The 229164-nt window shown below is 70.4% G+C and carries 196 protein-coding genes, 3 tRNA genes and 1 pseudogene (1 of these 200 only partly in view); 105 read left to right on the forward strand and 95 right to left on the reverse strand.

The window, feature by feature from the left end:
• Positions 1–161: 161 nt before the first annotated feature.
• From ABZS69_RS19925 to ABZS69_RS19945, 5 genes are all read left to right on the forward strand, one after another.
• Positions 162–2075, forward strand: a complete 1914-nt coding sequence (locus ABZS69_RS19925; protein ID WP_355374201.1) for a hypothetical protein — start codon at positions 162–164, stop codon at positions 2073–2075.
• A 76-nt stretch (positions 2076–2151) separates the two neighbouring features.
• The gene (locus ABZS69_RS19930; RefSeq protein ID WP_355374204.1) at positions 2152–3540 is read left to right on the forward strand and encodes a PLP-dependent aminotransferase family protein; all 1389 of its coding nucleotides are present in this window, start codon (positions 2152–2154) and stop codon (positions 3538–3540) included.
• Positions 3541–3582: 42 nt separating this feature from the next.
• The gene (locus ABZS69_RS19935) at positions 3583–4560 is read left to right on the forward strand and encodes an aldo/keto reductase (protein ID WP_355374207.1); all 978 of its coding nucleotides are present in this window, start codon (positions 3583–3585) and stop codon (positions 4558–4560) included.
• 363 nt (positions 4561–4923) lie between these two features.
• The gene (locus tag ABZS69_RS19940; RefSeq protein ID WP_355374210.1) at positions 4924–5655 is read left to right on the forward strand and encodes a YafY family protein; all 732 of its coding nucleotides are present in this window, start codon (positions 4924–4926) and stop codon (positions 5653–5655) included.
• Between the two features lie 87 nt (positions 5656–5742).
• Positions 5743–6099, forward strand: a complete 357-nt coding sequence (locus tag ABZS69_RS19945; protein WP_355374213.1) for a VOC family protein — start codon at positions 5743–5745, stop codon at positions 6097–6099.
• A 185-nt stretch (positions 6100–6284) separates the two neighbouring features.
• Here the strand turns inward: ABZS69_RS19945 and ABZS69_RS19950 are convergent, their stop codons facing one another.
• The 3 genes from ABZS69_RS19950 to aceE all read right to left on the reverse strand — a co-directional run bounded on the left by ABZS69_RS19950 (position 6285) and on the right by aceE (position 11463).
• Entirely contained in the window at positions 6285–7022 is a 738-nt protein-coding gene (locus ABZS69_RS19950) for a maleylpyruvate isomerase family mycothiol-dependent enzyme (RefSeq protein ID WP_355374215.1), read from the reverse strand.
• 10 nt (positions 7023–7032) lie between these two features.
• Positions 7033–8529: an alpha/beta hydrolase gene (locus ABZS69_RS19955; protein ID WP_355374218.1), complete on the reverse strand. Its 1497-nt coding sequence runs from the start codon at positions 8527–8529 to the stop codon at positions 7033–7035.
• A gap of 186 nt (positions 8530–8715) precedes the next feature.
• A complete protein-coding gene (gene aceE, locus ABZS69_RS19960; RefSeq protein ID WP_355374220.1) occupies positions 8716–11463 on the reverse strand; it encodes a pyruvate dehydrogenase (acetyl-transferring), homodimeric type in 2748 nt (915 codons plus the stop codon).
• A 622-nt stretch (positions 11464–12085) separates the two neighbouring features.
• On the opposite strand from aceE, the gene ABZS69_RS19965 reads away from it, so the two are divergent.
• From ABZS69_RS19965 to ABZS69_RS19995, 7 genes are all read left to right on the forward strand, one after another.
• Positions 12086–12268, forward strand: a complete 183-nt coding sequence (locus ABZS69_RS19965) for a DUF1918 domain-containing protein (protein WP_355374223.1) — start codon at positions 12086–12088, stop codon at positions 12266–12268.
• A gap of 9 nt (positions 12269–12277) precedes the next feature.
• Entirely contained in the window at positions 12278–12685 is a 408-nt protein-coding gene (locus ABZS69_RS19970) for a secondary thiamine-phosphate synthase enzyme YjbQ (protein WP_355374225.1), read from the forward strand.
• Between the two features lie 117 nt (positions 12686–12802).
• Positions 12803–13231, forward strand: a complete 429-nt coding sequence (locus ABZS69_RS19975) for a DUF3052 domain-containing protein (protein ID WP_355374228.1) — start codon at positions 12803–12805, stop codon at positions 13229–13231.
• Between the two features lie 31 nt (positions 13232–13262).
• Positions 13263–13724 carry a peroxiredoxin gene (locus ABZS69_RS19980; RefSeq protein WP_355374916.1) on the forward strand — a complete coding sequence of 154 codons (462 nt, stop codon included), beginning with the start codon at positions 13263–13265 and terminating at the stop codon, positions 13722–13724.
• A gap of 14 nt (positions 13725–13738) precedes the next feature.
• Entirely contained in the window at positions 13739–14062 is a 324-nt protein-coding gene (locus tag ABZS69_RS19985; RefSeq protein ID WP_355374231.1) for a hypothetical protein, read from the forward strand.
• A gap of 594 nt (positions 14063–14656) precedes the next feature.
• On the forward strand, positions 14657–15616 hold the full coding sequence (locus ABZS69_RS19990; RefSeq protein ID WP_355374233.1) for an ROK family protein: 960 nt from the start codon (positions 14657–14659) through the stop codon (positions 15614–15616).
• 17 nt (positions 15617–15633) lie between these two features.
• Positions 15634–15705 (forward strand) — tRNA-Val (locus tag ABZS69_RS19995).
• A gap of 1578 nt (positions 15706–17283) precedes the next feature.
• Here the strand turns inward: ABZS69_RS19995 and ABZS69_RS20000 are convergent.
• A complete protein-coding gene (locus ABZS69_RS20000) occupies positions 17284–17778 on the reverse strand; it encodes a hypothetical protein (RefSeq protein ID WP_355374236.1) in 495 nt (164 codons plus the stop codon).
• Positions 17779–18103: 325 nt separating this feature from the next.
• On the opposite strand from ABZS69_RS20000, the gene ABZS69_RS20005 reads away from it, so the two are divergent.
• Both ABZS69_RS20005 and ABZS69_RS20010 read left to right on the forward strand, forming a co-directional pair.
• Entirely contained in the window at positions 18104–18880 is a 777-nt protein-coding gene (locus ABZS69_RS20005) for a hypothetical protein (protein WP_355374238.1), read from the forward strand.
• Positions 18881–18947: 67 nt separating this feature from the next.
• Positions 18948–19032 (forward strand) — tRNA-Ser (locus ABZS69_RS20010).
• Between the two features lie 47 nt (positions 19033–19079).
• On the opposite strand, the gene ABZS69_RS20015 is transcribed toward ABZS69_RS20010, so the two are convergent.
• Positions 19080–19220 carry a hypothetical protein gene (locus tag ABZS69_RS20015; protein WP_355374241.1) on the reverse strand — a complete coding sequence of 47 codons (141 nt, stop codon included), beginning with the start codon at positions 19218–19220 and terminating at the stop codon, positions 19080–19082.
• Between the two features lie 455 nt (positions 19221–19675).
• On the opposite strand from ABZS69_RS20015, the gene ABZS69_RS20020 reads away from it, so the two are divergent.
• The 3 genes from ABZS69_RS20020 to ABZS69_RS20030 all read left to right on the forward strand — a co-directional run bounded on the left by ABZS69_RS20020 (position 19676) and on the right by ABZS69_RS20030 (position 22102).
• On the forward strand, positions 19676–20080 hold the full coding sequence (locus ABZS69_RS20020; RefSeq protein WP_355374244.1) for a hypothetical protein: 405 nt from the start codon (positions 19676–19678) through the stop codon (positions 20078–20080).
• Between the two features lie 510 nt (positions 20081–20590).
• Positions 20591–21067: a hypothetical protein gene (locus tag ABZS69_RS20025; protein ID WP_355374246.1), complete on the forward strand. Its 477-nt coding sequence runs from the start codon at positions 20591–20593 to the stop codon at positions 21065–21067.
• A 351-nt stretch (positions 21068–21418) separates the two neighbouring features.
• The gene (locus ABZS69_RS20030; protein WP_355374249.1) at positions 21419–22102 is read left to right on the forward strand and encodes an SMI1/KNR4 family protein; all 684 of its coding nucleotides are present in this window, start codon (positions 21419–21421) and stop codon (positions 22100–22102) included.
• 779 nt (positions 22103–22881) lie between these two features.
• Here the strand turns inward: ABZS69_RS20030 and ABZS69_RS20035 are convergent.
• The gene (locus tag ABZS69_RS20035) at positions 22882–23319 is read right to left on the reverse strand and encodes a MarR family winged helix-turn-helix transcriptional regulator (protein ID WP_355374918.1); all 438 of its coding nucleotides are present in this window, start codon (positions 23317–23319) and stop codon (positions 22882–22884) included.
• Between the two features lie 26 nt (positions 23320–23345).
• Here ABZS69_RS20035 and ABZS69_RS20040 point away from each other — a divergent pair, with 26 nt between their 5' ends.
• From ABZS69_RS20040 to ABZS69_RS20050, 3 genes and pseudogenes are all read left to right on the forward strand, one after another.
• Entirely contained in the window at positions 23346–23771 is a 426-nt protein-coding gene (locus tag ABZS69_RS20040; protein WP_355374251.1) for a hypothetical protein, read from the forward strand.
• Between the two features lie 147 nt (positions 23772–23918).
• Positions 23919–24487: pseudogene (locus tag ABZS69_RS20045) on the forward strand (transposase); the annotation flags it as partial.
• Between the two features lie 945 nt (positions 24488–25432).
• Complete coding sequence (locus tag ABZS69_RS20050) at positions 25433–25789, forward strand: hypothetical protein (protein WP_355374254.1); 357 nt, start codon at positions 25433–25435, stop codon at positions 25787–25789.
• 52 nt (positions 25790–25841) lie between these two features.
• On the opposite strand, the gene ABZS69_RS20055 is transcribed toward ABZS69_RS20050, so the two are convergent.
• The 3 genes from ABZS69_RS20055 to ABZS69_RS20065 form a co-directional block, all read right to left on the reverse strand.
• On the reverse strand, positions 25842–31004 hold the full coding sequence (locus ABZS69_RS20055; protein WP_355374257.1) for a DNRLRE domain-containing protein: 5163 nt from the start codon (positions 31002–31004) through the stop codon (positions 25842–25844).
• Positions 31005–31068: 64 nt separating this feature from the next.
• Positions 31069–32007: a hypothetical protein gene (locus ABZS69_RS20060; RefSeq protein WP_355374259.1), complete on the reverse strand. Its 939-nt coding sequence runs from the start codon at positions 32005–32007 to the stop codon at positions 31069–31071.
• Positions 32008–32367: 360 nt separating this feature from the next.
• On the reverse strand, positions 32368–32772 hold the full coding sequence (locus ABZS69_RS20065; RefSeq protein ID WP_355374921.1) for a spore-associated protein A: 405 nt from the start codon (positions 32770–32772) through the stop codon (positions 32368–32370).
• A 538-nt stretch (positions 32773–33310) separates the two neighbouring features.
• Between ABZS69_RS20065 and ABZS69_RS20070 the strand changes: the two genes are divergently transcribed.
• Positions 33311–33622 carry a hypothetical protein gene (locus ABZS69_RS20070; RefSeq protein WP_355374261.1) on the forward strand — a complete coding sequence of 104 codons (312 nt, stop codon included), beginning with the start codon at positions 33311–33313 and terminating at the stop codon, positions 33620–33622.
• A 240-nt stretch (positions 33623–33862) separates the two neighbouring features.
• Here the strand turns inward: ABZS69_RS20070 and ABZS69_RS20075 are convergent, their stop codons facing one another.
• Complete coding sequence (locus ABZS69_RS20075; protein ID WP_355374264.1) at positions 33863–34243, reverse strand: hypothetical protein; 381 nt, start codon at positions 34241–34243, stop codon at positions 33863–33865.
• A gap of 1030 nt (positions 34244–35273) precedes the next feature.
• On the opposite strand from ABZS69_RS20075, the gene ABZS69_RS20080 reads away from it, so the two are divergent.
• From ABZS69_RS20080 to ABZS69_RS20090, 3 genes are all read left to right on the forward strand, one after another.
• A complete protein-coding gene (locus ABZS69_RS20080) occupies positions 35274–35351 on the forward strand; it encodes a hypothetical protein (protein ID WP_355374924.1) in 78 nt (25 codons plus the stop codon).
• A 1877-nt stretch (positions 35352–37228) separates the two neighbouring features.
• A complete protein-coding gene (locus ABZS69_RS20085; RefSeq protein WP_355374267.1) occupies positions 37229–37786 on the forward strand; it encodes an RNA polymerase sigma factor in 558 nt (185 codons plus the stop codon).
• Complete coding sequence (locus ABZS69_RS20090; RefSeq protein ID WP_355374270.1) at positions 37786–38466, forward strand: hypothetical protein; 681 nt, start codon at positions 37786–37788, stop codon at positions 38464–38466. The genes ABZS69_RS20085 and ABZS69_RS20090 overlap by 1 nt, the downstream gene beginning before the upstream one ends.
• Before the next feature lie 107 nt (positions 38467–38573).
• On the opposite strand, the gene ABZS69_RS20095 is transcribed toward ABZS69_RS20090, so the two are convergent.
• A complete protein-coding gene (locus tag ABZS69_RS20095; RefSeq protein WP_355374273.1) occupies positions 38574–39362 on the reverse strand; it encodes a LysR family substrate-binding domain-containing protein in 789 nt (262 codons plus the stop codon).
• Positions 39363–39417: 55 nt separating this feature from the next.
• Between ABZS69_RS20095 and ABZS69_RS20100 the strand changes: the two genes are divergently transcribed.
• The 3 genes from ABZS69_RS20100 (at position 39418) to ABZS69_RS20110 (ending at position 43564) form a co-directional block, all read left to right on the forward strand.
• On the forward strand, positions 39418–39789 hold the full coding sequence (locus tag ABZS69_RS20100; RefSeq protein ID WP_355374276.1) for a DUF5997 family protein: 372 nt from the start codon (positions 39418–39420) through the stop codon (positions 39787–39789).
• Between the two features lie 124 nt (positions 39790–39913).
• Entirely contained in the window at positions 39914–40582 is a 669-nt protein-coding gene (locus ABZS69_RS20105) for a hypothetical protein (RefSeq protein ID WP_355374279.1), read from the forward strand.
• 111 nt (positions 40583–40693) lie between these two features.
• The gene (locus tag ABZS69_RS20110) at positions 40694–43564 is read left to right on the forward strand and encodes a BTAD domain-containing putative transcriptional regulator (RefSeq protein WP_355374282.1); all 2871 of its coding nucleotides are present in this window, start codon (positions 40694–40696) and stop codon (positions 43562–43564) included.
• A gap of 24 nt (positions 43565–43588) precedes the next feature.
• Here the strand turns inward: ABZS69_RS20110 and ABZS69_RS20115 are convergent, their stop codons facing one another.
• The 6 genes from ABZS69_RS20115 to ABZS69_RS20140 all read right to left on the reverse strand — a co-directional run bounded on the left by ABZS69_RS20115 (position 43589) and on the right by ABZS69_RS20140 (position 50129).
• Positions 43589–44587 (reverse strand): hydroxyacid dehydrogenase, encoded by a 999-nt coding sequence (locus ABZS69_RS20115; protein WP_355374285.1) that lies wholly within the window; start codon positions 44585–44587, stop codon positions 43589–43591.
• Positions 44584–45501: a carbohydrate ABC transporter permease gene (locus tag ABZS69_RS20120; RefSeq protein ID WP_355374287.1), complete on the reverse strand. Its 918-nt coding sequence runs from the start codon at positions 45499–45501 to the stop codon at positions 44584–44586. The genes ABZS69_RS20115 and ABZS69_RS20120 overlap by 4 nt, the downstream gene beginning before the upstream one ends.
• Positions 45498–46397, reverse strand: coding sequence for a sugar ABC transporter permease (locus tag ABZS69_RS20125; RefSeq protein WP_355374290.1), 900 nt, complete (start codon positions 46395–46397; stop codon positions 45498–45500). Before ABZS69_RS20125 ends, ABZS69_RS20120 begins: the two co-directional genes overlap by 4 nt.
• A gap of 29 nt (positions 46398–46426) precedes the next feature.
• Entirely contained in the window at positions 46427–47740 is a 1314-nt protein-coding gene (locus tag ABZS69_RS20130) for an extracellular solute-binding protein (protein WP_355374293.1), read from the reverse strand.
• Between the two features lie 133 nt (positions 47741–47873).
• The gene (locus tag ABZS69_RS20135) at positions 47874–48968 is read right to left on the reverse strand and encodes a substrate-binding domain-containing protein (protein WP_355374296.1); all 1095 of its coding nucleotides are present in this window, start codon (positions 48966–48968) and stop codon (positions 47874–47876) included.
• Between the two features lie 138 nt (positions 48969–49106).
• Complete coding sequence (locus ABZS69_RS20140; RefSeq protein ID WP_355374298.1) at positions 49107–50129, reverse strand: PHP domain-containing protein; 1023 nt, start codon at positions 50127–50129, stop codon at positions 49107–49109.
• Positions 50130–50220: 91 nt separating this feature from the next.
• Here ABZS69_RS20140 and ABZS69_RS20145 point away from each other — a divergent pair, with 91 nt between their 5' ends.
• The 9 genes from ABZS69_RS20145 (at position 50221) to ABZS69_RS20185 (ending at position 58433) form a co-directional block, all read left to right on the forward strand.
• A complete protein-coding gene (locus ABZS69_RS20145; protein WP_355374301.1) occupies positions 50221–50622 on the forward strand; it encodes a hypothetical protein in 402 nt (133 codons plus the stop codon).
• A gap of 3 nt (positions 50623–50625) precedes the next feature.
• The gene (locus ABZS69_RS20150; RefSeq protein ID WP_355374304.1) at positions 50626–51768 is read left to right on the forward strand and encodes a glutathionylspermidine synthase family protein; all 1143 of its coding nucleotides are present in this window, start codon (positions 50626–50628) and stop codon (positions 51766–51768) included.
• Positions 51769–51798: 30 nt separating this feature from the next.
• Entirely contained in the window at positions 51799–52230 is a 432-nt protein-coding gene (locus ABZS69_RS20155) for a DUF350 domain-containing protein (protein ID WP_355374307.1), read from the forward strand.
• Positions 52231–52346: 116 nt separating this feature from the next.
• Positions 52347–53471 (forward strand): helix-turn-helix domain-containing protein, encoded by a 1125-nt coding sequence (locus tag ABZS69_RS20160; protein WP_355374927.1) that lies wholly within the window; start codon positions 52347–52349, stop codon positions 53469–53471.
• 103 nt (positions 53472–53574) lie between these two features.
• Complete coding sequence (locus ABZS69_RS20165; RefSeq protein WP_355374310.1) at positions 53575–54471, forward strand: ACP S-malonyltransferase; 897 nt, start codon at positions 53575–53577, stop codon at positions 54469–54471.
• A complete protein-coding gene (locus tag ABZS69_RS20170; protein ID WP_355374313.1) occupies positions 54468–55424 on the forward strand; it encodes a beta-ketoacyl-ACP synthase III in 957 nt (318 codons plus the stop codon). The genes ABZS69_RS20165 and ABZS69_RS20170 overlap by 4 nt, the downstream gene beginning before the upstream one ends.
• A gap of 78 nt (positions 55425–55502) precedes the next feature.
• Positions 55503–55739: an acyl carrier protein gene (locus tag ABZS69_RS20175; protein WP_355374316.1), complete on the forward strand. Its 237-nt coding sequence runs from the start codon at positions 55503–55505 to the stop codon at positions 55737–55739.
• Between the two features lie 36 nt (positions 55740–55775).
• A complete protein-coding gene (gene fabF / locus ABZS69_RS20180) occupies positions 55776–57008 on the forward strand; it encodes a beta-ketoacyl-ACP synthase II (RefSeq protein WP_355374319.1) in 1233 nt (410 codons plus the stop codon).
• Positions 57009–58433 (forward strand): carboxyl transferase domain-containing protein, encoded by a 1425-nt coding sequence (locus tag ABZS69_RS20185; protein ID WP_355374321.1) that lies wholly within the window; start codon positions 57009–57011, stop codon positions 58431–58433.
• 215 nt (positions 58434–58648) lie between these two features.
• On the opposite strand, the gene ABZS69_RS20190 is transcribed toward ABZS69_RS20185, so the two are convergent.
• Positions 58649–59143: a DUF3145 domain-containing protein gene (locus ABZS69_RS20190; RefSeq protein WP_355374324.1), complete on the reverse strand. Its 495-nt coding sequence runs from the start codon at positions 59141–59143 to the stop codon at positions 58649–58651.
• 175 nt (positions 59144–59318) lie between these two features.
• Here ABZS69_RS20190 and ABZS69_RS20195 point away from each other — a divergent pair, with 175 nt between their 5' ends.
• The 4 genes from ABZS69_RS20195 to ABZS69_RS20210 all read left to right on the forward strand — a co-directional run bounded on the left by ABZS69_RS20195 (position 59319) and on the right by ABZS69_RS20210 (position 64027).
• A complete protein-coding gene (locus ABZS69_RS20195; RefSeq protein WP_355374326.1) occupies positions 59319–60332 on the forward strand; it encodes a S8/S53 family peptidase in 1014 nt (337 codons plus the stop codon).
• 73 nt (positions 60333–60405) lie between these two features.
• Complete coding sequence (locus ABZS69_RS20200; RefSeq protein ID WP_355374328.1) at positions 60406–60930, forward strand: sigma-70 family RNA polymerase sigma factor; 525 nt, start codon at positions 60406–60408, stop codon at positions 60928–60930.
• A complete protein-coding gene (locus tag ABZS69_RS20205; protein WP_355374331.1) occupies positions 60927–61373 on the forward strand; it encodes a hypothetical protein in 447 nt (148 codons plus the stop codon). Before ABZS69_RS20200 ends, ABZS69_RS20205 begins: the two co-directional genes overlap by 4 nt.
• Before the next feature lie 107 nt (positions 61374–61480).
• Complete coding sequence (locus ABZS69_RS20210) at positions 61481–64027, forward strand: CHAT domain-containing protein (RefSeq protein ID WP_355374333.1); 2547 nt, start codon at positions 61481–61483, stop codon at positions 64025–64027.
• 197 nt (positions 64028–64224) lie between these two features.
• On the opposite strand, the gene ABZS69_RS20215 is transcribed toward ABZS69_RS20210, so the two are convergent.
• The 4 genes from ABZS69_RS20215 to ABZS69_RS20230 all read right to left on the reverse strand — a co-directional run bounded on the left by ABZS69_RS20215 (position 64225) and on the right by ABZS69_RS20230 (position 70278).
• Positions 64225–65049: a sulfurtransferase gene (locus ABZS69_RS20215; RefSeq protein WP_355374336.1), complete on the reverse strand. Its 825-nt coding sequence runs from the start codon at positions 65047–65049 to the stop codon at positions 64225–64227.
• A 54-nt stretch (positions 65050–65103) separates the two neighbouring features.
• A complete protein-coding gene (locus tag ABZS69_RS20220; protein WP_355374339.1) occupies positions 65104–66162 on the reverse strand; it encodes a nucleotide pyrophosphatase/phosphodiesterase family protein in 1059 nt (352 codons plus the stop codon).
• Between the two features lie 681 nt (positions 66163–66843).
• A complete protein-coding gene (locus tag ABZS69_RS20225) occupies positions 66844–67434 on the reverse strand; it encodes a DUF5998 family protein (protein WP_355374341.1) in 591 nt (196 codons plus the stop codon).
• Positions 67435–67569: 135 nt separating this feature from the next.
• On the reverse strand, positions 67570–70278 hold the full coding sequence (locus ABZS69_RS20230) for a GNAT family N-acetyltransferase (protein ID WP_355374343.1): 2709 nt from the start codon (positions 70276–70278) through the stop codon (positions 67570–67572).
• Positions 70279–70446: 168 nt separating this feature from the next.
• Here ABZS69_RS20230 and ABZS69_RS20235 point away from each other — a divergent pair, with 168 nt between their 5' ends.
• Both ABZS69_RS20235 and ABZS69_RS20240 read left to right on the forward strand, forming a co-directional pair.
• A complete protein-coding gene (locus tag ABZS69_RS20235) occupies positions 70447–71340 on the forward strand; it encodes a sugar kinase (protein WP_355374345.1) in 894 nt (297 codons plus the stop codon).
• 79 nt (positions 71341–71419) lie between these two features.
• On the forward strand, positions 71420–74137 hold the full coding sequence (locus ABZS69_RS20240; RefSeq protein ID WP_355374346.1) for an ABC transporter substrate-binding protein: 2718 nt from the start codon (positions 71420–71422) through the stop codon (positions 74135–74137).
• A 6-nt stretch (positions 74138–74143) separates the two neighbouring features.
• On the opposite strand, the gene ABZS69_RS20245 is transcribed toward ABZS69_RS20240, so the two are convergent.
• Both ABZS69_RS20245 and ABZS69_RS20250 read right to left on the reverse strand, forming a co-directional pair.
• Positions 74144–76249 (reverse strand): RecQ family ATP-dependent DNA helicase, encoded by a 2106-nt coding sequence (locus tag ABZS69_RS20245; protein WP_355374349.1) that lies wholly within the window; start codon positions 76247–76249, stop codon positions 74144–74146.
• A 55-nt stretch (positions 76250–76304) separates the two neighbouring features.
• Positions 76305–77126, reverse strand: coding sequence for a TauD/TfdA family dioxygenase (locus tag ABZS69_RS20250; protein WP_355374352.1), 822 nt, complete (start codon positions 77124–77126; stop codon positions 76305–76307).
• Positions 77127–77286: 160 nt separating this feature from the next.
• On the opposite strand from ABZS69_RS20250, the gene ABZS69_RS20255 reads away from it, so the two are divergent.
• Together ABZS69_RS20255 and ABZS69_RS20260 are read left to right on the forward strand one after the other, a co-directional pair.
• Positions 77287–79809 carry a DNA topoisomerase IV subunit A gene (locus tag ABZS69_RS20255; protein ID WP_355374354.1) on the forward strand — a complete coding sequence of 841 codons (2523 nt, stop codon included), beginning with the start codon at positions 77287–77289 and terminating at the stop codon, positions 79807–79809.
• A 102-nt stretch (positions 79810–79911) separates the two neighbouring features.
• Positions 79912–82956 carry a glycoside hydrolase family 3 N-terminal domain-containing protein gene (locus ABZS69_RS20260; RefSeq protein WP_355374357.1) on the forward strand — a complete coding sequence of 1015 codons (3045 nt, stop codon included), beginning with the start codon at positions 79912–79914 and terminating at the stop codon, positions 82954–82956.
• A 42-nt stretch (positions 82957–82998) separates the two neighbouring features.
• Here ABZS69_RS20260 and ABZS69_RS20265 read toward each other — a convergent pair whose 3' ends face one another.
• Complete coding sequence (locus ABZS69_RS20265) at positions 82999–83370, reverse strand: VOC family protein (protein WP_355374360.1); 372 nt, start codon at positions 83368–83370, stop codon at positions 82999–83001.
• A gap of 54 nt (positions 83371–83424) precedes the next feature.
• Here ABZS69_RS20265 and ABZS69_RS20270 point away from each other — a divergent pair, with 54 nt between their 5' ends.
• The gene (locus ABZS69_RS20270; RefSeq protein WP_355374362.1) at positions 83425–83988 is read left to right on the forward strand and encodes a thioredoxin family protein; all 564 of its coding nucleotides are present in this window, start codon (positions 83425–83427) and stop codon (positions 83986–83988) included.
• 105 nt (positions 83989–84093) lie between these two features.
• Positions 84094–84243, forward strand: a complete 150-nt coding sequence (locus ABZS69_RS20275; protein WP_355374364.1) for a hypothetical protein — start codon at positions 84094–84096, stop codon at positions 84241–84243.
• A gap of 34 nt (positions 84244–84277) precedes the next feature.
• Here the strand turns inward: ABZS69_RS20275 and ABZS69_RS20280 are convergent, their stop codons facing one another.
• Positions 84278–84595: a hypothetical protein gene (locus tag ABZS69_RS20280; RefSeq protein WP_355374366.1), complete on the reverse strand. Its 318-nt coding sequence runs from the start codon at positions 84593–84595 to the stop codon at positions 84278–84280.
• 139 nt (positions 84596–84734) lie between these two features.
• On the opposite strand from ABZS69_RS20280, the gene ABZS69_RS20285 reads away from it, so the two are divergent.
• The 4 genes from ABZS69_RS20285 (at position 84735) to ABZS69_RS20300 (ending at position 87666) form a co-directional block, all read left to right on the forward strand.
• Positions 84735–85229, forward strand: coding sequence for a carbonic anhydrase (locus tag ABZS69_RS20285; protein ID WP_355374369.1), 495 nt, complete (start codon positions 84735–84737; stop codon positions 85227–85229).
• A 97-nt stretch (positions 85230–85326) separates the two neighbouring features.
• On the forward strand, positions 85327–86670 hold the full coding sequence (locus ABZS69_RS20290) for a DNRLRE domain-containing protein (protein WP_355374372.1): 1344 nt from the start codon (positions 85327–85329) through the stop codon (positions 86668–86670).
• Positions 86559–87083 (forward strand): DNRLRE domain-containing protein, encoded by a 525-nt coding sequence (locus ABZS69_RS20295; protein ID WP_355374375.1) that lies wholly within the window; start codon positions 86559–86561, stop codon positions 87081–87083. Before ABZS69_RS20290 ends, ABZS69_RS20295 begins: the two co-directional genes overlap by 112 nt.
• 142 nt (positions 87084–87225) lie before the next feature.
• Positions 87226–87666, forward strand: coding sequence for a hypothetical protein (locus tag ABZS69_RS20300; RefSeq protein ID WP_355374378.1), 441 nt, complete (start codon positions 87226–87228; stop codon positions 87664–87666).
• Positions 87667–88292: 626 nt separating this feature from the next.
• Here the strand turns inward: ABZS69_RS20300 and ABZS69_RS20305 are convergent.
• Entirely contained in the window at positions 88293–90359 is a 2067-nt protein-coding gene (locus tag ABZS69_RS20305; protein WP_355374381.1) for a DNA topoisomerase IV subunit B, read from the reverse strand.
• 247 nt (positions 90360–90606) lie between these two features.
• On the opposite strand from ABZS69_RS20305, the gene ABZS69_RS20310 reads away from it, so the two are divergent.
• Positions 90607–90837, forward strand: coding sequence for a hypothetical protein (locus tag ABZS69_RS20310; protein WP_139635676.1), 231 nt, complete (start codon positions 90607–90609; stop codon positions 90835–90837).
• 677 nt (positions 90838–91514) lie between these two features.
• On the opposite strand, the gene ABZS69_RS20315 is transcribed toward ABZS69_RS20310, so the two are convergent.
• A complete protein-coding gene (locus tag ABZS69_RS20315) occupies positions 91515–92240 on the reverse strand; it encodes a GNAT family N-acetyltransferase (protein WP_355374384.1) in 726 nt (241 codons plus the stop codon).
• Between the two features lie 297 nt (positions 92241–92537).
• On the opposite strand from ABZS69_RS20315, the gene ABZS69_RS20320 reads away from it, so the two are divergent.
• Positions 92538–93284, forward strand: a complete 747-nt coding sequence (locus ABZS69_RS20320) for a peroxide stress protein YaaA (protein WP_355374387.1) — start codon at positions 92538–92540, stop codon at positions 93282–93284.
• 617 nt (positions 93285–93901) lie between these two features.
• Here the strand turns inward: ABZS69_RS20320 and ABZS69_RS20325 are convergent.
• The 3 genes from ABZS69_RS20325 to ABZS69_RS20335 form a co-directional block, all read right to left on the reverse strand.
• Positions 93902–95560 carry an RNA polymerase sigma factor gene (locus ABZS69_RS20325; protein WP_355374390.1) on the reverse strand — a complete coding sequence of 553 codons (1659 nt, stop codon included), beginning with the start codon at positions 95558–95560 and terminating at the stop codon, positions 93902–93904.
• A 242-nt stretch (positions 95561–95802) separates the two neighbouring features.
• A complete protein-coding gene (locus ABZS69_RS20330) occupies positions 95803–97899 on the reverse strand; it encodes a SpoIIE family protein phosphatase (RefSeq protein ID WP_355374392.1) in 2097 nt (698 codons plus the stop codon).
• 246 nt (positions 97900–98145) lie between these two features.
• The gene (locus tag ABZS69_RS20335) at positions 98146–98709 is read right to left on the reverse strand and encodes an HhH-GPD-type base excision DNA repair protein (protein ID WP_355374395.1); all 564 of its coding nucleotides are present in this window, start codon (positions 98707–98709) and stop codon (positions 98146–98148) included.
• Positions 98710–98863: 154 nt separating this feature from the next.
• Here ABZS69_RS20335 and ABZS69_RS20340 point away from each other — a divergent pair, with 154 nt between their 5' ends.
• From ABZS69_RS20340 to ABZS69_RS20365, 6 genes are all read left to right on the forward strand, one after another.
• Positions 98864–99088, forward strand: coding sequence for a hypothetical protein (locus ABZS69_RS20340; RefSeq protein ID WP_355374398.1), 225 nt, complete (start codon positions 98864–98866; stop codon positions 99086–99088).
• A gap of 175 nt (positions 99089–99263) precedes the next feature.
• Positions 99264–100754 (forward strand): hypothetical protein, encoded by a 1491-nt coding sequence (locus ABZS69_RS20345; protein WP_355374929.1) that lies wholly within the window; start codon positions 99264–99266, stop codon positions 100752–100754.
• Positions 100755–100796: 42 nt separating this feature from the next.
• A complete protein-coding gene (locus ABZS69_RS20350; protein ID WP_355374401.1) occupies positions 100797–101567 on the forward strand; it encodes a thioesterase family protein in 771 nt (256 codons plus the stop codon).
• Positions 101568–101590: 23 nt separating this feature from the next.
• A complete protein-coding gene (locus ABZS69_RS20355; protein ID WP_355374403.1) occupies positions 101591–102346 on the forward strand; it encodes a 5-oxoprolinase subunit PxpA in 756 nt (251 codons plus the stop codon).
• On the forward strand, positions 102343–102957 hold the full coding sequence (locus tag ABZS69_RS20360; protein ID WP_355374406.1) for an allophanate hydrolase subunit 1: 615 nt from the start codon (positions 102343–102345) through the stop codon (positions 102955–102957). Before ABZS69_RS20355 ends, ABZS69_RS20360 begins: the two co-directional genes overlap by 4 nt.
• Complete coding sequence (locus ABZS69_RS20365) at positions 102954–103790, forward strand: biotin-dependent carboxyltransferase family protein (RefSeq protein ID WP_355374409.1); 837 nt, start codon at positions 102954–102956, stop codon at positions 103788–103790. Before ABZS69_RS20360 ends, ABZS69_RS20365 begins: the two co-directional genes overlap by 4 nt.
• On the opposite strand, the gene ABZS69_RS20370 is transcribed toward ABZS69_RS20365, so the two are convergent.
• Positions 103768–104598 carry a PhzF family phenazine biosynthesis protein gene (locus ABZS69_RS20370; RefSeq protein ID WP_355374412.1) on the reverse strand — a complete coding sequence of 277 codons (831 nt, stop codon included), beginning with the start codon at positions 104596–104598 and terminating at the stop codon, positions 103768–103770. The genes ABZS69_RS20365 and ABZS69_RS20370 overlap by 23 nt on opposite strands.
• Positions 104599–104658: 60 nt before the next feature.
• Here ABZS69_RS20370 and sthA point away from each other — a divergent pair, with 60 nt between their 5' ends.
• Positions 104659–106074, forward strand: a complete 1416-nt coding sequence (gene sthA / locus ABZS69_RS20375) for a Si-specific NAD(P)(+) transhydrogenase (protein WP_355374415.1) — start codon at positions 104659–104661, stop codon at positions 106072–106074.
• On the opposite strand, the gene ABZS69_RS20380 is transcribed toward sthA, so the two are convergent.
• The 5 genes from ABZS69_RS20380 to ABZS69_RS20400 all read right to left on the reverse strand — a co-directional run bounded on the left by ABZS69_RS20380 (position 106075) and on the right by ABZS69_RS20400 (position 113330).
• Entirely contained in the window at positions 106075–107919 is a 1845-nt protein-coding gene (locus ABZS69_RS20380; RefSeq protein ID WP_355374418.1) for a ricin-type beta-trefoil lectin domain protein, read from the reverse strand.
• 123 nt (positions 107920–108042) lie between these two features.
• Positions 108043–109065 (reverse strand): LacI family DNA-binding transcriptional regulator, encoded by a 1023-nt coding sequence (locus ABZS69_RS20385; RefSeq protein ID WP_355374421.1) that lies wholly within the window; start codon positions 109063–109065, stop codon positions 108043–108045.
• Between the two features lie 40 nt (positions 109066–109105).
• Positions 109106–110686: a Coagulation factor 5/8 type domain-containing protein gene (locus tag ABZS69_RS20390; protein ID WP_355374424.1), complete on the reverse strand. Its 1581-nt coding sequence runs from the start codon at positions 110684–110686 to the stop codon at positions 109106–109108.
• Between the two features lie 413 nt (positions 110687–111099).
• Positions 111100–111792: a DoxX family protein gene (locus ABZS69_RS20395; RefSeq protein ID WP_355374427.1), complete on the reverse strand. Its 693-nt coding sequence runs from the start codon at positions 111790–111792 to the stop codon at positions 111100–111102.
• Between the two features lie 8 nt (positions 111793–111800).
• The gene (locus ABZS69_RS20400) at positions 111801–113330 is read right to left on the reverse strand and encodes an MFS transporter (protein WP_355374429.1); all 1530 of its coding nucleotides are present in this window, start codon (positions 113328–113330) and stop codon (positions 111801–111803) included.
• Between the two features lie 260 nt (positions 113331–113590).
• Between ABZS69_RS20400 and ABZS69_RS20405 the strand changes: the two genes are divergently transcribed.
• From ABZS69_RS20405 to ABZS69_RS20440, 8 genes are all read left to right on the forward strand, one after another.
• Positions 113591–115372: a tetratricopeptide repeat protein gene (locus ABZS69_RS20405; protein ID WP_355374431.1), complete on the forward strand. Its 1782-nt coding sequence runs from the start codon at positions 113591–113593 to the stop codon at positions 115370–115372.
• Positions 115373–115387: 15 nt separating this feature from the next.
• Entirely contained in the window at positions 115388–116284 is an 897-nt protein-coding gene (locus tag ABZS69_RS20410; RefSeq protein ID WP_355374434.1) for a haloalkane dehalogenase, read from the forward strand.
• A gap of 64 nt (positions 116285–116348) precedes the next feature.
• Positions 116349–118700: an AAA family ATPase gene (locus ABZS69_RS20415; protein WP_355374436.1), complete on the forward strand. Its 2352-nt coding sequence runs from the start codon at positions 116349–116351 to the stop codon at positions 118698–118700.
• An 84-nt stretch (positions 118701–118784) separates the two neighbouring features.
• Positions 118785–119768 (forward strand): ABC transporter permease, encoded by a 984-nt coding sequence (locus ABZS69_RS20420; RefSeq protein WP_355374439.1) that lies wholly within the window; start codon positions 118785–118787, stop codon positions 119766–119768.
• Entirely contained in the window at positions 119768–120682 is a 915-nt protein-coding gene (locus ABZS69_RS20425) for an ABC transporter permease (protein WP_355374932.1), read from the forward strand. The genes ABZS69_RS20420 and ABZS69_RS20425 overlap by 1 nt, the downstream gene beginning before the upstream one ends.
• A complete protein-coding gene (locus ABZS69_RS20430; protein ID WP_355374442.1) occupies positions 120679–122772 on the forward strand; it encodes an ABC transporter ATP-binding protein in 2094 nt (697 codons plus the stop codon). Before ABZS69_RS20425 ends, ABZS69_RS20430 begins: the two co-directional genes overlap by 4 nt.
• 30 nt (positions 122773–122802) lie before the next feature.
• Positions 122803–124494: an ABC transporter family substrate-binding protein gene (locus ABZS69_RS20435; protein ID WP_355374445.1), complete on the forward strand. Its 1692-nt coding sequence runs from the start codon at positions 122803–122805 to the stop codon at positions 124492–124494.
• A gap of 307 nt (positions 124495–124801) precedes the next feature.
• Positions 124802–125914, forward strand: a complete 1113-nt coding sequence (locus ABZS69_RS20440; protein ID WP_355374447.1) for a winged helix DNA-binding domain-containing protein — start codon at positions 124802–124804, stop codon at positions 125912–125914.
• A gap of 342 nt (positions 125915–126256) precedes the next feature.
• On the opposite strand, the gene ABZS69_RS20445 is transcribed toward ABZS69_RS20440, so the two are convergent.
• Entirely contained in the window at positions 126257–126502 is a 246-nt protein-coding gene (locus tag ABZS69_RS20445; RefSeq protein WP_355374450.1) for a hypothetical protein, read from the reverse strand.
• A gap of 101 nt (positions 126503–126603) precedes the next feature.
• Positions 126604–127701: an MFS transporter gene (locus tag ABZS69_RS20450; RefSeq protein ID WP_355374453.1), complete on the reverse strand. Its 1098-nt coding sequence runs from the start codon at positions 127699–127701 to the stop codon at positions 126604–126606.
• A gap of 79 nt (positions 127702–127780) precedes the next feature.
• Between ABZS69_RS20450 and ABZS69_RS20455 the strand changes: the two genes are divergently transcribed.
• A complete protein-coding gene (locus ABZS69_RS20455) occupies positions 127781–128230 on the forward strand; it encodes a hypothetical protein (RefSeq protein ID WP_355374455.1) in 450 nt (149 codons plus the stop codon).
• A gap of 23 nt (positions 128231–128253) precedes the next feature.
• Here the strand turns inward: ABZS69_RS20455 and ABZS69_RS20460 are convergent, their stop codons facing one another.
• A complete protein-coding gene (locus ABZS69_RS20460; RefSeq protein ID WP_355374458.1) occupies positions 128254–131721 on the reverse strand; it encodes a protein kinase in 3468 nt (1155 codons plus the stop codon).
• An 88-nt stretch (positions 131722–131809) separates the two neighbouring features.
• Here ABZS69_RS20460 and ABZS69_RS20465 point away from each other — a divergent pair, with 88 nt between their 5' ends.
• From ABZS69_RS20465 to ABZS69_RS20475, 3 genes are all read left to right on the forward strand, one after another.
• Positions 131810–132253: a carboxymuconolactone decarboxylase family protein gene (locus ABZS69_RS20465; RefSeq protein WP_355374461.1), complete on the forward strand. Its 444-nt coding sequence runs from the start codon at positions 131810–131812 to the stop codon at positions 132251–132253.
• Between the two features lie 140 nt (positions 132254–132393).
• Positions 132394–132531, forward strand: coding sequence for a hypothetical protein (locus ABZS69_RS20470; protein ID WP_355374464.1), 138 nt, complete (start codon positions 132394–132396; stop codon positions 132529–132531).
• Between the two features lie 76 nt (positions 132532–132607).
• Positions 132608–132775, forward strand: coding sequence for a hypothetical protein (locus tag ABZS69_RS20475; RefSeq protein WP_355374466.1), 168 nt, complete (start codon positions 132608–132610; stop codon positions 132773–132775).
• 42 nt (positions 132776–132817) lie between these two features.
• Here ABZS69_RS20475 and ABZS69_RS20480 read toward each other — a convergent pair whose 3' ends face one another.
• Genes ABZS69_RS20480 through ABZS69_RS20490 form a run of 3 tightly spaced genes read right to left on the reverse strand, consistent with a single transcriptional unit; the run spans position 132818 to position 135829 of the window.
• On the reverse strand, positions 132818–133438 hold the full coding sequence (locus tag ABZS69_RS20480; protein ID WP_355374468.1) for a pyridoxamine 5'-phosphate oxidase family protein: 621 nt from the start codon (positions 133436–133438) through the stop codon (positions 132818–132820).
• A 48-nt stretch (positions 133439–133486) separates the two neighbouring features.
• Positions 133487–134560: a PrsW family intramembrane metalloprotease gene (locus ABZS69_RS20485; RefSeq protein ID WP_355374470.1), complete on the reverse strand. Its 1074-nt coding sequence runs from the start codon at positions 134558–134560 to the stop codon at positions 133487–133489.
• A gap of 57 nt (positions 134561–134617) precedes the next feature.
• Positions 134618–135829: an amidohydrolase gene (locus ABZS69_RS20490; RefSeq protein ID WP_355374473.1), complete on the reverse strand. Its 1212-nt coding sequence runs from the start codon at positions 135827–135829 to the stop codon at positions 134618–134620.
• A 106-nt stretch (positions 135830–135935) separates the two neighbouring features.
• On the opposite strand from ABZS69_RS20490, the gene ABZS69_RS20495 reads away from it, so the two are divergent.
• A complete protein-coding gene (locus tag ABZS69_RS20495; protein ID WP_355374475.1) occupies positions 135936–136403 on the forward strand; it encodes a PPOX class F420-dependent oxidoreductase in 468 nt (155 codons plus the stop codon).
• Here the strand turns inward: ABZS69_RS20495 and ABZS69_RS20500 are convergent.
• Positions 136351–137760, reverse strand: a complete 1410-nt coding sequence (locus tag ABZS69_RS20500) for an MFS transporter (RefSeq protein WP_355374478.1) — start codon at positions 137758–137760, stop codon at positions 136351–136353. The two genes, ABZS69_RS20495 and ABZS69_RS20500, sit on opposite strands and share 53 nt — an antisense overlap.
• 156 nt (positions 137761–137916) lie before the next feature.
• On the opposite strand from ABZS69_RS20500, the gene ABZS69_RS20505 reads away from it, so the two are divergent.
• On the forward strand, positions 137917–138735 hold the full coding sequence (locus ABZS69_RS20505; RefSeq protein WP_355374480.1) for a glycerophosphodiester phosphodiesterase family protein: 819 nt from the start codon (positions 137917–137919) through the stop codon (positions 138733–138735).
• Positions 138736–138953: 218 nt separating this feature from the next.
• Here ABZS69_RS20505 and ABZS69_RS20510 read toward each other — a convergent pair whose 3' ends face one another.
• The 4 genes from ABZS69_RS20510 to ABZS69_RS20525 form a co-directional block, all read right to left on the reverse strand.
• A complete protein-coding gene (locus ABZS69_RS20510) occupies positions 138954–141809 on the reverse strand; it encodes a vitamin B12-dependent ribonucleotide reductase (protein ID WP_355374483.1) in 2856 nt (951 codons plus the stop codon).
• The gene (gene nrdR, locus ABZS69_RS20515) at positions 141806–142261 is read right to left on the reverse strand and encodes a transcriptional regulator NrdR (RefSeq protein WP_111183346.1); all 456 of its coding nucleotides are present in this window, start codon (positions 142259–142261) and stop codon (positions 141806–141808) included. The genes ABZS69_RS20510 and nrdR overlap by 4 nt, the downstream gene beginning before the upstream one ends.
• A 458-nt stretch (positions 142262–142719) precedes the next feature.
• Positions 142720–143031 (reverse strand): LysM peptidoglycan-binding domain-containing protein, encoded by a 312-nt coding sequence (locus ABZS69_RS20520; RefSeq protein ID WP_355374486.1) that lies wholly within the window; start codon positions 143029–143031, stop codon positions 142720–142722.
• The gene (locus tag ABZS69_RS20525) at positions 143022–143462 is read right to left on the reverse strand and encodes a hypothetical protein (RefSeq protein WP_355374489.1); all 441 of its coding nucleotides are present in this window, start codon (positions 143460–143462) and stop codon (positions 143022–143024) included. The genes ABZS69_RS20520 and ABZS69_RS20525 overlap by 10 nt, the downstream gene beginning before the upstream one ends.
• A gap of 1087 nt (positions 143463–144549) precedes the next feature.
• Here ABZS69_RS20525 and lexA point away from each other — a divergent pair.
• Positions 144550–145257, forward strand: a complete 708-nt coding sequence (lexA, locus tag ABZS69_RS20530) for a transcriptional repressor LexA (protein ID WP_221520107.1) — start codon at positions 144550–144552, stop codon at positions 145255–145257.
• A 417-nt stretch (positions 145258–145674) separates the two neighbouring features.
• On the opposite strand, the gene ABZS69_RS20535 is transcribed toward lexA, so the two are convergent.
• From ABZS69_RS20535 to ABZS69_RS20545, 3 genes are all read right to left on the reverse strand, one after another.
• Positions 145675–145782 (reverse strand): AbfB domain-containing protein, encoded by a 108-nt coding sequence (locus ABZS69_RS20535; RefSeq protein ID WP_355374492.1) that lies wholly within the window; start codon positions 145780–145782, stop codon positions 145675–145677.
• 127 nt (positions 145783–145909) lie between these two features.
• Complete coding sequence (locus ABZS69_RS20540; protein WP_355374495.1) at positions 145910–147250, reverse strand: glycoside hydrolase family 43 protein; 1341 nt, start codon at positions 147248–147250, stop codon at positions 145910–145912.
• Between the two features lie 147 nt (positions 147251–147397).
• Positions 147398–148243 carry an aminoglycoside adenylyltransferase domain-containing protein gene (locus ABZS69_RS20545; protein WP_355374498.1) on the reverse strand — a complete coding sequence of 282 codons (846 nt, stop codon included), beginning with the start codon at positions 148241–148243 and terminating at the stop codon, positions 147398–147400.
• A gap of 65 nt (positions 148244–148308) precedes the next feature.
• Here ABZS69_RS20545 and ABZS69_RS20550 point away from each other — a divergent pair, with 65 nt between their 5' ends.
• Entirely contained in the window at positions 148309–149418 is a 1110-nt protein-coding gene (locus tag ABZS69_RS20550; RefSeq protein ID WP_355374500.1) for an aminotransferase class I/II-fold pyridoxal phosphate-dependent enzyme, read from the forward strand.
• 457 nt (positions 149419–149875) lie between these two features.
• Here the strand turns inward: ABZS69_RS20550 and ABZS69_RS20555 are convergent, their stop codons facing one another.
• Positions 149876–153040: a PDZ domain-containing protein gene (locus tag ABZS69_RS20555; protein ID WP_355374503.1), complete on the reverse strand. Its 3165-nt coding sequence runs from the start codon at positions 153038–153040 to the stop codon at positions 149876–149878.
• Positions 153041–153161: 121 nt separating this feature from the next.
• Between ABZS69_RS20555 and ABZS69_RS20560 the strand changes: the two genes are divergently transcribed.
• A complete protein-coding gene (locus ABZS69_RS20560; protein ID WP_355374505.1) occupies positions 153162–153584 on the forward strand; it encodes a hypothetical protein in 423 nt (140 codons plus the stop codon).
• Between the two features lie 29 nt (positions 153585–153613).
• On the forward strand, positions 153614–154582 hold the full coding sequence (locus ABZS69_RS20565; RefSeq protein WP_355374507.1) for a TIGR03557 family F420-dependent LLM class oxidoreductase: 969 nt from the start codon (positions 153614–153616) through the stop codon (positions 154580–154582).
• Between the two features lies 1 nt (position 154583).
• Here the strand turns inward: ABZS69_RS20565 and leuS are convergent, their stop codons facing one another.
• On the reverse strand, positions 154584–157067 hold the full coding sequence (leuS, locus tag ABZS69_RS20570; protein WP_355374509.1) for a leucine--tRNA ligase: 2484 nt from the start codon (positions 157065–157067) through the stop codon (positions 154584–154586).
• Positions 157068–157595: 528 nt separating this feature from the next.
• Here leuS and ABZS69_RS20575 point away from each other — a divergent pair.
• Positions 157596–159629, forward strand: a complete 2034-nt coding sequence (locus tag ABZS69_RS20575) for a hypothetical protein (RefSeq protein ID WP_355374511.1) — start codon at positions 157596–157598, stop codon at positions 159627–159629.
• Here ABZS69_RS20575 and ABZS69_RS20580 read toward each other — a convergent pair whose 3' ends face one another.
• A complete protein-coding gene (locus ABZS69_RS20580) occupies positions 159630–160871 on the reverse strand; it encodes a cytochrome P450 (RefSeq protein ID WP_355374514.1) in 1242 nt (413 codons plus the stop codon).
• Between the two features lie 206 nt (positions 160872–161077).
• On the opposite strand from ABZS69_RS20580, the gene ABZS69_RS20585 reads away from it, so the two are divergent.
• Positions 161078–162172 (forward strand): RNA methyltransferase, encoded by a 1095-nt coding sequence (locus ABZS69_RS20585; RefSeq protein WP_355374516.1) that lies wholly within the window; start codon positions 161078–161080, stop codon positions 162170–162172.
• On the opposite strand, the gene ABZS69_RS20590 is transcribed toward ABZS69_RS20585, so the two are convergent.
• The 3 genes from ABZS69_RS20590 to ABZS69_RS20600 form a co-directional block, all read right to left on the reverse strand.
• On the reverse strand, positions 162162–163043 hold the full coding sequence (locus tag ABZS69_RS20590) for an alpha/beta hydrolase (protein WP_355374519.1): 882 nt from the start codon (positions 163041–163043) through the stop codon (positions 162162–162164). The genes ABZS69_RS20585 and ABZS69_RS20590 overlap by 11 nt on opposite strands.
• Before the next feature lie 107 nt (positions 163044–163150).
• Positions 163151–164404 (reverse strand): cytochrome P450, encoded by a 1254-nt coding sequence (locus tag ABZS69_RS20595; protein WP_355374522.1) that lies wholly within the window; start codon positions 164402–164404, stop codon positions 163151–163153.
• A gap of 44 nt (positions 164405–164448) precedes the next feature.
• Positions 164449–165993, reverse strand: a complete 1545-nt coding sequence (locus ABZS69_RS20600) for a GMC family oxidoreductase N-terminal domain-containing protein (protein ID WP_355374525.1) — start codon at positions 165991–165993, stop codon at positions 164449–164451.
• A gap of 141 nt (positions 165994–166134) precedes the next feature.
• Here ABZS69_RS20600 and ABZS69_RS20605 point away from each other — a divergent pair, with 141 nt between their 5' ends.
• Both ABZS69_RS20605 and ABZS69_RS20610 read left to right on the forward strand, forming a co-directional pair.
• Complete coding sequence (locus ABZS69_RS20605) at positions 166135–167670, forward strand: long-chain fatty acid--CoA ligase (RefSeq protein WP_355374528.1); 1536 nt, start codon at positions 166135–166137, stop codon at positions 167668–167670.
• Between the two features lie 63 nt (positions 167671–167733).
• Positions 167734–168282, forward strand: a complete 549-nt coding sequence (locus ABZS69_RS20610) for an AAA family ATPase (RefSeq protein ID WP_355374531.1) — start codon at positions 167734–167736, stop codon at positions 168280–168282.
• Here ABZS69_RS20610 and ABZS69_RS20615 read toward each other — a convergent pair.
• A complete protein-coding gene (locus ABZS69_RS20615; protein WP_355374534.1) occupies positions 168248–168676 on the reverse strand; it encodes an SgcJ/EcaC family oxidoreductase in 429 nt (142 codons plus the stop codon). The two genes, ABZS69_RS20610 and ABZS69_RS20615, sit on opposite strands and share 35 nt — an antisense overlap.
• 80 nt (positions 168677–168756) lie before the next feature.
• Here ABZS69_RS20615 and ABZS69_RS20620 point away from each other — a divergent pair, with 80 nt between their 5' ends.
• From ABZS69_RS20620 to ABZS69_RS20630, 3 genes are read left to right on the forward strand one after another with little or no spacing between them, the layout of a single operon-like run.
• On the forward strand, positions 168757–169203 hold the full coding sequence (locus ABZS69_RS20620) for a MarR family transcriptional regulator (protein ID WP_355374537.1): 447 nt from the start codon (positions 168757–168759) through the stop codon (positions 169201–169203).
• Positions 169200–169847, forward strand: a complete 648-nt coding sequence (locus ABZS69_RS20625; protein ID WP_355374540.1) for an HAD family hydrolase — start codon at positions 169200–169202, stop codon at positions 169845–169847. The genes ABZS69_RS20620 and ABZS69_RS20625 overlap by 4 nt, the downstream gene beginning before the upstream one ends.
• 26 nt (positions 169848–169873) lie before the next feature.
• Complete coding sequence (locus ABZS69_RS20630) at positions 169874–170827, forward strand: phosphotransferase (protein WP_355374543.1); 954 nt, start codon at positions 169874–169876, stop codon at positions 170825–170827.
• A 249-nt stretch (positions 170828–171076) separates the two neighbouring features.
• On the opposite strand, the gene ABZS69_RS20635 is transcribed toward ABZS69_RS20630, so the two are convergent.
• From ABZS69_RS20635 to ABZS69_RS20650, 4 genes are all read right to left on the reverse strand, one after another.
• Complete coding sequence (locus ABZS69_RS20635; protein WP_355374546.1) at positions 171077–171874, reverse strand: hypothetical protein; 798 nt, start codon at positions 171872–171874, stop codon at positions 171077–171079.
• 58 nt (positions 171875–171932) lie between these two features.
• On the reverse strand, positions 171933–173915 hold the full coding sequence (locus ABZS69_RS20640) for a hypothetical protein (RefSeq protein WP_355374549.1): 1983 nt from the start codon (positions 173913–173915) through the stop codon (positions 171933–171935).
• Between the two features lie 376 nt (positions 173916–174291).
• On the reverse strand, positions 174292–175143 hold the full coding sequence (locus ABZS69_RS20645) for a helix-turn-helix transcriptional regulator (RefSeq protein ID WP_355374552.1): 852 nt from the start codon (positions 175141–175143) through the stop codon (positions 174292–174294).
• Between the two features lie 23 nt (positions 175144–175166).
• Positions 175167–175805 (reverse strand): DUF6879 family protein, encoded by a 639-nt coding sequence (locus tag ABZS69_RS20650; RefSeq protein WP_355374554.1) that lies wholly within the window; start codon positions 175803–175805, stop codon positions 175167–175169.
• Positions 175806–176072: 267 nt separating this feature from the next.
• Here ABZS69_RS20650 and ABZS69_RS20655 point away from each other — a divergent pair, with 267 nt between their 5' ends.
• Positions 176073–176441, forward strand: a complete 369-nt coding sequence (locus ABZS69_RS20655) for a hypothetical protein (protein ID WP_355374557.1) — start codon at positions 176073–176075, stop codon at positions 176439–176441.
• Between the two features lie 351 nt (positions 176442–176792).
• Here the strand turns inward: ABZS69_RS20655 and ABZS69_RS20660 are convergent, their stop codons facing one another.
• The 4 genes from ABZS69_RS20660 to ABZS69_RS20675 form a co-directional block, all read right to left on the reverse strand.
• Positions 176793–178052, reverse strand: coding sequence for a cyclopropane-fatty-acyl-phospholipid synthase family protein (locus tag ABZS69_RS20660; protein ID WP_355374560.1), 1260 nt, complete (start codon positions 178050–178052; stop codon positions 176793–176795).
• A 3-nt stretch (positions 178053–178055) separates the two neighbouring features.
• Positions 178056–179405 carry an FAD-binding oxidoreductase gene (locus tag ABZS69_RS20665; protein WP_355374563.1) on the reverse strand — a complete coding sequence of 450 codons (1350 nt, stop codon included), beginning with the start codon at positions 179403–179405 and terminating at the stop codon, positions 178056–178058.
• A gap of 130 nt (positions 179406–179535) precedes the next feature.
• On the reverse strand, positions 179536–180519 hold the full coding sequence (locus ABZS69_RS20670) for an NAD(P)-dependent oxidoreductase (protein WP_355374566.1): 984 nt from the start codon (positions 180517–180519) through the stop codon (positions 179536–179538).
• Entirely contained in the window at positions 180516–182057 is a 1542-nt protein-coding gene (locus ABZS69_RS20675; RefSeq protein WP_355374568.1) for a serine/threonine-protein kinase, read from the reverse strand. The genes ABZS69_RS20670 and ABZS69_RS20675 overlap by 4 nt, the downstream gene beginning before the upstream one ends.
• Positions 182058–182176: 119 nt before the next feature.
• On the opposite strand from ABZS69_RS20675, the gene ABZS69_RS20680 reads away from it, so the two are divergent.
• The gene (locus tag ABZS69_RS20680) at positions 182177–183298 is read left to right on the forward strand and encodes a CaiB/BaiF CoA-transferase family protein (RefSeq protein WP_355374571.1); all 1122 of its coding nucleotides are present in this window, start codon (positions 182177–182179) and stop codon (positions 183296–183298) included.
• On the opposite strand, the gene ABZS69_RS20685 is transcribed toward ABZS69_RS20680, so the two are convergent.
• Positions 183253–184482, reverse strand: coding sequence for an FAD-dependent monooxygenase (locus ABZS69_RS20685; protein WP_355374573.1), 1230 nt, complete (start codon positions 184480–184482; stop codon positions 183253–183255). The two genes, ABZS69_RS20680 and ABZS69_RS20685, sit on opposite strands and share 46 nt — an antisense overlap.
• Positions 184483–184560: 78 nt before the next feature.
• Here ABZS69_RS20685 and ABZS69_RS20690 point away from each other — a divergent pair, with 78 nt between their 5' ends.
• A complete protein-coding gene (locus ABZS69_RS20690; RefSeq protein WP_355374575.1) occupies positions 184561–185079 on the forward strand; it encodes a TetR/AcrR family transcriptional regulator in 519 nt (172 codons plus the stop codon).
• On the opposite strand, the gene ABZS69_RS20695 is transcribed toward ABZS69_RS20690, so the two are convergent.
• A complete protein-coding gene (locus ABZS69_RS20695; protein ID WP_355374578.1) occupies positions 185076–185528 on the reverse strand; it encodes a GyrI-like domain-containing protein in 453 nt (150 codons plus the stop codon). The two genes, ABZS69_RS20690 and ABZS69_RS20695, sit on opposite strands and share 4 nt — an antisense overlap.
• A 97-nt stretch (positions 185529–185625) precedes the next feature.
• On the opposite strand from ABZS69_RS20695, the gene ABZS69_RS20700 reads away from it, so the two are divergent.
• A complete protein-coding gene (locus ABZS69_RS20700) occupies positions 185626–187065 on the forward strand; it encodes a GuaB1 family IMP dehydrogenase-related protein (protein ID WP_355374581.1) in 1440 nt (479 codons plus the stop codon).
• Positions 187066–187067: 2 nt separating this feature from the next.
• Here ABZS69_RS20700 and ABZS69_RS20705 read toward each other — a convergent pair whose 3' ends face one another.
• Positions 187068–187823: an SDR family oxidoreductase gene (locus tag ABZS69_RS20705; RefSeq protein WP_355374584.1), complete on the reverse strand. Its 756-nt coding sequence runs from the start codon at positions 187821–187823 to the stop codon at positions 187068–187070.
• Between the two features lie 72 nt (positions 187824–187895).
• On the opposite strand from ABZS69_RS20705, the gene ABZS69_RS20710 reads away from it, so the two are divergent.
• From ABZS69_RS20710 to ABZS69_RS20720, 3 genes are all read left to right on the forward strand, one after another.
• On the forward strand, positions 187896–188270 hold the full coding sequence (locus tag ABZS69_RS20710) for an FKBP-type peptidyl-prolyl cis-trans isomerase (RefSeq protein WP_355374587.1): 375 nt from the start codon (positions 187896–187898) through the stop codon (positions 188268–188270).
• Between the two features lie 668 nt (positions 188271–188938).
• Entirely contained in the window at positions 188939–190462 is a 1524-nt protein-coding gene (locus ABZS69_RS20715) for an ATP-dependent DNA ligase (protein WP_355374590.1), read from the forward strand.
• Between the two features lie 508 nt (positions 190463–190970).
• Positions 190971–191708, forward strand: coding sequence for a septal ring lytic transglycosylase RlpA family protein (locus ABZS69_RS20720; protein WP_355374593.1), 738 nt, complete (start codon positions 190971–190973; stop codon positions 191706–191708).
• A gap of 293 nt (positions 191709–192001) precedes the next feature.
• Here the strand turns inward: ABZS69_RS20720 and ABZS69_RS20725 are convergent, their stop codons facing one another.
• Positions 192002–192595 carry a DUF1707 and DUF4870 domain-containing protein gene (locus ABZS69_RS20725; RefSeq protein ID WP_355374595.1) on the reverse strand — a complete coding sequence of 198 codons (594 nt, stop codon included), beginning with the start codon at positions 192593–192595 and terminating at the stop codon, positions 192002–192004.
• 135 nt (positions 192596–192730) lie between these two features.
• Here ABZS69_RS20725 and ABZS69_RS20730 point away from each other — a divergent pair, with 135 nt between their 5' ends.
• Positions 192731–193078: a hypothetical protein gene (locus ABZS69_RS20730; RefSeq protein ID WP_355374598.1), complete on the forward strand. Its 348-nt coding sequence runs from the start codon at positions 192731–192733 to the stop codon at positions 193076–193078.
• Between the two features lie 737 nt (positions 193079–193815).
• On the opposite strand, the gene ABZS69_RS20735 is transcribed toward ABZS69_RS20730, so the two are convergent.
• The 6 genes from ABZS69_RS20735 to ABZS69_RS20760 form a co-directional block, all read right to left on the reverse strand.
• Positions 193816–194937 carry a DUF4192 domain-containing protein gene (locus ABZS69_RS20735; RefSeq protein WP_355374601.1) on the reverse strand — a complete coding sequence of 374 codons (1122 nt, stop codon included), beginning with the start codon at positions 194935–194937 and terminating at the stop codon, positions 193816–193818.
• A gap of 588 nt (positions 194938–195525) precedes the next feature.
• A complete protein-coding gene (locus ABZS69_RS20740) occupies positions 195526–196260 on the reverse strand; it encodes an EI24 domain-containing protein (protein ID WP_355374603.1) in 735 nt (244 codons plus the stop codon).
• 10 nt (positions 196261–196270) lie between these two features.
• Entirely contained in the window at positions 196271–196852 is a 582-nt protein-coding gene (locus ABZS69_RS20745) for a nucleoside triphosphate pyrophosphatase (protein WP_355374606.1), read from the reverse strand.
• An 82-nt stretch (positions 196853–196934) separates the two neighbouring features.
• A complete protein-coding gene (locus ABZS69_RS20750) occupies positions 196935–197708 on the reverse strand; it encodes a DUF937 domain-containing protein (RefSeq protein ID WP_355374609.1) in 774 nt (257 codons plus the stop codon).
• Positions 197709–197796: 88 nt separating this feature from the next.
• Complete coding sequence (gene ftsH, locus ABZS69_RS20755) at positions 197797–199719, reverse strand: ATP-dependent zinc metalloprotease FtsH (RefSeq protein WP_355374612.1); 1923 nt, start codon at positions 199717–199719, stop codon at positions 197797–197799.
• A 36-nt stretch (positions 199720–199755) separates the two neighbouring features.
• Positions 199756–200535, reverse strand: coding sequence for a hypothetical protein (locus ABZS69_RS20760; protein ID WP_355374615.1), 780 nt, complete (start codon positions 200533–200535; stop codon positions 199756–199758).
• 171 nt (positions 200536–200706) lie between these two features.
• On the opposite strand from ABZS69_RS20760, the gene ABZS69_RS20765 reads away from it, so the two are divergent.
• Entirely contained in the window at positions 200707–201666 is a 960-nt protein-coding gene (locus ABZS69_RS20765) for a DUF3616 domain-containing protein (RefSeq protein WP_355374618.1), read from the forward strand.
• A gap of 41 nt (positions 201667–201707) precedes the next feature.
• Here the strand turns inward: ABZS69_RS20765 and ABZS69_RS20770 are convergent, their stop codons facing one another.
• Positions 201708–202367 (reverse strand): peptidyl-tRNA hydrolase, encoded by a 660-nt coding sequence (locus ABZS69_RS20770; RefSeq protein ID WP_355374621.1) that lies wholly within the window; start codon positions 202365–202367, stop codon positions 201708–201710.
• The gene (locus ABZS69_RS20775) at positions 202364–203629 is read right to left on the reverse strand and encodes an MFS transporter (RefSeq protein ID WP_355374624.1); all 1266 of its coding nucleotides are present in this window, start codon (positions 203627–203629) and stop codon (positions 202364–202366) included. Before ABZS69_RS20775 ends, ABZS69_RS20770 begins: the two co-directional genes overlap by 4 nt.
• Positions 203630–203700: 71 nt before the next feature.
• Between ABZS69_RS20775 and ABZS69_RS20780 the strand changes: the two genes are divergently transcribed.
• The 5 genes from ABZS69_RS20780 to ABZS69_RS20800 all read left to right on the forward strand — a co-directional run bounded on the left by ABZS69_RS20780 (position 203701) and on the right by ABZS69_RS20800 (position 207564).
• Positions 203701–204648: a helix-turn-helix domain-containing protein gene (locus ABZS69_RS20780; RefSeq protein ID WP_355374627.1), complete on the forward strand. Its 948-nt coding sequence runs from the start codon at positions 203701–203703 to the stop codon at positions 204646–204648.
• Between the two features lie 70 nt (positions 204649–204718).
• Positions 204719–205543 (forward strand): SAM-dependent methyltransferase, encoded by an 825-nt coding sequence (locus ABZS69_RS20785; RefSeq protein ID WP_355374629.1) that lies wholly within the window; start codon positions 204719–204721, stop codon positions 205541–205543.
• 35 nt (positions 205544–205578) lie between these two features.
• A complete protein-coding gene (locus ABZS69_RS20790) occupies positions 205579–206142 on the forward strand; it encodes an ABATE domain-containing protein (protein WP_355374632.1) in 564 nt (187 codons plus the stop codon).
• A 76-nt stretch (positions 206143–206218) separates the two neighbouring features.
• On the forward strand, positions 206219–206662 hold the full coding sequence (locus ABZS69_RS20795; protein WP_355374635.1) for a VOC family protein: 444 nt from the start codon (positions 206219–206221) through the stop codon (positions 206660–206662).
• The gene (locus ABZS69_RS20800; protein WP_355374638.1) at positions 206662–207564 is read left to right on the forward strand and encodes a pyridoxamine 5'-phosphate oxidase family protein; all 903 of its coding nucleotides are present in this window, start codon (positions 206662–206664) and stop codon (positions 207562–207564) included. Before ABZS69_RS20795 ends, ABZS69_RS20800 begins: the two co-directional genes overlap by 1 nt.
• Here the strand turns inward: ABZS69_RS20800 and ABZS69_RS20805 are convergent.
• The gene (locus tag ABZS69_RS20805) at positions 207503–208432 is read right to left on the reverse strand and encodes a GNAT family N-acetyltransferase (protein ID WP_355374640.1); all 930 of its coding nucleotides are present in this window, start codon (positions 208430–208432) and stop codon (positions 207503–207505) included. The two genes, ABZS69_RS20800 and ABZS69_RS20805, sit on opposite strands and share 62 nt — an antisense overlap.
• Positions 208433–208470: 38 nt before the next feature.
• Positions 208471–208704 carry a hypothetical protein gene (locus tag ABZS69_RS20810; RefSeq protein ID WP_355374643.1) on the reverse strand — a complete coding sequence of 78 codons (234 nt, stop codon included), beginning with the start codon at positions 208702–208704 and terminating at the stop codon, positions 208471–208473.
• A gap of 84 nt (positions 208705–208788) precedes the next feature.
• Between ABZS69_RS20810 and ABZS69_RS20815 the strand changes: the two genes are divergently transcribed.
• Both ABZS69_RS20815 and ABZS69_RS20820 read left to right on the forward strand, forming a co-directional pair.
• Positions 208789–209385, forward strand: coding sequence for a TetR/AcrR family transcriptional regulator (locus tag ABZS69_RS20815; RefSeq protein ID WP_355374646.1), 597 nt, complete (start codon positions 208789–208791; stop codon positions 209383–209385).
• Positions 209382–209909 carry a DUF6653 family protein gene (locus ABZS69_RS20820; RefSeq protein WP_355374649.1) on the forward strand — a complete coding sequence of 176 codons (528 nt, stop codon included), beginning with the start codon at positions 209382–209384 and terminating at the stop codon, positions 209907–209909. Before ABZS69_RS20815 ends, ABZS69_RS20820 begins: the two co-directional genes overlap by 4 nt.
• Before the next feature lie 6 nt (positions 209910–209915).
• Here the strand turns inward: ABZS69_RS20820 and ABZS69_RS20825 are convergent.
• Positions 209916–209988 (reverse strand) — tRNA-Ala (locus ABZS69_RS20825).
• A 120-nt stretch (positions 209989–210108) separates the two neighbouring features.
• Here ABZS69_RS20825 and ABZS69_RS20830 point away from each other — a divergent pair.
• Positions 210109–210777 (forward strand): tRNA-dependent cyclodipeptide synthase, encoded by a 669-nt coding sequence (locus ABZS69_RS20830; protein ID WP_355374652.1) that lies wholly within the window; start codon positions 210109–210111, stop codon positions 210775–210777.
• Between the two features lie 75 nt (positions 210778–210852).
• Positions 210853–211323 carry a hypothetical protein gene (locus ABZS69_RS20835; protein WP_355374654.1) on the forward strand — a complete coding sequence of 157 codons (471 nt, stop codon included), beginning with the start codon at positions 210853–210855 and terminating at the stop codon, positions 211321–211323.
• 6 nt (positions 211324–211329) lie between these two features.
• On the opposite strand, the gene ABZS69_RS20840 is transcribed toward ABZS69_RS20835, so the two are convergent.
• The 3 genes from ABZS69_RS20840 to ABZS69_RS20850 all read right to left on the reverse strand — a co-directional run bounded on the left by ABZS69_RS20840 (position 211330) and on the right by ABZS69_RS20850 (position 214523).
• The gene (locus ABZS69_RS20840; RefSeq protein WP_355374657.1) at positions 211330–212805 is read right to left on the reverse strand and encodes a von Willebrand factor type A domain-containing protein; all 1476 of its coding nucleotides are present in this window, start codon (positions 212803–212805) and stop codon (positions 211330–211332) included.
• A gap of 153 nt (positions 212806–212958) precedes the next feature.
• Positions 212959–213462 carry an isoprenylcysteine carboxylmethyltransferase family protein gene (locus ABZS69_RS20845; RefSeq protein ID WP_355374660.1) on the reverse strand — a complete coding sequence of 168 codons (504 nt, stop codon included), beginning with the start codon at positions 213460–213462 and terminating at the stop codon, positions 212959–212961.
• Complete coding sequence (locus ABZS69_RS20850; RefSeq protein WP_355374663.1) at positions 213459–214523, reverse strand: 3-oxoacyl-[acyl-carrier-protein] synthase III C-terminal domain-containing protein; 1065 nt, start codon at positions 214521–214523, stop codon at positions 213459–213461. Before ABZS69_RS20850 ends, ABZS69_RS20845 begins: the two co-directional genes overlap by 4 nt.
• Between ABZS69_RS20850 and ABZS69_RS20855 the strand changes: the two genes are divergently transcribed.
• The gene (locus ABZS69_RS20855; protein ID WP_355374666.1) at positions 214522–215493 is read left to right on the forward strand and encodes a helix-turn-helix domain-containing protein; all 972 of its coding nucleotides are present in this window, start codon (positions 214522–214524) and stop codon (positions 215491–215493) included. The two genes, ABZS69_RS20850 and ABZS69_RS20855, sit on opposite strands and share 2 nt — an antisense overlap.
• 22 nt (positions 215494–215515) lie before the next feature.
• Here ABZS69_RS20855 and ABZS69_RS20860 read toward each other — a convergent pair whose 3' ends face one another.
• Positions 215516–216604: a class I SAM-dependent methyltransferase gene (locus tag ABZS69_RS20860; RefSeq protein WP_355374669.1), complete on the reverse strand. Its 1089-nt coding sequence runs from the start codon at positions 216602–216604 to the stop codon at positions 215516–215518.
• A gap of 177 nt (positions 216605–216781) precedes the next feature.
• On the opposite strand from ABZS69_RS20860, the gene ABZS69_RS20865 reads away from it, so the two are divergent.
• Entirely contained in the window at positions 216782–218176 is a 1395-nt protein-coding gene (locus ABZS69_RS20865; protein ID WP_355374672.1) for a 5'-nucleotidase C-terminal domain-containing protein, read from the forward strand.
• Between the two features lie 286 nt (positions 218177–218462).
• On the opposite strand, the gene ABZS69_RS20870 is transcribed toward ABZS69_RS20865, so the two are convergent.
• The 3 genes from ABZS69_RS20870 to ABZS69_RS20880 form a co-directional block, all read right to left on the reverse strand.
• Entirely contained in the window at positions 218463–218855 is a 393-nt protein-coding gene (locus tag ABZS69_RS20870; protein WP_355374675.1) for a DUF3224 domain-containing protein, read from the reverse strand.
• A 35-nt stretch (positions 218856–218890) separates the two neighbouring features.
• A complete protein-coding gene (locus ABZS69_RS20875; RefSeq protein ID WP_355374678.1) occupies positions 218891–219667 on the reverse strand; it encodes an LLM class flavin-dependent oxidoreductase in 777 nt (258 codons plus the stop codon).
• A 91-nt stretch (positions 219668–219758) separates the two neighbouring features.
• Entirely contained in the window at positions 219759–220967 is a 1209-nt protein-coding gene (locus ABZS69_RS20880) for an FAD-binding protein (protein WP_355374680.1), read from the reverse strand.
• Between the two features lie 79 nt (positions 220968–221046).
• Between ABZS69_RS20880 and ABZS69_RS20885 the strand changes: the two genes are divergently transcribed.
• Positions 221047–221391 carry a PLD nuclease N-terminal domain-containing protein gene (locus ABZS69_RS20885; RefSeq protein WP_355374683.1) on the forward strand — a complete coding sequence of 115 codons (345 nt, stop codon included), beginning with the start codon at positions 221047–221049 and terminating at the stop codon, positions 221389–221391.
• Here ABZS69_RS20885 and araA read toward each other — a convergent pair.
• From araA to chvE, 7 genes are all read right to left on the reverse strand, one after another.
• Entirely contained in the window at positions 221388–222842 is a 1455-nt protein-coding gene (gene araA, locus ABZS69_RS20890; RefSeq protein ID WP_355374686.1) for an L-arabinose isomerase, read from the reverse strand. The genes ABZS69_RS20885 and araA overlap by 4 nt on opposite strands.
• On the reverse strand, positions 222839–223486 hold the full coding sequence (locus tag ABZS69_RS20895; RefSeq protein ID WP_350741736.1) for an L-ribulose-5-phosphate 4-epimerase: 648 nt from the start codon (positions 223484–223486) through the stop codon (positions 222839–222841). Before ABZS69_RS20895 ends, araA begins: the two co-directional genes overlap by 4 nt.
• Positions 223483–225105 carry a ribulokinase gene (gene araB, locus ABZS69_RS20900; protein ID WP_355374935.1) on the reverse strand — a complete coding sequence of 541 codons (1623 nt, stop codon included), beginning with the start codon at positions 225103–225105 and terminating at the stop codon, positions 223483–223485. Before araB ends, ABZS69_RS20895 begins: the two co-directional genes overlap by 4 nt.
• Positions 225106–225177: 72 nt before the next feature.
• Positions 225178–226161 carry a LacI family DNA-binding transcriptional regulator gene (locus ABZS69_RS20905; protein WP_355374938.1) on the reverse strand — a complete coding sequence of 328 codons (984 nt, stop codon included), beginning with the start codon at positions 226159–226161 and terminating at the stop codon, positions 225178–225180.
• A 63-nt stretch (positions 226162–226224) separates the two neighbouring features.
• Positions 226225–227484, reverse strand: a complete 1260-nt coding sequence (gene mmsB, locus ABZS69_RS20910; RefSeq protein WP_355374689.1) for a multiple monosaccharide ABC transporter permease — start codon at positions 227482–227484, stop codon at positions 226225–226227.
• Positions 227481–229013, reverse strand: a complete 1533-nt coding sequence (gene mmsA / locus ABZS69_RS20915) for a multiple monosaccharide ABC transporter ATP-binding protein (RefSeq protein ID WP_355374692.1) — start codon at positions 229011–229013, stop codon at positions 227481–227483. Before mmsA ends, mmsB begins: the two co-directional genes overlap by 4 nt.
• A 57-nt stretch (positions 229014–229070) precedes the next feature.
• On the reverse strand, positions 229071–229164 hold the end of the coding sequence (chvE, locus tag ABZS69_RS20920; RefSeq protein ID WP_355374693.1) for a multiple monosaccharide ABC transporter substrate-binding protein. Its footprint extends 1016 nt past the window's final position; only the last 94 of its 1110 coding nucleotides appear in the window; the start codon falls outside the window, past its right edge — the gene reads right to left on this strand; the stop codon is at positions 229071–229073.

Genomic DNA, 229164 nt, shown 5'->3' on the forward strand with positions numbered 1-229164 from the left:
TCGCCCACTGCTCCGCGGTCAAATCACCCCGACCCACACAAAGATCATCCCGGAGGTGGACCACCTAGGTGATCCACTTCTGAAACAGGCCCTAGTTCTCAGAACGGTATTCGGGGACCGTGATGGCGCTCAGTAAGGTGTCGGACAGGGGAGCGGAACCGATGGGCGTTGCGCAGCAGCCGGGGGTGTTCCTGCCCTCGTGCCCCGACCTCAAGCTGGCCCTCGTGCTCGGCGAGCGGGCGCTGTTCGTGAACGGCGACCTGCAGACCGCGCGGCGCTGGTTCGACTCGGCGTACCGGCTGGCCGAGCTCTGCGGCGACCCGTCGTCGCTGGCGCGGGCGGCGCTGGGGCTGGGCGGGGTCTGGGTGCACGAGCACAGGACGTGCGCGGAGTCGGAGATGGTACGCGCCCGCCAGCGGCACGCGCTGTCCCTGATCGACCCCCGTTCGTCGCTGGCCCTGCGGCTGCGCGTGCGGTTGCTGGGCGAGGAGGACTACCGCGCCGGCCGGCACGCCGCGATCATGCGGCTGCTCGCCGAGACCAGGGGCTCCGGCGACGCGATGGCGCTGGCCGAGGCGCTGAGCCTGGCGCACCACTGCCTGCTCGGCCCCGAGCACGCGGCGAGCAGGCTGGAGCTGGCCAGGGAGCTGATCGGCCAGGCGGCCGTCACCGAGCGCAGGGGCGACCTGCTGATGGGCCTGCTGTGGCGGACGGTCGACCTCTACCTGACCGCCGATCCGCACGCCGAGCGCGGCCTGGAGGAGCTGCGCGGCCTGCTGGCCGGTCACGCCCATCTCGCGGTCGGGTACGTGGTCGAGGCGATCGAGGTCATGCTGACCATCCGCGCGGGCCGCTTCGCCGAGGCCGAGAAGCGGGCCGGCGAGTGCTTCGAGCGCGGCGTGGCGGCCGGCGACATGGACGCGACCGGCTGGTACGGCGGCCAGCTCGGCGCCATCCGCTGGTTCCAGGGCCGGGCCGCCGAGCTGCTGCCCGTGCTGTCGGACCTGGTCAGCTCGCCCACGCTGAGCCCGATCGACAACTCGTACCTGGCGGGCCTGGCGCTGGCCGCGGCCGTCGCGGGCGACCGGCGCGCGGCGGCCGGGCACCTGGCCAGGCTGCGCGTGGAGGAGCTGCCGGGGTCGAGCACCTGGCTGCTCTCGATGTACTGCGTCGTGGAGACCGCCCACCTGCTGCAGGACACGGACACGGCCGCCCGCGCGTACGGGTTGCTTCGCCCGTTCGCGGGCCTGCCCGTGGTCGCCAGCCTGGGCGTGGCCTGTTTCGGCTCCGTCCACCACTCGCTGGGCATGGCCGCGCTCACCACCGGGGACCTGCCCACGGCCGTGGAGCACCTGCGGGCGGCCGTGCGGGAGAACTTCGCCCTGGGCCACTGGCCGGCCGCCGCGCTGTCGCGGTGGCGGCTGGGCCAGGCGCTGGCGCTGCGCGACGGGACGCGGGACCCGCGGGCCGTCCGGGAGCAGGCCGCCGCCGAACGGGAGGCCTGCGAGCTGGGCATGGTGCTGCCGGCCGTGGCCGGGCGCCCGGCCGCGGGGCAGGGCGGCTGCCGGATCCGCAAGCACGGGCGGCACTGGCAGGTCGAGCTGGGCGGGCGGCTCGCGCTCGTCGACCACAGTGTCGGGATGGGGCATCTGGCCACGCTGATCGCCAATCCGGGGCGGGAGATCCTCGCCGCCGACCTGGCGTCGGAGACGTGGACGCGCGAGCCCGAGGCCGGGTCGGCCCAGCCGGTGCTGGACGAGCGGGCCAGGGAGACCTACCGGCAGCGGCTGGGCCAGCTGGAGGCGGAGATCGACGAGCTGGAGTCGATGAACGACCTCGAACGGGCGGCGGGGCTGCGGCTGGAGCGCGAGTGGCTGGTGGCGGAGCTGGCGGCGGCGACGGGCATCGGCGGGCGGGCCCGGCCGTTCACGGGGAGCGAGGAGCGGGCCAGGATCGCCGTGGGCAAGGCGATCAGACGGGCGCTGGCGCGGATCTCGGCGGTGGACCCGGCGGTCGGGGACGAGCTGCGCGCCACGGTGCAGACGGGGCTGCGCTGCTGTTACCGGCCCCGATAGCGGACCCGGTGATGGAACGGGATGTCACGCCTCAGGTGAAGGGGGCCGCGTAGCACTTTCACCTGGGGGATGTTCCATGCGTAATCCGCAAAGGCTCAACGTGCCGATCCAGCTGGATCGCGACCTGCCTGAGCCGCTGCACGACCAGCTCGCGGCCCAGCTCCGGCGGGCCATCGCGCGCGGCCAGCTCGCCGGGCGGATGCCGTCCACCCGTACGCTGGCCGGGGTGCTGGGGATCTCGCGCGGGGTCGCGCTGGCGGCGTACGAGGTGCTCCTGGCCGAGGGGCGCATCACGGGCCGGCACGGCTCGGGCACGTACGTGTCGGGCACGGGCTCGGCTCCGGTCGGCGCGGGCTCGCTTCCGGTGCGGGCGTCCGACGTGGTGGTGGACCTGCGGTCGGACCGGCCGAGCACGCAGGCGTTCCCGCTGGCCGCGTGGCGGGCGGCGTGGCGGCGGGCCAGCCATCAGGCGCCGCCCGTGGAGGAGCCGCCGCCGGCCGGGCTGCCGGCGCTGCGCGCGGCCGTCGCCGCGTACCTGCGCGAGTCCCGCGGCCTGGTGCTCGACGGTCACGAGGTGGTCGTCACGGCGGGTTACGCCGACGCGCTCGCGCTCATCCTGCGGGCCCGGCACGGCGCGGGCAGGGCGCTCATCGCCCTGGAGGACCCGGCCCCGCCGGCGCTCAGGCACGCGCTCGCCCGGCTCGGCACCGTGCTCCCGCTGCCCACCGACGCCTCGGGCGCGCGCCCGGACCTCGTCCCTGCCGGGTGCGACGTGGTGGCCGTCCTGCCCGAACGCGGCGTGCTCGGCGCCCGGATGCCCACGGAGCGCCGCCGGGCCCTGGCCGCGTGGGCGCGCGAGAGCGGCGGCCTGGTGCTCGAACCCGCCTTCGACGGCCTGTTCAACCCCTCCCTCACCCCGCGTCCCAGCGTCCTGGCCCTGGGGGACGCGGATTCCACGGCCATGGTGGGCTCGTTCTGCGACCTGCTGACGCCGACGCTGCGGCTGTCGTTCGCGGTGGTGCCGCGGCGGCCGGCGGGGGCGGTCGAGGAGGGCCTGCACGGCCAGCCGTCGGTCACCTGCCAGCTCGCGGTGGCCGACCTGCTCGCGTCGGGCTGCGTGGCCCGGCGCGCCGAGCGGCTGTCGGTCCTGTACGGGGCCAAGCGGGCGTTCGTCCGGCAGGTGCTCGGGGCGTACCCGGACACCCGCCTGCTCGGGGGCGACACCGGCGCGGCCGCCGCGCTGCTGCTCCCCGCGGCGGTCAGGGCCGAGTCGGTCGTCGGCGCCCTGCTGGCCCGCCGCGTCCGGGTGGCCGACCTCGCGGCGTTCTGCCACGAGAGCGGGGTCCGGGAGAACGGCATCGCCTTCAGTTACGGCCATCTGGACGCGGGCCTGCTCAGCGGCGCGCTGCACGCGCTGACCGGCACGCTCGACGACCACCGCCTCCCCCGCCGCTCGGCCGCCTAGCCCCCAGACCGGGGTGCGGTCTCCATCCGGGAGACTGTTCCCATGGAACAACGCACGTTGGGACGGACAGGACGCCAGGTGGGCACAGTCGGCCTCGGCGCGTGGCAGCTCGGGGCCGACTGGGGCCAGGTGACGGAGGACGAGGCGTTCGCCACCCTCGGGGCCGCCGTGGACGCCGGGGTCACCTTCATCGACACGGCCGACGTCTACGGCGACGGGCGCAGCGAGCAGATCGTCGGCCGCTTCGCCAAGGGCCGGCCGGGGCTGACCGTGGCCACCAAGATGGGCCGCCGGCTGGAGCAGATCCCCGGCAACTACGTGATGTCCAACTTCCGGGCCTGGAACGAGCGCTCGCGCCACAACCTCGGCGTGGACACCCTCGACCTGGTCCAGCTCCACTGCCCGCCGACCCCGGTGTACTCGGCGGACGCCGTGTTCGACGCCCTGGACACGCTGGTGGCCGAGCAGAAGATCGCCGCGTACGGGGTCAGCGTGGAGACGTGCGAGGAGGCGCTGACCGCGATCGCGCGGCCGGGGGTGGCGTCCGTGCAGATCATCCTCAACGCGTTCCGGCTCAAGCCGCTGGAGCGGGTCCTGCCCGCCGCCCGGGCCGCGGGGGTCGGCGTCATCGCCCGGGTCCCGCTGGCCAGCGGCCTGCTGTCCGGCCGGTACGACGAGGACACGACCTTCGGCGCGGACGACCACCGCACCTACAACCGGCAGGGGGAGGCGTTCGACGTCGGCGAGACCTTCTCCGGCGTGGACTTCGGCACGGGCCTGGAGGCGGTCCGCCGCCTGGCTCCCCTGGTGCCCGAGGGCCTGACGATGGCCCAGTTCGCGCTGCGCTGGATCCTCGACCAGCCGGGCGTGTCGGTGGTGATCCCCGGCGCCCGCAACGCGTCCCAGGCCACCGCGAACGCCGCCGCCGCGTCGTCCCCGCCCCTCCCGGCGGCCACGCTCGAAGCGGTCCAGGCCGTCTACGACGACCTGATCCGGCCCCAGGTCCACGACCGCTGGTAGGCGCATTGACGGGGCGCCCACGCCTCCCCCACCGGCTGCACGGCTCAGCTCAACACCCAGGAGCGCTGGGCCACGAGCCTGTGCACGTCGGGCACCGGCGAGCACCGCATCCGGGTCCTGCAACGGCACTTCCTGCCCGAGGTCGGCCTGATCCCGATCGAGGGCCCGTGGCAGCCCGTCGGCACCGTCTCCTACACCGGCATCACGCCGCACACCACGGTCAGTTTCTGGGTCGAGACCCGAGGGTGACCTGCCCGCGGCTCGATCCGGGTAGTGAGACCCGTGTGGCGGCGGGGTGAGGCACGGGTTGCCGGGACGGCGCGCGGGTCATGATTGTCGGTGGCGGCGCGTAGCGTCGCCGCTGTGAATCGTACCGACCGGCTCTACGCGCTCGTCGAAGACCTGCGCGCCATCGCGCCCCGCTGCCGCTCCGCCCGCGAGCTGGCCAAGCGGTTCGAGGTGAGCGTGCGCACGATCGAGCGCGACATCACCGCCCTGCAGGAGTCAGGGGTGCCGATCTACGCCGAGCCGGGCCGCAAGGGCGGTTACGCGATCGACAAGAAGATGTCGCTGCCCCCGCTCAACTTCACCCCGGCCGAGGCGGTGGCCATCGCGGTGGCGCTCAGCCAGGCCGGCGACCAGCCGTTCGGGCGGCAGGCCCGCAGCGCGCTGCGCAAGGTCGTGGCCGCGATGCCGGGCTCCGAGGGCGAGCTGGCCAGGGAGCTGGCGCGGCGCGTGCAGCTCGTGCGCGACCCACCGGAGCCCGGCTCCGCCGAGATCCAGCCGCTCGGCGCCGAGGGCATCTCCCGGGCCATCGAGGAGGCGCTGCTGCGACGGCGCGTGCTCAGGCTCGAATATGCCGACGCCAAGGGCGCGCTGACCTCGCGGGACGTCGAGCCGGGCGTCTTCCTGGGCGGGCGCGGCGGGTTCTGGTATCTCGTGGCCTGGTGCCGATTACGCGATGACGTGCGGGTCTTCCGGCTCGATCGCATCGCCGCCGCGACCGTGACCGCCGAGCGCAGCCCCGACCGGCCCCTCGAAGGCTTCGCCGCCGACGTGCCCCACATGATCGTGAACAGTGCCGTGCTCGATTAGTCAATCGAAAACACCGACATAGGGTTGTCGCCAACCCGTTAGATCGTTGTCTTGTTCGAGAAAAGGTTCAGTGACGAGGAGACGACGATGGACAACACCGTGACCTGGTTCGAGATCGCGACCGACGATCCCGAAGGCGCCCAGGCGTTCTACGGCGGGTTGTTCGGCTGGGCGTTCACCGCCGACGAGGGGCCGATCGACTACCGGATGATCGGCTATCCGGGTGCCGAGCGGCCCGGTGGCGGCCTGTTCAACACCAAGGGCGAGTTCCCGGCGCACGCGATCTTCCACGTGCAGGTGGCCGACGTCGAGGCGGCCTGCGCCAAGAGCGAGTCGCTGGGCGGCAAGGTGATCACGAAGGTGATCGACGACGGCGCCGGCACCGACTTCGCCTACCTGCGTGACACGTCCGGGAGCGTCTTCGGGATCTTCCACCGCAGGTGACGCCCGGCCGGGCGCGACATAAGACTTCCCCTCACAGGTGAATCACCCGTTCGAGGGCCGGGGCGAACGCCTTCCCCGCCGACCCCCGGCATCCGGACGGGCCGCTTCAGCGGAGCGGTTCACCCCGTGCCCTGGGCACGCCGCCGATCGCCGAGCGGCGGCGCGTCCAGGGCCCATTCCCCGCGTCAGAAGGCCGCCCTGGACAGCCAGCGGCCGAGGAGGTCCGCGTCCCCGCACACGGTCAGCGCCTCGGGCGAGCGCCGGCCGTACATCATGAGCAGCAGGTCCTGGGCCGTCCCCTGGACGGCGCAGTCGCCCTTGGTGTGCCCGCGCGCCCAGTCGACCGCCCCGGCCGGTCCCTGGGTGATGGTCCACTCGCCGTCGGCGTCGTTCGCGTGGAGGTGGATCGTGGCCCCCTCCGCCCCGAGCTCCGCCAGCGACCGGGTGACCCAGGTCGCGTACGGCAGGTTGTGGAGAAACTCCTCGATGCCGTCGATCGCGACCTCGGGCGGGACGACCGGGTCGATGCCGAGCGCGAGCTCCGCGTCGGCCCGGTGGATCACCAGCTCGAAGAGCATCCGGCGGGGCCACCACGACGCCTGCCGGTCCGGGCCCCAGGTCCACACCGCCAGCGACGGGTCGGTTACGCGCAGCGTGTCGAGCAGTTCGGCCGCCCCGGCGGTCAGCCAGGCCGCGTCGCCGCTCTGCCCCTCGGCCAGCCCGCTGGGCACCTGGCGCGACCAGATCCGCTCCTGGACCTGGTTGCGCAGCACGTGCACGGCCCAGCGGTGCGTCTGACCGACGTGCGTGATCAGCTCGGCGAACGTCCATCCCGGGCACGTGGGCACCGGGACGGACAGATCCGTGGCCAGGGCCGCCAGGCGGGCGGCCTCGGCGTCGATGAGCGAGTCATATGTCGTCACAGGGCCCACATTAGGCCGCCGGGCAGGTCGCGCCCTTCTCCGGCAGCTTGCCGTCGATCAGGTACGAGTCCACGAGCTCCAGCACGCACTTGCTCCCCGACAGGTAGGCGCCGTGCCCCTCGCCCTCGTACGTCACCAGCCTGGCGGTCTTGAGCTGGGCCGTCAGCTTGGGCGCCCACTCGTACGGCGTGGCCGGGTCGCCCTTGCCTCCGACCACGACGATCGGCGCCGATCCGGTGGCGTTCACGTGCCGCGCCTGGTCGCTGCCCTTGGCCGGCCACACCCGGCACAGCCCGCCGGACCCCTCGCTGCCGAACAGCGGCGAGATCTTGATGGCGGCCGCCTCGGTGCGGCGCAGCTCGGCCTCGCTGGGCCGTTCGGAGGTGTCGACGCAGGTGATGGCCGGGAAGCTGGTCATCTGCGTGGAGTATTTGCCGTCCTGGGAGCGGCCGGTGTAGGAGTCGGCCAGGTACAGCAGCGCCTCGCCGTGGCCCTTGATCGCCTCCGAGAGGGCCTGCTCCAGGAACGGCCAGGTCAGCTCCGAGTACAGCGCCGCCGCCACGCCCGTGGCGGCCAGCCCCTGGGTGAGCTCGCGGGTGCCGACCTTCAGCGGCTTGGTGGTGAGCTGGTTCAGCAGCTTGTCGACGTTCTCGTTGGCGGTGGTCTGGTCCTTGCCGATGTCGCACTTCTCCTTGACGCACGAGCGCAGGAAGCTCTCGTACGCCTTCTGGAACCCGCGCGTCTGCACCAGCGTGCGCTGCTCGAACGTCACCGTCGGGTCGAGCGGCGCGTCGAGCACCATGCGGCCCACGTTCTTGGGGAACTCGGTGGCGTACACGGCGCCGAGCTGCGTGCCGTACGACATGCCGACGTAGTTGAGCTTGGGGTCGCCCACCGCGGCGCGGATCCGGTCCATGTCGCGGGCGGCGTTCACGGTGCCGACGTACGGGAGGATCTTGCCGGAGTTCTGCTGGCAGAGGGCCGCGAACTCCTTGTTGGCCGCCGCGGTCTCCTGGTGGGTCTGGCTGTCGATCGGGAGCGTGTCCAGGGCGGTGAACCTGTCCATCTCCGCGCCGTTGCCGCAGCGCACGCCGGAGCTGCGCTCGACGCCGCGCGGGTCGAAGCTGATCAGGTCGTACCGGGCGCGCAGGCCGGTGAGCGCCTTGCCGGCCTGGTCGAGCGTGTCGACGCCGGAGGCGCCGGGGCCGCCGAAGTTGAACACCATCGAACCGAGCCTGCTCTTGCCCGTGGCCGACAGCTTGATGAGCGCCAGGTCCAGCTGCTCCCCGTTGGGCTTGTCGTAGTCGAGCGGCACGGCCAGTTTCCCGCACCGGACGGAGCTGTCCTGGCTGGCCGGCGGCATGCCGTCAGGACGCTTGATGTCGGTGCACGGCCCCCAGCTGATCGTGTCGGTATCCGCCGTCGACTGCGTGGCGGGCTCGGCCGGCACGGTGGAGCAGCCGGCGACGGCCGTCATGAACAGGGTGGCGGCTAGGACACATCGCATGAACAGATTTCCCCTCGGTCTCTCAGGGGGAAGTAGTGCCCACAATACGTGACGCTGCACCAAACCTGGGTGAGGCGGCACGTACCCCTCCTGAACGTGCCGCCTCACAGGCCGAACGCCGCGGGCGGCGGAAAAAGACGGCGCCCCCGCGAGATGTTCTTCGCGGGGGCGCCCCTCCTGGATGACTCAGACGCCCATCGATTGGGTGTCGTTGCTCTCCGCGCCGCCCGCCTCGGTGACGCCGTTCTTGAGGTGGTAGCGGGCGATGGCCTCGCGCAGCACCTCGCCGTCGAGCTCGCCCCGCTTGACCAGGCTGGTCAGCACGGCCAGCGTGATCGAGGCCGCGTCGACGTGGAAGTGCCGGCGCAGCGCCGAGCGCGTGTCGGACAGGCCGAACCCGTCGGTGCCCAGCGAGGACCAGTCACCCGGCACCCACTGCGCGATCTGGTCCTGCACGGCCTTCATGTAGTCGCTGACGCCCACGAACGGGCCCCGCGCCTGCGACAGCGCCTGGGTCACGTAGGGGACGCGCTGCTCGGCGTCGGGGTTGAGCAGGTTGTGCTCCTCGCAGGCCAGCGCGTCGCGGCGCAGCTCGGACCACGACGTCGCCGACCACACGTCGGCCGAGACGCCCCAGTCTTCCGCCAGCAGCCGCTGCGCCTCCATCGCCCACGGGCCCGCCACGCCGGAGGACAGGATGTTGGCCTTCGGCCCCTGGGTCTGCGGGCCGTCGGCGAACTTGTACAGGCCCTTGAGCAGACCCTGCACGTCGAGGTTGGCCGGCTGGGCGGGCTGCAGGTAGGGCTCGTTGTAGACGGTCAGGTAGTAGAAGACGTCCTCCGGCTGGTCGCCGTACATCCTCCGCAGGCCGTCCTTGACGATGTGGGCCACCTCGAACGCCCACGACGGGTCGTAGGAGATCGCGGCCGGGTTCGTCGAGGCGATGAGCGGCGTGTGGCCGTCCTCGTGCTGCAGGCCCTCGCCGTTGAGCGTGGTGCGGCCCGCGGTGGCGCCGAGCAGGAAGCCGCGGCCCATCTGGTCGCCCATCTGCCACATCTGGTCGCCGGTGCGCTGCCACCCGAACATCGAGTAGAAGATGTAGATCGGGATCATGTGCTCGCCGTGCGTGGCGTAGGCGCTGCCGGCCGCGATGGCCGAGGCCATCGAGCCCGACTCGCTGATGCCCTCGTGCAGGATCTGCCCCTGCGTCGCCTCCTTGTACGACAGCAGCAGCTCCCTGTCGACGGCCTCGTACGTCTGGCCGTGCGGGGAGTAGATCTTGGCCGTCGGGAACATGGCGTCGAGGCCGAACGTGCGGGCCTCGTCCGGGATGATCGGCACGAACCGGTGGCCGATCTCCTTGTCGCGCATGAGGTCCTTCAGCAGCCGCACGAACGCCATCGTGGTGGCGACCTGCTGCTTGCCCGAGCCCTTGGCGAAGCCGCCGTAGACCTCGTCGGCGGGCAGCTTGACCGGCTTGGCGCGCATGACCCGCTTGGGCAGCACGCCGCCGAGCGCCGCGCGGCGCTCCTTCATGTACTGGATCTCGGGGTCGTTCTCGCCCGGGTGGAAGTACGGGGGCAGCTCGCCCTCCAGCGCGGAGTCCGGGATCGGCAGGTAGAGCCGGTCGCGGAACTCCTTCAGCTCGGCCTTGGTGAGCTTCTTCATCTGGTGGGTGGCGTTGCGCGCCTCGAAGTCCTTGCCCAGCGTCCAGCCCTTGATGGTCTGGGCGAGGATCACGGTCGGCTGGCCGACGTGCTCGCGGGCCGCCTTGAACGCCGCGTAGACCTTGCGGTAGTCGTGGCCGCCGCGCGACAGCTTGCGGATGTCGTCGTCGGTCAGGTGCTCGACCATCTTGCGCAGGCGCGGGTCACCGGCGAAGAAGTGCTCGCGGATGTACTCGCCGGACTCGACCGAGTAGGTCTGGAACTGGCCGTCGGGCGTCGTGTTCATCTGGTTGACCAGAACGCCGTCGACGTCGGCCGCGAGCAGCGGGTCCCAGTCGCGGCCCCACACGACCTTGATCACGTTCCAGCCGGCGCCGCGGAAGTACGACTCCAGCTCCTGGATGATCTTGCCGTTGCCGCGTACGGGACCGTCGAGCCGCTGCAGGTTGCAGTTGATCACGAACGTGAGGTTGTCGAGCTCCTCGCGGGCCGCCAGGCCGATCGCGCCGAGCGACTCGGGCTCGTCCATCTCGCCGTCGCCCAGGAACGCCCACACGTGGCTGCGGCTGGTGTCCTTGATCTGCCGGTTGAGCAGATAGCGGTTGAACCGCGCCTGATAGATCGCGCCGATCGGCCCGAGGCCCATGGAGACCGTCGGGAACTCCCAGAAGTCGGGCATGAGGCGCGGGTGGGGGTAGGAGGGCAGGCCGTGGAAGCCGTGCGACAACTCCTGGCGGAACGCGTCGAGCTGGGCCTCGTTGAGTCGGCCCTCGAGGAAGGCGCGGGCGTAGATGCCCGGCGCGGCGTGCCCCTGGAAGAAGACCTGGTCGCCCGACTCGCCATGATCCTTGCCGCGGAAGAAGTGGTTGAAGCCCACCTCGTAGAGGGAGGCGGCGGAGGCGTAGGTGGCGATGTGACCGCCGACGTTGGTGCGGGCGTTGGCCCTGGACACCATGATGGCCGCGTTCCAGCGGATGTAGGCGCGGATGCGGCGTTCGACGTGCTCATCACCCGGGAACCAGGGCTCGCGCTCCGGCGGGATCGTGTTGATGTAGTCGGTGCTCCGCAAACCCGGCACGCCGACCTGGTGCTCGCGGGCCCGCTCCAGCATGCGCAGCATGAGGTAGCGGGCTCTGGTGCGGCCTTCGGTCTTGACGACGTTGTCGAGAGACTCGAGCCACTCGTTGGTCTCGCTGGGGTCGACATCAGGCAGCTGGCTGGGTAGGCCGTCGCTGATGATCGAGAATCGCTGGCGTCCGGAAGCCACTGGGTCTCGCCTTCCGAGGATGACTGATGTCTGGTCTGGGTCGCCTTCCATCCTGGTCGCTAGCCGTAGAAAACGCATCTCTACTGACCGGTAACCAGTGGTGTCCCTGCTGGCAGGGACGGATCAGATGGCCTAGACCACCGATGGTAGGACGAATCGCCACCAAAGGTTACATCCCGGGAGCAATTTAACAAGACAGGAAAACGAACGAAATTTCGCTCGAACACCCCTGGACTCCTGGTCCCCGCACCCTCCACTCTCCCCCGAAGGGGCATGGTTCTCACCGGGACGGCGCGACGTGACGGGCGAGTCTAGCGGCCCACCTGCCATCACGACTCCGACGGGGCCGTCCGGCGACCCGCCGATCACACGGCCTCTGGGGAAGCTCGACCACCCGCCGACCCTCCACGCCCCGCCGCCGGCCGACACGCGTCGAGCATTCCGCGGCGTCAACCATGATCGGCACAAAGCACGCAAGACACCCGCCATCCGGCCACAGAGCCCGAAACACCGCATCAGCACTACGTAACGTTTCGGTCATTTTTCTCGCTCCCCTCAGAGGGGGAGCAAAACTTGCGAATCACTCTTTCCGTACGGCTCCCCACGTACCAATGTGGGTTATATGAATGCTGCAGTAGGAGACCGGCTCCTGGTGCACGGGCATGCCGTTGGCGAAGGGGACCGGACTGGGGTGATCGTGGAGGTCCAGGGCCTCGAAGGCGGGCCTCCCTACGTGGTGCGCTTCGACGACGGGCACACCGGTCTGGTGTTTCCCGGCCCGGACGCCGTCGTGGTGCATAAGTAAGATTTCCCTGTGAGATCTGAAATCATCTCCGTGGCCACGGGGTCACGAGAGACAGTGCATGACATCACAGGTCAATGCGCTGATTTCGTGCGTACGCAGGGCGAAGACGGGTTGTTGCATATCTTTGTGCCCCATGCGACGGCCGGCGTCGCCCTGCTCGAGTTGGGCTCGCGCAGCGACGACGATCTGCTCGCCGCGCTGCGTGACCTGTTGCCGGCCGACGACCGCTGGGGTCACGCCCACGGCTCGCCCGGTCACGGGCGGTCGCACGTGATGCCCGCGCTGATCCCGCCGTACGCCACCGTCCCCGTGCTGGGCGGGCGTCTGGCGCTCGGCACGTGGCAGTCGATCGCACTTGTCGATCTGAACGTCGACAACCCGCAACGCCAGGTTCGCCTGTCGTTTTTGTCTGATTGATTCTGGCCGACTACGGCCGTACCCGTGGCGACCGTTGACGACTGAGGGTCACAGCGTGTGGACTGTCCCGAAGCGATAAACCGCATAAGCGGGGCCACTCAAGCAGGAGGGATAAACGTGAGCGCGACCGCGGGTCAGGCGCAGGGCGAGCGCGGCCTGGCCGAACGGCTCGGCCTCAAGCCGGGTCAGGTGGTGCAGGAGATCGGTTGGGACGAGGACGTCGACGACGAGCTTCGCGACTCCATCGAGGACCTGACCGGTAACGAGCTGCTGGACGAAGAGAGCGACGACGTCGTGGACGTGGTGCTGCTGTGGTGGCGCGACGGCGACGGAGACCTCTTCGACGCCCTCAGCGACGCCATGCGAGCACTCGCCGACGGCGGCCAGATCTGGCTGCTGACTCCCAAGGCCGGACGCAACGGCCACGTGGAGCCGAGCGACATAGGGGAGGATGCCGCTACCGCGGGTCTCTCGCAGACCAGCAGCATCTCCGCCGCACCCGACTGGTCCGGGACCAGGCTCGTCACGCCCAAGGGCAAACGGTAGGGGGCCCGAGCGCCTTCCGTGCGGCAGGATGATGCCTGTGAACGCACATCCTGCCGAGGTCGGCGCCCTGGCTCCGGATTTCGAGCTGCAGGACCAGCACGGCACCCCGGTGAGCCTGTCTCAGTTCCGGGGCACGAAGGTCGTGCTGGTCTTCTACCCGCTTGCCTTCAGCGGGATCTGTCATGGTGAGCTGTCCGCGCTGCGCGACCAGCCACTCGACGGGGCACAGCTGCTGACTGTCTCCGTCGACTCCATGTTCACGCACCGTGCGTGGGCCGATCGTGAGGGTTACGCGTTCGCGCTGCTCTCTGATTTCTGGCCACACGGACAGGTCGCGCGGGCGTACGGTGTGTTCGATGAGGCGAAGGGGTTCGCTCTTCGGGGGACCTTCATCATCGACGGCGACGGCGTGATCAGGTGGTCGGTGGTCAATCCGATCTCGGCCGCACGCGACGTCGCCGACTACATCAAGGCACTCGCCGACATTTCTTGACCTCGGAGGGAACGATGCCCTGCTACCGATGCGGGGCCCGGCAGACCGACCCGGTGCGTGGCGCCAGCCCGTGGCAGCGCGGGGTGCGCCAGGAAACCCAGGTGTTGATCTGCCCGGACTGTCAGCGGCTGCACGACCTCGACCTCGACTCGTGCGCGACCTGCGGGTCGCTCGCGCTGATCTGCCGGCTGGGCGAAGTGGAGTGCCGGTCCTGCGGCGCCGTACGGATGGCGCGCTCCGACCCGCTCGCCGACTCCCCCGCCTCCCCGCCGTCCCCGCCACCCGGCCTCTCGGCGGAGGTGGAAGCGGCGCTCAACCGCGTACTGGGCCGCGCCTGACCCTGAGGCCGAACTCGGGCGCCACCGGCGCCCTGAGCCACTCTGGGCCGCCCCACGGCCCAACCCTGCCACCCCACACCGGACCTCATAGGCCACGGCCCTCGGAAACAACCAGCGCTCCGCCCCCACCGGACCACCCACCCGACCCACTGGAGCGCACAGAACCCCATTGGACCCACTGGGCCCACCCGGCCCCGGACCGTGCGGACCTGCAGAACCCAGCCGGCCCCGGACCCTGATGGCCCCCGGACCACCCACCGGACCCAGAGAACCCACTGGTGTGCCCCGAGACCCGGGGAACAACAGGCGAGTCGGCCCCACCGGCCCCAGACAGCCACACAGCCCCGACGAAGAACCCCCGCCGAGAGGTCAGCCAAGGGAACAGCCGAGGGGGTAGCCGAGGGGGTAGCCGAGGGGGTAGCCGAGGGGACACTTTCCAGACATTTGCTGAGCTGCGCTATCGTCTCCTCCGTGTCCGACATGACTCCGAGCGTGAGCACGAGCGCGAGCGAGAGCCCGAACCCGAGTGCGATCGAGAGCCCGAGCGCAAGCCCGAGCCCGAGTTCGGGCCCGAGTGCGAGCCCGAGCCCGAGTGTGAGTGCCGGCCCGGCTCCAAGCTCGTTCGTCGTCGCGCTCGACGTCGGCGGCACGTCCATGAAGGGCGGCCTGGTCAGCGAGTCCGGCGTGGTGCTGCTGAGCGAGCGCCGCCCCACGCCCCGCGCGGAGGGCCCGGAGGCGGTCGTGGCCGCCATCTCCGACTTCATCAGCCACCTGGCCGCCTCGGGTGACGGCACCCCGGCAGGCGTGGGCCTGGCCGTGCCCGGCCTGGTGTCCGACAACGCCGCCCTCTACGCCGCGAACCTCGGCTGGCGCGACGTCCCCGCCTCAAGCTTCACGACCCTGGACACCCCCGTCCTGCTCGGACACGACGTACGCACCGGCGGCCTCGCGGAGAGCATCCTCGGCGCGGGCCGTGGCCTGTCCGACTTCCTCTTCCTCCCCATCGGCACGGGGATCGCCGGCGCCTCGATCATCCGCGGCGAGCCGTACGGCGGCTCCTCGGGCTGGGCCGGCGAGATCGGCCACACCCCGGTCTTCCCGGACGGGGAGGAGTGCGCGTGCGGCCAGTTCGGCTGCCTGGAGACGTACGCCTCGGCCGCCTCGGTGGGCCGCCGCTACAGCCAGCGCGCCGGCGTCGAGGGCGTCAAGGCGGAGCAGGTGGTCTCATCCGACGACCCGATCGCCGTGGAGGTCTGGGACGAGGCCGTGGAGGCCCTGTCGCTGGCCCTGGCCACGTACACGCTGCTGCTGGACCCCACGGTGATCGTCCTCGGCGGCGGCCTCGCCGAAGCGGGCCCCGCCCTCTTCGACCCGGTACGCACCCGCCTCGTCAAACGCCTGGCCTTCCGCGAAGCACCCCCACTGGTCCCGGCCGCGCTCGGGGTGGACGCCGGCATGCTCGGAGCCGCCCTCCTGGGCTGGCGCGCCGCCGACCGCCCCGAACTGGGCCCGGGGTGGACGGTGGATGTGCGATCGGCCCCTGTGGTGTCGTAAGGTGTAGTGCCGATCAGGGGCGGTTAGCTCAGCGGTAGAGCACTCGCCTTACAAGCGAGGGGTCACTGGTTCGAACCCAGTACCGCCCACCTGCGACAAGAGTCCCGTCTCCGATCATGGAAACGGGGCTTCGTGCCATTAGCTGGTGCGAGAGAGCCCTTTCGAAGATCCATTGGAGTTGTCGCAGTCTTCGCGTTCATCGCATCGGCGATCTTGCGGTCAGCCTCCGCCGTGCTGTGCTAGAAGACCAGCGCCGCCCGGACCGAGTCATGCCCCATGCGCTACATGAGATCTTTGAGGCTCGCGGCGATCGTGTTGCCGGTGTACTGGAGATCATGGAAGTGCAGGCCCGGGAAGCCGATCTTCCCCGTGCTCTCGTCCCACTTGGCCGCGCGCCGAAAATTGCTCCGGCGGAGGATGCCGCCTCGTGAGCCGGTGAAGATCGGCGCGTCGGCCTCTGGGGCGGTGAACTGGTCGAGGTGGTCACGAAGCGCCGGGGTGATCGCTTCCGGGATGGCGACCGTACGGACTCCCGCGCGGGACTTGGGCGGGCCGACGGGGAGTTCGCCCGTGTCGAGTTCGACATGCTGTCGCCGAACGCTGACCGTCCGGCGACGCGAGCCGCGCTGCGGCCTGGGGGCCTGTCACGGCGCGGGCGTCACGCGGGGCATCGCCGCACGGCTGCCGCGCCGCAGCCAGCCAACGCGCCGACCGCCAGCACGCCGCCGCTACCCACGGCCGATCCATCTGGTGCCGCAACCGGCCGGTTGAGCCGCCGCACACGCTTCTCTAGCCAGTAAGCCAGTCCGGGTATCCCTGCGACCGGTCACCCAGCGACTGGGTCATCCTTCACATCCTGGCCAGCTCGCTTCCGCACCAGATATACGACTCCGGCAACAAGCTTGAGCAGAATGCTCAGCGAGAGAAACACCCACAGCCCTGTCAGCCAAGCATCCGGCATGGGCCCGCGAAACCCGGAGAGCCCGAACACCGCACCAGCTCCGCACCACCCGCAGAAGATGAAGTTGCACGCAGAGCCAAGCTGATACCAAAAAGATCGCCGCACATCCATGCCGCAAACCCTCCCGCTTCATCACCCAACCAAACAGTGCCTCCGGCGGGGGCCTCCGGCTCCGGGATGATCGGCGCACGGAGTGTCTGGTCCGCAGGTGGCTGAGGTGGAAGCCTGATCATCCCGCCCGTTATCGACCCGGGACAAGCCGAGCAGGCCTGGGCCACGGGGTCAAGGCCGTTCGTCCAGCGGGGCGCTCCACCTTGACCCCGTGGTGATCCAGATACATGGAATATCCATAGCCGTTCCGCCGCTGGCCCCACCCCTTCGCGGCCCCCCACGGGGTGCTTCGCATGGACGCCGGCCGCTCCGCTCACATAGGACGGGACGACTCTTCAAGCCTTCTGCCTCCGGCGGGAGCGCTCTGGCATCGAGGTGATCACCTCGCACACCATCGACCCAGGCAAGCCCAGCGCCCCGGCTCCTCCGCGTCAGGCCCGGCCCTGACCGCAGGACAACGCATGACCGAGGAACGGCGACCGTACACGCTAAGCCGGCCTTGACACTCCGTCCCCAGCCCGCTGCCGCTACGCGGTGAGTCGACGGCGTACGAGGAAAGTAAGAAACTCCCCCCGGCCGGAACACGGCTGAGCGACTATCGCGACGAGGGAGGAGGGGACGCGGAACGCGCCGGCCCCACTTCCGCGGGCCGTTCGGCCAGATGGACGCAGACCGGGCAAGCGCGCGTAGTTGTGGGCAGGAAAGGCAAGCACCAGCCGAGGGTCGGCAGCGGGCGCACTGCCTCGCCGCACAAGCTGACCTTCTGCTTGACCCGTACGGCATGCTGTACGGCGTTCCTCTCGTGGTTGGACAGGCCGAGCCGGTAGTCGCATGCGGGCTTCTCCGGTCCTGCCGGATCGTCGTGTACGAGCAGGTCGTCCCAGTGGACTGGCCAGCGCAGCACCCCTCCGGGCAGCTCGTGCGACTGGCCGTCGAGTTTGAGCAAGCCCAGGGTGCCGTTACGCAGCACAGCTACCACGGTCCCGCGACGACCGAGCAGCACCGAGGCCCACGCTCGTGTCTGTGCCGGGCTGTGGAGCAGGTCCACGATCTCGGCATGACGGCCGATTCGGGGTGAAGGGGCGCTCACAGTGCCTGCTCCGCTGCTTCCTGCTCCTTCAACCGCTCGGCCAGTTGAGCGACGTCGTCCGCGTCGATCGTCTGGCAGAGGCCGTGATCCACCTCGTGCTGGGATAGACGTCGTCCGTTTCGAGTTGCCCAGAGACGCCCCACAGAACTACGCCAAATACACCAACCAGGAAAAGCCGCTTGGAGATCTCCGAGAATTACCGGGGTTGACATGGGATCAGCGTGCTTACCTTTGCGTGACGAACCCACCGCGTTATAGAGACGTCCAGGACGTTATGGCGTTACGCTCAAAAACGTCCCTGACGTCCTCAGCCCCGAGGTGTACCGTGGCCAACGTCGCCCTACGCAGCGCCATGCTGAACGCCAAGGTCACGAACCAGAGCTTGGCCGACCGATGTGGCGTGGACGTCAAGACGGTGGAGCGCTGGTTGCAGGACCAGGCTCGCGTCCCGCACCTGCAGCACCGGTGGGCCGCCGCAGAGGCACTAGGAGTTGAGACAGCCGTGCTATGGCCAGACGCAATTCGCAATACGGTGAAAACGGGGCCGGACAAGGAAGTATTGACCGTTTATCCGTATCGCTCCGCGTGCCCGAAATCAATCTGGCGCAACCTCATCAACTCGGCGCGCAACGAGATCGTGTTCGCCGGTTACACGAACTACTTCCTCTGGCTGGAACACCCGAACCTGGCGAAAGTCCTCAAGCGGAAAGCGCAGCAGGGCTGCAAGATCCGGTTTCTGGTCGGCGACCCGGACAGCAAGGTCACCCACCGCCGCGAGGAGGTGGAGAACGTCCCGCTGACCGTGTCCACGCGCATCCGGATCACGCTGGCGGAGATCGAGCAACTACGCGACGTCCCCGGCGTCGAGGCCCGGTACGGCGACGAGCACATCGCCATGAGTGTGTTCCGTTTCGACTCGGAGATGCTGGTCACGCCCCACCTGGCCAATCTGGTCGGGCACGACTCACCCATGCTGCACCTGCAACGCTACCAGGACGACGGCCTGTTCGACCGGTTCGCGTACCACGCTTCCGAGCTGTGGAGCAATGGCCGTGACGCATGGCAGCAGCCGCAGCCCACGGGCCAGATGCTGGGTGACTAACTGAGTGACAATCGTCCCGGACGGCCCCGGACTCCAGAGGACCGTACGGGACCGCAACCCCAGGTGGGGGCGGGAATCGGCCAAGATCCCGCCCCCTTCTGATGTGCCTTACAAGCGAGGGGTCACTGGTTCGAACCCAGTACCGCCCACCAGCAGAAAAGGCCCCGTTTCCGATCATGGGAACGGGGGCTTCGTGCCATTAGCCGGAGCGAGAGAGCCCTGACGAAGATCCCTTGGAGTTGTTCGCGATCTTCGCGTGCATCGCGTCGGCGATCCTGCGGTCAGCCTCCGCCGTGCTGTGCTGGTAGATCAGCGCTGCGCGGACCGAGTCATGTCCCATGCGTTGCATGAGATCTTTGAGGCTCGCGCCAACTGGTCGAGGTGGTCGCGAAGCGTCGAGATGATCGCTTCCGGGAGGGCGACTGTACGGACTCCCGCACGGGACATGGGCGGACCGACGAGAAGTTCGCCCGCGTCAAAGCGACGGCGCGGCGCGCCGCCTTACCTCCGGCCCACCGCCCGCCCACCGCCCGGGCGTGCGGCCTAGGGCCGGTCCCGGACGGTGGCGGGACACCGGGCCAGGCACCGCACGTCGACCCCGCCGCACCAACCGAACGCTCCGACCGGGGTTGCCACGACGCCGCACAGATGCAGCCCTACGATCGCCACTGTATGGCCGGTGGCCATAGATGGCTGGGGCGATCGACGATCCAGGGTTCGCTCCTCACCATGGATCACGAGGAAGGTGGCTGATCTCCGAGCTGCGGATTGGAGGGAACGAACTAAGGTTCTCCCATGCCCGTTGGCAAGGCTTTCCTCCTTCTGGTGTGCGCCGTGTTAATGCTGTCCGGCTGCGCGACCTCCTCCTGGGAGGACATTGGAGGCGCGACGCTGTCGGCGGACGAGCGTACTTTGACGGTCGATTTGCTGTTTGGCGCTCCTGAGGGATCCCCAAAGCTCTGCGAGAGAGTGACAGGCACCGAGGTGGACGAATCCTCCTCACAGGTGGTCATCGGAATCTTGGTGGAAGAGGACTGCCCCCGGCAGTGGCCCTGGGAGGAGCCCGTGTTCAGCAACCTGGTTGGCTACCGGCATCCGGTGAAGTTCACCCTGAAGCGATCTCTCGCTGGAAGAACCGTCATTAACAACACCGACGGTCAGCGCGTGCGGATCTATCCGGAGGAGAGCAAGTCTCGGTGACTCCTGGCGATGGGGTGCGCCACCAGGGAACGGTCACGAGTCGTGGAGTTGTGGGGAGCTCAGTTGCAGTTTGGGTTGCAGTACGAGGCCGTTCACAGCGTTCAGGATGGACCGCGCATAACCTCTGACCTGCATTGAACTGTCTGGGACCGTGATCGGCCCAGCTTTCATTCGCAGGTTCCAGGGCGCTCGTTGGCTGGCTCTGCCTCGCGGGATGATCTTCCCTGGACGAGGAAAGGCGAGAGCCGTACCTGGAGGTCAGGGGCCTGATGCAGCCAGGGACGTTGGCCCGCTGTAAAACGCCGGCAGTTCGACCCCCTACGGGTGGATCGCCCGTAGGGGTACCAAAGGATCAGGCAGGTCGGCCGTGTGGTGCTCGAGGCCCGCCGACCGGATGGCCTACCTCAGGTTCGGTGGCGAGCAGCGGCCACCGCCTAGCTTCTGCCCAGCGGATCATGGTCAGGAACAACCTCCGTGGTGTTCGGGAGCGCGGTTCGAGACGATGCGCGGGTGTTCTACGAAGATCTCAGCGTGTACGACTATTCAGATGATGACTCGTTCATCGACGGAGAGTCGGGCTTCTACGGTGTCAGCTTCCGTCCCACATATACGCGGCTGAATGTTGGGTGGCTGGAGGCTGGCAGGCCGTATCCGACCGGCTCCGTCCCTGCGGCCTTCACCGAGAGGCTGAAGGCCGTACAAGCCGTTCATCGTATGAACATCTGTCTTGGGGTGCACGAATGCGATCTGTGCCCGCCGGAAGATGCCCCGGAGGGCAATGGAGAGGTCCGTATCCCAGGCTCGCCCGGGATTGCTTACGCTGCTCCCTTCCTGATAGGCCATTACATCGATGCGCACCACTATCAGCCGCCACAGGTCTTCATCCACGCCGTTCTAGCCGTGAATCTCGATGAGTGGGCCGCCGCCCGCTGGCCTGAGGTGCCCTTCCCTTGGATCCCGGAACACGCCGAGCGCTTGGAAGAGTAGAACTTGTAGGCCAATCGCAAGAGTTCCCCCCGCCGCGGGGGTTGCCGCCGCAATTCACGCCACCACTTCCACCTCTGCCTGCCACGCCATCTCAAGCATCTCTCGGGATAGTGCCCCCGGTATGACCAGTCGGCGGCGGTGGCTCAGAGTTTCTCCACTGGGTCAAAGGCTCGCCGCGCCGCCGCGCGTCCGGGCGGCCGACTCGCCGGGCTGCGGCCTGGGGGCCGGTCCCGGCCGGCGGCGGTCCGGGCCGTAGCCGCCCACACCCCGCCGCAGCCGAACGAACCCGCCAACCCCAGCTAGCGCCACGCCGAAGCCAGATTGCTTCACGAAGAGCCCCATACTGGCGCCATGGCGACCATGACAACAAGACTCGACCGACTGCGCGCGATCGAAAACGACCGACCCGTGCACCTGCATAAGTTCTACCGACGCAACACGCGGTTCCTCATCTTCGGCGCTGAAGGACACCAGTACCGCAACACTCCACTCGACCCGACCTCGGTCCTGGCCCTAGAAGGCGAGCTCGGTGTCCAATTACCACCCGCGTACCGGGAGTTCCTGCTCCAGATCGGCCCCGGAGCGGGCCCCTATTACGGCATCTGGGAACCGCAGGAGATCGTAAAAGAGACCGAGGGCGATCCTGCCAAGCCCTTCCCGCTCACCCGTCGCGACGCCGAGGAGATCTACAACGCCTGGTCCGCATGGGTCCGGGAACCAGAGCCCGACTCCGGTGGCGGCCCCAGCATCCAAGCCCCCGACCCCACACCTGGCTGCATCTTCATCGGCACCCAGGGCTGCTCCGCTGTCACCGCGTTGGTGACCACAGGAGAGCTGACGGGCACGGTTTGGGATGTCTCGCTCGACGCAAGCGCCTGGCGACCAGCCAAGACCGCCCCCGCCAGCTTGGAGAGCGAGCTCTATGACCTGGCCACACCGACATATCTCGGTCCTATGCCCACCTTCGACGCTTGGTACGAGGCATGGCTCACACGCGCCGATGCCGAGCTGTCACCTCCAGAAGGAACCTCCTGAGCGGTGCCACATCATCACGCAAGCCCCGTTACGCGCGACAGCCGTCAGGTCACGATGCAAGCCCCTTGCCTCCGGCGGGGCCTCGGGATCCCCATCCGGCGGGTAAGACGAGCGCGACGCCGGTAAGTCCTGGTCAGGGATTGCGCCTCCACCGGGTCCTGCCACACCTCGAAGGACGCTCCAGCCGTGAGCGCCCGTCGGCAAGCACGGCCTGCTTCCCCTGCGTTGTCGAGGAGTTGAACGAGCGTCTCTCTGTCCACGAAGGCAGCGTACGCACAGCGCGGTCTCCCGGTGCCATGCGATAGCGGCCCGCAGGTACCGCTCCGTCCCAGGTAAATGGCTATGCGCCCGCGGTAACGGTCACGAGCTGTAGAACCGCCGGCAGTTGGACCCGTGCGGGCGGATCGCTCGTAGGGGGCCGGGTTCGCTTCCATGCCATACCGCGCCAGATCCCGCAAGCGAGCACCACGTCACCGTGCCCGAATCGATCGTGGCTTACCAAGCTCCCCACAGGTACAGGGGTGCAGATCCAGACGTACAACCAAGGGATCATGGCTCATTACAAGCGAGGCGTCACTGGTTCGAACCCAGTACAGCCCACCTTCATGAGCACCCTGTCTTCGATCTTGAGAATGGCGTCTGGGTGACGAAGAGGTCGCACCGGTAGGTGATCGTCAATGGCGTCGGCGAAGTCGCAGAACGCATCGACGATGTCCGCTTGGCGTTCATGGCAACAGGAGAGCCATTTGCCGACGCCGACCTGCCATGCGTAGTGCCTGTCACTTCCCAACGAGGCCAGTCGCAGCAACAATCCGACCCAGGGTCCGGCGCAGGGCCGCCACCTCGGCGGGGTCGATGGCGCTCAGCAGTTCCTCGTCGTTCTGCCGCGCCAGCGAAAGCGTCTGGTGCCGCAGATCCTGGCCGGTCGGTGTCAGCTCGATGAGCTGACGCCGACGGTCTGCGGTGTCCCGTACTCGTCGTACGGCATCGAGCTTCTCAAGCTCGTCGAGCATGTCGACGACCACACTGGCGGTCACCCCGACAGCCTTGGCCAACTCCAGCTGCGCCCGAGGCCCGCCGGCCAGGAGCTCAAGGACCGCACAATGCCGCGGCCGCAGGCCAAGCGGGGCCAAGCGATCCGCGAACCGCCCGTTCGCCTCCTGGCCCAGCTTGCCCAACAGGAAGCCCACCGTGTTGGTCAACGACCCTTCCACCATCACACCGCCAATGCTAGCCTAACCATATGATTCGGCACCCGAAAGATATGGATCCCTCATTAAATGTCCGTCGATTCAGCGCACTTGTCGTGCTCCTCACCGTGGTCACATCCGGCTACTTCGCAGTGTCCAGCCTGGCGGACCCGGGCGGGCTGGTGCCTGGAGGCGATCAGGCCGCCCCCAGGACCTATGCCGCCTACATGGCGGCCCGCAGCGTGGTGCTGCTCGGCGGAATGGTCTGGTTGCTGGCCCGACACGCGTGGCGTTCCCTTGGGCTGCTCCTCGCATTGAACGGCGCGGTCCAGATCGGCGATGCGGCGATCGGCGCTGCGCACCATCAGGTCCCTCAGACGATCGGCCCCCTGGTGTTCGCCGCCGCCCTGCTGATAGCCGCCCGGCTGCTCACCGGCCGCAATCCGACCCCGGGACGGATCCGACCGACCTCACGGTGAGACCGGCCACCGAAGCCATGCCATCCGCCTGAGGCCTCGTCCGCCCAAGGGGAAGATCGACCAGACAGCCGGCAGGCTGAAGTGGGGCATGCCAGGCAGGCGCAGAGCCTGCAGATCACCGAACCGCCTACATCCGTGACCAGAAGCGTGCCTGCGCTTCCGGCTCTGCTCATGGACCCGTTGTGGGCTCAGTTTGAGGCCCTTCTTCCAGCTCGCACGGTGTACGCCCCCTGACAGCCACCGGCGGTGCGTCACCGACCGGGTCGTGTTCGACAAGCTGGTCCAGTTGCTGCGGTTCGGCTGCTCGTACGAGGCGATCGCCACCTCAACCTGCTTAGCGACCACGATCTGTAGCCGCCGCGATGAGTGGATCAAAGCTGGAGTATTCGCACAGCTCAAGCAGACCGCCCTGGAAACCTACGATCGGATCGTCGGTCTGCCGCTGGGAGCACATCACGGCAGACGGCCGCATCACCACGGCGCCCAGCGGAGGCGAACTGACCGGACGGTCACCGGTCGACCGGGGCGAGCAGGGAATGAAACGTTCGCTACTGGTGGACGGCTATGGCATCCCGCTCGGCCGTGCACTGGCACCGGCCAACTGCAACGGCTCGCCCCTGCTGGCGCCCACCCTGGACAAGCTCGACGACCTCGGCCCGCTGCCTGACGACATCACAGTGCATCTGGACGCAGGCTACGACCCCGCCAAGACCCGAGACGGACCGGAAGCGCCGGAAATTGCTCCGGCGGAGGATGCCGCCCCGTGAGCCGGTGAAGATCAGCACATCGGCCTCTGGGGCGGTGAACTGGTCGAGGTGGTCACGAAGCTCCGGGATGATCGCTTCCGGGATGGCGACCGCACGGACTCCCGCGCGGGCCGACGGGGAGTCCGCCCGTGTCTAGCTCGACATGCTGTGCCGGATGCTGACGGTCCGGGCCGCGAGGTCAAGGGCGACGCTCCGCGCCGCCACGCGGTCCGAGCGCGGCCTGGGGGCCGTTCTCGCGCGCGCCCGCGTTCGGACCGCGTTGGGCGAAAACGGCCCCAAGGCTATGGACCTACTTCCGGCACCAGCGAGAAAGTGCTCGGATCACAGCGGGCACGTCTTCGGGCCTTGCCTTACGGAGGGCATAGACACCGAGAACCAACCACACCGCCAAGAACCCAACGCCTACGACAGCACCACTACTTACGAGCCACGAAAAGAACCCGGGCATCACGAACTACGCCCCTTGACTTGGGCACAGTTCGCTTCAGATGTGTGTGTAGCGGGCCACGCCGAAGGCCCTTCAACCCAAGCGAACGAAACGGCTGGTTAAATTGGATGCTGGTCCTGGACCAGGTGATGCTTGGATAACGGCAGGGAGATCATACCCAGTCAAACGTGCCTCCGGCGGGGGCGCTCCGGCTCCGGGATGAGCGATTTGCCGCGCGGCGGGCTGCTGCTCGGCATCATCCCGATCCTGGCTGTCGTCTTGGCGATCTCAGCCGTCAAGATGGCCCGCCACGCCTGATGTCCGCGGCACCGGCGGCCGCCTGCCTGCCTTACGTGCTTGACGCCCTTCAAGCGGCTGACCGGAGTGGATCAAAAATTCGCCCGTACGGACAAGATCGTGAAGGTGGCGTAAACCGGAACGTCAGCCATGCTCGGTACCAAGATCACATGAAGATCAAACGCAACGTAATGGCCGCCACGGCGCTCGCCCTGACCACCGCCGCCGTCTTCGCCACCCAGCCGGCCACCGCCGCGACCCAGGCCGCGACCCAGGCCGCGGCCGTCTGCCCGACCGGTTACCTGTGCCTGCAGCCGAGCGCGCCGTCGGCCAAGGCCGTGCTCGTCAAGCAGGGGGACAGCCGGTCCTTCTCCGGCGGGCTGCAGGTCAGCCAGGTGTCGAACCAGACCGGCGTGGCCTACTGCGTCAGTAGCACGCCCTACGGCTACACGTTAGGCGCCAAGAAGACGGCGACCCGTACCCACACCGTGCTGTCGGTCAAGCCGGCCGGAGTCTGCGCGGCCTGAACGTGACGAAGCCCGGGTGGTGTCGGACCACCCGGGCTTCGTCATGTTGCGTCTAGTACGGACGCTGGAGGTAGCGGCCGAGCGCCGGGTCGTACACGCGGCCCGACACCAGGACCCTTCCGTCCAGCACGGTCAGGTGGTACGCCCCGCCGAACCAGCCGTAGCGGACCGGTTGGGAGGGCACGCCGAACTCGTCGTACCCGACCACCGTGGCGAGGCCGGTGCCGAGCTCCAGCTCAGTCCCGACGCTCCCCCCGACGGTGAGCAGCTGGAGGCGCACCGATCCGGTCGCGCCGGTGAGCGCGGCCAGTTCCCCGCCGATCCCGGCGACGTTGCGGACCGTCGTGCCGTTCGCGGCGGTCCAGGAGGGCTTGTCGCCGTCCGAGCCGTAGTGGTGGACGGTGAGCGCGCCCGTCTCGTTCGTCTCCGAGCGGATCCGGCCCGCCGGGTCGCGGGTCCAGGTCAGGCTCTGCGCGCCGGAGGTCATCTTGGCCGGCAGCCCGTCCGCGAAGTAGCCGATGGTACGCCCGCCGGGCAGCGACGTGGTCTGGCCCGCCGCGTCGTAGGCGTAGCCGTCGCCGGTCAGCCTGCCGTCGGAGGTGTAGCCGTAGCCGGTGATCGACGCGGCCGAGTCGTCGGCCACCGGGCAGTCCTCGTCCGACGACTGCACCGCCAGCCGGGTCCGGTTGCCCGCCCCGTCGTGGTCGTACCGGCGCAGGGTGCACACCGGGAACGCCATGTCCAGCGCCGACGCGAGCTGACCCGCCTTGTCGTAGCCGAGCTGCCGCTCGGCCATGAGGTCGGTCCGCATGCTCAGCAGCTCCTGGCCGTGGACATTCCGGCCGACCTGGTCGATCATCACCGGGCCCTCCAGGCCGTCCCGGGTGTAGATCCGGGCGTAGCTCTGGCCACGCTCGTCGTAGCCGACCTGCAGGTGCAGGCCGCCCGGCAGGTCGCCCTCGGTCTGACGTCCCTCGGCGTCGTAGCGCGTGGTGAACGTGCCCGCGACCGAGTCGGTCACCGAGGTGGCCAGGCCGCGCGGCTCGGCCTTCGCGTCGTAGGCGTAGGTCCTGGTGGACGGGGACGAGTCCGTGACCTTGACCGGGCGGTTGAGGTCGTCGTACTCGGTGCGGGTGAGGCCGCCGTCGGCGTCGGTGTGGGAGATCACCCGGCCGAGCCTGTCGTAGGCCGTGACGACCTTCTCCGTACCGCGCCAGCGCTGGGTGGGCCGGCCGGTCGCGGAGTCGTACCCGAGGCTGATCTCGGCCTCCCCGCCCGCCTTGGTGGCGGTGAGGCGGCCGGCGGCGTCGCGCTTGAAGGTGGTGACCGTGCCGCCCTCGGTCACGGTGGCGGCCAGGCCGGAGGCGTCGTACGTGTACGTGCGCCCGCCGTCCTGGCACACCAGGCCCGCCCAGTCGGACCGCCCGCCGCACGGCGCGCTGCCGGTCGCGGCGTAGAGCACGGGGTTGGCCACCGTGTTGGTGACCGCCTTGCCGCCGGGGTCGCGGACCGTCTTGACCTGCTGCCCCGTGGCCCAGTCGTAGGTGATGGCGGTGGTGCGGACGTCCGCGTCCGGCTTGGACTCGCGCCCGACGATCACCGCGCCGGTCTTGACGGTGGTCGGCAGGTCGCGGGCCACCGCACCGGCCGGTCGGCCTTCGTCGTACGTGGAGACCGTGCGGGCCCTGGCGCCGATGGCGTACCCGGCGGGCAGGTCGTCCACGTCGGACTCCAGGTTGATGATGTGGACCGGGCTCAGCTCCTCCAGCTTGCGCCGCCCGGCCGCGTCATAGACGGAACGGGTGGACAGCAGCTCGGCGCGCTCCTCGGCCTCGTAGCCGGTGATGGCCAGCTCGGCGAGCCGGAAGTCGGTGGTGTCGCGCTGCGACAGCTCCCGGTTCGCGGCGGTGAGCTCCCGTACGACGTGGCCGAACCGGTCGTAGTCGGTGGCGGACAGGTGCCCGCCGGGCGTCAGGACGTTGACCGGCCTGCCCGACTCGTCCAGGTACGTCACCGTGGCGGCGAGCCCCGGCGGCTGCACCGACGTCGCGGTCACGGGCGCCACGGCCTGGCCCCAGGCCGCCACCTCCTTGGCCGTCATGTCGGCCGGGCCGCCGGCCGCCGCGGTGAGCGGCACCCCGTACACGACGGTGGTCTTCGCCTCGCCGGCGACCTGGTCCGCGGTGCCGGCCTTGAGCGTGGCCCGGGTGATCGTGCGCAGCCGCCCGTCGGTCTCGTACGCGAAGGTCCACGGCAGCTCGCCGGGCGGGGTGAGCGTGGAGACGCGGCCGGCGGAGTCGTACCCGTAGAAGGTCTTCAGTGCCGGGCTGATCCGCGGGTCCCACGCCTCGGCGAGCCGTCCCGCGCTGTCGTAGCCGTACTGAGTGATCACCGTGCCCTGCAGGGAGACGGTGGCGAGGCGTCCCGCGGTGTCGTAGCCGAGCTCCAGTGTGTGTCCCGACCTGGTGATCGACTTCAGCCGGCCCTGGTCGTAGACGTGGCCCTCGGGGGCGTACAGGTCGCCTTGCCTGGTGAACCTGGTGACCTCGCCGCGCGCGTCGGTCAGCGTGTACGTGCCGGTGAGGGTCAGGTTCTCGGCCCCGGGCTCCGGCTTCCAGCCGTCCGCGGTCCTGGTGAACTGCACCGGCCCGCCGTCGGCCCGCGTCACCTCGACCGAGGTGGCCGAGGTCTCCTTGAGCACGGGCGCCGGGAGCGACCAGCCGGCCTCGCGGGAGGAGGCCGTGCGGGTGAGCGTCAGGCCGAAGGGCCCGCCCACGGCGGTCTGGAGGCGGTAGTCGCCGGTCTGGAGGTTGAGCACGCCCGGCCCGGCCTCCTTCGTGGCGGCCCGGGTGGCGCGGCGGTCCGTGACGACCTCGACCGGCTGGGACTCCGCCGTGGTCGTGCCGGTGACGACCGCGCGCACCTGCACCGCGGCGTCGCCGAGCTGCGTGCCCGCGTCCCAGGTCAGGCCGGACAGCTTGCCAGGGGCGGCGACCGGCCACGCGGTCAGCGGCTTGCCGTCGGCGCCGGTGACGTTCGCGACGGGCAGGTCCGCCCAGGCGTCGGTCTCGGAGCGCCGGTACTGGAACCTGGCCTGCGTGAACGCCGTGCCGGTGACGGCGAGCGGCACCTTGCCGGTGCTGCGCAGGCCGTTCACGGGCGCGGTGAGCGAGGCCACGGCCGCGCCCGTCCCGACGTTGAAGGTGTAGGAGGTCGTCGGGGAGGCGTTGCCGGCCTTGTCGACGGTGTAGACGCTGAGCGTGTGGGCGCCCGTCGTGGCCGGGGTGAGCTTGGCGGTGACGGCCGCGCCGGTGGTGAGCACCTTGGTGACGGCGCCGCCGTCGAGCTTGTAGGCGATCCAACCGGCGTCGGTGCTGGCCGGGGTGAGGGTGAACGTGCCGGCCTTGCCGGCGTCGCCGTGGTAGGTCCCGTCGTTCGGGTAGTCGGTGGAGGCGGCCTTGGGGGCGGGCGGCTTGACGGTGTCTACGGAGAAGTACGCCGTCTGCCAGAGCTTCGAGACCAGCGAGCCGTCGTGGGCCCACGACCGGAACATGTACGACTTGCCGTTGGCCAGCTTGCCCGCCGGCACGTTCGCGCCGGAGAAGCCGTTGCTGGCCACGTACGCGCCGTAGAGATCGTCGATCAGCATCGTCGAGCCCTCGTACAGGTCGAACTTGCCCCGGACGTTGCCCCCGTCGGGGTCGCGCACGTGGTTGCGGAGCTGCGGGGTGAGCGTGTTGGTCCAGCGGACGCCGTCATAGTCGCTGTACGGCGAGACCCACGTGGAGACTGGGGTGCTCGGATAGGAGTTGTAGGTCAGCGAGATGACCGGCACGTGCGCGGAGGCGTTGCCCGAGTTGAACCGCTTCCAGGCGTACTCGTCCGACTCGCTGGTGGCCCGCAGGCCCATGCCGGATTCCTTGTACTCCTGGGTGGCCCAGTACTGCGCAAGCGAGGTGACGTTGGCGGTGACCCAGCCGTCGGCGCAGCCGCTGCCGTAGCCCTTGGTCTCGGTGGAGGAGGCGTACTTGGTCACCAGCGCCGGGCCCGGCCAGCGAGAGGACGTGGAGGCGCGGTTGGCCGACCAGACTTCCCACGAGCGGGCGTTGCAGGACCAGGAGTGGAAGTTCCACAGCTTCAGCGTGGCCGAGATGATCTTCTTGCCCGCGATGCCGGGGGTCTTCCACGTGATGAACGACCGGGCGACCTGCCCGCTGCCGTTGTTGCCGATCTTGAGCTCGGTGGCGCCCGACTGGTCGGTGCCGTAGCCCTCCTGCACGAACGTGTCGAAGACCTGGCCCAGGTTGAGCGAGGGGTCCACGGTGACGGGATACGTCGTGGCGGGGTCGTTCAGGAAGGCCGCGTCGGGAGTGAAGACGAGGTCGCGGCCGGAGACCTTCATCCCCACCGGAGCCCGGCGCAGGTGTTCGCCGGAGATCGGGTGCGTGGCGGCGTCCCACATCTCCGGCGCGGGGATGGTGACGGCGACCTTGCCCTTGGCGTCGACCAGCTCCACCCCGCCGTCCTTGGCCTGGCGCGGCGTCAGGCCCGGTGCCTTGAGCGTCAGCGTGTACGACAGAGGCGCGGCCGGGCGCGACTTGAGCAGCAGGAACTGCTCGGCGCCGGTCCGGGTGGCGGTGACGACCAGGTCGGCGCCCGGCATGGCCTCGGCGTACGTGGCCGTCTCACCGGACAGGCTCGGTGCCGGCAGCGCGCCCTTCCACTGCAGGATGACCTTGGCGGAGCCCTCCCCGATCGTGATCAAGTCGGTCGCCGCGGTGGCCTGCCGGGCCTTCAGCCCGGCGCGTCCGCCGCCGAAGCGCAGCTTGCGGCCGTGACCGCGCGGCACGATCTCGCCCGACGCGGTCGTGGTGAGCGCGATGTCCACCGGGGCCCACCCGCCGTCGCCGCGGTACCGCACCGGCCCGGCGAACGAGTCGACCGTCAGCGTGCCGTCCGGGTTGGCGTAGGTGGTGGTGGTCTCGGTACGGGCGTCCTCGACCTCGACCCGGCGGCCCGTCAGCCGGGCGGACAGCCGCGCGGAGGCCTCATCGGGCGCGCTCGGCTCGGCGGCGACCCGGGCCGGGTCACTGGGGTCGTCCACGGCCTGGGTGGCGGCGGGCGGTTCGGCGGCGGCCGGCGACGGGGGCACGGCCAGAGGAAGAAGTAAGAGGGCGAGACCACCGGCGAGGGCCCGTGGCAGGAGGGCAGACATGGGAGCTCCGAGGTAGAGCGACGCCCCCGCCGGCTTGACGGGGGCGTCAGGTTGTCACAGGGGGTTACTTGCTCTGGCAGCTCTTCTTGCGAACCTCGCCCCAGACGATCGGGCCCGGGTACTGCACCCGCAGCGCGAAGCACTGCTTCTTGTTGGCGGCTTCCCGAATCTTGTAGATGTACTGGGCGATACCCGCCGCGAACATCACCTTGCAGGCCAGCTTGATCTTGCTGTTCTTGGACTTGTCGCAGGCGGCGTCGGCCACCTTGACCGCGCCGGCCGCACCGGCGTACAGCCAGGAGCTGTGGATCTGGCTCGTGAGCTTCTTCGAGAAGATCACCCGGCACATGGCCTTCCACCACTCGCACTGCAGCTTGAGCGCCGGGTCGGCGACCACGGGGTAAGCGGCGCCCGCGTGGTTGACGGTCTGGATGAGCGTCATGCCCTCCACCCGGTACGAGGTCGGCACCGGGTTGCCGTTGGCGTCCTTGGCCCAGGGCAGGTCGATCTCGGCGAGGTAGAAGTCGTTGTTGTAGATCAGGACCGTGCCGTCGTCGTCCTCGACCTCCAGCATGGAGCCCTCGGGCGCGCTGATCGGGAAGCGGTACTCCGTCGGCGCGGAGGCCCCGTGGATGACGGTCATCGCGCGGGCGATCTGGCCGGTGCGCTGGTGGGCGAAGGTGACGCTGGGCTGCTTGGCGGCGTAGGTGACCAGGCCGGGCAGCGGCTGGCTGCCGGCGCCGCTGGCCTCCGGCATGCCGATGCCGATCTCGTTCTCGCTGACCGACGCCGACAGCGTGTGGTCGGCGTCGGTGGCGGCGGCGAAGGGACGCTGGACGTCGCCTTCGGGGATCTCGGTCGGCGGGACGGTCCTGGCCTCCTCGACGATCTCGGGGACGACCCTGGTGAGGGCCGCCAGCGTGGGGTCCTCGTTCGCGAAGGCCGGGGCGCCGGCCACGTTTGCGCCGCTGATTGTCGAGGCGGTCGCTAACGCGACGATCATCGCCCGAACGGAAATGCGCATGGATGTCCTTCCACATGCGGAGGGGTACGCACAAACGTCGCAAACGTAAGGATCGTCGGCGTCCAAACGAGTGATCTTGGATTGATGATCCGTAAACGTTTCCCGTCTTACAGGTTTCGCCTCTCGACCTGGTACGGAAGTTCCGTTTAAGGTGCCCCGGACGCGCTGCGGCGTTCCTGGGGATCCTCGGCATCGAGAGCCGAGCACATCAACGTGCGGTGCCGGCGCACCCGTCGCGATCAAGATCAGCCCGCCTGTCGTGTGGGCAGGGTCTTCCCGGGCTCCACCCCAGGCCGGGCGTACCGGCCAGGGCAGAGACCCGGGCGAGTTTCCGCCTGGTCAGCTCCCGCAGTGGCCCCACGGGATGATGGCGTAGTAGCTGGTTCTGGACGCGGTGGAGAAGGTGTGGCCGAGCACCTCGACGCACTTGTCCGCCGCCTTGACGCGTACCGGCCCCGCGTAGGACTTGTAGTCACCGTCGTCCTCATGGCGAGTGAAATTGTCGCCAGTGGTCTGAACGAGGATGGTCGCCGCCGTGTTCGTGGCGGTCCCAACAGCCACACTCTTGATCGTGACCGCGCAGTTGTAGCCCGTGGAGTTGTTGTAGAGCAGGTAAACGCGGCCGCCGGTGCCGGAGAGGGTCCGGTGCTTCAACGGCAGCGAGTCGACGACGTGGTAACCGGAGCCGCAGAGCCCCTCCGGGGTGTAGGCGGCAGCCATGGCGGGGGTGGTCAAGATACCCATGGCGCTGCCCGCAACCACTACAGCGGCGATCTTGGCGACAGCGGAGCGTACGCGCATATCGGCCTTCTTCCTGTCAGGTTCGTTGAAACGGACCTGCAGCATGATCGTCGGGAGGTCAGACGTTCGCCGGTACGTTCGATGAACGAAAGGGAAGCATGAGGTGTTGATCCATGTCGGCGTCATCATCAGGGACCACCGGGCAGCGATAGCCTCGTGGGGTGGACGATGATCTCCCGGGCAGGCCGCTGACCGACGTCGAGATCGCTCTCGGGGCCGGCCTCCTGGTGTTGCTCCTTCTGCTGCCCACCATCATTTGGCTTGCCACAGTGTTGCTGCGCCGCCGTAGATAGAGCCTCCGGCAACGACCTCGGCATCCCCTCCTCCGAGAGTTCCGGTAGGTCGTCGGCCGTCCTTCGCCCCAGTTGCTCGACGAGCCCCCTCGACCTCGAACCCGCCTGGCCCGCCCGGTGAACGCGGGTTGCCGTACGAAAGCGCTTGGATCTTCCTTCGGCGGCACGGACATGCCAACCTGCTACTCGTGGAGCAATATGGAGATCGCAGATCATTACGCGCCCATATTCGTGCGGCCAATGCTGCGGGGATGGATCGCCGGGGCGCGTGGGCAAACTGGTTCGGGCTGATCTCGGGCCTTTTCATCGTCATCCCGCGAGTAGCTGAGGTCTTGACCGGTGGTCCGGATGGGTTCGTCACCGCCGGCTGGGGTGCGACAGCTCACTGGATAGAGGCGGTCGTCTACATACTCGCTGGATGCTTTATCGCGGCGATTTCCGGAGAAGCGCTGATGTACAGGTACCGCCGCCGCCCGCAACCGTCGCCGGACGGCGAGTAGCGAGGTAACACTGGAGGAAGGCGAGTCGAAAGAGTCCGGCCAACGACACCGGGATCCCGACGATCCAGCAGCGTATGGTGGCCCAGGCACCCTCGTTCGCGTGCTCGCCGTTGCCCTGGATTTCAGGTGCGAGATTTGTGGCGATCATTGGGAGCAGGAGTAGTGCGACACCTGCGAGGATGAGCGCCGCGCAGGATACGACAGATTGTTCCCGCCGGTAGGGACGGGCTGCCAGCAGAGTCAGGGCGGCGGCACATGCGACGGCAGGCAGTGCCACCTGCCGGCCCAGTGCAGCAGCATCGTCGTCCCGTACCACCGCTCATCGGAAAGAGGCTCCTCAAAGTAGACCGCAGGAGTCGGTGCACCGAGGAGATCCCTCACCGTGCCCAACAGGCTTCCACCGGTGAAGGCGAGGATGAACACCGACCAGCGCCACCCCGTCCGGAGCCCTTTGGCCGAAACGAGGAGAGAGGCGGTGGCGGCGAGCAGGCCGAGTATCACGCCTTTGCCGGCCCCGTTGGCGAACGGTATCCACTTGTTCCACGGGTAGTTTCCGACCGTGATGGCCGTCCACGCGCCGACGGCACCCAGACAACGACGCCGACGGCGATCCCGATGCACCACACATCCCAGATGCGCTTGTCTTGGTTGCTCGCGAGGTCCTTCGGAAGATCCTTACGGCGCATCGGGTCATCATGATGGCGTGCGAGGCCGGCGTGCAATGCCGTACACCCTCTATGAGCGACCGCTTTTCTACGGCTGCCATTGGGCGCCGCCGCTCGAGGGTGCTCCGGCGACGATGGAGGAGAGGGAGGCTCTGCCGGTGGACTCTCCTTACAAGGGAGGGCCGGGAATCGAAGAGCTCCCCGCAGCCGTGCGCGATGCGCTCGCCGGCATCCCGGGCAGCAGGTTGGACGAACGCGTTGAGCGCCGCCGACGTAGCTGATCCTCTTCCTGCGCCCGTTGAGCAGGACCTCGCAGCCCTGCAAGGACCTCCAGAAGGCGTTGTTTCGCATCGTGCTGTGCCGGTGCTATGTCGTCCGAGAAATCTACTGCACCCTCGTGCCATGCACCGGCGGCTCAAACGATCTTGAGTTGGCGAATTGGCAGCCCTCGAGAGCGTCTGTCGCAGAAGGGTGGTCAGCGCTTTTGGCGCCCGAGAGTGCCAATATAGTTGAGGCCGTCGCGGTGGTCGCGCGCCTCGACATCGAGGAAATTGACGCTTTAGGCGTTATCGCCGACACAAATGTATATCTTGTTGATATCCGTCTTGAATGGAATGTTGCCACAAGAGTTCTGGGCGATGGTGTTGTAACCGTCGTAGCAGTGCGGGCACTTCGACGGCGCCTCGCCAATCACGACTCCACCAGGCTCGCCGACGGGGGCCCGATCCCGGTCCGCTGGGGGCCAGATACGCGACCGGGGCCACGGCCCCACCGGCCTGCCTGCGGCAATGCCGCGTGGTCTGGCCACATCCGCTGGCTCGAATGATGCCACACCGGCAAATGCCGTGACGAAACAATTCGTCACGGCATTTGTCGGTCACCTCTTCAAACGGGCGGGAACAACTTCGGCTTAATCGCCGATAGCGGTTTAGTAGATCCCGTCGTCGACCATCTCGTTGTCAGACTTTTCGTGGTCGAACCTGTCGTTGTCAGACTTTTCGTGGTCGAACCTGTCGTGGTCGAACTTCTCGTGGTCGAACTTGTTGTTGTTGAACTTGTTGTGATTGAACTTGTTCTCGTTGAACTTGTTCTCGTTAAATTTGTTCTCGTCGAACTTGTTGCGATCGAACTTGTTCCGGTCGAACTTGTTCTCGTTGAACTTGTTCTCGTCGAACTTGTTGCGGTCGAACTTGTTCTCGTTGAACTTGTTGCGGTCGAACTTGTTCTCGTCGAACTTGTTCTCATTGAACTTGTTGCGGTCGAACTTGTTCTCGTCGAACTTGTTGCGGTCGAACTTGTTCTCATCGAACTTGTTCTCATTGAACTTGTTCCGGTCGAACTTGTTCTCGTTAAACTTGTTCCGGTCGAACTTGTTCTCGTTAAACTTGTTCCGGTCGAACTTGTTCTCATCGAACTTGTTGCGATCGAACTTGTTCTCATCGAACTTGTTCTCATTGAACTTGTTGCGATCGAACTTGTTCTCGTTGAACTTGTTCTCATTGAACTTGTTGCGATCGAACTTGTTCTCGTTGAACTTGTTGCGGTCGAACTTGTTCTCGTTGAACTTGTTCTCGTTGAACTTGCTGTCCTTGAACTTACTGTCGTCGAACTTGCTGTCGTCGAACTTGTTGTGGACGAACTTGTTGTGGACGACGGTCCACGAGAAGGGACCACACGCGCCCCAGACGAGGTGCGGGCACTCCACGGCCGGCTTCTCCGTCGAGACGTACCCGGCACCCGCCTGGACGCTCGCGCTCGCGACCGCCTGGCTGAGCGGAACGAACATAAGACCGGTGGCCGCAGTGGCCAGAGCTAGCGTTGCGATACGCCCATGGCGCGGCGCCCGCGACTGTCGAATTTCAGTATTCACGCGCTTCTGTTCCATTCGTGCGTAAGTCGACGCGAAATCCGGCGCCCACACCTCCGCAGGCATTCGGACAGAAGCAGACATACCCGCAAGGATTATCCCATTTACCTCAATAAGCCAAAACAATTAGTCAAATCCGGCGACCTCCAAGGAGGTGTTATTAAACAACAATTTTGCCGCTGTTTGCATGTTGCGAGACATATCACGACGTTCATTCCGGCCAATTCGCATTCGGCCGACCATGACGACAAAGAGCCGACCGGCAGCTCGGGAAGCAGTCGTCCAGCCTCGACCGGCATCCTTCGGCGAAGATCACCGTGGAGCCGTGGCGATGGCCGGCTGACGTCGCCTCTGAGCCCTCTGCGGACCGATCAAACGGCAAGAGTCTGGTCCAAGCCCGGTCGCGGAGCGGAAGGACACAGCTCCAGGCCGGCGGCAGGGGCCGCCTCCCCTCCATCACGGTCCTGGCACCGGGGGCTGTCCCGTTACCCCTTCCGATGGGACGACGACACCGCCCACCTGCCAGAACACGAGACCCTTGCCCTTCACCGATCTCCCTCTGAGTGATCTCTTGGGCTTCCTTGAGCAGGCGAAGCGCTTCCACGCGGCGCTGAGGAGGCTTGAGCGACCGGCGGGACTTGCCGTCCCAGGCATTCGGCCTGAGGGCCGGCCCCGAGCGGCGGCTCGGGCCGCCGTGCCACCGCGCTGCGGCCACGCCGCCGTACGCCCTCCGTGATCGACCACCGCACCGCTTCGCTGCCCTTCGGGCGCGTCGCGTGGGCGCCGGCCACTCCGCTCTCTCAGGACGGCTCTTGCCTCCGGCGGGAGCGCTCCGACACCAAGGTGATCGCCGCGCACACCGTCGACTCAGGCAAGCCCAGCAGCCCGGCTCTGACCGCAGGACCACACATGACCGAGGAAGGGCGAACGCACACCCGAAGCCGGGCCGACGGCTGAACTGCCGAGGTCAGCCGTGTGCCCCCAGCGGACGTGTTCGGCCCGCCTCACCACTCTCATAACGTTTTCCCGGCTGCTGACCAAGAAGGGGTGAACAAGACGAAGGGAGCATGGCAGGTGCGTCGCAGACGGGCGGACATCGCTACAGACCCGGACGCTTTTGAAGCCTTCTACCGGCGCCATGTCGACGCGATCACGTCGTTCCTCGCCCGCCGGGTCGCTGATCCGAACACCGTCGCCGACCTGGTGGCGGAGGTATTCATCGCGGTGCTCGACTCCGCGCACACCTACCGGCCCGGGCTCGGCAGCGAGATCGCCTGGCTGTACGGCGTGGCTCGCAACACCCTCTCAGCCGAGCGACGGCGGGCGGTCAAGGAGGCGAAACTGACCGATCGCGTAGGCGGACGAAGGCCGCTCGACTCCGACGACGTCGCCGAGCTCGAAGAGCGGATCGACGCGGAGAGCCTGGCCAGATCGGCCTTCCAGGCCATGGCCGGATTACCGGACGGTGATCGCGCGATGCTCGAACTGGTCGTCATCGACCAGCTCACGATCAGCGAGGCGGCCATTGCTCTGGGCATCCGGCAGGGAGCCGCCAGGGCCAGGCTGCACCGCGCCCGCCGTGCGCTCAGAAACGTGCCAGAGCTGGCGCCCTTCGCCTTGGAAGGAATCTGATGAATTTCAAGGAGCACGTACTGATGGAAATCAAGGCCGAGATCGTGACTCGGAACAAGGCTCGACGCCTGCGCGTCAGGCGGCGGCTGCTCGCCGGAGCGGCGGTGGCCGGGATCGCGGCGGCGGCGGCCGTCTCGGTGCCGTTCCTCAACGGATCGGGGACCCCGGCCTACGCGATCACCAAGAACACCGACGGCACGATCACGCTGAAGATCAACGAGTTCAGGGACCCCGCAGGGGTGGAGAAGGACCTGGCGGCTCTCGGGCTGACCGCCGACGTCTCCTACGTCAAGCCCGGCACCCGGTGTGCCCCCGGCCGCGGGGATTCCGACTTCGGTCCCTCGTTCTCCAAGGAAGAGCTCCTGAGCAAGGACCCCGCGGTCAAGAAGAGGATCAGGGAAGCGATCGAGAACTCGCCGAACGGCAAGGCGTTCAGGCTGGGCCGCGGCGAGGTGCGGATCAATCCGCAGCACATCAAGCCGGAGCAGACGGCCGTCATGGAGTTCACCGAGAACGCAGACCAGACATCGGGCCCGGAAAAGCCCAGGGCGCTGTGGTCGTTCGCCGGCTACCTCGTCACCGGTCCGGTCAAGCCCTGCAAGGTCGTCGAGGACCCGTCCTGGGACAAGATGCCCGACCCCAAGACGAACCCCGAGGCATATCCGCCGCCCGGTAGCTGACCCTCGCCGGGCGGCGGGTGCGGTAGGCGGCGCCGCCGCCTACCGCACTCCCGCCCGGCAGTCGTGGGCGAAGCCACCGCTCGGGTCGTTCGGGCCCAGTGCCAAGGTCACCGAGGCCGGTTGCCCTTCCTTCTCCGGCCGGCCGGCACGGCCTTCCGCCCGGAGCCCTTCTGCCCGGAACCATTCTGCGCGGACCCCTTCTGTGCGGAGCCCTTCTGTGCGGAGCCCTTCTGCGCGGGTTTCCGTGCCTGCCGCTGTGCCGGTTTCTCCGCAGGAGAGGCGGGGGTACGGCCCCGAGAGCTGTTCACCGTCCGGCCGCGGACGATGCCGATGAAATCTTCCACCAGGTCGGTGGTCGCGCCCGTGGGCCAGGCCAGCGCGACCTGAGACTGCGGCGCGTCCGGAACCGGCCGGTAGGTGAGATCCCTGCGGTGGTGGAGGCGTGCCAGCGACTGCGGGACCAGGAGTAGCCCGGTGCCGGCCGCCACCAACTCGACCGCGTCAGCCGTCGTGGCCGGGCGGGTGAACGCGGGCAGTCCGGGCCGGGCGGTCCACTCGATGGTGTCGTCCAGCGGATGGAGCACCTCGTCGTCGGCCAGGTCGGCGAGGGACACCTCGTCGACGGCGGCCGCCGCGTGGTCCTTGGGCATCACGACCACCGTGGTCTCCACGTAGAGCGGAATCACGCTGAGCCCGTCCCGGTCGACCGGCAGCCGGACGAATCCGGCGTCGGCACCGCCGTCCCGCAGGAGCCCCACCACCTCGGCGACGGGAACCGTGACCAGGGTGATCGGCACCTCGGGCATCCTCTCGGCCCAGATGTTGACCCACTTCGCAGGCGTCACCCCGGGCACATACGCCAGCCGGAACTCCGTGTCGCTCTCCCCATCAGTCACCTCCTCAGGGTATCGATGTCAGAGGAACCCGTCCCAACTGACTACGCTTGGTGCCATGACCTCGTCCAAACCGAAGACCACCCAGACGATGAAGCCCGAGACCGCGGCCAAGAAGCTGGGCGTCCTCCTCTCGGCCACTCCCGCCGAGTTCCAGGCGGGTGTCGTCTCCAGGGACGAGCTGAACGAGCTGCAGTCGACGCCGCCCGCCTGGCTCGTCGACCTGCGCCGCAACGGCCCGCACCCCAGGCAGGTCGTCGCCGCCAAGCTCAGGGTCTCCATTTCCGGCCTGGCCAGAGGCGGGATCACCGAGCCGCTCACCACCGCTGAGATCGACGCGCTGAAAGCGGAGAACCCGGCGTGGCTGGAGCGCGAGCAGTCCGTCCAGGCCGAGACCCGCAAGGAAGCACTCCGCCTCAAGCAGCGCTAGACAGCAGGGGTCCTCGCCGGCAGTCGCCCCGAGGAGCCGAAGAGCACTGAGACCGGGGCGATGGATTTCGTGTCGGCTTTGGTGACCGGCCCCGAAAATCGAGGTACGCGCCAAGCTGTAAACCGTGAACGTCTGGGATCCCTTCGGCACTCTGCGCGCGGCCCTCTGGATCGGCGGTGGGCAATGGGCAGGAAAGTCCACTGTCGCCAGGCTGCTGGCGACCCGGTACGGCCTGACCGCCTACCACTACGACTACCACGACGCGCGTGCGCACAATGACCGCCGGATCGCCCGCCGAGTGCGGCTCGGCGAGCCGGTCGCGGACGCCGACCCGGAGGCCGTGTGGGTGAACACCACCCCTGAAGAGATGGCCGGCGAGACCCTGGCCGGCTTCCCCACGCGGTTCGAGTGGGCCTTGGACGACCTGCGAGGCCTGGTGTCGGGGCGGCCCATCGTCGCCGAAGGCTGGGGGCTGCGCCCGGAACTGGTCGCCGCCATCGTCGACTCACCCTGCCGGATGATCGTCATGGTGCCGAGCGAGGAGTTCCGCCGGCGCCAGCTTCGCGAACTGCCCCGTGCCGCCACCTTCCATCTCCAGGTGAGCGACCCTGAGCGAGCACAGCGGAACCGGATCGCCCGAGACCGCCTCGTCGCCGAGGAGGCCGTCCGCTCCGCTCGCCGCGTGGGCGTCCGAGTCCTGGAGGTCGACGGGTCCGACGATGCGGAGGTCGTGGCGGACATCGTGGCCGACCACTTCAGCACGTATCTGCCGCTCACGGAGGACCACGGGTAATCCCCGAACCGGCCGGCGCGCGAGGGGCCGATAAGGGATGTTCAGTCCGCTGCAATCCGATTGCATGGCCGGTTGAAAATACTCCCGAAGGTCAATGTCCGACGGAGGGGGATGCAGCGGATGCGGTTCGCGGTGCTGGGGCCGGTGCGCCTCTGGCGAGGGGACGTCGAGCTGAACTCCGGTCCTCCGCAGCAACGGGCCCTCCTCGCCCTCCTGCTGGCGTTCGCCGGACGGCCGGTGAGCCTGGACGAGGTGGTCGACGTCCTCTGGGGGCAAGACCCGCCGTCCAGCTCGGTCAACGTCGTCCACAGGTACGTGGGCAACCTCCGCCGGTTGCTGGAGCCGGGGCTGCCGCCCAGAGCGGAGGGCGACTGGCTGCTCCGGAGCTCGGGCGGGTACCGGCTGAAGGCCGACGCCGGCACGCTCGACCTGCTGCGCTTCCGCCGGCTGGCCGAACAGGCCCGCTCGGCCGCCCCCGAGGAGGCCGTCAAGCTGTACGCGGACGCGCTGGCCGAGTGGCAGGGGGAGGCGGCGGCGGGCATTCCGGCCGAGTTGCGGTCCCGGCCGGTGTTCGCCGCTCTGGAGCAGGAGCGGATCACGGTCGCGCTGGCGGCGGCCGACCTCGCGCTGGAACACGGTGGGATGGTCGCGTTGCTGCCCGCGTTGAGGGCGGCGGCCACCCGGCATCCGCTGGACGAGCGGCTTCAGGCCAGGTTGGTGCTGGGCCTGGCCGCCACCGGCCGCCAGGCTGAGGCGCTGGACACCTGGCAGGCGGTCCGCGACGAGCTCGCCGAGGAGCTGGGCATCGAACCGGGGCCCGAGTTGCGCGCCGCGCAGCAGCACGTACTGGCCGATCAACAGCACGCGCTGAACGAGGCGGACGTGCCGGCGACCGAGGGGGTCGCCGTGGTGCGGCCCGCGCAGTTGCCCGCCGATCTCGCCGTCTTCGCCGGCAGGCGCGCCGACCTGGCCAGGGCCGTCGCCCTGCTCGACGGCGACGCGCTGAGGACGGTCGTGATCAGCGCCATCGGCGGCATGGCGGGCGTCGGCAAGACGACGCTGGCGGTTCACTGGGCGCACCGGGTGGCCCACCGCTTCCCGGACGGCCAGCTGTACGTGAACCTGCGCGGCTTCGACCGCCTCGGCTCCGCCATGAACCCCGCCGAGGCCCTGCGGAGCTTCCTGGAAGCGCTCGGCGTGCCGCCGCACCGGATCCCGGTCGCGATGGACGCGCAGGTCGGGCTGTATCGCAGCCTGCTGGCCCGGCGCCGGGTGCTGATCCTGCTCGACAACGCCCGCGACGCCGACCAGGTACGCCCGCTGCTGCCCGGCAGCCCCGGCTGCCTGGTGCTGATCACCAGCAGGGACCGGTTGCCGGGCCTGGTGGCGACGGAGGGGGCGCTGCCGATGACGCTGGACCTGTTCCCGGTCGAGGACGCCAGGGAGTCGCTGGCCCGGCGGCTCGGCGAGGAGCGGGTCGAGCGGGAGCCGCAGGCGGTGGACGAGATCGTCGACCGGTGCGGCGGCCTGCCGCTGGCCCTGTCCGTGGTGGCCGCCCGCGCCGCGGCCAACCCGGCCTTCCCGCTCTCCGCGATCGCCGCCGAGCTGCGCGAGACGCCCGGGACGCTGGACGCCTTCGCCGACGGCGATCCGGCCATCGACGTGCGGGCGGTGTTCTCGTGGTCGTACCGGTCGCTCGGCGCGGGGGCGGCCCGCCTGTTCCGGCTGCTGGCGCTGCATCCGGGGCCTGACGTCAGCGCCGGGGCGGCCGCCGCTCTCGCGGGTGAGCCCGTACGCCGTCCGCTGAACGAGCTGACCAGGGCCAGCCTGCTCACCGAGCACGCGCCCGGCCGGTACGTCGCGCACGACCTGCTGCGCGCGTACGCCACCGAACTCGCGGCGGAGTCGGACGACGACCGGGACGCGGCCGTACGGCGGCTGCTCGACCACTACACGCAGCAGGCACACGGGGCCGCCAGGAAGTTCGCCCCGTTCTGGGTACGGCCGGAGCTGTCCGGGCCCGTGCCGGAGTTCGACGACGACCGGCAGGCGCTGGCCTGGTTCACGGCCGAGCACCCCGTGCTGATGTCCGTGGTGGAGCTGGCGGCCCAGGGCGGGTTCGACACGCACAGCTGGCAACTGGCCTGGGCGCTGGAGCGCTTCCTGGACCAGCAGGGCCACTGGAGCGACTGCGTGACCGTACAGCGTCTCGGGCTCGCCGCCGCCCAGCGGCTGGGGCACAGGACCGCGCAGGCGCACCTGCAACGGGCGCTGGCCCGCGCCTCGGCGCGGCTGGGCGACTACGACGTGGCCTGGTCCGGCATCCGGCACTCGCTGGAGCTGCACGAGGAGCTGGGCGACCTGGGCGGGCTGGCCACCGCCCACCGCTCCCACGCGTGGCTGCTCGACCAGGTCGGACGGTACGAGGAGTCGATCGCGGCGGCCGAACGGGCACTCGACCTGTACGCGGCCACCGGCAACCCCGCCGGCGAGGCCAGCATGCTGCACGCGCTCGCCTGGACCCACATCCGGCTGGACCAGGGCTGCCGGGCCGCCACGTACCTTGAGCAGGCCCTGATCAAGCTGAACGGCCTGAGCAACCGCTACGGCGACGCCGGGGTTCTGGACGGACTCGGCTACGCCCTGCACCGGATGGGCGAGTACGAGCGGGCCGTCGTGTACTACCAGCACGCCCTGACCCTCTACCGGGAGGTCGGCGACCGGTACAACGAGATCGGCACCCTGCGCCACCTCGGCGACAGCCATCGCGCGGCCGGTGACCGGGACGCGGCCAGGGCCTCCTGGCAACTCGCCCTGGACCTGGTCGACGAGGCCGTCGATCCGGCGACGGCGGCGGAGATCCGCTACAAGCTCCACTACCTCGACCTGCCCGAAAACCTGCCAGAAGACCTCCCGGAAGACCAGCCCGAGCTGGTGGGCGCCGGGAGGCGGGTCAGGCGCTCCTGCCGCGGCGGCCCCTGACCGGGTACGGCCGTCCGTCAGGTGTCACGCGGAGCGGCCGATCGTGTCGGCGTGGACGGGGTGCGCGAACGGCAGGCCCCGGCCGTACCGTTCCAGCTCGTCGAGGGCCGAGCGGGCCAGGCGGCGCAGCTCGCCGCCCACCGAGCCGGCGATGTGCGGAGTGAGGAGGACGTTCGGCAGGTCGTAGAGCGGCGAGTCCGCCGGGAGGATCTCGGGCTCGGTGACGTCGAGGACGGCGTCGATCCGGCCCGAGACCAGCTCCTTGGTGAGCGCCCCCATGTCCACCAGCGAGCCGCGCGCGGTGTTGACGAGCGTGGCGCCGTCGGAGAGCAGCCCCAGGCGCCGAGCGTCCAGCAGGTGCCGGGTCTCCGGCAACGCCGGGGCGTGCACGGAGACGACGTCGGAGGCGGCCAGCAGCTCGTCCAGGCCGACCGGCCGGGCGCCGAGCGCGGCCGCCGCGGTCCCGTCGAGGTACGGGTCGTTGATCAGCAGCTCGAACTCGAAGGGGCGGAGCAGGTCGAGCACCCGGCGGCCGATGTGGGAGGCCCCGATGATCCCGACGGTCCTGCGGTAGTTGCCCAGTGAGGGGAAGCGCGCGGCCCAGTCGAGGGCCCGGCGCTCCGCGCGGTAGAGGTCGCGCAGGCCGAGGACGCGTTTGCCGGCGAACAGGATCGCGGCGACGGTGTACTCGGCCACGGGGAGCGCGTTGGTGGCGGCGCCCGAGGAGACGGCTATGCCGCGCTCCCAGCAGGCGTCCGTGATCAGGCTCTTGACCGTGCCCGCCACGTGGACGACGGCGCGCAGCCCGGGTGCGCGCCGCAGCACGGAGGCGTCGACGGGCGGGCAGCCCCAGCAGGTGACGAGGACCTCCGCCGAGGCCAGCTCCGGCGCGTCCGCGAAGTCGCTGACGACCAGGCCGGGGTCGACGTCCACCAGCCGGACGAGCCGGTCGAGCTCGTCCGGCCCGAACAGGTCGTCCTTGAATCGCGGCTCCATGGCGAGCAGCGCGCGGGGAAGGGTCACTTGACGGCTCCAGCGGTCATGCCCGCCCTCCAGTACCGCTGCAGCACCACGAAGGCGATGACCAGCGGCACGACCGCCACCAGCGAACCGGTGATGGCGAGCAGGTAGTCCTCCGGGTGGCCCTGGTTCAGCGACGTGGTCTGCCAGGTGTACAGACCCAGGTTGAGCGGATAGAGGTGTTGGTCGGTCAGCATCACGAGCGGCAGGAAGAAGCTGTTCCAGATGCCGGTGAACTGGAAGAGGAAGATGGTGACGAAGGCCGTGCGGAGCATCGGGAAGCCGACGCTGAGGAAGGTCCGCAGGTCGCCGGCGCCGTCGACGCGGGTCGCCTCGATCACCTCGCCGGGCACGTACGCGGCGCTGAACACCCGGGCGAGGTAGACCCCGAACGGGAAGACCAGGCTCGGCAGGAAGACGCCCCAGAAGGTGTTCACGATGCCGGTCTTGGACGCCAGCAGGTAGATCGGCAGGGCCATCGCGCTGGCCGGCACGAGCACGCCGAGGAGGATCAGCCCGAAGATCTTCTCCTTGAACGGGAACGAGAGCTTGTCGAAGGCGTACCCCGCCGCCACGCACAGGGTCGTGGCGATGAGGGCGCCGCCCACGGCGTAGAGGGCGGTGTTGCCGAGCCACCGCAGGTAGATGCCGTCACCCGCGCTGAACAGGTGCGCCAGGTTGGCCCCGAGGTCGAAGGTCCGCCCGAAGGCGAAGCCGCTGGTGCCGAACAGGTCGCGCATGTTCTTCGTGGCCGCCATGAGCAGCCACAGGAGTGGCATCACCGTGTAGAGCACGGCGACGACGAGGACGCCGTTGACGGCCGTACGCGAGAGCAGGCGCGTCGCCGGGCGGGAAGCGGGGCGCCTGCGCCGCCTGGCGGCGGGAACGGGCGGGGCGGGCGTCGCGGTGAGCGTCATGGCTGCGTCCTCCGCGCCGAGAACCGGGTCACGATGAAGGACAGGACCCCGCCGAGCAGGGCGATCAGGATCGAGGCGGACGCGGCCAGGCCGTAGTCGTGGTTGTCGAAGGCCGCGCGCATCGCGTACATGTTCGGGCTCCAGGAGCTGCCGATCTCGGTCGACGCCCGGTAGATCACCTTCGGCTCGGTGAAGAGCTGCAGGGCGCCGATGACGGTGAAGAGCACGTTGAGCGCGATCGCCGGGCGGATGAGCGGGACCTTGATCCGCAGGGCGATCCGCAGCCCGCTCGCGCCGTCGACAGTCCCCGCCTCCAGGACGTCCCTCGGGATCGCCTGCAGGGCGGCGTACAGGATGACCATGTTGTACCCGATCCACTCCCAGGTGGAGATGTTGACCACCGAGAACATGGCGTGGTCGGCCGACAGGAAGCTCCACTTCACGCCGGCCGATTCGAGCACGTCGATCACCGGGCTGAGCCCGGGCGTGTAGAGGTACACCCAGATGATCGCGGCGATGAGCCCCGGCACGGCGTGCGGCAGGAAGAGGCCGAGCTGGAAGAAGCGTTTCGCGCGGGCCATGGCCGAGTCGAGGAGCAGGGCGAGCAGGAGCGCGCCCCCGATCATCACCGGGATGTACAGCAGGACGTAGGTCGCGATGACCACGAAGCTGTCGCGGAACGCGGCGTCGCCGAGCGCACGGGCGTAGTTGCCGAGGCCGACGAAGAAGGTCTCGACGCCGCCGAAGCCGAGGCCGGAGCTGCGCTCGGTGAACAGGCTGAGCCACGCCGCGTACACCAGCGGCGCGACGGAGAAGGCGAGGAACAGCAGGAGGAACGGGCCGATGAGCAGGGCGGCGGTGCGCCCCTGCCCCCGGGCCAGGCGAGAGGTCGCCACGGCATCTCCTTGAAGGGGTGAGGAGGGCACTACTGGGCGACGCTCAGGCCGCGGTTCTTGAAGTCCGCCACGGTGGCCTGCTGGGCGCTCGTGAGCACGTCGGCCAGTTTCAGCTCGCCGCCGGCGACCTTGCCGAGCGAGTCGGAGATCGCCGTCCCGGTCACGCCGGCGCTCGGCCCCCACGTCCAGCCGGCCGGGACCGACTCGTACGCCTTGGAGACGACGGAGAAGATGTCCTGGCCGCCGTAGAAGTCGGTCTTGAAGGCGCCGGTGGCCGGCAGCAGGGCCGGCGCGGCCGGGAGCATGCTGCTGGTGCCGCTGGACAGCCAGGCCTTCATGCCCTCGGGGTCCGTGGTGATCCACTTGATGAACTCGAGCGCCTGCTCGGGGTGCTTGGCGCCCTTGGGCACGGTGAAGGCCGAGCCGCCGAGCATCGCCGAGACCGGCTGTCCGTCCCAGCTCGGCACCGCCGCGATGGCCCACTTGCCCTTCTGGTCGGGAACGGTGGACTGCAGGGCGCCCGCGCACCAGTTCGCGCAGATGTAGGAGACGACCTGGCTCTTCTGCACCGCTTGGAAGAAGGCGTCGTCGCTCGTGGAGTTGTACGTGCCGACCAGCCCCTTCACGACCAGGTCATTCCAGTACGCGGCCATCTTCTTGGACGGCTCGTCGTCGATGGAGACCTTCCACGACTGGCCCTCGGTGCCGTACCACCGGCCACCGGCCTGCCAGGAGAGCGCGGCCAGCACGCCGGCGTCGGCGGTCGCGAAGATCCCGCCGCGGGCCTTCGGGTCGGCCTTCTTCACGTCCGCGAGCAGCTTCGTGTAGTCGTCCCAGGTCTTCGGCAGCTCCAGCTTGTGCTCGTCGTAGAAGTCCTTGCGGTAGAAGAACACCAGCGGGGCGACGTCGCGGGGGATGCCCCAGGTCTTGCCGCCGAGGTTCACCAGCTGCTGGACCTGGGCGGGGAAGTTCTTGGCGACCACGGGGCCGGCGGTCTCGGTGAGGTCCTCCAGCTCGCCCTGGCTGACCACATCGGGCAGCTGGTTGTACTCGACGATGGCCACGTCGGGGACGTTTCCGGCCTTCACCGAGCCGGCGAGCTTGGTGTAGTAGTCCCCGCCGCTCGGCACGTTCTCCCACTTGACCTGGAAGTCCTTGTGGGTCCTGTTGAAGGCGGCGGTGACGACGTCGGAGGCCTTGACGAAGGAGCGGAACGTGATGACGTCCGCCCCCTGCTTCGCGTCGGAGGCACCCGGATCCGTGCCCCCGCAGGCGGTCAGTGCCGACAGCGAGACGGCGGCGCCCGCGAGCAGGGCCGTGATCCGCAGGCATGGAGGCTTCATGTGCACCGTCCAGGGAGGGGAGTGAAGATTGGTGCAATCATTCGTTTTCGAATGAAGCCTGTCAATGAAGCCTGAAGCCGTAAGCCATCACAATCGCGTTACAAGCGTGAAAAACGAAAGGAAACGAAAGTAGCTACGCGAGCGCCGCGCCGCACGACGCCCGGACCCGCAGGCTCGGCCGCAGCAGCAGTCCGGACAGCGGCCGGCCCGGATCGTCCAGCCGGTCGACGAGCATCCGCACGGCCGCGGCCCCCACCTCCTCCTTGGGCGGCGACACGGCGGTCAGGGGGATGTCGGCGAGGGAGGCGACCTCGTCGTCGTAGGTCACGATCGCCAGATCCCCCGGTATCGAGACCCCGCGGCCGCGAAGCTGCCTGACCAGGGAGAGAGCGTCCATGTCGTTGTGCACGAGGGCGGCGCGCACGCCCTCCTTCCTGAAGGCGTCCAGGAAGTCGTCGACGTGCTCGTCCATGCCCGCCGGCGCGCCCACGGCGGCCCGCGGGAACATGCGCACGGGCCCCTCCCCCAGGCCGAGAGAGCGCTGGGCGAGCTCGTGTCCCTCGCGGATCCACGGGGTGGTCCTGCTCTCGCAGGCGAGCAGCGCCACCCGCTCGTGTCCCAGCCGGGCGAGGTGGCACGTGCCCAGATAGGCGCCGTACGCGTGATCGGTGGCCACCTGCTCCACCGCCGGCATCGACCAGCCCGCCTTCCGCTCGACCAGCACCACGGGCAGGTCGAGCTCGTTCACCCACTGCTCCGTGGCGGGCGAGAGCGTGGGGTTCTCGTTCGGCGTCAGCAGCAGGCCGTCCACGCCGGACGACAGCAGCTGCGCCACCTGGCGGCGGTCCTCCTTCAGGTCGTAGCGGGAGACCGCGAGGGTGATCCGCACGCCGAGCTCGCGCGCGGCCGCCTGCGCGCCCCTGATCACCGCCGGGAAGTAGTACGCGGTCTGCGGCACGAGCATGCCGAGCACGTACGGCTCGCGCCGCTCGCGCTCCCTGTCCCGTTCGGCGGCGACCGGCTCCGCGGCCTCCCGCGGCGGCGCGGCCGGAACCGACACGGCCCCGCCGTGCACCCGGACCAGCAGCCCGCGCCCGGCCAGCTCCCGCACGTCGTGCCGGATGGTGACGGCCGAGACGCCGAGCCTGGCGGCCAGATCGGCGACCTTGACCGAGCCCTTGCGGCTCAGCTCCTGCAAGATCGCCCCGTGTCGCTCCTCGGCCAGCACGTGGGGGCTCCTTCCGGCTTGCGCGTTTTCCCGCGCCATCGTACCGCTGACATTTGCTTTCGAAAGCGAACGATTCCGTTTCTGCCGTGTGACGATCTTCCTGGAACCGCCTGTAGAGGAGTATCGCGCGTCACCCGATCAGGCGGAGGTCCAGTCGAGCAAGCGGTCCAGCGGCCAGGTGTTGACGACGCGGTCGGCCTCGATGCCGCTGCGCGCGGCCCGCTCGCAGCCGTTGCGCTGCCAGTCGAGCTGCCCGGGCGCGTGGGCGTCCGAGTCGATCGCGAACACGCACCCCATCTCGTAAGCCAGCCGCATCAGCCGCTTGGGCGGATCCAGCCGGTCCGGCCGGGAGTTGATCTCCACCGCGACCCCGAACTGCCGGCAGGCCTCGAAGACCAGCTCGGCGTCGAACTCCGACTCCGGCCGCTTGGCGCCCCTCTTGCCGCCGGCCTGCACCACCCGCCCCGTGCAGTGGCCGAGCACGTCCACCAGGGGGTTGGCGATGGCGGTGACCATGCGGCGGGTCATGTCGTCGCCGCCCATGCGCAGCTTGGAGTGCACGCTGGCCACCACCACGTCCAGCCGCTCCAGGAGCTCGGGTGACTGGTCGAGGGAGCCGTCCAGGTTGATGTCCACCTCGATGCCGGTCAGGATCCTGAACGGGGCAAGCCGCTCGTTCAGCCCGGCCACCACGTCGAGCTGGCGTTCCAGGCGCTCGGCCGAGAGCCCCTTGGCCACGGTCAGGCGGGGCGAGTGGTCGGTCAGCGCCAGGTAGTCGTGGCCGAGCCCGCGGGCCGTCCCGGCCATCTCCTCGATCGGCGAGCCGCCGTCCGACCAGTCCGAGTGGCTGTGCAGGTCGCCCTTCAGCGCGCTGCGCAGCGCCTCCGTCTCCTCGTCGAGCTGGACGCCGTCGGTGGCCCGCATCCGCCGCAAATACGTAGGAACCTGCCCATCGAGGCTTTCGTTGACCACAAGGGCGGTGACCTTCCCGATGCCGGGCAGGTCGCCGAGTCCACCGGTGCGGGCCAGCCGCACGAGCTCGTCCGGGGGCAGGTCGGCGACGACCTGGGCGGCTCGGCGGAAGGCACGTACGCGGTACGTGGGCTCTCCGGCGCGCTCCAGCAGGAAGGCGATCTCGCGCAGGGCCTCAACCGGTTCCATGTCAGCGAACATACCCGGGGCCACGACTACAAGGATTGAACGGGGACGAGGGCCGCCGATAGGCTGAGCGGCCCATGAAAGCAGGATCTTGATGGCACAACCGCCGCAAACCCACCCCACACCACCGCCGCCCGCCCGCAAGGCGTCGAAAGCCATCCCGTTGACCATTCTCGGCGTCCTGTCCGTCATGCTGGTCGGATACTGCGCGGCCACCCAGGACGACGACGACGTCACCGCGGACTGCGTCGTCCAGTTGGAGGACGGCACGTACGAGGTCGTCGACGAGGACTACTGCGACGATGACGACAACGGTTCGTACCACGTCTACGGAGGCTCGCGCGGGGCGTACATGTGGTACTACGGGGGCACCAGGTCCGGTAACAAGGTGCACGGCGGCACCACCTACCGGCCGTCCGACGTCAACATCAACACCCGCAACGGGAAAGAGATCCAGCGGGGCGGCTTCGGCAACCACTGGGGCGGCGGGAGCTGACAGGTGCGCCGTGAGCATGGCACTCCCAGGGACGGCTGGGAGAAGACGATCGAGGGCCAGGGCCTGGCCTACCACCGGCTGGCGCACCCGTCGGGGCTGAGCAGGCCGTACTGGGACGAGTCCATCCATTACGTGTTCTCCATGGACGAGGTCGAGGCGCTGGAGGAGCAGGTCGAGGAGCTCCACGAGATGTGCCTGCGCGCCGTCGAGCACGTGGTCTCGGCCCGGCGCTTCGCCGACTTCGCGATCCCCGAGTGGGCGTGGGACGACGTGGCGCGCTCATGGGAGCGCCGCGACCCCCACCTGTACGCCCGCTTCGACCTGCGCTACGACGGCACCGGCCCGGCCAGGCTGCTGGAGTACAACGCGGACACGCCGACCTCGCTCGTGGAGTCGTCGGTCGTGCAGTGGTTCTGGCTGCAGGACGTCCACCCGGGCGCCGACCAGTGGAACTCCGTGCACGAGCGGCTCATCGAGCGCTGGCGCGAGCTGCGGCTGCCGCCCGGGCCCACCCACTTCGCGTTCACGAACATGGACGAGACGGGCGAGGAGGCCATGACCGTGGCGTACCTGCAGGAGACCGCCGAGCAGGCGGGGCTGCAGACCGTCGCGGTCGCCATGGAGGATATCGGCTGGGACTCGCTCAACCGCCGCTTCGTGGACGTAGAGGAGCGCGTGATCCGCTCGGCGTTCAAGCTCTACCCGTGGGAGTGGATGCTGGCCGACGACTTCGGGCGGCACGCCGTACGGCACTCCACCTGGATCGAGCCGCTGTGGAAGACGCTGCTGTCCAACAAGGCGCTGCTTGCGATCCTGTGGGAGCTCAACCCCGGCCACCCCAACCTGCTGCCCGCCTACCTCGACGGCCCCCGCGACCTGACCTCCTACATCGCCAAGCCGCTGCTGGGCAGGGAGGGCGCCTCCATGCGCATCGTCACCCCCGAGGGCACCCAGGAGACGCCGGGCGTCTACGGCCAGGAGGGGTACGTCTTCCAGGGCTTCGAGGCGCTGCCCGAGTTCGAGGGCCAGCGGCCGGTGCTCGGCGCCTGGGTGATCGCCGACACGGCCGCCGGGCTGGGTATCAGGGAGACGACCGGCCTGATCACCGATGACACCTCCTCGTTCGTCCCCCACCGCATCGCCTGACTCCCCACCGCACCCCCGATAGGAATCAACGTGACTCTTCTCGAGACCCTCGCCCGCGGCTCGGGCGCCATCGCCTCGTACGCCGCCGTCGGCGTGATCCTCATGATCGTCGGCTTCTACGTGATCGACTGGGCCACCCCCGGCAAGCTGAGCGAGATCATCCGCACCCAGCGCAACCCGAACGCCACCCTGCTCGCCACCTCCGCCCTGGCCGCCGTCGGCCTGATCGTGGCCGCCTCCATCTGGTCCTCCGGCGGCCGGCTGGCCGAGGGGCTGGCCGGCACGGCGGTGTTCGGCCTGGTGGGCATCGTGGTGCAGACCGTGGCGATGCTGCTGTTCGACCGGATCGTCGGCATCTCCGTACGCGACCTCGTGAAGGAGCCCGAGCTGCAGCCGGGCGCGCGCCTGCTCGCGGTCACGCACGTCGCGATCGGCCTCATCACGGCCGTCGCGGTCATCTGACGCCGGTCGCCCGGCCCCAGGAGCACGACCGTCGCGGTCATCCGAACGGAGCTGGCACTCTAGAAGGCGTGACAGACCGGACCCGGGAGGACACCACACGCAGGCTCGAGCGGGCCATGGGCTCGCTCGGCACGGCGGCGATGGCGCGCATGGAGGACCAGCTGCCGTGGTTCCGCGCGCTCAGCGCCGAGGACCGGTCGTGGGTGGGGCTTGTGGCCCAGGCCGGCATCGCCGCGTTCGTCGAGTGGTTCTCGATCGCCGGCGAGGATCCCCCCACCCCCAGCATCGAGTTCTTCGGCACGGCCCCGCGCGAGCTCAAGCGGTCCATCTCGCTGCAGCAGACCGTCGACATCGTCAGGATCGTGGTCGAGGTGGTCGAGGCGCAGGCCCACGAGCTGGCCGCGCCCGGCGGCGAGGACCAGCTCCAGCAGGCCATGCTCCGCTACACCCGCGACGTCGCCTTCGCCGCCGCCCACGTCTACGCCCGCGAGGCCGAGGCCAGGGGCTCGTGGGACGCCCGGCTGGAGGCCCTGATCGTGGACGCCCTCGTCCGCGGCGAGGTCGACGACGGCCTGCACTCCTGGGCGGCCGCGCTCGGCTGGACCTCCTCCCCCGTGGTCGTCATCGCCGGTCACGCCCCCGCCGACGACCCCCGCGCGGTCATCGACGGGCTGCGCGAGAAGGGCCGCCGCATCGGCATGGACCTGCTGGCCGGCGTGCAGGCCGACCGGCTGATCGTCATCGTGGGCGGCGCCGAGAGCGTCAACGACGCGGCCAAGCAGGTCGTGCACCGCTTCGGGATGGGCCCCATCGTCATCGGCCCCGAGGTCCCCGACCTGCACGCCGCGGCCAGGTCCGCCAGGGCGGCGCTGGCCGGGCTGAAGGCGTCGTCCGGCTGGCCCGACGCGCCCCGGCCGGTGCACGCCGAAGACCTGCTGGCCGAGCGGGCGCTCGACGGCGACGACGACGCCAGGCAGCAGCTCATCGAGAACGTCTACCTGCCGCTCGCCGGCACGCCCCTGCTCGACACCCTCGCCACGTACCTGGAGCAGGGCACGTCGCTGGAGGCGACGGCGCGGCTGCTGTTCGTCCACCCCAACACCGTCCGCTACCGCCTGAAGAAGATCACGGAGCTGACCGGCTACCAGCCCACGGAGGGCAGGTCCGCCTTCACGCTCCAGGTCGGCCTGATCCTCGGCCGGTTGGCGGAGAGCGCCGAAATGTGGCGCGCCCTAACGTAATGTCGCCGAAATCCCCACTGTAGGCTTCCTACAAAACCCCCCGGACGAAGTTCGTGCGGATCATTATCCGCGTGTCGGAGTTCTACAGGGCAAGGTGGGTTTTGTGCTTGTACTCGTCGCTCCGGGCCAAGGTGCCCAAACGCCAGGCTTCCTTTCTCCCTGGCTCGAGCTCCCCGGTGTGGCAGACCGACTCGGCGCCTGGTCGGAGGTCGTCGGGCTCGATCTGATCGCCTACGGGACGACCGCCGACGCCGACGAGATCCGTGACACCGCCGTCGCCCAGCCCCTTCTCGTGGCCGCCGCGCTGGCCTCCGCCAAGGTGCTCGGCGCGACGCCGGACGTGCTCGCGGGCCACAGCGTGGGCGAGTTCGCCGCGGCCGCGCTGGCCGGGGTGCTCACCCCCGAGCAGGCCCTGACCCTGATCCGCGAGCGCGCCCAGGCCATGGCCAAGGCCGCCGCGATCACCGAGACCGGCATGAGCGCCGTGCTCGGCGGCGTCGAGGACGACGTGCTCGCCGCCATCGAGAGACACGGCCTGGCCCCCGCCAACATCAACGGCGCCGGCCAGATCGTGGCGGGCGGCACGCTGGAGCAGCTGGCCGCGCTGAAGGACAACCCGCCCGCCCGCGCCCGCCTCATCGCGCTGAAGGTGGCGGGCGCCTTCCACACCCAGCACATGGCCCCCGCCGTGGAGAGCCTGCGCGAGGCCGCGAGCCACGTGGTCCCCGCCGACCCCGCCGTCACCCTCCTGTCCAACGCCGACGGCCAGGCGGTCGCCACCGGCGCCGAGTTCGTGGACCGGCTGGTCAAGCAGATCAGCAGCCCCGTCAGGTGGGGCGCCTGCATGGAGACCATGGCCGGGCTCGGCGTCACGAAGATGATCGAGCTGCTGCCCGGCGGCACGCTCGCCGGCCTCGCCAAGCGCGCCCTGCCCGGAGTGCGGACCGTGGCGCTGAAAACCCCCGACGACCTCGACGCGGCCAGGGAGCTGATCAAGTGAAGATTCCCGACGTCGCCCCTGGCGCCAGGATCCTGGCCCTCGGCCACTACCAGCCGGCGCAGGTCGTCACCAACGACGACCTGACCAAGACCATGGACACCAACGACGAGTGGATCCAGTCCAGGGTCGGCATCAAGGAGCGCCGCGTCGCTCCCGACAGCGAGTCCCTCGAAGACATGGCCACCATCGCCGGCGGCAAGGCGCTGGCCGCGAGCGGCCTGTCGCCCGAAGAGGTCGACCTGGTCATCGTCGCCACCTGCACGCTCGAGACCCAGATCCCCAACGCCTCCGCCGTCGTGGCCCACCGCCTTGGCATCCGGTCTCCGGGCGCGTTCGACGTGAACGCCGCCTGCGCCGGATTCTGCTACGCCCTCGCCACCGCGAGCGCCGCTGTGCGCGGGGGTGCGGCCCGCCACGTGCTGGTCATCGGCGCGGAGAAGCTGTCGCAGTGGATCGACTGGACCGACAGGTCCACCGCCGTGATCTTCGCCGACGGCGCGGGCGCCGCGGTGGTGGGTCCCTCCGAGACCCCCGGCATCGGCCCCGTGGTGTGGGGCAGCTCCGGCGACAAGTCCGAGGCCATCGCCATCAAGGACCGCCAGGACTTCCTCCGCCAGGAGGGCCAGACGGTGTTCCGCTGGGCGACCACCGCGCTCCACCCGGTGGCCCTCGAGGCCTGCGAGCGGGCGGGCGTGGACCCGGCGGAGCTGACGGCGTTCGTGCCCCACCAGGCAAACCTGCGCATCATCGAGGCCATCGCCCGCAAGCTGGGCGCCGAGAAGGCCGTGATCGCCCGCGACATCGTCACCGCCGGCAACACCTCCGCCGCCTCGATCCCGCTGGCGCTGTCGCGCATGCTGGAGCGCGGCGAGGTCCGCTCCGGCGGTCTCGCGCTGCTGCTCGGCTTCGGCGCGGGGCTGACGTACGCGGGCCAAGTGGTCGAGATCCCTTAGCCTCCCCCCAGCACCTCATCCAGAGCTTGTACGGTATCGCCCGTACAGAACCCAGAAATCAAAAGGAGAACCAGAGCAATGGCCACCGAGCAGGACATTCTTGACGGCCTCGGCAAGATCATCAACGAGATCACCGGCATCCCGGCCTCCGAGGTGACCCCCGAGAAGAACTTCGTGGACGACCTCGACATCGACTCCCTGTCGATGGTCGAGATCGCCGTGGCCGCCCAGGACGAGTTCGGCGTCGAGATCCCCGACGACCAGCTCAAGAACCTGAAGACGGTCAAGGACGTCCTCAACTTCATCCAGGGCTGACCGAAAATCCAAACTGACTAGCAAGGAGCGCGAAACGTGAGTGCGAACCGGGTACGTGTCGTCGTCACCGGGCTTGGCGCGACGACGCCCGTCGGTGGAGACGTCACCTCGACCTGGACGGCGCTCCTCGCCGGTCAGTCGGGTGTCGAGGCCCTCACCACGGACTGGATCGACACCGTCCCCGTGAAGTTCGCGGGGACGGCCGCGGTGGACCCCACCGAGGTCCTGCCCCGGCCGGAGTCCCGCCGGCTCGACCGCAGCGAGCAGTTCGCGATGGTCGCCTCCCGGGAGGCCTGGCAGGACGCCGGCGCCCCCGAGGTCGCGCCGGAGCGGCTGGGCGTCGTGGTCTCCAGTGGCATCGGCGGCATCAGCACCACGCTGAGCGCGTACGACACCTGGCGTGAGCGCGGCTGGAACCGGCTGTCGCCGTTCACCGTGCCGATGCTCATGCCCAACGGCCCGGCCGCCTGGATCGGCCTCGACCTGGGCGCGCAGGCGGGGGTGCACGCCACCGTGTCGGCGTGCGCGTCCGGCGCCGAGGCGATCGGCTACGCGATGGACATGATCAGGGTGGGCCGCGCCGACGTGGTCGTGGCCGGCGGCACCGAGGCCGCCATCCACGGGCTCAACATGGCGGCCTTCGCCGCCGCGCGGGCCATGTCCACCCGCAACGACGACCCGCAGGGCGCGTCCAGGCCGTGGGACCGCGGCCGCGACGGGTTCGTGCTCGGTGAGGGCGCAGGCATCGTGGTGCTGGAGTCCGAGGAGCACGCGAAGGCGCGCGGCGCGCGCATCTACGCCTACTGCGCCGGGGTCGGCTACTCCGCCGACGCCCACCACATCACACAGCCTGAGCCCGAGGGCCGGGGCATCATCATGGCGATGACCCAGGCGCTCAACGACGCGGGCCTGACCGGCCTCGACATCAAGCACGTCAACGCACATGCCACCTCCACCCCCGCCGGCGACGTCGGCGAGGTGCAGGCCGTGGCCAAGGCCATCGGCACCCACCCGCTCGTGACCTCGACCAAGTCGATGACCGGTCACCTGCTCGGCGGGGCCGGCGGCATCGAGTCCGTCTTCACGATCAAGGCACTGCAGGAGCGGATCGTCCCCGCGACCATCAACCTCGACGACCTCGACGACGGCATCGAGGTCGACCTGGTCTACGGGAAGAACCGCCCGCTGCCCGAAGGCGACGTCGCCGCGGTCAACAACTCGTTCGGATTCGGCGGTCACAACGTGGCCGTCGTGTTTAAGGGGGCATAAATGACCGTGCTGGACAACGGGGTGGCGACCGACGGCACCGAACAGGAGCCTGCCGATCCCCGCGATCCAGTCGTCCGTCTGACCGCGCTGCTCGACGAGGGCTCGCTGCGGCTGATCACCTCCGAAGACAAGAGCGGCGTGCTGGCCGCCATGGGCCGCGTCGAGGGTGTTCCCGTCGTCGCCTTCTGCAGTGACGCCCGCTTCCAGGGCGGCGCGATGGGCAGCGAGGGCTGCGAGCACATCGTGCACGCCTACGATGTGGCCGTCCGTGAACGGGTGCCGGTCATCGGGATCTGGCACTCCGGCGGTGCGCGACTCGCCGAAGGCGTCGAGTCGCTGCACGCCGTCGGGCGGGTCTTCGCCGCCATGACCAAGGCGTCCGGCGTGGTGCCGCAGCTCTCCGTGGTCGTCGGCGCCGCCGCCGGCGGGGCCGCGTACGGCCCCGCGCTGACCGACCTCGTCATCCTGGCCGACTCCGGCCGCATCTTCGTCACGGGCCCCGACGTGGTCCGCAGCGTCACCGGCGAGAGCGTCGACGCCGCGGCCCTGGGCGGCCCGGAGCCGCACAGCAAGCGCAGCGGCGTCGTGCACGTCGTCACCAAGACCGAGACCGACGCGTACGTGAAGGCGCGCCAGCTCGCCACGCTCCTCGGCCACCAGGGCCGGGTGCGCGCGGGAGAAATCGAGGAAGTGGACTTCTCCACGCTGCTGCCCGACTCGGCCAGGCGCGCCTACGACGTCAAGCCGCTGGTCAACGGCCTGCTCGACGAGCCTGGCATCGAGCTGCACCCCAAGTGGGCGCCGAACATCGTCACATCTCTCGGCCGCCTCGGTGGCCGGACGGTCGGTGTGATCGCCAACAACCCGATGCGGCTCGGCGGCTGCCTCGACGCCACGTCCGCCGAGAAAGCTGCCCGCTTCGTACGTATGTGTGACGCTTTCGGAGTGCCATTGGTTGTCCTCGTGGACGTTCCCGGCTACCTGCCCGGGGTCGGCCAGGAGCACGACGGGGTCGTGCGGCGGGGGGCCAAGCTGCTGCACGCCTTCGCCGAGGCCTCGGTGCCGCGGATCACGCTGGTGACGCGGAAGGCGTACGGGGGCGCGTACATCGCGATGAACTCCCGGGCGCTGGGGGCCACCAAGGTGTTCGCCTGGCCGACCACCGAGGTGGCGGTCATGGGGCCGGTGGCGGCCGTACGCATCCTCAAGCGGCGCGAGCTGGCCGCCGCGCCGGAGGAGGAGCGGGCCGAGCTGGAGCAGCGGCTGGCCGCCGAGCACGAGAAGCTGGCCGGTGGGCTCGATCGGGCTCGGGAGCTGGGGGTCATCGACGAGGTGATCAAGCCCGGGGAGACCCGCGGCGCCATCGCCAAGATCCTCGCCCAGGCCACGCCCGCCCGTGGCGCCCACGGCAACATCCCGCTGTAGCTCTTTCGACGAGCGGCCCCGCACCGACCATCGGTGCGGGGCCGCCGGCGTTCCCGGCGCGGGTCGCGTTCTCGGCGCGGGTCCGGGGGGTGGCGCTGGCCCGGGAGGGGTGCACCGGCATGAGGTAGCGCGGGAGGGGGCTTTCCGAGAGGCCCCGCACCGGCGCGGGTGGGGGGCCTCTCGGGCGAAGCGTTCGCCCGTGGCGTGGGCAGGGGTCAGACGGCGGCGTGGAGCCAGCGGACAGGCGCACCGTCGCCCGCGTACCGGAACGGCTCCAGCTCCTCGTCCCACGGCCGCCCGAGCATCTTGTCCAGCTCGTCCTCCAGCACGCACCGCCCCTGCGCGGCCATCATCATCGCCGCCCTGAGCCGGTCTTCGGGGATCATGATGTCGCCCGCCACGCCGATGACCGAGGTGAAGGCACCGAGCGTCGGCGTGTAGGCATGGCGGGAGCCGTCCACTCCCGGCGACGCGTCCTCGGTGATCTCGAACCTGAGGCGCTGCCAGCCCATGAGAGAGGAGGCGATGGCCGCGGCGATACCGGCGCGACCTTCCCACTCCGCCTGTGCCCGGACGACGTTGGGCGCGGCGGGTTGCGGTGTCCACGTCAGATCAACGGGCACACCAAGGACACCCGCGACTGCCCATTCGATATGAGGGCACAGCGCGGGCTGAGCCGAGTGGACGTAAAGGACGCCACGAGCAGACACCGGACCTCCCGTTTCGGTACGAGGTGCGCCTTCCCCAACGGCCTCGCCCCGGGATGATCACAAGTGACTAGGGAGAGACTACCGTCGGTCGCTATCTGACACCAGAGGGGGGCCATACCAAGTTGGTGCGGGAGTGGCACGTGACAGTGCGACCAGCGGGGAAACATACCGCGTCATGGAAATTCAATCTGTCGGCGCGTCGCTCATCCGGCCTGGTCAGCTACTGACCGACCGCTCGGCGCTGTCCGCCGTCTCCCGGTGGACCCAGGCGGTCTCGGAGGCGGACGGCGTCTGCGTGATCCATCTTTCGCCCGGCGCCGACCCCTGCGAGATCACCGCCGAGCTTCGCGAGCGGGGCCTCAGAGCATCGCCGAACCACGTGTTCCGCGGCCAGCCCCTGTTCTTCGGCGGTCCCGCGTCCAGACCCTTCCCCACTCCGCCCATCGCCCACAAGCCCGGCCGGTCCCGCTCGGGCGTGGTCGTGGGGCTGCTCGACACCGGCGTCGCCAAGCACCCGTGGTGGTCCGGCAGCGACTGGTACGGCCGGACCGCCCCCGAGAGCGCCGACGCGACGGAGGGCGCGCAGGCGGGCCACGGCACGTTCATCGCGGGCCTGCTGGCCCGGCGGGCGCCGGGCGCGGAGCTGAACGTGCACCGCGTGCTCGACGGCGACGGCATCGGCGACGAGGCGACCGTCGTACGCGCCCTCTACCGCATGCGCGAGCGCCCCCCGCACGTGCTCAACCTCTCCTTCGGCGGCCACACCTACGACGACCGCCCGCCGCCGCTGCTGAGCGACGCCATCGCCGCGCTGACGGGCACGGTGACCGTGGCCTGCGCCGGCAACACGGGGTCCGACCGGCCGTTCTGGCCCGCGGCGCTGCCCTCCGTGGTGGGCGTGGCCGCCGTGGACGCCTCGGAGAAGCAGCGGGCGCCCTACTCCGGCTACGGCATCTGGGTGGACGCCTGCGCCCGCGGCGACTGGCTGACCAGCAGTTTCCTGGACGGAGACGACTTCGCGGGATACGCGACGTGGAGCGGCACGTCGTTCGCCACCGCCCTGGTGGCGGGGGCCGTCGCGGACGCGGCCAAGAGCGAGCCGGCCAAGGAGGTGGCCAGACGGCTCTTCGAGTCGGAGGGAGCCCGGCAAATTCCCGATCTGGGAGTTCTGATCCCAGCGAGTCTGTAGAGTTTACGCTCAGTCCTCAGCCAATCACGGGGAGGCATGATCGCCTGCTCGTGCCGGACGGAAGGAGGCCGCGATGCGCGATTCAGCGGAGCTGCTCGCAGCTGCGGCCGAAGGCGACCGGTCGGCGTGGGACGAGCTGGAGGCCAGGTTCGGGCCGCGCATGTGGGCCGTGGCCCGCGCGTGCGGCCTGAGCCCCTCCGACGCGGCGGACGCGGTCCAGGGCTCCTGGCTGCGCCTGCTGCAGCACCTCCAGAGCATCAGGGATCCGGCGGGAGTGGGGGGCTGGCTGGTGACGACCGTGCGCCGCGAAGCCCTCCTGCTGCTGCGGAAGGATCGTCCCGGGGTCTCCTCCTTCGAGGTCGTCGAAGACCCTGACCCGGAGTCCGCCGTCCTGGAGGCCGACGGCCGGCGCCTGCTCTGGAAGACGGTCTCCGACCTGCATGAGCCCTGTCGCTCACTCCTCCAGTTGGTCGCCGTCGACCTCGGCAACCAGCAAATGGCGTCACGGCTCGGCCTGCCCGTGGGCAGCATCGGCCCGACCAAGGCCCGATGCCTGGAGAAACTGCGCACTCTGATGACACAGGAGACAGCGCAATGATCAACGACGAGTACTTCCTGGCGGCCCTCCGGCTGGCCTCCGGGAACGACCCGATCCCCGGCCACGTGTCCTCCTCCGCGCGTGACGCCTACGGACTCCGGGTTCCGGGGGCGGTGACCGCCGCCCCCGCCGACCGCGGCGCGACCCGCGGCGTTCGCGATGACGAGGGCTCCCATCTGGTGCGCTTCGTCACGGAGGGCCTCACCTTCGACCTGGAGGTGACGATCGGCGACGGGCTCATCGACGTGGCGGGACACGTCTCCCCGTACCCGGGAGAGGGCGCGCTCATCGATGTGCGCACTCCCCATCTGACGCTCACCCGGCGGATCACCAACTCGGGCGAGTTCGCCGCCACCGGCCTGCCGCCGGGCTGGCTCAGCGTGGTCTGCCATCGCCCGGGCCACAAAGCCGTCCAGACGCGATGGGTGCGCATCCGGCCCTGACGCGACCCTGATCCCTACCGGCCAGCCGAGAGAGCCGCGTCGCCTCTCTCGGCCGTTTCCGTTCCAAGCCGTTTCAAGGCACCGAGTTTCCGTTCCAAGGCATCTATATGAGCGCAGCACCAGATCGACCCGACGACCGAGATCCGCTCGTCGTGGCGGCCGAGGCCGCTGTCATGCGCTCCCTGGTCGATCCCGACCACGCACTGCACGCCGGCCGTACCGTGCTCTCGTCCGCCCGCCGCGCCGGCAACCCCGAGGCCGAGGCCGTCGCGCTCAGGGCCATCGCGCTGGCCTCCCGCGAGCTGGGCGATCTGCGCGGCGCCGAGCACCACCTCCGCGAGGCCATCGCCACCCCGGGCGCCCCGCCGGAGCGGGTCGCCCAGGCCCGGCTCTCCCTCGTCACCGTACGCACCGAGCGTGGCCACCCGCTCCAGGCCCTGCGCGTGGCCGCCCTGGCCTGGGCCCACCTCTCGCCGCTGGACCGCGCCAAGCTCGACACGCAGCGCGCGGTCGCCCTGGCCCGCCTCGGCCGCCACCAGGAGGCCATCGCCTCCTGCGACCGCGCGCTGCGGGCCCTCGTGACCGCCCCCGGCACCATCGACGACCGCAGGTTCCTGGCGGGCGGGCTGCTCAACCGCGGCCTCATCCACTCCTACCGCGGCGACTGGGACGCCGCCATGCGCGACCTGACCGCCTGCCTGGAGATCTCCCGGCAGGCGGGGCTGCGGCACCTGTCCCGCCTGTCCGCCGCCAACCTGCCTTTCCTCGCAGTACGTCGGGGCGACATCGCGGGGGCGTTCAAGCACTACCGCGAGGCCGAGGACACCCTGTTCGGCTTCCCCGAACGGCTGGCCACGATGCGGGCGGACTTCGCCGGCGCCCTGCTGGCCGCCCACCTGCCGGGCGAGGCCAGGGCCATGCTGAGCCTGGCCGTACCCGATCTCGAAGCGTCGGGGGCGCACGTGGCGCTGGCCGAGGCGCGGCTGAAGCTGGCCCAGGTGGAGCTGCTGACCGGCGACCCGCACCAGGCGCGGGAGGTGGCCGAGCAGGCGGCCCGCGAGCTGGCCGAACAGGACCGGACGTCGTGGCTGCCGCTGGCCAGGGAGGTCGTCCTGCGCGCCCGCCTGACGCTCGAACCCGTCACACCCGCCCTGGTCGCCGAGCTGGTCGCGTGCGCGGACGAGCTGGAGGACGGCCTGACGCACCTGGCGGGCGCGGCGGCGCTGCGGCTGGCGGCGGCCGAGGCGGCGCTGACCGTGGACGACCACCCGACGGCCTCGGCGCAACTGGCCCTCCTCACCGAACACGCCGAGCGGGACGAGCCGCAGCCCCCGATCGGCACCCGGCTCACCCCGCCGGAGTCGGAGCCCACGCGGGAGGCGGAGATCCCGGTGCCGGTGCGGCAGCACGCGCTCGCCCTGGAGGCGTCGCTGCAGGAGGACGCCACGGGGGCCTTCCGGGCGGTCCGGGTCGGGTTGTCGGAGGTGAGCGAGCGGGTGGAGACGTTCGACGACCCCTCGGTGCGCGCCCACGCGGCCAGGGCCGGGGAGCGGCTGGCGGGGTTCGGGCTGGGGCTGGCGGTGCGGGGCGGATCCGCGGGAGAGGTGTTCGAGTTCGCGGAGCGGTGGCGGGCGGTGGCCGCGCCCTCGCACGCGTGCTCGCTGGTGGACCCCGAGCGGGTGCGGGGCGAGCTGGGGTCCGGGGCGCTGGTGGAGTTCGTGGCGGATGAGGAGGCGCTGCTGGCCGTGCTCATCGCCAGGGAACGGGTGGCGCTGCGGCGGGTCGGCGACGTGCGGCCGGTCAAGGAGGCGATCGTCCGCCTCCGTTACGCGCTGCGCCGCCAGTGCTCGGTCGCCCAGCCGCACCCCGGGAACGATCTTCTCCCTGGCTGCGACTCGGGACACGTCGAGGCCGCGGCCCTGGAGGTCGAACGGCTGCTGCTGCGCCCGCTCCTCGCCGAACTGGGCGACGGGCCCTTGGTGGTGGTGCCCGTGGGCGCCCTGCACACGCTGCCGTGGGGTGCGCTGCCGTGCCTGCGCGAACGCCCGGTGAACGTGGCCGCCAGCGCGGCCGCCTGGGTCCAGGCCCGGGAGCTCGCCCGCGCCCGCCGGAGCGGACCGCCGGCGGTGGTGGCGGCGGCCGGACCCGCCCTGGCGCACGCGCACGCCGAGGTGCGGAACGTACTCGCCTGCCATCCGCACGGGCGCGAGGTGCCGGGGCGCACCGGGCCGGTGCTGGAGGCGCTGGTGTCGGCCGACGTGCTGCACCTGGCCGCGCACGGGGTCTTCCACGCGCGCAGCCCGCTGGTGTCGGGGATCACGCTGGAGGACGGCTCCCTGATGGCCTACGACCTGCTGGACGTTCCCCGGTCGCCGGGGCTGGTGGTGCTGTCGGCCTGCAACTCCGGCATGTCGCGCACGCCGGTGGAGGGGGCGCCGCTGGGCTTGCCCGGAACGTTCCTGTCCAAGGGGTCCGCGTGCGTGGTGGCGGGGCTGGTGCCGGTGCGGGACGAGGGGGCTCGGGCGCTCATGAGCATGTTCCACGAACTGCTGGTGGCGGGCCAGCCCCCGGACGCGGCCCTGGCCTCCGCCGCCGCCAAGACCGGCGAAACCGGCTTCGCCTGCTTCGGCTCCGGCGACCAGCCCTTGTATTAGGGGCTCGTGGTACGGGGGTCGCAGCCACGACGACTCAACCGCAGCACCGTCGCTCCGGCGACCGGGGGCTGAGTCGCATCGGCCCGGCCCGTGCTGGCGCGGGAGTCTGAAGCACCGGCCCATCGAGGCGGCAAGCTTGCCGGGCAGACCACCTCGCCGCCCGGGGGGAGGGAGACCGGCCTTGCTGCGGCCCGGGGTCAGCCGGTGGCGACTGGCCTTGAGGGGTCGGCTACCCAGTTGGACCAGGAGCCCACGTACAGCGCGGCAGGCAGGCCGGCCACCTCCAGGGCCAGCACCTCGTGCGCGGCCGTCACGCCGGAGCCGCAGTAGGCCCCCGCCTGAACCCCCTCCAGAACCCCGAGCCCGGCGAAGCGCTCCCGGAGGGCGGCGGGGGTGCGGAACCGGCCGTCGGGGCCGATGTTCTCCATGGTGGGCGCGCTGACGGCCCCGGGAACGTGCCCGGCCACCGGATCGATGGGCTCCACCTCTCCCCGGTAGCGTTCGGCGGCCCTGGCGTCGAGCAGCACGCCCTGGGTGGCCAGCGCCGCCGCCTCGTCGGCCGTCAACGCCGGCATCCCGCCGGGCCGCGCGGTGAAGTCGCCCTCGCCGGCCGCCGGGAGGTCGGGTGAGTCCTTCGTGACCGGCAGCCCGGCCTCGGTCCACGCGGGCAGCCCGCCGTCGAGCACGCGTACGTCCTGGTGGCCGAAGTAGCGCAGCGCCCACCACGCCCTGGCCGCGGCCGTCGATCCGGCGTCGTCGTAGACCACCACGGGGCGCCCGTTCGACACCCCCAGGCGTCGCATCGCGCTCTGGAACGCGCCCGCCTCGGGCAGCGGATGCCGCCCTCCCGCGCCGGGAGGGGCCGCGAGATCCTGGTCCAGGTCGCAGAAGACGGCGCCCGGAATGTGCCCCTCGCGGTAGAACTCCACCCCGGGCGGCCCGCCGAGCCGCCAGCGGACGTCGAGCACGGTCACCTCGTCGAGTGCGGCGAGCTCGGCCGGTGTGATGAGCGGGCTGGTCAAGGCGTACCCCCAGAGAATTCGTCGCCGGAACTCGTCACAGTATCTCCGGGCAGGTCACGTGCGTGCCTCCAACAGCGGCACGTACTGCTCGGCCGCCGTCATCGAGCCGTGGTAGCCGGTGAACAGGGCCTCGATCCTGTGGCGCGCGGGCGCGATGATCGCCAGATCGGTGTACGGGACGGCCACGACGTCACCGATGCGGGCCAGCCACGCGTCACGCACCCGAGGACCGAACCAGCCCGACTCGACCGCCTCCCGCCTGGACACCACCCAGGCCTTCCCGCGAAGGGTCTCGCGCCACGCCTCCAGCACGTCCCGCGCGGCACCCGGCTCGGCGTAGACGTGCCTGGCCCTGGCCTCCCCGCCGAGCAGCGCCACGCCCGCCGTCAGCTCGGGGACGCTCTCGGCGTCGATCTTCTCGGTGGCGTTGATCATGCCGTGGTCGGCGGTCACGTAGAGGGCCGACCCCGAAGGCAGCCCTTCGGCGAGCCGCCGAGCCATCTCGTCGACGATGGCGAGCTGCCGGAGCCACTCCTCGCTGCCCCACCCCGTCATGTGCCCGGCGGCGTCCAGATCGCCGTAATAAACGGTGACGTACGCCGCCCCCTGGCGCATCGACTCGTGGACGCGGGCCACCCGGTCGTCGACGGTGTCGGCGGCCACGTAACGTACGCCCCGGTAGACGGCCGTCGTCAGCCCGCTGCCCTCGAACTCGGCGGGGGCGACGTAGACCGCGTCGAGCCCGGCCCGGGTGGCGCGCTGGTAGACGGTCGGGGCGGGCTGCCACTGCTCGGGATCCATGGTGAGACCGCCGGGGAGGGTCCACCGCAGGCAGTTGAACAGGTGTCCGGTGCCGGGGACGGCCAGCGTCAGGCCGAGCATGCCGTGCTCGCCCGGGGTCAGGCCGGTGCCCAGGGAGCAGAGGCTGGTGACGGTCGTGGCCGGGAAGCCGGCGGTGAGCGTCCTGCCCGCCAGGCTGGACAGGAACGGGGCGGCCTCGGCGTGGGCCCGGAGCAGCTCGGCGCCCAGCCCGTCGACCAGGAACAGGCACACGCGATCGGCCGGCTCCAGGACGAGCGGCACCCCACCCGCCCCGCCGACCGCAGCGGCCACGCCAGGCGCCGTAACCGCCGCACCGGCCCGTGTGGTCGTGCCGGACTCCGTCGCCGCACCGACCCCTACGGTCGTACCAGGCCCCGTCGCGACATCGGTCCCTCTGGTCGTGCCAGACCCCGTCGCGGCATCGCTCCCAGTCGTCGCACCAGGCCCCGGCGTCACGTCAAGCCCTGTCATCGGGCCGGGTGCGTTCGCCGGATCGGGCATGTGCGCGGTGACCGGCGTGCGGGTCGTGCCAGGTGTACGGGTCGTGCTCGGCGTGCTCGCCGCGGTCGCCGTGTCGCGCGCGTCAGGTGCAGGCGCGGTTGGCGGGTCGGGGAGGTTCGCCGGGTCGCGCGCGGTCTCAGGCGCAGGCGTGCTCGCCGTATCGGGGGCGGTCGTCGTCGTGGGCGTGGTCGCCGGGTCAGGGTCGTCCGCTGCCCCGGGCGTGGTCGCCGGATCGGGAGCATCCGTCATCGCGGACGCATGCGCCGTATCGAGGGCGTCCGCTGTCGCGGGCGCCGTATCCAGGGCATCCGGCGTAGGAGGCGTGTCGGGCTCGCGCACGCCCAGGGCCGTCAGCAACGCGTGGGGCAGATCAGCCAGTGACCCGCCGCCGTACCCCGGCACCAGCATGTCCTTCATCCTATGCCTTCGCGGATCTCTCCCTCTTCTCGTGGATCCCCTTGTGCCCCGCGGTCAGGAGGAGGCGCGGGCGGTGGCTTCGGAGAGGGCCTTGGCGAAGGCGAGGACGTGGGTGACCGCTTCCGGGCCGTCGGCCGCCTCGCTGACCCGGAGGGACAGGTCGTCGGCGGTGATCGCGCCCGTGTAGCCGTGGTCGGCCTCGCAGTTTTCGTCGCCGCACGTGGCAGGCTCCAGGTCCACGTGCGAGATGGCACCCCAGCCGATCGTCAGCGTCACCTCTGTCGGCGGGACGCCTGGGACGTAGGAGGCGGGGTCGGGCACCACGCGCGTGACGGCGACCGACTGGACGCGGCTCAGGCGTACGGCCTCCGTGGTCGTGGAGGCGTGGGACGTCGAGACGCCCTCCACCGCGGGATGCTCGTCGGTGTGGCAGACCAGCAGCCGCGTGGCCGACAGCACCAGGACCGTGACGTGCCTGCGCACCTCCATCGCGGGATCGAAAGTGGCCTCGTGATGGACCACGAAGGCGGTCACTGCCTCCTTGCCCAGCGCGGATTCGACCGCATCGGTGACGAGGTCGGGATAATAGCCGCTGCGCTCGATCGCTTCACGCAGGCCCGCGGCTGAGACTCGGGTTTCCCTCATGGGTCCATCCTGCCAGGGCGAGGCTGTACGCTCACCCGCCGGATATAACGCTCTATAACGTCTTTTATCCAGGCATCAGCAGGCACTTCGGTTGACTCCATTCGCTGTCGTTCGCAGCCCTTCGCTGAGAGCTGATCACGACAGCCGCCGGGGCCCGCCGTCGAGACGTGGGCCCGCCGGAGTGCGGAAGGTGGCACGGGCGCCGAGGACGATGACGCCCGACTCGCCGACGAGCACCTGGTCCAGGTCCAGCCTGGCCACCTCCGGCAGGTCGTGGGCCAGGCGGCCGACGCGTACGAGGAGGTCTTCGAGGGCGTCCACGGCCACGGGCGGGTAGCCGTACTCGCCGAAGAGCAGCGGGGCCGCGCGGACGGAGCGCACGAGCGCGGCGGCGTCCTCACGGGTCAGCGGGGCCAGGCGGAAGCCCTGGTCGAGGAGGAGGCGCGCGGTCACCTCGCCCAGCCCGAACGACACGAAGGGGCCGAACGCGGGGTCCTCGATGACGCCCACGACGGTCGGGACGGCCGGCTGCGGTGCCATCCGCTGGACGGCCAGTTCGACCCGTTCGCCGAGCTGGTCGGCGAACTCGGCGTAGGCGTGGCGGACCATCTCGGGGCCGGTCAGGCCCAGGCGCACGGTGCCCGCGCGCCGCGACGCGCCGGGGTCGGCCACCTTGAGCACCACGGGCCAGCCGAGCCGTTCGGCCGCCCGCACCGCCTCGTCCGGCGACCGCACCACTTCGGCGGGCCAGACGGTGAGGCCATAGCAGGACAGGAGCTCGGTGGCGTCCACCTCGACCGGCGGGCCCGGCTGCGCGAACGCCCCCGACTGCGACCGGCCCAGGGGCGCGGCACCGTCCTCGCCGGTCCCCGGCGGGGCGGCCGTGGCGAGGGCCGTCTGGACGAGGGTCTTGGCGCGGGCCGTGTCGATGTCGTCGAGCTCCGGCGGCGGCACCGCCGGGTGGGCGCGCCACCTCGCGTAGCGGACCACGTGGGCCAGCGCCCGCACCGCCTCCTCGGGCGCCGCGTACGAGGGGATCGAGCCGCGCGAGGGCGTCGACCCGCACCCCGGCGGACCGGTTTCGACGCGCAGGGCCGGGTGCATGCCCAGATGCCCCTGGAACGTCGTGAGCACCGGCTTGCCGGAGTCTTTCGAGACCCGCAGCAGCTCGGCCGCCACCGCGTCCGTGTCGCCTGGAATGGGCGGCATGTAGATCACGACGGCCGCGTCGACATCAGGGGAGTCCAGCTCACCGGCGAGGGCCGTGCCGAACTCCGCGACCCCGGCGGCGGGACCCAGGTTGACCGGCGTACGGGGGTCGAGCCCGGCGGCGAGGCAGGCGTCGGCGGCCAGGAGGCCGAGCGCGTCGGAGTTGGTCACGAGCGCGACCCGGGGCCCGGCGGGCAGCGGCTGGTAGGCCAGCAGTTGCCCCACGTCGAACAGCTGGATGAGGTCGTCGACCCTGATCAGCCCCGCCTGTTCGAACAGCGAGCTGATCGCCGAGTCGGGCACCCGCAGCTCCTCCGCCGAGTGCCCGGCGGGGGTGCCGCCGCTCTTGACCACCACGACCGGCTTGCTCCGGGCGGTGCGCCTGGCCAGCCGGGTGAACTTGCGCGGATTTCCGAGCGACTCCAGGTAGAGCAGGATCACCTTGGTCGAGTCGTCTTCCTCCCAGTACTGCAGCAGGTCGTTGCCGGAGACGTCGGCCCGGTTGCCCGCGGAGACGAACGACGAGATGCCCATGCCGCGCTGGGCCACCCGCTGGAGCAGCGCGGTGCCGAGCGCGCCCGACTGGCTGAAGAACCCCACCTCGCCCCGGCACGGCAGGGTGGCGGCGAGGGTCGCGTTGAGCTGGACGGCGGGGTCGGTGTTGGCGATGCCGAGGCAGTTGGGGCCCACGACGCGCAGCCCGTACGAGCGCGCGAGCCGAGCCAGCTCGTCCTGCCTGGCCTTGCCCTCCGGGCCCGTCTCCCCGAACCCCGAGGAGACCACGACCAGCCCGTGCACACCCTTCTCCGCGCACTCCTTGACCACGTCGATCACCCCGGAGGCGGGCACGGCCACCACGGCCAGGTCGACCTCGCCGTCGATGGCCCCCACGCTCGGATATGCCCGCACGCCCGCCACGGCCCGCACCTCGCGGTGCACCGGGTAGACGGGGCCGGTGAAGTCGGCGGCCAGCAGGTTGCGCAGGACGGTCTGGCCGACGCCGCCGGGCTCGCGCGAGGCGCCGACAACGGCGACCGAGCCGGGGGTGAGCAGCCTGGCGATGGACCGGGACTCCGCGCGGTGCTCGCGGGCGAGCGTCACCTCGGTCGAGGTCTCGGTGGGGGTGAGGTCGAGCGTCATGCGTACGACGCCGTCCTCGAACTGGCTCTGGGCCGTGTAACCGGCCTGGCGCAACAGGCCCGTCATGCGCATGTTGGCGGGCAGGACGTCGGCGACGAAGCGTTCGATGCCGTTCTCGCGGGCGGTGGCCGCCAGGTGCTCCAGGAGCACGGAGGCCACTCCCCTGCCCTGGTGCGCGTCCTCGACGAGGAAGGCGATCTCGGCCTCGCCGGGGCCGGTGCGGTCGTAGCGGATGACGGCGACCATCTCGGCGCCGATGGTGGCGATCAGCGCGACCCGGTTGACGTAGTCGACATTCGTGAACCGCTCGACTTCCCGGTCGGAAAGCCGGGGCCGCGGCCCGAAGAACCGGAAATAGATCGATTCGTCTGACAACCGCGAGTAAAAGGAGCGGAGGCGGTCGGCGTCTGCGGGCTTGATCGGTCGGACGTGCGCGGTGCCTCCGTCGGCCAAAACGACGTCGGCCTCCCAGTGGGCCGGATAGTGTGCCTCCACAGTGTCGAGCGTAAACCCGCATTTCACATGCCAAGACCGGAGCCCCTATTGGGCAACGCTTGTGCATCGACTGCAGCCCGGTGTCCTTGGTCCGCCCCACGGGCAGCCCGGAAGCTGTTAGTTTTGCCGTGGCCAGGCTCGTTCTGAAGGCAGCAAGGTGGTGACATCATGACGCGGGTCGTCGTGGTGGGCGATCTCATGACCGACGCGGTCGCGCGCGCCCGTTATGCGCTTGCCAGGGCGAGTGACACCCCGGCGATCGTGACCATGCACGGCGGCGGCTCTGGGGCGAACATCGCCTCGTGGCTGGCCGTCGAGGGCGCAGAGGTGGCCTTCATCGGCCGCAGAGGCGCCGACATCACGGGGCGCAACCGTGACATGGAGCTGATGGGCTACGGCGTCGACGCCCGGCTCGTCATGGACCCCGAGCGGCCCACCGGCACCTGCGTGGTGCTCGTGACGCACAAGGGTGAGCGCACCATGCTCTCCGACCCCGGCGCCAACGCGGCGCTGTCGCCGGAGGACCTGCCGCGCGACCTGTTCGCGGGCGGGGCGCACCTCCACCTGTCCGGCTACACGCTGATCAACGAAGGCTCGCGCGAGGCGGGTCTCGCCGCGCTCGACATGGCCAGGCGCGGCGGGATGTCGATCTCGGTCGACTGCGCCTCGTCCGCGCCGCTGGAGCGTACGGGCGCCGAGTCGTTCCTGGAGTGGACCAACGGGGTCAAGCTGCTGTTCGCCAACATCGAGCAGGCCAAGGTGCTGACCGGCCGCGACGACGCCGAGGCCGCCGCCAAGGTGCTGACCGCGTGGTTCCCGCAGGTCGTCATCAAGATGAACGCCGAAGGCGCGCTGTGGTACGCCAACGGCCGCCCCGACCCGGTCCACGTGGCCGCCGAGCCGGTCGACAAGATCGTGGACGGCACGGGTGCCGGAGACGCGTTCAGCGCCGGTTTCCTGCCCGTCTGGCTGGCGGGCAAGCCGCCGACCGAGTCGCTGGCCGCGGGCTGCCGCCTGGCGTCGAAGGCCATCATGCACCTGGGCGCCCGCCCGCCGTTCTAGTCCCGCAGGTCTCCCTTATGGGCGGTCTTGCACCGCTATGGTGGAGAAAGTCGGGATGAGCACGAAATAAGGGAGCCGGATGCGCGGCGTGCGTCCGTTACGGCCGGGCGACCCCACGTCGGTGGGCTCGTACAAGGTCACCGGCTTTCTCGGCGAAGGCGGTCAGGGCAGCGTCTACCTCGGCGTCTCCCCCTCCGGCGAGCAGGTGGCGCTCAAGCTGCTGCACGCCAGGTTCGCCGACGACGAGCAGGCGGTACGCCGCTTCCGCCGCGAGGCCGAGGCGGCACGGCGGGTGGCCGAGTTCTGCACGGCACGCGTGCTCGAGGTCGGAGCCGTCAACGACCAGCCCTACATCGTCGGCGAGTACGTCGACGGGCTCTCCCTGCAGCACCAGGTCACCAAGGAGGGCCCCGTCCAGGGCCCGGCGCTCATGCGGCTGGCGATCACCACCGCCACGGCCCTGGTGGCCATCCACAGCTCCGGGGTCGTCCACCGGGACTTCAAGCCCAGCAACGTGCTGCTCGGGCCCGACGGGCCGCGCGTGATCGACTTCGGCATCGCCCGGGCGCTCGACATCAGCCAGAGCCTGACCACCAGCATCGTGGGCACGCCCGCCTTCATGGCCCCCGAGCAGTTCCTCGGCGAGGCCTCCCCGGCGAGCGACGTGTTCGCCTGGGCGGGCACCATGATCTTCGCCGCCACCGGGCGCGGGGCCTTCGGCTTCGGGCCGCTGCCCGTGATCATGCACCGCATCCTCAACCTCGACGCCGACCTGAACGGCGTGCCGCCGGAGATCGCGCCGCTGCTGTGGGCCTGCCTGGCCAAGGACCCCCGGCACCGCCCCACGGCCGAGCAGTTGATGCGCGACCTCATCCGCGCCGGCACCGCCCCACCGCCGGCGCCGCCCCTCCCGGTGCAGGTCCCGCAGGCGGGAAGCGGCGGCCAGGCGCGGCCCTTCAACGGCGGAACGCCGCAGGCCCACGGTCCGATGCCGTATCCGGTGAGCGGCCCGGTACGGCCGTTCCCGCCGGGGGCCACGACCGAGCCTTCGCGGCGGCGCGGCCGGCGCAGGGCGCTGGTCTCGATCGGGGCGGCGGCCACCGCTCTCGCGACCGGGGTCGCGGTGTGGCTCGTGGCCCGGACCCATCCCGAGGACGTCACGCCGGATCCCACTCCCACGTCCCCGCAGGTGGCGGCCTTCGGGACGGCCGTGACCTCCGTGGCGGACCCCTCGGCCAAGAAGGGCGGGACCCTGCGCGTCGTCTCGCCGTACGAGCTGGAGTCCGTCGATCCGGGGAACATGTACATGTCGGACTCCCTGAACCTGGTCCGGCTCTACGGGCGTTCGCTGACGATGTTCAAGCCGGTGCCGGGAGGCGCCGGGACGCAGATCGTGCCGGATCTGGCCGAATCACTCGGCGTGCCGAGCGACGGCGGCAAAACCTGGACGTACAAACTCCGGCAAGGCATGAAATATCAGGACGGCACGCCGATCACCTCCGAGGACGTCAAGTACGCGGTCCTGCGCAGCATGGATCCCTCCCGGAGCCTGGGATCGAGCCACTTCGACCTCATGCTCGACCTCCCCTCCGGCTACCAGGGCCCCAGCAAGTCGTCGAGCGCGAACACCGACTCCGCCATCCAGACCCCCGACGACCGGACGATCGTCTTCCGACTCAAGCGGCCGTTCGCGACGTTCGACGACGTCGTGCAACTCCCCGAGACCGTCCCGGTGCCGAAGGCCAAGGACACGCAGGACACCGTCCTCGCCTCGGGCCCGTACAAGATCCAGAGCGTGTCCGCCGACAAGAAGAACGTCGTCCTCACCCGCAACGACCAGTGGGACGCCGCCACCGACCCCAACCGCGACGCGCTCCCGGACCAGTACGAGATCGCGTACGGGGTCACCGACGCCGAGCAGCGGCTGCGGGCCGGCGCCGCCGAGTTCGGCCCCACGATCAGCTCGGCGAGCGACGCGGCCGCGGTGCTCGCCGAGCCAGCGCTCAGGAAGCGCGCCGACGTGCCGGTGACCACGTCCGTGCGCATGCTGGCGATCAACCCGCAGGTGCCGCCCTTCGACCAGGTCGACTGCCGCAAGGCGGTGGTCCGCGCGCTCAACCTCAAGAACCTCGCCCGCGCGTACGGCGCCGGATCCGCGCAGTCCCGGCTGCCCACGTCGCTCGTGCCGCCCGCGGTCGCCGGCGGTCGCTGGCCCGACCCGAACCTCAAGGCCGACGGCGACCAGCAGGCCGCCAAGCAGTCGCTGGCCGCGTGCGGGAAACCCGCCGGGTTCACGACCACCTACGTCTATCGGGACCTGCCCGCCGAGAGGCAGGTGGCCGAGGTCGTGCAGCACGGCCTCGGCCAGATCGGCATCGAGGTCAAGCTGCGGCAGGTCCCCACCTTGGAGTTCCACAAGACCTACGGCGGCAACCCCGGCAATCTCAAGAAGCAGGGCATCGGCCTGATCGCCAAGTCCTGGGCACCCGACTGGCCCGACCCCGAGTCGTTCCTGTCGTTGATCGCGGACAGCAGGCAGATCACCGACACGTATTCGGTCAACGTGAGCGTCCGCGTCAAGGCGATCGACGACCTCATGGACCGGGCCAGGGCCGAGCTCGACGCGGGCAAGCGGGCCGACCTGTGGACCGAGGTGGAGCGGAAGCTGGCCGACGAAGCCGTGCTCGTGCCGCTGGTCTGGATGAGCCCGCTGCTGCTGCGCGGCCAGAACGCCGTCAACGTCCACGTCAGCCCCGTCTTCGGCAACTACGACCTGCTCACCATGGGCGTCAGGTAGGCGACCTCACGAGGTGACCGCCAGGACGAGCGGGAGGACCGCGGGAGCGCCCGCGTGCCGCACCAGGGCCGTCGCCAGCGTCATCGTCCATCCGGTGTCGACGCGGTCGTCCACCAGCAGCACCGGCCCGCCGCACTGCGCGATCGAGGCGCCCAGCTCCTTGGGCATGGCCAGCGTCCCCCTGACCGCCTGCACCCGCTTCGCGCTGTTGAACTGCTGCCCGGGCGCTCCCGCCCGATAGCCCAGCTCGCCCAGGTAGGACAGCCGGCCCACGGACGCCAGCCGCTCGGCGAAGCTCCGCACGAGCATGGGGCGCGTCGCGGACGGAACGTTCACCACGGCGACGGGCCGATCGCCCCAGTCCCAGGCCGCCAGCACCTGCACGACGGCCTTGAACACCTCGTCGGGCACCGGCCCGTCGGCCTCCTGGAACAGCTCCCGCAGCCGGTTGCCCCAGCCGATGTCGGTCAGCCGCCCGAGCGCCCGGCCGGGCGCGGCGCCCAGCTCCGGCTTGATCCGCCCGGACAGGTCGGCCAGCCCGGTGGGCCACTGCCTGCGGGCCTCGATCTCGACACCCGGCCTGCTCAGCCGCTGGCGGGCGCCCTCGACGGCCTGCGCGCCGATCTCCGGCGAGCGGTGCCGCCCGGTGCAGTTGTCGCAGCGCCCGCACGGCGTGGCGGCCTCGTCGTCGAGGTGCCTGCGCAGGAACTGCTCCCGGCACTCGGACGTCGTCAGGTAGGCCAGCATGGCCTCCTGCTCGGTCTTGCGCTCGGCGGCGATGCGGGTGTAGCGCTCGGCGTCGTACGCCCACGGCTCGCCGGTGGCCTCCCAGCCGCCCTTGACCCGGCGCACGGCGCCGTCCACGTCGAGGACCTTGAGCATCATCTCCAGCCGGCTCCGGCTCAGGTCGACCGCCGTCTCCAGCGCCTGGGTGGACATCACGTCGCGCTCTTCGAGCGCCTGGAGCGTGGTCCGTACGACGGGCTCGGGCGGGAACGCCAGCGAGGCGAAATATGACCAGATATCCCGATCCTCGGTGCCCGGCAGCAGGATCACCTCGGCCCGCTCGACCCCGCGCCCGGCCCGGCCTACCTGCTGGTAGTAGGCGACGGGCGACTGCGGCGCCCCCACGTGCACCACGAACCCCAGGTCCGGCTTGTCGAACCCCATCCCCAGCGCGCTGGTCGCCACCAGCGCCTTGAGCTTGTTGGTCAGCAGCGCCTCCTCGGCCGCCAGCCGCTCGGCCGGCTCGGTCTGCCCGGAGTAGGCGGCCACCTCGAACCCCTGGTCGCGCAGGTATCCGGCGATCTCGTGGGCGGCGGCCACGGTGAGGGTGTAGACGATGCCGGAGCCGGGCAGCTCGCGCAGCGTCTGCGCCAGCCAGGCCAGCCGCTGCTCGGCGGTGGGCAGGCGCACGACGCTCAGGTGCAGGCTCTCCCGCTCCAGCGGCCCGCGCAGCACGAGCGTGCCGTCGCCCTCGTCGCCGGGCAGGCGCATCTGCTCGGCCACGTCACGGGTGACGCGGGCGTTGGCGGTGGCGGTGGTGGCCAGGACGGGGATGCCCGGCGGCAGCTCCTCGAACAGCGTGGCCAGCCTGCGGTAGTCGGGCCGGAAGTCGTGCCCCCAGTCGGAGATGCAGTGGGCCTCGTCCACCACCACCAGCCCGGCGCTCTCGGCCAGCTCGGGCAGGACGTTGTCGCGGAAGTCGGGGTTGTTGAGCCGCTCGGGGCTGACCAGGAGCACGTCGATCATGCCCTCGGCGACCTCGCCGTAGATCTCCTCCCACGCCTCGGGGTTGGCGGAGTTGATCGTGACGGCCCGGATGCCGGCCCGCTCCGCGGCGGCGATCTGGTTGCGCATGAGCGCGAGCAGCGGCGAGACGATGACCGTGGGGCCCTCGCCGAGCTCGCGCAGGAGCCCGGTGGCCACGAAGTAGACGGCCGACTTGCCCCAGCCGGTGCGCTGCACGACGAGCACCCGCCGCCGATCCACCACCAGCGCCTCGATCGCGGCCCACTGGTCCTCACGCAGCACGGCGTGCTCCCCGGCCAGGGCCCGCAACCGCTCCTCGGCCTCTTCACGCAGCATCGCGACATCGGGGGCTTCACTCATGCCCCCCTTGTTACCAGCTTTCTCCGACGGAATGGGCCGTCAGCCGCCATACCCGCTACTTGTCGGCGTGTTCGGGGAAGGCGTTGACGGTGACGCGGTGCATCCGGCGGCGTTCGGTGTAGTCGGCCACGGCGTAGTGCTGGGTCGGCCGGTTGTCCCAGAACGCCAGCGTGCCGGGCCGCCACCGCAGCCGGAGCTGGTACTCAGGCGACCGGATGTGGTCGATCAGGAACGGCAGCAGCGCCTCGTTCTCCCGGTCCGTCAGCCCCACCAGGCGGGTGGTGGAGGCGCGGTTGACGAAGAGGGCCTTGCGGCCGGTCTCCGCGTGCACGCGCACCACCGGCCGCTCCACCGGCGGCCACTTGGCCTGGATCTCGGCCAGGTCGAACGGGTGCCCCTTCGCGATCGCCTTCTTCATCGACATCGTGATGTCGTGCTCGGCGGTCAGCTCGTCACACAGCCGCTGCAGCGACGGCGAGAGCGTCTCGTACGCCATGTACGTGTTCGCCCAGCACGTGTCCCCGCCCACGCTGGGCAGCTGGACGCAGCGCAGCAGGGAGCCCATCGGCGGGGTGGGCTCGAAGGTGTTGTCGCTGTGCCACTCGTCCCCGCCCTCGCCCTTCGGCGAGGTCTGGTCGAGGACGTGGATGGGGCTGGTGGAGTCCTTTTTGAAGGCGGGGTGGTTGAGCGAGCCGAAGTTCAGGGCGAATTGCAGGTGCTGCTCGTCGTCGATGTGCTGGTCGCGGAAGAACAGCACGAGGTGCCTGAGCCAGCCTGCCCGCAGGGTGGCGACCTCTTCCTGCGACAGCGGTTTGCGCAGATCGACCCCGGTGACCTCGGCGCCGATGTGCATGGTCACGGGATGGAACTCGATCATGACGCCTCCGGAAACAGGTGGGAACCCTCGGCCCGAACGTACGACCCAAGCAATTGCTTGGTCAAGGTCCCTTCGAGGCAGCCTTCCGTACGCCTTCCACACCGACCCGTCGCGACTTGTGACGCCAACGAGTCGCGGGCACCCGAATACCTTCGGCACAATGTTCGACATGGCCCGACGCACGACTGCACCCCCGCCCGAGGACTTCGAGGAGCGGATCGTCGACATCGACGTCACCTCCGAGATGCGCACCAGCTATCTCGAGTACGCCTACTCGGTGATCTACCAGCGCGCCCTGCCCGACGCGCGCGACGGCCTCAAGCCGGTGCAGCGTCGCATCCTCTACTCGATGAGCGAGATGGGCCTGCGCCCCGATCGCGGGCACGTCAAGTCGTCGCGCGTCGTCGGCGACGTCATGGGCAAGCTGCACCCGCACGGCGACAGCGCCATCTACGACGCCCTCGTGCGCCTGGCGCAGCCGTTCTCCATGCGCCTGCCGCTGGTCGACGGCCACGGCAACTTCGGCTCGCCCGACGACCTGCCCGCCGCCATGCGTTACACCGAGGCCAGGCTGGCCCCGGCGGCGATGCTCATGGTCGACGCCCTCGACGAGGACACCGTCGACTTCAAGCCCAACTACGACGGCCAGGAGACCGAGCCGGTCGTCATGCCGTCGGCCTTCCCCAACCTGCTGGTCAACGGCACCAGCGGCATCGCGGTCGGCATGGCCACCAACATGGCGCCGCACAACCTCAACGAGGTCATCGCCGCCGCCCGCCACCTGATCAAGAAGCCGGACGCGACGCTCGACGACCTGATGACGTTCGTGCCGGGTCCCGACCTGCCGACGGGCGGCTCGATCATCGGGCTGCAGGGCGTGCGCGACGCGTACGAGAGCGGGCGTGGCACGTTCCGCATGCGGGCCAGATGCACGGTCGAGCAGATCACGCCCCGCCGCAAGGGCATCGTCGTCACCGAGCTCCCCTACAACGTGGGCCCCGAGCGCGTCGTCACCAAGATCAAGGAGCTGGTGACGTCCAAGAAGCTCCAGGGCATCGCCGACCTCAAGGACCTCACCGACCGCCACAAGGGCCTCCAGCTGGTCATCGAGATCAAGAACGGCTTCATCCCCGAGGCAGTCCTCGAGGAGCTCTACCGGCTGACGCCGATGGAGGAGACGTTCGGCATCAACAACGTCGCCCTCGTCGACGGCGAGCCGCGCACGCTCGGCCTGCGCGAGATGCTCCAGGTCTACGTCGAGCACCGGCTCGAAGTGGTGCGCCGCAGGTCGGAGTTCCGGCGGCGCAAGCGCGAGGAGCGCCTCCACCTGGTCGACGGCCTCATCATCGCCCTGCTGAACATCGACGAGGTCATCCAGGTCATCCGCTCCTCCGACGACTCGGCCCAGGCGCGCACGCGCCTGATGGACGTGTTCGACCTGAGCGAGATCCAGGCCGCCTACATCCTCGACACGCCGCTGCGCCGGCTCACCAGGTTCGACAAGCTCGAGCTGGACCGGGAGAAGGAGACGCTGAGCGACGAGATCGCCCAGCTGACGGAGATCCTCTCCTCCGACGCCAAGCTGCGCCAGGTGGTCTCGGGCGAGCTCGCCGACGTGGCCAAGAAGTACGGCATGCCGCGCCGCACCGTCCTGCTGGAGGCGCCCGGCGTCGCCCGCACCCCGGTCGTGGACCTGCAGGTGGCCGACGACCCGTGCCTGGCGATGCTGTCCTCGACCGGCCTGCTGGCCCGCACCTCCGACGCCACGCCGCTGTCCGGCGAGGGCGACCGGTCGGCGCACGACGTGCTGGTGTCGGTGGTGAAGACGTCCGTACGCGGCGAGGTGGGCGTGGTGACCTCGCTGGGCCGGCTGATCCGGATCCAGGTCGTCGACCTGCCGACCCTGCCGACCACGGCCAACCCGCCGTCCCTGTCGGGCGGGCACCCGGTGTCCGAATACGTCTCGCTGCAACCCGACGAGAAGGTCGTCGGCCTGGGCTCCCTCGACCCCGACGGCCCCGGCCTGGCCCTGGGCACGGCGCAGGGCGTGGTCAAGCGGGTGGTGCCCGAATATCCGGCCAACCGCGACGACTTCGAAGTGATCACGTTGAAGGACGGCGACACCGTGCTGGGCGCGGTCGAGCTGGTGTCCGAGTCGCACGACCTGGTGTTCATCTCCTCCGACGCCCAGCTCCTGCGCTTCTCGGCCTCGCTGGTGCGCCCGCAGGGCCGCCCGGCGGGCGGCATGGCGGGCATCCGGCTGGACGGCGGCGCGCGGGTGATCTGGTTCGGCGTGGTGGATCCCGACCGCCCGGCCCACGTGGTCACGATCGCGGGCTCCTCGACGGCGCTGCCCGGCACCCAGGTGGGCGGCGGCAAGGTGTCCGACTTCGCCGAGTTCCCCGCCAAGGGGCGGGCGACGGGCGGGGTCCGGGCGCAGCGGTTCCTGAAGGGCGAGGACGAGCTGCTGCTGGCCTGGGCCGGCCCGGCTCCGGCCAAGGCGGTCTCGTCCGTGGGCAAGCCGGTGCCGCTGCCGGACGAGATCGGGCGCCGCGACGGCTCGGGCGTGCGGCTGACCAACACGATCGGCGCGATCGGCGGCGCCCTCGCCTCCTGGCCCGAGGCCCTGACCTCCGGGGAGGCCCCGGAGACACCGGCCGCCGACGAGCAGACGTCCCTCTGACGCCGTCAGGCGCCCGCACATGCGGGCGCCTGACCCTGTTATGAATCACGGATCGGCACCGATCTCATCTGGGAGAGCGCTCTCTCTCCTACTGGAGGTACCGTGTTCCGATCCAGACCCCCGTTATGGGTCGCCCTTTCCCTGGTCGCCGCCCTGATCGTCGCGCCCGGGGCCGCCGCGGCCGCCGACCCCGGCACGATCACCGACTTCGAGGCGGACAGCGTTCCCTCAGGCGTGTACGCCTGGGGCAACGACGCGGCCTCGACCCCCGCGCTCACGATCGAGCCGGACCCCGGCAGGCCGGGAGCCCCGGCGACCAACCGGGTGCTCAAATCGGTCTACAACGTGAGCCAGTGGGGCGGCTGGTCGCACGACCTGGCCGCCACCCAGGACTGGTCCCCGTACGAGGGCTTCTCCTTCTGGGTGAACGGCGCCGCCTCGGGCCAGAAGATCTTCTTCGAGGTCAAGGACGGCGGCGCCGGAGCGGGCGGCGCCGAGCTGTTCGAGTCGTCGTTCGTCGACGACACGGCGGGCTGGCGGCAGGTGAAGGTGCCGTTCGGGAGCTTCACCAGGCGCACCGACTACCAGCCCGGCGGCGCGCCGTCCGACGGCGAGCTGGACCTGATCGCCATGTGGGGCTACTCGATGCGGCTCCCGGCCGCGCAGGGCACGCTGGAGTGGGACCAGGTCGAGCTCTACGAGACCGCTCCCCCGCGCCCGGTCAGGCTGTCCACCGACCGGCCCGTCTACCCGGTGGACGAGAAGGGCGAGGCCAGGGTCGGCGTCACCGTCACCACCGCCGACGGCCGGCCCCTGCCCGCCGACCTGGCCGTGGCCTACAGGACCGGTACGGGCACCGCGACTCCCGGCGGCGACTACACGCCCGTCGAAGGCACGCTGACGTTCCCCGCGGGCACGGCGTCCGGAGCGGCCAAGGCGTTCACGGTCAGGACGCTGAAGGACGGGCAGGACGAGGTCGCCGAGACCATCCCGATCGAGCTGTCCGGCACCGGCACCAGGCCCCCTGCCGAGGCGCCGGTGGTCGTGATCAACGCGCACGGCCTGCCGTACCTGAACGCCCGCAAACCGGTCAAGGAACGCGTCGCCGACCTGCTCAGGCGGATGACGCTGGAGGAGAAGATCGGGCAGATGACGCAGGCCGAGCGCGGCGCGCTGGCCAAGCAGAGCGACATCGCCACGTACGTGCTCGGCTCCCTCCTGTCGGGCGGCGGCTCCACCCCCGCGTCCAACACGCCGCAGGCGTGGGCCGACATGATCGACGGGTTCCAGCTCCAGGCTGCGCGGACCCGCCTCCAGGTGCCGCTGATCTACGGCGTGGACGCCGTGCACGGCCACAACAACGTGGTCGGCGCGACGATCTTCCCCCACAACGTGGGCATGGGCGCCACCCGCGACCCCGGCCTCGTCGAGCAGGAGGGGCAGGTCACCGCCCGCGAGGTCAAGGCCACCGGCATCCCCTGGGACTTCGCGCCGTGCCTGTGCGTGTCGCGCGACGACCGGTGGGGTCGAGCGTACGAGTCGTTCGGCGAGGACCCGGCGCTCGTGTCGCGGATGGCCACGATCATCGACGGCCTGCAGGACAACGGGGTGCTGGCCACGGCCAAGCACTACGTCGGCGACGGCGGCACCGCGTACGGCTCGTCGACGAGCGGCGACTACACGATCGACCAGGGCGTCACCGAGGTCGGCCGCCAGGAGATGGAGGCGATCCATCTGGCGCCGTTCGAGGAGGCGGTCAGGCGCGGGGTGGCCACCGTCATGCCGTCGTTCTCCAGCGTCGACTTCGGTGACGGCCCGCTCAAGATGCACGCCCACAAGGAGCTGATCACGGACACTCTCAAGGGCCGGCTCGGTTTCAAGGGGTTCGTGATCAGCGACTGGCAGGCCATCGACCAGATCCCCGGCGACTACCCGAGCGACGTGCGCACCTCGATCAACGCCGGACTCGACATGATCATGGTGCCGTACGCCTTCCCTGCCTTCGAGAGCACGCTGAAGGCCGAGGTCGAGGCCGGGCGCGTGCCGCTCAGCCGGGTGGACGACGCGGTCGCCAGGATCCTGACCCAGAAGTTCCGGCTGGGGCTGTTCGAGCGTCCGTACGCCGACCGGTCCCGGATCGGCGACGTCGGCTCGGCGGCGCACCGGGCGGTCGCGCGGACGGCGGCGGCCAAGTCGCAGGTGCTGCTGAAGAACGACGGCGGCCTGCTCCCCCTGCGCCGCGACTCCAGGGTCTACGTGGCCGGCACGAACGCCGACGACCTCGGCAACCAGACCGGCGGCTGGACGATCACCTGGCAGGGCTCGTCCGGGCCGATCACCACCGGCACCACGATCCTGTCGGCCATCCGCTCCCGCGCCTCCTCCGTGACGTACTCGCGCGACGCCTCCGCCGACCTGGCCGGGCACGACGTGGGCGTCGTGGTGGTGGGCGAGACGCCATACGCCGAGGGCCAGGGCGACGTGGGCCGCGCCGGGCGCACGCTGGACCTGTCGGCCGCCGACCGGGCCGCGATCGACAAGGTGTGCGGGGCGATGAAGTGCGCGGTCCTGGTCGTCTCCGGGCGTCCGCTGCAGCTCGGCGACCTGTCGGGCGTCGAGGCCGTGGTGGCCTCCTGGCTGCCGGGCACCGAGGGCGCGGGGGTGGCCGACCCGCTGTTCGGGGCGGTCCCGTACACGGGGCGGCTGCCGTTCACCTGGTTCCGTTCGGTGGCGCAGCTGCCGATCAACGTGGGTGACGCGGCTTATGACCCGCTCTGGCCGTACGGGTGGGGGCTGCGTACCGACCGCGCCCGCGACCGGCTCAAGACGGCGCGCGACCGGCTCGCCTCCGGCGACGGCTATTCCAAGGCCGCGTCGCTGGTCCTCGCGCTGCCCGCGCGCGCCTGGAACGCCGACGGGTCCGTACGTGACGCGCGGGCCGTCCTGGCCGCCCTGGGCACGGCCGCGACGCTGCTCGAACGGTCGAAGAGCGACGCGTACACCGTGGACGACGCCGTCGTGTCGGTGGCCAGGGACGTCGCGCAGAGCGCGGGCAGGCGGCCCGACCTGCAGGCGGCGGCCGACCACGAGCTGGCGGCGGGCAACCTGAGGAAGGCGGTGGACCTGCTGGCCCAGGCCGCCCGCTGAGCCCAGGAGGGACTGCACTCGCCCCGGGGGCAGTCCCTCACCTCAGGCGCGGCAGAGGCAGAACGGGTGCCCGGCCGGATCCAGGTAGACCCGGAAGCTGCCGTCGTCGCACGGCTGGTGCCCGTGCTTGGTCGCGCCGATCTCGAGCACCTGCTTCTCCGCCTTGTCCAGGTCGGCGACCGTGAAGTCGAGGTGGAGCTGCTGGGGCCGTTCGGGGTCCGGCCAGGTGGGCGGCCGGAAGTCGGGCGCGAGCTGGAAGGCCACCCGCTTGGGAGCCCCGCCGTCGCTCACCACCACCCACTCGTCGTCCGCGTAGGTGACGGGCCATCCCAGCAGCCGGGAGTAGAACTCGGCCAGCCCCCTGGGGTCGGGGCAGTCGAGCACGACGGTACGGAACTCCGCGATGCCACTCACTCGATTCACCTCTCAGTCGTTTTGCACGCACGTACGCAGACAAGAATGAATGCCATGGCTGCCAACTCATTCATGGTGCCCCTCGGCACCCCTGCACCCGGCTTCGACCTGACCGCCATCGACGGCGGCAGCGTATCGCTCGGGGATCTCAAGGGCTCACCCGCCACCCTGGTGGTCTTCCTGTCCAACCACTGCCCGTACGTGCGGCACATCGAGAAGGGGCTCGGCGCCCTGGCCGCGGACTACGGCGCCAGGCTTTCGGTCGTCGCGATCTGCAGCAACGACAGCGTGAACTACCCGGACGACGATCCGGTGCACCTGGCGGAGCAGGCCGCGCGGGCCGGGTTCACGTTCCCGTACCTGCTGGACGACACCCAGGAGGTCGCCAAGGCCTACCGGGCGGCGTGCACGCCGGACTTCTTCCTGTACGACGGGCACCTGCAGCTCGTCTACCGGGGCGAGTTCGACGGCGCCAGGCCGGGCAACTCGGTGGCGGTGACGGGCGAGTCGCTCCGCGCGGCCATCGACGCCCTGCTTGAGGGCGAGCCGGTGCCCGAGGAGCAGAACCCGTCGCTCGGCTGCGGCATCAAGTGGAAGCCGGGCAACGCTCCGGCCTGACCACGGGCGGCCGTATTCACCGCCAAGGTCAGCCTGGCCACGGACGGTCCTGCTGACCGCCATCTACGCCAACCCGGCAACGAACGACCTCGCCCACCACCGCCTGTGCCAACCCGGGCACGGGCGACCCCGCTCACCACCGCCTACGCCAACCCGGCCACGGGTGGCGCCACGTCGCGGGCTCCGGCCACCAGGGCCGCCCCGCACCTCACCGACGAGGTGCGGGTGGCGGCCAGGACGCCGGCGCGCCACTGATCCACCGCAGCCGCGAACCCCGGCCGCTCACCGCTCAGGCGGTGGCGCCGGTGACGGCGGGCGGGAGGGCCAGCAGCAGTTCGTGGGGCTCGCCCCCGTCCCAGTGGCGGATCAGCTGGTCACCCGCCTCGCCGGGGTCGAAGCTCTCACACCCCAGGGGCCCGTAGCAGCCCGCCTGGTCCAGCATGAGGATCAGCGGATCGTCCTCGGGCAGGCTGGCCGCGTAGGCGGCGGTGTCAAGGAGTGCCAGGGCCAGCCTGGCATTGCGACCACCGTCCTTGACCTCGACGCGGTCGAGGCGGCGCCGGGCCTGGGTACGGAGATACGCGGCGAGCGATTCGGACCTACTCACGACTGACCTTCTTCGATCACGTACATACGGCTACGACATCATCACGCAAGGTGACGCTTTTTCGTGGGACGTTGGCCAACTCCAGCCAGTCGCCACCCCGTTCATCACTGACTTTGGGGCGCAGTGCATGATTTGTTGCATGAATGCGTTCGACGACCTGTATGCCGCCAACGCGAAGTTTGCCAAGAAGTTCGGAAACTCCGGTCTGACCGGCCGCGCCCGCCGCGGGCTGGCCGTCGTGACCTGTATGGACTCCCGCATCGACCCGCTCGGCCTGCTGGGCCTGAAGCCCGGGGACGCCAAGATCCTGCGTAACGCGGGCGCGCGGGTGACGGACGACGTCCTGCGCACCCTGGTGCTGGCCGTCTACCTGCTAGGCGTCGAACGCGTCCTCGTCATGCCCCACACGGACTGCGGCATGGCCAAGGTCTCCGACCCGGACGTCCACGCCCTCACCCAGGAACGCGGTGTCGACACCCGCAGCCTGGAGTTCCACACGGTGCCCGACCAGACCGAGGCCCTTCGCCACGACCTCACCCGCATCAGGACCAGCCCGTTCCTGCCGGAGGGCATGCCCGTGGCCGGCGCCATCTACGACGTCCGCACGGGCCTCCTGACGCCTGCCGCGTTCTGAAAGAATTCACCTGACCTGAGTGGTGCCCGGTTGTGCGGACGTACAACATGACCGGGCGCCCCCGGACCCGCCCTGGGCGCGTACGAGAGGACGCGCTTTGGGCGATCTGAGCTCTCCCCCCGTTCCCGACGGCACGAGCGCGGACGACTTCGTCGGGGCACTGCGGCGGTTGCGGTTGTGGGCAGGCTCGCCGTCGATGCGGCGTCTGTCCGGGCTCGGTGGAACCAAGGTGGTCTCGGGGACCGAGGTCGCCGTCATCCCGCACAGCACGATCTCGTACGTACTGGCGGGGTCGGGGTTGCCCAAGCTGCCGCGACTGGAGTTCGTGGAGGCTTACGTCGCGGCCTGCCTGGCGACCTGCGGTTTCCCTGAACGGGACGTACGGGAGCAGGTCGAACACTGGCGCACCACCTGGCGCCACTTATCCCTGCCCTCCCACACCACCTCACCGCCACCAGCCCAGGCCACCACCTCCTCACCACCGCCCCAGACCACCGCCCCCTCACCACCGCAGGCCACTGCCTCCTCACCACCACCCCAGGCCACCACCTCCTCATCGCCATCACAGGCCGCCTTCGGCCAGACCGCCTCCTCCTCACCGGAGACCACGCCCGACCACATTGCGTCATCCTCGTCCAGCACCACCCCCTCCCCCGCCACCGCATCACCGGCTCGCCAAGGCGCCGCCCCACAAGCCACTGACACCACGTCCGCTCCTGGCCCAGAACCCGCATCCGAACCGCCCACCGGCCCCGAACCTCCGGCCGACCAGGACCCGGCGGACCCCGACTTTCGCCCGCGCATCGACGCGGTCCCCCACCCCCACCCCCTCTCCCGCGTGCGTTCCGTGGCGAGCGTCTCCGCGATCATCGTGCTGGGCGTCGCAATCGGAACCTCCGCCGCCAACCCGGGTGCCCTCCTCGCCGGCCGGGCCTTCCCCCGCCCTCCGGCCTCCTCGCCCCCTGCCCCGGCAGGCGACCAGACCGGCGCGAACGTCCAGATCACCACCCAGGCGGACACCTACACCGGACACCGCTCCTCACCGGACCGGGACTCCTGGCTGCTGGTCGGCGGCGGCACCGCCAGTTCCTCACCCGCCCGCGCCTACCTCCGCTTCGCCGTCCCGCCCGCTCACGGCCGCACCCTGGAGCGCGCCCAGCTCACCTTGTGGAACCACGAGTCGCCGTCCTGCGGCCCCGCCGTGGACGCCGGCATCCAGGTACGCCGGATCACCACCCCCTGGTCAGATGAGTCGTTACGCGCCGGCGACCAGCCCGAGACGACCGGTGACGGCGCCGCGACCAACCGGCGCGCCTACGGCCGGCCGAAATGCGACGGCGGTACGTCCACTTCGACATCACCCGCATCGTCCAGGCGTGGACCGGCGGAGCCCCCAACCACGGCCTGCAACTGCGCCTCGCCGACGAGTCAGACCAGATGACGTCCTGGCGCAGGTTCTACTCCATGGAACGCGGCGAACAGGGCGGCGCCCCGCGCATCGACCTCACGTACAACCGCGCGCCGCGCGCACCCGCCCGGCTCGCCGACTCCACCGCCCCCACGCCGGACGGCACCCGGCAGGCCGCCGCAGGCCCCTTCACCATGAGCGCCGAGATCGGCGACGACGACGGCGAATGGGTGGACGCCCGCTTCGAGATCTCCCTCGACCCCGCCACCGGCGACCACGGCGTCGTCTGGACCGGCAGCGGCTCCTCCCGCACCGGCCACGTCGGCCACATCGTGGTCGAAGCCCGCGTCCTGCGGCCCGGCGTCCGATACCGGTGGCGCGTACGCGGCGACGACGGGTCCGACGTGGGCCCCTGGTCGGCGTACCAGCACTTCCAGGCCCGCTAGCACCAGTCTGACCAGCTTCGTCCAACGGTGTCTAAGATCGACCAATCCCGTCCAGCCCCTGGACCGCGCCCTGCCGCGCCGCGGTGAATGGTGATCGCACGCCACGTCGTGCGCTCCCCACACCAACGAGAAGGGGTACCCCATGCCCGTACGAACCCGTCGGCTGGCCATGCTGCTCGCCGGCGCCGCGCTCGCGACGCTCGCACCGCTGACGTCCGCATCCGCGTCCACGGCCGACGACCCAGCCACGGACCCCGTACCCGTCGAGCAGCAGGAACCGGCCGAGCCCGCCCCGGCGGACCCGTCCCCCGCCGAGACCGCTCCCAGCGAAGATCCCGCCCCCGACGAGGATCCGGCGCACGCGGAGGACGGTCCGGAGGCGGGCACCCTGGCCGCCGGGTACACGACCATGCGCTTCATCCTGAACGGCAAGGACCGTTGCATAGAGGTGCCCGAGTACTCCAAGCAGGCCGGCCGCGGCATCACCCTGTGGGACTGCAAGTCTCCGGGCAACCGGAGCAACCAGGAGTGGCTCATCAAACGCCCCCAGCCAGGGCATCTACTTCTGACACCCCTGCCCTGAGAACCCCTCACCGGCGGCCGGACCCGATCCCCCAGCTCGGACCCGGCCGCCATTCCACGCCCTACGACACGACACCTGAGCCCCGACGCGCCGCAACACCACGCACCACCAGCCTGAAGGCCCCCGCACGAGCCCAGACGGCACCCCAAAGCGCCATAAAGCCCAGACGGCACCCAAGGAAGCGCCACAGACCCAGACGGCACGTCAACGCACCACAAGCGCAAGCCACACCGGAAGCCCCTGAACCATCGCAACCGAGCAGCCCACGCAACAGAGGCCCCGGCCCCGCCAAGCAGACCGCCCACCGAGAGCCCAAGAACTCCACAGCCGAGCACATCAACGCGTCGAGAATCCAGTACCGCCGCAACCGAGCAGGTCCCACTTCGAGGGCCACCGAGGAGCCTGAGGGCGGCCGAACCGAGCAGCGAGCGACGCGCCCCAGGGGACCCGAGGGCCCGCTCCACGCGTCAGAGCCCCGAGAGGCCGCGCTGAGCCACAAACCTGGCCCCACCGGCCCCACAACCCCAGCTGATCGCCAAACGGCCCCACACGCGCCTCAGAGACGCTCCTGGATATCTCAAGGAGCGTCCCTGGCCACGGCGGCGAACTCGCCGACCACCGCCGGATCAGGCGTCGATGTGGTCCCGGTCGACCTCGGCCGCGCTGTTGACGATGAACTCCCGCCGAGGCGCCACCTCGCTCCCCATGAGCAGGTTGAAGATGGCCTCGGCCTCCTCAACGTCCTCGATGCGGACCCGGCGCAGGATGCGGTGCCGCGGGTCCATGGTCGTCTCGGCCAGCTGGTCGGCGTCCATCTCGCCCAGACCCTTGTAGCGCTGCACGGGGTCCTTCCAGCGCTTGTTCCGGCGTTCGAGATCCCGCAGCACCTTCTGCAGCTCGGCGTCCGAGTAGCAGTAGATGTACTTCTCCTTGCCCCGCCCGGGGTTGGTCAGCTCGATGCGGTGCAGCGGCGGCACGGCGGCGAACACGCGCCCCGCCTCGACCATCGGCCGCATGTAGCGGTGGAAGAGGGTCAGCAGCAGGCAGCGGATGTGGGCGCCGTCCACGTCGGCGTCGGCCATGAGGATGACCTTGCCGTAGCGGGCGGCCTCGATGTCGAACGAGCGCCCCGACCCGGCCCCGACGACCTGGATGATGGCGGCGCACTCGGCGTTCTTGAGCATGTCGCTCACGGACGCCTTCTGGACGTTGAGGATCTTGCCCCGGATCGGCAGCAGCGCCTGGAACTCCGAGTCGCGGGCCAGCTTGGCCGTGCCGAGCGCCGAGTCACCCTCGACGATGAACAGCTCGCTGCGGTCGATGCCGTCGCTGCGGCAGTCGACCAGCTTCGCCGGGAGCGCGGAGTTTTCCAGCGCGCTCTTGCGCCGCTGGTTGTCGCGGTGCTCGCGGGCCGCGATGCGGGCCTTGGCGGCGGCGACGATCTTCTCCAGCACGGCGCGCAGCGGCTGCTTGTAGCCGCGCGGCGGGTTGGTGAACAGCTCCCTCAGCTCGCGCGAGACCACGTGCGAGACGATGCGGGTGGCCGCCGAGGTGCCGAGCACCTCCTTGGTCTGGCCCTCGAACTGCGGCTCCGGCACCCGGACCGTGACCACGCCGGTCAGGCCCTCGGAGATGTCGTTATTGGTGACGGGGTCGTCGCCGTTCTTCAGCAGGCGCGTCTCGCGCAGCAGCTCGTTGACCGTGCGCACCAGGCCGCGCTCGAACCCGGTCAGGTGAGTGCCGCCCTTGGGCGTGGAGATCACGTTGACGAACGAGCGGACGGTCGACTCGTAGCCCTTGCCCCAGCGGATCGCCACGTCGACGGTGAGCTCGCGCTGCACCTCGGTGGGCGTCATGTGGCCCTGGTCGTCGAGGACCGGCACGGTCTCGTGGAAGTGGCCCAAGCCCTGCAGCCGCAGCACCTCGCACACGGCCTCGTCGCGGGCCAGGAACTCGGTGAACTCGGAGATGCCGCCGTCGAAGCGGAACTCCTCCTCGGTGCGCTCCTCGTGCCTGCTGTCATAGACGGCCAGGGTCAGGCCGGGCACCAGGAACGCGGTCTGCCGCAGGCGCACGTGGATCTCGTCGAGCGAGACCTCGGCGTCGGGCAGGAAGATCTGCTTGTCGGCCCAGAAGCGCACGCGGGTGCCGGTGGGCGCGACGGGAAGCTTGTCGCCGATGCGCAGGCCGGACTTCTTCTTGAACTTCGCGGTGGGCCCAGGACCGTCGAAGATCCCGGGGACGCCACGGCGGAAGCTGATCTCGTGCACCTGGCCGTGCCGGTCGACCTCGACGTCGACACGCGAGGAAAGGGCGTTGACCACGGAGGCGCCGACGCCGTGCAGACCGCCGGACGCGCCGTAGGAACCGCCGCCGAACTTACCGCCCGCATGCAGCTTGGTGTAAACGAGCTCGACTCCGGCCAGACCGCTCTTGGGCTCGATGTCGACCGGGATGCCCCGGCCGTTGTCGCGCACCTCGATGGAGCCGTCGGCGTAGAGCTCGACCTCGATGCGGTCGCAATGACCCGCCAGCGCCTCGTCGACGCCGTTGTCCACGATCTCCCAGAGGCAATGCATGAGTCCGCGGCTGTCGGTGGACCCGATGTACATGCCGGGGCGCTTTCGAACCGCTTCCAGGCCCTCAAGCACCGACAGGTGACGAGCCGTGTAACCCGCCTCCACTAGCGTCACTCCAGCTCCCCTGGTCTAGGCATCGAACACGTGTGCGCAGCTTACCGTTCTTCCCGCACGCGCGCGTACAAGCTTGCCACGCCGACACGTTTGCCGTTACCAACCGGCTGATCGTCATTACTTTGGGACACATTCCGCTCTGGGCGTAGAGAGCGGGCGGTTGGGAACGTCCACGTCCGGTTAGATGTTGTTCCAAGTGACTGACGCCAGATCCTCGCTTCGGCGGGGGTGACCCGAAAGGCGATACGTGACTGGAGCTCTCGCCCCCGTTAAGCCGCTGACGGCCCTCGACCGCTGCGACCGCTGCGGCGCCCAGGCCTACATTCGCGCGACCCTGCCTGTGGGTGGGGAGTTGCTGTTCTGCGCCCATCACGGGCGTCAGCACATCGCAGCGCTGCGCGAAAAGGGTGCCGACATCCTGGACGAGTCGGCTCGACTCAGCGAAACCCCTTCAAATGCCCCTAACGACGAGCGCTGACGCAGCGCCTGTCGTGCCGAGATAATCACATATAGCAAAACGCAGAACGGCGACCCCGGCACCGCCCGGGGCCGCCGTTCTGCGTTCCAAGCCTGAGGTTTGCCCACAAACACGCCGGTGCGCACGACGAAGGGCGGGTACGCACACAGCCGCCCAGCTTCGCGGCCAGACACGCGACCGTGTATCCAGACACGCGACTGTGGGTCCAGACACGCGGCTTTGCGACCATTCATGCGGGTGTGCAGGTGGCCAGCCATTCCGTCCCGACACGCGCTCGGGCACCCGAGTGCACTCATGCAACCATCCCGGTACGCGCCAGCAGGGCGCCCGGGAAGGCAGGGCTCATGCACGGGCAAGGCGCGGACGGGCAGGCGGGCGCGCGGGCAGGCAGGGCGGAGGCGTGGGCAAAGCGCTGGCGGGCAGGCAGGGCGGGCGCACAGGCAAGGGGCGGCCGGGCAGGGGGCGGACGGGCAGGCACGGCGGGCGCACAGGCAGGCACGGCGGGCGCACGGGCAGGCCAGAGACACAGGCAGGGCGGGCGCACGGGCAAGGTGGGCGCGGCACTGGCGGGTGGGCAGGGCGAGCGCGCTGAGTGGGTGGGGTGGGCGGAGAGTCAGCGGACCGGTAGTCGGTGGCCGAGTTGGCGCAGCGTGTTGCGGATCCGGGTGGGTGGGGAGTCAGCGGACCCGGTAGTGATAGCGGTCCGCGATCTCGAAACCTTCACCGCGATAGAGCGCCTGCGCGGCCAGGTTCGGGGCGGTGGTGACCAGATAGGCGGATTTCGCACCCGCATGCCGCACAAGCGCCCGAATGACCGCACGGGCCAGCCCTCGGCGGCGGGCCTCGGGCAGGGTGGCCATGCAGTAGATCCCAAGTGTGTCACTCTGCGAAGACCCGCCGGAGGTGTCGGTCTGGGGCACGGCCCGGCCCACAGCCAGAGGTACGCCGTCCTCCTCCAGCGCCGCGTACCAGGCCGGCACCCCGGTGCAGATACGCTCCGCGTCCTCGAACCCGGTGCCGTAGCGACCGTCCACGGCCCACCACGTCTCCAGCCAGCCCCGCCACGGCCGGTCCTCGATCCTCACCTTGTGAGCTGGCGGAGGGGCGGCGGGCGAGCCGGCCATGATGACGGTCGGGTCGACCAGGTCGTAGCCTCTCCGCTCCAGTTCCTCGTCCAGGCCGGGCATGGAGCTCGGGCCCAGGGAGAAGACGCAACGCTGCCCGCGCTCCCCGTAGAAGGCCTCTGCCGCCTCGATGGCCCCGTCCAGGTCGGCGGGCGCGTTCAGCGGGAGCACCGAGTTGGCCCGTTTGGTCACGCCTCCGGCGTAACGAAGCACCCATCCGTCATGAATGCGCTGCTCGTAGGCGGGCCAGGCCTCATGGACAAGAAGGTCGAAATTCACCCGCGCAGCCTAGCCAACCCCCAAATGCGCCCGTCCTCCCGGCTGCCGGTTGCGATCCTCGGCCCCCGACAAGGCCGGGCTCGCCGCTGTGCTGGGAGTTCGCGCCTGAGGCCGACGATTCCGCGAAGAACACGGCCCAGTGGGCGCCGTCGCGGTGGCCGGCCAGGTCCGCCCGGTGGGCGTCACCCTGGACAGGGCCCGGCCATGGTCGGCGGGTGGTGTCCGGTCGGGCCACCGTAAAAGATCCTGGCGGGACGGCGGGAGAGGCCACGACCAGGGGCAATAGGGTAGGGGGTTGTGCTGATCCTGTTGCCGCCGTCCGAAGGGAAGGCGTCCGAAGGCAGTGGGCCGCCCGTCGGCGAGCTGTCCTTCCCCGCCCTCGACAAGGCCCGCAAACGCGTGCTGAACGCGCTCGTACGGGCCTCCAAGCGCCGCGACGCCCTCGACGTGCTCGGCCTCACGCCCGGGCTGGCGGGCGAGCTGGCCAAGAACACCGTGCTCAAGACCGCCCCCACCCTCCCGGCCGCCGATCTCTACACCGGCGTCCTCTACGACAACCTCGGGCTGGGCACCCTCGACGACGAGGCGCGGCGGCGGGCGGAGGAGTCGGTGCTGATCTTCTCCGGCCTGTGGGGTGTGGTGAGAATCACAGATCTCATCCCGCCGTACCGGCTCTCGATGGGCGTCAATCTCCCGTCTCTCGGCGGGCTGGCCACGTTCTGGCGTCCGTTGATCGCCAAGGAGCTGGACCGCGACTCCGGGCTGGTGGTGGATCTCCGTTCGGCCACGTACGCGGGCGCCTGGCAGCCTGGCGAGCGGTCGGTGACGGTACGGGTGTTCCGGGACGGCAAGGTCGTCAGCCACATGGCCAAGGCGACCCGGGGCGAGATCGCCCGAGCCCTTCTGCGGCACGACACCGCCCCGGCCACCCCTGATGAGCTGGCCAAGACCCTCGACGCCCTGGGCTACACCATCGACCTGGCCGAACCCGCCCGCGCCAAGCGGCCCTGGACCCTCGACGTGCACGTCACCGACCCGGCGTAAGGGCGGTGGCGCCCGTCTGCGGATGGCGACGCCGGGGCCGCCGTCTCGCGGTCGCTCACAACGACGGGGTAGGCGGGGCGATGGGTGTGAACGTGCTGCTGTGAGGCGCGCGCCGGGAGTGCCGCGGCGCTGGCTGTCGCAGAATTGACCGCCGCGCGTCGCCCGGGCGTGTCGTGCGACCGTGCGCTGGATATGCGCGGGCGCCAACAGCGCGGCGGAAGCGCCGGGTATCAGGAGGGCGAGCGCCTTCAGCAGCGCGGTAGTCGCCGCTGCTGGTGCGGATGCGCCTGGGGTGAGACAGGGGGCTCCGGCGCTGGACGGCCTGCAGCGCACATGCTGGCTGCGGAGTGGTGGCGCCGGTGTAGAGCAGCGGAGATGCCGCTGGAGAACGGTTGGGCCGATGGGGTTGCCGCCGCCCACCTGCGTGCGGGGCAGGGTCCGGTGGTCAGGCCGATGGGGGTGGTGGTCCGGGCCGGTGGGGGTGGCGGTCGGGCCGGTGGTCACCCTGGATGGGGCCGGCGGCGGGTGGGGTGGTGGCGGTTGTTGAGGGGAGCAGGGGGTGGGAATGCCGCCGCCCCGCGCGGAAGGACCGGGCGGGGCGGGGGATTCGGACGTGGTCAGTCCAAGTAGTCCCGGAGGACCTGGGAGCGCGAGGGGTGGCGCAGCTTGGACATGGTCTTCGACTCGATCTGGCGGATGCGCTCACGGGTGACCCCGTAAACCTTGCCGATCTCGTCCAGCGTCTTCGGCTGCCCGTCGGTGAGACCGAAGCGCATCGAGACGACGCCCGCCTCCCGCTCCGACAACGTGTCGAGAACGGAGTGCAGCTGCTCCTGGAGCAGCGTGAAGCTGACGGCGTCGGCTGGGACGATGGCCTCGGAGTCCTCGATGAGGTCGCCGAACTCGCTGTCGCCCTCCTCACCCAGCGGGGTGTGGAGAGAGATGGGCTCGCGCCCGTACTTCTGGACCTCGACGACCTTCTCGGGCGTCATGTCCAGCTCGCGGGCCAGCTCTTCCGGCGTGGGCTCGCGGCCGAGGTCCTGCAGCATCTGCCGCTGGACGCGGGCCAGCTTGTTGATCACTTCGACCATGTGGACCGGGATGCGGATGGTCCGCGCCTGGTCGGCCATGGCACGCGTGATCGCCTGCCGGATCCACCACGTGGCGTAGGTGGAGAACTTGTAGCCCTTGGTGTAGTCGAACTTCTCGACGGCCCTGATCAGGCCCAGGTTGCCTTCCTGGATCAGGTCGAGGAAGAGCATGCCGCGGCCGGTGTAGCGCTTGGCCAGCGAGACCACGAGCCGGAGGTTGGCCTCCAGCAGGTGGTTCTTGGCCCGGCGGCCGTCCTCGGCGATCCACTCCAGCTCGGCCTTGACATCGACCGGCAGCCCCTCGGTCTCCCCGCCGCCGAGCTGCTCCTCGGCGAACAGGCCCGCCTCGATGCGCTTGGCGAGCTCGACCTCCTGCTCGGCGTTGAGCAGGGGGACCTTGCCGATCTGCTTGAGGTAGTCCTTGACCGGGTCGGCGGTGGCGCCGGCGGCGGCCACCTGGGCGACCGGGGCGTCATCGTCGTCGTCGGAGAGGATGAGGACCTCGTCCTCGGTCTTCGCGGCCGCGGCGACCTCGGAGGGCTTGGGCTCGGCCTCGGAGTCGTCGTCCGACTCCTCGGAGTCGGAGTCCTCGGAGTCGGACTCCTCGGCCACGATCTCTTCGTCGTCGACTTCGATGTCCTCGAGGTCCTCGAGCTCCACGTCTCCGTCGAGCTCGATGTCCTCGTCGTCGTCGGAGTCAGCCCGGGACTCGGGCTTCGTCTTGGTCTCGGCAGGCCCAGCACTCTTCGGCTCGGCCTTCTTGGCGGCGGCGGGAGCCGCGGCCTTCTTCGCCGCCGGAGCGGCCTTCTTTGCAGGGGCCGCCTTCTTGGCGGCCGGCTCGGCTTCTGTGGCGCCCACGACCGCGGTCACGGTCTCGGGCTGCTGCTCTTTGGCGGCTGCCGCCGTCTTGGTCTTGACGGGGGCAGCGGTGCGGCGCTTTGCTGGACCACGAGACTTCTTCGGCGCAGCCGAATCCGCGGCGGTCACCACCACGGTCACGCCCTCTTTGCTGAGGTTCCGCAAGAACGCGGCGGCGTGCGACATGGGGATGTCCGCCTCCTCGAAGGCCTGACGAACATCCTCAGACTCGAGGAAACCCTGCGAGCGCCCACGCTCGAGCAGTCGCTGAATGACGGGCTCGTTCAGCTCTTGTGGCTTCGAGCGAGTCGAACTTGCAGGCGACACGAACACCTCTCGAACGAACGCGTGGCGACAATGGACCCAGATGCCCGCTGGGGGGCTGTTGCCTCTCTCGGAGATCGGTGAGGCCGTGCGGACCGCGACGGACCTGCACAGCATTCTGGCACGACCCCGCGCTCCATACGGCCACCTCCCGGCGGTTGTCCTCCACCCTAGGCCGACCGAGACAGTAGTGCGTACGTAAGCGGGGCACTGATACCCGAAAGCAACCGTTATGACTGTTTCATTCAGTCACTCTTCGTGGCTGGCGGGACGTGAATTGCTAGCGCGGTAACGTCATCATCCTGTTCATATCCAGACAACATCCGGTCAACCAGGAAGTCCAGCAGCATGTGCGGACTACTCACAACTTCTGGCGGCGCTTCGGTCACAACACTGCAAAGCTCTGCCAAACCGCCATCCAGCCCGCGCTTCCTGTTCTCGACGAGGCCGTCGGAGTAGAGCACGGCAGTATGGCCAGGCGGCACCACGAACCGGAACTGCCTGCGACTGGTCGGCCAGCCTAGCGGAGTGCCGGGCTCGGCGTCGCAGAGGATCGCCGTGCCCTGTGGCGAAACCAGGACGGGTGGCGGGTGTCCGGCCAGGGCCAGCGTGCCCTCGCCGGTGACCGGCTCCACGACCATGTACGCCAAAGTCGTGACCTGTTCTTCCTCTTCCGTGGCCTCGAAGACCCGGTCGAGACCGGTCAGCACGGCCGCGGGCGGCGGGTTGGTCAGCGCCAGCGCCCGCATTGCGTTGCGGATGCGGCCCATGCCCGCCGCGGCCTTGACGCCCTTGCCCATGACGTCGCCGACGACCGCCGCGACCCGCCCGTCCTGTAGCACGAACGCGTCGTACCAGTCGCCGCCCACCTGGACGTGGCGGCTGCCGGAGCGGAAGCGCTGAGCCAGCACCAGGCCCTTGATCACGGGCAGGCGGTCGGGCAGCAGGCTGCGCTGGAGCGTCTCGGCCGTGCGGTGCTCGCGCTCGAACAGCGTGGCCCGCTCGACCGCCAGCGCGCACTGGCCGGCCAGCGCCTCCAGGAAGACGCCGTCCTCCTGGGAGATCTTCACCGGCCTGGTGAAGGAGAATCGGAGCGCTCCCAGAGCCCTTCCTGCCGCCAGCAGCGGCAGGCCCACCCACGCCCGCTCGTCACCGTGGGTGAGGTTGTTGGCCAGGATCTCGTCGTCGTCGCCCGCCTCGAGCAACTGGGCCTTCAGCGACTCGGGCGACTCGGCGAACACGGGCCGGCGGCTGTTGACGGCCATGGTCATCACGTTGGAGTGGGACAGCGGGATCTCGTCACCGGTGATCCCGGAGGCGTCCAGGATGCCCTCGCCGTTGATCAGCTTGAGCGCCGCGCGGTCGGGGTCGAGCAGCGCCACGGCGGAGCGGTCGGCGGCCAGGGCCGTGCGGCCCACGTCGATGATGACCTGCACCACCTGCTCGACCGTCAGGGCCTCGGCCAGCTGGGCCGTGGCGCCCTGAAGGCGGGCGGTGCGCAGGGCTGCGGCGCCGAGCTGGTCGGTCAGCCGGCCGCGCATCTCCTCGGCCTCGCGCTGCGGGGTGACGTCGGTGTTGGCCCCGACCCACTCCACGACCCGGCCATGCCTGATGATCGGGACGGCCCGCACCTCGAAGTGGCGGTAGCCGCTGGCCCGGGTGCGCACGCGGTAGTTCCACTCGAACATGGTGCGCCCGCGCAGCGCCTCCCTCCAGGCCTCCTCGGTGTGCTGGCGCTCGTCGGGGTGGACGACCTCCAGCCAGCCGTTGGCGAGGTATTCCTCCAGGCCCTGACCGGTGATGGCGCGCCACTGGGGCGCGTCCTCGACGACCGCGCCGGTGGGGGAGGTGATCCAGACGAGCTGCGACTGGGCCTCGACGAGCGAGCGGTAGCGCTCCTCGCTGCGGCGCAGCGCCTCCTCGGTCTGGCGGCTCTCGGTCACGTCGAGCCCGACGAGCGCGATCGCGCGCAGCTCGCCCGCGGCCTCGTCGTGGACCGGCGAGAACGACAGCGACCAGTGCCTGGTGTCGCCCTCCGCCGACCGCACGCGTACGCGGCCCTCGGTGACGGGCGCGTCGGTCTCGATGACGGCCTGCACGGCGTGGGTGATGATCTGGCTGAGGTCGGCGGCGAGCACCTCGACCGGCTGCCGGCCGGCCATGCGCTCGGCGGGCACGTTGACGACGTCGCTGAACACGTCGTTGACCCGCTGGATGCGGCCGTCACCGTCGAAGAACGCGAAGGCGAACTCGGCCTCCGACAGCATGCCCTTGAACAGGGCGGAGTCTGAGATGTCCACATCCGACTCCCGGGGACGGGGAACGGAGGTCTCGGCGCTCATGGTCCGCACCTCCGTCGCGTGCCAGGGTCTCCCACGCGGCACATCTCCATAACTGTGTATCGGCGTAGCGCAGCTCCGGGCGACCGGATTCTGCAGTACATCATCGGCGATGGGCATGTGTGGACGGAAGCCCCCGTCCCGGCCCGGTCGCCTTTAGGGTCTACGCATCCTGTCAAAGTCGCTCCACATTGCGCAGCAAGATCAGGTTACAGCGCTCGATCGCCGGGGCCGAGACCCCGGGCCCAACTACTTCGCCGCGCGCTTCGCCTCCTGCTTGAAAGCTCGCACTTGGGCCAGGCTGTCGGCGTCGACCACGTCGGCGACCGACCGGTGCGACCCGTCCTCGCCATAGTGTCCGGCCGCCTCCCGCCAGCCCAGCGGCTGGACCTCCAACTGCTTCCCCAGCAATGCCAGAAAAATCTGGGCCTTCTGTTTGCCGTAACCCGGAAGGGCCATCAGTCGTTTCAACAGCTCTTTGCCGTCGGCGGCGTCGGCCCACAGGCCCTCCGGCCGGCCGTCGTAGTGCTCCACGAGGTAGGAGGCGAGCTGTTGGACCCGGGCCGCCATGGACTTGGGGTAGCGGTGCACGGCCGGTTTCTCGGCCAGCAGCGCCGCGAACGCGTCCGGGTCGTAGGAGGCGATCTCCGCGGCGGTCAGGTCGTGGCCCAGTCGCTCGGAGATCGTGTACGGACCCGTGAACGCCCATTCCATGGGGATCTGCTGGTCGAGCAGCATGCCGACGAGCAGGGCGAGTGGACTGCGGCCGAGGAGTTCGTCTGCCTCGCTCCGCTGGGCGAGCTGGATGCGCATGGAGACAGCTTCGCACGAATGGGCACCGGGTGAAGTGAACACAACCGCCGCGGAGCCTTGACAGCTGCCCGAGAAAAGGTGGAATGGGAGCGCAAGTCGCCCTGCCGACATTCCTGGGGGTTTGCCCCCCGGTCTCCAGAGGAATCTCACTTCTATGCTCGCTCTGGCCACACGGTTCCTGCGGGGACCGGTCAGTCTCAGGCTGGCCGAAGAGTTCCTGACCGTGCCCGTGGACACGATCGACCGCTGCGTGGCCGACGTGTGCGCGTGTGCGCAGCATCTAGGCGTCTCGGCGACGCCGGAGATCGTGGAGCGCATCGCTCGCGAGCACCTGCTCGCGATCGTCAACTCAGCGCCTCCGCCCCGAAGTTCCCGGTAGACAAAGAAAAGCCCGGAAGTCCAGATAAGTCCCATCCAGAAGTCCCCGATAACATCGGGGTCACCAGGCCGAGTTCTACGCACCGTTTGCGCCTGGAATACGAGAGAGTGAGGGTGTGCGCCGACACCGACGAGATCCCCGGGAGAGCACCCCGCCAGACGACGTGTTCAAGGAGATGGTGCAGGCGGCTCGCGAGCTGCTCGCCGTTCGCACCCCTCTCGACGCGGAGCTGATGGTCTCCGACATGGTCGGAGCCTGGTGGGGCAGGCGGGTCAGGGGCGGCGACGTGGAGCAGGTGCTCGGGGAGGGGCTGGTCGACTACGCCGCCAAGGCCGGCACTCCGGCCTCGCTGACGCTGCTCATCTGCCTGGCCTATCTCGGCACGGCCCGCCAGGGCGCCAAGGCCGAGGGCGCGGCGCTGGCCATGATGGAGTCGGGGGTGGCCAGGCCGGGCTGGGCCGACCGGGTGGGCGCGGTCAAACCGGCGGGCTGTTACGTCTCCCGCGACGCGTACGGCGACCAGGACACGGTGATCTGCACCTTCGCCTACCGCTGGGACGAGGAGTCGCTGCCCGTCGACCGGCACGCGCTCGTCATGGTGGTCGACTACAACATGAGCGGCATGGCCCGGGACGCCTGGGTGTCCTCGCAGGTCGACAAGCTGCTGGAGCAGGCCAGGGCCGAGGCGGCGGGCAATCCGCTGCTGCTGTTCGAGGAGGTCGAGCCCGAGCAGGCCAGGGCGCTGCTGGAGTCGGCCATGAAGGCCACCAGGGAGCCGAAGACGCCGCCGCCGGTGAGCGACAGCTACAGCGCCTACCACGCCTTCGCCCGCGCCAGGCTCAAGGCGCTGCCGCCCGGGCGCAAGCGGCCGGCGCCGCGGCACACCGAGGCCCCGTACAGCAGGGAGCGGCGGGCCATGCTGGCGGCGGAGTTCCTGGCGTCCGACGCGGCCGAGCACCTGTCCGACCCCTCGGCGGCCTCGCGCTGCGCCGACCACCTCATCGACTACGGCTGCGACCAGGACTTCAACCGTCCGCTGCGGGTCAGCCCGACCAAATGTGAAACGTTCCTGCTCGACTGGCTGCCGCGCAAGGTGATGCTGAGCGTGGCCGAGCAGGAGGCGATGCCACACGTGCTGTCGGCGTGGGTGCGCTTCGCCGCCCACCGCACGGGCCTGCCCGAGCAGGGGCTCAAGGCCACGCTGGACGCGGTGTGGGAGGCGATCGGCAAGTTCCCCGAGGCGTACCGGGACCCGACGTCGTTCGGGATCGACCGGCCGCTGCTGGAACGGCTGCTGCCGGACGGCGACCTGTCGGCGCTGGCCAGGCGGGCCTTCGCGTTCCCTTACCTGCAGGGCGTCCACAACGGGATCGAGCTCGACAAGCTCAACCCCGCCGACGAGGCGGACCGGCGCACGCTGCTCGAGATCGACCACGGTGGAACGATCGACCAGGAGCACCTGGCCTGGCACGAGGAGATCGCCACCCGGATGTGGGACGGCGACCCGCCGCAGCTGTGGGAGGCCGCGCAGCGCCTGCTCGACCTCGGCCACGACCGCCACGACGTGCTCCACGTGCTGATCGAGATCGCCGAGCGGATCGGCGGCGACCCGGACGAGCTGGCGGCGGCGCTGGACGACATCGCCGACATCCCGGACGAGTTCTGAACACGATCCCGCCATGAGCGGTCCGCCATAGAATTTCCTTCTATGGCGATGTACACCCGCTTGGCCGAAGGGCGTTACCGGGCCTCCGAGCACACGCAGGGCCCGTGGGACCCGCGCGCCCAGCACATGGGCCCGGTCACCGCCCTGATCGTCCACGAGCTGGCCGCGACCGCGCCGCGTCCCGGCCTGGAACTGTCCAGGCTCGTGGTGGACGTGTTCGCGCCGGTGCCCGTGGCCGAGCTGGAGATCGCGACCGACGTCACCCGCGACGGCAAACGCGTGCAGTGCCTGTCGGCGAGCGTCTCGTCCGGCGGCCGCGAGTACGCCAGGGCCAGCGCCTGGCGCATCCGGACGGCCGACACACCCGCCTCGCCGGTCCCCGCCCCGCCTGGACCGATCCCGCCGCCCTCTGAGGAGGTCGCCCGCTCGTGGCTCGGCTCGGGCTTCGGGTACGGCCGGGCCCTCGACTGGCGATTCGTCGAGGGCGGCCCCACGGAGCCCGGCCCCGCCAAGGTCTGGGGCCGGTTCACGGTCTCGCTGGTCGAGGGCGAGGAGATCACCCCGATGGAGCGCCTGGCGGCCTTCGCCGACAGCGGCAACGGCGTCAGCGCCGCCCTCGGCTTCGACACGCACGTGTTCGTGAACGTGGACCTGACCATCGCGTTGTTCCGCGCCCCCGAGGGCGAGTGGATCCGCATAGACGCCGCCACGGTCCTCGGCCCGTCCGGCAGGGGCCTGACCCGGTCCACCCTGTACGACGAGACAGGTGAAGTGGGCACGGCGATCCAGACGTTGTTCGTCGCACCGAGATAGGCGCCGATATAGCCTCTACTGCCATGGTGATCGACCTCAACGCCGACCTGGGTGAAGGGTTCGGGGTGTGGCGGCTCGGCGACGACCTCGCCCTGCTCGACATCGTCACGAGCGCCAACGTGGCCTGTGGCTTCCACGCGGGCGACCCCGTGACGATCAGACGCACGTGCGCGGCGGCCGTCGACCGCGGCGTGACGATCGGCGCGCAGGTGTCCTACCGCGACCTGGCGCACTTCGGGCGCAGGGAGATGGACGCCGAGCCTGAGGAGCTGTGCGCCGAGGTGCTCTACCAGCTCGCGGCCCTCGACGGCATCGCCAGGTCCATGGGCGGCCGGGTCTCCTACGTCAAGCCGCACGGCGCGCTCTACAACCGGATCTGCCGCGACGAGGCGCAGGCGGCGGCGGTGATCGACGCGGTGGCCGACTACGACCGCTCTTTGCCGGTGCTCACGCTGCCCGGTTCGGTGGTGCACGCGGTGGCGGCCGCCCAGGGCGTCCCGACCGTGAGCGAGGCGTTCGCCGACCGCGCGTACACCCCCGAGGGGATGCTGGTGTCGCGCAGGGAGCCGGGCGCGGTCATCCACGACCCCGTCGCGGTGGCCACCCGCGCGTGCCAGATGGCCGTGGAACGTTCTGTGACGGCCGTCGACGGCAGCTCCATCCCGATTTCCGCCCGTTCCATCTGCGTCCACGGAGACACGCCCGACGCCGTCCGGCTGGCGCAGGGCGTGCGGGACACGCTGCTGGCGGCCGGAGTGGTCCTGCAGGCGTTCGCGTGATCCGGGCGGCCGGGGAGCACGGGCTGCTCGTGGAGACCGGCTCGCTGGAGCTGTCGCACCGGCTGGACGCGGCGCTGCGGGCCGATCGGCCGGCCGGGGTGGTGGAGATCGTGCCGGGGCCCGAGACGGTGCTCGTGGTGGCTCCTGGGGCGGATCAGGCGCGGTTGCGTACGCTTCTGGCGGACGTCGTCGGCCGCGAGCGGGACAAAACCGGTGCTCCGGCGGCCGAGGGGGAGGTCGTGACGATTCCCGTCGTCTATGACGGCGCGGATCTCGATTCCGTGGCGGCACTGGCCGGGATCTCGGCGGACGAGGTGGTCTCCCGGCACGCGGGGCGGGAGCTGGTGGTGGGGTGGCTGGGGTTCGCTCCGGGGTTCGCCTACCTCACGGGGCTGGATCCGGTGCTGGAGACGCCCAGGCTCGACACGCCGCGCACGTCGGTGCCGGCCGGGTCGGTGGCGGTGGCGGGGCCGTACTCGGCGGTCTATCCGAGCGCCTCGCCGGGCGGGTGGCGGCTGATCGGGCGCACGTCCGTGCGGGTGTGGGACGTGACGGCCGACCCGCCCTCCCTGTTCAGGCCGGGCATGCGCGTGCGGTTCGAGTCCACATGATCGAGGTGCTGGCGGCGGGGCCGTACGCGACCGTCCAGGATCTGGGGCGGCCCGGCCTCGCCCACCTGGGGGTGCCCCGCTCGGGAGCGGCCGACGCGCCGAGCCTGCGGCTGGCCAACAGGCTCGTGGGCAACCCGGAGGGGCTGGCGGGGGTCGAGCTGACGTTCGGGATGGCGCGGCTGCTGTTCCACAACGGGGCGTGGGTGGCGCTGGCGGGCGCGCCCCTGGACAGCGCGGCCGGGATGGGGGCGCCGTTCTGGGTCGCGAAGGGCATGGAGCTGCGGCTGGGCATGCCCGACTGGGGGCTGCGCACCTATGTGGCCGTGCGCGGCGGGATCGCGGTGGAGCCCGTGCTCGGCAGCCGCTCCACCGACTCGCTGTCCGGGCTCGGCCCGGAGCCGCTGCGGGCGGGCACGCTGCTGCCCGTCGGACGGCCCGAAGGCGTGATCTCCGTCGATCTGGCGCCGCCGCCCGGGCCCCGGCCCGCCGTGCTGCGGGTGACGCCGGGGCCGCGTGACGACTGGTTCGCGCCGGACGCGCTGGCCGGGCTGTGCGCGCGGCCGTACACCGTGAGCCAGGACAGCAACCGGGTCGGCGTGCGGTTGAGCGGCGCCGAGCTGGTCAGGGCCAGGCAGGGCGAGCTGCCGAGCGAGGGCATGGTCACCGGGGCGATCCAGGTGCCGCCGAGCGGGCAGCCGATCGTCTTCCTCGCCGACCACCCGCCGACGGGCGGCTACCCGGTGATCGGCGTCGTACGCGAGGCGGACCTGCCGGTCGCCGCCCAGCTGAGGCCGGGCGACGAGGTGCGGTTCACAGTTCGACCTGGCCGGTGACGCAGGTCAGCACGGAGCCGCCCACCCACACGTCCCCCTCGGCGTCGGTGGAGATGTGCACCCGGCCGGAGAAGCCGAGCACCGTGCCCTGGCGGGCCACGTACGGGGCCTTGGCCCGGCCAGAGCGCAGCAGCCACTGGGCCATGGACGCGTTGAGGCTGCCCGTCACCGGGTCCTCGATGGTGGAGCCGTGCGCGTGCGTGAACGCCCGCACCTCGAAGTCGTACGGCGCCCCTTCGGGGTAGGGGCCCGCCACGCCCACGAAGTTGGGGACGAGGCCGGGGCGCAGGGCGAGCACGGACTCCGCGTCCGCGAGCAGCACCGCCACCCAGCCGGGGCCGTTGTCGGCCCACTCGACGGCCACGATGTCGGCGCGCCCGATCCCGAGGGATTCGGCGATCCTCTCGGCCAGCGGCTCCTCCACGGGGCCCGATCTCACGAGGGGCGGCGCGTGGAAGGCCAGCCCGTCGCCGGTCCCGCGCACGCGTACCAGCCCGGCGGCGCACTCCTGGACGATCTCGCCCTCCTGGTGCGGCGCTCCCCCGGCCTCCAGCCAGGCGTGGCAGGTGCCCAGCGTCGGGTGCCCGGCGAAGGGCAGCTCCTTGGACGCGGTGAAGATCCGCACCCGGTAGTCGGCCTCGGGCGTGGTCGGCGGCAGCAGGAAGGTGGTCTCGGCCAGGTTCGTCCAGGTGGCGAACCGCTGCATCTCCTCGGTCGTCAGCCCCTGGCCGTCGAGCACGACCGCGAGCGCGTTCCCGTGGTACGGGGTGGTGGTGAAGACGTCAACCTCGGTGAAAGGGCGCAACATACTTCGGAGTCTCGCAGACAGGTCTTTTCCCGTTAACACGCCACCAGCAGACTGTACGGTGTGGCGGACTTTGATGTTGTGGTCCTGGGTTCCGGGCCAGGTGGGCAGAAGGCCGCGATCGCGGCGGCGAAGCTCGGCAAGCGCGTCGCGGTGGTCGAGAAACGACACATGCTCGGCGGCGTGTGCATCAACACGGGAACGATCCCCTCCAAGACCCTGCGGGAGGCCGTCCTCTATCTCACAGGGCTCAACCAGCGGGAGCTGTACGGCGCGAGCTACCGCGTCAAGGACGAGATCACGGTCACCGACCTCGGGATGCGCACCCAGCACGTGATCGGCCGCGAGATCCAGGTGATCCGCAGCCAGCTCGCCCGCAACCATGTGACGGTGCTGCAGGGCACCGGCCGGTTCCTGGACGCGCACACGATCGGCATCACGCACGAGGAGGGCAAGTCCGAGGAGACGAAGATCACCGCTGAGAAGGTCGTGATCGCCACCGGCACCTCGCCCGCGCGTCCCGGCAGCGTCGAGTTCGACGACAGGACGATCATCGACTCCGACGCGATCCTGCACCTCGACCGCATCCCCGAGACCCTCGTCGTGGTGGGGGCCGGGGTCATCGGCATCGAGTACGCCTCCATGTTCGCCGCGCTCGGCACCAAGGTGACGGTGATCGAGCGGCGCGAGCGCATGCTGGAGTTCTGCGACCTGGAGATCGTGGAGGCGCTGAAGTACCACCTGCGCGACCTGGCCGTGACGTTCCGCTTCGGGGAGAACGTGGCCGCCGTCGAGCGCCGCCCCGGCGGCGCGCTGACCCTGCTGGAGAGCGGCAAGAAGATCCCGGCCGACTGCGTCATGTACTCGGCCGGGCGGCAGGGCAAGACCACCGAGCTGTGCCTGGAGGCCGCCGGCCTGGCCGCCGACGCCCGCGGCCGCATCTCGGTGGACTCCAACTACGCCACCGAGGTGCCGCACATCTACGCCGTGGGCGACGTGATCGGCTTCCCCGCGCTGGCGGCCACCTCCATGGAGCAGGGGCGGGTGGCCGCGCAGCACGCGTGCGGTGAGCCGGTCGAGGACGCCCGCGAGCTGCCGCCCATCGGGATCTACACCATTCCCGAGATCAGCTTCGTCGGCCGGTCGGAGGACGAGCTGACCCGGGACAAGGTGCCGTTCGAGGTGGGCATCTCGCGGTACCGGGAGCTGGCCAGGGGCCAGATCATCGGCGACTCGTACGGGATGCTCAAGCTCCTCGTCTCCCCCGAGGACCGGCGGCTGCTCGGAGTCCACGTGTTCGGCACGGGGGCGACGGAGCTCGTGCACATCGGGCAGACGGTCATGGGGTGCGGCGGGACGATCGACTACCTGGTCAACGCCGTGTTCAACTATCCGACGCTGGCCGAGTCGTACAAGGTGGCCGCGCTGGACGCGATGAACAAGATGCGGGTGGTCGCCCGCCTCACCGCCGGCATGTGATCACGACAGCGTCCACTTCTGGTTGGCGGCGCCCGTGCAGGTCCAGATCTGCAGCCGGGCGCCGTCGGCGCTGGAGTTGCCGGTGACGTCGGCGCACTTGTTCGCGGCGGGGTTCACCAGGTCCCGGCCCGAGGTGTAGGTCCACTGCTGGTTGGCGGCGCCCGAACACGACCAGAGCTGGAGCTTGCTGCCGTCGGCGGTGCCGCGGTCGACCACGTCGAGGCACTTGCCGAGCGCACGCAGCGTGCCGTCGCCCGGCCGGGTCCACTGCTGGGCGGCGCTGCCGTTGCAGGTGTAGAGCTGCACGGCGGCGCCGTCGGCGCCGCTGCCGCCGGCCACGTCGACGCACTTGCCGGCCAGGCCGGTGATCGTGCCGCCGGGGCTGCCGCCCGGCGTGCCCGACCAGGTGAAGGTCGCGGTGGTACGGGCGGGCAGCGTGTAGACGAACGACTGGTTGCCCCAGTTGACCCTGACCGACTGGGCCGAGGTGCCGCCGTTGTGGGCGATCAGGGCCTTGGAGCCGTCGGGGTTGCGCCAGGCGACGTTCTGCACCGTGGAGTTGGCGGTCGAGTCGATCCGGTACGCCCCAGGTCTGACGAACTTGGTGAGGTGGCCGGTCGTGTAGTACTCGATCGTGTAGTCCACCTGGCCGGCGCGCGAGCCGCCCTCCTGGACCGTGATCAGGCCGGTGCAGACGTCGCAGCCGCCGTTGTGCGGGCCCATGGACTGGTTGAGCGCCAGGCTCCACTTGACCACGCTGCGGCTCCAGTTACGGGTGTAATTGACGATGTCGGCCATGTCCTCGTTGTGCTGGTTGCCGATCCAGGTGCCGCCGGAGTGCTCGGTGCTGAACTGGGGCACCGACGGATACTGGGCGTGCACCTGCGAGCCGACCGCCGGGTCGCCGAAGTAGCCGTGCCAGGCGATGCCGCCGAACAGCGGGTCGTTCCGCAGCGTCGCGTCGGCCAGGATGGGGCCGCCGATCTGGCCGTAGTCACCGTAGTTCCAGTCGTGGACGAGCACCTTCGTGTTGATGCCGGCGGCCCGGAAGGCCGGGTACACGAAGTTCTTGGTCAGCTCGGTCAGGCCGGAGGCGTTCCAGCTCATGCCGGGGTAGTTCATGGCGGTCGGGTTGGACGCCTGGCAGCAGTTGGGCTCGTTCTGGACCGAGATGTAGTTCACCGGGACCCCGGCGGCCTGGTAGCTCTGGATGTACTTGACGAAGTACTGGGCGTACGTGCTGTAGTACTCCCACTTCAGCCAGCCCATCTGGTCCATCCGGCCGTTGTCCTTCATCCAGCCGGGCGCGCTCCACGGCACGGCCTTGACCCGCAGCTCCGGGTTGAGCTGCTTGGCCTGGACGGTCAGCAGGCGGACGTTGGTGTCGTAGCCGTTGGCGCCGAAGTCGTTCAGGTCGCAGCAGGTGTCGTCGAGCGAGACCATGCCGGGGCGCGAGAGGTCGGAGGCGCCGATCGGGTTGCGGACGAACGACAGGCCGATCCCGTCCGTGGGCGAGAACAGCTTGCGCATGGCCGCGTCCCGCGTGGCCGCGCTGACGGGGCCGCCGCGCAGCAGGTACGCGGTCGTGTCGGTGATCGACGCGCCGGCGCCCTCGAACTGCTGGTACGTGGTGCCCTCGTTGACGGTGATCGTCTGGTTGGCGCTGCCGCCGGCGGGGCCGAAGGCGATGGGGGTCTGCTGCGCGAGGCCGCGGGTGACGTTCCGGCCTCCGGCGTCCGAGGTGGTGGTGAGCCAGACGTTCACCGTCTCGCCGGCGGCGTACGCCGGGACGGGCACGGCCAGCGCTAAGACGATCGCGCAGGCGAGCGTGAGTATTCGGGACACGGCTCTGCTTCCCTTCCGGGCTGGGGGGTGACGCCCATGTAACAAATGAAACAATAAAGAAACTTTCTCTTAGGTCAGCATGAGTGAAGAGCCGAGTCAAGCGATGAAACAAATGAAACAGGATCAGACCTGTCCGGTGGAGCCGCGGACGATCAGCTCGGTTTCGAGCGAGACGTGCAGCGCCTCCACGGTGTGGCGGCTCAGCAGCCGCATCAGCAACGTGACCGCCATCCGGCCCATCTCCTGCAGGGGCTGGCGCACCGTGGTGAGGGCGGGCGAGGTGGCCCTGCTGACGTCGATGTCGTCGAAACCGGCCACCGACAGGTCGCCGGGGACGCTCAGCCCGCGCTCGGCCGCCGCCCACAGCGCCCCGACGGCCATCTTGTCGTTGAACGCCACCAGCGCCGTCGGCCGCCGCGGCAGGTCGAGCAGCTCGCAGGCCGCCAGGTAGCCGTACTCGGTGCTCGGCTCCGGCACGCTGCGCAGCAGCTCGGGCTCGGGCAGCACCCCGGCGTCCGCCAGCGAGGCCGTGTAACCGGCCAGCCTGGCCTCGCTCGGCAGCCACTCCACCGGCCCGCCGATGATCCCGACCCGGCGGTGGCCCAGCCCGACGACGTGCGCCATCAGCTTGCGCCCGCCCGCGAAGTGAGCGGCCGACACCGCCGCGATGTCCCTGGGGGGCGGGGTCCTCGGGTCGACCACCACGAAGGGGAAGCCGCTGTCGCGCAGGCGTACCAGCTCCTCGCCCGGCTCCGGCGGCAGGATGAGGATCGCGCCCGCCACGCCCTGCCGGTCGGGGAGCCCGCCGAGCACCGGGGCGTCCTGGGCGGCCTCGCCCGCGCCGAGGATCATCTGCCTGCCGTGCAGCTCGATCGTCTCCCCCACCGAGGACACGATGAGCCCGAAATAGTCGGTCAGCACGTACGGGCAGCGCACGTAGACGGCGCCGGCCGACGGGTCGGGGACCGCGCGCGGCTTCGGCGCCTGGTCGCCGAGGCGGCCGACGGCGCGCAGCACCAGCTCACGGGTGTGCGGGGCGACGTTGGCCTGGCCGTTGAGCACGCGGGAGACGGTGGCGATGGACAGCCCCGTCTCCGCGGCGACGTCACGCACCGTCGCGCGCACCCTGCCGGACCTGGCCGCCATCCACGCCCCTCGCTCGCCCTGCCCGCCAGGATAGCCGGGCTCACCGCTGGGCCGAGGTGGCCACCTCCCACGTACGGAGGTAGGACTCGGCGCCGGCCGCCATGTCCCGGACGATCTCGTCGCCGCCGATGATCCGCATGTCCTCGATCCAGTCGGGCACCAGGCCGTAGTTGGCGACGCCGTCCGTGTTGACGTCCCACACCCGCTGGCCGGTGCGCAGCCGGTCCAGGAGCACGCTGCCGTCGTACGACCTGAACGGGTACGTCACCCCGTCGGCGCCGCCCCGCGGGGCCGGGAGCCTGCCCATGCCGTTGACGTCGAGCCCGTAGCCGTAGCCGGCGACCTGGTGCGCCTGCCTGATGGGCTTGGTACGGGCCCACTCGGCGACGAAGTGCTCGGCGTCGTGGCCGTACTGCGTGATCATGCCGCCGAGGGCGTAGACCCGGTCGAAGTAGAGCGGGTCGGCCCAGCTGTGTGAGGAGATCACGCCCGGGTAGCGGGCGGCTTCGAGCAGGTCGAGCGTCCGGTCCGCGGCCTTCACGCTCATGTGGTCGATCTCGATCAGCATGCCGCGCCGGATCATGCCCTGGACCATGTACTCGCCCAGCGCGGTCAGGCCCCTGGTGTTGCAGTGCGGGGCGGGGGGATAGACCGGCAGCGAGACGCCCGGCGGCAGCAGGCCCGCGATCGGGTCGGGCAGGACGCCGCCCGGGTCGATCGGGTTGTCGTGCTCGGGGGTCGTACACGTGCGGGCCTGCCAGAAGGAGCCGGTGCCGAGGAAGTTGCCGAGGTTGACGATCGCGCCCTGGGTGCCGGAGTCGAACCGCACGCCGCACAGGGCGTTGTCGTACTTGTGGCAGACGAACATGCTGCGTACGCCCAGCGCGTACATCTCGTCCAGGCCGCGGTCGATCTGCGCCCTGGTGCACTGGGGGATGCCCAGGATCTGGCGGCAGCCGAACGGCTCGGAGGTCTCGATCCCCAGGACCACGGCCAGCTTGCCGTCCTGGACGACCTGCCTGGCCTCGGCCGGATCGTCCACGATCCGGAACCAGCCCCTGCCCGGCCCGCCGTTCTCGGCGTCGATGTGGTCCTGCAGCTCCCTCGCCCGCTGGGCCTGGAGTCTGATGGTGGTCATCTCGTCGCACGAGTTCTTCTTCAGGGGGTAGATCGCGCACAGCTGGCGGTTGGCCACCAGGTCGTTCACCAGGATCCGCAGGCCGCCCCGCCAGGCGCGCTCGACCCAGGTGTAGTACGCCTGCTGGTGGGTCAGCGAGTCGTACGCGGGCCAGTCCCTGAACGTGGGCCAGCCGACGGGGTCGTGGGTGCCGGTGACGGTGCCCCTGCGGGTGAAGTTCTCGAACCAGGCCAGCTCGCCGTTGGGGTAGTGGTCGGGGCAGTCGGCCAGCGCCGCGGCGATGCCGTCCGGGTCGTACGGCTTGCCGCACATGAGCCGGCCGCCGAACGCCTCGTAGGAGAAGAGGTGGCTGTGTGCGTCGATGAAACCGCTGACCTGGGCTGCCTTGGTGGGCTCGGCGGTGGCTGCGGCCTGGGGGATTACCAGGGTGGTGGTGAGGAGGAGCACGAGGACGATCAACCGGTGGGCTGAGCGGCGCGGCATGGGGCACCTCACGGGGCTGGGAGTACCGGGGGCTCGCCCACCAGCATCCGCCGCGTCCACGGGGCCAACAAGGCCCAAACATGAGCCCATCTCACATGCCCACGGGGTCCCTCGGCCCGCCCCGTGTGACGCGAGGGCCCTCGGGTGCGGCTCGGGCACGCCGAGGGGGCTTCCAGGCGCGTTGGCGGGGGCCCGCGAGGGGCGCGGGCGGGCGCCTCCTGAGGGCGGCAGGCGGGCGCGGCGCGAAGACGTCGACTCCCAACCGCGCGGCGACGGGCGCGCTGAGGTGGGCGCGCTGAGGTGGGCGCTCAACCCGGCGCCGGGTCGGCGAGACGTGGTGCGGCGGAGCTCGGCGCCACGCGGTCGGCGGCCGGGCACCCTGCGCACCGGCGCGCAGGGGACGGCGGGGCGGGTCAGTCGGTGGTTGGGCGGCGGGTGCGGGACGGGGGTTTCTTGCGGCCGGCCACCAGCGTGTCGCCGGGCACCGGGGCCGGGTCCGCCGCGCGGCTCGCTTCCCCGCCCTTGGCGCGCGGCCGCGGGTGAGGCGCCGTGTCCTCCGAGGCCGAGGCCGAGTCGGCCGCGTCCTCCGGCTCGGCATCGGGAGCCGGTGATTTGTCGGGTTCGCGGAGCGAGGCGATGACGCGGTCCGCTTCCGTGTCGGCCGCGAACTCGTTCGCCGCCTCCGACTCCCTCCGCCTGATCACCACCATGTGGTCCACCGACACCCGCCCGGCGCCCACCACCGCGAGCAGGAGGGAGGCCGCGCCGAGGAGGATGAGCTCGTTCAGGCTGATGGGGTTGAGCGGCGGGGCCACCACGAAGACCCCCAGCGCCTCGGCGAAGAGGATCAGCCCGGTGGCCGAGACGGCCAGGCCGGCGATCAGCAGCGCGCCGCCGATGAGCTCGGTGAGCATGGTGACCGTGGCCCAGGCGCCGGGCGCGGGGGCACCCTGTTGGAGGAACTTCGCTCCGGTGGCCTTCAGCCCGTCTTCCAGCTTGGTCCAGCCGTTCGCGAAGAAGATGCCGCCCACGCCGACGCGGGCGACTAAAGCAGCAAGATCACGGAGGGCCTGTTTCACGGTAGTTGTCTGCCCTGAACGGGACATGGCACACCTCAATCACGGCTGAGCAGCGCGGCCACCGCGACGGCGGTCAGGCTGAGCAGGACGACGCTGACGACCACGGTCGTGTGCAGGGCGTTCACGAAGGCCCATCGGGCGGCGTCGAGCAGGGCGCCGCCCGCACTGCCGCCCACCTCGTGCGCGACGTGCGCCGCGCCCGCGAGCGACTGCCTGGCCTTGTCCATGCCGCTCGCGGACACGCCGGGTACGGAGTGCAGGCCGGGGGCGTACACGACGGCGGTGATCGTGCCGAGCACGGCCACGCCCAGACCGGCGCCCAGTTCGTACGCGGTCTCCTCGATGGCCGCGGCACCGCCCGCCTGGGACTCGGACGCCGCGGACATGATCGTGTCGGAGGCGGCCAGCAGCGCCACCTGGACCCCGAACCCGATGCCCACGAAACAGATCGCCAGCATGACGGGATGATTCTCGACGCCCCAGGACAGCGTGGGGGTCAAGGAGAGCGCGACGAGCCCGAGCCCGCCGCTCATAGTGGTTCGCATGCCGATTCTCGGCAGGATGTGAGCGGCAGCGAGCCCTCCGGAGATGGCCGAGATCACCAGCGGCAACATCCGGACCGCCGCGCGCAGCGGGCTGTCGCCGAGCACGAGCTGCAGGTATTGGGCGAGCATGAGCTGCAGGCCCACCAGCGCGAACACGCCGAGCAGCACGCCGGCCACCCCGGTCGCGAACTCGCGCCGCCGGAACAGCCCGACCTCCAGCAGCGGCTGGCTCAGCCGGGTCTGGCGGCGTACGAACACGCCAAGGAGCCCCAGACCGGCCAGGAACACCAGCACCGACGCCCACAGCGGCAACAGGCTGCCCGCGCCCGCCTCCTTCAGCCCGAACGCCAGCGCCAGGATGCCGACCACCGACAGCGCCGCGCTCACGCCGTCCCATGCCCGGTCCTTGCGGCCCCGTGAGTCCGGCAGCAGGCGGATGGCGGCGGGGATCAGGGCCAGCAGGATCGGCACGTTGATGAGGAAGACGGCGCCCCACCAGATGCCGACGAGCACGCCGCCGACGAGCGGCCCGACCGCCGCGCCGGCCGCCGCGACCGCGCTCCAGACGCCCAGCGCGATGGCGCGCTCGCGCCTGTCGGTGAAGATCTGGCGGATCAGGGACAGCGTGGCCGGCATGATCATGGCCCCGCCGATGCCGAGCAGCGCCCTGGCCAGGATCAGGGTCAGCGGGGTCGGGGCGAACGCGGCCCCGAACGAGGCCAGGCCGAACAGCACGTAGCCGAGCAGGACCAGCCGTTTGCGCCCGAACCGGTCGCCGAGCGTGCCGAACATGATCAGCAGCGGCGCGACCACCAGCGAATAGATGTCGATGATCCACAGCAGTTGCACCGCGGACGGCTCCAGCGCGGCCGTGAGCGCGGGCACCGCGATGTGCAGGACGGTCGCGTCGACGGTGATCAGCAGCAGGCTCACGCAGAGCAGCACAAGAATGGACCAGCGGCGGTCCCCGTGCTCCCGATCGGCAGTCCGTACGAGGGGTGCGGCCTGTGTGACGGTCATGGGCCTCCTTGCAGGCCGATCCGTTGACAGGGCCCGCACATGCTCTTTGGTCGGTGGCGAGAGCCTGGCTCGACGCTCGCTCCTTCCGAGCTCATCCGCCTCGACTCCTAGCGCTCCGGCTTGCGTCGCAGCTTAGGGCATGTCCAGCACTTGTCATAGCAGTATCGACTGATCCACAGATCGCCCGGTACCTCTCTAGAGAGATACAGCCATATGTCGACATCTATCCAACATTGGCCCTCGACCCGATCATGGAGACCGTGGGGGCCGACCAAAGTGACAGAAAAGGCGATTTTTCCGACCGATCCTCACGTGAATGGTGTGACGAGGCCCTCGACAGGCTGAACGCCGGCCGCCCCGAGTCCGCGCTCGACGCCGCCCGCCGCGCGGTCGACCTGGATCCGGGCGCGGAATGGGCGTACCGGCTCATCAGCCTCGCCCACGAACGGCTGGGCCGCGACGCCGACGCGCTGCCCGCCGCCGAACGGGCCGTGGAGCTGGCCCGCGGCTCCTGGCCGGCCCGCCTGCGCCTGGCCGCGATCCTGCGCCGCTCCCCCGGCCGCTGGCAGGTGACGCTGGAACACGCCACGCTGGCCGGGAAGTTCGCGCCGGAGCAGGCCGACCCCGGGGTCATGCTGGGCGACCTGGCCCTGCTGGGCGGCGACCACGCCGACGCCGAGCGGTCGTACCGGGCCGCGCTCGCCATCGACCCCGCACACCCCCAGGCCCGCGCGAACCTCGGCCTGTCCCTGCTGCGCTGGGACCGGCCCCGCCCGCACCACGATCCGTCCTGGCCGGTCGACCCGCGCGAGACGGGCAGGGCCAGGCGGGCGCTGGAGGTCTGGTCCCGCCAGGCCCGCCTCCTGGTCGCGCTCGCCACGCTCGCGATCGCCGGGGCCGCGCTCCTCCTCGACTGGGGCGTCCAGGCCCAGCTCGGCGGCTTCGCCGTGCTGGTGCTGCTGGTGCCGCTCACGGTCAGGCAGGCGCGGCGGGTGGGCCTGTGGCCGTACGTGCCCCCGATGCTCTGCAGGGATCCCTGGCTCGGCGCGGCGGTGGTGTCGGCGGTCGTGTCGGTGGTGTCGTTCGCCGCCTGGCTGCTGCTGGGGGCGGTGCCGTCCGTGCCGCCCGCGCTGTACCCGGTCTGGGCGGGGCTGGCCGGCATCGTGGTGCTGGCCTGGCCCGCGCTGGCCGCCGTACGGGCACTGGCGGAGGCGTGGCGCGGCCGCCCGCTCCTCGCGCTGGCCGAGACCGTGCGCGCCAGGGAGGCCCGGGAGCACATCCACGCGGCGCAGGCCGGCCGCACCGCCCGCAGGAACGCCGGCGTGATCCTCTGGATCCTGCTCGGCAGGACCTGGTCCGTGCTGGTCCCGCTGGTGGGCGGGGCGCTCGCGGTGGAGCCCAGGGCCGCCGTCGCCGCCCTGGCGGTGCCCTACCCCATGGTGCGCGGCTACCTGCGCGCCCGCCACCGCGACGACCGGTGGCTGCCCACCGCGACCGCGCTCGTCGTCCTGGCCGCGGCCGCCTGCGCGGCGGGCGGCCTGCTGCGGGCCTGGCAGGTGGAGCCTGCGGCGACGTGGGCGTGGCGGGTCGGGCTGGGCGCGCTCGCGGCGGTGGCGGTCGTGTTCGGGGCGCGGGCGGCACGCGCCTGGTGGCGGGGCGGGCCGGGCCCTTGGCGGGCCTCCCTGATCATGTGCGATCTGCCCATGGGCGCCGAGCCGTCCGTCGCGCTGAGCCCGGAGGTGCGCCAGACCTTCTCGTACGCCCGCAGCATCGTCCTGTCCTACGCCGACTCCCTCGGCCCCCGGGTCGCCGGTGCGGTGGCGTCCGTCACCTCGTCGGGCGAGCTGCGCGTGATCACGGAGCTGAACGCGTGGGACGCCGTCGAGACCGACCCCAGGGTGGCGGTGTTCGCGGCGGACCCGCTGCAGCGGCGGTTCTGGGTGGAGGTACGCGGGATCGCCCTGCCCGACTCCGACGTCCTGCGCGTCACCCCCAAACAGGTGCTCGTCGGCGAATTCCCTGGGCGGCATCAGCGGAGCTAGCTAGAATCTTGTTCTATGCGGACCCTGCGCACGCCGGACGAGCGCTTCGCCGACCTGCCCGACTTCCCGTACGAGCCCCGCTACGCCGACGTCCCCGACGGCCTGCGGATGGCGTACGTCGAGGCGGGTCCAGCCGACGGCGAGCCCGTGGTGCTCCTGCACGGCGAGCCGAGCTGGTCCTTCCTCTACCGGCACGTCATGCCCGAGCTGGCCGCGGCCGGGCTGCGCGCGATCGCGGTGGACCTTGTCGGGTTCGGCCGCTCGGACAAGCCCGCCGACCAGGCCGAGCACACCTACGCCAGGCACGTCGAGTGGACCCGCGCCCTACTGCTCGACGCCCTCGGGCTGAGCGGCCTCACCGTCGTCGGCCAGGACTGGGGCGGCCTGATCGGGCTGCGGATCGCCGCCGAGCACCCCGGGAGCGTCGCCAGGATCGTGGCCGCCAACACGGGCTTGCCCACGGGTGACATTCCCATGCCCGACGTGTGGCACCGGTTCAGGAACGCCGTGCTCAAGGCCCCGGCGCTGGACATCGCCCGGCTCGTCCAGGCCGGCTGCAAGACGGAGCTGACGGCGGAGGTCCGGGCGGCCTACGACGCGCCGTTCCCCGACGAGTCGTACAAAGCGGGCCCCCGCGTCATGCCGAGCCTCGTCCCGATCACGCCCGGCGACCCCGCCGCGCCCGCCAACCGCGCTGCCTGGCAGGTTCTCACGACACTCGACCGGCCTTTCCTGGTGGCGTTCTCCGACGGAGATCCGATCACCGGTGGCATGGCGCCGATCCTGCTCAAGTCGATCTCCGGCACGTCCGGCCTGCGGCATCCCGTAGTCAAGGGCGCCGGGCACTTCCTCCAGGAGGACGCGGGGGCCGAACTCGGGCGGCAGATCGCCGCTTTCGTGACCTCCACCTAGCGTGTCAGGAGCGCCCAATCGTCGGTCCGGTGCGGTATAACCGGGGGCGGACCGGGGAGGCGTGATGCGGGAGTCCGGCAGGGCCCAGGCCGCGGGGCGGGCCACGGCGCGGGATCTGTTCGAGAAGGTTCGGCTGCGTTATTACCAGATTCCCCCGGCCGTGCGCCGGGTCCTCTACGTGGTGGCGCTGGTCGCCGTCATGGGCCTGGGGGCGGCGCTCGGGTGGAATCTGCTCAACACCTTCCCCCTCGTCCTGCTGGGGCTCGCGTTCGTCGCGCTGACCATGCGCTTCCCCCGCGCCGCCGCCACCGCGCTGGTGGTCGCGGGCTGGGTCGTGCTGACGCTGCCCGCCTTCTCCGGGCTGTTCCCGCCGGGCTCCGGCACGGTGCACCTGATGGTCGCGCTGGCCCTGCCGGTCGCCGCCGCCGCCCACCTCATCCGCTGGGTGGCCCCGTGGGCGACCACGCTGCTGGCGCTCGCGCCCGCCGGCGTGCTCGCCGCGCCGCTCTCGTTCGTCTCCGCGAACGTGGCGGTCTGGGTGGCCTACGCGGTGGCCGCCGCGGTGCTGGTCTACCGGTTCCTGCTGGCCCGCAAGGTCAGGGCGGAGAGCGCCGCGGCCGAGGAGCAGCAGGTACGCGTCAGGGCCCGCGAGGGCAGGCCCGAGTCCCATCAGGACAAGTCGGGCGGCCCGCCGCAGATCTCCGTCGAGGACGCGCTCAGCGAGCTGGAGAGCATGGTCGGCCTGGCCCCCGTCAAGGAGCAGGTGCGCTCGATCGCCGCCTCCATCGAGGCGTCCCGGCTGCGCGCCGAGGCCGGCTACACCACCGAGCGGCCCACCAGGCACTTCGTCTTCGTCGGCCCGCCCGGCACCGGCAAGACCAGCGTGGCCCGCGCACTCGCCAAGATCTTCTACGCGTTCGGCCTGCTGGAGACCCCCTACGTGGTCGAGGCGCAGCGGGCCGACCTGGTGGGCGAGTTCCTGGGCGCGACCGCGATCAAGACCAACGAGCTGGTCGACCGGGCCCTGGGCGGCGTGCTCTTCATCGACGAGGCGTACGGGCTGGTCAACTCCTCCGACGGCCAGCCCGACAGGTTCGGCGCCGAGGCCGTGCAGACCCTGCTCAAGCGCGCCGAGGACGACCGCGAGCGGCTGATCATCATCCTGGCCGGCTACGAGCAGGAGATGGGCTCGTTCCTGTCCAGCAATCCCGGGCTGGCCAGCCGGTTCGCCACCCGCGTGCGCTTCCCCGGCTACTCCCCCGCCGAGCTGGTCGAGGTCACCGAGCTGCTCCAGCGGCGCAGGGGAGACACGATGGCCGCCGAGAGCAGGCCGGTGCTGCTCGGCCTGTTCGAGGACGTGCACCGGCGCGGCCTGGTCGACGAGCTGGGCAACGCCAGGTTCGCGCGCAGCCTGGTCGAGGCCGCCGCGCAGGCCCGCGACGTGCGCGTGGTGGGCGCGGGCGGCACCCCGACCACCGAGGACCTGGTGACCACGACCACGCCCGACGTGACCAAGGCGTTCGACGAGCTGACCGCCCGCTTCCGCGGCTACGTCGCCACGCCCACCCTGGAGGAGGCGCTGGCCGACCTCGACGGGATGGCCGGCCTGGCGCCGGTCAAGCGGCAGGTCCACGCCATCGCGGCCCAGCTGCAGGTGGCGCGCATGCGGCAGGAGCGCGGGCTGCCCACGCCGCCGCAGATGCGGCACTTCGTCTTCGTCGGCCCGCCCGGCACCGGCAAGACCACGGTCGCCCGGGTCGTCGGCCGCATCTTCGCCGCGCTCGGCCTGCTGGCCAGGCCCGACGTGGTCGAGGCGCACCGCGCCGACCTGGTCGGCCAGCACCTCGGCGCCACCGCGATCAAGACCAACGAGCTGGTCGACCGGGCCCTGGGCGGCGTGCTCTTCATCGACGAGGCCTACAGCCTGGTCAACCCCGGCTACCAGGGCGGCGACGCCTTCGGCGCCGAGGCCGTGCAGACGCTGCTCAAGCGGGCCGAGGACGACCGCGACCGGCTCGTCATCGTGCTGGCCGGCTACGAGCGCGAGATGGACGCGTTCCTGACCACCAACCCCGGCCTGTCCAGCCGGTTCAACCAGCGCGTGGCCTTCCCCAGCTACGCGCCGCAGGAGCTGTCCGAGATCGCGGTGCTGCTGGCGGAGAAGGCCGGCGACACCTTCGACGAGGAGGCGCTGCGCGACCTCGACGACGTGTTCGCCTGGGTGTGCGAGGAGCGGCTGATCGACGGGCTCGGCAACGGCCGGTTCGCCAGGTCGCTGTTCGAGCGCGCCGCCATGCGCCGCGACGTGCGGCTGGCCGCCCACGCCTCGCGCGGCGGGTCCGCCAGCTCGGCCGACCTGACGACGATCACGAGCGAGGATGTCCGCACCGCTGTGGACGAACTTTCCGGACGTTGACCATCTTCGGCGGTTCCCTGCGCGCGAGCCATCACATGGTGTAGCAATATAACTACGTGCGGTGCGCGTCGGAGGGGGAGCGCGATGGCGGGGTTTCTGGCCCGCAGGCTGCTCAACTACGCCGTGCTGGTCGTAGTGGCTGCCAGCCTCGCCTACCTACTGGCGGCCATGGCTCTCAATCCTCGTTCCAACTACGCGGACCGCACGCCGAAACCGCCGCCCGCCGTGGTGGACGCGCAACTGACCGCGCTCAACCTCAACGACAAGACGCCGCTGATGGAGCGCTACGCCACCTGGGCGGGCGGGGTGCTGCGCGGCGACTTCGGCAAGTCCGTCGCGGGCGCCCCGGTCAACGAGGATCTCAAACGGCGCATGGGCGTGACGTTCCGGCTGGTCGTGCTGGGGATGGTGTTCGGGAGCCTGTTCGGGGTGCTGGTGGGCGCCTTCGCGGCGGTCCGGCAGTACGGCTGGTTCGACCGGCTCTCGACCGCCCTGTCCTTCGTGGTGCTGGCCGTGCCGGTGGTCGTGCTGGCCAACATGCTGATCCTGGCCGCCGCCTGGGCCAACGAGCGCATCTTCGGCAGCTCGGTCTTCCTCGTCAGCGGCGAGTACACCGACGGGCTCGAGGCCGGGTTCTGGGGGCACGTGGTCGACCGGCTGCAGCACCTGATCCTGCCGACGATCTCGCTGTCGGTGGGGCTCGTGGCGGTCTTCAGCCGCTACCAGCGCAACATGATGCTCGACGTGCGGGGCGCCGACTTCGTCCGCACCGCCCTGGCCAAGGGGCTGAGCAGGCGCCAGGCGCTCACCAGGCACGCGCTGCGGACCGCGCTCATCCCGGTGGTGACCTACTTCGCGTTCACGTTCGGGGCGCTGCTGACGGGGGCGACGTTCACCGAGAAGATCTTCGGCTGGCACGGGCTGGGCGAGCAGCTGATCAACTCCATCTTCACCAACGACGTCAACACCGTCGCCGCCATCTCCCTCCTGGCCGCCGTCGCCGTGCTGTGCGCCTCGCTGGCCTCCGACCTGCTGCACGCGGCGCTCGACCCGAGAGTGCGGGCGTGATGACGCTTTCCGACGAGGAGCTGGCCGAGGAGCTGGCCGACGGCGCGCCGGCCACGGCGCCGTCCAGGCTGCGGGTGGTGGCCGGGCGGTTCTTCGCCTCCCCGCAGGGGCGGATCGGGTTCGCGGTGATGGCTTTGATGTTCCTGCTGGCGTTCGCGGGGCCGATCTTCTCCCCGTGGACGTACACCGACAAGGACTTCACCGCGTTCATGCAGCCGCCGTCGGCCAACCACTGGTTCGGAACGCTCCAAACGGGGGCGGACGTCTACGCGGTCACGCTGCGCGGCATGCAGAAGTCGCTGGTCGTGGGGCTGCTCGCGGCCCTGATCTCCACGGCGCTGTCCGCCGTGGTGGGCGCGTTCGGGGGCTACTTCCTGGGGTGGACGGACCGGACCCTGAGCTGGGTGACCGACCTGCTGCTCGTGCTGCCCGGCTTCCTGATCCTGGCGATCATGTCGCCGCTGTTCGAGGCGGGGCAGTGGCCGCTGTTCGTGGTGATGCTGGCGCTGTTCCTGTGGATGGTGACCTCGAAGATCGTCAGGGGGATGACGATCTCGCTGAAGGAGCGGGAGTTCATCCAGGCCGCCCGCTACATGGGCGTCTCCCCCGTACGGATCATCTTCCGGCACGTGATCCCCAACCTGTCCTCGCTGCTGATCGTCGACGCCACGCTCAACGTCAGCAGCGCGATCCTCACCGAGACCTCGCTGTCGTACTTCGGGTTCGGCATCCAGCCGCCCGACGTGTCGTTCGGGACGCTCATCGCCGATGGGTCCAGGACGGCGGTCTACGCGCCGTGGACGTTCTGGTTCGTGGCGGGGCTGCTGGTGGTCACCGTGCTCGCGGTCAACCTCATCGGCGACGCGCTGCGTGACGCGTTCGACCCCTCCTCGGCGCGGCGGGGGCGGCGATGAGCCCGGTGCTCAAGGTCACCGACCTCAACGTGTCGTTCGGCGGCGTGCCGGCCGTCCGCGGGGTGAGCTACGACGTGGAGCCCGGCGAGGTCCTGGGCATCGTCGGCGAGTCGGGGTCGGGCAAGTCGGTCACCTCGGCGGCCGTCATGGGCCTGCTGCCACCGGGGGCGCGCGTCACCGGGTCGGTGCGGTTGCACGGCAAGGAGCTGATCGGGGCCCCCGAGCGGGAGCTGACGGCCTTCCGCGGCAAGACCATCTCGATGGTGTTCCAGGACCCGCTCTCCGCGCTCACCCCCGTCTACCGCGTCGGCGACCAGATCGCCGAGGCCGTGCGCGTGCACCAGCGGGTGAGCAAGGAGACGGCCCTGGTCAAGGCGGTCGAGCTGCTGGAGCTCGTGGGCATCCCGCGTCCGGCCGAGCGGGCGCTGGCCTTCCCGCACGAGTTCTCCGGCGGCATGCGGCAGCGCGTGGTGATCGCCATGGCCATCGCGAACGACCCCGACGTGATCATCTGCGACGAGCCGACCACCGCGCTCGACGTCACCATCCAGGCGCAGGTGCTGGAGGTGCTGAAGACGGCGCAGCGGAAGACCGGCGCCGCGATCATCATGATCACGCATGATCTGGGCGTCGTGGCCGGGTTCGCCGACCGGGTGCTGGTCATGTACGCCGGGCGGCCCGTCGAGATCGGCGACGTGGACGACATCTACTACGGGATGCGGATGCCGTACACGGTGGGGCTGCTCGGCTCGATCCCGCGCGTGGACCGGGGCGCGCGGCAGCCGCTGGTGCCCATCGAGGGCAGCCCGCCCTCCCCCGAGGCGCTGCCGCCGGGGTGCCCGTTCGCGCCGCGCTGCCCGATGAAGATCGACGCCTGCGACGAGGGTGAGCCGCCGCTGCTCGACGTGGGGGCGGGGCACCGCGCGGCCTGCATCCGCTGGCAGGAGGTACGGCCCCGCGAGCCCGTCCTCGTCCCCGTCGAGCCGGGGCGGCGCGAGCGCGGCGAGCGCGGCGAGCGCGGCGAGCGCGGCGAGCGCGGCGAGCGCGGCGAGCGCGGCGAGCGCGGCGAGCGCGGCGAGCGCGGCGAGCGCACGGTGCTGGAGGTGCACGGCCTGGTCAAGGAATATCCGCTGCTCAAGGGCGCGATCTTCAAGCGCAGGGTGGGCACGGTGCACGCGGTGGCCGGGGTCGGCTTCGACGTCCGGCAGGGCGAGACGCTGGGGCTGGTCGGCGAGTCGGGCAGCGGCAAGACGACCACACTGACGCAGATCCTGGAGCTGGCGGCGCCCCAGAGCGGGCGCATCGTGGTGCTCGGACACGACACCGCGCGGCTGAGCGGCTCCGATCGCAAGGCGATCCGGCGCGACATGCAGATCGTCTTCCAGGATCCGCTGGCCTCGCTCGACCCGCGCATGACGGTGCACGACATCCTGGCCGAGCCGCTGCGCACGCACGGGCAGCGCCGCCCAGGCCGGCGCATCGCCGAGCTGCTCGCCCTGGTCGGGCTGGACACCTCCCACGCGGCCCGCTACCCGCAGGACTTCTCGGGCGGCCAGCGGCAGCGCATCGGCATCGCCAGGGCGCTGGCCCTGGAGCCCCGGCTGCTGGTGCTGGACGAGCCGGTCTCCGCGCTGGACGTGTCGATCCAGGCCGGGGTGATCAACCTGCTCGGCTCGCTGAAGGCCCGGCTGGGTCTGTCCTACCTGTTCGTGGCGCACGACCTGGCGGTCGTACGGCACATCGCCGACCGGGTGGCGGTGATGTATCTCGGCAGGATCGCCGAGATCGGCCAGGTGGACACCGTGTTCGACGCCCCGGCGCATCCGTACACGCAGGCCCTGCTGTCGGCGATCCCGCTGCCCGATCCGGTACGCGAGCGCGCCCGGGAGCGGATCCTGCTCGAAGGCGACCTGCCCAGCCCGGCCAACCCTCCGACGGGCTGCCGATTCCGCACCAGGTGCCCGAAGTTCCGCGGCGAGCTCACCGACGAAGAACGCAGGCTCTGCGTGGACGTCGAGCCCGAGGTACGACCGCTGGGCGAGGACCAGGGAGCGGCCTGCCATTACGCCGAGAGGCGCGAAGTCGTCTAGACCTCGCTCAGACCGGGAGGAATTCGCTCTATGAAAGCATCACGTCTTGTCGTGGCCGTCGCCGTGACGGGCTTGCTGTGCCTGGCGGGCTGCGGCAGCGGCACGGGGAGCAGGCCGGGCCGGGAGAGCGGCGGGGACGAGCGTACGATCAGGGCCTACGACATCAACCCGCAGCCGCGCGACAAGGTCAAGGACGGCGGGACGCTGCGGTGGGGCATCAACGAGTTCCCCGCGCAGTGGAACAGGAACCACGTCGACGGCAACCTGGCCATGGCCGCCGTGGTCAGCAACGCGCTGCTGCCCGCGCCGTTCCATTCCGACGAGAAGGCGGACATCTCGGTCGACAAGGACTACGTGCTCGACGCCGAGGTGACCGAGCAGCGGCCCAAGCAGGTGGTCACGTACAAGCTGAACCCGAAGGCGAAGTGGTCCGACGGGAAGCCGATCACGTGGGCCGACTTCGAGGCCCAGTGGCACGCGCTGAACGGGCGCAACCCCGCCTTCCACATCGCCTCGCCCACCGGCTACCAGGACATCGAGAAGGTGGCCCGGGGGAAGGACGACTTCGAGGTGGTGGTGACGTTCGACAAGCCGTTCGGGGACTGGCAGGCGCTGTTCGGGCCGTTGCTGCCCGCCGCCACGAACCGGACGCCCGAGGCCTTCGACACCGCCTGGCTGAACAAGATCCCGGTGACGGCCGGGCCGTTCAAGTTCGGGGGGTTCGACCAGACGGCCAAGACGATCACGATCGTGCGGGACGACACGTGGTGGGGGAACCGGGCCAAGCTCGACAAGATCATCTATCGGTCGTCGGAGCAGGACTCGCTGATCTCGGCGTTCAGCAACGGGGAGCTCGACCTCATCGACGTGGGGCCGTCGGCGCCCGACTACGCGCGCGCGAAGGGCACGCCGGGGGCGCACGTGCGGCAGGCCGCAGGTCCCGATTTCCGGCATTTCACCTTTAACGGGTCCAGCGAGCTGCTCAAGGACCGCAACGTCCGGCAGGCCGTCCAGCTGGGCATCAGCCGCCAGGCCATCGCGCAGTCCGACCTCCAGGGCCTGGACTGGCCGATCGCCCTGCTGAACAACCACTTCTTCATGAACACGCAGGAGGGCTACCAGGACAACGCCGGGAAGCTCGGGGCGTACGACCCCGGTCAGGCACGACGGCTCCTGGACGCGGCCGGGTGGAAGCTGAACGGCTCGTTCAGGCAGAAGAACGGGAAGGTGCTCGACCTGCGGTTCGTGGTGCCGTCGGGGGTTCAGATCAGCAAGGCCGAGGGGGAGCTGGCGCAGACGATGCTCGCCCAGATCGGCGTGAAACTGACCATCCAGGCGGTGCCGAGCGACGACTTCTTCACCAAGTACGTCATCCCTGGCAACTTTGACATCACGCCGTTCGCGTACATCGGGACGCCTTTCCCGGTTTCCAGCAGTTTCGGGATTTATGCCAATTCCGCCGACGGCAAGACCTGGAACGCGAACTTCGGCCGTACCGGCTCGCCCGCCATCGACCAGGCCATGAACCGCGCCGCCCAGAGCCTCGACCCGGTCCGGGCCCGCGCGGCGGCCAACGAGGCGGACGCGCTGATCTGGCAGGAGGTCAACGTCCTGCCGCTCTACCAGCGCCCGCAGAACGTCGCCGTCCGCCAGACGCTGGCGAACGTGGGGGCGCGCGGCTTCTACGACCTCCGCTACGAGGACATCGGCTTCACCGGCTGACCCACCGGCAACCTCACCGATCGGCCCGACCGCCAGTTCCACCGGCGGCCGGGCCGATCGGCGCTCGGGCCCATCCCCGCTCGGGCCGAGCGCCGCTGGGGCCGCTGAGTGCTCGGGCGCCACGGCACCACCGCGCCCCGACGCCCACGGCACCTGGTGCCACGGCGCCGCCGGATCCCATGACCACCCAGCCGCCACCCCCGACACCTCAGCCCAGCATTACCGTCGTGGTGACGTGTGGGGATGGGGCGGCCTCGGGGCTCTCGGTGGCGTGGGAAGTGTCGGCGGCAGGGTGTAGAAGGGACGCGTGACTACCGCCAAGCTGACCTGGCCGCAGATCCTCGCGTGGCGCCTGCGCAGACAGTTCGTGAGCGAGCCGGACGCGCCCGATCCCGTGGCGGTGGCCCGGCGGCTGTGCGGCGTCCAGGCGCAGGTCGCCTCCTCGGCCCAGCTCGCGGTGGCGGTCCGGAGCGACAAGCCCGACCCCGCCGCGATCGACCGGGCCCTGTGGAGCGACCGCACGCTGGCCAAGACGTGGATCATGCGCGGCACCCTCCACCTCGTCCCCTCCGACGGGCTGGCCGACTACTGCGCGGCTCTGGGCACGTTGCGCTTCTGGGAGAAGGGCTCATGGCAGCGCGGCCACGGTGTCACCGCCGACGAGATCGCAGCGATCATCGACGCCGTCCCCCGCGCCCTGCCCGGCGGGGCGCAATCGGGCGGACCGGCGGCGCTGACCAGGGAAGAGCTCGTCGATGCCGTCGTGACCGTGACCGGGGACGATCATCTGCGGGAGGCGCTCACGTCCGGTTGGGGCGCCCTGCTCAAGCCGCTTAGCCGCCTGGGCGAGCTCTGCTACGGCCCGCCCCGTGACGGCAGGGTCACCTTCACCTCCCCGCGCGCCTGGTTCTCAGGGTGGCCCGCCACCCTGCCGCCGTACGAGGAGGCAGGCGTACGGGTGGCCCGCGCGTTCCTGGGCGCGCATGGGCCGGCGACGCCGGAGATGTTCGACAGGTGGCTGTTCGGCGGGGTGGCGAAGAAGACGGTGCTGAAGGGATGGTTCCGCGACCTGGCGCCCGAGCTGACCGAGGTCGAGACCGACGGCCAGACGCTGCTGACCTTGACCGAGCACCTCGACGACCTCGCCGCCACCAGCCCGTCGACCGAGGTCCACCTGTTGCCGGGCTTCGACCAGTACATCCTGGGCGCGCCACGCGACCTCGCCCCGCTGATCCCGCCGCCCCTGAAGCCCAAGGTGAGCCGCCAGGCGGGGTGGATCTCCCCCGTGGTCGTCCATGAGGGGCGGGTCGCGGGCGTCTGGGAGGCCAAGAACGGCCACATCACCGTCGATCTCGCCACCCCGGTCCCGCCAGGCCCCCTTGAGGAGGCCATCACCCGCACTCGCACCTTGCTCCCCTGACCCCGGACGCGCCCTGCCCGGCGGGTCTGGGCGATGCCATCAGCACGTGCCACCACGCCCTCCCCCGGAGTGCCTTCTCCCGGGGGAGCCCCACGGCGACCCCGCTCCCCCGAGGCGAGCCACCCAGCCCCTGGGAGAGCAACCCCGCTCAAGGACGAGCGGCCCCCAGCGGAGACGAGTCACCCACGCCCCCGGAGAACCGCCCGCGACGCGTCGCCCCTCTCGGGGACGGGCCACCCCCAACCGAGGGCACCCTCCCCGCAGCGGGCCGCGTCCGACGGCCCGGGCCCGACGGCGGGTCGGGGCCCAGGCGGTGGGATGGGCAGGAACCCAGATTGCAGGTCAGGTGGTGGCCATGATGCGATCGACGATGCCCTTGGTGCCTTCCGCGCGGGCACAATGCGCGCAGCAGTACCAGTGCTCGCCCGACTGCACCCCATGCCCGATGACCTTGGTGCCGCAGTGCTCGCAGATGGGTGCCATCCCCTCGATCGCGCACTGGAAGCAGTCGAAGGTGTGCACCGCACCCTGCGCATGCACCTCGAACGCCATGTCGTAGTCGTTCCCGCAGGTCTCGCAAACAGCCATGGTGATCCCCCTCTTCAGTCCAATCGCCGGGGGGATACCCGCTTCTATAGCCCTTCTTCCTCAAAGAACCGCCAATTTCAACAAACATCCCCCTCAATCGGTCAGACCCGACGGCTGACCGCGAAGCGGGCCACCAGCGGCAGACCCAGGAGGCCGAGGAGGGCCAGCGCGGCGGGCAGGCCGAGCCATCCGCTCAGGGCGGCCACGAGCAGCGGACTGATCACGAAACCCGTGTACGAGATCGTCGAGACCCCCCACACCAGCGTCCCGCTCGGGTCGTCGGCGGCGGCGCGGCTGAGGAGGGCGGGCACCAGCGGGCCCAGTGCCAGCCCGGTCACCGCGAAGCCCGCCATCGAGGCGGGCACGCTGCCGCCCAGGCCCGCCAGGGCGATGCCCGCGCCGCCACCCACCCCCGCCACCAGGTACAACACCCTCAGCGGCACCCGAGGCAGCGCCTGCGCGACCAGGCGTCCGGCCGTCAGCGCCGCCATGTAGACCGAGGGCGCGGCACTCGACACCAGGGGCGTGGCCTCCAGGTGCTCCTCCAGCAGCAGCACCGACCACTGCTCGACCGAGTTCTCGATGACCAGTACGCAGGCCGCCAGCACCCCCACCACGATCACGGCACCCCACAGCCCGCGCTTGTCCGAGCCGGTTGGCGAGGCAGCCGTTCCCTCGCCTGAGGGCAGCGCCGGCACGGTGAAAGACGCGGCGATCACGATCAGGGCGATGATCACAAGGACCGTGCCGACGCTCAGGCCCTGGGACCGGGCCAGGCCGGTGGCGGGGGACGCCGCTATGACCGCGACCGGGAAGGCCGCGTGCACCGGCTGGAAGAGGCGGCGGCCGGTCTCGCGCTCGGCGCGCCCCGTGGCCAGGTTCAGCGCGATGTCGAGCGCCCCGCTGGTCGCCCCCACGAGCAGCAGCGACAGCGCGAGCTGCCAGGGCGTGTCCACCAGCCCGATCCCGGCCACGCTGAGCCCGAACAACGCCGTCGTCGCCATCAGCGCGGTTCGTTCGCGACCGCGTACCAGCCGCCCGGTCAGCGCCATCGCGGGCAGGGCCCCCACGGGTACGGCGCTCAGCGCCAGCCCGAGGTCACCCGCCGAGAGGCCCAGCTCCAGCTTGATGGCAGGCAGGAGGGCCGACCATGAGCCCCAGAACACGGCCCAGGCCGCACACACCGCGATCAGCGGCATTTACCACAACCCCTTGAATTTCGGTCAAGTGACAGTAAAGATCGACGATGTCCTTATTACCCCTGCCGAAGGGAAGCTCGTGCTCACCCGAACGGTCATCGCGACCGCCTTGGTCGCGGCCGGGATCATCGCCATCCCATCCGCCGCGTCCGCCGCCACGGCCCGTTACACCCCCGAGCGCATCTGCGGCCCCGGCTTCCACCGCGTCAAGGACGGCCACCGGGCGATGAAGACCCGCGAAGGCGCGGTGTTCGGACATGTGTACCTGATGTACAACAAGCGGAGCGGCAAGAACTGCGTCGCCGCCATCAAGACCGCGTACACGGGCACCCGCACGGTCACCGGCGCCTCTCTGGAGGTCAGGGGCGGCGGCAGGACGGAAGACGTGCAGAAGTACCGCTTCTACGCCGAGACCGGCCACATCGACGGCAAGTGGAAGTGCGTGAAGTACGCCGGCTGGACCCGCGACCCGAACAACCGCGTCGAAGCCTGGGGCGGCCGCACGACCTGGGGCAACTGCAAGGGCTGAGGCCCCCGCCGGAGGGTGGGCCCTCAGCAGACGTTCTGGTACGGCACGCCGCCCAGGTACCGGGCCCACTCGCCGGGCGACAACGTGCGCCCGGCCCGCGCGCACACCTCCCGCGCGACCAGCTCGCTCCGCACGGGGATCGCGTGCAGGGCCTCGAACGTCCCGGCGTACAACGTGCTCCCGTCCGCGCTGAACGCCAGCGACGCCGGGCCGTCCAGCAACGGGTAGGACGCGCCGAGCCGGCGCCTGGCCTCGACGTCCCAGAGCTGGAGCACGCCCTTCTCCGTGAGGGAGGCCAGGAGCTTGCCGTCGGGTGAGAAGGCCAGCAGGGAGAGATCGTCGGCGGCCCGGGGCAGGGCGGGGCTCAGCCGGGTCGGCCCGTCCACCGACCACAGCTCGATCCGCCCGGTAACCGACTCGGTCACGGCCATGAGCCCGCTCCGGCTGAACTCGATCGCGGTCGTGGCCCCGAACCCGGCCCCCACGGGCTTTCCGGTCCGCAGGTCGACGAACCTGCCGCCTTGCTGTGACGCGTACGCCGTGCCGCCCGGCAGCAGCGGCCCGCCCCGATACCTGGTGTCGATCGAGCTCAGCAGGCGGCCGTCGGCGGCGTCGAGCACCACTTCCTTGGTCACCGGGTTCGTGGAGAACACGACGTTCATCGCCAGCCGCCGCCCGTCCTCGGTGAAGTGCACGTCGGCGGGGGTGCCCTCGGGCCCGGACACCCGCGCCGACCAGAGCTTCGCGAGGGTCCGCACGTCCCAGAGCGTGATCGTGCCGTCGAGGTCCGAGACGGCCAGTCTCGTTCCGTGGAAGTCTTCGGGTTCCTCGTCGTCCTTGTCGGTGAGCAGGCTGCCGGTCTCCTTGCCGGCTCGCACGTCCCAGACCCGAAGCCTCCTGCCGGACTGGAACACCGCCCACCGGCCGTCCCGGCTGAGGGAGACCGGGCCCGGCGCGGCCGTCCTGTGCGTACGGGGCCACAGGTCCAGGCTGACGACGGCGTCGTCCACGAGATACCGCAGCGTCCTGCCGTCGGGGTCGAAGGCGACGTCCGTCAGCTCGCCCTCGGCGCGGTAGTCGAGGATCACCCGCCGCGTGCTGAGCTCCCAGACCTGCACGTCCCTGCCGTGGAAGGCCGCGAGGTGGCGGCCGTCCGGGCTGAAGCGCAGGCTGCTCTCGGGTCCGCAGACCTCGCAGCTCAGCGTCTCGCCGAAGGCCCGGCCCGAGGCGACGTCGACGAGGGCGACGCCGATCCCGTTGCCGCAGGCGAGCGTCCTGCCGTCCTGGCTGAACGCCGCCAGGTCGTGATGTTCCACGCAGGCGCGGAAGGGCCGCTCCGCCCGCCAGCCCGGCAGCGAGAGCTGGTCGAAGCGCCCTCCCGGCAGCAGCAGGTGCTTGCCCGAGGGGTCCACGAGCGGACCGTTCACCCCCACCTCGCCGCGCTGTTCGAAGACTCCCTTCCCGAACCGCCTGCCGGTGGACACGTCGAGCAGGTGGGAGATCTCGTCGTGGGCGTACATCACCGTGAGCGTGGTCTCGTGCTCGCCGAACACGGCGGTGTAGACGTTCTCGAAGGCCGGGGGAATGCGCCGTTCGAGCAGTTTCCTGCCGGTCTTCAAGTCCCAGACGCCCAGCTCCTCCGTGGAGGTCACGGCCAGCAGCCGGCCGCTGCGGCTCAACGTGGGCGGACCCGTGATCGTCCCGTCGACCTTCATCTCCGGCCAGTTCGCCGTCAGCCTGCGGGTGCGCACGTCGTACACGTTGACGCCGTCCTCACTGGCGCTGACCAGCGTGCGGCCGTCGCGGCTGAGCCACCGCTCGGCCACGCCCTTGATCTGCGGCTCGCGGAAGACGGCCGTCTCCTGCTGCTGCAGTGAGCCGACCAGGCTGGAGCGGGCCTCCTGCTGTGCCGGTGCGACCCGCCAGGCCGCCACGCTGAGCAGCATCGCCAGGGACGGGTCGACGATACGCATCCGGTCGGCCTCGGCGGCCACCTGCTTGGCGGCGAGGATGTCGCGCTGGCGGGCGGTCTCCTGGCGCTGCAGGACCGCCAGCCCGCCGGCCGCCAGCGCCACCACGAGCAGCCCGGCCAGCGCGACCGTGGTCAGCGTCCTGCGTCTGGCCCGGCGCTTGGTCAGCTCGGTGCCGGCGCGCAGGAAGTCGCGTTCGAGTGGGGTCAGCGTGATATGGCGGCGCCCGGTGGCGGCCCAGCTCAGCGCCTGTTCCAGGCGGCTGCCCTGGAACGCGTCGGCGTCGCGCCGGCCGTTGTCCGACCAGTGGCGGGCCGCCGCGTTGACGGCGTTCAGCGTGGCCAGCCCGTCTCGGTCGGCGTCCACCCACCTGCGCAGCCTCGGCCAGGCCCGCAGCAGGCCGGGCCGCGACAGCGCCACCGAGCCGCCGCCGCCGCCGGCGATCACGTACGAGAACGCCGCCAGCACCCGCTCGACCGCCTCCGACTCGCGCTCGGAGCGCCCGCCGAACAGCTCCTCATGCGCGGCCGTCCGCCCCGCCTCGTGCCCGTCCTCGCCCACGGCGACCAGCCGCAGGAACACCTCGGCCGCGACCTCCCGCTCCTCGGGACCCAGCGACTCGTAGGCGTCCTCCGCGATCGTCCCGAGCGCGGGGTCGGCGTGGCCGGGATCGGGCACACCCCTGGCGGTGCGGCTGCCCGCCGTCAGCAGGCCCCTGATGTCGGAGCCGTTCCCGCTGACCAGGGCGAGCAGCAGGTCGCGGGCCGCGGGCCGGGCCGCCGGGTCCTTGCTGACGGCGGCTTCGACCAGCGCGGCCAGCCGAGGAGGCAGCGCGCTCAGGTCGGGCCGGTGCGAGAGCACCCGGTGCATGACGCTGCCCAGGTTCTCGGCGCCGAACGGGTCCTCCCCGGTCGCGGCGAACACCATGATCGCGCCCCACGCGAACACGTCGGCCGGGGCGCCCGCCCGTTGCCCCGTGAACACCTCGGGCGCCATGTACGCCGGCGTGCCCGACACCTCGCCGGTCTTGGTGAGCGACATGTCGATCGTGCGCGCGATGCCGAAGTCGATCACGCGTGGGCCGTCGGGACCGAGCAGCACGTTGTCCGGTTTGAGGTCGCGGTGCACGACCCCGGCGTCGTGGATCGCGGTCAGCGCCGTCGCCACCGCCGCGGCCAGCCGGTGCAGGTCGTCGCCGCCGAACCGCCGCCCGTCCCGCACGGCCGCCCCCAGGCTCGGCCCCGGCACGTACTCCGAGACCAGGTACGGCTTGCTCCCGTCCAGGTCGGTGGCCAGCACACGGGCCGTGCAGAACGACGACACCCGCCCCGCCGCCGTGGCCTCCTTGGCGAACCGGTCGCGGATCGCGCGGTCGCCGTTCGCGTGCAGTACCTTGATCGCCACCCGGTTGCCGTCGGCATCGTAGGCGTCGTACACGACCCCCTGCCCGCCCGAGCCCAGCCGCCCCGCCAGCCAGTACTCCCCGATGCGCTGGGGATCCCCCGCGCTCAGCGCCTCCATGGCGGGTTAGATGTGAATCTTTTCGCGGAAGTTGTCACAACTGGGCGGTTCATCCTGTCCTTCTGGCAAGAGAACTGAGGAGGCTCATATGACCCAGCGGATCAACGTCGCGCAGCAGGTCCCGCAGGCGTACCACCACTTCCTGGCCGTGGAGAAGCTGCTGCACGAGAGCGAGCTGCCGGTCGCCACCATCGAGCTGGTCAAGCTGCGCGCCAGCCAGATCAACGGCTGCGGCTACTGCGTGGACCTGCACAGCCGGGACATGAAGAAGTCCGGCGAGAGCGACGAGCGCCTCTGGTCGGTGGCCGCCTGGCGGGAGGCGACCGTCTACACGCCGGCCGAGCGGGCCGCGCTCGCGCTGGCGGAGGAGGCGACCAGGCTGGCCGACCGCGCCGCGGTGCCGGACGAGGTCTGGGAGGAGGCCGCGCGGCACTACAGCGAGAAGCAGCTGGGACTGCTCGTCGTGGCGCTGGCCATGATCAACGCGTGGAACCGCATCGGTGTCACGGCCCGGCTCACGCCCGGAGCATGACATTCGTAGAAATGCATTGAGAGAGCCGGTGGTGGCCGGTTAGGTTGGCGCGCATGGCGGGTGACAGAAGCCCGCCCTGCCGCCGCCGAGCGGCGGCAGTCGGAGCGGACAGGCGGGACGCGCTTCGAAAGGGGGAGGCCATGAAACGCGTCAGAGTCACGAAGTCGACGACCAAGCGGCGCACGAAGCCCACCACAGAGCCGGCGGCGGAGTCAGCCACAGAGCCGGCCGCGGACCTGGACCTGCGGACCCCGGCAGGCCGGATGCTCCCCTACTGACGTGCTCTCTTTACGCCGGATTTATCGGTCCTTCGATAGATAACATAGGTAACAAAGTCATCACGGGGGGCTCACGATGAAGAGGCTTGTGGTGGTGCCGCCACACATCGCCAGGCACAAGGTCCGCGAGATTTGTTCGGCCGACCGCCGCAAGCAGGCTGCCGACCCCAAGGTGGTCGACCTGCGGGCCTACACCGGCCGCAACGTCATCCGTTTCCCGGGCGGTCCGACCCCCGCCGCCTGAGAACACCGCCGCTCGGCCGATGGCCGAGCGGCGGCTCCGAGGTCAGCGGTAGAGGCGCTCGGCGTAGGTCTCGCCGTAGTAGCTCTCCAGCTGTTCGAGGCTCTCCTCCACTTTCTGCACGTCCTTGACGATCCTCGCGTGCGACGGCAGGACCTCGGGCTCCCAGCTGTCCGGCTTCCACAGCGAGGAGCGCAGGAACGCCTTGGCGCAGTGGAAGAAGATCTGCTCGATCTCCACCACGAGCGCGAGGTGCGGGCGGTGGCCCTTCACGATCATCTCGTCGAAGAACGGGGCGTCGCGCAGGAGCCTGGCCCGGCCGTTGACGCGCAGGGTCTCGTGGCGGCCGGGGATCAGGAAGATGAGCCCGACGTGCGGGTTCTTCAGGATGTTGCGGAATCCGTCGGCCCTGCGGTTGCCCGGACGGTCCGGGATGGCGATCGTGGTGTCGTCGATGACATGGACGAACCCGGCCGGGTCGCCCTTGGGCGAGACGTCGCAGGTGCCCTCGTGGTCCGACGTGGCGATCAGGCAGAACGGGGAGGCCGCCAGCCACTCCCGGTCACGCTCGTGCAGCCGTACGCGCTCCTTGGTCGCCGCCCTCGGCATGACCTCGCCGAGCACCTCGCGCAGCTCCGCCTCGGACCCGATCTCCGCCCAGCTCATATGCTCTCCCTTCGGAAGTTGTCACCATTTTGTCAGGGAGAGCGTGAGTCACCAGCGGCGGGCGTTCGCCATCAGGCCCAGCTGCGCGTCGCGTTCCACCGCGAAGCGGACCGGGTCCATGCCCTGCCGCTCGGCCCGCAGGTGCAGCAGGGTCAGCTCGGTCGCCGCCTGCTGGTAGTCGCTCATGGCCCGGCCGAGCCCGGCGCCCCTGGCCCACTTGCGGGCCGCCTTGCGGCCGGACAGCGTGCCGAGCATCTTGACGTCGGCCTCCGAGATCAGCCCGGTCTGCCGGTAGCCGGGCAGGTAGACGTCCATCCTGGCGACGAGCTGGCGGCGTTCGACGACGGTCACGACGATCAGCAGGACGAGCGCCGCCATGATCACGAGGTACGCGGCGGCCACCCAGGCCAGGGAGTTCGTGCTGGCGGCGCCGTTCCAGAGGCCGTGCAGGAAGACCGCGAACAGGTAGCCGAACGGGATCGCGGCGAACCTGAGCGGGCCGCGCCTGGTCAGGGCGTAGGCGACGCCGAGGCCGATCATGGAGGTGTAGATGGGGTGGCCGAGCGGGTCGATGAGGCCCCTGATCACGAACAGTTGCAGCGCCCCGCCGGCCCCATCCTCACCGTAGGCGAGCAGGTAGTAGCCGATGTTCTCCACGGCCGCGAAGCCCAGGCCGGCCATGGAGGCGTACACGATGCCGTCGGTCAGCCCGTCGATCTCCTGTCGCCTGCGCAGGAGCAGCAGCAGCGCCGAGCCCTTGAGCGCCTCCTCGATCACGGGGGCCAGCAGGACGGTGCCCACGTCGTCGACGACCGCCTCGCCGAAGCCGGCCCTGGTGAACAGCGCCTCCCCCAAGGCCGACAGCGCGATGCCCAGCACGATCGCCACTCCCCCGCCCCACGCGAACGCGAACGCCAGGCTCAGCTTCGGCTCGGGCTCCAGCCGGTCGAGCGAGAGCACGGCCGCCAGCAGCACGGGCAGCGGCGCCACGCCGAGCAGCGCGGACAGGCCGAACCCCACGGGCCCGCCGGACAACAGCATGAGGGCCAGCGCGATCAGCGCCAGCGCACTGGAGACGACCAGGCCGATCAGAAGTGCCTTGCTGGGTCGCTGGACTGGCATGGTGGTGTCTCCTTTTCGCCGGTCCGCCTACTATGCTCGGCCCGCATCTACAGCGGCTTAACGCTCACTTGATTCGCGGTAGTACGGATCCGCCACGACGGCCCCGCCGTCGGCGTACGTGTACACCTCCCGGCCGGACACGAACACCCGCAGCGCGCGGCTCATGACGTCCAGCGGGTCCCCCGACCAGATCACGACGTCGGCGTCGAGTCCGGGGCGCAGCGCGCCCACCCGGTCGTCGATGCCCATGATCCGGGCCGGGTTCAGCGTGATCGAGCGCAGCGCCTCGACCGGGTCCAGGCCCTCCTTGACCGCCAGCGTGGCCTGGTGGACGAGGAAGTGGATCGGCACGACGGGGTGGTCGGTCGTGATCGCCAGCCGCACCCCCGCCCGCGCCAGGATGCCCGGGTTTCGGAGCGAGCGCTGACGCAGCTCGACCTTGGACCGGCTGGTGAAGAGCGGGCCGATGATGACGGGGACATCCCTGGCGGCCAGGGTGTCGGCCAGCAGGTGGCCCTCCGTGCCGTGGTTGACGATCAGCTCGTAGCCGAACTCGTCCGCCAGCCTGAGCGCGGTGGAGATGTCGTCGGCCCGGTGGGTGTGCTGGCACCAGGGCAGCTCGCGGTCCAGCACGCGGACCAGGATCTCCAGCGTGCCGTCCCGGTCGAACGGCTTGCCCTCCTCGGCGGCGGCCGCCCGCTTGGCCTTGTAGTCCTGCGCCTTCATGAACGCGTCCCGGATCACCGCGGCCACGCCCTGCCGGGTGGACGGCAGCTTCTTCTGGTCGCCGTACACGCGCTTGGGGTTCTCGCCGAGCGCGCTCTTGACGCTGGTCGGCTCCTTGACCAGCATCTCGTCGACGGACCTGCCCCAGCACTTGATCGCGACCGTCTGGCCGCCGATCGGGTTGCCGGAGCCCGGCTTGATCACCGCGGTCGTCACGCCGCCGGACAGCGCGTCGGCGAAGGCCAGGTCGGCGGGGTTGATGGCGTCGAGGGCGCGCAGGCGGGCGCCGTTCGGGTCGGTCATCTCGTTGGTGTCCTGGCCGGCCCAGCCCTCGGCCTCCTCGTACACGCCGAGGTGCCCGTGGGCCTCGACGAACCCGGGCAGCACCCAGCCGCCGGCGGCGTCCACGACGGGGGTTCCCTCGGGCACGGCCACGTCCCGGCCGATGGCGGCGATCTTCCCGTTCTGGACGAGTACGGTGCCGCCGTCGATGGGGTCGCCATCGATCGGCACGACATATCCGCTGGTGATAGCAAAATCCATGATTTGTAACCTACCGGTGGGCGGGTCGTCGGGCCCGTACAGGTCTCATGGGTGGAGTGGCGCGGGGATAGGCTGACATATCCGCATTCGCAGATGGAGAGGACGTATGTCGGAAACGTACGGGCCAGGCGCAGGCCCGGACCCTCTGTCCCTCGGCGACGAGGAACTCTCACTGCTGCTGGCCGGGCAGCGCTTCGGCGCGCTGGCGACGAACAAGAGCAACGGTCACCCCCACCTGTCCACCGTCCTCTACACCTGGGACCCGGACCAGCGCGTGGTGCGGATCTCGACCATCGCCGACCGGCTCAAGGTCCGGCAGCTCCACAAGGACCCGCGCTGCGCCCTCTACGTGGCCAGCGACGACTTCTGGTCCTACGCGATCGCCGAGGGCCAGGCGGAGCTGTCGCCGGTGAGCGCCGAGCCGGGCGACGAGGTGGGCATGGAACTCCTCGCGATGCAGCAGAACATGGACGACCCGTACGCCTTCCTGCGGCAGATGGTCGAGGACCGGCGGCTGGTCGTCAGGATCCGCGTCTCGCGTCTGTACGGGACCGCCCTGCCTGTCTCATCCTGATGGCGCGGTGCCGGTTGTAGGCCACCGACGCGATCACGACGAGGACGAGCCCCAGGTCGATGCCCGCCGACCAGCGCATGGCATCGACGTGGTGCCCCCCTTCCGCCACCGCGAAGAACACCGCGCCGATCACGGCCACACCGCCCGCGCCCGCGAACTGCTGCGCCGTGCTGAGGATGCCCGACCCGATGCCGGCCTGGTGCGGGGCGACCTCCACCAGGGCCGCGCCGATGAGCTGCGGCAGGACCAGCCCGTTGCCCGAGCCGACGAGCATGAGCGCGACCATGATGTACGGCAGGCCCAGCCCCGCCCCGAACACCAGCATGGCCAGCCCGAGCCCGGTGACAGTGCCGCCGATCATGACGACGATCAGCCCGTACCTTCTGACCAGTCGCGTCCCCAGGAGTGACGTGACCGAGAACAGCACCCCCATCGGCGCGAACGCCAGCCCCGCCTGGAAGGCCGTCAGCCCCAGCCCGCCCTGCAGCAGCAGCGTCAGCGTGAACATGAACGAGGCGAAATACGCCATGAACGCGACGATCGACCCCACGCCCGCCAGGTAGGAGTGGACCTTGAGCAGCGCCAGGTCGAGCACCGGCTGCCCGCCGCGCGCCCCGAGCACCTGCTGCCACCGCCAGGTCAGCACGAACACGGGCACCGCCGCCGCCATGCTGACGAAGGTCCAGACGGGCCAGCCCAGGCTGTTGCCCAGGCCGAGCGGCACCAGCACCAGGGCGAGCCCGGCGGCCAGGCCCGCCGCGCCCGGCAGGTCCAGCCTGGCCCGCCGGGCCGTCTCGACCTCGGGCAGCAGCCAAATGGCCAGCGGCACCACGATCAGGCCGACGGGCAGGTTGACCAGGAAGATGGCCCGCCAGCCGAGCCCCAGCGCGTCGGCGGTCAGCAGCAGGCCGCCGAGCACCTGGCCGGCGATCGAGCCGAGGCCGCCCGCGACGCCGTACCAGCCGAGGGCGTGCGCCCGCTCCGACGGCGAGTAGACCGCGGAGATCGTGGCCAGCACCTGCGGCACCATCACCGCGCCCGCCAGGCCCTGGAGCAGGCGGGCGGCCACGAGCTGGACCGGGTCGAGGGCGATCCCGCACAGCACGGACGCGATCGTGAACGCGACCACGCCCCAGACGAACAGCCGCCGGTAGCCGTAGCGGTCGCCGAGCCGGCCTCCGGTGATCATGCCGGCCGCATAGGTGAAGGCGTACCCGCCCACGATCAGCTCAAGGGCGGCCGGGCCCGCGTGCAGGTCGCGTTCGATGGAGGGCGCGGCCACGTTGACCACGAAGAAGTCGAACTGGGCCATGAACCAGGCCGCCAGCAGTACGGCCAGCATCCCACCATGTCTCACGACATTCAGGCTAGAGCCCCATGATTCGGCCACCTGGACAGGGTCGCGTGTCGAATGCTCATCGGTCGGGCACCGGCAGGTTACTCTGCCATCAACTAGCGGTCATGCGATTTGGTCATCGTCGAGTCGACTGTCTCTCCCCACCCGAGGAGACCCATGTTCAGGCGACTCGCCGTCATGATCGTGATCTCGTCCACCCTCCTGACGACTCCCGCCGAGGCGGCCACCGCCGTCCTCAACGTCGCCCACCGGGGCGCCTCCGCGTACGCGCCCGAGAACACCGTCGCCGCCTTCGAGCTGGCGGACGACCAGCGGGCCGACATGTTCGAGTTCGACGTCCAGGAGACCAAGGACCACGAACTGGTCCTGATGCACGACACCACGCTGGCCCGTACGACCAACGTGGAGCGCGTCTACCCCGACCTGGCCCCGTGGCGGGTCGGCGATCTCACGCTCGACCAGATCCGCAAGCTCGACGCCGGCTCGTGGTTCTCCGACGAGTTCGAGGACGAGCGGGTGCCCACGCTCGGCGAGGCGCTGCGCGAGATGAGCGGCTCGGGCCTGGGCCTGCTGCTGGAGATCAAGGCGCCGGAGCTCTACCCGGGCATCGAGGCCCGCGTGGCCGCCGAACTGCGCCGCCACTCCGGCTGGCTCGCGCCGGGGCGGCTGGTGGTGCAGTCGTTCAGCTGGGCGTCGATGCGCACCTTCCACCGGCTGCTGCCCGACGTGCCGATCGGGCTGCTCGGCACGCCGTCCACCGCCGACCTGCCGGGGCTGGCCAAGTTCGCCGACCAGATCAACCCGCCGTACACCTCGCTGTCGGCCTCGTACGTACGGCGCGTGCACGACCTCGGCATGGAGGTGCTCGCCTGGACGGTGGACAACCCGGACACCATGCGCCGGATGCTGAGCTACCGCGTGGACGGCATCATCACCAACAAACCAGACGTCCTGGACGACCTACTGAAGGACTGAGCTCCGGGCAGCCGGATCCAGAGTCACCCGGGACGGCGTCGGCCGGATCCTGAGCCGCCCCGAGGCCGGGCCCGCGCCAAGGCGGCATGAGCGGCCAAGGCGGCCCGAGGCGTCAAGCCGACATCAGGGGTCAAGTCGGCATGAGGGTCCAAGCCGACATGAGCGGCATGAGGGGAGGCGAGCCGAATCCGCTCGCCTCCGCCTCCCCCCATAACCGATCAGCTGCAGCCGCTGGTGGAGCCGCAGCCCTCGCAGACGTAGCAGCTCCCGGCCGGCCGCATCTTGGTGCCGCAGGTCATGCAGAGCGGCGCGTCGGCAACGAAGCGCTGGTGGCTCTCCAGCGTCAGCTCCTCGACCACCGGCAGCTGCCTGGCTTCCGACTCAACCTCCACCTCGGCCTTCGGCTTCTCCTCGATGGGCGCCGACTGAGCCAGGGCCTCGCGGTCCACCGCCTCCTGCAGCGCCGCCGGGTCCTCGCCGCGCTGCTGCGCGGCGCGCTCGGCCGCCGAGAAGATGCCCAGGGCCGCCCGCTCGTCGTAGGGGAGGTGGTCGAGGGCCAGGCGGCGGAAGATGTAGTCCATCACCGACGTCGCCATCCGGATGTCCGGGTCGTCCGTCATCCCGGCCGGCTCGAACCGCATGTTGACGAACTTGCTCATGTACGTCTCCAGCGGCACGCCGTACTGGAGGCCGATGGAGATCGCGACGGAGAAGGCGTCCATGACGCCCGCCAGCGTCGAGCCCTGCTTGGACATCTTGAGGAAGACCTCGCCGAGCCCGTCGTCAGGGTAGGACGAAGCGGTCATGTAGCCCTTGGCACCGCCCACCGTGAAGCGGGTGGTCATGCTCGGCCGCTGGTTGGGCATGCGCCGCCGGGTCGGCCGGTTGACCTCGATGACCTTGACCTCGGGCTCTACCCTGGCGCCCTCGTCCTTCTTGGCGGCCTCGTCCTTCTTGGCGCTGCCGCCGGCCGACAGCGGCTGGCCGACCTTGCAGTTGTCGCGGTAGACGGCCAGGGCCTTGAGCCCGAGGCGCCAGCCCTCCTGGTAGACCTGCTCGATGTCGTCGATCGTGGCCGACTCGGGCAGGTTGACCGTCTTGGAGATGGCCCCCGACAGGAACGACTGGGTGGCCGCCATCATGCGGACGTGGCCCATCGGCGCGATCGCCCGCTCGCCCATCGCGCAGTCGAACACCTCGTAGTGCTCCTGGCGCAGGCCGGGCGCGTCGACGACGTGGCCGTGCTCGCCGATGTACTCGACGATGGCCTCGATCTGCTCCTGCTGGTAGCCGAGCTGCTTGAGCGCCCGCGGGATCGTCTGGTTGACGATCTGCATGGACCCGCCGCCGACGAGCTTCTTGAACTTGACCAGTGCCAGGTCCGGCTCGATGCCGGTGGTGTCGCAGTCCATCATCAGGCCGATGGTGCCCGTGGGGGCCAGCAGGCTGGCCTGGGCGTTGCGGTAGCCGTTCTTCTCACCGAGCTTGAGGCACTCCGACCACTGGCGCGACGCCTCGGAGTGGATCTTCGCGTCCATGGAGCCGACGGTGCGCAGGTCGTCGTTGGCCGCCGCGTGCTTGCGCATGACGCGCTTGTGCGGCTCGGCGTTCCTGGCGTACCCGTCGTACGGGCCGACCACCGCGGCCAGCTCGGCGCTGCGGCGGTAGGACACACCGGTCATCAGCGACGTGATCGCCCCCGCCACGGCGCGACCGCCGTCGGAGTCGTAGGCGTGGCCCGTCGCCATGAGCAGCGCGCCGAGGTTGGCGTAGCCGATGCCGAGCTGACGGTACGCCCGCGAGGTCTCACCGATCTTCTCGGTCGGGAAGTCCGCGAACGTGATCGAGATGTCCATCGCGGTGATGATCAGCTCGGTCAGCTTGACGAAGTTCGCGACGTCGAAGGTGTTGTCGTCCTTCAGGAACTTCAGCAGGTTGATGCTGGCCAGGTTGCAGGAGGAGTTGTCCAGGTGGACGTACTCCGAGCACGGGTTGCTGGCCGTGATCCGCCCCGTCTCGGGGGTGGTGTGCCAGTCGTTGATCGTGTCGTCGTACTGCACGCCCGGGTCGGCGCACTCCCAGGCGGCCTTGGCCATCTTGCGGAACAGGTCCCGGGCGTCCACCGTCTCGATGATCTCGCCGGTCAGGCGGGCGCGCAGGCCGAACTCGCCGCCCTTCTCCACCGCGCGCATGAACTCGTCGGAGACGCGCACGGAGTTGTTGGCGTTCTGGTACTGGACGGAGACGATGTCCTTGCCGCCCAGGTCCATGTCGAAACCGGCGTCACGCAGCGCGCGGACCTTGTCCTCCTCGCGCGCCTTGGTCTCGATGAACTCCTCGATGTCGGGGTGGTCGACGTCGAGCACGACCATCTTGGCCGCCCGGCGGGTGGCGCCGCCGGACTTGATCGTCCCCGCCGACGCGTCGGCGCCGCGCATGAAGCTCACCGGGCCGCTGGCCGTGCCGCCGCTCGACAGCAGTTCCTTCGAGGAACGGATGCGGGACAGGTTCACACCCGAGCCCGAGCCGCCCTTGAAGATCACGCCCTCTTCCTTGTACCACTCGAGGATCGACTCCATCTGGTCGTCCACCGAGAGGATGAAACAGGCGCTGACCTGCTGGGGCGACTTGGTGCCCACGTTGAACCAGACCGGCGAGTTGAACGCGAACACCTGGTGCGCCAGCGCGTGCTTGAGCTCGTGATCGAAGATCTCGGCGTCCTCGTCACTGGCGAAGTAGCCGTGCTCGATCCCGGTGCGGGTGTAGACGCCGACGACCCGGTCGATCAGCTCCTTCAGGCTCCACTCGCGCTGCGGCGTGCCCACGGCGCCGCGGAAGTACTTGGTCGTCACGATGTTGGCCGCGTTGACCGACCAGAACTCGGGAAACTCGACGCCCCGCTGCTCAAAATTGATCGAGCCGTCGCGCCAGTTCGTCATGACGACGTCACGGCGCTCCCACTGGATCTCGTCATACGGGTGCACGCCGGGCTTGGTGAAGATCCGCTTCATCTTCAGCCCCTTGCGCGGACGCTTCCCCCCGCGCGTGACTGAACCGCTGGCCGTCTCCGTCATGACTCCCCCTTCTCCGCCTTCAGCTGTGAGATCTCGGCCTCGAAGTCCGCCAGGCTCTCGAAACCGCGATACACCGATGCGAACCGCAGGTAGGCCACCTCGTCGAGGTCCCGCAACGGGCCCAGGATGGCCAGGCCCACCTCGTTGGAGGGGATCTCGGCCGCACCCTTGGCCCTGATGGCCTCCTCCACCCGCTGCCCGAGCTGCGCCAGTGAATCCTCACTCACCGGCCTGCCCTGACACGCCCGCCGCACGCCCGCGACGACCTTGTCCCTCGAGAACGGCTCTGTCACTCCACTGCGCTTGCTCACCATCAGCAGTACGGTCTCCTGCGTGGTGAACCTGCGCCCGCACTCGGGACACGTGCGGCGGCGTCTGATGGCCGCGCCGTCATCCGTGGAACGGCTGTCGATGACCCTCGTGTCAGGGTGGCGACAGAACGGACAGTGCACGCTTTCGCCTCCTAGACCTGCGGCCACCACACGCCGCGAAACCGCCGTCGAGGGACGCTCGCGCACGCTCCACAGCTAGCCATGGAGCGGTACATAAAACACAAGGTGTGGTGAACTACATCGGTGTAACTACTAGATGTTGTGGTCCAACCGTAGAAGCGCGCGACCATGAACGCAAGTTGAGCAACCCCATCGAACCGAAGTCGCTGATCAGCCCGCCGCCACCGCCAAGGCTCGGGCGTGTCGCCCGTCGAGGTGATCTTTGTGCTGCTGGAGGCGCCACATGAGCTGCGCACGCGCTCATTCGTGAACAAACCTCACAACGATACCGACCCCCACGCCTCTTCCCACCAGCCCCACCACGACCCTGCGAGGTCCCGCGACCGATGAGGGCAGCGACCGGTGAGGCCCCGCGGCCCATGCGGCCTTAGTCCCAGGGAGACTCGTGGGCCGGGTGGTCAGCGTAAGGCGGCGGTGTCGTTCGGGACGTACAGGCGGGTGCCCGGGCGGATGAGGGAGTCGGGCAGGCCGTTCAGACGCTTGATCTCCTCCACCACAGGGCTCGGATCGTCCCCCTGGGAGAGCGCGGTGGCGATGGCCCACAGCGTGTCGCCCTCGCGCACCTCCACCCACGGCAACCCTGCATGGCTGGTCACGACGACCTGCACCGCCGCCTGCCCCACCGCGCGCGTGCCCAGCCAGAACCCGCCGAGCGACAGCAACGCCATCGCGGCCACCACCACGACCCGCCCGCGCCGGGTCAGCCGCAACGGCGGAGCGGAGCGCCGACGCAGGCGCGACACCGCCCGCCGCTCACGCCACCTCGCCACGCGGCGACTCCACCGCCGCCTCCCCCAGCGCCCGCCAACTGCGCCACCCCGAGAGCGGCCGGCCCGGACGGCACCTCCCCGCGCAGCCCGGTCACCCCCTCGCGCACCTGCGGCAGCACCCCGAAGACCTCTCCCGACCCCCTGGACACCACCATTCCGAACACCGCGGACACGTCCCCCAGCACCCCGAACGTCTCCTCCGGGGCTCCGAACACGCCCTTGAGCACCGCGGACACCTTCCCTACCGCCCCGAGCACCGCGAACGTCTCTCCCAGCACCTCGGGAACCCCCCTGAGCACTGCGAACGCCTTTCCCTGAGCCCTGGTCGCCGTTCCCGCGACCGAAGATCCCTCCCCCAGCACCGCGGTCATCGCTCCCGCGACTGAGGACCCTTCCCTCGGCGCTGCTGTCATCGCGCCCGCGACCGAGGACTCTTCCCTCGGCACCGCGATCACCCCGCCCGCGACCAAAGAGCTTTCTCACAGCGCCCCGAGCACCGCTCCCGCGGCCGGAGGCCCTTCCCGTAGTCCTCCGGTCACCAGCGCCGGGGTCAAGGACCTTCGTCCCGGCGCTCCGGGCGGGACTCCGGGGACCGCGAACGCCTTCCCCTGCGCCTCGGGCCAGGCCCCGGACGCCGCGAACGCCTTCCCCGGAGCCCCGGACACCACCCCCGGGACCGAGCACCACTTCCCCAGCCCCCCGAGCGCTGCGGACGTCCTCCCCGGCAACCCGAATAGGACCCCGAGCGCCGCGCGCGTCTCCCGCGCCACCGCTTCGAGGGCCGGCACCCCCTTTCGTCCCGGAACCTCCTGGTCCACGCGCCCGCGACCGCGCGTCGCCGGCAGGGGCGCGGGCACCCCGATCGTTCATCCTCATCCCCCGCCCAGCGTCGGCACCCCCGCCCGAGCGCCGTTGACCTCTGTCCGCGCCGGATCTCCGGCCGGCCACCGTGTCGTCGCCCTCGTCCGCGCGGGCTCCTCCCCTGCCCGGCGGTACGGTGGCGTCCGCGTCGTCACCCGGACGCGGCGGCGGCACCAGTCGCAAATGGGGCCTTCCACCATGACTCGTGCGGGGCCCCAACCTCTTCCCCGAATTCCCGCGGGAACCGGCCTCAGTCCGCGTATTGTCTCCCCGTCGATCGTTACCCTGCGTGGCGTCGGCGATGAGCGTGAGTCGGTTGACGTCTTGGCTGGTCATGTCGGTATTTGTGGGTGTTCGCATGGTTGACCTCCTGCCGTGCGGCCCGAGGAAAAGACCAAATAAAGATCAGCAAATCGAACACGGTGTCGATCGAACTCCCGTACGATGTTGTACACCACGCTGGCGACAATATCGAGGAAGACTCGAACAATTGTTTGAAGATGATCTTCAACAGCGATACGGTCGCTGTGTGCGACATCGGGACCACAGACCGGGAGGTGCGCCGGTGAGGCGGGCCGCCAGGCGAGGAGGAAGAGCATGAGCGAGCAGGATGGCGCAAACGGGGTCAGCGACCTCGCGGTGCGCCGGCGCGACTCTCTGGGCCTGACGCCCAGGCAGCGCAAGATCCTTGAAGTCATCCGCGACTCGGTGCAACAGCGTGGCTATCCCCCCTCCATGCGCGAGATCGGCGAGGCGGTGCAGCTGACCAGCACGTCGAGCGTGTCGCACCAGTTGACGGCCCTGCAGCGCAAGGGTTACCTGCGTCGCGACCCGCACCGGCCGCGCGCGCTCGAAGTGCGCCTCCCGGGCGAGCCCGTGCTGTGGGTGGACCCCGACGCGACCGACGAAGAGCCCACGATCAACCGTCCCACGGCCGCTTATGTCCCGCTTGTCGGCCGCATCGCCGCCGGTGGTCCGATCCTGGCCGAGGAGAGCGTGGAGGACGTCTTCGCGCTGCCCAAGCAGCTCGTCGGCGAGGGCACGCTGTTCCTCCTGCAGGTCGCCGGTGACTCGATGATCGAGGCTGCCATCGCCGACGGCGACTGGGTGGTCGTCCGCCAGCAGCCGGTGGCGGAGAGCGGTGACATCGTGGCCGCCATGATCGAGGGCGAGGCCACCGTCAAGACCTTCAAGCGTAAGGACGGCCATGTCTGGCTCGTCCCCCACAACCCCAACTACGAGCCCATCCCCGGCGACGAGGCCAGCGTCCTGGGCAAGGTCGTAGCGGTCCTGCGCCGCCTCTAGCGGGCCAGGCCCGAGAGGGTCTCGGGCGCGCGTCATACCGCTCGCGCCGCGTTCCGGCGCGCGCCGACAACACCCCCTCCTGGGGTACGTACGGCTCCATCTCGCCTCCGGGCTCGGCCACGTCGCCATCCGGCGACCGGGCAGGGCACGGCACGCCCATCCGGACCGGGCTGTCAGGGCTCGCCGCGTGGTCCCATGCTCAGCCGATCGCAGCACCTGACGGCCGCCGGGCGTGTCGCAGGCGTCGGCCATCGAGCCTTGTCACAACGCACCGGACGTCGTCCGTATCCGTGAGTCGCCGCGCCTGGCGAGGAAACTCAGCGCCCACCGACCGACGTGGAAGCTCAGCGCTCACCGGCTGACCGCCACACGCGCGGCGGCGGTCGGCGCCCGACGAAGCAGCATCACGCTCCAGGCTTACTCCAGCACGAAGCTCGCGCTGCCCTTGAAGGCGCTCGACCCGTCGTTCTGCTCCACCCACGCCGACCCGGCCCGATGTCGCACGAAATAGCCGGGAAAGTTCACCGGGAGCGGTTGCTGTACTGCGCGGCGGGCGACGCGTGCGCGGGGCCCGGCGACAGCAGGTTGGCGATCACGATGAGCAGCGTAGTCACGACGACGGCGGCCGATCTTGCGGGCATCGGCTTCAGGCTCAGGCCAGCGGTGACGTGACCGTGAACGAGGCGTCCGAGGCGAACACCGACGTCGGCTCCCTCAGATCCAGCCGCATCTCGTAGTTGTAGTGGCGCAGGTAGCGGCCCGGCAGGTTGTACGACTCGAACGACGTGGTCCCGCCGCCCGCCAGCCCCGCCCGCCCGCAGAACGTGGCGTCGCTCTTGAAGATCGCCGAGCCGTCGTCACGCTGCAGGGTCAGCCGCAGGTTGTAGTGCCGCAGGTAGTAGCCGGGCTGGTTGACCGACTGGAACGAGTAGCAGCCGGAGTGCGCGAGCCCGGCGGTGACGGTGAACGTCGCGGACTGGCGGTCGGTCAGCGAACTGGAGGCGGAGAGCGGGTCGACGTAGGCGAACTGGTCGCGGTGGCGTACGTACCGGTCGGGGAAGTTGGCCGAGCGCAGCGACCGGTTGCCGGTGGGCACGGCGGTCGCGTCGCCGGAGTCCTCGCGCAGCACGGTGAAGTGCCTGGCCGTCCCGGACAGGCCGGGCAGTTCCGCCTTGGCCCCGAACGACGCCAGGTTCGAGCTGTCGGCGTAGTAGTAGCGCCCGCCCGTGTAGTTGTCGAAATAGATCCGCCACCTGCCGTCGGGCAGCCGCGTCAGCGCCGGGCCCTCCAGGCCGGAGCCCCAGCCCGCCCAGTTCCCGGTGCCGGTGAACGTCCACGGGCCGGTGAGCGAGGTGGCGGTGGCGTGCTCGATGTACTTGGTCGTCTCGTTTTTCAGGAAATTGTGGTACGTGGAACCGGCTTTGACGACGAAGCTGTCGATGTAGTTCGCGGGGATGCCCAGCGGCACCGGGGCGCTCCACGACGACAGCGCGCTGTTGGCGGCGGTGATCCGGTACGGCCTGAACTGCCCCGCCGTGCCCGTCGTGGACGCCGAGAAGATCACGTGCACGCTGCCGTCGGAGTCCTTGAACCACTCCGGCGCCCAGGTGCTGCCGGTGGCGCCGTTCAGCCCGACGGTGACGTTACGCAGGAACGTCCAGGTCACCGCGTCGGCGCTGCGGGCGAACCCGATGGTGTCGCCGGTCCAGTTCGTGGTGTGGACGAGGTAGTAGTAGCCGTCGGTGTGCCGCATGACGCTCGGGTCGCGGATCAGGCCGGACGGCGGCGTGTAGGCGTTCGCCCTGATGAGGTTGTAGGTGGTGGCGTTCGCCGAGTCGTAGACGTACATGTTCGACTCACTGCTGTTGGTGAACGCGGTCATCAGGTAGTGCGGCGCGGGTCCGACCGCGTGGGCGGGCGGCGCGAGCGCGACGGCCGCGACGGCGACGACCAGCGCCACGAGTGCCCGGCGAACGCTTCGAGGTGTACGCATCCAGCGGCCTCCGCGGTGTTAGCGTTAACATCTCACCGTGCCCAGGGCGGCACGGTGATGGCGTTCGCGCGTATTCGTATCCCGGGGGCGGAGCGTCGTCAATGCCCGGCGACCCGCGTGGAGTGCCCATGCCCCTCTCGGGGGCTGCTATCGGGCGGCGTACAGCTCGTGCGCGGCCGTGATCGCCTGGTCGGCGAAGGCGAGCACATCGCGCCGGCGTTCGAACGGCGAGCCGTACAAAGACTTCCGGGGTGTGCCGAAGTGCTCGCTCAGCCCGCTGACCGCGCTCGAAAGCGTCGGCAGCGCGGTGTCGTCCTCCTCGCGCAGGCGCAGCGCCTCGTTCACCACCCGGTGCCAGCGCTCGGGGAACGCCGTCAACGCGTACTGCCCGGCTCCGGACTTGGAGGTGATCTCGCCGGTCGCCAGCGTGTAGTGCAGCCGGGCGACGCCCGTGACCACCCAGACCGTGCTGTAGCCGCCGAGGCAGGCCAGCCCCCAGGGCGAGGCCAGGTGAGAAGCCCTGGCCACCCGGCGGCGCCAGTACTTGTCGAGGTTCCCGTCGGTCCAGGCCGCCAGGGCGTCTGGATCGTGCCAGATATCCAGCTCGTCGGGCTTCGGACCGCGGCAGGTCAGACCGTTCTGGGCCAGTGTGTGCCAGGTGACCGGGTTGAGGCCGCCTCGGGGGTTGATCTTCCCCGCCTGCGCCCGGGGCCGCGTCCCGAGCCCCGCGGGGTCCCTGCCGAGGTCGTCCCAGGTGAGGTAGCAGCCCTCGAACGGGTACGCGCCCAACCGGTCGTGAATGCGCTCCACCACCTCGAACGGCGCCTCCGCGGCCGTCACCGCGACGAAGTCCACGTCACTCGCGCCGGGCCGGTAGTCGCCCAGTGCCGCCGAGCCCTCCAGATAGAGACCCTCCACCAGCCCGGGGGCCTCCGCGTCGGCCACCGACAGGTAGGTCTCGACAATGGCATCGACCTTGGGGTTAGACATCATCGCCGCCCAGCCTGCCATAACCGGCCTCGCCGCCTCATCACAATCGATAATCCTAGAATTGCTGCGTGAATGAGGCATATACCCCTGAAGACCTCAGGACATCCCACGACGGCATCAAGTGGTCAGAAGTCGCACCGGACGTCATCCCCGCGTGGGTGGCCGACATGGATCTGGCCACCGCGCCCGAGGTGATCGAGGCGCTGCGCCGTCGGGCCGCCGGAGACCTGGGCTACCCGACCTGGCTCGAACAGCCCTCAGCCGGGCCGCTGGCCGAGGCCTTCGCCGAACGCATGACGAACCGGTACGGCTGGCAGCCCGACCCCTCGCTCGTGCGCTCCTTCAACGACCTCAACCAGGCGCTCCAGGTCCTCCTCCACGTCTGGACCCGGCCGGCCGACGGGGTCGCGTTGCACACCCCGGCCTACCATCCCTTCCTGGACACGCTGAAGGTCATGGAACGGCCCCTGCACCCGATCCAGCTCCACCCCGACGGGGACTCGTGGCGCTTCGAGGTGCCCGATCTGTCGGCCTGCCGGGTGCTCCTGCTCGTCAACCCGCACAACCCGACCGGCCGCTCGTTCACCCGCGAGGAGCTGACGCGGCTGGCCGAGCACGCCGAACGCCACGACCTGCTGGTCATCGCGGACGAGATCCACGCGGACCTCACGTTCGGGCCGCACCGGCACATCCCGTTCGCGACGATCCTCCCCGAACGCACCGTCACGCTCACTTCCGCCACGAAGGCGTTCAACCTGGGCGGCATCCGCTGCTCGGTGGCCCACCTGGGACACGCAGGCGTCCGCAAGGCCCTGGAGGCGCAGCCGCCCTTCGTGTTCGGCTCCGCGAACCTCTTCGGCGTCGAGGCCACGGTGGCGGCCTGGCGGCACGGGGACGCGTGGCTGGAGTCGACCCGCGCCCTGCTGGACCGCAACCGCCGCATGATCGCCTCCCGCCTGCCCGCCTCCGTGGGATATCGGGTCCCGGAGGCCACGTACTTGGCGTGGCTGAACGTGGGGCGGCCGGGGATGGCGGAGGTGTACGAGCGGGAGGCCAGGGTGCGCCTGGTCGACGGGGCTGCGTTCGGGCCGGGGGGCGAGCACTACGTCCGTCTGAACTTCGCGACCACGGAGGCGATCCTGGCCGAGATCCTCGACCGCCTGACCGAGGTGCCCTGACCCGGGGGTCTTCGCGGGCGTGGCGGGCCCACGACACTCCCGCCACGCCGCCGGACGGCTGGTGCCCGGCCCGCCGTCGCGCCTCCCAGCGGGCGCGCGGGGTGGAGGGACTCCCGGGGGACGCAGGACGGTCCTTGCGCGGAGGCCGAGGCGCGCCCTGGGACGGCGCGGCGTAGCGGGCGCGCAGGGGCGGCGGTGCGAGCCACCAGCGGGGGCCGGTGTGAGCGCCAGTGGGGGTGGCAGTGCGAGCCACCGGTGGGGTAGCGGTGCGAGTGCCGGCGGGTGGCAGCGTGAGCGCCGGCGGGTGGCAGCGTGAGCCACCAGCAAGGCAACGGTGAGGGCCGCCAGCAGAGTGGCGGGGTGAGTGCCGGTGGGGTGGAGCGGTGGTTGGGGGGGTGGCCCCGACGGCGAGGTGGGCGGTCGGGGCGGCGGTTGAGGGTGGTGTGTAGGGAAAGGGTCAGGTCAGCGGCGGGAGGGGTGGCGCCGTGGCGGGAGGGTGTTCTTCGAGGGCGGCCAGCGCCAGCTCGATCGCCTTCTCGAGCTGCGGGTCCCGCCCCGCCACCCGGTCCTGCGGCGTGATCACCACCTCGACGTCCGGCTCCACCCCGTAGTTCTCCACACTCCAGCCGTGCCCTTCGAGCCAGAACGAGTACCGAGGCTGCGTGACCCGGGTCCCGTCGACCAGCGTGTAGCGGGAGTCGATGCCGATCACCCCGCCCCACGTCCGGGTCCCCACCAGCGGGCCGATGCCGCGGATCTTGATGCCGGCGCTGACGATGTCCCCGTCCGAGCCGGCGAACTCGTCGGTGATCGCCACGATCGCCCCCCGGGGCGAGTCCTGCGGATAGCGCATCGGCTCGTAGCCGCGGGCCCACGTCCACCCCGTGACCTTGCGGGAGAGTTTCTCCAGCACGAGCTCCGACAGGTGCCCGCCGCTGTTCTCGCGCACGTCCACGACCAGCCCGTCGAAGGCCATCTCGGTACGCAGGTCGCGGTGGAACTGCGCCCACCCGGTCGCCACCATGTCGGGCACGTGCAGGTATCCGAGCCGGCCGCCGGAGGCCTCCCGGACGTGGGCGCGGCGGCTCTCCACCCAGTCGTGGTAGCGCAGCCGGACGTCGTCCGCGATCGGGCTGACCACGACGCGGCGCGTGTCCCCGCCGGCGGCGGGCCGTACGGTCAGCTCGGTGGGCTGGCCGGCGGTGCCCGCCAGGAGGGCCGACGGGCCGCGTACCGGATCCACGGGACGCCCGCCCACCGCGACGATCGCGTCGCCGGGACGGACGGCCACCCCGGGCGCGAGCAGCGGGGAGCGCGCGTCGTGGTCGGAGGACTCGCCGGGCAGGATGCGTACGACCCGCCACACGCCGTCGTCGTCCCTGGCGAGGTCCGCGCCCAGGAGTCCCTGGCGGCGGCGCGGGTCGACGCCGTTGCCGATGGCGCTCGCGTACGCGTGGGAGGTGCCCAGCTCGCCCTGCGTCTCCCAGAGCAGGTCGATCAGCTCGGAGTGGGCGCCGATGCGCTCCACCAGGGGCTCGTAACGGTCGAGCACGCCCTGCCAGTCGACCCCGTTCATGTCCTCGCGCCAGAAGTGGTCGCGCATGAGGCGGCCGGCCTCGCGGAAGCCCTGCCGCCATTCGGCGATCGGGTCGATCTCCACGGTGATCCGGTCGAGGTCGATGGTGATCACCTCGTCGCCCTCGGTGGCGGCGCGGGTCTGCAGGCCGCTCTTGCCGTTGACGACGAGCCGGCCGCCGTCGCCGCTGACCTCGAACGAGCGCACCTCCCTGCCCAACTCGGCCTTGGCGCGCTTCTTGAGGTCGTAACGCTCCAGCACGATCTCGTTGACCGGCTCGGTGCCGTCGCCGAGCTGCCCGGCGACGGGGTGGCGCAGCCAGAGCAGCGCGTCCTTGGCGGTACGCAGGTTGCCGTAGCGGCCCGCCGGCACCGGCACCGGCACCACGCGCGAGGAGAGCCCCTCGGGATCGACCTCGGTACGCGGCGCGTCGTCGTCCTTCTTGTCGTCCTTGGCGGGCTTGTCGTCCTTGGCGGGCTTGTCGTCCTCGCCGTTGAACCCGCGCCCCTGCAGGGAGGGGTCGAACGGCGACGGCGTGGTGGCCCGTAGGGGCACGATGTACGGCTTGCACCCGCCCTGGAAGCCCATGTCGAAGACGTGCGCGTCGTACGCCGGGTCGAAGGTCCGCACCGACAGGAACGCCAGGTGCTTCCCGTCCTTGGTGAACACCGGGTCGAAGTCGGAGAACCGCACCGGCGTCACGTCGATCACCGACGTCCCGTCGACCCGCCCCAGCTTGATCTGCGACAGCGGCTCGTCCTGCGGGTGCGTCCAGGCCAGCCACCCCGAGTCGGGCGAGAACGTGAGCCCGCTGACGTCCCCCTGCGTGGTCCGGTCGAGCTGCCGGATATTTCCGGACTCGATGTCGACGACCAGCAGCCGCCCGTCGTGCGTGGCGACCGCCACGTGCTTGCCGTCCGGCGCGGCCTCAAGTTCGAGCACCCGTCCGAGCTCCCCGGCGGCCAGCGTCGTGATCTCGCCGCCCGGCGTGCCGATCTCCAGCCCGTCCTCGCCGCTGGCGTCCGACACCCACACGGCCCGGCCGTCCGCGCCGAGCACGCGCGGCAGCCGTACCCGGACGCCCGCCTGTGCCCGCAGCGCGCCCGCGGGCCCGTCGCGGTGGGTCACCCAGTGGGCGGTGCCGCGGATCTCCACGGCGCTGGCCCGCCCGCCCGCGTCCGGCGAGAACGCGCCGGCCCGCAGCGGCGCGGGGCGCTTGGCCCGCCCTGGCCGCGGCCCGCCCAGCGTCACCTCCAGCCGGTACGGCTCCGCGTCCAGGCTCTCCAGCAGCCACAGCTCACCGGCGTGGCTGTAGATGACCCGCTCCCCGTCGCCGGTGGCGTGGCGGGCGTAGAACTCCTCATGCTCGGTGTGCCGGCGCAGGTCGGAGCCGTCGGGCAGGGCGGAGTAGAGGTTCCCGACGCCGTCGATGTCGGCCAGGAAGACGAGCCGGTCCCCCACCCAGTTGACCGCCCAGTACTGCGCTGTGCTGTCGGCGAACAGGTGGACGAACTCCCCGTCGCCCTCAGCGTCGACCCAGATCTTGCCGGCCGTGCCGCCCCGGTACCGCTTCCACTGCGACGGCTCGCGCCACATCGGCGACACGGTGGCGACCCGCGCGCCGCTGACGGCCACCTCGCTGACCCACCCGTACGGCAGGCGCGTGGCGGGACCACCGTCGAGCGGCACCGCGTACGCCCAGTTCCGGCCCCGCTCGCTCTGCCCGGCCGAGGTGACCGCCAGCACGTCGCCCTCGGCGGTCCAGCCGCGCACGCCGGTCGTGCCGTTACCCCAGTAGGTCAGCCGCTCGCCCTCGGGGCCGTCGATCCCGGCCGCGAACACCTCCGGTGCGCCCTCCTTGTCGCTCGTCCACGCGATGCGCGTGCCGTCGGGCGAGAATCTCGGGTGCGACACCGATGCGCGATCGGCGGTGAACCGCCACGCCCTGCCTCCGGACAGGGGAGCCAGCCAGACATCGTCGTCGGCCACGAACGTGACCACGTCACCGTGGACATGCGGGTATCTGAGGTATGCGCCAATTGTCACACGTGCACACTAATGCCAGATGCCAAGGTCAGCCCAAGAATTCTCCCCCGAACGGCCCCACCACGTCCCGCGAACTGCCAAGTGCGGGATGTGCCGGAAATGCCCGGGAAGAGGGGGAATTATGAGGTTCTTCGCCCGCCCACACCAGCTCCCGCCCCGCCTGGCGGCCGGAGCCGTCATCCTCAACTCCGGGCTCGGCAAGGCCGACGCCGACGAGCAGACCGCGGCAGGCTTGCACGGCATGGCCGCGAACACGTACCCGTTCCTGCGCGACATGGACCCGGTGGCCTTCACCAGGCTGCTCTCCAGATGCGAGATCGCGCTCGGGACGGCGCTGCTCGTGCCGTTCGTGCCGTCGCTGCTGACGGGGGCCGCGCTGACGGGGTTCGCGGCGGGCCTGCTCGGCCTGTATCTCAAGACGCCGGGGATGCGGAAGGACGGCGGCCTGCGCCCGTCCGAGCAGGGGATCCTGCTGGTCAAGGACGTCTGGCTGCTCGGCATCGGCCTGGGGCTGGTGATCGAGGAGCTCCAGGCCGCCGACTAAGGTCGATAAACCCGGGTATCCGGGACGATATGGTACAAATCGGCTACACCTTGATGTCCGAGCAGACCCCCGCGCGGGAGCTGGTCGACTACGCCGCGGTGGCCGAACGGATCGGCTTCGACTACGCCGTCATCTCCGATCACTACTTCCCCTGGGTCGAGGAAATGGGGCACTCGCCGTACTGCTGGTCGGTGCTCGGCGCAGCGGCCCGGGTCACCCGGCGCCTGCCGCTCATGACGTACGTGACCTGCCCCATCATGCGCTACCACCCCGCCGTGGTGGCCCAGAAGGCGGCCACCATGGGTGTGCTGAGCGAGGGCAGGTTCACGCTGGGCCTCGGGTCGGGCGAGAACCTGAACGAGCACGTCATCGGCGAGGGCTGGCCGCCCGTCGACACCAGGCACCGGATGTTCGCCGAGGCGATCCGGATCATCAAGCTGCTGTTCGGCGGCGACTACGTCACGTACCAGGGCGAGTTCTACGACGTCGACTCGGCCAAGCTCTACGACCTGCCGGACCGGCCGGTCCCGCTCGCCATCGCCGCCTCGGGCGGTCAGTCCGCGGAGATCGCGGCCGAGTACGGCGACGTGCTGGTGGTCAACGATCGGATGCCGGACGTGGTCAGCGTGTTCAACGCCGCCGGCGGGCAGGGCAGGCCCGTGTACGGGCAGCTGCCGATCGCGTACGACACCGATCCCGAGGCCGCCAGGCAGCGGGCGCACCGGCTGTGGCGCTGGGCCGCGGCCGGCGGCTGGAAGGTCCTGGCCGAGCTGCCCGGCCCGGTGAACTTCGCCGCCGCGACCGGCACCGTACGGCCCGAGGACGTGGCGCGTACGGTGCCGTGCGGGAACGACGTGGACGCGGTCGTGCGAGGCGTCAGGGAGTTCGCCGACGCCGGATACACGCACGTCGCGCTCGTCCAGATCGGGCACGACCAGCAGCAGCCCTTCTTCGACTGGGCGGAGAAGGAGCTGCTGCCGGCCCTGCGCGAGCTATGAGTTACGGGACGATGTTGACCAGCTTGGGCGCCCGGACGATCACCTTGCGGGGCGAGTTCGTCAGGTAGGGGGCGACCTTCTCCGAGGCCAGCGCCAGCTGCCGCAACTCGTCCTCGGTGATGTCCGGCGAGACCTCCAGCCGGTCGCGCACCTTGCCCGCCACCTGCACCACGCAGGTGACCGACTCCTGCACCAGCAGCTCGGGCTCGGCCACCGGCCACCCGGCGAAGGCGACGGCGCCGGTGCGGCCCAGCCGCTCCCAGCCCTCCTCGGAGGTGTACGGGGCCACCAGCGACAGCATGATCGCCAGCGTCTCCGCGGCCTCGCGCACCGCCGGGTCGCCCGCGCCCGGTCCGGAGTCGATGGCCTTGCGGGTGGCCGAGGTCAGCTCCATCATGCGCGCCACCGCCACGTTGAAGCGGTAGGACTCGATCAGCTTGGTGACCTCGTCGATCGTGCGGTGGGTGACCTTGCGCAGGTCGACGTCGCCGCCCTCGAACGCCACGCCGGCGGCGCTGTCCACCTCGGACATGACGCGCAGCGCGCGGGCCAGGAACTTCAGCGACGCGGCCGGCGAGAGGTCGGCCCAGTCGATGTCGTCCTCGGGCGGCCCGGCGAAGACCATGGTCAGGCGCACGGCGTCGACGCCGAAGTCGTCGATCTGCTTGCCCAGGTCCACGCCGTTGCCCAGGGACTTCGACATGGCCTTGCCCTCGTTGATCACCTGGCCCTGGTTCAGCATGCGCTTGAACGGCTCGGTGAAGTCGACCATGCCCATGTCGTGCAGGACCTTGGTGAAGAACCGCGAGTACAGCAGGTGCAGCACCGCGTGCTCGATGCCGCCGACGTACTGGTCGATCGGGCCCCACTTGCGCACCTGCTCGACGTCGAACGGGCCCTCGGTGTAGCCGGGCGAGCAGTAACGCAGGTAGTACCACGACGAGTCGACGAACGTGTCCATCGTGTCGGTGTCGCGCTTGGCCGCGCCGCCGCACTTGGGGCACTCGACGTTGACCCAATCGGTGGCACTGGCGAGCGGGGAGACACCCTTGGGCGACAGCGCCTCGCCGCGCATGTCGGGCAGCGTGACCGGCAGCTGCTCGTCGGGGACGGGCACCTCGCCGCAGTCGCCGCAGTGGATGATCGGGATCGGCGTGCCCCAGAACCGCTGGCGGGACAGCAGCCAGTCGCGCAGCCGGTAGTTGACCGCGCCCGTGCCCCTGCCGTCGTGCTCCAGGATCTCGATGATCTTGGAGATGGCCTCGACCTTGGTCAGGCCGTCGAGCGGCCCGGAGTTGACCAGCGTGCCCTCGCCCGGCGTGGCCTCGCCGGTCTCGCCGGGGTCGGCCAGGCCGGTGTGCACGACGACCTTCACCGGCAGCTCGAACTTCACCGCGAAGTCCAGGTCGCGCTGGTCGTGGGCGGGCACGGCCATGATGGCGCCGTGGCCGTAGTCGGACAGCACGTAGTCGGCCGCCCAGACCGGGATGCGCTCGCCGTTGACCGGGTTGATCGCGTGGCGGCCCAGGAAGACGCCGGACTTCTCCTTGTCGGTGGACAGCCGCTCGATGTCGCTCAGCTTGGCGACCTCGGCGCGGTAGGCCTCGAACTCGGCGCGGTGCTCGTCGGTGACGATCTCGTCGGCCAGCTTGGCGTCCACGGCGACCACGAAGAACGTGGCGCCGAACAGCGTGTCGGGCCGCGTGGTGTAGACCTGGACCGGCTCGTCGCGGCCCTCGATCTCGAACAGCACGTCGGCGCCCTCGGAGCGGCCGATCCAGTTGCGCTGCATGGTCAGCAGCCGCTCGGACCAGCCCTCCTGCAGCTGCTCCATGTCGTCCAGCAGGCGCTGCGCGTAGTCAGTGATCTTGAAGTACCACTGCGTCAGCTCGCGGCGTACGACGTCGGCGCCGCAGCGCTCGCACTTGCCGGCCACGACCTGCTCGTTGGCCAGCACGGTCTGGTCGTTGGGGCACCAGTTGACCAGGCCCCCCTTGCGGTAGGCCAGCCCGCGCTCGTAGAACCGGTTGAACAGCCACTGGTTCCACCGGTAGTAGTCGGGGTCGCTGGTGTGCAGACGGCGCGACCAGTCGAAGGACAGCGCGTAGCGCTTGAACGAGGTGACCTGCGTCTCGATGTTGGCGTAGGTCCACTCGGCCGGATGGGCGTTCCGCTTGATCGCGGCGTTCTCCGCCGGCAGGCCGAAGGAGTCCCATCCGATCGGGTGCATGACGTTGTAACCCTGCTGGTTCCAGTAACGCGCGACCACGTCGCCCAGCCCGAAGGCCTCGGCGTGGCCCATGTGGAGGTCGCCGGACGGATAGGGGAACATGTCGAGCATGTAGCGGCGCTCGCGCGGGTCACCGGGGTCTTCGCTCGCCCGGTAGGCTTCCTGCTCCTCCCATCGCTGCTGCCACTTGGCCTGCAGCGCCTGCGGATCGTACTCACTCACGGCTACTGTCCTTCTGGCTTGATTCGGACCCATAAGAAAACCCCCCGTGCACACAACGAGGGGTAGCCGCGACGGCGAGAATCTTCAGGGCCGTCGCGGCCCGCTAAGAAGCAGGGTCGCGGAACGCATGTGTCAAGCCTAGCGCACGTCTTCGGCTGAATGCAGATACTCGATCGAGGTCCACAGGCACAATGGACCCTTCAGGTCCAGCGAGACCTGATGGTGATGTATCCGTTGTGACCTCTTTCGTCCCCTAAGAATACCCTTGTCGCCGTGGTGTACCCAGCTGAGCCCGATCGACCGGAGGTAGGCCTGCCCATGCAGGACCCGCCGACGGATCCGCACGGCTTCGCTCGTTTCGCTGCGGAAGCACCTGTATCTCCTGGAAAATCCCATGAGATCATGCCTGGTACGTCAAATCCGGATATAACGGGCTATCCGGACGGAGCCTCGGGAGGGCCGGCAGCAATGGCAACGGAGAATTCCGGACCACACCTGCCGCCGTCCTGGCCAGACGCACCACGCCGTGACATGCCCGGCGCCCATGCAGCGGAGGTCCCCATGTCCTGGCCCGAGGCCCCGCGGTCCGCCCAGCAGGACCCGGCGTGGCCCGAGCCGCCGCGTACGGACGACTCCTGGCCCGAACCGCCACGCCGCGCCCGCTCCGAGCCCGGCCGTCCCGAGGCCGCGGGCCCGCAGTCGTGGCCGGACCTGCCGCCCCACGGCGCCACCGGACCCTCCTGGCCGGCACCGCCGGCCCGCGACGCCGCCGGACCCTCCCCGCAGAGCGCCGCCGGACCCTCGTGGCCGGACGTGCCGCCCGCGGGCCCCGCGGGCCCGTCCTCCTGGCCCGACACGCCCCCGCCGAGCGCCGGACCGTCCTCCTGGCAGGACTCCCCACCGCAGAGCGGGCCGTCGTCCTGGCCGGACTCCCCACCGCAGAACGGGCCGTCCTCCTGGCCCGACTCCCCGCCCCAGAGCGGCGGCCCCTCGTCCTGGCCCGACACCTCGCCGCAGGGCGGATCGTCCACCCGGCCCGACGTCCAGTTCCCGGGCGGCGGGCCCTCGTCATGGCCGGAGACGTCCCCGCAGAGCGCGCCGACCGCCTGGCCCGAGACCCCGCAGGGCGCCGGCAGCCCGTCCCCGCTGCCGCCGAACGGCCCGTCCTCCTGGCCTGACTCCCCGCCGCAGGGCGGCCCCTCGTCGTGGCCCGACGCCGCACCGCAGAACGGGCGGTCGGCGCGGCCGGACGCCCCGTTCCCCGGTGGGCCGTCCTCGTGGTCCGAGGGTCCCCAGCAGGGCAGCGCCGGGCAGACCTCCTGGCCCGACGCGCCCTCACGGGGCGCGTCGGAGTCCGGCCCGCGCAGCGAGGACCGCCCGGTGCCGGACCCGGTCCCGGCCTGGGAGCAGCCGCCCCCGTCCACCGGCTCCTGGTCGAATCTCTCCTCCCCCGCCCCCTGGCCCCCCGCGGAGCGGGACAGGGCCGGCGCTCCGGAGCAGGCGACGGCGATGTACCAGGTGGACGACCTCCCACAGGGAGCGCACGCGCCGCCCCGGCAGTCGCACCCCTCCGAAGAGCGGACGATGACGTACGCCCAGCACTCCGAGAACCTGCTCAACGACCGCGCCGTACCCTCCACCCCCAATATGGACTCTTCGCACACCGGCACCACGCCCCCCGACGAGGACACGGGCGCCCCCCGCCCCGGCTCGAACCTCAGCCGCGACCCCTCGGACCCCGACCGCCCGTTCGTGACCGCGGGCCAGATCAGCGGCTCCCGCACGCCGCCGCCGGAGCGCCAGCAGGAGCTCTGGAACACCGTCTTCGGCGACAACTACCAGTCCATGGGCGACCAGGACGACCTGGAGGAAGAGAGCCAGGGCAAGCCCATCTGGATCTACGCGCTGGGCGGCTCCGTGGCGATCGCGCTGGTCGCGGCGCTGCTGTGGGCGTTCCTCGCCGGCCCGCTGGCCGGCGACGACCCGGCGGCCTCCAACACCGCGGCCGAGCAGCCCACGACCGCGCAGAAGCCGAGCGCCACGAAGTCCTCGACCACGATCGGCCCGCTGCCGAAGTACCCGGGCAAGGCCGCCCCCGTCCTCGGCCGGGTGCCCGACGCCGCCGCCGGGATCTCGCTCCCGCGCCTGGGCGGCACCTGGCGGCTGGACACGCGCACCACCGTCAAGGCGACGTACAACTACGACACCCGCCAGTTCGTCCCGATCACGCAGGACAAGAGCGCCCAGCTCATGTCCGGCCCGCTGCCGCAGAAGCTGGCCTCGTACTACGAGAAGGACAACCTGGAGCCGGTCATCAAGCAGGTGGTGCTGGACGCGCGCAAGCGCTTCTTCCCCACCGGCAACAAGGTGCGCAAGATCGCCCAGCAGCCGATCAAGGTGGGCGACAACACGGGACGGCTGATCGCGTACTCGCTGACGTCGGACACGGAGAAGGCCACGATCGTGACGATGGCCGTCAACACCGGCGGCAACCTCCCGGCCATCGTCTACATGTCGATCCCGACCGAGAGCAAGCAGCTCCTGCCCGACGTCCGCACGGTCATGAACCAGCTGAGGCTCGGCGCCCAGGGCTGATCAGAAGTCGCACTCCATGTGCTTGATCCCGTTGATGAACATGGAGTGCAGCCGGTCGGGCCTGCCGCCCTCGATCCGCGGCACGCGGCGCAGCAGCTCGCGGAACATCACCGTGATCTCCCGCCTGGCCAGGTGCGCGCCCAGGCAGAAGTGGGGACCGGGCCCGCCGAAGCCGACGTGCGGGTTGGGCTGCCGGGTGATGTCGAAGCGGAGCGGGTCGGCGAACACGCTCTCGTCCCTGTTCGCCGACCAGTAGAACAGGACCGCCTTCTCGCCCTTGCGGTAGAGGTGCCCGTTCATCTCGTGGTCCCGGGTGACCTTGCGGCGCATGAAGTTCACCGGGGAGGCCAGCCGGACGATCTCCTCGACGGCGCCGGGCGCGTGCCCGTCGACGTCCTCCAGCCAGAGCGCGCGCTGCTCGGGGTGGTTGGTGAGCAGGCGCAGGCCGTACGAGATGGCGTTCCTGGTGGTCTCGTTGCCCGCCACCACCAGCAGGATGAAGAACGACCCCAGCTCCTGCAGCGTCAGCCGCTCGCCGTCGATGTTGGCGTTGACCAGGGACGAGGTCAGGTCGTCCGTGGGGTGGTCGGTGCGATGGGCGGCGAGGTCCTGCACGAGCTGCTGGAGCTCCATGCCGGCGTTGAGCAGGCGCTCGGCGAGCTGGTCGAGGTCGGCGCCGCCGTATTCGGGGTCGAAGCCGCCGAGGATGACGTTCGAGCGCTCGAAGACGAACTGGTAGTCCCGCTCGGGGATGCCCATCATGTCGCAGATGATCTTCAGTGGGAGGCGCGCGGCGACCTCGGTGACGAAGTCGCAGCCCGGCCCCTTCGCCAGCAGGTCGTCCACGATGGCGACGGCCGCCGCCTCCACGTCCGACTCGAACTGTTTGATCATCTTGGGCGTGAACGCGCGCGAGACGATCCGGCGCAGCCTGGCGTGGCGCGGGTCGTCCATGTTGATCATCGAGCCGAAGTACTCGGCGAACTCGGCGGGCATGTCGGGGATGTTCGTCGCGCCGCCGCCGCCCGAGCAGAAGACCTCGGGGTTGCGGCTGGCCTCAAGGATGTCGGCGTGCTTGACCAGCGCGTGGTAGCCGGGGCCCGGGGGCGCGAAGTCGACCTCCATCTCCTGGAAGAAGGCGGGGGTCTCCAGCGAGCGCAGCCGCTCGAACGCCTCCTCGCGCTCGCTCATGGGCCGGGCCCAGAAGTCGCGCTCAGACAGATCGAAGTCAAGGACGCTCATATCCCCATCTTTTGGGAAAGCAACCACTTACGTCAATGAAGAAAACCGGTGGCCTGCGACGGCGGGCGGGTTCTAGGGTGGCGCGCATGACGTTCTTCTTCCACCTCCGGTAGCGATCCGCCGGCGGGTCGCGGACGACCCCACCGCCGGCGATGCGGGACGGCTGAGCGAGCGCCGTCCCGGGTCGCGACGCGGGAGAAGGACACGTGCATACCTTTGCCGTGGCCAGGGCGGTGCACGGCATCGAGCCCCTGGTGGCCACGGAGATTCGACGTTCCCGGCTGGGCGTGGTGCGCGGGGTGCGCCACCGCGAGGTGTGGTTCGAGGCCCCGCCGGGGGCCGACCTGCTGGGCCTGCGGACCGCGGACGACGTGCTGCTCGCCGCCGCCGTGGTGGACGGGATCGGCCACGGCCGCTCCGCGCTGCGCCGGCTGGCCCTGGCGGCGCGGGCGGTGGACGTGCGGAGCCTGGTGAGCTCCGGCAACGGGGTGGAGGTGTCGGCGTCGTTCGTCGGGCGCCGCAACTACACCCGGTTCGAGATCGAGGACGCGGTCGGGGCCGAGCTGGCCCGGCCGTTGCGGCTGCCGTACCACTCCAGGAGGGACGGTGCGCGGCCGCCGCGGGACGCGATGGCGTGGCGGGTCACGATCGAGGGCGAGCGGGCGCTCATCGCGCTGCGGGCGGCGGACCGGCCGCTGCACCGGCGGGCGTACAAGACGGCCTCGATCCGGGGCACGCTGCACCCGCCGGTGGCCGCCGCCATGGCGGCGCTGGCCCGCCTCGGGAGCGCGGGGACGGTGCTCGACCCGTGCTGCGGCGCGGGCACGACGCTGATCGAGGCCCGGGCGTCAGCCCCTCGGGCGCGGCTGCTGGGCTTCGACCATGACCCGGCCGCGCTCCGCGCCGCGAGCGCCAACGCGCAGGCCGGGGCCGACGCGCGGACCGGGGCCGACGCGCAGGCCGGGGCCGACACGCGGGCCGGGGCCGACGGCGGGGCGGCGTTCCGGTGGGGCGTGGCGGACGGCGGGCGGATCCCGGTCGCCGACGGGAGCGTGGACCGGGTGCTGGTGAACCCACCCTGGGGGCGTCAGGTGCCGCCCCGTGGGCTGCTCGCACGTGACCTCGGCCCGCTGTGGCGGGAGGTCCGGCGGGTGCTGTCCGGCGACGGGCTCGTCGTGGCGCTGGTGCACGACGGGATCCCGCGCGGGTTCGCGCTGGAGGAGGCGGTCCGGGTCAGCCTCTCGGGGCAGCATCCGGTGATCGCGGTCCTCAGGAAGGAGGCGGGCCCCGTCAGGAGGTGAACCCCCGCGGGCGGACTTGGGTCATCTCGGCCGACGACGGCGCGCCGAGCCAGTCGAGGATGAGCCGGTTGACCTCGGCCGGGCGCTCCAGGTGCAGGAAGTGCCCGGCGCCCGCCACCTGCTCGGACCGCGAGCCCGGGGGCAGGTGACCCGCCGCGTTCTTGGCCAGCCCGGGGCCCAGGCATCCGTCCTGGGCGCCGTGCAGGTACAGGACGGGGCCGGTGACCCCGCCCTCCAGGGCCGGGTAGCGGCCGGAGGGCGGCGTGGTGCCGAGCATGGCCCGGTAGTAGCCGAGGGCCGCGCTCAGGTTGGCGGGCGCGCCGATGCTGCGCCGTACGAACTCCAGGTCCTCGCGGGCGTCGTAGCCGGGCGACCAGTCGTGCCAGAGGTTCTCGAAGAAGCCGGGGCTCGCGGCGGCCGCCTCGCCCAGGCCCGTCTGGAAGAGGAAGATGTAGAAGGACCGCTTGAGCTGGTCGTACTCCAGGAACCCGGCGCCGAGCGAGCCGGGCGGCGGCACCGCGAGCGTGACGGCCCGGCGGAAGCGTCCTGCCAGGTGGTAAACGGGGAAGGCGCCCCAGTCGTGCCCGATGACGACCGCGTCCTCGTCGCCCCCGAGCTCCTCGTGCAGCGCGCGGACGTCGGCCACCAGCGCCGCGTCCTCGTACGCGCCGTCGGCGGGCACCTCGGTGGGCGCGTAGCCCCGCATGAACGGCGCGACCGCGCGGTAGCCGCGCTGGGCCAGCGCGGGCATCAGGTGCCGCCAGGTGTGCGCGGAGTCGGGGAAGCCGTGCAGGCACAGCGCCAGCGGCCCCTCCCCCAACGACAGATACGCGAACTCCACCCCATTGGCGTGGACAGTCCTGATCTCCATGACTGCGAAACCTAGCATTCGGCCCGCCTCAGGAGTACTACAACTTGAAGGGGCCTGCGTCACAGAGGGGAACTCCCGCGGCGGGCACGGGTGCCCGCGCGCGCCGGTCAGAAGGTGTAGTCCATGTGCTTGATGCCGTTGATGAAGTTGGACAGCAGGTGGTCGGGCTCGCCCACGGCCTGGATGTGCGGCACGCGGGTGAACAGCTCGCGGAACATCACGGTCATCTCCCTGCGCGCCAGGTGCGCGCCCAGGCAGTAGTGCGGCCCTGGCCCGCCGAAGCCGACGTGCGGGTTGGGGTCGCGGGTGATGTCGAAGGTGTCGGGGTCCGGGAAGACGGCTTCGTCGCGGTTGGCGGAGTTGTAGAAGAGCAGCACCTTGTCGCCCTTCCGGTACCGCATGCCGTTCATCTCGTGGTCCCGTGTCAGCGTGCGGCGGAACTGGATCACCGGCGTGGCGTACCGGATGATCTCGTCGCACGCGGTGACGATGTGGCCGTCGAAGTTGTTCAGCAGGATCGCGCGCTGCTCGGGGTGGTCGGTGAAGAGCTTGAGACCGTGCGCGATGGCGTTGCGGGTGGTCTCGCTGCCCGCCACCACCAGCAGGATGAAGAACGACCCCAGTTGCTGCGGGCTGAGCCGCTCCTCGCCGTTGACCAGCAGGCTGACCAGGTCGCCCGTGGGGCGCTTGCGCCGCTCGTCGCCCAGGCGGGCGGCCAGCCGGTTGAGTGAGTAGCCGGCGCGCAGCAGCTTGGCCAGGCCCTTGGCGACGTTTCGGCGGTTGAGGTCGGTGCCGACGCCGGTGTACTCGGGGTCGGCGTTGCCCAGGATGACGTTGGTCTGCTGCAGCACCATGTCATGGAATTCGGCCGGGATCCCCATCATGTCGCAGATGACGCGTACGGGGAGCTTGGCGGCCACCTGCGCGACGAAGTCGCCCGGCCCCTGCTCGATCGCCTCGTCCACGATCTCGGCGGCGGCCCTGGCCAGGTCCTCTTCCATCTTCGCCAGGATGCGCGGCGTGAACGCCCTGGACACGACCCGCCGTAACTGCGCGTGCCTCGGGTCGTCCATGTTGATCATCGAGCCGAAGTACACGCTCAGCCAGCGCGGCATGTCGGGGATGCTGTTGGAACAGGGCTCGCTGCTGAACACGGCCGCGTTCCTGCTGGCCTCGGTCACGTCGGCGTGGCGTACGAGGGCGTAGAAGCCGGGACCGCCGCCGATGAACGGCACGATCTGCTCCCGCATGAAGACCGGGCGGTCCAGCTGTCTCAGCCTGCGGAAGGCCTCATTTCGCTCGGACTGCGGCAGCCCCCAGAACGGGATCTGCGACAGGTCCAGGTCAGCGGACAGTGTCATATCACACAAGCCTTCTGCAAGTGCCCACTTACGTCAAGGGGCACTTACTGGTGCTTACCGATTAAATCTGCTGCCTTTTCGCCGATCATGATAGCCGGGGCATGCGTGTGGCCGCGGTTCAACGTCGGCATCACGGACACGTCGACGACCCTGAGCCCTTCGACGCCGCGTACGCGCAGGGAGGGATCGACCACGGAGGCGTCGTCCGTGCCCATGCGGCAGGTGCCGACCGGGTGGTAGAGCGTCTCGCCGCGCTCGCGCACCCACCGCGCGAGCTCCTCGTCGCTCTCCGGCGCCCAGTACGGCGCCATCGGCCCGCCTGCCCACGGCTTCATCGCCGCCGTGGCGAAGACCTGCTTGGCCGTCTTCAGCCCGGCGACCAGGCGCTTGACGTCGGCCTCCGCGCTCAGGTAGCCGGGGTCAATGACCGCGTCCCGGCCGTTGAGCCCGACCCGGCCGCGGCTCTCCGGCTGCAGCAGCACGACCCCGACGGTGAGCCCGTGGCCGGTCGGCGGGGCGAGGCCGTGGTCGACGAACGGCACGGGCGCGAAGATCAGCTCGATGTCGGGCGCGGGCTCCTCGGCCGAGGTCTTGATGAACGCGACCGCCTCGCCCACGTTCGTGGTGAGCATGCCGGAGCGCAGCACGATGTAACGCAGCAGGTTGCTGATCGACTCGGCCTTGGTCAGCGTCACCGGCTGCTTGCACTCGACGAACACGCCGGACGAGAGGTGGTCCTGGAGGTTCTTGCCGACCTCGGGCAGCTCGTGCACGACCGTGACCCCGGCGTCGCGCAGCTCGTCGGGCGCGCCCACGCCGGAGCGCATCAGCAGGTACGGGGAGCCGATCGCGCCCGCGGACAGGATGACCTCGCTCCTGGCCTTGATCTGGGCACCCCCGCTGTGCTCGATGCCGATCGCGCGCCTGCCCTCGAACACCACCCGGTCCACGGTCGCCCCGGTGATCACGTGGAGGTTGGGCCGGGCCTTGGCCGGGCGCAGGTAGGCGTCGGCCGAGCTCCACCTGCGGCCCCGGTTCTGGGTGACGGGGGTGGGGCAGTAGCCCTCGTTGGAGCGGCCGTTCAGCTCGCCGAGCCGGGTGAAGCCGAGCTCCTCGCACGCCTTGAGGAACGCGGCGGTGGTGACGTTGGGGCTGCGCAGCTCGGAGATGTAGACCGGCCCGGCGGTGCCGTAGACGCCGCCCTCGTTGCTGCCGACGCGGTGCTCGGCCCTGGTGAAGTACGGCAGGACCTCGCCGTACGACCAGCCCGGGATGTCCCACTGGTCGTAGTCGCGCTCGCAGCCGCGCACCCACATCTGGGCGTTGAGCGAGGACGAGCCGCCGATCACGCGGCCTCGCGGCCAGTAGAGCTCGCGGCCCGACATCTCGCTCTGCTTGGCCGTGGTGTAGTTCCAGTCGTAGTCGGTCTTGAACAGCTTGGCGAAGCCGGCGGGCATGCGGATCTCCAGCTTGTCGTCCTGGCCACCCGCCTCGACCAGCGCGACCGACACGCCCGGATCGGCCGAGAGCCTGTTGGCCAGCACACACCCGGCGGATCCCGCCCCGACGATCACGTAGTCGTACTCCATGGCTCCTCCAAGTAACTTGTTACTTGCTTACTCCAGGCCGGGCGGCACGTCCATATGGAGTTGTGACCTCGGTTACCTACTAGTCGGTATGACCTTTTGCGAGGATGGCGCCCAAGCCCCGGCTCAGAGGAGGAAGGCGCCATGCTCAACCTGTCGATCGTCCTGGAGGACAGCGCCAGGAACACCCCTGACGGCACCGCCATCGTCTTCGGCGACATGCGGCTGCCGTACTCCATGATCGACACCATCGCCAACCAGGTCGCGAACCTCCTCGTCGCCCGAGGCGTCGGCAAGGGAGACAAGGTCGCGCTGGCGTGCCCCAACCTGCCGTACTTCCCGTTCGTCTATTACGGCATCCTGAAGACCGGCGCCACGGTGGTGCCGCTCAACGTGCTGCTGCAGTCGCGGGAGATCACCTACCACCTCGGCGACAGCGACGCCAAGGCCTTCTTCTGCTTCGAGGGCACGCCCGAGCTGCCGCTGGGCGAGCGCGGCAAGGCGGGCTTCGAGGCCGCGGAGGGCTGCGAGCACTTCTTCGTGCTGCCCGCGACCCCGCTCGCGACCGAGTCCGAGTACGGCGAGTCGATCTGGGCGGCGCTGGGCGGCATGGCGGGCGAGTTCGCGACCGTGCAGACGGCGCCCGACGACACCGCGGTGATCCTCTACACCTCGGGCACCACGGGCCAGCCCAAGGGCGCCGAGCTCAGCCACCAGAACATGCTCATGAACGCCATGGTCAGCGACAAGATGTTCCCCCGCACCGACGAGGGTGACACGTACCTGGCGGTCCTGCCGCTGTTCCACTCCTTCGGCCAGACCGTCGTCATGAACACCGGTTTCCTGCGCGGCGCCACCGTCGTGCTGCTGCCGCGCTTCGACCCGGGCGAGGCGCTCGCGCTCATGGCCAAGGAGGGCGTCACGTTCTTCGCCGGGGTGCCGACGATGTACTGGGGCATGCTCACCAAGATCCACGCGGAGGGCGCGGAGGTGCCCCGCGCCCTTCGCGTCGCCGTCGCCGGCGGCGCGTCCTCGCCGGTCGAGGTGCTCAAGGACTTCGAGCGGACCGTCGGCGTCGGCATCCTGGAGGGGTACGGCCTGTCGGAGACCTCGCCGGTGGCCAGCTTCAACCAGCTCGGCCGCCCCACCAAGCCCGGCACCATCGGCACGCCGATCTGGGGCGTGGAGATGAAACTGGTCGACGGCGACTGGAAGACCGTCGAGGGCGAGGGCCCCGGCGAGATCGCCGTCCGCGGCCACAACATCATGAAGGGCTACTACGGCCGCCCGGAGGCGACGGCCGAGGTGATGCAGGACGGCTGGTTCCGCACGGGCGACATCGCGACCCGTGACGCGGACGGGTACTATTCCATCGTCGACCGGGCCAAGGACATGATCATCCGTGGCGGCTTCAACGTCTATCCGCGGGAGCTCGAAGAGGTCCTGATGACCCACGAGGCCGTGTCGCTGGCCGCCGTGGTGGGGGTCGCGCACGAGTCCCACGGCGAGGAGATCAAGGCGTACGTCATCCCCGCGCCGGGCGTGACGATCACCGAGGACGAGCTGATCGCCTGGGCCAAGGACAACATGGCGGCCTACAAGTACCCCCGGATCGTCGAGTTCCGTGACTCCCTGCCGATGACGGCCACGGGCAAGATCCTCAAGCGCGAGCTCCGGTAACCGGTCGACTCCTTTCCCTCAGGCGCGGGCACTCTGCCCGCGCCTTTCTCTTTGGGAGGTCACATGGCGGACGGCTACGTCGTCATCACCGGAGGGCCGGGCGCGGGGAAGAGCACCCTGGTCGGGCACCTCGCCTCGATGGGGTTCCGGGCGCAGCCGGAGGCCGGGCGGGCGATCATCCGGGACCAGGTGGCGATCTCGGGGCCGGCGCTGCCGTGGCTGGACCCGGGGCTGTTCGCCGAGCTGATGCTGTCGTGGGACCTGCGGTCCTATCACGCCGCCTCGGGCGCGGGGCCCGTGGTCTTCGATCGGGGGCTGGTGGACACGATCGGCTATCTGCGCATGCTGGGGCGTACGGTGCCAGAGCACCTGCACAACGCGGCTCGGACGTACCGCTACCACCGGCGGGTGTTCGCCGCGCCGCCGTGGCCGGAGATCTACGAGCACGACAGCGAGCGCAGGCAGAGCCTCGGGGAGGCCGAGCGGACGTACGAGGCGGTCGTACGGGCCTACGCGGACTACGGCTACTCGGTGGTCACGCTGCCCAGGGCGCCGGTCGAGGAGCGGGCCGCGTTCCTCATCCGCGCGGCCGGCTGGCCGGGACGTACCTGAACGACACCGCCTCGATCAGCGGCCGGCGCCGGGTGTTGTGGAAGGCCGCGATGCGCCACCGGCCGTCCGTCTCGCGGACCAGCGTGTACGTCTGCACCTTGGCCAGCTTGCCGGGGCGCTTCCTGGCCACGTCTCCCTTGCCGGTGACCACAGCGGTGGCTGGGCCGTAGAAGCGCACCCCCGTGAGCTCGTTGAACATCCTCGTGCCCTTCAGCACGGTGTCGAAGAGGGCCTGGTGACCGGCGGCCAGGTCGTCGCGGCCGCGGTAGACGGTGCCGGCAAAGGTCGTGTAGGTGGCGTCGCCGGTGAAGCAGGCGCCGTACGCGGCGCCGTCGCCACGGTTCCAGGCGTCCTCCAGTTCGGCGAACAGCTCCTGGATCTCACTGGTGATCATTTCCGCTCCCTCTGATATTATTTGCACTAGATAAGTCTCTGCTCTCATGCAGATATTAAGTTAAGGAAGAGGAGTTGGGCTTGTCAACCGACCCGAGCGCCGTCTTCCGGCGCTACCTGAGCGCGATCGTGCTCAACAGCCTGGCCGCCGCCGAGGCCGCCGGACTCAACGCCACCGACTATTACGCGCTCAACCTGCTCGACCTCACCGGGCCGCTCACCTCCGGCGAGCTGGCCGCCCAGACGGGGCTGACCACCGGCGCCACGACGCGGCTGATCGACCGCCTGGAGGAGGGCGGGTACGCACGCCGCGCGCCCGACCCCGCGGACCGGCGCAAGGTCATGGTCGAGTCGACAGGCCGGCCGGAACGGCTCGACGAGGTGCTGGCGGGCACCCGGGCGCGGCTGGCCGCGTTGATCCAGGAGTATCCGGAGGCGGAGCGGGCCACGCTGTTCGACTACTTCGGGCGGGCGACAGCGGCGTACCGCTCGGCCACCGACGAGCTCGTCGCGGCGAGGAACGCGTGACGCGCCCCCTGGCCCTCTTCGACCTGGACAACACGCTCATCGACCGGCTGTCCGCCTTCAAGCTGTGGGCCGCCGAGTTCGCCGCCGAGCGGGGGCTCGACGAGGAGGCGGTGGCGTGGATGGTGGCGACGGACGCGGACGGGTCCCTGCCCATGGACGCCTTCTTCGGGCTGGCCCGCGAGCACTTCGGGCTGGCCGAGCCGGTCGACGCGCTGTGGGCGGCCTACCGGGCCCGGCTGCCGCACCTGATCTCGTGCCCCGCACAGGTGCTCGACGGGCTCGAGCGGCTGCGGGCGGCCGGTTGGCTGATCGGCATCGCGACGAACGGGATGGCCGACAACCAGACCGGCAAGATCGAGCGTACGGGGCTCGCGGCCCGCGTGGACGGCTGGGCGATCTCCGGCGCGGAGGGCGTGCGGAAGCCCGACGTCCGGCTGTTCGAGATCGCGGCCCGCAGGTGCGGCGCGTCGCTGAGGCCGGACGGCTGGGTCATCGGCGACGACCCCGAGAAGGACGTCGCGGGCGGCCGCCAGGCGGGATTGCGGACGATCTGGGTCGATCGCGGAGTCTCCGGCGGGGTCGTGGCCGATCACACGGTGACCGACGTGCTGTCCGCCATCGAGCTGTTAATCCGGCTGAAGTGAAATGTCCTGATCGATAGCGTGGCCGGATGCGGGACAGACCGGATTCGTTCGACGAAGGACTACTGCCGCCCGCGCTCGGCGCGTGGGGCATCGAGGCACGCACGCTGGACTACGCGCCGGTCGGCTTCGGCGACTACCACTGGATCGCGGACGGGCGCTGGTTCATCACGGTCGCGGACGTACGCCGGCGCGGCTTCGACGGGCTCCGGCCGGCCATGGACACGGCCGCGGCGCTGCGGTCGGAGGCGGGGCTCGGCTTCGTGGTGGCGCCGCTGCGCACCACCGACGGGGCGACGCTCCTGCGGCTCGACCGCCACCGGTGGGCGATGAGCGTCTTCCCCTTCGTGAACGGCCGCGCCGGCGAGTTCGGCGAGGAGCAGCCGGCCGAGGACCGCGCTGCGATCATCGACCTGCTCGCCACCCTCCACGCCACGCCGCCACCCCTGTCCACTCCCCCGCGTCCCCTGGAGCTCTCGGGCCGGGCCGGGCTGGAGCAGGCGCTCCAGGACAGGCGCCTGCCCTGGCTGGGCGGCCCGTACTCGGAGCCCGCCAGGGAGCTGATCGCCGACCACGCCGGGGTGCTGCGCCGCGGGCTCGCCGAGTTCGACCGGATGGCCGCCGACCCCGGCGAGCCCGTGGTGACGCACGGCGAGCCCCACCCGGGCAACCTGCTGCGTTCCGGCGAACGGTGGCTGCTGGTCGACTGGGACACGGTGGGGCTGGCCGTGCCCGAACGCGACCTGTGGCTGGTCGCCCGGGACGCCGGCGACCTGGCCCGCTACGCCGACGCCACGGGCCGCACCCCCGACGCGGCGGCGCTGGAGCTCTACCGGCTGCGGTGGGCCCTGGACGACGTCGCCGAGTTCGTGGAGTGGTTCCGCTCGCCGCATGGGCGCACGCCGGACGCCGTGGAGAGCTGGGCGGGCCTCACGGGCACCCTCAAAACCCTGGCATCCCCGTTCGGCGACCTGGATTCGTGAGTCTTACTCTTGCTTCCATGCATATCGTAGCCATAAAGTTACTGTTAGTAATCACGTTCGCCAAAGGAGATCACGTGGGCAGGCACGCCAAGCCCCATAGTCCCAAGGACGAGCTACCAGAGCCCCAAGAGGACTCCACCGAGGACGAAACCCACACCAGCCGCGGGAAACACGCCAAAGACCGGCAACTGTCACAGTAGACGCGCACCGCTCCCCACCAGGGGACGGTGCGCCGCCGTTCCACCGCCATCAGTCGGCGATGAGGTGCTTGGGCGGGGCCGTGATCTTGACGGGTTTTCCCCAGCCTCGATAGATGACGTTCATCGTCATGGTCTCGGCCTTACCGCCCTCCGGCCGGGTGAACCTGATGATGGCGTGGAAACGTCGCGGCAGGTTGTCCGGGCCCACCCAGAGTTTCCAGACGATCGGCCCGCTCCATACACCGTCCTCCTTCGCGGTCCCGAAGGTCATCCCGGCCTGCCTCTCGCCCAGCGCGGGAACCGTCACCGTGCCGCTGTGGAGGGTCGTTCTCACTCCCTCGAACGTTCCGCCGTCGGCGCTGGTCGCACCGTGAGAGGCGACCAGCTTGAGGAAGCCCGGGTTGATCCCGTTGATCAGGTCCTCTCCCCAGACGACCCCGGCGTAGTTCCGCCCGTAGGACCATTTCCCCACCGTCGGCGGCGACTTCCAGACGTACTTGCCGTCCTTGGAACGCACGTAGGCCTGTGAGTAGAACTCCCGGCCGATGCTGATCTCCCGGGACCGGCCTGTCCCCTCCGCCTCCTGGGAGATCTCCGTGATGTCGGCGGCGAACACACCGGAGGCGTTGAAGCGGTACGCACCGGACGCCTGAAGGTCCTCCGCGGGCGGGGGCCCGCCGCGTCGCTTGACGGAGAAGCGCACGCCGCTCTTCTTCGCGAACTGCTTCTTGATCGCTTTGACGACGGGGTCGAGAGACTTCGATTCGGGAGCCGCGTGCACGGCGCCGCCGGGAATCGTGACGCTCAGCAGGCCGGCCGCCACCAGCGCGACGCTCATGCGTTTCATCCGCCGATCATCGCTGATGATGATCTCTGTCACATCACGCCAAGTCCCCTGTCCGGGGCTATTGGCGGGAGAGCCCGCGGGTGAGGCCCGCCAGAATGGTCGTGGCAAGGATCCACCCCGCAGCGACCATCCCGGCCGCGAGCCACTGTTGTGAACCGCGCGGGCCGAAGGCGCCCTCCTGCCCGAAGCTGATGATCGGGAGGAGCAGGTCCAGGGTGTAGAGGAAGGCGTTGAAGGGTGGCGCCTCGCCCGGCTTGAAGGCCGGTGGGTGGTCGACGGTGAAAACGACCGTGCCGATGAGGAGAAGGGCTCCGAGCCAGAGCGCGGCACGCAACGGGCGGTAGCCGTACCCCACCGTCCAGTCCTGCAGGTACCCCCAAAGCCGCGCCCCGAGCCGTTGCCCCGTCCGGCGGCGACGCTGTTTGGCCAGCAGCACGTCCCGGGCGGCCTCGTCGAGACCGTGCCTGCGGTAGACGGTGGCCAACTGCTCGTACGGCTGAGGCTGGTAGTCCTCCTTGGCCAACCAGTCAAGCCGCTCCTGGACCGGCAGGGGAGTCTCAAGGCTGTCGTAGGTGAAGCCGTTCACCAGGAGTCGATCCGGCCACCGGCCGGGAACGTCATCGAGCACGCCGACGCGGGTGTGGCGAAGGTCGACGGCGCCAAGAAGCACGGTCTCCGGCCCGATCTTCAGCGAAGCCGCTTCGACGCCACGTACGTGCAGGTCGCCGTCGATGGTGGTCTCCGCGAAGCACAGCACGGCGGCGATCCGCGAATTCCTGATCGAGACGGCGCCCTGAGCGGTGAAGCCTTCGCAGCAGTCGATGCCACCGCCCGCGGCCACCTCCCACAGGGCCAGCACCCGCCCCCCGGGATTGCTGAGGACGGCGCCGTGGAACTCCAGGCTGCCCTCCACCTTGGCGTCGATGAGCACGATCTCTCCATCGGCGGTGAAGCCCTCGCTGCAACTGAGTCTGCCGGTGACCCCCAGCCGCCGCATCGACAGCGCCGTCGCAGCCGGGTTGGACAGTCTCCCGCGGTCGAAGTTGACCGATCCGCGGACCTGCGTCGAGTCGAGGAAGACCTGTCCGGTCGCCACGAAGCCCGGTGTGGCGCGCAGCCCGCCGCCCAGCTCCATCAGCGGCGCGTTCAGCGCGCGTCCTCCCGGATTGACGAGGGTCGCATCAGCGAACGAGAGCGACCCGGCCACGCGGACTCCCCGCAGCAGCACTTCGCCCTCGGCGATCAAACCTTTGTCGATGAGCAGCCCACCCTCGACGGTGAGCCTTTCCGCGTTCAGGACGACGCCGTCGGGGTTGGACAGCCGCGCCCCGCTGAACCCGCACCTCCGTCCCACCCGGGCATCCTGCACGCTCAGCACGCCGTACGAGCGGAAGCCAGGGCCACACGACAGCCCGCCGTCGATGACGGCTCCCTCGGCAGTCAGGCTGTTGCCGCCTGACCGCCCGACCCGCGCGCCGTCGAGCGTCATCGCCCCGCCGATCCTGGCGCCCGAGATGCGTAGCTCCCCGTCGATGGCGGTGTTCGCGCACAGAAGATCCCGCTCGACGATCAGACCGTCGGCGTGGATGGCCGGATCCGCGCGGATCTCCGCACCGCAGAGATCCACCGTCCCGGACACGTGCGCTCCGCCGAGCCGAATCGGGCCATCCACCAGGCACCCTTCCAGGCCCAGCCCCCCGCCGATCACGGCGTCACCGGCCTGCAGCCCGGGCAACCGGGAGGCCGCGAGATCGACCAGGCCGGTACGAGCTCCGGTGAACACCGGCGCTTCCTCGAACTCGCACCCGGTCAAGATCAGAGGGTGCTGCACCTCGGCGTACGACAGATCCAGCCGGCCGGTGACCCGGGCTCCGGACAGGCGCAACCCGGGTGTCTGCCCCGGGAGGCGTTCCTGGGCGCCGAGCAGCAGTCGCGCGATGATCGCGGCCCGAACGGGAGAGCCGGGAAGATCTAAAGGACGCGCCGCGGGAAACGCCTCCCAGAGGGCGAGTTCCGGTTCGGAAAGATCCTCGGTGATCACAGGGCACTCCCGGAACGTCGCACACATCGGTAAGGAGATGGTCCAAGGTCACCACCGGCTTCGCAACCGCGCGATGAACTGAGCCGTGCCGCGGTTCCCCTCGCGGCATCCGGCGGTGGAGGATCTTCCCACTCAGGGGAAGGATCCTCTCCTCCGGAGGAGGAATGACATCCCGATGTCAATCATTCGAGCCGCGAGGCGCTTTCCCCTTCGGCCGCACCGCCTAGGGTCCGAGACGGACTTCACCGCCCGCGCGGAAAGCTTCCCCCCGCGTCATACCTTGCGGTGGAGGATTTTCCTACTCGGGGGGAAGATCCTCCGCCTCGGAGGAGAATTACACACCCATGCCACGTCAACCAGCCTGTGGCGCAAGCCTTCAGGGTGGAGGAAGCATCCGTCGCGCTGAATGGATCAGGTTGTGGGCATCGGCTCCGTACACCGCAGACTTCTGGAGCAGCTTCCAGGTGCGCAAGTAGGTCTCGACGCTGATCGCGTCGTCCAGCCACAGTTCGGCGTGCCAAGTTTCGGTGACCACTTGGCGATCATCGTAAATCCAGAAGCCGACACCCGGTGGGACCTTCAGTGAGGCATGCAGCGGCACGATTCCCAGCTCTACGGTGTCCATGCCGATGACCCCCATGAGGCGATCGAGCTGGGCGGCGAGCGCCGAAGGCGGGCAGATCAGGGCGCGCAGCACCGGTTCCCAGAGGATGATGTGGTAGCGCCTGCCTCCGCTGTAGAGAAGCTCTTGCCGCTTCATACGAGACCGGACGGCTTCTTCGGTGTCCTGCGGCGACTTGTGCAGTTCGGCGGAACGCGTGAGCACAGCGCGCGCATAGTCGGGTGTCTGAAGGATGCCGACAATCCACGAGGACTCCCATGCGCGCAGCACCGAGGAATTGGCCTGAGCGTCGTTATGTGCGTCCTGGACCGGCCTGTGACCTGCGGCAAGTTGCCGTCGCCAGGACCGGATATGCGATTCGAAGCCTCGTAGCCTGGCGAGCAGTTCGTCGTACGTCTCGGGCTGGCCGCATGCGTCCACCCACATCCGCAGATCGTCAGGCGTGGGAGTCTGCTTCCCGTTCTCTAGTCTGCTGACCTTGGACTTGTTCCATCCGTACTCTCGGGCGAGCTGGGTACCGGTGAGTCGACCTCTGGGGGTCGAAAGTCTGATCTCTCGAAGCCGAACGCCTGAGGCTTCGCGCGCTGCCTGATAGTCAGTACTCACTGGTACGCATACACCTGTTTCTGCTACTCCTTCGCAGTCATCGTTGCCGCGAACTCTTTGTATGGAACCGCGTAGTGCCGTGCGACGTCACGTAGCCGGTTGTACTGGCGGCCGACCGCTGCGCCGTCTTCGGTCTTCGCGCGGATGGTGGTGCTCCATGGGGTGGTGAGGTCCCACGCAGGAGCCTCGCCTCGTACGAACTGGGCGTAGGTCTCGGTGGCTTCGTCGGAGGCGTAACGTGCGCGCATCTCCAGATGCCATGCGCTGTGCCGGAAGTTCTCGAAGAGGAGTGCGAACTGCTCCGGGTTGAGAATGCGCGGCTTGGTGTCCCGGCTGCGCGGACCGAAATCGATCAACGTGTTGCGCGGCACGACGATGGCGACCTCGTCTTCGTCGAGGTGCTGCAGTTGGGCGATGTCGTCGGGGTCCGTGAGTCGCGGTCCGTGCACGATGACCTCACCTGTGTCGAGGTCCTCGTGCACAGCGGGGCAGCCGCCCTCGCCGGAACCGGAGCCGTTGAATCGCAGTCGACGTGCCATGACCAGTTCCTTTCGTCGGAGACTGATCTCAAGCTTGTCCGAGGGCAGCACTCCTTTCCCGAGCTTCAGCCGACGCGCATCGACAACATTTCTCAACTTCGCTGAGCCGGCAAGCAACTGCACGCAACTCCCATGGCGGCTGGTGAAGCGCCCTACCTACTGTCCGAGCCATGGACAGTCAGCGCACCCAAACCCCGCGCCGTCGCCCGCATCGGACGCCAGACCGGCCGGCGGCGAAAGCGTGACGCGGCATCGGCAGGTCTATCCACCATCGTGCTCGCCTGAGATCCCCGGTAGCGCAGTTGGGGGTCGCGGTGAGACCTGTGCCTACTACGGCATCCCGGAGAACGTCGCCCCGAGGTGCGATGCGCCCCTGCATCCTCATCCCGGATGGTCGGTGTGGCGGCGGTGAGGAACGCCTTCGCTCTATGCGGCGACTGCGGCCAGGACGTGGTGCGCGCCCACCTGTTCGATCGCTGTGGCGGGATCCGCATCCTGCTCGACCCCACGCCGGTGGTCGGCGGCGACTACACCTACTGGAACCCGATTTACAGCCGGAACCCGACATACAGCGGCCAGCCGTGGCGCGCCACTTCCCGGCCCGTCAAGGTGCCGGTGCCTCTCGGTATGTCCGAGGAAGACGCCAAGCAGTGGGACGGCAAGGGGGCGGCCGATGGCAGGGGCTGGTTTGTGCAGCACGTGTGCGGGTTGACGGCCGAACAGGTCGTCGACGAACGGCGCCGGAGAAAGAGCGCGTAGACCGCCCCGCCCGAAAGCACCGGAGGGCCTCACGGGCGGGGGTGCTGGCGGCGGTTCCATCCTCGGGCGCTTTGCCGCGCGCACCTCTGCCACCCAGTGTTCCGGGACGGTCGCCGTCTCGGCCGACGAGTCAACGGACCCGGCAACCGGGCAACGCGCGCTTGCGGCTTCAGCGAGCGAAGCGAGCGGAGGTTTCGGGGTGGGCTCCAGCGGACCCACCGCCTGGTCAGGCAACGGGCGGGCACCAGCGAGCGGGGGTTTCGGGGGATCGAAAGGGGGCGGAGCCTCCTTGGGAGGCGCTGGCTGAGCACTCGTACGGCGCGCAGCGCCTCCCAAGGCGAAGACCGTGTTTCAGGGCCAGTCGATGGACGGCCGGAGGGAGACTTCGGAGTGGCCCTCCGTGTCGAGCTTGACGCCCAGCACCTGGTGGAGCTGGACCTTGTTGCGCTCGAACCCCACGATGCAGCCCGCCATGTACAGAGCCCACACCCGGGCCGTGCCCATGCCGACCTCCTCGACCGCGTCCGCCCAGTTGGCGTCGAGGTTGTCGCACCAGTGGCGCAGCGTCTTGGCGTAGTGCTCGCGCAGGTTCTCCTCGTGGCGGATCTCGAAGCCGATGTCCTCCATCTGCCTGACCAGCCAGCCGACCGACTCCAGCTCGCCGTCGGGGAAGACGTACCGGTTGATGAAGCCGCCCTTGTTGAACGTCTTCTCCTTGCCGGTCGGCCGCGTGATGCAGTGGTTGAGGATCCGGCCGCCCGGCCTGAGCTTGCCATACAGGAACTCGAAGTACGACGGGACGTTGGTCTTGCCGATGTGCTCGGTGAGGCCGATCGAGCTGACCGCGTCGAAGTCCGACTCCTGGACGTCGCGGTAGTCCATGTAGCGGACCTCCGCCAGGTCCTGCAGGCCCGCCTCCGCGATGGCCTTCTGGGCCCACTCGGCCTGCTGGCGGCTCAGCGTCACGCCGAGGGCCTTGACGCCGTAGTGCTTGGCGGCGTGCATGACCATCCCGCCCCAGCCGCAGCCGACGTCCAGCAGGCGCATGCCCGGCTTGAGGTCGAGCTTGCGGGCCACCAGGTCGAACTTGGTGTACTGGGCCTCCTCGAGCGTCGCGTCCTCCGAGGGGAAGACGGCGCACGTGTACGCCATGGACGGCCCCAGGACCCACTCGTAGAAGCGGTTGGAGACGTCGTAGTGGTGATGGATGGCCTCGGCGTCGCGCTGCTTGGCGTGACGGGAGCCCAGTTTGGCCAGAGTGCTCTGGCGCATCTCCTGCGGGGGCGGCGGCACCCGCATGAGCAGCGGCTTGACGCCCAGGGCGCGCACGGCGGCGACCTTCTCCTGGGTGGTCAGGTCGTTGGTGGTGATGTTCCACATGCGGTCGAGCAGGGTGTACATGTCGCCGTGCACGTCGATGTGGCCGGAGATGTACGCCCTGGCCAGGCCCAGCTCGCCGGGTGCCTGCGCCAGGTAGGCGACCGCGATGGGGGATTTGACCTCGATGCTCAGGTCGGACCCGTCCGGTCCCGCCTTGCTGCCGTCGTACGCCTGGAACGCGACGTTCGCTTCCGAGCCGACGATCTTTTCAAAGATGGTTGCCAGCGCCACAGCTCACCTTCCCGCTACACATTTTTCGTAGAGGTCAAGCAGACGACCGTTCGGGTCGTATTCCCGCTTGACGGGCCAGTAGGCGTCGCCGTTGTACAGCTGCCAGAACTGCTCGCGAGCGTAGAACGAGGTCGAGTAGAGCGACTTGTGACCGTCGAGCTCGTGCACTTCGCGCTCGATCAGTCGGTTGTAGTAGCCGTCGAACTGCCCCCGCGGCAACGGCACCATGCCCCAGAATCCGAAGTTCACGTAGAGCCTGCCCGGCTCCAGAGGGTAGAGCGGCCAGCGCGAGCTCGCCCGCAGCGGACACATCCACACCGGTGTCATGCCCACCTTGTCGTGGAAGAACTCCAGGAACTCCGCCCCCCGCTCGACCGGAGCCTCGACGTCCTGGATCACGGACTCCTGTACGGGCTGGTCACGCCACCTGTCGATCCGGGCGGTGACACCATACTTCCGGTCCAGCGCCACGAGGCGGCGGTAGACGTCTGAGCGCATCCAGCGGCGCGGCATGAGGGAGCGGACGACGGGCTGCTGCACGCCGAACGCCCGCGAGCACCAGAACCAGTCGGTGTCCCAGCGCCACAGGTAGTCGCGGATGGTCAGCCAGTCGCGGTTGCGCTGCCTGATCGACTGGTAGTAAATGCGCATCCCGGTGTAGTCCGAGACGTAAGGCGCACGCTCGGCGAAACGGCCGACCGTGATGTACATCTCCCCCGGGGTGAAGAAAACGCCGTCGACGAAGTCGACGTTCTCCCCGTCGTGCACCATGCTGTCGCAGATCTCCTGCAGGGCCAGCATGCATTTGGCCGCGTCCGTGAACTTGACGTGCGTGAGATGCACGTACGGCTGGACCTTGCGGAGCTTGATCCGGATGCGCAGCGCGTAGCCGAGCGTGCCGTAGGAGTTGGGGAACGAGCGGAAGAGCTCCCGGTGCTCGTTGTCGTCGCGGGCCACGATGACGCGCCCGTCACCGGTGAGGATCTCAAGCTCCTCGACCGACTCGTGCGGCAGGCCGTCCCTGAAGCTCGTGGACTCGATGCCGAGCCCGGTCACGGCCCCGCCCAGCGTGATCGTCTTGAGCTGCGGCACCACGTACGGCATCAGCCCGTACGGCAACGTCGCGTCCACCAGGCGCTCGTACGTCGTCATGCCCTGGACCTCGGCCGTCATCGTCTCGGGATCGACGCTGATGACCTCGTCGAGATCTCTCGCCGAGAGCTTGGCCGTCCTGCCACCGTCGCGGAACCTGAAGAGGTTGGACGTGGACTTGGCCAGGCGCGGTGCGGCGCCGCCCGGGATCTCGGCGTACGACTGCCGGATCTGCTCTACTGCCCGTTGGTGTGTCGACATCTTCGTCTCCACGGTTGCACCCCCTTGAGCTGGTAGAGATCGTCCGTAAGAAGGTATCTCCCGTGAGCGACCTCGAACAGACCGGGGTCGTTAAAGACACGAAAACTGTTCATAGTGACAGGTGAAATGCCTAAGTGGTAGGCGATTGCGTAAACTTCCTGCGGATCGTAGGGGTTACGCCATTGACCACGTTGTCCGCCTCGCGCCCCTCGACGGCGGCGGCAAGGTTGTCCAGGGTGGACGTGAGCAAGCGCCCCGTGGCCTCCGGCGTGACGCCCGCGACGTGCGGCGACAGCAGGACGTTCGGGAGGTCCCGAAGCGGGTCGTCGGCCGGCAGGGGCTCCACGTCGAAGACGTCGAGCGCCGCGCCGCCCAGGTGGCCCTCGCGCAGGGCCGCGACGAGCGCCCGCTGGTCCACGACGCCGCCCCGCGCCGCGTTCACGAGCAGGGCGCCCCGCTTCATGCGGCCGGGGTCGACCAGGCCGCGGGTCTCGTCGGAGAGCGCGATGACCACGACCAGCACGTCGCTGGAGGCGATCAGCTCCGGCAGGTCCGCGAAGCCGGGGTCCTCACGGGGCGTGCGGGTCCAGTAGGAGACGTGGCAGCCGAGCGCCTGGAACATCTCCGCGCATGTGGCGCCGATCGGGCCGTAGCCGACGATGCCGACGCGGCGCCCGCGCAGCTCGTAGGGCTGCAGGCCCTGCTGGGGCCACTCACCCGCGCGCACGGCTGCGTCGGCGGCGCCCAGCTTGCGCGACAGCGAGAGCGTGGCGGCCAGGCACCACTCGGAGACCGCCACCGCGCTGACGCCCGGCGTGTTGGCCAGCGGCACCCCGGCCGCCGCCAGTGCGTCGAGGTCGTGGCCGTCCACGCCCACGGACGGCTGCTGCACGAACGCCAGCAGGGGCGCCGCCTTGACCGCCTCGGCGTCCATCGCGAGCGTGCCCGTCCAGTCGCCGAGCACGATCTCCGCCTCTGCCAGCGCGGCCAGCAGCGCGTCCCGGTCGCGGGCGGCGGGCACGCGTACGGCCACCTGCTCACCCAGCGGGGCGAGCAGGTGGCGCATGAGCTCTTCGGGGAGCGGGGGAAGGGCGAGCAGGTTCCAGGGGCTCATGCCCCCACAGTAAAGCTGCTGATCACCTGGCGCATCAGGCCCCTGTTACGCGTCCACTGGGCCTCGGCGACCGTCCAGGACAGGATGTACGAGGTGTTGCCGATGGCGACGACCCGCCGTACCTCGTGGTAGCGGGCGCCCGGCGTGACCCACGGGGCGTCGCCCCCGGTGCCCGCGGTCCAGGAGAACTCCCACTCCGCGGCCTTCGTGCCCTGGTGCACGACCGTCCTGCGGCCGCGGGTGACGACGTCCTGGGCGTTCTGGGCGAGGGTCTCCTGCCCGTCGCGCAGGATCTGGTTCGGGTCGACGGAGGAGTAGACGGCCTCGACCCCGAGATGCGCGTTCCGGTCCCGGCGCGTCCACTCGGTGTTGGCCTCCTTGAGCGCGCCGCGCCAGCCGGTGGGCCGCATGATCGACCAGCCGCCGTCACGCGACTTCCACATGCGCACGATCGGGACGGCCCTGGTCACGCTGGGCGTCGGGGTGGGGGTCGTGCTCGGCTCCGCCGTGTTCGTGGCCGTCGGCGTGAGCGCGCTGGTCGCGGCGGCGGGCTGGGCGGTGTGCCGGGTGCCGCCCTCCGCCGGGGGCGCGAGCTGGAAGTACGCCACCGCGCCGCCCGCGATCACCACGACCGCCGCCGCGGCCGCCGCGAGCAGGGCACGGGCCCGGCCGCCGCCCGCTTTCCGCTCCGGCACGTCCCGGTCGGCGCTCGCGGGCTTGGCGGCGAGGATGGCCTGGAGCAGCCGCTCGGCCTCCGCGGCGTCGACCCGCTGCTCCGGCTCCTTCTGCAGCAGCCCGCGCAGGACCGGATGCATGATCGGCGGGATCCGGCGGTAGTCGGGCTCCTCGCTGAGCAGCGCGTTGAGCGTCGACATGGGGTCGCCCCGCTCGAACGGCGAGCGGCCCACCATGCACGCGTACAGGGTGGCGCCGAGCGACCACAGGTCGGAAGGCGGTCCCGCGTGCTCGGCGCGGACGCGCTCGGGAGCGAGGAAGCTCGGCGAGCCCGTGACCATGCCGGTCTTGGTGAGCGACGGGTCGCCCTCGGCGGTCGCGATGCCGAAGTCCATGAGCACGGCCCGGCCGTCCTCGGCCATGAGGATGTTGCTCGGCTTGACGTCGCGGTGCAGGATGCCCACCTCGTGGGCGCTGCGCAGCGCCGACAGCACCTGCCGGCCCAGCTCGGCCGCCTCCCGCACCGGGAGCGCGCCGGAGGTGAGCACGACCTCCTCCACCGTGGGGTGACGCAGCAGCTCCATCACGATCCACGGACGGCCGCCCTCCTCGACGACGTCGTAGATCGCGACGACGGACGAGTGACTCAGCTTGGCCGCGGTGCGGGCCTCGCGGGCGGTTCTTAAAAGCTGGCGCTCCTGCTCGCCCGGCGACAGCCCAGGGGGCAGCAGGACCTCCTTGATGGCGACCTGCCGGTTGAGCAGGGTGTCCTGCCCCTCCCAGACGACGCCCATGCCCCCGCGGCCCAGTTCGCGTACTAACTGGTAGCGTCCCGCGATGAGCCGGTTGCTATCCGAAACCATGTCCTACCCCTGTTGACCACCCGAACACAGTGGGCAAGTTTCCCATACCTCCCACCTCTTCGCCGGAAGGTCGCGAAGGCGGCTTGCGATAGATCACCGAATGTTGTTCTACTGGGGAGATGCCTGACGTTCGCAGCGGCCCGCTCGCCGGGGTACGCGTCCTGGAGCTGGCAGGGCTCGCACCTGGGCCGTTCGCCGGAATGATGCTGTCCGACCACGGCGCCGAGGTGCTGCGCGTGGACCGGGTCAAGGCGGTCTCCGACCGGCCGCGCGGCGATGTGATGGATCGCGGAAAGCGTACGATCGGGCTGGACCTGAAGTCCCCCGAGGGCGTGGCCGCGTTCAAGGAGCTGGCTCGGCACGCCGACGTCGTGATCGAGGTGTTCCGCCCCGGGGTGGCCGAACGGCTCGGCATCGGCCCCGACGACCTCCACGCGGTGAACGAGCGGCTGGTCTACGGCCGGATGACCGGCTGGGGCCAGGACGGGCCGCTGGCGCCCACGGCCGGCCACGACATCGACTACATCGCGATCTCCGGCATCCTGTCGATGCTGGGCCGCGAGGGCGAGCGGCCGACCCCGCCGATCAACATCCTCGGCGACTTCGCCGGCGGCGGGCTGATGCTGGCGTACGGGGTGCTGCTGGCCCTGTTCGAGCGGGAGCGCACCGGCAAGGGGCGGGTGGTCGACGCGGCCATGGTGGACGGGGCGGCGATCCTGTTCTCGATGTTCTACCAGGCGGCGCAGAGCGGCTTCTGGGGGCCGCGCGGCACGAACCTGCTCGACACCGGCGCCCCGCAGTACGACACGTACGAGACGGCCGACGGCGAGTTCCTGGCCGTGGGCTCGCTGGAGCCGCAGTTCTGGGAGGCGATGGTCAGCCTGATGGGGCTGACCGACCTGCCCGACAGGAACGACCGGGCGCAGTGGCCCGCGCTGAAGGCCCGCCTGGCCGAGGAGTTCGGGAAGCGCACGCGGGCCGAGTGGGAGGCGCTGTTCGAGGGCTCGGACGCGTGCGTCTCGCCGGTGCTGTCCATGGCCGAGGCGCCCCGCCACCCGCACAACGCCGCCCGCGGCTCCTTCGTCGAGATCGGCGGTGTCACCCAGCCGGTGCCCGCGCCCCGCCTGCTCGGCGCGCCCCGGCCGGACCTCTCCCCCGCCACCCGACTCACCGACCTGTCGGAGTGGGGGCTGTCTCAGGAGGAGGCGGACAAGCTCCGCGGCCAGGGGGTGCTCGCGTAGTCCTTGAGCGCGATCGAGTCGTGCAGCCGCACGCCCTTGCTGCTGATCTTGGCGGCCGCCGTGGTGAGCGCCACCGGCAGGTGGTTGATCAACCGGGCTATCGCGGCCAGCGCCCAGAGGTCGAACCGGCTGCCGGGGACGAGCTTCTTGGCCGCGTTGACGGCGAACGTGCGGCTGCGGCGCACGTAGTCACCTATCTCGGCCTCGTAGGCGGGAAAAGCCCGCGTGTGGTCCCCGCCGTAGGTCGCGAGCTCGCCCGCCAGGACGTACGCCCCCACGACCGCCAGGCTCGTGCTCCCGCCGACGGCGGGGCCGGGGCAGTAGCCGGCGTCGCCCACGAGCGTCACCCGGCCGCGTGACCAGGTGTCCATACGGAGCTGCGTGATCGAGTCGAAGTAGAAGGCGGGTGTGCGCTCCAGCTCCGCCATCAGCCGCGGCACCTCCCACCCCATCCCCTCGAAGTGCTCGCGCAGCAACTGCTGCTGCCGGGGGACGTCGCGGTGGTGGTAGTCGAGCTCCCGCGGCGTCCTGAACAGGAACACCGCCCGCGCGTCATCCGAGTGCACGGCGCCGACCCCGGCCATCCGGCCCACCCCCGCGATGACCTTCGTGTGGCCGTCGAGCGCGAGGTCGTCGGGCACCGAGACGACGGCCAGGTACGCGCCGATCCACGCGGTGAAGTCCGACTCGGGGCCGAAGACCAGGCGGCGGACGTTCGAGTGCAGGCCGTCGGCGCCGACGACCAGGTCGAACCTGTCCGTCCTGCCGCTGTCGAAGGTGACCTCGCAGTCCTCGGAGATCGAGGCGATGGAGTCGCCGAACACGTAGTCGACGTCGTGCCGGGTGGCGTCGTAGAAGATCTCGCTCAGGTCGTCGCGCATGATCTCGACGTGCCGGTCGGAGACGGCGCTCATGACGCGGCGCAGCTCCAGCTCGATGGGCCGCGCCTTGCCCTCCCGGTACATCGTGAGCCGCTCGATGCCGGTCTTCTTCGCCGTGACCTGCTCCAGCACGCCCATCTTCTCGACGATGTCCATCGCCGGCCTGAACAGGTCGACCGCGTGGCCGCCGGTCTTCCTGAGCGCCGGGGCCCGTTCGACGACGGTGACGGCGAAGCCGTACCTGGTGAGCCAGTACGCCAGGGCCGGACCCGCGACGCTCGCTCCGGAGATGAGGACCCGCATGGCCGCCTCCTTACTTAACGGATGGTAAGGACGACGCTAGCACCTTACTTAACGATAGGTAAGGGGTATTCTTCAGCCATGCCCAGTGACACCAGAACGCGCATCCAGGAGGTGGCCCGCGAGCTGTTCGCCTCGCAGGGCGTCCAGAACACCAGCCTGCGGCAGATCTCAGACCGGCTGGGCATCACCAAGCCAGCGCTCTACTACCACTTCGCCTCGCGCGACGACCTCGTACGCAGCATCGTCCAGCCGATGGTGGAGGACATCGAGCGGTTCGTCGCGACGCGGCGGCCCGGCGACGCCCGGCGGCTGCTCGACGACTACTTCGAGCTGATCTGGCGGCACCGCGACGTGACCACGATGATGGTGCGGGAGCTGTCCGTGCTGGGCTTCCTCGACCTGGGCACCCGCATGTTCGCCTGGCGGCGGCAGATCATCGCGCTGTTGCTGGGCCCGGAGCTCACACAGGCGCAGCACATCCGGGCGACGGTGGCGCTCGGCGGCATGTCCGACTGCTCGGTGGAGTACGCGAACCTGCCGATCGAGGAGGTCAAGCCGGCGGCCGTCGAAGCGGCGGCCGCCGCGCTCGGTCTCTAGATGGCCAGATAGAGGTCCGCGCCGTCCGGGTGGTGGACCTCGAGGTCAGTGGTGAACGCACGGGCCGGCGTACCCCCCGACTCGGTGTGCTTCCACACCTGCTGCCACACGTCGACGAGGGCCTGCGGCATCGGGCCGCGGACCTCCAGCCGCAGCGACTGGCCGGCCGGCACGCGCACGGCCACCATGCCCTCCGGCAGCCGGGGCACGGTGCGCACGCCGGTGCCGACGATCTGCGTGTAGGCGCCGTGGTGGTCGCTCTCGTAGTCGGTCAGCACCGCGTACAGGTTTTCGTCGACCCGCCCCGGAATGTGCGCGAAGGCCCCGGGAGCGCCGGCCCGCTGCCACAGCATGGGCAGCTTCGCCCTCGACGGATCCATCTCGTCGGCATTCGTGGTGCGTACCGCGAATCCCACCACGATCAATTCGCCCCGTTCGGTGACTTCCACAGGGCCCCTCCCTCCCCCAAAGTGTCCCGGCCGATCATAAGCCCCCGCCAAACGGGGAAACCCCTCATCGGACAGTCACCGCATAAGATGAATGAACGTGAAGTTTCTCAACGACCTCGAGCCTCATTACGACCTGACCTATAGCGACGTGTTCATGGTGCCGTCGCGATCCGCGGTCGGCTCACGGCTCGCAGTCGACCTTTCAACGAACGACGGCACGGGCACCACCATTCCCGTCGTCGTGGCGAACATGACCGCGGTCGCCGGCCGTCGCATGGCCGAGACCGTGGCACGGCGGGGCGGCATCACCGTGCTCCCGCAGGACATTCCGCTGGACGTCGTGACCGACGTCGTCGACTGGGTCAAGAAGCGCGACCTCGTCCACGACACCCCGCTCACGCTCACCCCGCACGACACCGTCGGCGAAGCGCTGCAACTGCTGCCCAAGCGGGCGCACGGCGCGATCATCGTGGTCGACTGGGAAAACCGGCCGGTCGGGGTCCTGACCGACGCCGACTGCCAGGGCGTCGACATGTACACCCAGCTCTCGCAGGTCATGTCGAGCGAGCTGCTGACGCTGCCCGCCGGGCTGGACCCGCGCACGGCCTTCGAGCGGCTGCACGGCGGCCGGCACCGGCTGGCCCCCATCGTGGACCCCGACGGGCGGCTGGTCGGCATCCTCACCCGCCTGGGCGCGCTGCGCGCCACCCTCTACCAGCCCGCGGTCGACGCGCAGGGGCGGCTGCGCATCGCGGCCGCGGTCGGCGTGAACGGCGACGTGGCCGCCAAGGCCAAGGAGCTGCTCGACGCGGGGATCGACTGCCTGGTCGTGGACACCGCGCACGGCCACCAGGAGAAGATGATCTCCGCCCTGCGCGCCGTCAAGGCCCTCGACCCCGGCGTGCCCGTGGCGGCGGGCAACGTGGTGACGGCGGAGGGCGTGCGCGACCTGGTGGACGCCGGGGCCGACATCCTCAAGGTCGGGGTCGGGCCCGGGGCCATGTGCACGACGCGGATGATGACCGGCGTGGGGCGGCCGCAGTTCTCCGCCGTGCTGGAGTGCTCGGCGGAGGCCCGGCGGCTGGGGCGGCACGTGTGGGCGGACGGCGGGGTACGCCATCCGCGCGACGTGGCGCTGGCGCTGGCCGCGGGGGCGTCGAACGTGATGATCGGCTCATGGTTCGCGGGGACGTACGAGTCGCCCGGCGACACCCACACCGATGCGAACGGGCGCAAGTACAAGGAGAACTTCGGGATGGCCTCCGCGCGGGCCGTGCGGCTGCGGACGGCGGACGACTCGGCGTTCGAGCGGGCCAGGAAGGCGCTGTTCGAGGAGGGCATCTCGACCTCCCGCATGTACCTGGACCCGAAGCGGCCCAGCGTGGAGGACCAGATCGACGGCATCGTGGCGGGGCTGCGGTCGGCGTGCACGTACGCGGGGGCGTCGAACCTGGAGGAGTTCCACGAGCAGGCGGTGGTCGGGGTCCAGAGCTCGTCCGGCTACGCCGAGGGGATGCCGCTGCACCAGAGCTGGTGATCTCAGCTGCGACGCCAGCCGCCGGCGGCGTGGATGCCGCCGTCCACGTGCAGCGTCGCCCCCGTGACGAACCTGGCCAGGTCGCTGGCCAGGAACACGGCCGCGCCCGCGGCCTCCTCCGGGCCGCCGAGCCGGCCGAGCGGCGGGACGCGTACCGGGTCGTAGGGCAGGGGCCGGGCCAGCATGCGCTCGCGCACGCCCGACTCGCCCTCGGTCCGCAGCGCGTCGGGCGCGATCGCGTTCACCCGGATGCCCCGGGGGGCCAGCTCCAGGGCGAGCGTCTTCGTCAGGCTCTCCACCGCGGCCTTCATCGCCGCGTACACCGCGAACCCCGGAGCCGCCTGGTGAGCCTCGCTCGACGTCACGTTGATGATCGACGCGCCCGGCGGCATCAGCGGCAGCAGCCGCCTGATCATGCCGGTGACCTGCGAGAAGTTCTCCTCGACGAGGATCTGCTCCCCGCGCGGCGAGGTGTCGGCGAACGACGCGTGGAAGGTGCCGCCCGCGTTGTTGACCAGCACGTCCACCCGGCCCCACCTATCGCGGATGGCCTGGGCGAAGATCTCCACCGCCACGTGGTCGCGTACGTCGAGCGTCATCGCCAGCTCGGCCCGCGGCTTGTCGCGGTCGCACACGGCGACGTGAGCGCCGAACGCGGCGAACGTCTCGGCGATCGCCAGCCCGATGCCCCTGGCCGCCCCGGTGACCACGGCGACGCGCCCGGTGAGCAAGATCGCATCCGGAGAAAGGGCGGTCATGAACGATGACGATATCCCGACCGCATAGAGTCGTCGGGTCTCATTGTCAGCAATCATCAACAGGAGCACTTCGTGGCACTCGAAAAGCCCGAGATCGACTTTCCCGAGGGCAACCCGCCCGCCGACCTGGAGATCGTCGACCTGACCGTGGGCGACGGCGCGGAGGCCAAGCCCGGCCACACCGTACGCGTCCACTACGTGGGCGTCGCCTTCTCGACCGGCGAGGAGTTCGACGCGTCGTGGAACCGCGGCGACGCGTTCGAGTTCCCGCTCGGCGGGGGGCGCGTCATCGCGGGCTGGGACCAGGGGGTCGCGGGCATGAAGGTCGGCGGCCGGCGCAAGCTGGTCATCCCGCCGCACCTCGGTTACGGCAGCCGGGGGGCCGGCGCGCGCATCAAGCCGAACGAGACGCTCATCTTCGTCGTCGACCTGCTCGGCGTCAGCTAACACCCTCTCCACCCGGGGCGGGCCACCCACACCAGGCGGCCCGCCCCTGGGGACCGCCGCTTTCCCACCAGGGCCCGCCAACCCACCCCTGGCCCCTCAACGCCAACACGGCACCCGACCCTGACAAGCACCCACCCCGGGCCCGGTACCCCGCCCGGACGAGCACCCACGCCACCGCGACGCCACCGCGCTCGAGGATCACCCACAGCAACGCAACGCCCCGGCCTTGACGGCACCCACGCCAACGAGACGCCCACCCCCGGGGAGCGCCCAGCCCGACGTGGCGCCCCACCCCGACCAGCCGCCCGCGCGCCCCGTCCTGGCGCGACGGGGTCACGTACAGCCGCACACCACCCTCCCCAGAGCGCGACCAGCTCGGCCGGCACCGCCACCCCACCCTGGCGTAACCCTCCGGCCTCATGCGGAAGCCCACCCGGCACAACGATCGCCCCACCCCCAGCCCGCGGGGACGGTTGCGCGGCACCAGGCCGCCCTCCCGAAACGAGAGGGGCCTCCTGAAACGAGAGAGGCCCTCCCGAAATGAGAGGCCCCAACGGCGACAAATCCCAAAGGGGGAACAACCGGACTCAGGGCCGTGCCGGGAACAAGGCAGACACTTGGCCGATATCGGGTGGGGAAATGTCGGCGCAGTAAGGCAACATAGGCGTGTGCTTCTGATCGACGTGGTCCGGGTTTCCGAGGCGGTGGCGCGCACGTCCGCTCGGCTCGGCAAAGTGGGCCATCTGGCGGAGCTGCTGGGCCGGGTCGGCCCGGAGGAGGCGGAGATCGCGATCTCGTACCTCTCGGGCGAGCTGCCCCAGCGGCAGGTGGGCGTGGGCTGGCGCACGTTGGAGGACATCCCCCAGCCCAAGCTGGCCGCCACGGCCACACTGACCGCGGTCGACGAGCTGCTGACCAGGATCAAGGCGGTCTCCGGCCCGGGCTCGCAGGCCGCGCGCAAGGCGCTGGTGGCCGAGCTGTTCGCGGGGCTGACGAGTCAGGAGCAGCAGTTCATGCGCCGGCTGCTGTTCGGCGAGCTGCGGCAGGGCGCGCTCGACGGCGTCATGATCGAGGCGGTGGCCAAGGCGTCCGGCGCGCCGTCGGCCGACGTGCGGCGCGCGCTCACGCTGCGCGGCTGGCTTCCCGCGGTCGGGGCGGGCGCGCTGAGTGGCGGGGTCGAGGCGCTACGCGCGTTCCGGCTGCAGGTGGGGCAGGCGGTCTCGCCCATGCTGGCGGGCAGCGCCCCCAACGTGGCCGCCGCGCTGGAGAAGGCCGGCACCCCAGCGGCGCTGGAGTGGAAGCTCGACGGCATGCGGGTGCAGGCCCACCGCTCGGGCTCCGAGGTCAGGGTCTTCACGCGTACGCTCGACGACATCACGCCGCAGGTTCCCGAGCTGGTCGAGGCCGTGCTCGACATGCCGTACGACGATCTCGTGCTGGACGGCGAGGTGATCGCGCTGCGTCCGGACGGGCGGCCGCACCCGTTCCAGGTGACGGCGAGCCGCGCGACCAGCAAGACCAACGTCGCCCAGCTGCGCGAGCAGACACCGCTGAGCGTGTTCTTCTTCGACGCCCTGCGGGTGGACGGCGCCGACCTGCTCGACCTGCCCTATTCGCAACGCCAGGAGGCACTCGCCCGCGCGGTCCCCCAGGGGCTGCTGACGCCGCGGATGGTGACGGGGGACGTCGGCGAGGCGGAGAAGTTCTTCACGGACGTGGTCAAGGCAGGCCACGAGGGCCTGGTGGTCAAGTCCCTGGCTTCCCCTTACGCGGCCGGCCGCCGGGGCGCCGGATGGATCAAGGTCAAGCCACGTCACACGCTCGACCTGGTCGTCCTGGCCGCCGAGTGGGGCCATGGGCGGCGCGAGGGCAAGCTCTCCAACCTCCATCTCGGCGCGCGTGACCCTTCGGGTGGGTTCGTGATGCTCGGCAAGACGTTCAAGGGCCTGACGGACGAGCTGCTGGCCTGGCAGACCGAGCGCTTCCTCGAGCTGGCCGAGGGGCCCACCGACCACTGGACGGTCACGTTGCGGCCGGAGCTGGTCGTGGAGATCGCCTTCGACGGGGTCCAGCGTTCCCCTCGCTATCCCGGCGGCATGGCCCTGCGTTTCGCCCGCGTGCTGCGCTACCGCCCGGACAAGCGTGTCGAAGACGCCGACACGGTCGACACCGTGCGCTCCCTGATGCTGTAACCCCTGCCCGCACAGCGGCTTCCACGCACACCCCGGCCTCACCCAAAACCAGCGGCCCCGCCCAGAGACACCCAGCCGCAACCGCGGAGACCGTCGCTGCCTTCGCGGCCTTCGCGGCCGCCGAGACCGCCAAGACCGTCTCGACCGTCTCGACCGTCTCGACCGTCGAAGAAGAACACCACACACGACCGACGGCTTGATCGTCCCCGCATTTGGCCCTGCTGACCACGCGAGACACGCCATTTGCCGATCAAGACCGCTTTTTCATGATTCCCGGAACACTAAAGATCCACGGCATACGCTGGGCGTTCTTGGCAATCTTGTGGCTTAAGTGAGATATGTCACTGGTTGTCCCATTAAGTTGTCTTTACTCGGGCTTTGTCGCATATGTTCGTCCTCACTGCGCGGGAGCCCCCTCCCCGCCTCGCGGATCGGTCGCCGAACGCCCTCCACCCCCTCCGGCCCGGCCTTTCCCTGCCCTATCCCCTAGCTAGGACTGTGGTTTACTTTGGGCCAGCATTCCCTCAAGCCAACCCCCCAGGACCGCAAGCTCACCGCAGGCAAGCGCCGCTGGATCACCATCGCGGCCGGCGCGGCCGTCGTGGCCGCAGCCTCCACCGCCGCCTGGGCCGCCATGGACACCACCGACTCCCCCAACCACCCCTCGGGCTCCCCCACTCCGCTCCAGGCCAAGCCCATGAACGAAGCCGCCCGCCAGGCGACCCCCCAGTCGCCCTCGCCGCTCCCCAAACCCCCGGCGGCCCACCCGAAGCCCACCGAGTACTCGGCGACCGCCCAGCCGAACACCACCGGCTCCCCCACGGCAGCCTCCTCGAAGCCGACCGCCCAGTCCGCGGCCACCAGCCGCCCGGCCTCCGGCTCCGCGACCGCCGAAACCGCGTCGCCCACGCCCCCGAAGACCACCAAGTCTCCGACCCACAAGCCGAAGACCCGCGTACTCTCCTCCGGAACCTGCGGCGCCTCGTACTACGGCGAACCCCAGATGACGGCCAGCGGCGAACGCTTCGACCCCTCCGCCATGACCGCCGCCCACAAGACCCTCCCCCTGGGCAGCAAGGTCCGCGTCACCAACCCCGACACCGGCGAATCGGTCACGGTCCGCATCAACGACCGCGGCCCGTACGTGGGCGGCCGCTGCCTCGACCTCTCCGAAGCCGCCTTCGCCGCCATCGGCAACACCAGCGCCGGCGTCATGCGCGTCAAGTACGAAGTCCTATCCCGCTGACGCCCCCAAGCCCGTAGCCCTCAAACCGACAGCCCCCGCCCCGACCCGTTGAACCCGAACCCGCCTGCCACTCCGGTGGGCTGGACCGGGCTTGGACCCGGGTGCGGTCCTGTACCGGGCTGGACTTGGCCCGGGTGAGATCCTGTGCCGGGCTGGACCGGGCCCGGCCGATGCGCGGCCCAGCCGACGCAGGACCCGACCGACGCAGGGCCCAGCCGACGCGGAGCCTGGCCGACGCAGGACCCGACCGAGGGCCGGTGGAGTCACTTCACCAGGCGGGTCAACCAGCGGAGTCACTTCACCAGGCGTAGCGTCAGCGGGTAGCGGAAGTTGCCCTCCGTCAGGGACGTGACGCCACCGACGATGGAGAGGATGACGGCGGCGACCCAGATGAACGGGAGCAGCACGACGCCGATGACCGTGAACGGCAGGAGGACCGTGGCCCCCACCACCGTGATCTGGAAGTTGAGTGCCTCCAGCGCCTGCCTGCGGATGTAGGGAGAGGTCTTGGCACCGGTGAGGAGCAGGATCAGCGGGCCGGCGATCGGGATGCCGACGACCATCAGCAGGTGGCCGACGGCGGCGGCGAGGCGTTCGTTGCTCTCCGGCACCCGCTCGGGGCGGACCGGAGGCGGGAGTGGAGCGAGTTGGGGTACGGCTTGGGTGCCGTACAACTCGGTCATGATGGGCATCAGATCACCGTGCGTGCGCGCCGTCATCGCGCGCTCCAACCGGTCGTCGAACTCGAGCTTGTCGAAGCGGCCCTCCGCGTAGGCAGCCTTTACATGCTCGACCACGTGCTCACGGTCCTGGTGGGTGACGCGCAGATGAGCTGGCGGCACCTGTCCCGGCCTGGAGGTTTGCGGCACCCCAGCCATAATCGCCATGCCTCTCCTTTGAGAATCGGGCAGTCACCTCTCATACTGCGTCTCCCGAACCCCCAGTGCCATCGGGAGAATCCCCGATGTATCCCCTAGATCATCCCCGACGCACGAAGGCTCCAGACGGTATAAAAAGGATTCATGAGATGGCGAGACCGCTACGGCATTCGTCGATTGCGCGGCCCCAAGGTCGCGAAGTTCGACCGCGAGGCGACTGACGCCGACATCGAAGCGCTTATCGCCTTTGCCCGTTCGCGGCGGGGCGTGGAGTTCTACGTCGAGCCGGAGACTTTCGCCACCGACACGACCGCTGTGGCGGTCGCGGACGACGGCGAATGGACCAGACGCAGGGTCGGCTCGCCTGCCGTGATCCACAAGGTTGCCCGCGATCTTGCCCTCCCGGTTTATGACGTCCAGCTCACCGGATATCCCCCACGCATGCGCGCCTACAACGAACGCCGCCGCCGCGAAGAGGGCACCGGCACCTGACCGCCAACCACCATCCACCAACGACCGTCCGCGGGCAGGCCCGTCGGCGGACCGCTGACTGGCCGTCGGCACAGCGCCAGCGGATCCTCAGTCGGCGAAGCACTGGCTGGCGACCGGCGTAGTTTCGGCGGTCCCCGTCAACGGACCACTGACTGGTCATCGGCACAGCGCCGACGGGTCCTCAGTCGGCGGAGCACTGGCTGACGACCGGCGTGGTGCCGGCGGTCCCCGTCTGCGGACCCCTACTGACGACCGGCGCAGCGCCACCGGATCCCCCGTCAGCGGACCACTGACTGGCGACCGGCGCAGTGCCAGCTGACGCTGACAGCCGACAACTCATAACCGGCAGTCCACGACCGGGCGCCCTGTCCTGGCCATGGACTATCGCCTTGCCCCGGCTCACCGGTATCCGGCCGCCCTGTCCTGGCGTGGACCATCTCTGCGCGGTGGTGCGCGGAAGCGGTGTTCGACGCTGCAGGAATGGCCAGCCTCGACATCTGCGACGGCGCATGCCGCACGCCTTCCATGCGAGTGTTCTCAGTGCCGATCCGCTTCTCGCCGTCGTGACCTTGCTCCGTTGCATCACGAAGTGGAGCAGTTCGCTCGCCGTCCAAGCCACATGACCTAAGGGCATCTTCGATTCGTCCTCGTGCGGATGGCCGCTCACGCTGGGGCGATGCAAGGTGGTTTCGCTTGGTGCGCTTGGCGGGGCTCTTGTGGGCGGTGGCAGGCGGGCGCTATTCGGGCTGGGAATGGGGGTCGTCTTCGTCCAGGAGGTTCACCAGTGGGAGGAGCCAGGAGGGATGGGGTGGGCCCATGGCGGCGTCGAGTTCGGCTGGGGTGGGGAGGCGGTCTCGGAGGATCGTGGGAGACAGGAGGTTTTGGAGGGCGTGCATGAGGAGGTTGGCCATCGAGTAGCTGGGGTCGATGGTCAGGGCACGTTCCAGGGCGATGGTGGCCTGGACGTTGTTTCCCTCGCGCCAGGAAGCCATCGCCAGGAGGGATGCGGCCGGCGGGACGAAGCGGCGTTCCAGTCTGCGGGTCAGGTCTTTCCATAGGAGTACGTGGGAATCCTGCATGAGGGTCCAGCCCTCGTCGCGGACTCTGGTGAGCGATAGCGCCAGGCCTAGTTTCGCCGCCTCTGCGTCGTCGAGGCGGCCGCCTTCCTCGTGGGTTTGGAGGGCTGATCGCACCCTGTCCACGCTTTCGGCGATGAACTGCGTCGCGAAGGTGTCGAGGTTTGTGGTGGCTGTCAGGTCGGCCCGGAATTCTGTGATCGCGTCGGCGGTGGCCCTGCGCATTGCCATGCGTACCGGGCCTGTGATGGGGGCGATGGTACGTTCCAGGGATTCGCGATCGGGAAGGGCCACCAGGCCGCGTACGGTCGCCTCGGCGGCGATCTGGCTGGTGGTCAGGTCGTACGGGGTGCCTTCGGCGGGGCAGCACGTTGCGAGGTCGCAGATGTAGGACCAGTAACGGCCCTCGTGTGTTCGTAGCGCTTCGCCTATGTGGAGCTCGGCCTTGGTGGCGAGGAGTCTGGCCTCGTCGACTGCCGGTGTCACCAGTTCCCCCGGGCCGTAGCCGACGATGACGATCTCTGTTACGCCTTCTCGATCGAAGACGGGTTCCAAGGAGGCGAGGGTGCCCGGCGGGAAGGGGAGGCTCCATCTGGCGACCACTTTGGCCTGGCGACGGTCGAGGCCGATCACGATGAGGCTGGCCTTCGGGTGGAAGCCGACGAGGTATGGCACAGCGGCCAGGATGTCGGTGGGGCTGGTGAGGGTGAGACAGTCCTCCGGCTCCGGGTCATTGTCCAGGTCCAGGTCCAGGTCTGAGTCCGGGTCTGAGTCCGGGTCCAAGTTCGGGTTCGGGTTCGGGTTCGGGTTCGGATTCAGCGACGTGAAGCTGGATGAGGAGGAGGGCGAGGGGGCGGAGAGTGACGCGGGCGAGGGTCGTACGGACATGGGTGACGGCGAGGGAACGGCGGGGGTGGGGCGGGGGTGCTCGGAGTTGGAAGCAGGAGTGGGGTTGGGGGTAGGGATGGGCGCGGGAGTGGAGCGGTCGGTCGTCATGAGGCCCTAGGGTGCCTGGGCGACGGCTTTGGAATTGGGCCCGAATGCGGTTCTGGGGATGGTGGGGGCGTCCAAGGCCGGGGTTGTGGATAACTACCGGCGGGTTTCCGGCTGGGGCTCTTTGGGTGGCAGTGGTTCTGATGACTGGGTGATGGCTGGCGTTGGTGCCCGACGGGTGATTGGGCCAGCCCGCGAGTCCCCAGGCGAGCCGAAGGCACAGGTGGGTTGAGAGTGCAGGCGGATCGAGAGCGCAGGCAGACCCGAGGGCTCAGGCGGGCCGAGGGCATAGGCGAGCCGAGGGCGCAGGTGGATTGAGAATGCAGGTGGGCCGAGGGTGCAGGTGGGTTGGGTGCAGGTGGGTTGAGGGCTGAGGGGTTATGGGGTTGGGGTTAGGCGGGTGCGGGCCAGGAGGGCGGCGCCGGCTACGGCGGCGGGCATGGCGATGACCGCGACGAACGGCACCAGGAACAGCAGGAATCCCACCACCCCGAACCCCAGCGCACTCCCCATGTTCGCGCGCAGCAGCGCGAAGCGTTGCTTTCGGGCTATGCCCCGCCGTTCCAGCGCCAGGGTGGTGAGCTCCACCGTCAGGAAGAAGCCCGAGACGAGTGCCCCGAGCACCGGGATCACCGTCTGGCCGATGACCGGCACGAAGCCCAGGAAGAACAGCGGGATCGTGAAGAGGAGCACGTAGAACAGCGTGATCAGGCTGTCCCTGATCGAGCGCGGCAGGGTGCGCCACCACGGCTGTTCCTCAGCCTCGGGGAGCGGGTCCACCTCCGCCGACAGGCGCTCGTAGAACGGCTCCCCGATCGCCAGCGTGAGCGCGGTGAAGGTCAGTACGGCCAGCGCCAGCCCCCCGAGGAACAGGAGGATCCCCATCAACGTCCGGAAGAGGTCCCGCCAGCCCCACGAGTCAGCGAACGGCGTCAGGAACGCGGCCAGGTCACTGGCGTTCGAGCCGAGAAAGACCAGCGCCACGACGTACACGGCGAACGCGATCAGCGCCGGGATCAGCCCGAACAGCCACCAGCGACCGTGCCGGGCGACCCACCCTAACCCCTGGAAGAAGAAGCCGACGCCGGACGTGAAGTCGCGCAGTGATCGCATGCCCGGCAGGCTAGCGCCAGAACGACGTCACCGCGTAGCCCAGCTCCGCGAACAGGTCACGAAGCAGCGGCAACGAGATGCCGATCACGTTGCCGTGGTCGCCCTCGATGCCCTCGACGAACCACCCGCCGCGCCCGTCGATGCTGAACGCCCCCGCCAGGCTGAGCGGCTCCCCCGTGGCGGCGTACGTGGCGATCTCCTCGTCGGACGGCTGGCCGAAGCGGATCACGGTGGTGGCGACCTGCGCCGCCTGCTTGCCCGCGGCCACGTCGATCACGCAGTGGCCCGTCACCAGGCGCCCCGTGCGACCGCGCATGAGCCGCCACCGCTCGGTGGCCTCCTCCGCCGTGGCGGGCTTGCCGTAGGGGCGGCCGTCCAGCTCCAGGATCGAGTCGCAGCCGATGACCAGCCCCTCGTCGAGCCCGCTCGCGACCGCCTCCGCCTTGGCCTTGGCGAGCACCAGGCTGAGGGCCGCCGGGGTGTGCGCGGAGAACGACTCCTCGTCGACGCCGCTGACGATCACCTTGGGGTCGAGGCCGGCGCTGCGAAGGAGGGCGAGGCGAGCGGGGGAGGCTGAGGCCAGAACGATCACCGCATAAGCCTACCGGGCACCTGCATCGCGTCTTTCACCAGCGTTCAGAGTGTGTTCCACCAGCGTCTTTCACCAGTGTCTTTCACCAGTCGGGGTTCGAGGTCCCGGGGGCGACCTCGCGCGGGTCCTCCTCCACGTGGCCGCCGATGCGGGGGTCCCCCTCCACGCGGCCGCCGATGCGTGGATCCCTCTCCACGCGGCCGCCGATCCGCGGGTTCCCCTCCTCGGAGCCGCCCACGCTCGCGTCCCCCTCCTCGTGGCCGTCCGGGGCGCCGCGGCGGCCCATCGCGCCGGTGTCGGAGGGTGACCGGGACTCGTACGGCCCGCCCTGCGCCGGCACTCCGCCGCCGAGGACGGCGTCCAGCAGGCCCTCGAGCAGCTCGCCCAGCTCGCCCGGCCGGGCCGCGTGCTCCCGGTCCAGGTCGTCGGCCATGGCGCCGGCGTTCATGTCGCGGCTCGCGGCCCGGTCCGCGAGCAGGGACATGATCATGGGTGCGATCAGGGGCAGCAGCCTCATGATGAATCGCGGGTCGACCCCGGCGAACCGCGACAACCCGTCCGCGGCCTGCTCCGTTCCCTGGGTGCCCAGGACGTGACCGAGGATGCTGTGCCCGTCCCGGGTCAGCGAGGCCACGTCACCGCTGAACGGATCGGTGTCCACGTGGTCGTCCAGGGCCGCCCGCAGGGCGTCGGCGCCGTCGGGGTGCCGGGCGTTGCGGGCCATGCCCCCGACGATGACGCCCGCCACGGCCTGGACCACGTCGCGGGCCGTGGTCGCGTCCGTGCCGAGCATCCCGGCGATCTGTTCCAGCCCTGAGTCTCCGAGCTCGGCCAGAAGCTCGTCAGTCAGCGTCACGACAGTCCCCCGATCGTTGTTCCGGGAGAGCTGCCCCGACCGGGACCGGAGCAATGCCCGATTTGCGCTAATTCTCGGAAAAACCTGCCTAAGCGCTCACGGGGCTCGGCGCGGCCGATGAGGCCAGACCCGCCGCCGCGTACGCGCCGGCCTCGTCGAGCGTCTCGTGTTCGAGCAGGGCCTCCACGATGGCGTCGAGCTTGTCGCGGTTGTCGCTGAGGATCTGGACCGCGCGTTCGTAGCACTCGTCCACGATCCGCCGCGCCTCCTCGTCGACGGTGGCGAGCGTCGCGGGCGAGGCCTGCGGCGGCTGGCCGTCGTTGGGCAGGATGGTCAGCGGGCCGACCTTCTCCGACATGCCCCAGCGCCCGACCATGCCCCGGGCGATCATGGTGACCTGTTCCAGGTCGTTCTCGGCGCCGGTGGTGATGACCCCGTACACGACCTGCTCGGCCGCCATGCCGCCGAGCGCGCCGGTAATGCGCCCGCGCAGATACTGCTCGTCGTAGGCGTACCGGTCGGTGTCGGGGGTGGACAGCGTGACCCCGAGCGCCCGCCCGCGCGGGATGATCGAGATCTTCCTGACCGGGTCGGCGCCTGGCTGGAGCATGCCGAGCAGCGCGTGACCGGCCTCGTGGAAGGCGGTCCTGGTGCGCTCCTCCTCCGGCATCACGATGCTGCGGGCCGCGCCGAGCTGCAGCTTCTCCAGCGCGTCGGCGAAGTCGGACATCGTGACCTTCTCCTTGCCGCGCTTGGCGGCGAGCAGGGCGGCCTCGTTGACCAGGTTGGCCAGGTCGGCGCCGGTCATGCCGGGGGTGGTCTTGGCGAGCTGGTCGGGGCTGACCTCGCCGTCCAGCGGCACGCCCCGCGTGTGCACCTGCAGGATGGCGGTGCGGCCTGCCGCGTCCGGCAGCCCCACCTGGACCGTACGGTCGAAGCGCCCGGGACGCAGGAGCGCCGGGTCGAGGACCTCGGGACGGTTCGTGGCCCCGATGACGATCACGCCTTCGGCGCCAGAGAAGCCGTCCATCTCGGTGAGGATCTGGTTCAGCGTCTGCTCGCGCTCGTCGTGGCCGCCGAGGCCGCCGGCCCCGCCGCGGGCCCGGCCGATGGCGTCGATCTCGTCGATGAACACGATCGACGGCGCCACCTTCCGCGCCTCCTCGAACAGGTCACGCACCCGCGAGGCGCCCACGCCCACGATCATCTCGATGAACTCGGAGGCGCTGGCCGAGAAGAACGGCACCTTGGCCTCGCCCGCGACCGCCCTGGCCAGCAGCGTCTTGCCGGTGCCGGGAGGGCCGGCGAGCAGCACGCCCTTGGGCAGCTTCGCGCCGAGCCTGCGGTATTTCCCGGGGTCCTTGAGGTAGTCGACGATCTCGACGAGCTCGTTCTCGACCTCGTCGATGCCCGCGACGTCGTCGAACGTGACCCGCACCTGCCCCGCCTCGACCGGCTTGGCGGCCTTGGACCTGCCGAGCCCGCCCAGGCCGCCGCCCATCATGCTGGCGCCGCGGCGCATGACCCAGATCCACAGCCCGGCCAGCAGCAGCACGGGCAGCAGCGAGAGCAGCAGGTTGGAGAAGAAGCCGCGGGTGATCGGCTTGGAGGTGATCTCGACCTGGCCGGTGGACAGCTGCTGGTCGAGCTGGTCGGTGTTGGCGAAGGCCGGGATCTCGGTCGCGAACTTCGTGTAGGACTCGTTGCTCTCGGGGTTCTTCGCCGCCGCGCGCAGGTCGCCCTCGACCGACAGGCCCTGGGCGTAGATGTCCTTGACGTTCTTGGCGTTCACCTGCTTGGTGAACTCGGTGTACGAGATCGTCTCGACGGATCCGCTGTCGACGAACGACGACACCAAGAAGAAGCCCGCGTACACCACGAGCAAGGTGACGACGAATCGCCACCAGTTGATCTTGGGCCGACCTCCGGGTGTGCCCGGCAGGCCCTCCGAACGCCAGGGCGGCTTGCCCTTGCCGTTCTTCGGCGCCTGCGGCTGTCCCGAGCGTTCCACGGCGTCACTCCCCACATCGCCGCATACATGATCCTTTTAGCCTAGAACACGCACCCCGGCGACCACGCGGCCGATGTCTCGCCACTGTTTGCGCTGCGAGTCAGGCACTGTGACGAACGCCAGCCCCGGCTTACTCATTCCCCCGTCCATCACGACGACGGCCGCCCGAGACTGATGCTTTCCGTATTTGACGCTGTATACGAGCATCCAGCCGCGTTTGACGGGTTGCGAGGCGAGCCAAGTGATCTTGGCGCCCTCGGGGTGGTGGTTGAGCGTCCAGCGGGCCGCGAGCAGCGCCGTGTCGCGCGGGGACTTCTGCCGCATGATCGGGAGCGGGCAGGTGACGAACATGCCGCGCCGGCCTGAGCGCGTGCCAGGGAGCACCTGCTTGGAGGTGAACGGCGCCGCGCCGTACGACTTCCACGGCCGGGAGAGGTTCGGCACGGCCAGCCCGGTGCGGGCGTCCTTGACGACCTTCTTGGACGGGGAGGGCAGGGACATCCGCTTGATCCGGCCCGTCAGCTTGGGGAGGCGCGGGTCGGCGTACAGGGCCTGCATGGCCGTGTAACCGGGCGCGAGCGACGGGCCGGGTGAGGGAGCCGCCGTGGGCGCCGCGGGAGGCGTGAGAGAGGGCTCGGCGGACGGTGGGGACGCCGCCGAGGAGGGTGCGGGGCCGGACGAGGACGGTGCGGCCGGCGGCGCGGTTACCGGCCCCGCCGCGACCTCGTCCGGCCCTGACGGGAGCACCACGACCAGCGCCACAGCCGCGACCACGACTGCGCCGATCACGGCGAACCCCCGGTACACCACCCGCATCCGGATATCTCCGATACGGGAGCGTTTGGGCGGAGAAGGAGGGATTCCGGGCCTCGCCGCGGTCCTCACTTGGGAACCCTTGATCTCTTCTTCCCCATCGAGCACGAGCGGAGCGTACGACATATCCGGCCATTGCGCCTTGGAAGCTACCGAAGTGCAATCATGGGCAACGTGGAACAGGTTGAGCTGCGATTCGACCACGCCTCGCAAGCGTCCCAAACACACACGAACCTCTCAGCGATCCGCCAGGGCTCCGCGGGCCTCTGGGTGGCCGGCGACGAGACCGCGACCTTCGAACACCTGACGTGGACGGGCGACCACTTCGGCGACCAGCGCACGTTCGCGCTGGCCGACTACGTCGAGCTGCCCGCGGGCCCCGAGGACGAGGCCGACATCGAGGGCCTGGCCCGCGCGAACGGCTACCTCTGGCTGGTCGGCTCGCACAGCCTCAAGCGCAAGAAGGTCAAGTCGAAGGACCCGGAGAAGGCCGCCGAGCGGCTGGCCACGGTGGTCCGGGAGGAGAACCGGTTCGTCCTGACCCGGCTGCCGCTCCACGACGAGACCCCCGGCCCCGGAACGATCCTCTCCGGCAAGGACAACCTGACCGCGCACCTGCGCGACGACCGGCACCTGGCGCCGTTCCTGGAGCTGCCGGGCAAGGACAACGGGCTCGACATCGAGGGCATCGCCGTCCTGCCCGAGCAGATCTACATCGGGCTGCGCGGCCCCGTGCTGCGGGGCTGGGCGGTGCTCCTGGAGCTGCGGCTGGAGGACGCGGGCAGGTCACGGCTGCGGCTGCGGGAGCCGTACAGGAAGCACTTCCTGGACCTGGGCGGGCTGGGCGTGCGGGACCTCTGCCCGGACGGCGACTCGCTGCTGATCCTCGCCGGCCCGACCATGGACCTCGACGGTCCCGTACGCGTCGTGCGCTGGCGGCCCGGCGCCAGGCGCGGGGTCGTCCCGCAGGACGAACTGGAGACGGTGATCGAGCTGCCCTACGGCGTGAAGTGCGACCACCCAGAAGGGCTGGCGCTGCTGGGCGACGGCAGGCTCATGGTCGTCTACGACAGCCCGTCACCCGCGCGGATCACCCCGGCGGGCGGCGTGCTGGCAGACGTCTTCACGATCTAGCGACGCGGCCGCACCCGCGACCCGCGGCCGGGCGCCCGTCCTCACGGTCTGGCGACGCGCCCGTACAGCCAGGGCGCGTCCGCCACGAACGTGCACGATCCCGGCTCGATCTCCGTGAACCCGGCGTCGCGCACCACGGGCAGCCCGGCCGCGGCCATGTCGTCGAAGTCACCCTGGGAGGCCGCGGTGCGCACGGACACCGCGAGGCCGCGGGCCCGCCACGCCTCCCGCTCGGCCGCGTCACTGGCCCACCAGGCGAGCTGGGCGGCGTGCCCGGCCTGCGCCATGGCCTTGCCCGCGGACATGTCCAGCCCCGGGTTGGCCCACAGGACCGGCGGATCGGCAGGCGGCGGATCGGCGGTGTCGCTCAGCTCGGTGCCGCCCACCTGCAACCGCGCGAGGTCACGCGGCCACCCGTCGAGCGGCACCGGCGGATGTACGCGCACCTCGGCCGTGCGGTGCTCGACGGTGCGCCCAGGCAGCGCGACCGCCCGCCGCCACTCGGCGCCCCTGGCCCGGCGGACCACCTTGCGGATCTTGCCGGTGGACTGCCAGGAGTGCAGCTCGGCGGCCCACTCGCCGGGGTCGTCCAGCAGGCTCAGCACGGCCGTCGCGGCCGCTTCCAGGGCGTCGGTGCGTTCGGGGGGAGTGGCCCGCTCGATCCTGACGACCAGCGGCAGGACATACAGCTCAGAATTCATCGCTCTCTAGAATGCCTGATCGCCAGGGACATGCCCGCCGCCAGGAGGCACAGAGCGCCGGCGCCGTACCAGGCGAGGTCGTAGGCGCCCAGGTGGTCGCGGGTGAGACCGGCGCCGACCGCGGCGAACGCGGCGCCCACCTGGTGCGAGCCGAACACCCACCCGAACACCACGGCGCCGTCGGCCCCGTAGATCCGCCGGCACAGCGCCACCGTGGGCGGCACGGTCGCCACCCAGTCCAGCCCGTAGAACACGATGAAGATCAGCATGCTGGGCTCGGTCGTGGCCGCGAACAGGCTCGGCAGCACCATCAGGGAGAGCCCGCGCAGCGCGTAGTAGACGCCGAGCAGCACCTTGGGGTCGACCCGGTCGCTGAGCCAGCCGGACGCGACCGTGCCCGCGATGTCGAAGATCCCGATGACCGCCAGCAGGCCGGCCGCCACGGGCTCGGCCATGCCGTGGTCGTGCGCGGCGGGGATGAAGTGGGTGCCGACCAGGCCGTTCGTGCTGGCGCCGCAGATCGCGAAACCGCCGGCGAGCAGCCAGAACGGCCGGGTCCTGGCCGCCGAGGCGAGCACGGTGACCGCCCTGACCGCCGCGTTCACCTTGCTCGGCGCGGCGCGGACCGCGCCCGGCTCCGCGCCGAGGGCCGTCGTTCCCACGTCGGCGGGGTGGTCGCGCAGCAGCCACCACACGAACGGCACCACCGCCAGCGCCGCCGCGGCCACGGTCAGGGAGGCGAAGCGCCACCCCGGCCCCTCGGCGAGCTGGGCGAGCACGGGCAGGAAGATCAGCTGCCCGGTGGCGCCCGCCGCGGTGAGCACGCCCGTGACCAGCCCCCGGTGGCGGACGAACCAGCGGTCCACCACGGTCGCGGCGAACACCAGCGCCATCGAGCCCGTCCCGAGCCCCACGAGCACGCCCCAGAACAGCAGGAGCTGCCAGCTCGCGGTCATCAGCATGGTCAACCCGCTGCCCGCGGCGATCAGCAGCAGCGCGAGGGAGACCACGCGGCGCATGCCGAAGCGGTCCATCAGGGCGGCGGCGAAGGGGGCGGTCAGGCCGTAGAGCACCAGGTTGACGGAGACGGCCAGGGAGATCGTGCCGGCCGACCAGCCGAACTCCTCGTGCAGGGGGGTGATCAGCACGCCGGGGGTGGCACGGAACCCGGCTGCGCCCAGGATCGCCACGAAGGCGACGGCCGCCACGAACCAGGCCCGATGCACCCGGCGGCGCGTGGGGGCGGTGGTGCTCAACGTCATGCGCTAATCGTGCTTTATCCCATTACAAGGTCACGAGTGGCCGGATGGTCAATATATGAAAGAATCCGGCCATGACACACCGCGTGGCAGTCGTCGTGCTCAACCACTTCGCCACCATCGACCTCGGCGTGCCCGGCCAGGTGTTCGGGACCGCGGAGACGGCCGACGGCGAGAAGCTGTACGAGGTGGTGACCTGCTCGGAGGATCGCATGCCGGTCCGCTGCTCGGCGGGCTACAGCGTGCAACCCGACCACGACCTCGACGTGCTCGACAGCGCCGACACGGTCGTGGTGCCCGGCATCCACGCGGGCCGGGCGCTGCTGGACGGCGTCATCTCGGAGACGCTGGCCGAGGCGCTACGGGGACGGCCGCGGATCCTGTCGATCTGCACGGGCGCGTTCGTGCTGGCCGCCGCGGGCCTGCTCGACGGGCGCCCGGCCACCACCCACTGGCGCAACGCCGACCGGTTCGCGCAGCTCTTCCCGCGGGTGAAGCTGGACCCCGACGTGCTGTACGTGGACGACGGCGACGTGCTGACCTCGGCGGGCGTGGCGGCCGGGCTCGACCTGTGCTTCCACGTGATCAGGAACGACCACGGCAGCGAGGTGGCCAACCGCGCGGCCCGCCGCTGCGTCATGCCGCCCTGGCGGGACGGCGGCCAGGCCCAGTACATCGACCGGCACCTGCCGGAGGCGGGCGGCGGCACGGCGGCCACGCGCGACTGGATGCTGGCCCACCTGGACCGCCCGCTCGACCTGACCGCGCTGGCCGAGCACGCCAGGATGAGCGTGCGCACGTTCACCAGGCGCTTTCGCGACGAGACCGGCGTGAGCCCGGCCAGGTGGCTGAACGGCCAGCGGGTCCAGCACGCCAGGCAACTGCTGGAGACCACCGACCTGGGCGTGGAGGAGGTGGCCAGGAAGGCGGGGTTCGGCACGGCGGTCTCGCTGCGCCAGCATCTGCACGCGGCCGTCGGGGTTTCGCCCCTGGCGTACCGGCATACGTTCCGGCGACTCTGATTCGCCACGGCAAAAGCCGCATTTCCCCCTACAATCGGCCCCAGGAAGATCGACTAGAAAGGGTCGTCACATGGCCGAGGCGGACCGTGTACCCGCCGGGATCAACCCGAACGTGCCCAGCGTCGCGCGCATGTACGACTACTACCTCGGGGGCCGGGACAACTTCGCCGCCGACCGCGAGGCGGCCGAGAAGATGATGGAGATCGGCCGGCGGATGGGCAACGACGCCCGCGAGATCGCCCTGGCCAACCGCGCCTTCATCGGTCATGCCGTACGCATGCTCGCCGAGGCCGGGGTGCGCCAGTTCATCGACATCGGCGCGGGCCTGCCCACCCAGGACAACGTGCACCAGGTGGCCCAGCGGCACGCCCCGGGCTCCCGTGTCGTCTACGTCGACAACGACCCCATCGTGCTGGTCCACGCCCGCGCGCTGCTGGCCAGGGACCCGGACGTCCTGGCGATCGAGGGCGACCTCAAGGATCCCGACGCCATCATGGACGACCCGCGCGTCGCGGAGCACCTCGACCTCTCCCAGCCGTACGCGGTCCTGCTGGTGGCGGTGCTGCACTTCGTCCACGACGACGCCGAGGCCGACCAGATCGCCGCGCGCATCCGCCGGCGCCTGCGGCCCGGGGACCACATGGTGCTGTCGCACCTCCTGTACGCGGGCCACGACATGGACGAGGTCGCCACCGCCGGGCAGCGGGTCTACTCCGGCACGACCTCGGGCGGCCTGGCGCGGCGCGGCTACGACGAGATCGCCTCCTACTTCGACGGCCTGCACCTGCTCGGCCCGGGCGTCGTGCCGGTGGCCGACTGGACGCCCGACGGCGTCCCCGGAGGCTCGTACGACCTCTCCAAGGGTGGCATCCTCGCCGGGGTGGGCCGCGCCTAACGGATGACAGACCCCGAGGGCGTTAGATTGGGGACATGTCCCTGACCCTCGAATTCGTCAGCACGATCAGGGCCGAGCGGTCCGGATTGACCGACAAGTTGTCCGACACCGACGGCATGACGGCCTGGGTGCGGACGCACGCGCCCGATCTCGGCGACCTCACCGTCTCCGAGGAGCTGCGCCAGGAGACGGTGCGCCTGCGCCAGGCCGTACGCGCGCTGCTCGCCAAGGCCGTGGCGCCGGGCCCGCCGAGCCGGGCGGACGCGGCGAGCCTGCCCGGGTTCGAGGAGTCGCTGGCCCTGGTCAACGCGACCGCCCTGGCCGCCCCCACCGCGCCCCAACTGCACTGGAGCGGGGAGCCCCACCTCACCACCGCGCCCGCGACGGACGCCGGCCCCGGCGTGCGCCTGCTCGCCAGGCTCGCCACGGCGGCCGTCGAGTTCCTCGCAGGGCCGGACCGCGCCCTGGTGCGCACCTGCCAGGCTCCGCGCTGCGTGCTCTATTTCGTCAAGGAGCACCCGCGCCAGGAGTGGTGCTCGACGGGCTGCGGCAACCGCGCCCGCGCGGCCAGGCACTACAGGGAGCACAAGAAAATCTAACGCTTGCAAGCCCGAGTTGCCGTTATAGTCTCTTTCTAACGGCAACTCGGCTGTGCATGCGTTAGAGGAGAGTGGAATGTCCTTCCAGACCGGACATATCGGGCTCAACGTCACCGATCTTGACAAGTCCAAAGAGTTCTACACGCGTGTCTTCGGCTTCACGGTGGCGGGCGAGTCGCAGGAGGACGGCCGCCGGTACGCGTTCCTGACCCAGGACGGCGCGCTGATGCTGACGCTCTGGCAGCAGAGCGCGGGCCGCTTCGAGCCCGCCCGTCCGGGGCTGCACCACCTGTCGTTCCAGGTGGCGGACCTCGACGCGGTGCGCCGGGCGGAGTCCGTGATCAGGGAGATCGGCGCGACCCTCTTCCACGACGGCGTCGTGCCGCACCGCGAGGGCGCCTCGTCGGGCGGCGTGTTCTTCGCCGACCCCGACGGCATCCGGCTGGAGATCTTCGCCCCGGACGGCGCCGGCGACCGGCCCGCGCCCAGCTCTGACGCGCCGACCTGCGGGTTCTTCTAATGAGGCATCCGGGCGAGGTCGCCGTGCAGCGCCGGGCGGGGGTTCGGCTGGAGGAGCACGGCAGCTCGCGGACGCGTCCGGAGATCCCGGAGGTGGCGGCCGAGTTCCTGCGGGACCAGCACCTGATCGTCCTGGGCGCGGCCGACGACGGCGGGCGCGTCTGGGCCGGCGTGCTCACGGGCCCCGCGGGTTTCGCCGCCGCGACGGACGACCGCACGATCGTGCTGCACGCCCTGCCGGGCGCCGACGACCCCCTGCACGGGCTGTTCGAGCGGGAACGGGACATCGGCCTGATCGCCATCGAGCCGCACACCCGGCGCCGGATGCGCGTGAACGGCACCGCCGTGCGGGCCGGCGACGCCCTGGTGGTGTGGACGGAGCAGGTCTACTCCAACTGCCCCAAGTACATCCAGACCCGCTCCCCCACGTCCACCCCGGGCAGGCCCGCAGGACTGGGACGCGGGACCTCGCTGCCGGACCGGCACCGTACGTGGATCGCGGAGGCGGACACGTTCTTCATCGCCACCCGCGCCGAAGGGCTCGGGGCGGACGTGTCGCACCGGGGCGGCAACCCCGGATTCGTCCGGGTGACGGGGGCGCGCTCGCTGGAGTTCGCGGACTACCAGGGCAACTCGATGTACATGACGCTGGGCAACCTGGAGCTGGACCCGGCGGCCGGGCTGCTGTTCGTGGACTGGGAGCGCGGGGAGACGCTGCAGCTCACGGGCCGGGCCCGGGTGGAGTGGGGGGACCAGCGGGTGGTGCGCTTCGAGCTGGACGAGTATGCGCACCTGGGCGGCACCGTGTCGCCCGGCTGGACCGCCCCCGGATATCACCGCTTCAATCCGCCGGTCCAGGCAGGCGCTTCTCGAACCAGTGATGCGCGTACGGCTCCTCGCTGAACGCCGCCACCTCCCGATAACCGCTCGCCCGGTAGAGGGCGACGGCCTCCGCGAGCGCCCGGTTGGTCTCCAGCCGCAGCGTGCGGACGCCGTGGGCGACCGCCTGGCCCTCGGCCTCGGCGAGCAGCCGCCGCCCGAGCCCCAGCCCGCGCACGGCCGGGTCCACCCACATCCGCTTGATCTCGGCGGACCCGGCCGCGCGGTGGAGCTTGACCGCCACGCACCCCACCGGCTCGGCGTGCAGCTCGGCGACCAGCAGCAGCCCGGCCGGGGGCCGCAGCTCGGCGTCGGTGGCGGAGATGCTGCGCGCCGGGTCGAAGCCGTCCTCGAACCGGCGGGCCAGCTCGTCGGCGTAGGCCTGGAGGCAGTGGCGGGCGCCGGGATGGCGCGGATCGAGGACGTCGACCCTGACCATGGAGGCGAGGAGCAGGCGCTCGACCTCGGACATGGCGGCCACGAGGCGGTCGCGCTGCGTGCCTGAGAGCGGCTCGAGGATGGCCGCCGCCGCCGCGTCCGACCGGCGATCCAGCTCCTCCCGCTCGGCCAGCCCCGCCCGCGTGAGCCGGGCCGTGCGGACGCGGCCGTCGGAGCCACCGCCGTCGGAGCCACCGCCGTCGGAGCCGCCGCCGTCGACGACCACCAGCCCGTCGGCCTCCAGCGACCGCAGCAGCCTGCTCAGGTAGCCGGAGTCGAGGTCGAGCCGCGTCCGCAGGGCGCGCACCTCGCTGCCCTCCGCGCCGATCTCCCAGAGCACCCGCGACTGCCCGAGCGCCCGGTCCCGGGCCAGGAACCTGTCGTTGAGCGCCCCGATCCGCTGCGTCACCGTCCGCTGGAACCGCCGCACCTGCCCGATCGCCACACCGTCCATATCTCTGACTTTAGTCAGAGAATTCGCCCTCCGCACGGTCACATCCACGGACCCGCGATCGGCACCGCGCTGTAGTCCTCCCCCGTGACCGGGCGGATCTCCTCCCAGCGCACCCATCGCGCGCCCTCGCTCGCCCGTGGCGGCCAGAGCAGGAATCCCCATCGCACCCCTTCCGTGTCGTCGCCCCAGGCCAGCAGGTAACGGGCCGTCGTGGCGTGCTCCACGACGGGCGGCCGCCAGAGCTCGGGCAGGTCCTGCGTGTCGGTATCCATACCGATCATTATACGAACACGCATTCGAGATCTCTAGGAGTGCTAAGCTATGACCGAATATCCGATCCAGTCATAGGGACATACATGGCTGTGGCATTCACGGCGGAGGACCGGGCGCGCATCACCGCGTCCCTGCTCGACACCGCCGAAGAGCTCTTCGCCGCCCAGGGCCTGAAGAAGACCTCGCTCGACGAGCTGGTCGCGGCCTCGGGCATCGCCAAGGGCAGCTTCTACGCGTTCTTCGAGTCCAAGGAGGAGCTCTACAAGGAGGTGATGATCCGCAGGGCGCCGATGCTCGGCAGGCGGCTGGCCGCCGCGCTCGACCGGCCGCCCGGCGTCGAGGCGCTCGCCCACATCATGCGCGAGCTGATCGACGTGCTCACCACCGACCCGTTCTACCGGCGCCTGCTCACCCGGCCCGAGGAGCTGGAGGCGGTGGCACGCAGGGTCGGCGCCGAGGAGGTCGCCCGCGTCACGCCTCACCTGCTGACGCCACTGCTCGACTACCTCGCCCGAGGGCAGGCCGACGGCGTCATCGTCGCGGACGTGCCGCCCGAGGTGCTGGTCGGCGTGCTGCGCACCGCCGGCCTGCTGGTGCTCAACCGCGACAGGTTCGGGCCCGACCACTCCCAGGTGGTCGAGGCCACCGTCAACGCGCTCGCAAGGGGGCTCATCGCATGAACACGCTGAACAAGTACGCGCAGGCCGCAGGCATGACGGACGAGGCGTGGCAGCGGCACGCCAACCCGTGGAGCGTCTGGACCAGGTTCGCGGCCATCCCGCTGATGATCGCGGCCATCTGGAGCAGGGAGTGGATCGGCTGGTGGGCCCTCGGCCCGGTGGGCCTGGTCGTCGTCTGGCTGGCGGTCAATCCGCACGTCTTCCCGGCGATCGAACAGCCCCGGAGCTGGTCGGCCCGGGGCATCTACGGCGAGAGGCTGTGGCTGCGCGACCGGTCGCTGGTCACCGGCGACCACCGGAACGTGCAGCGGCTGCTCATCGGGGTCGGCTCGGCGGGGTTCGCGCTGCTCGTCTGGGGGCTGGTCGCGCTCGATCCCTGGCCGACGGTGTTCGGCGCGACATTGATCACGGTCGGCCAGCTCTGGCGCATCGACCGGCTCGGCCAGCTCTACCTGGCCTCGCGGGACAGCGCCGGAAAACACGAAACCGCCCCTGCCCACCGAAGTGGATCAGAGACGGCCTGATCGGGGTGGAGCTATGGGGATTCGAACCCCAGACCTCCTCCATGCCATGGAGGCGCGCTACCAACTGCGCTATAGCCCCTTGTTGCGTGTACGAGTCTAGCCGACTTCAGGACCGCCCAAGCACACGTTAAAAACCAAGCATACGGAGGGTAAAAGCTTGCTACTGTCCGTTGCCGTGCTCAGCGTGCAACCACTGCCCATGACCCCGCGATGTGCCCGGATCCTCGACGAGCGCGAGCATGCCGTGATCGGCGTCAGCGCGCTCAACGGATACTTCACCCCCCGGACGATCAGTCACCTCCTCGACTGGGCGACCAGGACGTTCACGCGGGTCCACGTCCTCGTGCCCGGCGTCGAGCTGGCCGGGACGCTGGTCGCGAGAGGGTGTCCGGCGGGCAAAGCCGGGGCCAAGGCGCGGGCGGCCGCCAACAACACGCGCAACCGGGTCGTCCGGGCGCTCGACGCCCTCGACCCGCCCAACGCCACCGTGTTCGACTGGAACGAGCTGGCGCACGATCCGGGATACGCCGAGGCGAGGACGAGGCTGGAGCGGCTGTTCGCCACCGATCCGGTCTTCAGCGAGCACTGCCTGGACGCGGTGCGCCCGATCGTCGGCGTGCCGGAGCTCTCGCGCGAGCAGGCCGCGAACGCGCTGCCGTTCCTGCTGGCCGAGCTGCCCTTCGTGATCGACACCCCGTCGATCCTCGGCACGCGCTCGTCGGTGTTCTGCTATCCCCGGCCGATGCCGCTGGTGGACCTGCTCTACGCCGGCCTGCTGCCCGTGCGCCCGGCGCACGGGCAGGGATTCGTCTCCACCGCATTGACACAGGCCACCCGGCCCGCCCACCATCTCAGTAACGCCAGGTAAATGCATCGTCACGAGGGGTGGCCAGCCATGGATACACATGCCCGCAATGCTGGACATGCGTTTGACACGAGCGACATGGACCACAACGGCTACCTCGACCACCGCGACATGATCGTGGTCGCGTCCGCGCTGGGCGCCCGGCTCGGACTGTCCGGGCAGGACGCGCAGCGGGTCAGTGACGCGTACGAGCGGGTCTGGCAGTACGCCGTGCGCCACATCGGCACCGACGCCGAGGGCCGCATCAGCAGGAGGTCCTACATCGACTACGCGCTGGCCCCCGGGCGCGACCGCGCCGAGTTCGTGGCCAACGTGGTCAGGCCGATCACCGACGCCCTCTGGGACGCGCTCGACGCCGACGGCGACGAGCGGCTCGACCGGGCCGAGTTCCTGCTCCTGTGGTCGGCGTACGACGTGGCGGGCGCGGCCTCGCGGGCGTCGTTCGAGCGGCTGCGCGGCAAGAAGGTCGCGCACGTGTCGAAAGACGGGTTCGCCCAGGCGATGTACGACTTCTACTACGGCTCCGCCGCCGCGCCCATACTCGGCTGAAGCCTCTCACCCCACCGAGCGAGCCTGGTCGATGAGCTGGACCAGCTCCGTCACCATGGGGTCCTCGGTGGCCGGCGCCAGCCGGGCGGCCTGCTCCTTGAGCTCGGGCAGGTCCATGCCGAACGCCTTCCGGTCCCGCAGGTAGACCGCGAACCCGGCCACCACCACGTCCACCTGGAACCTGACCGGCGCCTTGTTGAGCGACGCGGCCAGCTCGTCGGCCCGAAGCGCCTTGCTCTCCTCGGAGGCGGTCCGGGTGTCGGGGTCCTGCCAGCGCACGGTGGCCTGGGCGAGCTGCCCGTCGGCGCCCGGCTTGAGCCGCAGCGAATAGAGCGCGGTGACCGAGTGGCCGGGGCCGATCTCGCCGCCGTCGCGGGCGTCGTCGCGGAAGTCCTCCGTGGCCAGCGCGCGGTTCTCGTACCCGATGAGCTGGTAGCGCTCCACCACCGACGGGTTGAAGACCACCTGGGCCTTGGCGTCGCGCGCCTGCAACTCGATGTTCGCGGGGAGCTGCGTGGTGAAGATCTTGTCGGCCTCCTCCTGGGTGCTGACGTACACGGCCATGCCGTCGCCGTTGTCGGCGAGCTGCTCCATCAGCTCGTCGCCGTAGTCGCGGCCGACGCCGACGGTGAGCAGCGTGACCTGCTTGCCCGCGTGCTCCTTGACCCGGTCGAGGAGGGCCTGCCACTCGGTGGCGCCCTGGTTGGCCAGGCCGTCGGAGAGCAGGATGACCCGGTTCGTGGCGGCGGGGCGGAACGCCTTGGACGCCTCCTGGTAGCCGGTGACGAGCCCCGCCTCCAGGTTGGTGCCGCCCGAGACGGTCAGCTCGTTCACCGCGTCGCGCAGCTCCTGCCTCGCGGTCAGCGGGGTCATCGAGGCCAGCACGTCGGCGTCGTCGCTGAAGGACACGATCGACACCTGGTCGCCGGGCGCGAGCTGTTCGAGCAGCTTGAGCAGGGCCGACTTGACCAGGTCCAGCCGCCCGGTCTCGGCCATCGAGCCGGACACGTCGACGACGAACGTGAGGTTGGCGGGCCGCCGCGCCGCCGCGTCCGACCCGCGCGTCTGCAGGCCCACGCGCAGGATCGCCTGGTCGCGCTCCGGCAGCCGCGCGCCGTCCACGTGCACCGCGAAGCCGTCGTCCGGCGGCGGCGCGTAGTCCTGCCGGAACGCGTTGACCCACTCCTCCGGGCGGATCTCGCCGGGCTCGGGCCAGCGGCCCTCCTGGAGGGTGCGGCGGGCGTAGCCGTACGAGGCCGTGTCCACGTCCAGGGCGAACGTGGAGATCTGGGCCGTGGTCGTGTCCTCCTCGCCGTTCGTCTTGGCGGGTGACGCGCTCGGGCGGACCGGGGCCGGTTCCGCGTTCGTCGGAGCCTTCGCCGCGCGTTCACTGCCGGCCGAGCCTCCGGGGCCGCCTCCGCACGCGGAGAGGGCGAGCAGCGCAACAAACCCGATTCCCGCCGCTAAAGGACGAAATTTCATTGCAACCACCTCCACGCCTTTCGACGGAAGTCGGTCCGCGATGGCCGAGCCGGTGACGTAAGCGAGCGCAAACCGCGATCGACGCGTGATCAGTTGCGACAAAAGGGACAGTTGGGGTGCGGAGGGACGCGAGACCGGCTTCTGAATGTGGCCCTAACGTGACAGCGCCGCGTCCTCGACCCGCACCCGTACGGTGAGCAGCACCGCGTTGGCGGCGGCGAAGGCCAGCGCGGTGAGCCAGGCCGTGTGCACCATCGGCAGCGCCAGGCCCTCGGCGACCACGGCCACGTAGTTGGGGTGCCGCAGCCACCGGTACGGGCCCCGGCGCACCAGCGGCAGGCCCGGCACCACGACCACGCGGGTGTTCCACTGCCTGCCCAGCGTGCCGACGCACCACCAGCGCAGCCCCTGGGCCAGGACGACGACCGCGAGCATCGGCCAGCCGAGCAGCGGGACGAAGGGGCGGCCGAGCAGCCATACCTCGGCGGGCGCCGCCCCGAGGAGCGCCGCGTGGGCCAGGACGATCCAGGGGTAGTGCCGCCGGCCGTGCTCGACGCCGCCCCTGGACCTGGCCCAGGCCAGGTTGCGGCGGGCCACCGCCAGCTCGGCCAGCCGTTCCAGCGCGACCAGCCCGATCAGGACGAGGTACGCGCTCACCAGTGCAGCAGCAACAGCTCGGCGGAGAACCCGGGCCCCAGCGCGAGGAGCACGGCGGGCGCGTTCGGCCGGCCCCGCGTCTCCTGGAGCACGTGCAGCACCGAGACCGAGGACAGGTTGCCGTGCTCGCGCAGCGACCGCCAGGTCACGTCGAGCGCCTTGGGAGGCAGGGCGAGGGTCTGCCCGATCGCCTCGACGACCTTGGGGCCGCCGGGATGGCAGACCCAGGTGGCGACCTGCTCGGGGGTCAGGCCGTAGTCCGCCAGGAACGCCTTGATGTCGCCGGCCAGCACCTGCTCCACGAACGCGGTCAGGTCGGGGTCCAGCACGATCCGGAAGCCGTGCGGCCCGACCTCCCATCCCATGAGGTGCTCGGTGTCCGGATAGAGCCTGCTGCGGGTGGCGACGACCTCGGGGCCCTGCCCGCGCCCGGTCGCCACGACGGCCGCCGCGCCGTCCCCGAACAGGGCGCTGGCCACCAGGTTCGCGATCGAGGTGTCGTTCCGCTGGATCGTCAGCGAGCACAGCTCCACGCACACCAGCATCGCGACGTGGTCGGGCCAGCCGCGCAGGTAGTCGTGCAGGCGCGCCAGCCCCGACGCCCCCGCCGCGCACCCGAGGCCGAACACCGGCACCCGCTTGACGTCCGGCCGCAGCCCCACCCGTTGGGCCAGCCTGGCGTCGAGCGAGGGCGTGGCGATGCCGGTGGTCGAGCAGAACAGCAGGTGGTCGACCCGTTCCGGGCGCACGCCGGCCTTGTCCAGGGCGCCCTTGACGGCCTGTTCGCCCAGGTCGAGGGCTAGTTCGAGGTACATGTCGTTCGCGCGGGCGAAGGAGTCGAGCTTGGTGTAGTCGGCCAGCGGGAGCGCGAGATTGCGGCCTTCCACGCCGGCCGCCGCGTGGAATCGGCGCAGCAGCTCCTCGTCGCAGTCGGTCAGCCGGGAGAACGCCTCGGTGATCTCCGCCTGTGTGTAGCGGTGATCGGGCAAAACGGTCTGCACAGCCGATATATACATATACCTCTCTTGCCGCTGAAAGGCTGGGGCTAACATGCGAGGCATGCTCCTGCCGCAACCCTCCAGGCCGCACCGGGTGGCCGTGCTGGCGTTCGACGGCATGGCGCCGTTCGAGCTCGGCTGCGTCGTGGAGTTCTTCGGGCTGGCCCGGCCCGAGCTGGACATCGCCTGGTACTCGCTCGCGGTGTGCGCGGAGACGCCGGAGCCGCTGCGGGTGGTGGGCGGGTTCACCATGCAGGCGGCGCACGGGCTGGACGTGCTGGCCGAGGCCGACACGGTGATCGTGCCCGGGGTGGCGGACGTGCGCGGGGCCGTCTCCGGCGCGCTCGTGTCCGCGCTGCGGCACGCGCACTCGCGCGGCGCGCGCGTGGTGTCGATCTGCTCGGGCGCGTTCGCGCTGGCGGCGGCCGGGCTGCTCGACGGGCGCGAGGCCACCACGCACTGGAGGTACGCCGAGCTGCTCCAGGAGCGCTTCCCGCTCGTCCGGGTCAACCCCTCGGTCCTGTACGTGGACGGCGGCGACGTGCTGACCAGCGCGGGCAGCGCGGCGGGCCTCGACCTGCTGGTCCACCTCGTACGCACCGACCACGGGCCGGGCGTGGCCAACGCCGTGGCCCGCCGCCTGGTCATACCGCCGCACCGGGAGGGCGGCCAGGCGCAGTTCATCCAGGCCGCCGTGACGCCGGTGACGGACGACGACGGGGTGGCCAGGGCGATGGCCTGGGCCCTGGGGCACCTGGCCGAGCCGATCGCCGTCGCGGACCTGGCCGGGGTGGCGCACATGTCGGAGCGCTCGTTCATCAGGCACTTCAAGCGGCAGACCGGCACCAGCCCGCTGCGGTGGGTGATCTCGCAGCGGGTGGCGGCCAGCCTGCCGATGCTGGAGTCCACCGGGGCGCCGGTCGAGGAGATCGGGGCGGCCGTCGGGTTCGAGAGCGCGGTGACGTTCCGGCACCACTTCACGCGGGCCATGCGCACGTCGCCGTCGGCGTACCGGCGGGCCTTCAGCGCGTAAACCCCCTGCATGCCAGGGAGCCTCAGGCCGTGAGCCGCCACAGCGAGGTGACCTCGGCGGCGCGGGCCTCGTGCAGCGGGTCCTGCTGGTCCTTCGGGCGGTTGTGCCGGGGCGGGACGTCGAGGCGCCCGGCCACGCGCAGCCCCGCCCGCTCGAAGGCGGCCAGCAGGTCGGCCCGGGTGCGCAGGCCGAGATGCTCGGCCAGGTCGGAGAGGATGAGCCAGCCTTCGCCCGCCGGCTCCAGATGCCCGGCGAGACCGTCGAGGAACCCGTTGAGCATCCGCCCTCCGGGATCGTAGACGGCCTGGTCGAGCGGCGAGACGGCCTTGGCGGGCAACCACGGCGGGTTGCACACGACCAGCGCCGCCCGGCCGGGCGGGAACAGGTCGGCGCGCACGACCTCCACCCGGTCGTCCAGCCCGAGACGGGCGAGGTTGTCCTCCGCACACGCGACGGAGCGCTCGTCGAGGTCGGTGGCCACGACCTGCCGAACGCCCCGCTCGGCCAGCACGGCGGCCAGCACGCCGCTGCCGGTGCCGATGTCGAAGGCCAGCCGGGGGTCCTCCGGCAGCGGCGCCCGCGCGACCAGATCGACGTATTCGCCCCTGATCGGCGAGAACACGCCGTGGTGCGGGTGGATGCGGGCCCCGAGCGCCGGGACGTACACGCCCTTGCGCCGCCACTCGTGGGCCCCGATCAGGCCGAGCAGCTCGCGTAGCTGACCCACCGCCGGCGGAGCGTCGGCGCCGTACACCTCGGCGCACGCCTCGCGCACGTCCGGGGCCCTGCGCAGCGGCACCACGTGGCCCTCATCGAACGGGACGAGCAGCATGCCCAGGGTGCGGGCGCGCTGGGACCTGGCCTGGCGGTAGCGGTGGAACCCGGCGCCGGGGGCGGCGGGCTTGCACCGGCGCCCCATGGCCGTCAGCAGCTGGCGGGCGTTCTGGAAGTCGCCCTGCCAGAGCAGCGCGGTGCCCTCGCAGGCCAGCCGGTACGCGGTGGCGGCCGTCATCGTGTCATCGGCTGTGATCACCCGGCTGGGCGGCGGCACGCCCAGTGCCGAACGCCAGATCGCCGACCGTTCCTGCCCTGCCTCGGTCCAGTGGATCATCAGAACCCGACCGTTTCACATGCCGTGCCCGCACGGCCACCCATTTACGCCAGCAGGGGCTATCGGGCGCGGAGGGTGAGAGCGGCGATCAGCGCGCTCTGATCAAGATTGTCGTAGCGCTCCGCTAGCGTCCGGGTTCGTTCATCCACGTCCATCACGTCGTGAGAGAGGAATCCCGTGGGTTTATCCACAAAGGTCGGGCGCCGAATTTCGGTGCTGGTGGCCGTCGTCGCCCTGGCAACCGGCGCCCTGACCTCCGGAGCGCAGGCCGCCCCGAATCCGGTCACCTTCGGCGCGGTCTCCGCTTCGCCGAAGGCCCGATCCGGCGCCTGCCCGACGGCCGTGACGCTGTCCACCACGGTCAAGGTCAAGGCGCCCGTGACGCTGAAGTACGCGTGGACCTTCAGCGACGGAGACCGGGGCAGGGCCAGGACGTACAAGGTCGGCGGCAAGGGGCTCAAGACCGTCCGGCTGTCCACGTCGCTCAAGGTCACCGGCGACGCCCGCGGCTGGGGCGCGGTTCGCCTGGTCAGCCCGGTGCGGAAGACGTCCGGGAAGGCGTCGTTCTCCGTCACCTGCACCGGTGACGGGACGGGCACGGGCGACACGTGGGACAGCGTGACCAGCTCCGCCGTGGGGGTCGCCGCCCCGCCGGCCGGCTCGCCCACACCGGCTCCCACCGGGCAGGCCGGCGACACGCCCGCACAGAACCAGGTCGGCAAGGCCACCATCGCCTTCGAGCGGACCACCGCGTCGAAGTGCCCGGTGACCTTCAAGATCCACGGCTCCTTCGAGGGGCTTCCGACCGGCGCGCAGACGGTTCAGTACCGCGTCGTCGGCACCCAGGAGTGGAAGACCGTCGACGTGCCGGCCGACCACGGCGCCGTCTTCACCACCGTCTTGGAGACGTTCGAGTGGGGCTGGGAGACCGAGGAGAGCTCGATCCGGATCGAGGTCAACCAGCCGGACGGCCTGAGGTCCAACCTCCTCCACTACTTCGCGTGCCGCCCGCCGGTCGGCGGCGAGCAGGTCGGCGTCGCCGCCGAGGACATCGCGCTGACCGCCGACGGCGGCCCGCTGGCCGAGCTGGTCGCCGACGCCATGCTTGAGTCGGTCCAGTCGGTCTCGGGGGCGCAGGCCGCGCTCGTCAGCAAGTACGGGATGCACAACGGCCTCAAGGCCGGGCCGATCAAGTACCAGGACCTGTACGGCGTCCAGCCCGCGGGATTCGCCCCCGACGTGCGGACGGTGACAGGGGCGCAGCTCAAGAAGTTCCTCGTGCCGACGAGCCCGAACGCGGGAGTGGCGACCCCCTCGGCCGGGCTTCGCTACACGCTGAAGGACGGCGTCGTCACCGAGCTCACGCTGAACGGCACCCCGGTCGCCGACACCCAGGTGCTCAAGATCGCGATCAACTATGTGATGAGCGGCGGCTGGCAGGGCTTCCCGCAGTGGAAGGGCACCAGCGGCGTGTACTACGGCGGGCCGGACGACACGGCGGCGCTGGCGTCGTACCTCGCCGGCCACTCCCCGGTTCGCGCCCCCGCGGGCGACCGCGTCACCGTCGAATAAGGAGGCGGCGACCGCCGGGCGGGGCGTGCCCCCGTCCGGCGGTCAGCGTGCGCGTCCGGCGGTGACGAGCTCGCGGGTCGCCGACCTCGGCCGCGAACCGCTCCACCGTCGCGAGCTCGTCCGTCATCAGGATGAACGCGCTGACCCCGTGGTCCAGGGTGAGGCCGGCGAGCTCTTCGGCTCACTGGTCCGGCGGCCCGTCGAGCAGGCCGCGACCGGAGCCGGCGAAGCGGCCCGAAATGTTCAGCAGCCGGCGTACGTCGGCGGGGCCGGCCGTCGTGGCGGTTCAGCGGGTGAAGTCGAAGGTGTAGGAGTGCGAGCCGTCAGGGGCGATGACGATGTCCATCTCGCCCCTGAGCCCCCGCAGTTCCCCCGTCGCCGAGTCGGGGACGACCGAGATCCTCAGCGACTGCTCGCCGCGGTCGCTGACCGCGTTGTGCTGCACGACGAAGGCCCCCGTGCGGCCGTCGAGGGTGCCCTCGATGCGCTCCATCGCCACGTACGACATGGAGTCCTCGACCTCCGTCGAGGCCGTCAGCAGGTAGACGACGCTGGTGCCCGTCAGGTCCCCGTGGAAGGTCTTGGACATGGTCACCAGCCCGAACGAGACGCCGTCACGCTCCACGAACGGCGGCTTGGCGTCCCAGTCTGCGGTGTCGAAGGTTCCCTTGGCGGTCATTGCTCCATCGTGCCGGTCATACCTGTCAGATCCCGTCAGGTACCGGCGAGCCGCTCGACCACCGGCGCGAACTCGTCCAGGTACTGGGCGTTCACCGACACGTACGAGACGCCGAGCCGGTCGCGGCGCCTGCGGAGTGTGTCCGCCATCTCGTCCGCGGTGCCCAGCAGGACCCCGGTGCCGCCGGCCGGGACGTTCAGCCAGGAGGGCGGCTCGGCCCCGGCGGCCGCGAGGTTCATGCTGAGCTCCAGGTCGTGGAAGCGGTCGCCGGCCAGCTCGTAGAGCTCGTCCAGCTTCGCCGCCACCTGGTCCTCCGTGTAGTGCGGCGGCACGCCGAGGGCCACGGTGTCGGCCTTCCGCGCGGCGAGCCGCATGAGCCTGGTCCCGGACGCGGCGACCAGGACGCGTACGTCCTTGACCGCGTCGATGGTCCGGGCGACCCGCTCGATGCGCTCGCCGGGCGTGCCGTACGCGACGCCGAGCGCCGCGGCGTCCCGCTCCGCGTCCGGGCGTCCGGCGCCCAGGCCCAGCTCGAAGCGCCCGTCGGTGAGCGCGTGCAGGGTCGAGGTCTCCCACGCGACGGCCTCGGGAGTCCGGTTGGCGGCGCTCAGCACGAACGTGCCGACGCGCAGGGTCGTCGTGGCCGTCGCGGCCACGGCGGCGGCGGCGAAGGGCGACAGCGTGCCGAGCGTGTCGGGCACCAGCAGCGTCGAGTAGCCGAGGCTCTCCGCCCTGCGGGCCAGGCCGGTCCACGCGCCGGCGTCGGTGGCATGTCCGGCGACCGCGCCGAACCTGAACAGGTGATCCGTCATGCCACCAACGATCGCGGATCCATGCCCCGGCGACATCGTCCCCCGGACCGGTGGTCGCCTACATCCGGGGGCGCACGACCGCGCGGGAGTGCTACTCCTGCAGCAGTATCCGCGTGAACTCGTTGGCGAACTTGCCCTCGGGGTCGAGCCGCCGCACCAGCGAGCGGAACTCGTCGGGGCACGAGGGCCGGCGGGTGAACAGCTTGCCCCAGTGCGGCCTGGGCGCGAACGGCGCCAGCGTCTCCTCCACCAGCTCCAGCACCGGCAGCACGGCGGCCACGTCCCGGATCCAGGTGAAGTGGATGCCGACGCTGTCACGGCCGCGGAAGGGGCTCAGCCACAGGTCGTCGGGGGCGATCGAGCGCACCTCCGAGATCTGCAGGACGGGCCGGATCCGGTCGCCGATCGCGTACAGCTCGCGCAGCGCCTTGACCGCGTGCTCCCTGGGCAGGATGAGCTCCGACTGCAGCTCGTTGCCCGCGCCGCTCGGCTCGGCGTCCGGCCGGAAGTGCGGCAGCCGCTCGTACCAGGGGCCCGGCACGCCGAGCTGGATCGTGCAGTTCTCCGCCGACATGCCGGGCAGGGGGTGGCGGGGGCCGTCGGCCGGGGTGGTGCCGTGCCAGTCGGCGTCGGTCAGTTCCTCGGTGCTCTTCAGCCAGACGCGGGTGTCGCGCCAGTCGGTGAAGAGACTGACGCTGTACGCGCCGGACATGATCTGGTCGAAGTCGGCGAGCGCGGCCACGCTCAGGCCCTCGCGTACGTACTGGCGCACCTCGAAGGCCGGCACCAGGTCGAGGGTCAGGGAGGTGACGACGCCGAGCGCGCCGAGGGCCACCACCGCGCCGGGGAAGTCGGCGTCGCCGCGGGAGAGCGTCAGCACGGAGCCGTCGGCGGTGACGAGGTCGAGCGACGACGCGGCGGAGGCCAGGCCGGGCACGGCGTCGCCGGAACCGTGCGTGCCGGTCGCGACCGAGCCGGCCACGGAGATGTGCGGCAGCGAGGCCAGGTTCGCCAGCGCGAACCCGGCCCGGTGCACCTGCGGGGCGAGCCGCGCGTACGTCATGCGCGCGGGCACCCGCACCGTGGCCGCCGCGCTGTCGATCTCCACCGCGTCCGGCATCCGGTCGAGCACGACGAGGTCGCCGTCGGTGTCCGCGACGTCGTTGAACGAGTGGCCGCTCCCCAGCGCCCGCACGCGGGAGCCGGCCGAGACGAGCCGCTGGAGCTCGTCGAGGGAGGTCGGATGATGAACGTCTCGCGCCCGAAATGCGGTGTTTCCCGCCCAATTGGTCAGCGTCACGGCATTACCTTCCCACAAACCACCTTGTCAGCCCCGCCCCGGGGCCGCTAGCTTCATGAGCCGCTGACGGAGGTGTGCCGTGCTCTATTTGTCCGAGGCCATCGGCCTTGCCACGCTCGTGCTGTGGCTCTACTGCCTCTTCGACGCGATCACCACACCCGACGTGCTCTGCAGGAACCTGCCGAAGATCCTCTGGGTGCTCCTCGTGCTGCTGTTCCCGCTGATCGGCTCCGTCGCCTGGCTGGTGGCGGGCCGCCCGGACCGGTCGCAGGCGGTCACGCGGCCGAACGCGGTCCCCGAGCAGGACCGCCCTGGCCGCCCCGCCGCCACCAACCCGGACGACGACGAGGAGTTCCTGCGCCGCCTCCGCGAACGCGCGGAGGAGCAGCGCAGGAACGCCCCCAAGAAACCGCCCGAGGACTAGAAGCCCTGGGCCAGGCGGTAGTACGCCTGGTTCCAGCGGATCTCCTTGGCGAACCGCTCGGTCGTCGTCTCGGCGTCGATGATCAGCAGCTCCACACCCAGCATGTCGGCCAGGTCGGTCAGCTCCTCGCGGCCGACCGCCGTCGAGAGCACCGTGTGGTGCGGCGCGCCCGCCGTGAGCCACGACTCCGTGGACGTGCGCAGGTTGGGGCGGGGGCTCCAGACCGCGCGGGCGACCGGCAGCTTGGGCAGCGGCTGCGGCGGGGCCACCAGGTCGATCTCGTTGGCCACCAGCCGGAACCGGTCACCCATGTCGGCCAGGCCCACCACGATGCCGGGGCCGGGCTCGGCGTCGAACACGAGCCGGACCGGGTCCTCCCGGTTGCCGATGCCCAGCGGGTGGATCTCGCACGACGGCGTGCCGGCGGCGATCGAGGGGCAGACCTCCAGCATGTGCGCGCCCAGGATGAGCTCCTGGCCGGGCGACATGTCGTAGGTGTAGTCCTCCATGAACGACGTGCCGCCGGGCGTCATGGCCTTCAGGGTGCGCAGGAGGACCGAGGTCTTCCAGTCGCCCTCGCCGCCGAAGCCGTAGCCGTCGGCCATGAGCCGCTGCACGGCCAGGCCGGGGAGCTGGCGCAGGCCGCCCAGGTCCTCGAAGTTCGTGGTGAACGCCTTGAAGCCGCCCGACTCCAGGAAGCCGCGCAGGCCCAGCTCGATCCTGGCCGCGTAACGCAGCGACTCGTTGCGCTCGCCGAGCAGCTCGGGGGCCACGGTGTACTGCTCGGCGTACTCCTTGACCAGCGCCGTCACGTCCGCGTCCGAGGCCGCGTCCACGACCTCCACCAGGTCGTTCACGCCGTAGGTGTTGACCGAGACGCCGAAGCGGAGCTGCGCCTCGACCTTGTCGCCCTCGGTGACCGCCACGTCGCGCATGTTGTCGCCGAAGCGGGCCAGCTTCAGCGTGCGCACCTCGGCCAGGCCCTTGGCGGCGCGCACCCAGGTCAGGATGCGCTCGCCCACGTACGGGTCACTGACGTGCCCGGCCACGGTCTTGCGCGGCACGCCCAGCCGCGTCTGCACGTGGCCGAACTCGCGGTCACCGTGCGCGGCCTGGTTGAGGTTCATGAAGTCCATGTCGATGGTGCTCCACGGGAGCTCCACGTTGGCCTGCGTGTGCAGGTGCAGCATCGGCTTGCGCAGCGCGTCCAGACCCGCGATCCACATCTTGGCCGGGGAGAACGTGTGCATCCACGTGATCACGCCCGCGCACGAGTCGTCGGCGTTGGCCTCCAGCATCACCCGCCTGATCGCCGCCGCGTCCGTGAGCACGGGCTTCCACTCGACGGGCATCGGCAGCTGCTCGGCGATCCGCTGAGACTGCTCGGCCACCTGGCGCAGTGTGTCCTCGCCGTACAGTCCCTGGCTGCCGGTCAGAAACCAGATCTTCAACGCGGGCTCCTCTGTCCGTAGACGTTCTGATAACGGTCGTACAGGCGGTCGATGTCGTCCTGCGGGATGGGCAGCGGCTCGCCGAGCTGCCTGGCCACGTGGACGGTGCGGGCCACGTCCTCGCACATCACGGCCGCCTTGACGGCCGCCTTCGGGTCTTTGCCGATGCTGAACACGCCGTGGTTCTGCATGAGGACGGCCTTGGAGCGGTGGCCCTTGAGCGTCTCGACGATGCCCTGGCCGATCGAGTCGTCGCCGATCAGCGCGAACGGGCCGAGGGGGATCTCGCCGCCGAACTCGTCCGCCATCGCCGTCAGCACGCAGGGGATGGCCTCGCCGCGCGCCGCCCAGGCCGAGGCGTAGGTGGAGTGCGTGTGCACGACGCCGCCGACGTCGGGCATGTTGCGGTAGACGTACGCGTGCGCGGCGGTGTCGCTGGACGGCGAGTGCTCGCCCTCCACGAGGTTGCCGTCGAGGTCGCACACGACCATGTTCTCCGGGGTCAGCTCGTCGTAGGAGACCCCGGACGGCTTGATGACGAACAGGTCCTCGCCCGGGACCCGGCCCGAGACGTTGCCCGCGGTCCAGACGACCAGGTTGTAGCGGACCAGCTCCGCGTGCAGGTCGGCGACGATCTTCCTCATGAATGGGCCTCGTTCCTGATCGCGCGGAGGGTGTGCAGCATCTTTCCGTCCCCGAAGAAGTCGTGGAGCCTGCGGTACTCGGCGTAGAGCCGGTCGTAGGCGTCGGCACCGGCCTCGTCGGGCACGTACGCGGCCTCGGTGCGCTTGCCCATGGCCGTGGCGGCCTCCTGGATGCCCGGGTAGGCGCCGGCGGCGACGGCCGCGTGGATGGCCGAGCCGAGCGCGGGGCCCTGGTCGGAGCCGATGACCGAGAGCGGGCGGCGCAGCACGTCGGCGTAGACCTGCATGAGGAAGCGGTTCTTCAGCAGGCCGCCGGCGACCACGAACTCCTCGACCGGCACGCCCGACTTCTCGAAGGTCTCCACGATCATCCGGGCGCCGAACGCGGTGGACTCGATGAGCGCCCGGTAGACGTCCTCGGGCTTGGTGGCCAGGGTCTGGCCGATGATCACGCCCGAGAGGTTGTGGTCCACGAGCACCGAGCGGTTGCCGCCGAACCAGTCGAGCGCGACCAGGCCGTGCTCGCCGACCGCCTGCTTCTCGGCCAGCGCGGTCAGGCTCTCGTGGTCGAGGTCGCCCGCGAAGTTGTCGACGAACCAGGCGAAGATGTCGCCGACCGCGGACTGGCCCGCCTCGTAGCCCCAGAGGCCGGGCACGATGCCGTCGCATACGACGCCGCACATGCCGGGCACCTCGGCGAGCTGGTCGCTGGGCATGATGTGGCAGGTGGAGGTGCCCATGATGGCCACCATCTGGCCGGGCCTGACGGCGTCGGCGGCGGCCGCGGTGACGTGCGCGTCCACGTTGCCGACGGCCACGGCCACGCCCTCGGGCAGGCCGGTCCACTCCGCGGCCTGGGCGGTCAGGCGCCCGGCGAGGCCGCCGAGCGGGGCCAGCGTGGTGCCGTCGACCTGGTCGCCGACCTGACCTGTGGCGAGCTTGCTCACGAACCCGGCGAAGCCGGGGTTGAGCTCGGCCAGAAACTCCTCGGACGGGTAGGCGCCGTCCTGGAAAATCCCCTTGTAACCGACAGTGCAGATGTTGCGGCTCTCGACGCCGGTGAGCTGCCAGATGATCCAGTCGGCGGCCTCGATCCACCGCTCGGTCCTGGCGTACACCTCGGGGGCCTCCTCCAGGACCTGCAGGCCCTTGGCGAACTCCCACTCCGAGGAGATCTTGCCGCCGTAGCGCGGCAGCCAGCTCTCGCCCCGGCGCGCGGCCAGCTCGTTGATCCGGTCGGCGTGCGACTGCGCGGCGTGGTGCTTCCACAGCTTCGGCCACGCGTGCGGCTCGGACGGGGTCTCGAAGCACAGCGGCGTGCCGTCCGCCGTGGTGGGCAGCACGGTGCAGGCGGTGAAGTCGGTGCCGATGCCGATGACCTGCTCGGGCGCGACACCCGAGGCGGCGATCGCCTGGGGTACGGCGGTCTTCAGCACGTCGATCCAGTCCTGCGGCGACTGCAGCGCCCAGTCCGGGCCCAGCCTCTCGTCGGACCCCGGCAGGCTGTGCTCGATGACGCGGTGGGCGTACTCGTAGACGGCACTGCCCAGCTCTTCGCCATCGCTCACGCGGACGACGACGGCACGCCCCGAGAGCGTGCCGAAGTCGACTCCGATCACGTAACTGTTAGCGTTCACATTGCACTCCAGGGGATTTTCTTCTGTGGCATGCCCATCATCCAATGCCGGGCCCTAATGTCGGGCCGCGGTGCTGGACCGCACGACGAAGCTGGGCGGGACGACCAGGCGCTCGTACGCGGTGGGCCCGACGTCGATCTGCCGCAGCAGCACCTCGATGCAGTGCCTGCCCACCATGTCGAAGTCCTGCCTGACCGTGGTGAGCGGCGGCGAGAAGAACTCCGACTCGGGGATGTCGTCGAAGCCCACCACGCTGATCTGGTCGGGGACCCGCACGCCCGCCTCGCTCAGCGCGCGCAGCACGCCGAGCGCCATCTGGTCGTTGCCGGCGAACACGGCCGTGACGCCCTCCATCGCCGCCAGGCTCTTGCCCGCCTCGTAACCGGCGCGCGGGCTCCAGTCACCGGCCAGCGGCTCGGGCACCGGCCGCCCCGCCTCCTCCAGGGCGGCGCGCCAGCCCTCGATCCGGCCCTCGGTCTCCAGCCAGTCGGGGGCGCCGCTGACGTGCCAGACGGTCTCGTGTCCCAGCTCCAGCAGGTGGCGGGTGGCCAGCCTGGCGCCCTGGACCTGGTCGATGCAGACCACCGACACGTCGGCGCTGTGGGTGCCCTCGACGGCGACCGCCGGCATGCCGGCCGGCAGGTTCTCCAGGGCGCGCCGGGCCGAGCGCTGCGGCGCGACCACCACCACCCCGTCCACGCCCTGCTCGGCGAGATAGTCGATGGCGTCGCGCACGCCGGCCGCGTCGATCGACTTCAGGCTGACGATGCTCACGAAGTAGCCCGCGGTCCTGGCCGCCTGCTCGATGCCGTAGATCGTGCTGGCCGGGCCGTACAGCGTGGTGTCGAAGCTCACCACGCCGAGCGTCCTCGACCGCTTGGTGACCAGGGCGCGGGCGACCAGGTTACGCCGATAGCCCAGCCGGGTGATCGCCTCTTCCACCCGGGCGCGGGTGTCCGCCCGGACGTTCGGGTGGTCGTTGAGCACCCGGGAGACCGTCTGATGCGACACGCCTGCTTCCTTGGCCACATCGGCCATGACCGGCAGGCGGCGCTTGGGGGTCGTCACGGTCTCTCCTTTCGCTGGGCTCAGGGGATTTTACTAACGAGCGGCACCTGCCCTGCGCTTGGTCCACACATCGAACGCGACGGCAGCCAGGAGGACCGCCCCCTTGACGAGCATGACCCGCTCGCTGGGCGAGCCGATCAGGGACATGCCGTTGTTGATGACCGCCATGATCAGGCCGCCGGTGATGGCGCCGACCACCTTGCCGACGCCGCCCTGGACGGCCGCGCCGCCGATGAAGGCCGCGGCGATGGCGTCCAGCTCGAAGCTGTTACCTGCGGTGGGACCCGCCTGGTTGAGCCGGCCGGCGAAGATGATGCCGGCGATGGCCGACAGCACGCCCATGTTGACGAAGATCCAGAAGACCACCGACTTGACCCGCACGCCGGACATGACGGCCGCTTGGAGGTTGCCGCCGATGGCGTAGATCTGCCGGCCGAAGACCGTGCGGTTGGCCATCAGCGAGTAGCCGAGCACGAGCACCGCCAGCAGCACCAGGACCCACGGGAGGTTCTTGAAGCGGGCGAGCTGCACGACCAGGAAGAGGATCAGCGCGGCTCCGGCCGCCAGCTTCAGCACGAACAGCGCCATCGGCTCCACGGCCTGGCCGTAGCCGCGGCGCGCGTTGCGGGTGCGCCACTGGGAGACCGCCATGCCGGCGATGGCGATGATGCCGATCAGCAGGCTGAACAGGTCGGCGCCGCCGAGCGGGCCGAGGCCGATGTTGCGGAGGTAGCCGTTGGTGAAACCGTTGGCCAGCGTGCGAACCTGGTCGGGGAACGGGCCGATGCCCTGGTTGCCCAGCACGGTCAGCGTCAGCGCCCTGAACAGCAGCATGCCGGCCAGCGTCACGATGAACGCCGGGATGCCGAAGTACGCGATCCAGTAGCCCTGCCAGGCCCCGATGAGCGCCCCGGCCACGAGCGTGACGAGCAGGGCCAGCGGCCACGGCCAGCCCATGTTCACCATGAGCACGGCCGCCAGCGCTCCCGTGACCGCCACCACCGAGCCGACCGACAGGTCGATGTGCCCGGCGATGATGACCAGGATCATGCCGATCGCGAGGATCAGGACGTAGGAGTTCTGGACGATGATGTTGGAGATGTTCTGCGGCTGGAGCATCGCGCCGTCGGTCAGCACCGAGAACAGCACGACGATCAGCGCGAACGCGATGTAGATGCCGCTGGATCGCAGGTTGAGCGAGACTCCGCCGAGCGACACCCTGCCCGGCTGCCGCGGCCCTCCCCCATCGCCCTTGGCGCCGACCTCGACGTCGGCGGGCGTGATGCTACTCATTTTTCCTGTCCCTTGGTCATCAGGTACATGAGGTGTTCCTGCGTGGCCTCCTGGCGCGGCACCTCGCCGGTGATCCGGCCCTCGGAGAGGGTGTAGATGCGGTCGCACAGACCGAGCAGCTCGGGCAGCTCGGAGGAGATCACGAGCACGGCCTTGCCCTGGTCGGCCAGGCGGTTGATGATCGTGTAGATCTCGTACTTGGCGCCGACGTCGATGCCTCTGGTGGGCTCGTCGAGGATGAGCACGTCAGGCTCGGTCAGGATCCACTTGGAGAGCACGACCTTCTGCTGGTTTCCACCGCTCAGCTTGCCGACGATGCTGTTGACGCTGGGCGCCTTGATGTTCATGCTCTTGTGGAACTGCTCGGCGACCCGGTACTCCTCGTTCTCGTTGACCCAGCCGCGCCTGGACAGCCCGGTGAGCCCGGCCGCCGAGATGTTGCGCTTGATGTCCTCGATGAGGTTGAGGCCGTACCTCTTGCGGTCCTCGGTGGCGTAGGCGATGCCGTGCTTGATCGCGTCCTGGACGTTGCGGATCTCGATCGGCTTGCCGTCCTTGAAGACCTTGCCGGAGATGTGCACCCCGTACGTGCGCCCGAACACGCTCATCGCCAGCTCGGTGCGCCCGGCGCCCATCAGCCCCGCCAGGCCGACGATCTCCCCTCGGCGCAGCGTGAGGGCGGCGCCGTCGACCACCTTGCGGCCGGGCTGGCTGGGGCTGTAGACGGTCCAGTCCTCGACGCGCAGCACCTCGTCGCCGATGGTCGGCTCGTGGGGCGGGAAGCGGTTGTCGAGCGCGCGGCCGACCATGCCGGAGATGATGCGGTCCTCAGTGACGTCGCCGCTGGCCATCTCCAGGGTCTCGATCGTCTGCCCGTCGCGGATGATCGTGACGGCATCGGCGATCGCGATGACCTCGTTCAGCTTGTGGGAGATGATCACGCAGGTGATGCCCTCGTCCCGCAGGCCGCGCAGCAGGTCGAGCAGGTGGGCCGAGTCGTCGTCGTTGAGCGCGGCGGTCGGCTCGTCGAGGATGAGCAGCTTCACCTCTTTCGAGAGCGCCTTGGCTATCTCGACGAGCTGCTGCTTGCCCACCCCGATGTCGGCGATCGGCGTCGTCGGGTTCTCACGCAGGCCGACCCGTTTCATCAGCTCGCCGGCCTCGTAGTTGGTGCGGTTCCAGTCGATGAAGCCGCGCTTGGCTCGCTCGTTGCCGAGGAAGATGTTCTCCGCGATCGACAGCTGCGGGCTGAGCGCCAGCTCCTGGTGGATGATGACGATGCCGGCGTGCTCGCTGTCGCGGATGCCGCCGAACTCGACCGTCCCGCCCTCGAAGGTGATCTCGCCGTCGTACTCGCCGTGCGGGTAGACCCCGGAAAGCACCTTCATCAGCGTCGACTTGCCGGCGCCGTTCTCGCCGCAGATGGCGTGGATCTCGCCCCGCCGGACGGACAGATTGACGTTCTGCAGCGCCTTGACACCGGGGAACGTCTTGGTGATCCCGCTCATCCGCAAGATGTGCTCGGTCATTTTGCCCCTCGCTCAGGGAAGCCCCGGGGACCGGTGGGGTCCCCGGGGCTCGGGCCCTTACTTGAGCTGGTCCTCGGTGTAGTAGTTGCCGCCGATGATGATTTCCTTGTAGTTGCTCTTGTCCACGATCACCGGGTCGAGCAGGTACGAC

The organism is Nonomuraea sp. NPDC005650 (assembly GCF_040605375.1).
Classification (GTDB): domain Bacteria; phylum Actinomycetota; class Actinomycetes; order Streptosporangiales; family Streptosporangiaceae; genus Nonomuraea.

Excerpts from the sequence above, each read along its gene's own strand:
- ABZS69_RS19925 (WP_355374201.1), top strand. The coding sequence starts at position 162 with ATGGGCGTTGCGCAGCAGCCGGGGGTGTTCCTGCCCTCGTGCCCCGAC.
- ABZS69_RS19930 (WP_355374204.1), top strand. The coding sequence starts at position 2,152 with ATGCGTAATCCGCAAAGGCTCAACGTGCCGATCCAGCTGGATCGCGAC.
- ABZS69_RS19935 (WP_355374207.1), top strand. The coding sequence starts at position 3,583 with ATGGAACAACGCACGTTGGGACGGACAGGACGCCAGGTGGGCACAGTC.
- ABZS69_RS19945 (WP_355374213.1), top strand. The coding sequence starts at position 5,743 with ATGGACAACACCGTGACCTGGTTCGAGATCGCGACCGACGATCCCGAA.
- ABZS69_RS19955 (WP_355374218.1), bottom strand. The coding sequence starts at position 8,529 with ATGCGATGTGTCCTAGCCGCCACCCTGTTCATGACGGCCGTCGCCGGC.
- ABZS69_RS19965 (WP_355374223.1), top strand. The coding sequence starts at position 12,086 with ATGAATGCTGCAGTAGGAGACCGGCTCCTGGTGCACGGGCATGCCGTT.
- ABZS69_RS19980 (WP_355374916.1), top strand. The coding sequence starts at position 13,263 with ATGCCTGTGAACGCACATCCTGCCGAGGTCGGCGCCCTGGCTCCGGAT.
- ABZS69_RS19985 (WP_355374231.1), top strand. The coding sequence starts at position 13,739 with ATGCCCTGCTACCGATGCGGGGCCCGGCAGACCGACCCGGTGCGTGGC.
- ABZS69_RS20015 (WP_355374241.1), bottom strand. The coding sequence starts at position 19,220 with ATGGGACATGACTCGGTCCGCGCAGCGCTGATCTACCAGCACAGCACG.
- ABZS69_RS20020 (WP_355374244.1), top strand. The coding sequence starts at position 19,676 with ATGCCCGTTGGCAAGGCTTTCCTCCTTCTGGTGTGCGCCGTGTTAATG.
- ABZS69_RS20030 (WP_355374249.1), top strand. The coding sequence starts at position 21,419 with ATGGCGACCATGACAACAAGACTCGACCGACTGCGCGCGATCGAAAAC.
- ABZS69_RS20035 (WP_355374918.1), bottom strand. The coding sequence starts at position 23,319 with ATGGTGGAAGGGTCGTTGACCAACACGGTGGGCTTCCTGTTGGGCAAG.
- ABZS69_RS20040 (WP_355374251.1), top strand. The coding sequence starts at position 23,346 with ATGATTCGGCACCCGAAAGATATGGATCCCTCATTAAATGTCCGTCGA.
- ABZS69_RS20050 (WP_355374254.1), top strand. The coding sequence starts at position 25,433 with ATGAAGATCAAACGCAACGTAATGGCCGCCACGGCGCTCGCCCTGACC.
- ABZS69_RS20055 (WP_355374257.1), bottom strand. The coding sequence starts at position 31,004 with ATGTCTGCCCTCCTGCCACGGGCCCTCGCCGGTGGTCTCGCCCTCTTA.
- ABZS69_RS20060 (WP_355374259.1), bottom strand. The coding sequence starts at position 32,007 with ATGATCGTCGCGTTAGCGACCGCCTCGACAATCAGCGGCGCAAACGTG.
- ABZS69_RS20065 (WP_355374921.1), bottom strand. The coding sequence starts at position 32,772 with ATGGGTATCTTGACCACCCCCGCCATGGCTGCCGCCTACACCCCGGAG.
- ABZS69_RS20090 (WP_355374270.1), top strand. The coding sequence starts at position 37,786 with ATGAATTTCAAGGAGCACGTACTGATGGAAATCAAGGCCGAGATCGTG.
- ABZS69_RS20100 (WP_355374276.1), top strand. The coding sequence starts at position 39,418 with ATGACCTCGTCCAAACCGAAGACCACCCAGACGATGAAGCCCGAGACC.
- ABZS69_RS20110 (WP_355374282.1), top strand. The coding sequence starts at position 40,694 with ATGCAGCGGATGCGGTTCGCGGTGCTGGGGCCGGTGCGCCTCTGGCGA.
- ABZS69_RS20120 (WP_355374287.1), bottom strand. The coding sequence starts at position 45,501 with ATGACGCTCACCGCGACGCCCGCCCCGCCCGTTCCCGCCGCCAGGCGG.
- ABZS69_RS20130 (WP_355374293.1), bottom strand. The coding sequence starts at position 47,740 with ATGAAGCCTCCATGCCTGCGGATCACGGCCCTGCTCGCGGGCGCCGCC.
- ABZS69_RS20140 (WP_355374298.1), bottom strand. The coding sequence starts at position 50,129 with ATGGAACCGGTTGAGGCCCTGCGCGAGATCGCCTTCCTGCTGGAGCGC.
- ABZS69_RS20145 (WP_355374301.1), top strand. The coding sequence starts at position 50,221 with ATGGCACAACCGCCGCAAACCCACCCCACACCACCGCCGCCCGCCCGC.
- ABZS69_RS20160 (WP_355374927.1), top strand. The coding sequence starts at position 52,347 with ATGGGCTCGCTCGGCACGGCGGCGATGGCGCGCATGGAGGACCAGCTG.
- ABZS69_RS20175 (WP_355374316.1), top strand. The coding sequence starts at position 55,503 with ATGGCCACCGAGCAGGACATTCTTGACGGCCTCGGCAAGATCATCAAC.
- ABZS69_RS20185 (WP_355374321.1), top strand. The coding sequence starts at position 57,009 with ATGACCGTGCTGGACAACGGGGTGGCGACCGACGGCACCGAACAGGAG.
- ABZS69_RS20195 (WP_355374326.1), top strand. The coding sequence starts at position 59,319 with ATGGAAATTCAATCTGTCGGCGCGTCGCTCATCCGGCCTGGTCAGCTA.
- ABZS69_RS20200 (WP_355374328.1), top strand. The coding sequence starts at position 60,406 with ATGCGCGATTCAGCGGAGCTGCTCGCAGCTGCGGCCGAAGGCGACCGG.
- ABZS69_RS20205 (WP_355374331.1), top strand. The coding sequence starts at position 60,927 with ATGATCAACGACGAGTACTTCCTGGCGGCCCTCCGGCTGGCCTCCGGG.
- ABZS69_RS20210 (WP_355374333.1), top strand. The coding sequence starts at position 61,481 with ATGAGCGCAGCACCAGATCGACCCGACGACCGAGATCCGCTCGTCGTG.
- ABZS69_RS20225 (WP_355374341.1), bottom strand. The coding sequence starts at position 67,434 with ATGAGGGAAACCCGAGTCTCAGCCGCGGGCCTGCGTGAAGCGATCGAG.
- ABZS69_RS20235 (WP_355374345.1), top strand. The coding sequence starts at position 70,447 with ATGACGCGGGTCGTCGTGGTGGGCGATCTCATGACCGACGCGGTCGCG.
- ABZS69_RS20240 (WP_355374346.1), top strand. The coding sequence starts at position 71,420 with ATGCGCGGCGTGCGTCCGTTACGGCCGGGCGACCCCACGTCGGTGGGC.
- ABZS69_RS20245 (WP_355374349.1), bottom strand. The coding sequence starts at position 76,249 with ATGAGTGAAGCCCCCGATGTCGCGATGCTGCGTGAAGAGGCCGAGGAG.
- ABZS69_RS20250 (WP_355374352.1), bottom strand. The coding sequence starts at position 77,126 with ATGATCGAGTTCCATCCCGTGACCATGCACATCGGCGCCGAGGTCACC.
- ABZS69_RS20255 (WP_355374354.1), top strand. The coding sequence starts at position 77,287 with ATGTTCGACATGGCCCGACGCACGACTGCACCCCCGCCCGAGGACTTC.
- ABZS69_RS20270 (WP_355374362.1), top strand. The coding sequence starts at position 83,425 with ATGGCTGCCAACTCATTCATGGTGCCCCTCGGCACCCCTGCACCCGGC.
- ABZS69_RS20285 (WP_355374369.1), top strand. The coding sequence starts at position 84,735 with ATGAATGCGTTCGACGACCTGTATGCCGCCAACGCGAAGTTTGCCAAG.
- ABZS69_RS20295 (WP_355374375.1), top strand. The coding sequence starts at position 86,559 with ATGCGACGGCGGTACGTCCACTTCGACATCACCCGCATCGTCCAGGCG.
- ABZS69_RS20300 (WP_355374378.1), top strand. The coding sequence starts at position 87,226 with ATGCCCGTACGAACCCGTCGGCTGGCCATGCTGCTCGCCGGCGCCGCG.
- ABZS69_RS20330 (WP_355374392.1), bottom strand. The coding sequence starts at position 97,899 with ATGAGCGCCGAGACCTCCGTTCCCCGTCCCCGGGAGTCGGATGTGGAC.
- ABZS69_RS20335 (WP_355374395.1), bottom strand. The coding sequence starts at position 98,709 with ATGCGCATCCAGCTCGCCCAGCGGAGCGAGGCAGACGAACTCCTCGGC.
- ABZS69_RS20340 (WP_355374398.1), top strand. The coding sequence starts at position 98,864 with ATGCTCGCTCTGGCCACACGGTTCCTGCGGGGACCGGTCAGTCTCAGG.
- ABZS69_RS20345 (WP_355374929.1), top strand. The coding sequence starts at position 99,264 with ATGGTGCAGGCGGCTCGCGAGCTGCTCGCCGTTCGCACCCCTCTCGAC.
- ABZS69_RS20350 (WP_355374401.1), top strand. The coding sequence starts at position 100,797 with ATGGCGATGTACACCCGCTTGGCCGAAGGGCGTTACCGGGCCTCCGAG.
- ABZS69_RS20355 (WP_355374403.1), top strand. The coding sequence starts at position 101,591 with ATGGTGATCGACCTCAACGCCGACCTGGGTGAAGGGTTCGGGGTGTGG.
- ABZS69_RS20365 (WP_355374409.1), top strand. The coding sequence starts at position 102,954 with ATGATCGAGGTGCTGGCGGCGGGGCCGTACGCGACCGTCCAGGATCTG.
- ABZS69_RS20370 (WP_355374412.1), bottom strand. The coding sequence starts at position 104,598 with ATGTTGCGCCCTTTCACCGAGGTTGACGTCTTCACCACCACCCCGTAC.
- ABZS69_RS20385 (WP_355374421.1), bottom strand. The coding sequence starts at position 109,065 with ATGGCGGCCAGGTCCGGCAGGGTGCGCGCGACGGTGCGTGACGTCGCC.
- ABZS69_RS20390 (WP_355374424.1), bottom strand. The coding sequence starts at position 110,686 with ATGCCGCGCCGCTCAGCCCACCGGTTGATCGTCCTCGTGCTCCTCCTC.
- ABZS69_RS20395 (WP_355374427.1), bottom strand. The coding sequence starts at position 111,792 with ATGTCCCGTTCAGGGCAGACAACTACCGTGAAACAGGCCCTCCGTGAT.
- ABZS69_RS20400 (WP_355374429.1), bottom strand. The coding sequence starts at position 113,330 with ATGACCGTCACACAGGCCGCACCCCTCGTACGGACTGCCGATCGGGAG.
- ABZS69_RS20410 (WP_355374434.1), top strand. The coding sequence starts at position 115,388 with ATGCGGACCCTGCGCACGCCGGACGAGCGCTTCGCCGACCTGCCCGAC.
- ABZS69_RS20415 (WP_355374436.1), top strand. The coding sequence starts at position 116,349 with ATGCGGGAGTCCGGCAGGGCCCAGGCCGCGGGGCGGGCCACGGCGCGG.
- ABZS69_RS20420 (WP_355374439.1), top strand. The coding sequence starts at position 118,785 with ATGGCGGGGTTTCTGGCCCGCAGGCTGCTCAACTACGCCGTGCTGGTC.
- ABZS69_RS20425 (WP_355374932.1), top strand. The coding sequence starts at position 119,768 with ATGACGCTTTCCGACGAGGAGCTGGCCGAGGAGCTGGCCGACGGCGCG.
- ABZS69_RS20430 (WP_355374442.1), top strand. The coding sequence starts at position 120,679 with ATGAGCCCGGTGCTCAAGGTCACCGACCTCAACGTGTCGTTCGGCGGC.
- ABZS69_RS20435 (WP_355374445.1), top strand. The coding sequence starts at position 122,803 with ATGAAAGCATCACGTCTTGTCGTGGCCGTCGCCGTGACGGGCTTGCTG.
- ABZS69_RS20445 (WP_355374450.1), bottom strand. The coding sequence starts at position 126,502 with ATGGCTGTTTGCGAGACCTGCGGGAACGACTACGACATGGCGTTCGAG.
- ABZS69_RS20450 (WP_355374453.1), bottom strand. The coding sequence starts at position 127,701 with ATGCCGCTGATCGCGGTGTGTGCGGCCTGGGCCGTGTTCTGGGGCTCA.
- ABZS69_RS20460 (WP_355374458.1), bottom strand. The coding sequence starts at position 131,721 with ATGGAGGCGCTGAGCGCGGGGGATCCCCAGCGCATCGGGGAGTACTGG.
- ABZS69_RS20465 (WP_355374461.1), top strand. The coding sequence starts at position 131,810 with ATGACCCAGCGGATCAACGTCGCGCAGCAGGTCCCGCAGGCGTACCAC.
- ABZS69_RS20470 (WP_355374464.1), top strand. The coding sequence starts at position 132,394 with ATGAAACGCGTCAGAGTCACGAAGTCGACGACCAAGCGGCGCACGAAG.
- ABZS69_RS20475 (WP_355374466.1), top strand. The coding sequence starts at position 132,608 with ATGAAGAGGCTTGTGGTGGTGCCGCCACACATCGCCAGGCACAAGGTC.
- ABZS69_RS20480 (WP_355374468.1), bottom strand. The coding sequence starts at position 133,438 with ATGAGCTGGGCGGAGATCGGGTCCGAGGCGGAGCTGCGCGAGGTGCTC.
- ABZS69_RS20485 (WP_355374470.1), bottom strand. The coding sequence starts at position 134,560 with ATGCCAGTCCAGCGACCCAGCAAGGCACTTCTGATCGGCCTGGTCGTC.
- ABZS69_RS20490 (WP_355374473.1), bottom strand. The coding sequence starts at position 135,829 with ATGGATTTTGCTATCACCAGCGGATATGTCGTGCCGATCGATGGCGAC.
- ABZS69_RS20495 (WP_355374475.1), top strand. The coding sequence starts at position 135,936 with ATGTCGGAAACGTACGGGCCAGGCGCAGGCCCGGACCCTCTGTCCCTC.
- ABZS69_RS20505 (WP_355374480.1), top strand. The coding sequence starts at position 137,917 with ATGTTCAGGCGACTCGCCGTCATGATCGTGATCTCGTCCACCCTCCTG.
- ABZS69_RS20510 (WP_355374483.1), bottom strand. The coding sequence starts at position 141,809 with ATGACGGAGACGGCCAGCGGTTCAGTCACGCGCGGGGGGAAGCGTCCG.
- ABZS69_RS20525 (WP_355374489.1), bottom strand. The coding sequence starts at position 143,462 with ATGACCGCGGTGCTGGGGGAGGGATCTTCGGTCGCGGGAACGGCGACC.
- lexA (WP_221520107.1), top strand. The coding sequence starts at position 144,550 with ATGAGCGAGCAGGATGGCGCAAACGGGGTCAGCGACCTCGCGGTGCGC.
- ABZS69_RS20540 (WP_355374495.1), bottom strand. The coding sequence starts at position 147,250 with ATGCGTACACCTCGAAGCGTTCGCCGGGCACTCGTGGCGCTGGTCGTC.
- ABZS69_RS20545 (WP_355374498.1), bottom strand. The coding sequence starts at position 148,243 with ATGATGTCTAACCCCAAGGTCGATGCCATTGTCGAGACCTACCTGTCG.
- ABZS69_RS20560 (WP_355374505.1), top strand. The coding sequence starts at position 153,162 with ATGAGGTTCTTCGCCCGCCCACACCAGCTCCCGCCCCGCCTGGCGGCC.
- ABZS69_RS20565 (WP_355374507.1), top strand. The coding sequence starts at position 153,614 with ATGGTACAAATCGGCTACACCTTGATGTCCGAGCAGACCCCCGCGCGG.
- leuS (WP_355374509.1), bottom strand. The coding sequence starts at position 157,067 with ATGGGTCCGAATCAAGCCAGAAGGACAGTAGCCGTGAGTGAGTACGAT.
- ABZS69_RS20575 (WP_355374511.1), top strand. The coding sequence starts at position 157,596 with ATGTCCTGGCCCGAGGCCCCGCGGTCCGCCCAGCAGGACCCGGCGTGG.
- ABZS69_RS20580 (WP_355374514.1), bottom strand. The coding sequence starts at position 160,871 with ATGAGCGTCCTTGACTTCGATCTGTCTGAGCGCGACTTCTGGGCCCGG.
- ABZS69_RS20590 (WP_355374519.1), bottom strand. The coding sequence starts at position 163,043 with ATGGAGATCAGGACTGTCCACGCCAATGGGGTGGAGTTCGCGTATCTG.
- ABZS69_RS20595 (WP_355374522.1), bottom strand. The coding sequence starts at position 164,404 with ATGACACTGTCCGCTGACCTGGACCTGTCGCAGATCCCGTTCTGGGGG.
- ABZS69_RS20600 (WP_355374525.1), bottom strand. The coding sequence starts at position 165,993 with ATGGAGTACGACTACGTGATCGTCGGGGCGGGATCCGCCGGGTGTGTG.
- ABZS69_RS20605 (WP_355374528.1), top strand. The coding sequence starts at position 166,135 with ATGCTCAACCTGTCGATCGTCCTGGAGGACAGCGCCAGGAACACCCCT.
- ABZS69_RS20610 (WP_355374531.1), top strand. The coding sequence starts at position 167,734 with ATGGCGGACGGCTACGTCGTCATCACCGGAGGGCCGGGCGCGGGGAAG.
- ABZS69_RS20615 (WP_355374534.1), bottom strand. The coding sequence starts at position 168,676 with ATGATCACCAGTGAGATCCAGGAGCTGTTCGCCGAACTGGAGGACGCC.
- ABZS69_RS20630 (WP_355374543.1), top strand. The coding sequence starts at position 169,874 with ATGCGGGACAGACCGGATTCGTTCGACGAAGGACTACTGCCGCCCGCG.
- ABZS69_RS20635 (WP_355374546.1), bottom strand. The coding sequence starts at position 171,874 with ATGAAACGCATGAGCGTCGCGCTGGTGGCGGCCGGCCTGCTGAGCGTC.
- ABZS69_RS20655 (WP_355374557.1), top strand. The coding sequence starts at position 176,073 with ATGGTCGGTGTGGCGGCGGTGAGGAACGCCTTCGCTCTATGCGGCGAC.
- ABZS69_RS20665 (WP_355374563.1), bottom strand. The coding sequence starts at position 179,405 with ATGTCGACACACCAACGGGCAGTAGAGCAGATCCGGCAGTCGTACGCC.
- ABZS69_RS20670 (WP_355374566.1), bottom strand. The coding sequence starts at position 180,519 with ATGAGCCCCTGGAACCTGCTCGCCCTTCCCCCGCTCCCCGAAGAGCTC.
- ABZS69_RS20675 (WP_355374568.1), bottom strand. The coding sequence starts at position 182,057 with ATGGTTTCGGATAGCAACCGGCTCATCGCGGGACGCTACCAGTTAGTA.
- ABZS69_RS20680 (WP_355374571.1), top strand. The coding sequence starts at position 182,177 with ATGCCTGACGTTCGCAGCGGCCCGCTCGCCGGGGTACGCGTCCTGGAG.
- ABZS69_RS20685 (WP_355374573.1), bottom strand. The coding sequence starts at position 184,482 with ATGCGGGTCCTCATCTCCGGAGCGAGCGTCGCGGGTCCGGCCCTGGCG.
- ABZS69_RS20690 (WP_355374575.1), top strand. The coding sequence starts at position 184,561 with ATGCCCAGTGACACCAGAACGCGCATCCAGGAGGTGGCCCGCGAGCTG.
- ABZS69_RS20705 (WP_355374584.1), bottom strand. The coding sequence starts at position 187,823 with ATGACCGCCCTTTCTCCGGATGCGATCTTGCTCACCGGGCGCGTCGCC.
- ABZS69_RS20725 (WP_355374595.1), bottom strand. The coding sequence starts at position 192,595 with ATGGCGATTATGGCTGGGGTGCCGCAAACCTCCAGGCCGGGACAGGTG.
- ABZS69_RS20730 (WP_355374598.1), top strand. The coding sequence starts at position 192,731 with ATGAGATGGCGAGACCGCTACGGCATTCGTCGATTGCGCGGCCCCAAG.
- ABZS69_RS20740 (WP_355374603.1), bottom strand. The coding sequence starts at position 196,260 with ATGCGATCACTGCGCGACTTCACGTCCGGCGTCGGCTTCTTCTTCCAG.
- ABZS69_RS20760 (WP_355374615.1), bottom strand. The coding sequence starts at position 200,535 with ATGCGGGTGGTGTACCGGGGGTTCGCCGTGATCGGCGCAGTCGTGGTC.
- ABZS69_RS20770 (WP_355374621.1), bottom strand. The coding sequence starts at position 202,367 with ATGAATTCTGAGCTGTATGTCCTGCCGCTGGTCGTCAGGATCGAGCGG.
- ABZS69_RS20775 (WP_355374624.1), bottom strand. The coding sequence starts at position 203,629 with ATGACGTTGAGCACCACCGCCCCCACGCGCCGCCGGGTGCATCGGGCC.
- ABZS69_RS20780 (WP_355374627.1), top strand. The coding sequence starts at position 203,701 with ATGACACACCGCGTGGCAGTCGTCGTGCTCAACCACTTCGCCACCATC.
- ABZS69_RS20785 (WP_355374629.1), top strand. The coding sequence starts at position 204,719 with ATGGCCGAGGCGGACCGTGTACCCGCCGGGATCAACCCGAACGTGCCC.
- ABZS69_RS20790 (WP_355374632.1), top strand. The coding sequence starts at position 205,579 with ATGTCCCTGACCCTCGAATTCGTCAGCACGATCAGGGCCGAGCGGTCC.
- ABZS69_RS20795 (WP_355374635.1), top strand. The coding sequence starts at position 206,219 with ATGTCCTTCCAGACCGGACATATCGGGCTCAACGTCACCGATCTTGAC.
- ABZS69_RS20800 (WP_355374638.1), top strand. The coding sequence starts at position 206,662 with ATGAGGCATCCGGGCGAGGTCGCCGTGCAGCGCCGGGCGGGGGTTCGG.
- ABZS69_RS20805 (WP_355374640.1), bottom strand. The coding sequence starts at position 208,432 with ATGGACGGTGTGGCGATCGGGCAGGTGCGGCGGTTCCAGCGGACGGTG.
- ABZS69_RS20810 (WP_355374643.1), bottom strand. The coding sequence starts at position 208,704 with ATGGATACCGACACGCAGGACCTGCCCGAGCTCTGGCGGCCGCCCGTC.
- ABZS69_RS20815 (WP_355374646.1), top strand. The coding sequence starts at position 208,789 with ATGGCTGTGGCATTCACGGCGGAGGACCGGGCGCGCATCACCGCGTCC.
- ABZS69_RS20820 (WP_355374649.1), top strand. The coding sequence starts at position 209,382 with ATGAACACGCTGAACAAGTACGCGCAGGCCGCAGGCATGACGGACGAG.
- ABZS69_RS20830 (WP_355374652.1), top strand. The coding sequence starts at position 210,109 with ATGACCCCGCGATGTGCCCGGATCCTCGACGAGCGCGAGCATGCCGTG.
- ABZS69_RS20835 (WP_355374654.1), top strand. The coding sequence starts at position 210,853 with ATGGACCACAACGGCTACCTCGACCACCGCGACATGATCGTGGTCGCG.
- ABZS69_RS20840 (WP_355374657.1), bottom strand. The coding sequence starts at position 212,805 with ATGAAATTTCGTCCTTTAGCGGCGGGAATCGGGTTTGTTGCGCTGCTC.
- ABZS69_RS20855 (WP_355374666.1), top strand. The coding sequence starts at position 214,522 with ATGCTCCTGCCGCAACCCTCCAGGCCGCACCGGGTGGCCGTGCTGGCG.
- ABZS69_RS20850 (WP_355374663.1), bottom strand. The coding sequence starts at position 214,523 with ATGCCTCGCATGTTAGCCCCAGCCTTTCAGCGGCAAGAGAGGTATATG.
- ABZS69_RS20860 (WP_355374669.1), bottom strand. The coding sequence starts at position 216,604 with ATGATCCACTGGACCGAGGCAGGGCAGGAACGGTCGGCGATCTGGCGT.
- ABZS69_RS20870 (WP_355374675.1), bottom strand. The coding sequence starts at position 218,855 with ATGACCGCCAAGGGAACCTTCGACACCGCAGACTGGGACGCCAAGCCG.
- ABZS69_RS20875 (WP_355374678.1), bottom strand. The coding sequence starts at position 219,667 with ATGACGGATCACCTGTTCAGGTTCGGCGCGGTCGCCGGACATGCCACC.
- ABZS69_RS20895 (WP_350741736.1), bottom strand. The coding sequence starts at position 223,486 with ATGAGGAAGATCGTCGCCGACCTGCACGCGGAGCTGGTCCGCTACAAC.
- ABZS69_RS20905 (WP_355374938.1), bottom strand. The coding sequence starts at position 226,161 with ATGGCCGATGTGGCCAAGGAAGCAGGCGTGTCGCATCAGACGGTCTCC.
- mmsB (WP_355374689.1), bottom strand. The coding sequence starts at position 227,484 with ATGAGTAGCATCACGCCCGCCGACGTCGAGGTCGGCGCCAAGGGCGAT.
- mmsA (WP_355374692.1), bottom strand. The coding sequence starts at position 229,013 with ATGACCGAGCACATCTTGCGGATGAGCGGGATCACCAAGACGTTCCCC.